The sequence below is a fragment of the Tateyamaria omphalii genome, assembly GCF_019802125.1.
Taxonomy (GTDB): Bacteria; Pseudomonadota; Alphaproteobacteria; order Rhodobacterales; family Rhodobacteraceae; genus Tateyamaria; species Tateyamaria omphalii_B.
Window position 1 is genome coordinate 1,013,876 of the sequence record NZ_JAHVHT010000001.1, and the last position, 221,964, is coordinate 1,235,839.

Below are 221,964 nucleotides of genomic sequence, written 5' to 3' on the forward strand. Positions count from 1 at the left end.
GGCAATGCGCGGATCGCGCAACAGCTCTTTGCGTGAGCGGCCCGGTCCGTCCGTGGCTGAGGGTGCGGGCGGCTTGGGGATGTCGAGCAAAAGGAACAGCGCCATGCCCATCAGGTTGAACCCCATCGCGACCCAGTAGATCGGGATGTAGCGCGCGACGGTTGCGTCCGCCGTATCCGCCGTGACGTAGCCCACCACTTGCGGGCCGATGATGGCCGAGAGCAGGCCGCCTGCCATGACGTAGGAGATTGCTTTGGGCCGGAATGCATCTGATGCGGTGTCGGCGGCGGCAAAGCGATAAAAGCCCTGCGCGGACATATAGATACCCGTCATGTAGCTGCCCACCAGGAACAGCCAGAAGCTGCCGATGCTGAGCGCCCAGACGCCAATTGCGGCCCCCAGAAGCCCGCCAAGGGCGCCCACGATGAACCCGGTGCGTCGGCCAAAGCGCTGCATGACGTTTGACAGCCAAGGTGCCGCCGTCATCGACCCGAACACGATAAGAGATATGGGCAGCGTGGCGAGGCAGACAAATGGCGTGAGTTGCTGTCCCGCAAGCCCCGCCACCACGAACATCATGGTAATCTGGCTGCCGAGAAAGGCCTGCGCCGCCACGAGGACGGCCACGTTGCGCTTGGCGCGTGTATCGTCGATTTGGGTCATGGGTGTTGACTATCCCCACGGCACGCGCCCGACAAGCGCGCGTTTGAGCACAGGTGCTTGCGCGCGGGGTGAACAGGGGTAGGGTGGCGCCATGACACGGCTTCTGATCCTTGGTGGTTCGGCGATGACCGAACCCGCGCTGCATGCGCTGGCCGGGGCAGGGTATGATGTTTCGGTCTATTGGTCGCGCGATCCGATGCAGACCGATGCGCCTTGTGTGCGCGATTTGCGCGATGGTTTGCGGGGGGCAGATGCCATTGTCGATACGACCCATCCGTTCGACGATGCCGTGCGCTCCATCGCGGCGCGTCTGGCGCCTGACCTACCGCGCGTGCGCTTGCGTCGCCCCGGATGGGCCGCGACGGCCAAGGATCAATGGCAGCACGTCGCCACGCTGGCCGATGCTGTGGCAGTGCTCCCGCCTAATGCGCGCGTCTTTGCAGCATCCGGTCGCGACAGCGCGGAGGTTCTGACCCATCATGATGGTCCCGTTTTTCTGCGCCAGTTGCATCGCCATGATGGTGCTGCACCATCGGGGTGTACATATGTCTTCGGCGCTGGACCCTTTGATGTGGACGATGAAATCGCTTTGTTCCGGGAGATGGCAATCGACGTGGTTCTGGTTCGCAATATCGGGGGATCGGGCAGCTTTCCGAAACTGGCCGCAGCGCGGGCATTGGGTTTGCCGGCGGTCCTGATCGATCCGCCTGATAGCGGTTTTGACGTACAGGTGGATGACTGCGATGCGTTGCTGGCCTGGGTGAATGCCCTATGACAGCCGGGCGCATCATTGCAGCTGATGCTGATGTGGCAGAGGGGGCGGCCTGGCTGGCTGCGCGCGATCCGGCGCTGGCAAAAGCGCTGGATGTGGCGGGGCCGCTTCCGCTGCGCCGCAGGCCTGACGGATTTGCCGCCCTTCTGAACGCGATCATCGGACAGCAGGTCAGCACGGCGTCGGCCAACGCGATCTGGGGCCGGTTGGAGGCGGGCGGCATGACAAGCCCGGCCCCTGTCCTCGCTGCGGGCGAAGAAGGTTTGCGGGCAGCGGGGCTCAGCCGTCAGAAGATCACTTACGCCATCGCGTTGGCCGAGGCGGGGATCGACTATGAGGCTTTGCGCGCTGCGCCCGATGCAGAGGTGATCGCGACGCTGACGGCCGTGAAGGGGATCGGCGTCTGGACGGCCGAGGTCTATGCCATGTTCGCCCTCGGACGCGCCGATGTCTTTGCACCGGGTGATCTGGCGTTGCAGGAAGCAGCGCGCATGATCTTTGACCTGCCTGAACGGCCCAAGGAAAAAAACCTGCGGCAAATGGCCGAGGACTGGTCGCCCTGGCGGGCGGTTGCTGCGCGGCTGTTCTTCACCTACTACCGGGTCGCAAAGGGACGAGAGGGGATCACATGACGCGGGTATTGCAGGCAGGGCGGGTCGAGCCGCGGTCGGGGGAATTGCGGTCTATCGTCGTGTTCCTGCATGGCTACGGTGCCAACGGCGCGGACCTTCTGGGTCTGGCAGAGCCGCTTGGTGAACACCTGCCGGACACGCTGTTTGTGGCACCTGATGCGCCCGAAACAATTCCGATGATGCCAAGCGGCTATCAGTGGTTCCCGATCCCCTGGATTGACGGGTCGTCCGAAGAGGAAGCAGAGCGCGGCCTGCGTGCAGCTGCGGAGGATCTGAACGCCTTTCTCGACGCGCTGATGGTGGATGAGGATGTGTTGCCCGAACAGGTCGTCCTCTTCGGCTTTTCACAAGGGACGATGATGTCACTGCATGTGGCCCCGCGACGCGAAGATCCGGTTGCGGGGATCGTCGCGTTCTCCGGTCGCCTTTTGAACCCTGAGGTGCTGGCGGACGAGGTTGTCAGCCGTCCGCCCGTCCTGCTGATCCACGGCGATCAGGATGATGTCGTACCTCCGCAATCCCTGCCGCAAGCTGCAGAGGCCTTGCAGGGTGCAGGTTGGAAAGACGTCTATGCCCACGTCATGAAGGGCACAGCCCATGGAATCGCGCCCGATGGGCTGAGCGTTGCCTTGGCTTTCATGCGCGATAAATTGGGGCTCTGACGCGAACAATACTGCCAAATCGGCTACTTTTTTCGCGGTTTCCCTTGATCTGGTGCCGCATCGGCACATTTGGTTTGCCCCATCGCCAAATCTGTGGCGCACTAATCGCATAATAACAAAGTGCGACACAGGGGGACGCGAAATGAGGATGGCGCTGGCTGGGGGTATGGCCCTCGCCGCGGCAGTGCTGAGCATGAGTTTGACGGCACCCGCCACGGCCTTGAACATAGACGAAATGCAAACAACATCGGCTGCGGTCGACACGGAACTGGACCGCTCGGTTGTCTTGCGTTCGGTCCGGATGCCGGGTGCTTTTGGCAAGCTGCTCTTGGACATGGACGCAGACGCCGGCCTGATTGACCGCAAACGCGATGTGGACAACCTGACCGACGCGGATGTGTGGGTGGTCGGGCTGAAAGGGTGGTCTGACACCGATTGGTTGGAAACCAGCCCCCTTCACAAACTCTTCGCGGCCCAACTGCATGCTGCCTCTCCGGTGCAGCGGTTCAAATCCTTTCAGTGGAATGTGCGGGGCGGCCAGATGATGGATGTCCATTTCGTCAATCTCAGCCGTGCGTCCGAACTGTCCGAAGCCTGCCTTGCCGAGCTGGTCTACCGCTTGTCACAGCGTGCCGTCACCAGCAGGCGGGTGGCCGATCTGTCGCTGGTCAGCCCGCGGGCCGAACCGCTGGTTGCGCTGGCCGAAGGTCCAGCGGATGCGGGGCATTGCAAGTAGCGATGCACCCTGTGGATAACCGTCACATGGCTGTCACGAACCTGTCCTATCCGACCTGCGACATCTCGTGGTTGTCTCGGCACTTGTCAGACGCTTTCCACAAGATATAGTCACCATATAAAGCCGGGGCGGGTTCCCCGCTCTGGTGCCGATAACGGGCAGACAGGGCGAAGACGGAGTCACGAATGGACGGCGATTTCAGGACAGAATTCACGCGCAGCCCCTCTGCGTTGAAACAGCACCCGGCGCTGGTGCTGAACGCGGACTACAGGCCGCTCAGTTACTATCCGCTGTCGTTGTGGCCGTGGCAGGAAGCGATCAAGGCCGCGTGGCTCGATCGGGTGGACATCGTGGCCGAATATGATGAGGTCGTCCGCAGCCCGAGTACCGAGATCCGAATACCGTCAGTCGTTGTTCTCAAGGACTATGTCAAACCTCAAAAGCGCGTGGCCTTCACGCGCTTTAATTTATTTCTGAGGGACGAATTCCGTTGTCAGTATTGCGGGGCTAAGGGCGATCTGACCTTTGACCATGTTGTGCCGCGCGCATCGGGTGGCGTGACAAGCTGGCAGAATGTGGTGGCAGCTTGCAGCCCCTGCAACCTGCGCAAGGGGTCCAAACCACTGCATCGGACCGGCATGGCGTTGCGCAAACCGCCACGTCAGCCCGGGGCAGAGGAATTGCGCAATATGGGCCGTAAGTTCCCACCCAACCATCTGCATGAAAGCTGGATGGACTTCCTTTATTGGGATGCCGAGTTGGAGGCATAAAAACACGGGAGCCAGTGGCTCCCGTTACTCGTTACAGACTGTTCAGTTTGAGCGTCATTGCAGCTTCTTGACGACGTTGTCGGCGAAGGCGGCGATGATCGCCTGGTAGTAGATGTCGCTACCCAGCGTCAGGTCTGCCATCACGGTGCCGTCCGGGAAGTACTGTTGCGCCTGATCCGTGGTCACAGTCAGTGTGTAACGCTCGTTGTTGGCCAGGCCGGGCACCTTGATCTTTACCTCACCGGACAGAACCGAGTCGGCCGTACCGATGCTTTGTTCAAAGCTGTTGGCCAATTCCACCTCGTCGATGTCGATTTCAATCTTGGCACCACGCTCTTCGATCTGTGGTGCAAGACGTTCGGCCAAGGCGGTTTCAAGGTCTGCATCAAGGCCAGACCAGACGGACGCGGCCTTTTCATTCTCGACTGCGGTCAGATCGGTTTGAACGTCGATTTCCCCGACCGGAGTTGCCGCCAAGGCGGCTGTGCCAGCCAGTGTCAGGGCGGCGGCGGTCGTCATCAAGAAGCGTTTCATGTCGTCTCTCCTATCTTTCCGCACGCATTTCTGCGTGCTTGGGAGATACAACACCGTAGGCCCGAACTAGTTCCCAAGCGTTGTCAGGCGGCGAGGTCGACCCATACTGGAACGTGGTCCGACGGCTTCTCTTCTCCTCGCACGCCCTTGTCGATCTGGCAGTCGGTCATCAGGTCCGCGCAGGTCGGGCTGAGCAGGAAATGGTCGATGCGAATGCCGTCGTCCTTGTTCCATGCGCCGGCTTGGTAGTCCCAGAATGAGTAGTGCCCCGGTCCGAAGGTACGGGCTCGGAACGCTTCGGTGAGGCCCAAGTTCAAGAGCCGCCGAAATGCGGTGCGGCTTTCCAGGCGGAACAGCGCGTCGTCGCGCCAATCATCGGGCCGCTTGGCGTCTTCGGCCTGCGGGATGATGTTATAGTCACCCGCCATAAGGAAGGGTGTTTCTTCGGCTAGTAGCTGGAGAGCACGGACACGCAGCCGCTCCATCCAGGCAAGTTTATAGTCGTATTTCGGACCCGGCGTCGGGTTGCCGTTTGGCAGGTACAGTCCACAGAGGCGAATGGCCTGCGTGTCGCCCATGACGGTCGCCTCGATGTAGCGCGCTTGTTCGTCGGTATCGTCGCCGGGCAGGCCGCGGGTCACATCCTCGAGCGGCAGCTTTGACAGGATTGCGACCCCGTTGAAGGACTTCTGGCCATGCGTTTCAACGTTGTATCCCCGATCCTCGAACAGTTCGGTGGGGAAGTTCTCATCCACGGACTTGATTTCCTGCAAAAGCACGACGTCGGGCTGTGCCTCGTCCAGCCAGCGTGGCAAAGCCTCGATCCGGGCCTTGATGCCGTTGATGTTGAATGTTGCGATTTTCATATCCACCCCTTGCGCCGCTCCCTCCGACATGTCGCGCATCCTATCCGCAACGGCAAGCCCCTCGAACTGACCGCTTGAAGGGCGTAAATTAACTATTTCTTAACTATTCGATTCGCGCTAAAAATGACTAACCACATGCTGTGATGTGAAAAAACGCATTGAAATCAGGGTTGTGGATAAGTTTTTTTGTTCTGAAACGTTCTGGTTTGAAGCTGGCCGCGACCAAATGGTTCTGCGGCTTTCCTTATGTGGATAAGTTCCCAAGAACTCGCCTCTTACAAGAAAAATCCTTTTGTTAATCGCCTTTAACGGGCAACGCTTTTGATGTCTCAACTCAAAGGCGAAAGGAATTCAGCCATGACAGCCCAACGCAAAATGAACCTCGCTCTCGACACCTCTGCATTGGGGGGATTGCACGCTGGTGAAGGTGTCGAAATGTTCTCGACCAGTAGCGCACCAGGCGCGATGGAAGCCATTCTTGGTGACGGTGTCGAGATGTTTTCGACCAGCAGCGCTCCTGTTGCGACCGACGTAACCGTCGGAGAAGGCGTGGAAATGTTCTCAACCAGCAGCGCACCGACCGCGACAGACGCAACGATGGGTGAGGGTGTGGAAATGTTTTCAACCAGCAGCGCACCGACTGCCAAGGACGCAACGATCGGCGAGGGCGTCGAGATGTTTTCGACCAGCAGTGCGCCAGCAGCCACCGAGATTACGGCGGGCGATGGTGTGGAGCTTTTCTCGACCAGCAGCGGCCCGACGGCTTCGGATGTGACAACCGGCGATGCGACCGGTGCGTTTTCTTCCGGCTCGGGTCCAGTGACAGGCACCGTCACGCAGCGTGATGTCACCGGCCTGTTCTCCTCGGGCTCCTGACCCGCGTCGGCGGGACATGATCACAGCACGTGAAAGGACACACCCATGTCAAATATCATTGCGCTCAATGTCCCGCCGCGCCGTCAGCGCCTGGCCGAACGGACGGACAGGCTGATTGACCTCTTTGCCACGCAACGTCGGCTTCCCGATGATGTGCATTGGTTGAAGGAAAACGCCGAATTGCTCAGCATCCTGGAATGTATCGGGATGCCGATCACCCCGGCAGCGCTGGATCCACATGTGGACTTCTACGTCGGGTTGAAGGAGCGTTTGCAGTTCTTTCCGCAATACTACCGCTTCCTGCTGTCCATTGGTCTCGATCTCGAAGACCTGGGGCTGACGGGAACGGGCGTCGATGGCCAGATGGAGGATTTGTGTCACTGGGTTGCAGGGCAGGGGTTGCCCGATGCCGAACTCAGCGATCTGCAACGCGCCGAAGCGCGTCGTCTGCTGGCCCGTCGTGGTGTCATATGTACTGCCGCAGACCGGTACCTTGACGAACGTCTGCGTGCTTTCATTGGCCGGTCACAGACCTTTGCCTTGCCCAACAAGAAGGCAGCATATGAACTGACGCACATCGTTTTCTACCTGTCAGAATACGGACGGCGCGACCCAGCCCTGGACGCTGGCGCGCTGCGGAGCCTCGAATACGTCGGTATTCTTGCCCATATGGACCAGAACATCGACCTGCTCGCTGAGGTGTGCATCGCGCTGAATCAGGCGGGTCAGCAGCCCAACGCTGTTTGGGTCGACGCGGTGCGAACCGCCATGGGCACATTCGTTGTCACCACGGACGACACTGTGGCGGCGGCTGATGATTATCATGAATATCTGGTGGCAAATTGGGCAGGTCAGGTTCTGGGGTACGATGACACAAGCGCTGCCATTCCGGTAGGCCGCGCACGTTTCGATCAGACCGAGTACAGGCCGAGTGCGTTGCGCGGTGTGTCAGGTGCGCTGTTCGCCGCCGCCCAAACCAGAAGCAACGAGTGGCATCACATGTCTGACTATGTATTCAGTTTGCTGGAAGATGACGCCGCATTGTTGTTGGAGGCGACAATCGCTTCCACTACGGAATTTGATGCATTCTTTGACGTGTTCGCGCGGGCCTGAGGCTACATCGAGAACGACGTGCCGCAGCCGCAGGAACTGGTGGCGTTCGGGTTGTTGATCACGAACCGGGCGCCGATCAACTCTTCGGAAAAGTCGATCACGGCGTCGGAAAGGAAGGGCAGGCTGATGCTGTCCACGACAACTTTTTGGCCCGCGCCTTCCAATACGAGGTCGTCTTCTTTTGGGTCGTCCAGCGCGATCTCATACTGAAACCCGGAACATCCACCCCCTTCCACGGCCACACGCAGGGCCTGTCCCTGATCGGCGGCGCCAATCTCGGCCAGGCGTTCAAAGGCGCGGTCGGTGACTTTGGGTGGCATTTGCATCTGCGTCTGCTCCGAACGGTTTTCATCGTGCTGCGTCTGCAATATATGCGCGACACGAACAGGCGACAAGGATTTGGCAGATGTCCGCGCCCTATGCATCGGATCCAGCCCGCGCACGGGGACGGCGCTGGCCGGAAGAGGAGATGTCATTCCGCTCGCCATTTCAGCGGGACCGGGACAGGATCATTCATGCCTCGGCCTTTCGGCGGCTGAAGCACAAGACCCAAGTGTTCGTGGAACATGAGGGCGACTATTACCGAACGCGGCTGACCCATTCGATCGAGGTAGCTCAAGTGGCGCGCACCATCGCGGGTGCCCTCGGCCTGAACGATTGCCTGACCGAAGCCGTGGCACTCGCCCATGATCTGGGCCATCCGCCCTTCGGTCATACGGGCGAGGACGCTTTGCAATCGCTCATGGCGCCCTATGGCGGCTTCGATCACAATGCCCAGGCGATCAAGATCGTGACGCGGCTCGAGTGTCACTATGCCGACTTCGACGGGTTGAACCTCACCTGGGAAGCCCTTGAAGGTATTGCAAAACACAATGGTCCTGTCGTCGGTGAGCTGCCTTATGCGCTGGCTGAATATGACGCGGAACATGATCTGGAACTGGGCACCCATGCCAGTGCTGAGGCACAGGTGGCGGCCCTGTCCGACGACATCGCCTACAACAATCACGACCTGCATGACGGATTGCGCGCCGGTTTGTTCAGCGAGGATAACATCTGCGACCTGCCCATGATCGGCCCGGCTTTTGCCGAGGTTGACAGGCTCTACCCGGATCTCGACCCCATGCGCCGGCGGCACGAAGGCTTGCGCCGCGTCTTTGCAGCCATGGTCACGGATGTGGTCGAAACTTCCCGCACCCTGCTCGCGGACAGCGGCGCGCAATCGGTGGAAGACATCCGCCATCTTGGTCGTCCAGTTGTGCGCTTTTCGGATGCCCTTTGGGCGGACCTGAAACAGATCCGAGCGTTCCTGTTTACCAATATGTACCGCGCTCCGTCCGTCATGGTCGAACGCGAGCGCGTCACGTGTATCGTCAACGATCTCTTTCCGCTTTTCATGTCCCGACCTGACCTGCTGCCGCAGGAATGGCGGCGCAATGTGGACGCTGGTGATGAAATCGCGCTGGCGCGCAGCGTCTCGGACTATATCTCCGGCATGACGGACCGCTTCGCACTGCAGGAACACACCCGTCTCACCGGCTAGTCCCGCTTGACGCTTGAGGTGCGCGTGATACACCGCGCGCACCCAATGAATAGGCCCCAAATGAACCTCTTTGCCGACATCCGCGCCCTTGTGCTGACCAACCTTGCCGCCATGGTCGAGGCGGGCCAGCTGCCCGAAGGTCTGGCGACCGACAACGTCACGGTCGAGCCACCCCGCGATGCGGCACACGGCGATATGGCGACCAACGCCGCGATGGTGCTGGCGAAACCCGCCAAGATGAAGCCGCGCGACATTGCCGAGATGCTGGCCGAAAGACTGGCCGACGATACGCGGATCACCAGTGCCGAAGTGGCAGGCCCCGGCTTTCTGAACCTGCGGCTGGACCCGTCGGTCTGGCAAGGCGTTGTCGCTGCCGTCCTGCAAGCGGGCGAGGACTATGGCCGCTCTGACCTTGGCGCGGGCAAGAAGGTCAACGTCGAATACGTCTCCGCCAACCCCACCGGCCCACTGCATGTGGGTCACACACGGGGCGCGGTCTTTGGCGATGCGCTGGCATCTCTGCTGGATTTTGCAGGCCACGATGTCACACGGGAATACTATATCAATGACGGCGGCGCGCAGGTCGATGTGCTCGCGCGCTCCGTCTATCTCCGCTATCTCGAAGCGCACGGGCAGGAAGTGGCGTTCGAGGACGGCACCTATCCGGGCGACTACCTGATCGGTGTGGGTGAAGCACTCAAGGCCAAGGTGGGCGACGCCTTTGTCGACAAGGGCGAGCAGTTCTGGCTGGCCGAAGTGCGCGAGTTCGCAACAGAAGCCATGATGAACCTGATCCGCGATGACCTCGCCGCACTCGGCGTCGAGATGGACGTGTTCTATTCCGAAAAGTCGCTCTATGGCACAGGCCGGATCGAAGCCGCGCTGGATGATCTGCGGTCCAAGGGGTTGATCTACGAAGGCGTGCTCGAACCGCCCAAAGGCAAGAAGCCCGAGGATTGGGAGCCGCGCGAGCAGACCCTGTTTAAATCCACCGACCATGGCGACGACGTGGACCGGCCCGTCATGAAATCGGACGGGTCCTGGACCTATTTCGCGCCCGACATCGCCTATCACTATGACAAGGTGCAGCGCGGGTTCGACGCGCTGATCGACGTATTCGGTGCCGACCACGGTGGTTATGTCAAACGAATGAAAGCGGCCGTTAGCGCACTCTCGGACGGCAAGGTGCCGCTCGACATCAAGCTGACGCAGCTGGTGAAGCTGTTCAAGAACGGGCAGGAGTTCAAGATGTCCAAGCGGGCAGGGACCTTTGTCACCCTGCGCGACGTCGTGGACGAGGTTGGCCCGGACGTGACCCGCTTCATGATGCTGACGCGCAAGAACGACGCAATGTTCGACTTTGACCTCGACGCCGCCCTTGAGCAGTCCAAGGAAAACCCGGTGTTCTACGTCCAGTACGCACACGCGCGGGTGAAATCGGTTCTGCGCAAGGCGGGAGAGGCGGGCATCGCCGCTGATGACGCGACGCTTGCAGCCGCCGATCTGACCAAACTGGATCACGAGGCCGAATGGGCGCTTGCCGCCAAGCTGGCCGAGTGGCCGCGGCTGGTGGAGACTGCCGCCCGCACGAACGAGCCACACCGGATCGCATTCTACCTCTATGATCTCGCTGGTGTCTTCCACGGGCTCTGGAACCGGGGCAACGATCTGCCCGAATTGCGCTTTTTGCAGGACGACGCGGCCACCTCGCAGGCAAAAATCGCACTGGCCCGTGCCTCTGCCGTTGTAATTGCAGCGGGCCTTGGTATTCTTGGTGTGAAACCAGCCGAAGAGCTGCGTTAACGCTCCGCAAACGGGGCACACAGGCACACTTCCCAAGGCACGCGATCACGCGGGCGCTAACAGACAGATGACTTGCGCGGGCACGTATCCGCGCGGGCAATGAGGCAGAGATGGCAGATATGCACTACACCCACGAGATGGGTCACGGGGGCTATGATGCGCATGATGAAGCATCCGCGCCGCCTTCGAACGTTTTGAAAAACCTCACGAATTTCGCGGGAGCTGCCGTGTCGCTCGCGCTGATTGCTGGCGTGTCCGTCTGGGGCTACAAGCTGGTGATGCGCGACGTGTCTGGCATCCCCGTCGTGCGCGCCGCCGAAGGCGAAATGCGTGTGCGCCCTGAGAACCCCGGTGGGCAGCTGGCCCGCAACACTGGCCTGGCCGTCAACGAAGTGGCCGCTGCGGGTGAAGCCTCGGGGCCCGTCGATCAGGTCACGCTGGCCCCACGCCCCGTCGATCTGACAGAGGAAGATCAGCCGGTTCCCGCGCAAGCCGTGGCGCCCGTGCAACAACCCGAACCGCTCGACGTAGAAGCCAGCCTCGATGCGCCACAGCTGGACGTGGCAACAGCCCTTGCCGAAGGCAATGTCGATGACCTCGTGAACCAGCTCACAGCTGGCGTAGACACAATTGAAGCCGCCCCGATCGAAGATGCAGTTGCCGAAGCCGTGCTGGCCAGCGTCAGCGCAGCCGATCTGCCGGAAACACCGACGCCTGTGCCCGCGGTGGTCAAGGGGCCGGGGCCTCAAACCTCCGTGCGGCCGCAACTGCGCCCCGCATCCACCCCGAAAACGGTCACACGTGCACCGACGGAGGTTGCTGCAACGTCCCAAACATCCGAACTGGACGCTGCAGCCATCCCGACCGGGACGCGGCTTGTGCAGCTTGGCGCGTTCGACACCCCCGACATTGCCCGCGCGCAATGGGATCAGATGCAGGGTCGCTTTGGCGATCTGCTGCACGACAAGCAGCGGATCGTTCAACAGGCGCAATCGGGCGGTCGCACCTTCTACCGCTTGCGCGCGCACGGCTTTGCCGACCTCAGCGATGCGCGCCGCTTCTGCTCGGCCCTTGTTGCTGAAGGTGCCGACTGCATCCCGGTCGTCACACGATGAGCAATTTTGGCGCGACCATCCTCGACGCGGATGGTTTGCGTCTGACGCCGGATGAAAGGGCGTTCTTTCGCGACGCTGATCCGTTCGGTTTCATCCTCTTTGCCCGCAATATCGACACGCCTGATCAGGTCTATGGCCTGTGTTCGGAAATGCGTGATGCGGTGGGACGAGACGCGATCATCACCATCGATCAGGAAGGCGGGCGTGTGCAGCGTTTGCGCGGGCCGACCTGGACCGAGTGGCTGCCCCCGCTCGATTTCGTGCAGGCTGCTGGCGATGATGCAGAACGCGCAATGTATTTGCGATACAGGCACATAGCGTACGAACTTAAAGCATTGACCATTGACAGCAACTGCGCGCCCATGGCCGACCTGATCGTCACGCAGACCCATGATTTCCTGCGCAATCGCTGCTACGGGACATCCCCTGGCGACATTGCGGCCCTCGGCCGTGCAGCAGCGCAAGGGCATCTCGACGGCGGCGTGGTGCCGGTCCTGAAGCACATGCCCGGCCATGGGCGCACCGATCTTGACAGCCACTATGATCTGCCGCGCGTTGATGTCAGCCTCGACACCCTGCGGGAAAAGGATTTTGCACCTTTCCGCGCGCTGAACGACCTGCCCATGGGGATGACAGCCCATGTTGTCTATGAGGCCGTGGACGAAGCGCCAGCGACGCTGTCCAAAGACACGATGGACCTGATCCGCAGCGACATCGGCTTTGACGGCCTGATCATGACGGACGATATCGGGATGAAAGCGCTTGAAGGGACCGTGGACCTGATTACACGCCGCGCTCTCGACGCTGGCTGCGACGTCATCCTGCACTGCAATGCCCCGCTGGCGGCGCGCATCGCCTCCGCCAATGCCGCCGGTCCGATGACCGACGCGGCCCAAGCCCGCGCAGAAGCCGCGCTCGCGACGCGCAAAACCCCCGACGACATTGACATTGCCGAGCTCACCGACGAACTTGAGGCGCTTTTGGGCGGGGCAGGTTAAAGCGTGGGGCATGGCTGAGGACACATTCGAGGAAGACCGCATTTCGGTCGCCGACCGTCTCGCGGCGGAAGCGCTGATCGTCGATGTCGACGGGTTCGAGGGGCCGCTCGATCTGCTGCTGACGCTCAGCCGCACACAAAAGGTCGACCTGCGCAAGATCTCTGTCCTGCAACTGGCGCACCAATATCTCGCCTTTGTCGAAAAGGCCAAGCAACTGCGCCTTGAGCTTGCCGCCGACTACCTTGTCATGGCCGCCTGGCTTGCCTTCCTGAAGTCCCGCTTGCTTCTGCCGCCGGACCCGACCGAAGAGGGACCCTCGGGCGAAGAACTCGCCGCGCACCTCGCGTTCCAACTGGAACGTCTGCAAGCGATGCGCGACGCAGCGGCGCGGCTGATGGCGCGCGACCAATTGGGGCGCGACTTCTTTGCACGCGGTCAGTCCGAGATGGTGACGCGGGTCCGCAAGGTCACTTATTCCGCGACATTGCTCGATTTGATGCAAGGCTATGCCCGCATCCGCACCCGTGACGAATTCCGCCCCTTTGTCATGGATCGCGACGCTGTCTTTACCATGGAACAAGCGCTCGACCGGATGCGCGGCTTGATTGGCTTTGCGGGCGACTGGACGGACATCCTGTCCTACCTGCCCGAAGGCTGGGAAATGGACCCGGCAAAGCGCCGCTCGGCCACCGCTGCCACCTTTGCCGCCAGCCTAGAGCTAGTAAAGGAGGGGCACTTGGAAATCCGGCAGTCCGAAACATTCGCGCCCATTCAGTTGCGCAAAAGAGATGAACACCGTGACCGAAGCACCTGAAGAACAAGAAGAAAGCCTGTTCGAGGCGCCACCCATGGCAGAACAGGAACGCATGGTCGAAGCGATCCTCTTTGCCACTGCTGAGCCCGTCACCACCCGTGAACTCGAAGCGCGGATGCCCCATGGCTGCGATGCGGCGGAGGCTTTGGTGTACTTGCGCAAACGCTACGAGGGGCGTGGTGTGCAAGTGATGAAGGTCGGCGATGCCTGGGCCATCCGAACTGCCGCCGACCTAGGCTTTCTGATGCAGAAGGAAACGGTCGAGACCCGTAAACTGTCACGTGCCGCCATCGAAACACTTGCCATCATCGCCTATCACCAACCCGTCACGCGGGCAGAGATCGAGGAAATTCGCGGCGTCAGCGTCAGCCGTGGCACGGTGGATCAGCTTTTGGAACTCGAATGGATCCGGTTTGGACGGCGCAAGATGACGCCCGGGCGGCCCGTGACCTTTGTTGTCACGCAATCCTTCCTCGATCATTTCGGGCTCGAGAACGCCCGCGATCTGCCGGGTCTCAAGGAATTGCGGGCTGCGGGGCTGTTGGAAAACCGGCCGCCGCCCGGCACTCTGCCTGGCCCGGAAACCGAGGCGGAAGACGAAAGCGGAGAGGGTCAATCCGAGCTTTTCGAGGATTGATCGGCGAAAGAGCCTGAAAAACGCCCCATTCATTGTTATGTTGCGCGCGAGCGAAACGGGAGGAGCAGTCCCATGAATGCAAATCAGATCATCAACATGATCATGCGTGTCATCATGCGCAAGGCGATCAACAAGGGCATAGATGCTGGCGTGAAACAGGCAACACGCGGTCGCAAACAACCGAAGGTCGCCCCGCCGCTTCCGGTTGATGATGCAGAGCACGATGGCCCGACCCAGGCAGAGATGCGCGAACAGCGACGCGCCCGCCGGGCCGCGCGTCAGGCGCGCCGCGCCGCGAGAGAAGGGCGCGAATAGCTCGGTTCGCCCTGTCGATCCAAAAGGGTCGGGAATACCACCGTTGCTTGAACATCGACGCTGCCGTAGCGTCACCTCCATTGATTAAAGTGGGGGATTTAAATCATGGCAGATCGCACACCCAGTCTGTTTGTCTCGTCCGTGTCACTCGGAGTGACCGTTATCGGGCTCTACATCGTCTTCGTGCTGTTCGTCACAATCGGCTTTGGCAGCTATATCTACCGCACTGCATGGCAGGCCGAACCGATCAGCGCGGCAACCCCGGACACTCAACCGCTTGCGGCGGATATCGACAACCTTCTGTTCATCATCAAACGCGAACAGGATCTCGAACGGGCCAAGACGCTGGTGAGTGAAGACATTCAGATTCATGCGGCAGCGATGTCGGACATCGAGACGCGGCACAGCAAATCTTTCGGTACGATCGCAGTGGCCAAGCGCGCACTTCGGGCAGAGGTCGATGCCACCCTTGGCAAGCTGTCGGAGTATCAATACGACCTCGCCGGTCCGCAGCGACTGATCTACGACACAACGCTGGAGAACCTGTACCTCACCGTGGCGGCCGAAGAGGTCAATCTGCGCGCGACAACAGCCAACTTGCAGCTCCGCGCCCTGCTGCGCACGCTCGGTGATGGGCTAGGGGACAGCGACGTCGATCTGGACACAACCGACCGCTATGCATCCTTTCATGACGACGCGATTGCGAAGCTGGATTTGCTATCCAAAGACGTGGACAGCGCCAATACAGCGTCCTTGGGAATCAAGGCCGAAAAGGAGGCGCTTCAGGCCCAGATCGACGAATTGCGACTGCGCTGGACAGCGCATGACGAACAGATCCTCGCGCTGCAAAACACACTTGGGCCAGGTGATCCGGCGCGGGCGCGGCTGTCGGCATTGTCGCTGAATTTCCCGATTTTTCCAGACATCCTGATGCGCTTCGTCAGCTTTCCCACCATCTTCCTGACCTTGATCGTGACCATCGCGGCAGGGGGGCTCGGCACCGTTGTGGCATTTTCCCGGCGCTACTATTCCGCCAAAAACGCGGATGAACTGACCCTATCGCGCCTCTTCGTGAACGTGGGCGAGGGGATTGCGGCCGCCATCGCGATCTTCCTGTTCTCGGGCGCGGGGATGCTGGCGCTGACGCAGGGCAGTGGCCCCGCTAACGACGTGGAACTCAGCCCCTATACGGTCGCCTTCATCGCGTTCCTGTCAGGCTTCATGGCCGAGGATGCCTTTGCCTCGATCCAGTCAGCGGGCAAGCGCATCTTCAAACCCGATCCGCCCGCTGAAAAAGACGGTCAGACGACCGACGATAGTGCGCAGCCGGAACAGGCCTAGCCCTTCGGCACGGCGAAGTGTTTGGACAGCTTCAGGCCCTGACCCTGGTAATTTGAAGCGATGCCCGCGCCATACAGCTGCGCGGGCCGCGCACTCATGCGTTCATAGATCAAACGGCCCACGATCTGGCCATGCTCCAGCACAAAGGGCGCTTCGTGACAGCGCACCTCAAGCACCCCGCGTGAGCCGGTGCCACCGGCGGCGTCATGTCCAAAGCCGGGGTCGAAGAACCCGGCATAGTGCACCCGGAATTCGCCCACCATGGCAAGGTAGGGTGCCATTTCGGCGGCGTAGTCCGGCGGGATGTGCACCGCCTCGCGACTGACAAGAATGTAGAATGCACCGGGGTCGAGGATGATATGCCCGTCGCGCGCGTGCACCTCTTCCCAGAACTCTGCCGGGTCGTAGTGCCCGATATTGTCCAGGTCGATCACACCGGTATGCGGTTTGGCGCGATAGCCGACCAACGTGGTCTCGGGCAGGCGCAGATCGACGGAAAAACCGAGGCCCTCGTCAATGACTGCGTCTCCGTTCACCAGCGGCGTGTCCGCGTGCAAGGTGACAAGCGCCGCATCGTCCAGCACCGCTTGTCCCGCTCGGAACCGGATCTGGTTCAATCGCATTCCGGGTCGCACGAGAACGGAAAAGGAGCGTGGGCAAATCTCGGCATAGAGCGGGCCGGAATAACCCGGTGGAATGCGGTCGAACTCCACACCGCCATCCGTGATCGTACGGGTCAACAGGTCCAGCCGCCCGGTCGAGCTTTTGGCATTGGCGACCGCCTGCACGTCTTCGGGCAGGTCCAGCGCTTCCATCAAGGGCACGACATAAACGCAGCCCTTTTCAAGCACGGCACCACCGGACAAATCCACCTCATGCATCTGGAACTCATCCAGCCGGTCGGCCACACGTTGTCCATGCCCCGCCAGGAATGACGCGCGCACGCGGTACGCCACAGTGCCCAGCCGCAGATCTAGGCTCGCCGGTTGGATCTGTTCGGGAATGACAGCCGGATCGGCGGTGATCTCACCGCGGTCCATCATCGCCTGCAATTCTGTATCTGGTAAAACGCCGATCATATCGCCCCCTCTGTGACTGTCGTGAGGCTTTGTGTCAGCGGCCCCGTAGCGCCGGGGCGGTGTGTTATGGTCGGGCTAGCAGGACTCGAACCTGCGACCTTCCGTCCCCCAGACGGACGCGCTACCAGGCTGCGCCATAGCCCGACGTGAGGGGTGTCATACCCGATTTCTGGCCGGGGGCAAGGGGGAATTGGCACTGTTCGATCGGTTCTTTTTACCGCGGCTCGCGCCGGTTGTTGGCCATCTGATCACGCAAGGCGGTGAGCTGGGCGAGAAGGGGCCTGATCATGTTACGCTGCGCATCGCTCAACTGTGTCAGCGTCGCCGCCTTGCTCAGCGCAGAAGGGGACACGGCGATCGTGGTCGGATCAGGATCATCGGGGACATCAACGACACGCGCAACTGGAAGCGGGGCAGATTCGGGGGCAGGTTCCGCTTCGGGCAGAGCATCCTCGGGGACATCTGTCTCGTTGGCGGAGCCCCCACGGTCAGACAAAAACGTCGGCAGTGTTGGAGCGGCTGCCGGGCTTTCCTCAGCCCCTGCTGGGGGTTCTGCCGCCTCGGAGACCGCAGTTTCGTCAGCTTCAACTGTCTGAACAGTTTCAATCCCAGGTTCAGGCTCAAGTTGCGCGTCTGGATCAATGTCGGGCGCGTCGGCCCCGTCGGCTTCAGCAAACGCCTCCGGGGTATCTTCCTTGGCCGGGGCGGCGTCTGGCGTCGCAAACGGCTCGGGTTCGGCTGTCTGGCTGACCGCAGTGTCGTCATGCGCGTCAGTATCGGTTGCGGCGGCAAGAGGCAGTTCGGCATCCGCCTCGACCGCGGCGCTGTCGATAAGCTCCTCACCGAAGTCCATCATCGGCTCTGCCGCATTTTCCGTCTGCACATCGACGGCCTCTGGCGGCGTGTCATGCGGTACGAAACCGGACGGATCTTCGGCACGTTCCGGGGCGCTCTGCTCCTCCGCGGGCAGGGGCTCCTCGTCAAATGTCTCAGACGATGTATTAAAGGAAGATGCCGGTGGAACATCTTCGACAAGAGGCGGGTAGGGCAGGCCGACCGATGCGTCATCTTGCACAGAGTCTTGGGCATCCGGCGATGGCGTTGGCGTGCGTAGGAAGGATGGCAACGGCGCCATTTCCTCGCCCCTCACCGGAGACAAAGCCGGTTCGTCAAGCGTGGCAGGTGCCTCGGGTGGCGCTTGCTCTTCGGACGGCGCTTTTGTTTCATCCTGTTCAGGCGACGCTGCAAAAGGCAAGACCTCGGCCTCGACGGGCGGCTGCGCGACATCCTCGGCAATGCGCGCGGTCAGGTCGGCGTCAAGCTGTGCATCGGTTTCGGCATCCAGCGGCGGCGACATGTCTGCAACATGGGCCATGCCCTCTTCGCGCAGGATCTTCTGTACGCCCTTGATGGTCAGACCATCCTCGTGCAGCAGCTTGCGGATGCCACCCAAGAGCAGCATGTCTGCAGGGCGATAATATCGCCGCCCACCAGCCCGTTTGACGGGCTTTACTTGCGTGAACTTGCTTTCCCAAAACCGCAGCACATGGGTCTGAACCCCAAGCCACTCGGCCACTTCGGAAATGGTTCGAAAGGCGTCGGCGGATTTGGTCATGGGCTCAGGACTTGTTGCCTGCGGCCACACGGTCCTTCATCAGATGCGAAGGCCGGAAGGTCAGCACGCGGCGCGGGTTGATCGGCACTTCTTCTCCCGTCTTGGGGTTGCGTCCGATCCGGGCCGACTTGTCGCGCACCGAAAAGGTGCCGAAAGACGAAATCTTGACTTGCTCGCCCCGCACCAGGGCGTCGGACATGTGATCCAGCACGCTCTCTACCAATTGCGCGCTTTCGTTCCGCGACAATCCGACCTCACGAAAAACGGCTTCGCTCAGGTCCATGCGCGTCAAAGTCTTGTCAGTCATACGAACTCCCCTTTGGCAAACCATAGGGCGCGGTGAAATTCCGAGTCAATATCAAGAGCTTGGGCAAAGGAACGGAAGTCGGGTTTCTGCGGTGGCTCGCAGAATTCTGCCCGCATACGTTCCTCGATCGCACGGAAAACCGCATCCAAACGCAGTCGTACAGCGCAATCGGCGGAAAACCGCGAGAATCGCGACAGTTCTGTAACATTGTGTCAGTTCGCCAAGACCTCGGCGCGCGAATGGGGTAAATTCAACCGGCGATTACGCAATGGGAGGAACTGCCGTGCCGCATCATGCTGCCGAATTGAACCACCAATTGACCAATCTCGCACACGCGCCTCTGACGAATCCCTGCGCAGAGTTGAGCAGCCGGCAGGCTCAGGGACAGCATGATCATTCACTCAGCGGGCAAACCTACCAGCGCATCGTCGACTGGATGCGCAGCCGTATAGATGAGCCCATCACCGAGGACATGATCTGCGCCCGGTTCCTGATGGGTAAATTCGCGTTTCGAAACGCGTTTGCCGCGCATGCCGGCATGGCGCCGATGAACTATCTGACCTGGTTGCGCGTCGACATGGCCGTGCGTCTGCTGGTCGATACGCGCTTCGATCTGGACGAGATCGCCTTCGTCACTGGGCTAAAGGAAGAGAAGGGCCTGATCGCCGCCTTCGTGCGCACGCTTGGTGTGCGGCCACATGCACTGCGCGCCTCTGCTGCATGACAAAACAGGGATGAGGCGCGTGTCGCTCGGCTTTGCGGGTGAGTGACGGCTACCAGCGCAGGACGACAGAACCCCACGCGAGGCCTCCACCGATGGCTTCGGTGACCAGCAGATCGCCGTCCTTGATCTGACCGTTCTTGCGGCCGACCGACATCGCCAGCGGGATAGACGCAGCAGACGTGTTGCCGTGGTCCTGAACCGTGACCACGACCTTGTCCATGCCGATGCCCATCTTCTTGGCCGTGCCCTGGATGATGCGGATATTGGCCTGATGCGGCACGATCCAGTCGACCTCGTCGGCGGTCACGCCTGCGCGTTCCATCGCCGTTTCCGCAGTTGCGGCCAGTTTTTCAACGGCGTGGCGAAACACCTGATTGCCCTGCATCCGCAGATAGCCGCTTGTCCCGGTGCTCACACCACCGTCGACATAGAGAAGGTCGCGATGCCGTCCGTCTGAATTCAGATCGGTGGCCAGAATGCCCCGGTCATCGGTTGTGCCCGCACCTTCCTGTCCCTCCAGCACCAGCGCACCGGCCCCGTCACCAAAGAGTACGCAGGTGCGGCGGTCGGTCCAGTCCATGATCTTGGAAAAGGTCTCGGCCCCGATGACAATCACACGTTTGGCCTGTCCTGACACGATCAGCGCATTGGCGTTGGCCAGCGCATAGACAAATCCCGCGCACACGGCCTGCACGTCAAAGGCAAAGCCATGGGTCATGCCCAGCTTGTCCTGCACCATGGTCGCGGCAGAGGGAAAGGTCAGATCGGCGGTCGAGGTTGCCAGCACGATGGCGTCGATGTCCTCCGGCCCAAGCCCCGCATCCTCCAGCGCCGACTGCGCGGCAGCGGTCGCCATGGACGACGTCGTGTCGTCTTCGGTCGCAAAATGACGGCGTTCAATGCCCGAGCGCGCGCGAATCCACTCGTCCGAGGTGTCCAGCGTCGCCTCGAATTCTGCATTCTCGACCACCCGCGACGGCAGGTAGTGACCCACACCACGCACCACAGCACGAAGCGTCATCGCTTGCTCTCCTCTGCCAGCGCAGTGGCCCGGGCAACCCGGGCGGCCAGCTTGTCGTTGAAGCCCTGTTCGGACAATTGGGCGGCCAGCTTGATGGCCGCCGATATCCCCGTAGCATCGGCTCCGCCGTGCGATTTGACAACCGTGCCGTTCAGCCCGAGGAAAACACCGCCGTTTACACGCCGTGGATCAATGCGCTTGCGCAGACGGCGCATGGAGGTGAAGGCCAGCAAATAGGCGAGGCGGGACAGGGGCGTGAACTTGAACGCTTCACGCAAAAGATCACCAATCAGGCTCGCCGTCCCTTCGCCGGTCTTGATGGCGACGTTGCCTGTGAACCCGTCGGTTACAACAACGTCAACGCTATCGCCCTGGATGTCGCCACCCTCGACAAAACCGACAAAGTCGAACTCCGCCGCATCTGCCTGGGCGCCAATGAGCTCATAGGCTTCCTTCAGCTCGGAGCGGCCCTTGTGCTCTTCGGTGCCCACATTCAGCAAGCCGATTCGCGGTCGGGGCAGGTCCATCCCGTTCCGGGCATAGGACGCGCCCATCAGGGCATAGCGCAGCAAATCGTCGGCATCGGCGCGCACATCGGCGCCCACATCCAGCATCACGTTGAAGCCCTGCGGGTTCCGGCTGGGCCAAAGAACGGCAATGGCGGGACGGTTCACGCCTGGCAGCTTGCGCAGGCGGATCATCGACAGGGCCATCAAGGCGCCAGTGTTGCCGCAGCTCACGGCCACATCCGCATCGCCCGCGCGCACGGATTCGATGGCCGACCACATCGACGTGCCCTTGCCGTTGCGGACAACGTGGCTGGGCTTGTCATCCATGGTGACGACGCCCTGCGCGTCGCGGATGATACAGCGCTTGGCCAGGTTCTTGCGCTTGGCGACAAGGCGCTCAAGTTCGTCCCGCGGGCCGTGCAGGATGAACCCCAGCTTGGGGTTCTTGCTCGCGGACGTCGAACAGCCAGACACGACAGCAGCGGGGCCCAAGTCCCCGCCCATCGTGTCAATGGATACGATTATCGGAAAGGCAAGCTTCGCACTGGCATCGGCCGTATCGGAGGAAGGGGCCGTCATTGCGCGCTGTCTTGCCTTGTCGCTGGGGACGCCGCTCAGGCCGCGTCGTCTTCCAGTTCAACCTCTTCGGTCATCGGGACGATCTCGTTGTCGTCGTAGTGACCACATGCCGCGCAAATGTGGTGCGGGCGCTTCAGCTCGCCACAGTTGGGGCATTCGTTGGGGTTGGCGGGGGTCAAGCTGTCGTGGGCGCGGCGGTTGTTGCGGCGCGATTTCGACACTTTATTCTGTTGTACAGCCATTGAAGCGGGCCTTCGGTTCGGGCAGCGCCGCGTGCGTCACGCGGATGCGAGTTGTTTCGTCTCGCCCCTCTGGGGGCATTTCAGTTCAACCAAGTACGGGTTGAAGCAGCGTTTAGGCAAAGCGCCGCGACATGTCCAACCCAAAATCTCGTGAGGGCGGCAAAATACGCATCCTTCTCCAAGACGCAAGGGCAAATCCGCGCCAAATCAGCCGTCCTTGTCACTCTCCAGCTTGGATTTCAGATCGGCCAAACCGGCAAACGGTTTTGCCGCTTCATCGGTAAGGGGGGCAACGCCTGGTTCAGTCAATACCATCTCGCCCAATGCGGCACCCTCGGCGCGCGGAAAATCCGGCACGGCAAGGCTGAGTGCCTCAACCATAACGACCTCTGGGTCGATCCAGGCGCCGAGCTGTTCAACCTCATCGTCCTCCGGCATCTCGGCTTCGGGTGCCTCGATCTCTTTATAATCGCGCATGTACAGGCGACGGACGGGCGTATCGATGCGGGTGGTGACCGGCACAAGTGTAACGGCACAGGGCTGCGTCACGGTCGCTCCCAGCTGTCCTGTGAGCAGCCAGTCAGTGGCGCCATGGGCGGTAACTTGCCCCTCGAACCTCAGTTTCCGCAAACCGGACAAATCCAGTTCCTGCGCCAACGCCCGCGTGGTTTCGGAATCGGGCTGGATGACAAAGGGGTTCGGGGCATTCTGCGCCAGACCGCTGACCTTCAGAGCCGATGTCGAGGGAGGGGTCTGAGACATGGGGCGCACTTTCGTTTCTTGAACCAAGGCCAACACTTGAGTAAGTCGAGATAAAAGCACCACGCCCCCTGAGCAAGGGGCGACGCGTAACAAGGGGGGTCATATGGGGACCTTTACACCACTTTCCGCAGCGGGCCTGGCCCTGATTGTCATGATTGGCGTTGCGGGTTGCTCCCCCACATTCCGCAACCACGGCTATGTCCCACCCGAAGAGGATCTGGCCGAACTGGCTGTGGGAATCGACACGCGCTCCACCGTCGAGGATCTGATCGGGCCGCCGACCGCAGGCGGCGTGCTGGAAGGGGGCGATTACTTTTATGTCCGCAGCCGGGTGCGCACATTTGGTCCCCGCCGTCCGGAGGTCATCGAGCGGCAGGTTCTCGCCATCACCTTCGATCAGGAAGGTGTGCTGCAGAACATCGAACGGTTCGGGCTGGAAGACGGGCGTGTTGTCGCGCTGTCGCGGCGCGTGACCGAAAGTGGCGTGACCGACACCACCTTCCTGCGCCAGCTTCTCGGCAATATCGGCCGCATCGGGCCAGAGGGCGTTCTCTGACCGGCTCCGCTTCACGCGACTGTCATGTGCTCCGTGCTAACGGGGCGCACAAGGGCATGAGCAAGGGGCGGTTCGCATGATTGGGCTCAGGAAAGGGCGTTACGCGGCCCGCCAAGCGCAAACATCGCAGGACGTCGCAGCCGCGCAGGCACTCAGGGCGAGGTGTTTTGGCCTCATGTCGGACGCAGACGCTTTTGACGACCGATGTACGCACATCCTGATCCACAGGGTCGCCGACGACGCCGTTGTTTGCTGCTTTCGGATGATGCCGCTAACGGGCGCCACGATAACGCACAGCTATTCCGCGCAGTACTACGAACTCAGCGCACTCGAAGCCTATGACGGTAAGATGGTCGAGATGGGACGTTTCTGCATCGACCCCGACGCAGCTGATCCCGACATCCTGCGCGTCGCATGGGGGGCCATGACCTCTTATGTCGACGAGGCGGGAGTCGAACTGCTCTTTGGATGTTCGTCCTTTGCAGGGACCGAGACGGCGGACTATCTTGACGCCTTTGCCATGCTCAAGGCGCGGCACCTTGCGCCATCGCGCTGGTTGCCGCAGGTCAAGGCGCCCAAGGTCTTCAAATACGCGGCCCGGCTGCGTCGCAAGCCCGATGCGAAAAAGGCGATGCTGCGGATGCCGCCCCTCTTGCGCACCTATCTGATGATGGGCGGTTGGGTCAGCGATCATGCGGTTGTCGATGACCAGATGAATACGCTGCACGTCTTCACCGGGGTCGAGATCGGATCGATCCCACCGGCGCGAAAGAAATTGTTGCGCGCCGTTGTGGGGTAGGGATTTCGGATCGGGGTGCCCCGATCCGACCGGGGGGGGGGGGGGGGGGGGGGGGGGGGGGCGACCCCCCCGGCTGGGGGGCCAGCCCCCCAGACCCCCCGGGATTTTTTGAAACAGGGAAGAAGATCTGTTGCGCGAAGGTACACTCGAGCGCGCGTTGGGGGTGCACAGGGGGGTACGCATGGTGCACGGGGGGTGACACCCTGGTTGACGGCCCTGAATTGACCCACTAGCTGCCCCGATATGGCGCGTGTTCCACTTCTTCAGCTTTCCGATATTTCGCTCACTTTTGGCGGCGATCCCGTCTTTGATAACCTGTCTCTCGTGGTGCAACCGGGGGATCGTGTGGCACTTGTTGGCCGCAATGGTTCGGGCAAATCCACGCTAATGAAAGTCATGGGCGGGCTTGTAGAACCGGACCGCGGAGAGGTCGTGCCAGGCCCCGGCGTGAGCGTCGGGTACATGGAGCAAGACCCTGACATGACAGGGTTTTCCACGCTGGGAGATTTTGCCATCCACGGTCTGGAAGCCTCCGATCTCTACAAGGTTGAACGCGCAGGCGAAGGCCTCAAGTTCGACCCGGCACGCCCGGTCGAGACGGCTTCGGGCGGCGAGCGTCGTCGCGCCGCCCTTGCGCGCCTGATGGCCGAAGCCCCCGATCTGATGCTGTTGGACGAGCCCACCAACCACCTGGATATCGAAGCCATCGCCTGGCTCGAAGCCGAGCTGAGGGCCACGCGCGCGGGCTTCGTCCTGATCTCCCACGACCGCGCCTTTTTACGTGAGCTTACCCGCGCAACCCTCTGGATTGACAGGGGAATGGTGCGGCGACAGGAGAAGGGATTCGAAGCGTTCGAGGCTTGGCGCGACACCGTATGGGAAGAAGAAGACACCGCGCGCCACAAGCTCAACCGCAAGATCAAGGCAGAGGCGCGTTGGGCTGTCGAGGGCATCAGCGCGCGGCGCAAGCGCAACATGGGCCGTGTGCGCGCACTGCAGGATCTGCGGGCCGAACGCGCAGCACAGATCAAGCGTCAGGGCGCGGCGGCCATGGCCTTGGAAAGTGGTCCAAAGTCGGGGCGTAAGGTTCTTGAAGTAAAGGGAATTTCCAAGTCTTTCGATGGAACGACGATCCTTTCGCCGTTCTCTTTGAAAGTCCAGCGCGGCGACCGCATCGCTTTTGTCGGGCCCAATGGCGTTGGCAAGACAACCCTTCTCAAGATGCTGATCGGAGAGGTCGCGCCCGATACCGGCTCTGTCAGCATGGGCACCAACCTCGAACTGGCTGTCTTTGACCAAACACGCTCGAAACTCGACCCCGATGCCAGCCTTTGGGACAGCCTGACCGGTGATCCCGAAATGCGCGTCAGTGGGAAAGCCGACCAGGTGATGGTGCGGGGTACGCCCAAGCATGTCGTTGGATATCTTAAGGAATTTCTGTTTGACGAGGCGCAGGCCCGCTCGCCTGTGCGGTCCTTGTCGGGGGGCGAAAAGGCACGGCTGCTGCTTGCCAAGATCATGGCGCGACCCTCGAACCTGCTGGTGCTCGACGAGCCGACAAATGACCTCGATGTCGAAACCCTTGATCTGCTGCAGGACCTGCTGGGCCAGTATGACGGAACTGTCCTCCTGGTCAGCCACGACCGCGATTTCCTCGACCGAGTGGCCGTGACCACGATCGCCATGGAAGGCGATGGTAAGGCGACCGTCTATGCGGGTGGTTGGAGCGACTACCAATCCCAGCGCGCCCCTCGGGCAGACGCCGTTGTTCAGGTGACAACTAAGAAAACGGTGCCCGCGTCCAAACCAAAACAGTCTCCCAAGGTCGGATTGTCTTTCACCGAGAAGCACAGGCTCGAAGCCCTTCCTGCCGAGATCGAACGGCTGGAGGCGGAAATGGCCAAGTTGCAAGAACTCTTGTCCGACCCTGATCTGTATTCCCGCGAACCGGTGAAATTCAAAAAGGCGACCGAAGCGTTGGTAGAACGCCAAGCCAAGCTGGAAGCCGCGGAGGAGGAATGGTTGCATCTCGAAGAAAAGGCGGAAGCCTGACACCCATTCGGGGTGTCGCATTTAATGCGTTTCCGGAACGATCGCCGCTCATATACTGTATCGGGCCTTTCTGAAACGAAGTGCGCGATACCTCATCAACCAAATGGGGATTTGTGCCTCTAGCGCCACTGCGATGTACGGCCGGTGGACAGATACTTCCGAGACTTTGATTGTATTTCAGCGGTTTAGCGCGCGGTGCTTAAGGCAAGGCAAAACCCGCACACGTCATTTGGGTTGTTCGATTTGGCTATACCCAAAGGCTTTACGCCAATGGCTCCGGGGTGGCGCTTATTCTGACATCAGGCCGGGGCAGTTTCTGCTGCATGGTCGGGTGATTGCGCGAACCGGTGGTCAGTTGAGTCTACCAATTCCTGGGTGCATGCGGCCTACGACGCTGGTGAAAACTTCAACGTCAGAACTGTGCTGCGCTACGGATCGATTGTTGGCGGCCCGCCACCTTGCACGGGTTTTGCCGGAATGCCGACGACTGTCGCGCCCTGCGACACGTCGCGGGTCACGACGGCCCCTGCGCCGACAATCGCTTCGGCCTCGATTGTCACACCAGGCATCACAATGGCGCCCGCGCCGATCCAGACATTCGCGCCGATGGTGACTGGGCGCGCGATCTCTATCCCTGCACGTCGCTTCGCGGGGTCGCGATGGTGATCGGCACACAGGATCTGCACGCCGGTCCCTATCATTGTCCCATGGCCGATATGCACCGGTGCGCTGTCGAGGATGACACAGCCACTGTTGATAAAAACCTCGGTGCCCAGATGGATGTTGCGCCCGTAGGAGCAGTGAAAGGGGACCTCTACCAGGCAATTGGTCCCGGGATCAGCAAACAGGCCGCATAGCGGGGCGCTCAGCGCGCGGCGTTCGGAAGGAGGCAGGTGGTTGTGAGCATGAACGGCATTCAGCGCCACCATTCGCAGCGCTTCGAGTTCGTCGTCGAGACAACTGTACCAGTCTCCCGCTTCCATCTTTTGCCGTTCAGAGACCATCATTGCATCCGCAAGGCACCGTCGAGACGGATCACTTCGCCGTTCAGGTATCCCATCTCGATGATGAATGCTGCAAGGCGCGCATATTCATCCGGATCACCCAAGCGAGGCGGATTGGGGACATCGGCGGCCAGAGCGGTCTGCACGTCCTCGGGCAATCCGGCCAGCATCGGCGTTCGGAAAATTCCCGGAGCGATGGTCATCACCCGAATGCCGGAGGAGGCCAGGTCGCGTGCCATGGGCAGCGTCATTCCCACCACACCGCCCTTTGATGCGGCATAGGCCGCCTGGCCCTTCTGTCCGTCAAATGCGGCGATGGAGGCTGTATTGATGATCACGCCGCGCCCGCCATCTGAGCTCGGCGCATTGTCGATCATCGCCGCAGCCGCGAGCCGGACCACATTGAAGCTGCCAACAAGGTTGATGTCGATGGTCTTCTGAAAGGCCGGCAGGGGGTGCGGCCCGTCCCGGCCCACCGTTTTGATCCCGAGCGCGATCCCTGCGCAATTCACGGCGGCGTTGATACCGCCCATCTTTGCACGCGCAAGATCGATGGCCGCCGCGACAGAGCGGTCGTCGGTTACATCCGTCTCGGCAAAGTATCCATCGATCTCTGTGGCGACCTGTTGTCCGCGATTCGAATCGCGATCCAGAAGGGTCACTTGTGCCCCGCGCGCCGCAAAGTGACGTGCAGTGGCTTCTCCGAGCCCCGATGCGCCGCCGGTCACTACCGCCATGGTTGTGTTGAGTGTCATCAGATCCTCCGCCTGTCGAATATGAACGTGCGTTCAGTTAAGCGGATCACCGGCATGCTGGCAAGGTGGGCTTAGCCCTTGTGGATCCACCCGCCGCCGAAGATGCGGCTGCTGTCGCGGTCGTAGAACACGCAGGCCTGACCCGGCGATACACCTGCTTCCGCCGCAGCCAATTCGACCGTTGCTTCGGTCGCGTTGATGGGACGGATGATGGCGTCGGTCGGTGGGCGGGTTGAGCGGACTTTCACGGCCACATGCCATTCGTCGCGGCTGTCGAATCGCGCATCGCCCAGCCAGTTCACTTCGCGCACCTGTATGGTTCGCGTCGCCAGCATCTCTTTGGGGCCGACAACAACCTGCCGATTTTCGGCGTCCAGTTTCACCACGTACAGAGGGTCCGCCAATCCGCCGATTCCCAGGCCGCGCCGTTGCCCGATAGTGTAGTTTATCACACCGTCGTGCTGTCCCAGCACGCGGCCCTTGTGGTCGACAATATCGCCCGGGGCAGCAGCTTCGGGCCGCAGTTTCCGGATAACGGACGCATAATCGCCATTTGGGACGAAACAGATGTCCTGACTGTCTGGCTTGTCTGCCACGCTCAGCCCGTACTTGGCAGCCAGCGCACGGGTGTCGTCCTTGGACGGCAGGTGGCCCAGCGGAAAGCGCAAATAGTCAAGTTGCTCGGAGGTGGTCGAGAACAGAAAATAACTCTGATCGCGGTTGGCGTCGGCAGCGGCATGCAATTCGGGGCCGTGTTGCCCCATCTTGCGTTGGATATAGTGACCGGTGGCCATGCAGTCTGCCTCGAGATCCTTGGCGGTTTCGAGCAAATCCTTGAACTTCACACGCTCATTGCAGCGAATGCACGGTACCGGCGTCGCGCCGCCCAGATAGCTGTCGGCGAATTCATCGATCACGGCATCGCGAAAGACGTTTTCGTAGTCCAGCACGTAGTGGGGGAAACCCATTTCCTCCGCCACGCGGCGCGCATCATGGATGTCGCGCCCGGCGCAACAGGCGCCTTTCTTGGCCAGCGCAGCGCCATGATCATAAAGCTGCAAGGTCACGCCAACCACATCATATCCCTGACTTTTCAGTTCAGCAGCCACAACCGAACTGTCCACGCCACCCGACATGGCAACGACCACGCGCGTGTCGGCAGGGGCTTTGGGAAAGCCCAATGAATTGAGCGGACCGGACTGGTCAAGCATGGCAAATCTCCGAGGGAATTGAGCGCATATATATGAAAATGCGAGACAGTCTCAAGGCCTCGCTTAACTGCACATTAAACGCAAAAGTTCACCGTGCCGCAAAAGCGAAGAGCGAGCGGTGAAATGTATCTGAAGAAAGTCAACGGCCCCCGTGCGGTGACAATGCCCGATGGCACTGTGCTGACCCAGGCGGACCTGCCCCCGAATACGACGCGACGTTGGGTGGCCTCGCGCAAGGCAGCCGTTGTGCGCGGTGTCCTTTACGGTCTGATCACACAAGAGGCAGCGCTTGAACGCTACGGGCTGAGCGAAGACGAGTTCCACGAGTGGGTGCGCGCCGTATCGATGCACGGTGAGGACGCGTTGAAGGCAACAGCATTACAAAAATATAGACAACTTTAAGTTGTTAAGATAAGTTTGCATCAAGGGTAACGTGTGGTTAACCTTTTCGGTTCACGTTTAGTTCAACACCCGAACACCCCCAGTGTGGAGACCGAAAAATGCGTGTGCTGCTTGTAGAAGACGACCCGACAACCTCCAAAAGCATTGAACTGATGCTGACCCATGCCAACCTGAACGTCTATGCGACGGACCTGGGGGAAGAGGGGATCGATCTGGCGAAGCTGTATGACTACGACCTCATACTGCTCGACCTCGACCTGCCGGACATGAACGGTCACGAGGTGCTGCGCCAGCTGCGTCTGGCCCGTGTTGAAACGCCGATCCTCATTCTGTCCGGCGCCGATGACACGGAAAACAAGATCAAGGGATTTGGTTTCGGTGCCGACGACTATCTGACCAAACCGTTCCACCGCGAAGAACTGGTGGCGCGCATTCACGCCATTATCCGTCGCTCGAAGGGGCATTCGCAGTCGGTGATCGAAACCGGCGACATTTCGGTGAACCTGGATGCCAAGACGGTCAGTGTCGACAACAAGACAGTGCATCTGACGGGCAAAGAATACCAGATGCTGGAGCTGCTTAGCCTGCGCAAGGGCACCACGCTGACGAAAGAGATGTTCCTGAACCATCTGTATGGCGGCATGGACGAGCCGGAGCTGAAGATCATTGATGTTTTCATCTGCAAGTTGCGCAAGAAGTTGAGCAATGCCACGGGTGGTCAGAACTACATTGAGACGGTCTGGGGCCGCGGTTACGTGCTGCGTGATCCGGAGCCGGTTGAAGCGGCGGAAGACCGACCCATAGCGATTGGCGCATAACGACGCAAAATCCCTCTGAAAAGACCGGCGCGACGTATTGCGTGTCGGTCTTTTTGCCTTTGTGGCCATTCCTGTGTGACCAATGACTGGACCGTGCCGGTCCCGGCTTTTATCTCTTGGCGCATGACGGACAGGGGATGCGTCGTGACGGACACAATCGAAGTTAATGTGCTGACGGAACAACAGGCGAAAGCAGAACTTGCGCGCCTGGCCGATGCACTTGCAAAGGCCAACCTCGCCTATCACACTGACGACGCACCTGAGATCAGCGATGCGGACTATGACAGCCTCAAGCGCCGCAACGCGGAGATCGAGGCGCGCTTTCCCGATCTCAAACGTGATGACAGCCCAAGCGATCAAGTCGGTGCACCGGTGGCAAGCGGCTTTTCCAAGGTGACCCACGCAGTGTCCATGCTGTCGCTTGCCAATGCCTTTGAAGACGATGATGTTGCTGAATTCGACACCAGGATCAGAAAGTATCTTGGTCTGAATGCGGGTGCGCAACTCAGCTACACGGCGGAACCCAAGATTGATGGCCTTTCCCTGTCGCTACGGTATGAAAATGGCGCGCTGGTTCAGGCTGCCACTCGCGGCGATGGTACCGTTGGCGAAAATGTAACAGCAAATGCGCGGACCATCGACGACGTCCCTCAAACCTTGACCGGAGCGCCGGAGGTGCTTGAGGTCCGCGGTGAAGTCTACATGTCCCATCCAGACTTCGATGCGCTGAATGCGCGGCAGGAAGAGACCGGGCAGAAACCCTTTGCCAATCCGCGCAACGCCGCCGCTGGATCCTTACGTCAGCTGGATGCAAACATCACACGAGCACGTCCGTTGCGATTTTTTGCTTATGCATGGGGCGCATTGTCGAACCCTTTGGCGGATACACAGATGGGTGCCATCGAAAGACTGGCTGAGCTCGGGTTTCAGACCAACCCGCTGACGACACTGTGTGCCGGGCCCAAAGAGATGGTCGCGCACTATCGACGGATCGAACAGGCGCGCGCAACGCTTGGCTATGACATTGATGGCGTTGTTTACAAGGTCAATGACCTCGCCCTCCAGGGCCGCCTTGGCTTCAGGTCGACGACGCCGCGTTGGGCTGTCGCGCACAAGTTTCCTGCCGAGCTGGCGTGGACCCGGCTTGATGCCATCGACATCCAGGTGGGGCGCACGGGTGCGCTCAGCCCCGTTGCGCGTCTCAGTCCCGTCACGGTTGGCGGAGTGGTGGTGTCGAATGCGACACTGCACAACGAGGACTACATCGCCGGACGCGACAATAAGGGCGGCATCATCAGGGACGGCAAGGACATTCGTGTCGGCGACTGGGTACAGGTGTATCGCGCCGGTGATGTTATCCCCAAAGTTGCCGATGTGGATCTTTCGAAACGGCCAGCGGACGCGCTGCCGTTTCAATTCCCGTCTCAGTGTCCTGAATGCGGTTCTGACGCGATCCGGGAAGAGGGTGATGCAGTCCGGCGCTGTACGGGTGGTTTGATCTGCCCGGCGCAAGCGGTCGAAAAGCTCAAGCACTTCGTGAGCCGCGGCGCATTTGACATAGAAGGACTGGGGGCAAAGCAGGTCGAAATGTTCTACCATGACGACCAGTTGCCGATCCGAACCCCGGCGGACATCTTCTCTCTCAAGGCGCGTGATGCTGGGAACCTGAGCAAACTCGCGAACCGCGATGGCTGGGGCGAAACCAGCGCTGGCAACCTTTTTGATGCTATTGATGAAAGGCGCGACGTGCCGCTTGGGCGTTTGATCTTTGCCCTTGGGATCCGTCATGTGGGTGAAGTTGCAGCAAATGATCTCGCGCGGCACTACCTGACTTGGGACGCCTTTGCCGAGGCGATTGACGCCGCGGCCCCGGCGGCGGAGTGTCATTTGCAGGCAGATGCAGCAGAGGCCGCAGAGCGCAAGGCTGCTGCGGAAGAGGGACGGCGCGCGCGGATCAAGCCCGTGCGCGACAATGTGTGGGCGGAGGTTGACCCTCACGCGCAGGCGGCTTGGGCGGATCTGACCGGCATAGATGGCATTGGTGCGTCGGTTGCGACTGCGCTTGTGACCACGTTTCAGCAACAAGCCGAGCGCCGCTCGATCGAGGCGCTTGTGTCCAATCTGCAAATAGAGACGACTGAAGCCCCGGCTGCGGCAGACAGCCCGGTTGCCGGCAAGACCGTCGTGTTTACCGGGACCTTGGAAAAGATGACGCGGGCCGAAGCAAAAGCGCGTGCCGAGGCCTTGGGCGCCAAGGTTTCGGGATCGGTGAGCGCCAAGACCGACTTGCTGGTCGCCGGCCCGGGGGCTGGCTCCAAGGCGAAGAAAGCCGCTGACCTTGGGATCGAGACCATTGATGAAGATGGCTGGCTGGACCTGATCGGGGCGTCATGAGTCGCCCTGAAATCCTGTTTCCCCTTTTTGCCGACCTCGAAACGCTCGAAGGTGTCGGACCCAAGACGGGGCAAAACCTTGGTCATCTCGGCATTCAAGCGCCGCGCGACCTGCTGTTCACACTGCCGCACACCGGTATCGATCGGGCATTGCGAGAGACTGTCGAGGGCGCGCCGCTTCCTACGACGCTTACGGTCCGTGTGCAGGTTGGCGCACACTATCCGGCGCGCAACCGTGGCGGCGCATATCGCATCCATGTCGAGGATGCCGAAACCAGCTTTCAACTGGTTTTTTTCCACGGTCGCAGTGATTACCTGAACAAGGCTTTGCCCACCGGCAGCGTCCGCATCGTCTCCGGCAAGGTCGAACTCTTTGACGGCATTGCCAACATGGTTCATCCGGATCACATCTTGCCCGAAGCGGATGCGTCGGACATTCCGGCGTTTGAGCCGGTTTACCCGTTAACCGCCGGCGTCACGCAGAAAACCATGTTCAAAGCATCACGAGCGGCTTTGACGCGCGTGCCGACAATGGCCGAGTGGATTGATCCGTTGCAGCTTGCGCAAGCGGGTTGGCCGGATTTTCGGACCGCGATGGACAGTGTTCACAGTCCAAAGTCGCAAGCGGATATGTCGCCGGATACGGCGGCGCGAACCCGTCTTGCGTATGATGAATTGATGGCTCACCAGTTGACCTTGGCTCTGGCGCGTGCGTCGGAACGGCGGATTGCGGGAACAGAGACGGCTGGAACCGAGCGATTGCAGGCGCGCGTGCGCGCCGCTTTGCCATATGCCCCGACGGCGGCACAGGAACGCGCCATCTTTGAAATCGGCGCAGACATGGCCGCGCCCGAACGCATGAACCGCTTGCTGCAAGGCGATGTTGGTGCTGGTAAGACGCTCGTAGCGTTCATGGCACTGCTGATCGCGGTCGAGGCAGGCGGGCAGGGCGTTATGATGGCGCCCACCGAAATACTGGCGCGACAGCATCTTGAAGGGTTGCAGCCGCTGGCCGAAGACGCGGGCGTCGTGTTGGAGATTCTGACAGGCCGTGACAAGGGGGCGGAGCGCCAGGCCAAACTCGACGCGCTGGCACGCGGCGATATTCAAATCCTGGTCGGCACCCACGCGGTTTTTCAAGCTGACGTCACCTTTGCCGATCTGCGGCTGGCAATCGTGGATGAGCAACACCGGTTCGGTGTTCGTCAACGTCTTGCCCTTGGCAAGAAAGGTGGGTCCGCCGATGTGTTGGTGATGACGGCAACACCGATCCCACGCTCTTTGGCCCTTGCACAATACGGCGACATGGATGTGTCCGTGCTGGACGAAAAACCGCCCGGTCGCAAACCGATCAAGACAGCGATGGTGAGCACCGGGCGCATGGATGAAGTTGTCGCACGCTTGCGCGCAGCCATGGATGAGGGGCGGCAGTGCTACTGGGTCTGCCCGCTGGTAGAGGAAAGCGAGGTCATGGACCTGACCGCTGCCGAGGAGCGGTTCAAACGTCTGCGCGCTGTACTCGGAGACGATCGTGTCGGACTTGTTCACGGCCAGATGCCTCCCGCGGAAAAGGACGCGGCGATGGCGAAGTTCCAGGCTGGTGAGACGGGTGTACTGGTCGCGACGACGGTGATTGAAGTGGGTGTCAACGTGCCCAACGCAACGATCATGGTGATCGAGCGGGCAGAGACCTTTGGTCTTGCGCAACTGCACCAGTTGCGGGGGCGTGTCGGACGGGGCGAGGCCGCATCAACCTGCCTGCTTCTGTATCAGGCGCCGCTTTCGGAAAGCGGGCAAAAGCGGCTCGAGGTGTTGCGTGAGACCGAAGACGGTTTTCGTATTGCCGAGACGGATCTGCAGATGCGCGGCTATGGCGACCTGATTGGGACCGCGCAATCCGGCGTGCCCCGGTTTCAGGTGGCTGACATGGAGCGGCAGGCGGGGTTGATGGCCGTTGCGCAATCCGACGCGCGAAAGCTCCTGGCAGATGATCCCACACTTTCGTCTCCGCGGGGGCAGGCAGCGCGCGTGCTGCTCTGGCTCATGAGGCAGGACGAGGCGATCCGTTTGATTTCAGTGGGTTAGGCTGTTTGTTCCGAAAAGTTCGCAAATGTTCTCAAAAAGTTCTTTACCAATGGTTAAGAATATGAGAACAAAGAGGCAACTCGAAGACGGAGACGCTGACATGACCACGTTGCGCCACATCAAGGACATAGCCACCCGCGCCGAAGCTAATTTGCTTCAGGATGCAATGGGTGTTGCGGCCCTGACCGTGATGCTGGTGGTTGGTTTGCATCTGCCGACTTTGATCTGAGTTCTGCCTGCGATCTTGCTTGATCCCATACCGCGCCCGTCCCAGGTGCTGTTTCCGCGTCAGTCGGCTCTGCCTGCCGAAGTTGACGCCCCCGTTTGCCTCGGGGTCCCCGGATCTGTCCCAAGCAAGAGACGCTTTCCTCGCGCCGCCATCCGCCCGGATGTGCGGCGCTTTTTTTTAGAAGGTGTAGGCGAGGCGCAAGCCGCCCCAGTGCCGTCCATGCACAAAGATCGGTGCCGAAAGGTCTTTCATCATCTTGAATGTGCCGCCGCCCATGTTCCGGCGGTAGACTTGAAGCAGGAAAGGTGCGGTGTTGCGCCCGGCTTTCAATCCCACCCGGTCATCAAAGATCCTGCGGTTCCGGCAATGTGCGGTATTCCAGACCTCGTCGTCCGATTGTGGGCGTGAGAACTTGGTATTGTGCGTGGGCAGATAGCCGTTGATGTCAACAGCGGCGCAAAACACAACCCGGGCATCAAGACTGAGCGCCGGTTCCTGGATCGGTGGAAGGATGCGATCCAGCACTGCATTGTACGATGTGACAACCTGCAGGGGTCGCGTGTCCGGCACGGCGACATAGGTACGATCGAACAGTGAGGTCTCGGTCAATTCTTCTTGTGCCAAGGCGTGTTCAAAGGCGGCACCAACAGAAACTGCGCGCCTGCGCACATCGTCGATAAGGGGTGCATCGTCCGTCATCCCACCCAAGGCGGCCGTTGACTGAACGATTTCCTCGGATGTGTCGACCATGCTCTCGATCCGCTCATGTGCCTCGATGATGCCCGCGGCGGTTTGGGCGATACTGCGCTCAATCTCTTGCATGTTCGGAGCAAAGGCGGTGGCGGCTTCCTTCACCTGCACGGAATGAGCAGCGATGCGTGCGGCTTCACCCTTTGTTTCGTTTACGGATTGCTCCATCCGACCCAGCGCGCGATCCGTTTCAGCACTTTGTGAGATAACACCCATGGCCTGCTCTGCCACGTCATCAGCTTCTGTTCCCAACGCCGCGATCCATTGTGTCAGCGTTTCTATGTTGGAAGAGATTTCTGCAGCGGCACCTTTGGTCTTTTGCGACAGTTCGTTGATGGCCTCCGCAACCACGGCAAAGCCGCGACCCGCGTCGCCAGCACGCGCGGCCTCGATCTTGGCATTGATGGCAAGTGTGTTGACCTGCATGGCGATGGCGGCGATCTGGCTGTTGTTGGTCGTCACCGCCGCCAGTGTCTTGCCGACAGCTTCGCTGCGGTCCGACAAATGCTGTACCCAGGCGGCCACTTGGCGGGAGCGGCTGCCCAGTTCGCGCATCAACTCGACCGAGTGCCCTACATCTTCGTAGGTGCGTGCCACGCTTTGCACCAAGTCAGTTGCGACGGCATCGACTGCGCCATTCGCCAATTCAACATCCCCGGCGCTGTCGCACAGCGCCTTGAGAGCTATGCGTTGATCCTGTGCCTGCCGCTCGATCATGTCGAGGAAACCGGCCAAGTCCACGATCTCGTACCCGAGGGTCGACGCGGAACGCGCCAAACCATTCAAATGCGGCATTTCCGGGAAATCGGGCTGAGCCGTCATGACAAAACCTTCAGCGAATGCGGAATGTCAAAGGACTAGCCGGGAATCGTTCACACTTTCCTAAGCCGCAGCCTCACGCGCAGTCGGCTTGGATCGCTTGTTCCATTGCCTCGGCCGTCGCTTCAATGCTGAGCAGGATGGAGGCGTGACGGTTCTTGTAGTCGCGCGCCGGTTCCAGCACCTCAAATCCGTCAAAAGGAGCCGCTGGCACGGGCCCGCTGGATTTGAGCATGGCGCGCAACGCCTCGCGCCCGTTCCTTACGTCCTCAAGTGTCAGCCCGATCACCGCACTGCCGGTTACTGCTGCTGCGGCTTGTCCCAATGCACAGGCTTTGACATCCTGGCCAAAGCCTGTGATCCGACCGTTTTCAACCTGCACGTCGACCGTGACGGTCGATCCACAGAGCGGCGAGCGTTTCTTGACCGTTGCATCGGGAGCATCCAGCCGCTTGTGGTGCGGAATATCGGCCGCGAGCCCAAGGATGCGGTTTGAATAGAGCTTGATCAGATCCGTATCGGCGGGCATGTCGCCTCCGCACTGGTGTTGCATTGCTTTTGGCCATACTTAATCGGCCTGACCCCAGATGCAAAAGGTTTTGCCATGTCGGCGTTTGATCCCAATAGCTTGAAATTCAACGATCAGGGGCTGATCCCTGCAATCGCGCAAGACGCTGAGAGCCATGAGGTTCTGATGATGGCATGGATGAACGTCGAAGCGGTGGTGCGAACTCTGGAAACGGGCAGGGTGACCTATTGGTCTCGGTCACGTCAGGCGTTCTGGATCAAGGGAGAAACATCGGGCCACGTGCAGGAGCTGGTATCGATGCGCGTGGATTGTGACCGCGATTGCCTTTTGGTGCTGGTCCGACAAACCGGTGCGGCCTGCCACACGGGCCGGCGCACATGTTTTTACACGGATGTCACCGATGGGTCCGAGGTCGAGTTGATGGCGCCGATGGCGTAAGAGCGTTCTGCCGCCGTGGCCCTGTCCGGGTCACCCCTGCGCGGCTCTCTCGAACTTTGGCGCCAACCCAACCATCTCGCGAATGTCCGCAGGTGTCGCACCGTCAGCCCGAAATTTCGCGATGGCCCTCGCATCATCGCGTTTTGCCAGGCGCTTGCCGGCATCGTCGCGGATGAGGCGGTGATGGTGGTAAACCGGTGTCGGCAAGCCCAGCAACTTCTGCAGGACGACCTGCAGCGGTGTGGTATCAAACAGGTCTGCGCCCCGGATCACATGCGTGACTTCCTGTGCGGCATCGTCGATCACGGCGGCGAGGACATAAGACACCGTCTCTATCTCCTTGCGTCCCAGCACCGCGTCGCCGGTTTTGTTGAGGAGCGCATCCATGCTGACCACTTGGGAACCGCAGTGCAGTGGACCGACCTCCATAAGTGTGGCTGGGGCGTCCAGATGCTCCAGTGCGCGTGCCATGTGGAGGCGCAGGGCGTCGCCCGGTTTGCGCGATGACATGGGGCGGCCGCGGCAGAGGCCGGGATAGACAAGCGGTGCCGTCACGCCTTCCTGTGGTGCAGATAACGCTGCGCGAATGTCGCTGCGCCGACATGAACATGGATAGATCAGCCCCTTGTCGGCCAGACTCATCAAAACCTTGTTGTAGCGCTCCAGATGTTCCGACTGACGCAGGACAGGTGTCTGCCATGTCAGGCCGAGCCAGTTCAGATCGTCGTAGATCTGCTCTTCCCACGCGATGCGCGCCCGGCTTGTGTCCGTATCCTCGATCCGCAACAGGAACACCCCATCGGCCTCACGTGCCAGATCATGCGCCAGCAGGGCGGAATAGGCATGGCCAAGATGCAGTGGTCCCGTAGGTGACGGCGCGAACCGGGTGATGAAGGTCATTGCTTTTCAAGCACGTAGACGTTGGAGTTGAGGTTGATGCCCGGCAGGTGCGGCCCATGCTCTTTAACCAGCAAACGCGCGGCACCACAGTCTGTCCACTCCGCGACGCCAGCCTCGTGCGCCGGGTCTTCGAGCGCGTGATCGTTGAAGGAAAACACGAGCTTGCCTGTCCGTGGCAGGGCGCGCATCAAGATGTGCAGCACGTCGATCGGGGCCGCTCCTGCGCCGATCACGCCGATGGCTGCGATCGCGGTGTAGTCCGCGTCTGGCAGCGCGCCACCCGCTTCGATCTTGTCCAGCCGACGATACACACCCTTGCGACGCGCGCCGTCCAGCATTTCCGCGGACAGATCCACGCCATCAATGATCTCGAATCCGGCGAGTTTCAGAGCGAGACCCGACAGTCCGGTGCCGCAGCCGAAATCGAGAAGAGGCGCCGACATGTCGTTGACATGTGTTTTAAGGGCTTCGGCACAGCGGGCCGGTGTGGCATAGCCGTTCTCGCCGACCTCCGCGTCGTAGCTTGCGGCCCAATCGTCGTAGAGTTCTCGGGTCGAGGCCGCGTCGCGCGCCCTGTAGGCCTTGTCCAGAAATCCGGTCATGAAGCGACAGTAGCGGGCTGTGACTGTGACCGTCCAGTGCTTATGCGGCAGCAGCTTGCGGCGCCAGCCACGCACGCCAGTCCGCTTTTGCGCGGTCGGTATAGGCCTTGTAGCGGTCCTTTCGACCGCGGCGTCCTCCGCGCAGACCGTCGACCGGGGGGAACAAGCCGAAATTCACGTTCATTGGCTGGAACGTCTTGGCATCGGCGCCGCCCGTGATGTGGGTGATCAGCGCGCCCATGGCGGTGGTGTTCGGGGGCATGTCCAGCGTGCCTCCGAGGATCTCGGCCGCAGCGGCGCGTCCTGCCAGCAGGCCCATGGCGGCGGATTCCACATAGCCTTCAACCCCGGTGATCTGTCCCGCGAAGCGGATATTGGGCCGCGATTTCAGGCGCATGTCGGCGGTCAGCAGCGTTGGTGCATTCAGGAACGTATTGCGGTGAATGCCGCCCAGCCGGGCAAAGCGCGCATCTTCAAGGCCGGGAATGGTTTTGAAAACATCAGCTTGCGCGCCGTACTTCATCTTGGTTTGAAAGCCGACGATGTTATAGAGCGTGCCGAGCTTGTTGTCCCGCCGCAGTTGGACCACCGCATAGGGTTTGACGTCAGGCTGGTGCGGGTTGGTCAGGCCTACGGGTTTCATCGGGCCATGACGCAGGGTCTCGCGGCCGCGTTCTGCCATGACCTCGATCGGCAGACAACCGTCGAAGTAGCCCGCTGTCTCGCCCTCGTGAAACTCGGTCTTGTCTGCAGCCAAAAGCGCGTCGATGAACGCCTCGTACTGATCTTTGTCCATGGGACAATTCAGATAGGCGGTGCGTTCTTCCTCGGTTTCGCCCTTGTCATAGCGGGACTGCATCCACGCCTTTTCCATATTGATCGAGTCGAAATAGACGATGGGCGCAATGGCATCGAAAAAGGCCAGCGCTTCGGCCCCGGTCTCGGTGGCTATGGCCTCGCCCAGGGCGGAGGATGTGAGCGGACCGGTGGCAAAAATCCAGTGACCGCTGTCCGGCAGGTCAGTGATCTCACCATATTCAACCGTCACATTTGGATGCGCCATTAGGGCATCAGTCACCGATTGGGCGAACGGATCACGGTCGACCGCCAGAGCACCACCCGCGGGCAGGCGGTGTTTGTCGGCGGTCTGCATGATCAGGCCGTTCGCCTGCCGCATTTCCCAATGCAGAAGACCCACAGCGTTTTGCTCGCTGTCGTCGGAACGAAACGAGTTCGAGCAGACCATTTCGCCCAGCAGGCCGGTCTCATGCGCAAAGGTGCCGACCTGCGGGCGCATTTCGTGGATCACCACCTCAACGCCCATGTTTGCGGCCTGCCACGCGGCCTCGGAGCCGGCCATGCCGCCGCCCACGATATGAAGTTTTTCTGCCATGGCGCGGATGTAGGGCAAGCGGCCTGTCTACGCAATGGCGCGAACTGATCTGGATCAAGGCGGGGATGCAAGGTGCTGCTAATTTCGCAGTATTATTGGAACAAGGAAGAAACGACGATGAACGCGAAGACTGCTCTGATGCTTGTGGCCCTTCTCTTTGCTGCGGCTTGCGGGGACCCCGACAGCTATCCGATTTCGGGCGAGGCATGTTCTCCCGATGATCCGGTCCAAGATCTGCAAGTGGATATGTGCGCGCCCACGCCATAGGCTTTGCGCGCGCCACCGATCTAGACTGTCACAATTCGGGGAGTTTTGGGGTCGCCGCTGCGGGGATGGTCGGTCAGAGAGAGGCTGACCTGGAGGGACCTTCCGCTCACGGCGACCCAAAATCGTCATCGGTTTGTTAACCGTGTCTAATTTGTGCCTCATTTGCGCCCAAATTGCCAGCGGTGATTTGGAAATAGTCGGGTGACGATTTGGAAACAACCAAAAGTCCTATCAGATTTTAGCAGTCTATTGTGACCAATCCGGAGGGCGTTTTTCGATGAACGCGTCGATGCCTTCGACCGTGTCGGGGTTCAGCATGTTGGTGACCATCACTTCGCCCGTATAAGCATAGGCTTGCGCCACCGGCATCTGCAGCTGTTCATAGAAGGCCTGCTTGCCGATCTTGACCGCGCTGCCCAGCTTGGCTGCGATGCGGTTTGCGAGGTCCTGCGCGGTGCTGTGCAGCGCGTCATGCGGTACGGCATGGTTAACGAGGCCCAGCTCAACGGCCCGATCCGCTTCGATGAATTCACCGGTTGTTAACATTTCGAACGCCTGCTTGCGCGGTATGTTGCGGCTGAGCGCCACCATGGGGGTCGAGCAGAACAGGCCGATGTTCACACCATTCACGCCGAACCGTGTGCCGTGGGCTGCGACCGCCAGGTCACAGGTGGCCACCAACTGGCATCCGGCGGCGGTTGCGATCCCATGGACCTGCGCGATCACTGGTTGGGGCAGGGACTGCACGCGCGCCATCATGGCCGCACAGCGGTCGAACAGGTCCTTGAAATAGGCGGCCCCACCATCGGCAGTCTGCCGCCCGGCCGTCATCTGTTTCAGGTCGTGACCCGCACAGAACGCCTTGCCGGCGCCGGACAGGATCACTGCGCGAACCGCGCTGTCCTCGGCCACATCGTCCAGCGCGCCGTGCAATTCTGCAATCATCTCGTCCGACAGGGCATTCAAACGATCCGGCGCGTTCAAGCGCAGATGCGCCACCGCGCCCGTGACCTCACGTTCCAGAATTGTCATCTTGCCCTCCGCGTTGTTTGCGGCTCACCCTAGGGCAGGGACAGGGGAAGGGAAAGCATGGCCATTGTGATGACCGCGTCCGATATGAACGCGTTTCTGCAAAAGGTGTTTCTTGAGGTCGCGGGGGAGTTTCACGTCGAAGAAGTGACGGAAGACGGCGTGGTGCTGCGTCTTCTTGTGTCGGATCGGCACCTGCGCCCGGGCGGTACAATCTCCGGTCCCGCGATGTTCGGGCTGGCGGATGTGACCGCGTACATGGTGACGCTCGCGCATATCGGGCCGCGTGCATTGGCCGTGACCACGAATTGTTCCATTGACTTCATGCGCAAGCCCAGGGCTGGCGTCGATCTGATCGCCCATGGGCGGCTCTTGAAACTTGGCAAGCAGCTTTCGGTCACGGATGCGCTCTTGTTTTCGGAAGGGGACGACAAGCCTGTCGCCCGCGCCAGCCTGACCTATGCCATTCCGCCGCAGGGCGTTGATATTCCGGTCTAAAAAACGGCCGGATCAGGTGCTACCTGAATCCGGCCGCAGGAAGAGGTCTGGCAGATGCCACGGGGATGTCACATCCGCCAGAACACGCGCCGCGCTTCAAAGTCAGCCTCGGCGGGTGTCACTCCAATGTCGCGCAGAAGGTGCGGGTCCAAGTGACGCAAGGACAGCCGTGTTCTGCGGCGCATGGCCCATTTCGACAGCAGCACTGCAACGCGCAGCGCGAAGACCGAGGCGGCCGGAATGCGGTTTTGCGCAGTCAGGTAAGCCAGGTGCGAAGCGGGCGATTGCATGTGGTGTGCCATGGGAATCTCCTAAATTGTATTGACACAATATGGCAAAATTGCCATGATCAAGTGATACAATGCAAATTCAGATAACGCTACGGAAACATTGTAATGGGTACAATTTGGTCGCCAGAGTTGCTGGATGGACAAGGGCCGAAATACAAGGCGGTGATGCAGGTTATCCGCCAGCGCATCTCGGACCACGATTTGACGCCGGGGGACAAGCTGCCGCCCGTTCGGGACCTCGCCTGGAGCCTTGGCATCACACCGGGCACCGTAGCGCGCGCATATACACTACTGACCGATGACGGTACCTTGCTGGCCGAGGTCGGGCGAGGAACGTTTGTCGCGCAACCCGATGAAAAGGGGCCGCTTTATGCTGATGTCCCGATCGAGGTGGATAGCACCACGCACAATTCCCAGGCACAGACCTGGAACGTCAATCTGTTCTCGCCGCATCTGCCAGATGTTGGTCAGGCAACCCTGATCCGCAAGCTCTTGGCCGAGGTGGCACAGGACCCGCCTTCGGGCATGATGCACTACCCGACCCGCGCTGGCGGTGCGCCTGCGCGCACTGCCGCTGCCGCATGGATCGCGGGCGCCCCCATCGGGTCATTCAGTCCAGATGACATCGTGCTGGCGAATGGGGGGCAGAACGCGATTCTGCTGGTGTTTCAAGCGCTTATCAAGGGGCGTCGTCCAGCGATCCTTGTCGAGGATCTGGCATATCCCGGATTTCGGCGGGCGGCAGAACTGCTCCGGGCGGATGTGATCCCTGTCGAAATGGATGCACATGGTGTGATCCCGGAGGCATTGGAGGCCGCGGCGAAGGCGCATGATGCCCAACTGTTCTGCACCTCACCCGAAGTGCACAATCCGACCTGTGGTTTCACGTCGCTTGAGCGGCGGGAAGCGTTGGCCGAAGTGGCCAAGCGGCAGGATCTGCAGATCCTGGAAGACGATTGTTACAGGTTGGGCCAGGCGCAGGCCCCGAGCTATCGCATGATTGTACCAGAGCGTACTTGGTACATTTCATCGATCTCGAAATCCATCACGCCGTCGCTTAGGCTGGGCATCGCCGTTACCCCGAAGGACAAGGCGAACATTTTACGTCGCACGGCCGAATACTCTTTTTTCGGCCTCGCCACCCCAATGACGGACCTGTTTGCGTCGCTGCTTGTGCACCGTGATCTGCCGGGCTTGATGGCCGATGCGCGCAAGGGGATCGGCACATATGTGCAGCGCGCGGTGAACGTGCTTGGGGGCTATGACATCATCTGGCGCAAGGATGTGCCGTTTCTATGGTTGCACCTGCCGGAAGGCTGGCGCGCCGGAGCCTTTGTGCAGGCGGCGGCACAACAAGGCGTCGGTATTCGTGCGGCGGAGGATTACGCCTGCCGAGATGCGCGCACCCCGCATGCCGTACGCATCGCCATCAATGCGGGGGTGAGCCTGCAATCCTTCGAGGCGGCCATCGAACGATTGCGTGACTTGCTGGACAATCCGCCAGACCAGATTGGCGTCTAGAGCAATCCGCCGGCCCCCCAGGCCAGACCGAATGCGATGGTGAGTGCCGACAGCACCGCCGCGTAGGCGGCCAGTTTCGGCCAGGAGAACGGACGTTCACCATAGGTGCGGCGCTGCATCCCGCAGACGACAACCTTCATCGCCTCGCCATTGTATTGGTAGTGCAGGATCCAAACGGGCAACAGGATGCGCCGGTATCGTACCCCCGTGGTGTCGGTGGTGTAGCGCACATCATGCACGCCCGATTTGTTCACGTGCCCTTTGATCCGGTTTCGGATCAGCAGATCCTTGTCGTCCGCATTTCCCTTCAGACCTTCGGTGACGGACTGATGATGCCGTTCTGCTCCAAATCCTGCGAGGTAGCCGGGGCGGTAGGGCCGCAGGCGGCGCGGTTCGAAATCGTGCAGAATGCCGTCGCGGATCAGTGGCGTGACATGGGTTGATGCAGGAACCAGAAGATCATCAAACCGGATGCGGAAGGCTCCGGACGTTCGCCGCGTCACACTCCGTTTGTTGCGCCTGACCGTGTACTTTGCCCAGTAATTCACCGCCTCTTCACTGTCGAACGTCCAGAAGGGGACGTAGATACCGGCAACGCGGGCCTTGGATACCACCGATTTCAAGTCCGATGGCGCCGCCCACCGACGTGCCACCCAATCAAGGGCTGCCACCTGAGCGTCACGTTCCGGCACGCGGAAAGGAATCAGTGCCTTGGTCCGATACCCCGTGTCGCTGGTCGCGAGTACCACCGGTCCATCGCAATAGGCGCACCGTTCCGAAAGAGTTTGACCGACAAACACCACGTCGCCCCCACAGGTCTGGCAGTGATGTACGCGGGTTTCTTCGATGACAGGTGGGTCAACATCGGGGCCATCCGGGTTGAAGTCGAACTCGCGGGCGGCATCGTCGTCATTTTCGGTTTCCAACCCGTACCGTGTTGCGCAACTGGTGCAGACCAAGGCTTGCTGGGCGGGATCGTAGACGCATTGACCCGCGCAGTTGGCGCATTGCAGTTCGGATTGTGCGGCGCTCAGATCGTCCATCAATCGGACTCCATGATCGCCATGGCAATTTCCAGCAGTATGCGCAGCCGGAGCCATCCCCGGTCGATGGCGGCTTCGAGATCGCCGTTCACGGCCCAGTCGCCAAAGATCGTCGCGATGAACCATGTGGTCATAAGCCAGAAGGCGACCATGGACCAACCGCGTAGCGAGCGCAGCCAACCTGCCGAGCCATGCTTGAGCTCGTGCTTGGCCTCGTAGACGATGATCAGCTTGCGCATGGCCGGGATGCCAATCGCGCTTGCGGCGATCAACAAAGCCAGAGTTGCGAGCGCGGGGGCCGCCAAACTGGTCAGCATGGCTGTCCGCCTGTGGGGTAATATGATACCTTATTTTCAAGCATATGATTTTGCTTTATAAAAACCGTTCTTACGCTGTTGACGCGATTTGACCCTGCTGTATAACCGCGCAATCTGAATTTCCACCCTTCAAGGGATTCACCGCAATGAAAACCTATACCGCAACTCCTGCGGACATCGACAAGAAATGGATCCTGATCGACGCCGAGGGCGTTGTTCTGGGCCGTCTCGCCTCGATCGTCGCCATGCGTCTGCGTGGCAAGCACAAGCCGTCGTTCACACCCCACATGGACATGGGCGACAACGTGATCATCATCAACGCCGACAAGGTGCAACTGACGGGCAACAAGCGTCAGGAACACCACTACTGGCACACCGGCCACCCAGGCGGGATCAAGTCGCGCACCAAGGAACAGATCCTTGAGGGTGCACATCCCGAGCGCGTCGTGACCCTCGCGGTCAAGCGCATGCTGCCCGGCAACCGCCTGTCGCGCCAGCAAATGACCAACCTGCGTGTCTATGCCGGTGCCGAGCACCCGCACGAGGCACAAAGCCCCGAAGTTCTGGATGTGAAATCCATGAACAAGAAAAACACCCGGAGCGCATAAGCATGGCTGACGAAATCAACACACTCGAAGACCTGCAAGCTGTGGCTGGCGACACCGCCCCGGCAGAGGTCGAGCTGACGCCCCGCGAACCCGTTCGCGACGAGTTTGGCCGCTCGTATGCGACCGGCAAACGCAAAGACGCGGTTGCCCGTGTCTGGATCAAGCCCGGTTCGGGTAAGGTCACCGTGAACGGCAAGGAAATGAATACATACTTCGCGCGCCCGGTGCTGCAGATGATCCTGCGCCAGCCGTTCCAGGTTGCGGGTGTCGAGGACCAGTTCGACGTGACTGCCACGGTCAAAGGTGGCGGCCTGTCCGGTCAGGCCGGTGCGGTCAAGCACGGCATCTCCAAGGCGCTTCAGCTGTACGATCCCGCCCTGCGCGGCGCGCTGAAGGCCGCTGGCTTCCTGACCCGCGACAGCCGTGTGGTCGAGCGTAAGAAATACGGTAAGGCCAAGGCGCGGAAGAGCTTCCAGTTCTCCAAACGTTAAGTCCTACACGATGCTTTCAAGAAGGCCGCTCTGCTCAGGGCGGCCTTTTTGTTGGTGTCTTGCGCGGTTTCTGGTTTTCCGATTGACCTTCCAAGCGCTGCGGGCAGGGTGGTGCTGCGGGCACAACGTGACAGGCGCCATGAAGACTGACCTTTCCTTCCCCAAGATGAACCGGGCCTATAACGCGACGTTCCAACCCGGCCGTCTGAGTATCGGGTTGTTTCTGCCGATCGAAGAATACGGGCCGGAAGACATCCCCACATTGCAGCGGCATATCGAGCGGGTGCAATTGGCAGAAACGCTTGGCTTTTCCGCTGTCTGGCTGCGCGACGTACCTTTCAATGTGCCCGCCTTTGGGGATGTCGGCCAGATCTTTGATCCCTTTGTCTATCTCGGGGCGTTGGCGGCATGCACGTCGCGGATTGGTTTGGGTGTGGGCAGTGTTATCCTGCCTTTGCGCCATCCGGCGCATGTGGCGAAGGCCGCCGCCTCGGCTGATGTTTTGTCCGGGGGGCGGGTTATGCTGGGCATCGCATCCGGCGATAGGCCCGAAGAGTACCCGGCTCTCAACATGGGCTATGACGACCGTGGCGCGCGGTTCCGGGACAGTGTGAACTATATTCGGACCTGTTCTGAGAGTTTTCCCAAGCTGGATGCAGCACAGGGTCGTTTGAACGGGCATATGGACATGCTGCCGAAGCCCGTCACGGGCCAGGTGCCATTGTTGATCACGGGGGGCAGCCAGCAAACACCGGAATGGGGGGCGGAACACGGGGATGGCTGGATCACCTATCCCCGAAATGCCGAAAACCAACGGGATCTGATCAGCTCATATCGCCGCCACGTGGCCGCTACGGGTCAGGGGGACAAGCCGGTGATGCAATCGCTCTATGTTGATGTGGTGGACAAGCCCACGGCCCCCACGCGCCCAATCGTTCTCGGGTATCAAGCGGGCACGCCCTTTCTTCGCGACCATCTGCGTAGTCTGCAAGAGATGGGCGTGAACCATGTTGCCCTCAACCTGCGCTACAATTTCGATGACGTCGAAGATACGTTGAAGCGGATCGCGGGCGATCTGCTGCCGCATTTCCACATCACTTAGCCGTCGGGTTTGATCAGGCCAAGGCCACGCAGATAAATCCCGATCCCGGATTCCAAAAGATCGTCGGGCGGAAAGGGCGATGCCTTTCCGGGTGAATTGCGCGCGAACAATTCCACCACGCCGTGGCTCAATGCCCAAATATGCGCGGAGAACATGGAAGCGGGTGGCCGTTTGTCTTCCGGAATATGCTCGGACAGGTCTCCCGCCGCTTTTTCCAGGACCATGTTGGCGCGGCTGACCACATCGGCGAGCTCCGGTGTGCGATTTGTGGAGATGCCACTTTCGAACATGGCGATGTAGTGCCCCGGAAAACGACGGGCAAAGGCCAGATAAGCACGCCCCGTCGCCTCAAATGCCGCAAGGGCCGAGGGCTGTCCGGACTCGTAGGCATGTTCCATCAGGTCGGCAAAGATGCCGTAGCCTTGGCGCGCGCATTCCGCGATCAGGTCCTCGCGACCCTCGTAGTGGCGATACACAGCGGCGGGTGTCACGCCCGCCTGTTTGGCCGCTTCGGACAGGGTAAAGCCGGTCGGACCCTTTTCTTCGATCAGCTTCAACGCTGCTTCGATCAGGGCCTGACGCAGATTGCCGTGGTGATAGCCGCGCTTAGGCATCCCAGATATCCGGCCCGCCGCAGACATCTTTGTTTATCTTCCCAATGGCTTGCGGGTCCTTGTTCGTGTAGTCAAGCCCATGCAGCAGCGTGCGGATGGCGTTCAGGCGTGCGCGCTTCTTGTCGTCGGACCTCACGATGGTCCACGGCGCATGGCTGGAATGGGACCGGTCCAGCGTCTCGCGGATGGCATCCGTGTAGTCATCCCACCTTTTCAATCCTTCAACGTCGATCCAGCTGAGTTTCCACTGTTTGAGCGGATCGTTTTCACGGGCGAGGATGCGGCGCAACTGCTCGGCACGGCACACGTTCAGCCAGAACTTGAAGACATGCACGCCGTCATCGACCAGCATCGATTCAAATGGTTTGGCCTGAACAAAAAACTGTTCGCGTTGGGCGGGGGTACAAAAGCCAAAGACATGCTCGACCACGCCGCGGTTGTACCAGCTTCGGTCAAAGAACGTGACTTCTCCCGCTGTGGGCAAGTGCCTGATATAGCGTTGAAAATACCACTCGGCGGCTTCCTTTTCAGTTGGCTTCGACAGGGCGATGACACGAGCGCTGCGCGGATTGAGGTTCTCGCGGAACCGCTTGATCGTGCCGCCCTTGCCAGCCGCATCGCGCCCCTCGAAGACGCAGACAACGCGCGCGCCGGTCTCGGTCACCCATTTCTGCATTTTGACCAGTTCGATCTGCAGCGCTTCAATCTCTCGTTCGTATTGCTTGCGCCCCATCCGTTCCTCGTACGGATAGGTCGGGGTCAGGATGTCATCCTTGTCCGCCGTGCTGATCTTGTCACGAATATCATCCGGCGCGCCGGTCTCGAAGAATTCCGTGATCGCGCCGTCAAAGGGAAGGCTCATGGTTTTGGCCTCAAGTTACTGCTCTTAACATCCAATATGGGTCAGAGAAGCGATTAACGCAAACCCGCACGTGCGGCGACACGGTCAATTGCGTCAACAACCGCTTCGGGATGGGTGTGTTGTGGCATATGCCCCACGCCCGGCAGAACAGTGACATTGGCCCCGTCAATCTGTCCTGGCAACTTGGCCGAATGCACGTCCAGAGGCACGATGGTGTCGGCATCCCCATGCACCACTTCGACTGGCACGGTGATGCTGCGGTATTTCTGTGACATCTCAACCACATGCGGGCGCAACCAGTTCACCTGCCGCGCATTGGCGCGCATTGAGGCCCGACGCAGGATCAGGGCGGGGCCTACGTGATCTGTGTAGCCCGCAGGCGCAGTTTGCGGGGCAAAAATACTTGATACCGCGGTGTCGATGTAGCTTTCGGGCAGGAAAGCCGACAGGACCGGCACCATCAAAGCGCCGCCCATGGTTGAACCGTTCACCTGATAAGTCCAATCTAACTCTCCCGGCCATGGATTGGCGACGCCCGCCACCGATACGATCCCCGCAAGGTCGTCGAACTCCAGCGCCCAGGCGAGCGCGACAATGCCGCCGAAGGAATGGCCAAGCACAATCGGCCGTTCGACACCCAACTGATCTGTTGCCGCCTTGAGCAGGCGGGCCTGCTCGGTTGGATTGGCATGTGTTGTGGTCCAGGCCGAACGGTGCCGCGGCAGAACCTGATCTGTCCAGCCCAGCCCGGGGCGGTCGAGGATTGTCACCCGGTAGCGATCCTTGACCCGGTCGGCGAACGCAAAGGTGAAATCGCGCGTGTTCCCGGAAGCCCCATGGATCAGGACGAGATCGGGGCCGTTGCCCATCTGCTCGACATGCACGCCAACGCCGTCCACGTCGATGATCTGCCCGGTCGGGGGAAAGGCGGCAGCCGCGTCCCGCTCGCGCTTTGCTGCCAGTACCTGCACCACCACAACGCTCAGGACCACGAGGCCCAGAACCACGTAAAACGATGTTTTCATTCCCTTACCCCCGCAAGTCGGTGCGGTCCTGCCCGATCCGTTCCATGTCGTACGGGGTGGTCAGATAAATCTCGCTCAGCCAATTGCCATAAAGAAGATGGGCGTGGCTGCGCCAGCGGTTGGTGGGGGTCCGTGTTGGATCATCATCCGGGAAGTAATCGACAGGCAGGCCAATCTCGGCCCCGTCGACCTGCACCGAGGCAAGGTCGCGGTCATATTCCTGTTTCAACGTGTCACTGTCGTATTCGAAGTGGTTGAGGATATAGAGCGCACGGTGGTCCGGGTCTTCGATCAGGCAAGGGCCGGTCACGTCCGAGCCCAAGAGGATCGGCAGGCCCGCAGCTTCGACCTCGGGCGCGCGCACTTCGGTCCAGCGGGAGACAGGTACCACGCAGTCGTCCGAAAACCCGCGCAGATAGGGCGAGGCGGGTGACATGTTTGTGTGCCGATACGTACCAAATTGCTTCGATCCCAGAAGGTGTTTGGGCACCTTATGAAAGTGGTGCAGCATCGCCATGCCACCCCAGCACACGCCAAAGGTCGAATGCACGTTGGATTGGGTCCAGTCCATGACCTCCTCCAACTCGCCCCAATAGTCGACATCTTCAAAGTCGAGATGTTCGATGGGCGCACCGGTGATGATCAGCCCGTCGAACTTCTCGGCCTTCACGTCCTGAAACGGGCGGTAGAAGCTCTCCATGTGCTCGGCGGCGGTGTTCTTGGTCTCGTGCTCCGACATGCGGATCAGGCTCAGCTCGATCTGCAGGGGCGTGGCCCCGATCAGGCGGGCAAACTGTGTTTCCGTCTGGATCTTCTTGGGCATCAGGTTCAGAAGCCCGATCTTGAGCGGGCGGATGTCTTGATGCGCGGCCAGTTCTTCGTCCATGACCATCACGCCCTCGTTCGTCAGAACGTTATAAGCGGGCAGGGTGGATGGCAATTTGATGGGCATGGTTCTGGTCCGATTGACGTGTGAAGACCGGACTTAGGCTGACACGGGCCGACGCTCAAGAGCCGTAGCGACAAGTTGGATGAAATCCGCTTCACCTTTGAGCGAGGCAACCTCGTCCGCCGTGACGGTCACGCCCCAGCGCGCCATGGCTTCGTAGCGCGGTTGGCGATGCGCGAGCGCGCGCGCGTAGGTCCAGCGCACAAAGGCGTCCGGATCGACCTTGTCTTCGGCCGTACCCGTTTCGACCAGATAGTCGGTCCAGCAGGACAGCAGGAATTCGGGTTGATAGGCCATCGGCTTTGGCGCCTTGTCGAACCGTGTGATGAGCGCCGCCGTGTGCGCCTCATCTCCCTTGATCCAGATCGGCAGGGCGACAGCGCTGAGCGTTGTCATCAGCGGATCATGATCATTCGCCGGATCGACCCATTCACAGATCGAACCGCCCGTGTCGCAGATGAAATGCGGATAGCCATAGAGCTGTTGTGCTCGCTCCGCGAAATGGCCGGTGTCGTTCAGTGCTGCGATCTCGGATTGGCGGAACTGTTCCTGGCGTTTGCGATATTCCGCAATGGGCAGACCACCCTTGGCTGGGTCACCTGGCTTGCCCAGATAGGTCGAGACGGGGCTGAGATTGTGGAACGTGATGTTCGAACCGATATAGATGCTGTCGGACATCAGGAGATCCCGCAGGAACGGGACCTTCATCGCCTCGGCCTTGGCATTGTCGGTGATGCGTTCGCCCATGTAGCGGGTGCCGATGCGGTAGTCGATCGAGTAGTGAAACCAGTTGCCGCTGTCGCGCACCGTCGTGGACATGTGTGTCTTGCCCAGGCCCGACATGCCGAAAACGAGCACGCGCTTGGTTGGTGCTGCGCGCCACGCGTCTGCATCGCGATAGAGCAAAGTGTTCATGGTCCCCGTATCCCCGTTTTGGGGCTGTCCTAGCTGCGCGGGGTAGGTCGGTCAACGCTCGCGCGTCTGAGAACAGTCAGGATGCGACCATCAAGTATGGCGAGCCCAAGGGCCAAGAAGGCGAAGCCGACAAAAGCGTTGGGCGACAAGGCCTCGTCCCGCACCAAGGCGCCGAGGATGATGGCAACGGGCGGGATGACAAGTGTGACCAGCATGAGGTTTCCCGATCCCGCCATGGCCAGCACGCGGTAGTACAGCAGGTAAGCACCAGCCGTGGCGATGAGCGCGTAATAGGCTATGGCAAGGATGGTATCGCTTTGCAGGTTCAGGGTGATCGGCCCGTCCACAAACCACGCGAGCGGCACCGTGATGATCGTCGATCCGGTCAACATTCCAGCTGCTGCGATTTGTGGCGGCAATCCACCCAGAAAACGCCGTGCCCACACGCTGGCGAGAGCGTAGCTGATTGTCCCTGCGACCACGGCCAGTTGCGCGAGGCTTCGCAAGTCGAAGGATCGGAAGTTGTCGAGCCCAATTGCAATTGCGACACCGAAAAAGCCCAACAAGACGCCCATGGCCTTGCGCATGGTGATGCGCTCGTCTGCGAAAAACAGGGCGGCTGCAATGACGCCAAATATGGCTGTCGCAGCGTTCAGGATCGACGTGAGGCCGGTTTCGATGTGCAGCTGACCCCAGGCCATAAGGACAAAGGGAATCACGTTGTTCAAAAGCCCCATGCCGATGAAGGCGACCCAGATGCGCGGATTGCGTGGGACAGGAATGCGCCAGGCCAGTACAATGATCCAGAGCACGCACATCGCCCAGAACGTGCGGTGCGCAACGCTCGTGAGCGGGTTGATTTCGTCAAGGGCGATGCGGATGGACAGGAACGAGGCGCCCCAGATGGTGCCGAGCAGGATCAACTCGACCCAAGCGCGACCGGATAATGTCTTTTGCGATGTCATGGCTGCACAGTGTCAGGCGTGAGGTGACCAAGCCACCCGGAACTTGCGCAAAGAAAAACCCCGCCCGAAAAGGGGCGGGGTTTGATGATTTGTCCCCGCGGGGACAAAGATCAGAAAGTGAAATCGATCTTGAAACCGACAGCCAAGGATGAATTGTCGGTGAAGGATGCGACGGGTCGGCCAGCCACCTCGGGGCGGGCATCGCCCAGCCACGAGTAGTTGATGCCACCCGAGATCACCATGTTGTCCTGCGTGTACCGGCCACCGATAGAAATGCCGAACAGACCGTCGGTTGGACCAAGGGGCGAAACCAGATCGTCATCACCCTCGGGCTCGTATGACAGTGTGAGGGAGCCTGAGAAGTTCTCTGTGAAGCGGCGGCCCACGCCCAGGGTGAAACGTTCACCGTCGTCGAGGTTCACGAGGTCCGATTGCAGCGCAGTGGGGACCAGATCGACCGCGTCGAAATCAGTCCAGCGGTACGATGCTGTCAGCAACGTGTCCTTTGCGATACCGGTCTGGAAGTCGATGTTCACCGACTCTGGTGTTTCGAAATCGACGGTTCCGAAAACGGTGTTGCCCAGGATTTGTTCTGTGGTTGTGGCCGTGTAGTCGATGGCTGCGTGATATGTGACAGCCAAACGCAACGCGATTTCCGGGATTTCGTAAGCGCCGCCGATCAACCAGCCGTATTCTGTTTGGGCATCCTGGCTGTAGCTGTACCCGTTGTCGACATCGAAAGCGCCCTGCGCAGCCTGCACCTGGCCGCCCAAAACGAGCGGGTTCAGCCCGGCACCGACCAGCGCGGCTTGTGCATTTGGGTCGCCCTGTAGCGCAGCACCAAGTGTCGTTGCGCTGGTGCCGTTTGCCCGTGCAACGGCGGCGACGGGGATCGCGCCCCGATACGCCTGACCATTCAGATTGACACTCGCCCGGACAGTTTGTGCCTGCACGCCGCCGAACAGGCTGAAGCGGGGGGTGAACTGATACTTTGCCACCAGTTTGTAGGCTTCGCTCGACAGGTCCGCGCCGGTTCCGCCCAGCGTGCTGGTGTTCGGGTCGGCGTTGTAGAATACGTCGGCACCAAAAGGCTGATCCGTGATGAAACCAAGGGTGAACTTATCCGTGATGTCCTTGGTAAAGCTTAGAACCGTCTGTTCGTAGCTTTCGCCGACATCATAGCTTGAACCAAGTGCGTCGGTTCCGGTCACGTCGGGCGACACGTGCGAGAATGTAAAGCTGAGTGTGTTGTCTTCGGCAAAGATCGAAGACACGTTCTGGAACGACCGGTCAAGACCAGCCGCATAGACGGACGTGGATGACAGCAACAGGGCTGCCGCCGCAAGAGCGCGGGTTTTCATGTTGTTTCCTCCCAAAGGCGCGCGGCATTGATGTCGAGTGAGTGCGCGTTGGGAACCTATAAGCCGGTTTCAAGGGGGGTGCGTCAATATTGACGCTAGGGCAGACCGTGCCATGTGACGGAGCGTCACAAGTCTGTGACATTCAGGTCACAGCGCTTTGGACCCGCGCGATTCCACCCAGATGTTCACGTAATTGCCCGCAAAAATGATGGCTGCACCGACAAAAACCCAGATGTCGATCACCTCGCCATAGACCAGCATGCCGATCACCGCGATGGTGGGCAACCGTATGAAATCTATGGGCACGACCACTGTCGCAGGTGCGATGGCAAGCGCATGGGTCAGGCAGTAGTGCGCCAAGAGGCCCGCGCAGCCGATCAGGAACACCCATGGCCCGGTTTGCCAATCGGGCAGGGCGATGTGCCCGTCATATCCCGCCATGATGACGCCCATGACCAGCTGCATCGTTGTCAGCCAAAAGAGAATTGACGTGATTCCTTCGTGCCGTGTCAGGCGCTTGGTCAGCATGATTGTCAGGGCAAAGAAAATCGCGGACGACGCGGCGGTAATGACACCCGCATTCAGGCCTGCCATGTCGGGCCGCGCCACGATCAGGATACCGATGAACCCCATGATCGCGGCCAGCGCGCGCACCGCCGTCAACCGTTCACCCAGCACCAGCGGGCTGAGCACGATCACCCAGATGGGCGAGGTGAATTCAAGGGCAAAGACCTGCGCAAGCGGAATGACCGTGACCGCGTAAAACCACAGATTTTGGCCCGTGAAATGGGCGAGGTTGCGCACCAGATGAATACCGGTCCGATCGGTGCGAATGCTGCGCCAGGCCCCCGTCGCTATGGCCAGAGTGCAGACCACAACCACGCCGACAAGGCTGCGATACATCATGATCTCGAAGGTATCGAGGCTGTCTGACACCTCGCGCCCGGCCACGGCCATGGTCGAGAAAGACGCGATTGAGCCGGTCATCCACAAGGCGGCCTTGAGAATTGGGCTCATGGCACGCCTGTAACGGTGTAGTCGCGTGCGATCCCTTGTGTCTCTCGTGCCCAGTCTGATGCGCATGCGCGCGCCTGATGTGCCTCAAAAGCGGCAGGGTCCACGAACTCTTCCGAAACGGCCCATACAAGCGGGTCATCAGTGGGCGTGACATCAAAACGGATGCACCCCGGTTCGGCGCGCGTTAACTGCACATGCTCTGGCAAAGCGGCCCGTACCCGAGCAGCTTCGTCTTCTGAGGCACAGCGTAGAAACCCCTCCAGTGTCACTCCCATTCAATCGTGCCCGGAGGTTTCGACGTGATGTCATAGGTCACCCGGTTGATGCCCGGCACCTCATTGATGATCCGTGTTGCCGTTTCGCCCAGGAATTCATGGCTGAACGGATAATAGTCGGCCGTCATACCATCGACCGACGTCACTGCGCGCAGGGCGCAGGCATAGTCGTAGGTCCGGCCGTCACCCATCACGCCCACGGTGCGCACCGGCAGGATCGCGCAGAAGGCTTGCCAGATGTCGTCATAGAGCCCGTGTTTGCGGATCTGGTCTATGTAGACGGCGTCGGCCTCCCGCAGAATGTCGAGCTTGGCGCGCGTGATTTCTCCGGGGCAGCGGATGGCAAGGCCGGGTCCGGGGAAGGGATGACGCCCGATGAAGTGGTCGGGCAGGCCAAGCTCGCGGCCCAAGGCGCGGACTTCGTCCTTGAAAAGTTCTCGCAGCGGCTCGACCAGTTTCAGACCCATCTTTTCCGGCAAGCCGCCGACATTGTGGTGCGATTTGATAGTCACGGATGGTCCGCCCGAAAAGCTGACGCTTTCGATAACGTCCGGGTAGAGTGTGCCTTGGGCCAGGAATTCGGCCCCTTCGATCTGGTCGGCGTATTTCTGGAAGACGTCGATAAAGAGGCGCCCGATGATCTTGCGCTTGGTTTCGGGGTCGGACTGGCCTTCAAGCTCGCCCAGGAACAACTCAGTTTCGTCCGCGTGGATGACCTGAAGATTCATGTGATCGCGGAACATGCCCACGACCTCTTCAGCCTCGTTCTTGCGCAGAAGGCCATGGTCGACGAAGACGCAGGTCAGTTGGTCGCCGACCGCTTCGTGGATGAGCGCTGCGGCGACGGAGCTGTCGACACCGCCAGACAGGGCGCAGATGATCTTCTTGTCACCGACCTGTTCGCGGATACGCTCCACGGCTTCCTCGCGATAGGCGCCCATAGTCCAGTCGCCAGAGAAGCCGGCAAGCCGCACGAAATTCTCGTAAAGCTGCGCGCCCTTCGGGGTGTGATGCACCTCGGGGTGAAACTGAACCGCGTAGAAGTTGCGAGACGTGTCAGCTGTGATGGCGTAAGGCGCGTTGGGAGAGGTGCCGTACACCTCGAAACCCGGGGCGAGTTTCGACACGTGGTCACCGTGGCTCATCCATACTTGCTCTCGACCGTCGTCAAACCATCCCTGAAGCAGGTCAAGTTGTCCTTCTGGTGTGACAAAGGCCCGACCAAACTCGGCGGTCCCGCCGCCGCCCGAGATCTTGCCGCCATCCACCTGACCGCCCAGTTGCTGCATCATGGCCTGCTGGCCGTAGCAGATGCCCAGAACGGGAACGTTCATGGTCCAAAGTGCCTCCGGCGCACGGGGTGAGCCGGGGCGTGTCACGCTGTCTGGGCCACCGGACAGAATCACCGCCTTGGGCGCGATGTCACGCAGGGTGTCGTCGGTGACATTTTGGTAGGGGTGGATTTCGCAGTAGACGTCGAGTTCGCGCAGGCGACGCGCGATCAGCTGCGTTACCTGGCTGCCGAAGTCGATGATAAGGAGGCGGTCGTGGCTCTGGTCGGTCATGGGGTTGCAATAGGCCCGTGTGCGAAGGGTGGCAAGCGCCTGACTGGGGCGCTGCCCCAGACCCCGTCGTATTTTTGGTCAGAAGAAGGGTGCATGTCGCTTTTTTCCCTTGGGGGGCGCTATGGGCCTGCGCGGGATGCTGCGATGCGGTAATCACAAGTGCACCCAGTCACATGGAAAAGAGGGGATAGGTCATGGCCGAGGCAGCGACACGCAGACGTGGACGTGGGGGCGGTGGTGCGGCCCGGCGGGCCGAACGCAGTGCCGTGTCCTTCGAGACTGCCCGGTTTATCGAGCGCAATATCCCCAATTTTGAGGTCTTGAGCGAAGAGGCGCTTGAGATCATCGAATACAATGCCGAGACGGTCCTGGAAGAAATCGGTGTGAATTTCCCCGACAACCCTGCTGCCCTGGACCGGTGGCGCGACGCCGGAGCCGATGTGAGCGGAGAGCGGGTGCGCATTCCCCGCGGGCTGGCACGGAAGCTCTGTGCGACGGCACCGTCGTCCTATACCCAACATGCCCGCAATCCGGCCCGTTCCGTCGAAATGGGCGGCAACAACCTGGTGTTGGCGCCGGTATATGGCCCGCCGTTTGTTCGCGATGCCGATGGTGGGCGCCGATATGCCACCATGGAGGATTTCCGCAACTTCGTGAAGTTAGGCTACATGTCCAAATGGTTGCACCATTCCGGGGGCACCGTGTGCGAACCCACGGATGTGGCGGTGAACAAACGGCATCTCGACATGCTGCACGCCCATATGACCCTCTCGGACAAACCGTTCATGGGGTCGGTCACGGAACCCAGCCGTGCGCGCGACTCCGTCGAGATGGCAGAGATCGTTTTTGGCAAGGACTTCGTCACGCGCAAGACCGTGATGACTTCGCTCATCAACATCAACTCGCCCATGACGTTCGACGATGTGATGATGGGCGCGCTCGAGGTCTACGCCCAGGCAAATCAGGCCTGCATCATATCGCCCTTTATCGTTGGTGGAGCCATGGCACCTGTGTCGGTTGCCGGCACCTTGACGCAGGTCCTGGCCGAGGTGTTGGCGGGCATTGCCTATTCCCAGCTCTGCCGGGAAGGGGCCCCTGTCATCATGGGGGCCTTTGTAACCTCGATCGACATGAATTCGGGCGCGCCGACGTTCGGTACGCCCGAGGCGGCACATATCACATATGGGGCAGGGCAACTGGCGCGGCGGCTTGGGCTGCCATTCCGCTCGGCGGGATCGTTCTGTGGCTCGAAATTGCCGGATGCGCAGGCGGCCTATGAAACGGCCAACTCACTGAACATGGGGCTGTTGGCCGGGGTAAACTTCATGCTCCACGCCTGCGGTTGGCTGGAAGGCGGCCTTGTCAGTTCTTACGAGAAGTTCGTAATGGACGCAGATCAGCTTGGCACGTTGCATCATCTGGCCGCCGGTGTGCAGGTTGACGAGAACGCGCAGGCGCTTGACGCGATACGTGAAGTCGGGCCCGGGGGGCACTATCTTGGCTGCGCCCATACGCAGGCGAATTTCAAAGAAGCGTTCTGGAAGTCCGATCTGCTGGACTACAAACCGTTCGAGACGTGGGAAGACGAGGGCGCGCGCGACACTGCGCAGCTTGCCACTCTTCGTGTCAAAAAGCTGTTGGCGGACTATCAGCAACCGCCCATGGACCCCGCCATACGCGAGGCCCTTGACGCTTACATCGCCGAAAAGAAGGCGGCGGAGCCCGACAGCTTTATGTGATCAGGTGGCGGGCTCGGTTTGCGCTGCACGCAGAATCCGAGCCTCGCCCACAATTGCGATCAGAATATCGATGTGGCGCAACAGGCTGTAGGACGAATCGTCCGTCATCCGTTGCGCGTTCAATTCACCCTCAATCTCGATCAGGCGCATCAATGCCGCGCCGTGACGTGGCAGGTTTCCGTATCCAAGAAGGCGCGGAAGGTGCGCGCTGCGGCGGTAGTCTTCAGCACCGATTCGTGCGGCACGCATCAGCAGGCGTGGGCGGCGCAGGGTGCTGAGCATGGTCAGAATATCTTGCATTTCCGGTCTCCTTTTTTGCTGCGTCGCCCTTTCCCCGAGAGCGGCGTTGCGGGAACCATTGCACAACCTGAAGATGTGTTGCGCGTCCTCAGAGGAGCGCGCACGTTCGTTTAGCAACTGTTTATCTTTTAGAAACAATGCTGCTCATCACGACGAATGTTAACGATCCAGTAATCAATGCAGCTTTAGGTTGTGTGGACTATTCTGTGGACAACCCGGTGCGAATATCACGACACACGGGGCCCCGAAGGGAAGAAGGACGGACATTACCGATGCGCAACAGCAATGCATTCTGCGCCACGGACCTGAACCTGCCTACCTGGGTTCCGGACGCGGCCGTACACTATTTGGCTCATACCGAAGCGGGGCTGCCGATTCGCGAACTGGCGCGCAAGTCGGGCTGTCATGCCTCGACCGTCTTGCGCCAGATTCGGCGGTTTGAGACCCGCCGGGATGATCCGCTGGTGGATGCCGTTTTGCGCAAGCTGGGTGCTTCTCTTGATCGTTCCCGTTCGTCGGCTGACCATCGGCCCAAGAAGGATGACGCTGACATGCTTACTGCTCGCGCACTTGATCACGACACGCCCCCCGAAACCGCCGCCATGACCCAGGACATGGTGCGCATCCTGCGCCGTCTTTGCGAAACCGGCGCTGTTCTGGCCGTCGCGGTCGACATGCAAAAAGCGGTCGTTGTGCGCGATGGTGTCACCGGCAGCAGCACCCGTACTGCGGTGGTCGACCGCAAGGTGGCCGAAGCAATGGCACTGCAAGACTGGATCGTCGCAGATCAGACCGGTCGCATCACCCGCTACAAGATTACCCCAGCCGGTCGCACGGCCCTGGCCGACATGATGGGCGAGGTGGAGCAGGAACAGCCCGGCTTTGCCGAGGCGGCCACGCCATTCGCCGATCAGCATCGGCAATGGGGCGAACGCACGGTGCGTGACACCGAAACGGGTCAGCCGCGCAAGGTGCGCTACAACCTCGCTGAATCACCACTCACTGCGCTGGCCCGACGGCGTGACAAGGGCGGGCAGCCTTTCCTGTCCGACGATCTCGTCACTGCAGGCGAGCGACTGCGCGAGGATTTCGAGCTTGCCCAGATGGGTCCACGGGTGGCCCAGAATTGGGATCGTTTCCTGACCGGCGGCGGCCGTGGCAGCTTTGCCATGGACAGTGGGGTTGGCAACGGACCCGAGGGCGCGCGCAATCGTGTTGCCGCAGCGTTGCGGGATCTTGGGCCCGGTCTGTCCGATGTCGTTCTGCGCTGCTGCTGCTACCTGGAAGGTCTTGAGAGCGCCGAAAAGCAATTGGGATGGTCCGCGCGGTCGGGCAAGATTGTTCTGCGCATCGCGCTGATGCGGCTTAAGCAGCACTATGATGATACGACAGGACCGGGCGGCGGAATGATCGGCTGATCGGCACGTCTGGTGACTGTACATGGCGCCGCGTTCCTCCCGCGGCGCCATTTTTTGTGCGCGGATGGCAAGAAGACGTCAGCATTTGCGCTCGGTCAAATACCGATGCGCTGATGGGGGCCATAAGACGAGAAGGACCAAATCGTTTTTACAAAGAGGCATTGTCCAGGATGCAGAGTTTTCGAGCGTTGGCGCAATTAGCCGCAACGGTCTGCCTCCTGATATGTCATGCACCCGTGGCACATGCCGAGTGGACCGTGCACGGCTCTGTCGTGCTTGGCACGATGACCGAGGGCAGCTGGCACGAGACCGTAAACCCAAATCGCCTGCGTTTCGCGGGGTCGCATCTTGTGGGGGGTGCGGTTGGTGTCGACCGGCCGCTTGGCAACAGCCGTTTTCGTCTTGGCGCCGAAGCGCAATTGGTGGCGCATTTTGGTCGACAGGATCACTTCGAATTGAGTGTGCCCATTGTCTTGCGCTACCAACCCAAAGAACCGACCGTGTTGTCGTCACTGGCGGCGGGGCTTGGACTGTCCTACGCGACAAAGGTCCCGCAGGTGGAGATTGACCGCAATGGCGCGTCGCAGCGGTTGTTCGTTCACTGGATGGCGGAGATCGAGTTTGATTTGCCGGATCCTGCGCTCACATCCTTCCTCCGGTTGCATCATCGTTCAGACGGCTACGGGATATTCGAAGTTGATGCCGGGTCGACCGGGTTCGTCTTTGGGGTGCGAAAGCGGTTCTGATTGAAGCGCAGCGCTCCGCGTGCCGACCTTCCGATATTGGAATGTGCATAGCGGCCATGCGCCGCGTGGTGTTTTTCATTGCGTTACCTATGTTAGAAACAAGTTTAACGCTGAACCAATTGGCAGAGACCCATGCGCGACCTGAAGATCCCCGAGCAGAGGCACCCCGAAAAGGCGCGTCGGCCTGACAATCCGCAGCCCAAGAAACCCGATTGGATCCGGGTCAAGGCGCCGGTCAGCGAAGGGTACAAGGAAACTCACAAGATCATGCGGGACAACGGCCTTGTCACCGTATGCGAAGAGGCTGGCTGCCCCAATGTCGGCGAGTGCTGGAGCCAGGGTCACGCCACTATGATGATCATGGGTGAGGTCTGCACACGTGCTTGCACGTTCTGCAACATCGCGACAGGCAAACCGCCAGAGGCGCTGGACGCCTTTGAGCCCGGACGCGTGGCGCACGCGGTCGAAAAGCTGGGCTTGAACCACGTGGTGATCACCTCAGTGGACCGAGACGACATCGAGGACGGCGGTGCGGAGCATTTTGCGCAGACCATCCGTGCCATCCGTCACCGCAGCCCGGGCACCACGATCGAAATCCTGACTCCTGATTTCATTCGCTGCGACCCATCCGTTCTTGAGGTGGTGGTCGAGGCACGACCCGATGTGTTCAACCACAACCTTGAAACCGTGCCCGGTCTCTATCCGGAAGTGCGCCCCGGCGCCCGGTACTTCCACAGCCTGCGTTTGTTGCAGCGGGTCAAGGAACTGGACCCAACGATGTTTACCAAATCAGGCATCATGGTCGGCTTGGGCGAGAACCGCCAATCCGTCATTCAGGTGATGGAGGACATGCGCGCGGCCGACATCGACTTTCTGACCATCGGTCAGTACCTGCAACCCACGCCCAAACATCACCGTGTGGACCGTTTCGTGCACCCCGATGAATTCGCCTCCTACGAAAAGGCCGCGTATGGCAAAGGGTTCCTTATGGTATCCGCGACGCCGTTGACCCGCTCCTCCTATCACGCGGGCGATGATTTCGCGCGTTTGCGCGCGGCACGGCAGGCAAAATTCGGATAGGTTCTGGGCGGACAGGAGCGCGTTGAGAGCGGCATACCGCAAGTCGCGCTCCTGTTTTTGCGATGCGCAGACCAACTTCTTTTTCAACGCATAGTTTTGCTATCTCAGCTTGCCATAAGAACGGTTCTTTGCCAGAGAAGTGCGCATCCCAAACATCCTCAGATCAATCTGAACTAAAGCCTTAGTACCGTTTTTCGTGTGGTTTTACAAAGGGATACCACCCTAGGGAGAGGCAATTCTTCTTGACAGTGTTGGCCCCCGCGGCGCATAGCGTGAGCGCGGGACAGACACCAAGGAGTGCGCCCCATGACCGACCCGGCGGAGACCATCACCTTGCTCGAAGCGCTGATCGCTGGGCTTGATCCGCGCAAGAACGAGGTAGCCATTGCGCATCTGCAGGATGCCATTGATGCGCTTGATGCAACGTCTCACGGCGGCGAAACCCGCTATGCCAAATCGGGTCGTATCGTGGATGGACAAGTGAAGAAAAAGGGCAAAGTTCGCCTGTTCAAGTGAACCGTACCTTGCCGATAAAGGGCAGGTTGCGATTGCGCTGCGCGTAGTCGATGCCGTACCCCACGACAAATTCATCCGGAATTTCAAAGCCCGTCCAGTCTGCCTTGACCTCGACCTCACGGCGGCTCGGTTTGTCCAGCAACGCGATGGTCCGCAGCTTGGACGGTTTGCGCCCTTTGAGCAGTCGAATGACGTGTCGCATGGTGAAGCCGGTGTCGACTATATCCTCGACAACCAGTACGTCACGCCCCTCGATCGCCCCACGCAAGTCCTTGAGAATGCGCACTTCCCGGCTGCTTTCCATGCCATCGCCGTAGGAAGACGCCTCGAGGAAATCGACCTCGATCGGCAGGTCCAGCTCGCGGACCAGGTCGGCAATGAATACAAACGATCCACGCAACAGGCCCACGACAACCAGCTTGTCCGTGCCGGCAAACTCGCTCTGGATCTCGTCACACAGATCCTCGATCCGGGCCGCGATGGCCTTGGCCGAAATCATCTGGTCTATGACATATGGCCGCTCTGACATCTGCGTCCCCTTGATTTCATTGGGCGTTCGGGACACATGCCAGCAACACGTGTTCCAAGGTCACCTCTATCGCAATGCCGACCCATTCCGAAACCCGCTTCCTGCCTTACACTCCGCAACAGATGTATGATCTGGTCGCTGATGTCGGACAGTACCCCCAATTTCTGCCCTGGTGCGCGGCGGCCCGCGTGCGCAAGGTTACGCCCAAAGGCGACAGCGAGGTGATGGAGGCCGATCTGGTGATCAGCTTCAAGGTGTTTCGCGAGCGTTTCGGGTCCTGCGTGGTGCTGTATCCGGAGGCGAAAAAGATCGACACCGAATATCTTGATGGCCCGTTTCGCTACATGAAGTCCAACTGGGGTTTTTCCGAGGCCGATGGCGGCTGCAACGTGTCATTTTTCGTGGACTTCGAGTTCAAGAACGCGATCCTGCAGGGCATCATCGGCGTGGTCTTCAACGAGGCCATGCAGCGCATCGTGAGGGCATTCGAGCGGCGGGCGGCGGAGCTTTACGGCTAGGGGACGGTTTTGTTGCCATCCGGCCCTTCGGGGAGGATTTTTTTGAACCAGAGAAGAGTGGACATCACCGCGTTGCTTCTGGCCTACGCGCAAGCGGAACCGCCAGAAGATGTGCGCGCCGTGATGCGGTTGTCGGCGCTGGATTGGGCCGCCTGCGGGATCGCCGGGCATCGGGACGGGGCGTTTGACTGTTGGGCTGCGACAATGACCTCAAAAGGACCTGCGACGCGCTTTGACGGGCGTGGCGGTACGTTGGCCGACGCGGCGTTGGTGAACGGGACGCTGTCACATGCACTCGACTATGACGACACACATTTTGCACATATCGGGCATCCGTCCGTCGCGGTCATCCCGGCGACCTTGGCTGTTGCCGAAGCGCAGGGCGCGAGCATTGAGCAGATGATTGATGCAGCCGCCGTTGGCGCAGAGGCATCCGTGGCTGTCGGACTGTGGCTGGGCCGCGATCACTATCAGGTGGGATTTCACCAGACTGCAACAGCAGGCGCTTTTGGTTCGACCGTGGCTGCTGGCCGGCTCCTGGGTCTCTCCGCCGATCATATGCGTGCAGCCCTTGGCCTTTGTTCGACCATGGCGTCTGGCTTGAAGTCGCAATTCGGGACCATGGGCAAACCGTTGAACGCCGGACTTGCCGTGCGCACCGGGGTCGAGGCCGCGATGTGGGCGCAAGCAGGGCTGACATCGGCGGAAGACACTTTGGCCGGACCGCTCGGCTTTGGCGTGACCCATCATGGGGAAGGCGCGGATGTGCCCTTTGGCTGGCGCATGGGATCGGTCAGCCACAAGTTCCATGCGTGCTGTCACGGTCTGCATGCGGCCTTGGAGGCCGTTCGGGGCGTGGATCTGTCTGGTGCAAGGCAGATCACTGTTCACACCCATCCGCGCTGGATGACCGTGTGCAACCAGCCGTCACCGGATACCGGTCTGAGCGCGAAGTTTTCGTACCGGCACGTTCTGGCGATGGCGGCACATGGCTGCGACACAGGCGACATCACTGCTTTCTCGGATGCCTGTGCAAGGGATCCGGCGCTTGTGGCGTGGCGGGACCGGGTAGAGGTCGAGGCCGACGACACCCTGACCGAAATGCAGGTGCGTGTTGTTGTCGATGGCGTGGCCCATATTCACGACCTAGACGCGCCTTTGCCCTTTGAAGTGCGACAGAAACGCATTCATGCAAAAGCTCGCGCGCTGGTGGGCGCACGGGCGGATGAGATTGCGCAAGCCATCGATGACGATGACTTGCCGTGTTTCGCTCAGCTGCTCACGTCGTAAGCGCGTTCGCCATGGACGGCGAGGTCAAGGCCGTTCACTTCAGTTTCTTCATCCACGCGAAGCGGTGTGATGACGCGGACAACCAAGATTAGCACAACGGTCACAACGGTGGTGAAGACACCCACAATGACCAGCGATCCGAGCTGTGCCGCCCATGATCCCGCCCCAAAGGCCGCGATCATGATCGTACCAAAGATGCCGCCGACACCGTGTACGGCAAAGACGTCCAGCGTGTCGTCGATTTTAAGCACATTGCGGATCAGCGTGACCGCTTCCTGGCAAAGCACACCCGCGACAGCGCCGATGATCAGTGCTTCAACAGGTCCTACAAAGCCGGAAGCGGGGGTGATCGAAGCGAGACCGGCAATCGTACCGGTGACCATGCCCACGAGCGACGCCTTTCCGAACTTGATCCGCTCCCACAGCGCCCAGGTCAGCGATGCGGTCGCGGCCGAAATGTGTGTGACCGTCAGCGCCATCGCTGCACCGCCGTCAGCGGCCAATTGCGATCCGCCATTGAAGCCGAACCAACCGACCCACAACAGAGCGGCACCCATCATCACCATGCCCGGGTTGTGTGGTGGCGTGGTCTGGTTCCTGCGTGCGCCGAGGAAAACCGCAAGGATCAACGCCGCGATCCCAGCGGTTTCGTGCACTACGATACCACCGGCAAAATCACGCACGCCTGTCTCGCCAAAGATGCCGCCATCGGCCAGCATACCACCGCCCCAGACCCAATGCACAACCGGCGCGTAGCACAAAAGCATCCAAAGCGCCGAGAACAGAAGGACAAACCCAAAGCCGATCCGCTCGACATAGGCGCCGACGATCAGGGCAGGGGTGATTATGGCGAAGGTCATCTGGAAGGCAAAAAACAGCACTTCCGGCAATGTGCCTGACAGGCTGTCGGCATCCACGCCACTCAGCAGCAGCTTGTCCAGGCCACCCCAATAGCCCGAGCCGCCGCCGCCAAAGGCGATGGAATAGCCTGCCACAAACCACAGCACGCTCATCAGGCAGGCGATGGCATAGCAATGCATGAAAACGCTCAACACGTTGCGGGCGCGCACAAGGCCCCCGTAGAAAAGTGCAAGGCCTGGCAACGTCATCAGCAGTACCAGTGCGGTCGCCACGATGATCCAGGCGGTATCGGCTCCGTTCATTGTCCCCTCCGGATTTTTATGTGGGTGGGGCTGTGGAGGAGGAGGGCTGCCAAAAAAAGAGGCAAGTCGCGTCAATGCTGCCTTTCCTGACGGCATTTTTATATTTGCGCAAAGAGTAGGCGGTTTTTATGGCGTTCTGCCTAAAAAAGCATCTAAAGCGAAAGCGGGTCACATCGCCGAAAGGGCGCCCCTGAGCAGAGCCAGCGCATGGTCCCGTGCGGCGATCCGCACCTTGTCGCGCCCCAATGCCCCGAACTCGACCGTTTCGGTGCGTGGAGCGTGTTCGCCCGTGATCCCAAAGCAAACGCGGCCTTCGGGTTTGAACTCGGACCCACCGGGACCCGCGATGCCCGTGATCGACACCGCCAATTGAACGGGCGCATGCATCAGTGCCCCATATGCCATTTCCGCGGCCACCTGTTCGCTGACGGCACCATGTGCGTCGAGCGTGTCGGGACGTACGCCCAGCATCTCGATCTTGGCCTGGTTCGTATAGGTTACGAACCCGCGTTCAAATGCGACGGATGCCCCCGGAACATCTGTCAGTGCGGCAGCAACCAGACCGCCGGTACAGCTTTCGGCCGTTGCAAGCATCACTTGATTTTCTTTCGCAAGATCAATGATTTCCGATGCGCATGTCATCCCATCAATACCCCATGGGCAAGCGCGGCAAGGGCAATGACGCCGATGGCAGCGAAGACACCCGCGATCACGTCATCCAGCATCACGCCAAGTGGATCGCCACGCCGGTCGGCCCATCCGACAAGCCACGGCTTCCAGATGTCGAACAACCGAAAAAGAACAAAGGCGGCAACCCAGCCAGGCCACATCGCAAGGATGTCGATGCCCCGGTTCCACGCCGCATAGCTGAGGGGAAATAGCGCAATCCATTGGCCCACCACTTCGTCCGCGACAATCTCTGACGGGTCGTGATCGGCAGTGCCGGTGGTCATTTCCTTCGTGGCCCACCAAGCGGCCGCGAAGTACACGACTGCGGCAAGGGCCAACACGGGAAATCCTCCGAGCATGTGCAGAGCCCATCCGACAGGCAGGGCCGCCAATGACCCCCATGTTCCAGGGGCGGGTCTCAAGTATCCCACGAAACAGGCCGTGCCCAAAATCCGGGCAATCATTGTCTTGCCAGCGCCGCTGTCGCGATGCAGGCGATACCTTCGCTGCGCCCGGTGAAGCCCAGCCGCTCCGATGTTGTCGCCTTGACCGATACGCGATCTTCGTCGAGCCCCATGATTTCGGCCATCACACTGCGCATCTGTGCGGCATGAGGGCCGATCTTGGGCTCTTCGCAGATCAGCGTGCAGTCCACGTTGCAAATTTCAAACCCGAGTTCGGCGGCCAACCCTACGGCATGACGAAGGAATATGTCGCTTGGCGCGCCTTTCCATTGCGGATCGCTCGGTGGAAAATGTTGACCGATGTCCCCACGCGCCAGCGCGCCATAGATCGCGTCGGTCACTGTGTGCATTCCAACATCCGCATCCGAATGGCCGATCAACCCGCGATCATGTGGCACCTCGACCCCGCACAACGTGACGTGAGTGCCAGGCCCGAAAGCATGTACGTCAAACCCATTGCCCAGCCTAATGTCCATTGCGCCCTCTCAAGATCCGGTCCGCCCGCGCGAAATCTGCGGGCAAGGTGATTTTCAGATTGTCTTCGTCTCCGGGCACAATCGCAACGTCCAGTCCATGTGCCCGCGCGACTTCTACGTCATCCACGGCGCCACCGGGATGCGCTGCATGCGCTGCGCGGATGGCGTTGAGTTGAAATCCTTGCGGTGTCTGTGCGCGGTACAGGCCGGTGCGATCCTTCATACCAGTGACCTGACCATTCGCGCCGGTCCAGAGCGCATCCGTAACCGGTACCGCCGGTGCTGCACAGGGTGTTTGGTGCAGGGCGGCGATCACGTCTGAGATGGTTTTTGCAGTGACCAACGGTCTTGCGACATCATGGATCAGCACGGCTTCGGATCTGCGCACGGCATCCAGACCGTTGCGCACGGATCCGGCCCGATCTGCACCGCCTGCGACATATGTCATGTCGTGCAGTTCCAGTGCGGTCAGCCTGTCCTCATCTTGCGGGTTGAGGACCAGGACGACCTCCGTAACCTCCGGATGTCTGGCAAAGACCTCAAGCGTGTGCGCGATAACGGGCCGCCCTTGCAGCATTTGCCATTGTTTCGGCATATCGCCACCCGCGCGGATGCCGCGACCCGCTGCGACGATCACTGCAGCAACACCATTCATCGCGGATGTTTCCTATTCATGCACGTTCTCTAGGCGCAGATAGACAGCCTGTCCATGACTCTTGAATGTGCACAAATAATAGGCGATTGCCCGCCGCGTTGTTCCCAAACACGTTTGAGACAATTGAGAAAACCCCTCTGCTGCAGTACCAATAAGCAGCGCACAAGTATTAGGCATTAAGCATGGCCGCAGGCCCCCTCGACATGATTGCACCTGTGATGTTGGCCCCGATGGCTGGAATCACCGACCTGCCGTTCCGGTCCTTGGTGGCACGGTTCGGTGCAGGCATGGTTGTGTCCGAGATGGTCGCGAGCCATGACATGCTCAACGCGCGCCCCGGTAGTCGCGAGAAAGCAGAGCTTGGTCTTGGCGCCGAAGGGACTGCCGTCCAACTTGCTGGGCGAGAGGCCGCGCCGATGGCCGAGGCTGCCAAAATGGTAGAAGGACAGGGCGCGCGCGTTATCGACATCAACATGGGTTGCCCCGCCAAGAAGGTGGTGAATGGCTATTCCGGTTCCGCGCTGATGCGCGATCCAGACCACGCGCTAACCTTGATCGAAGCGGTTGTGAATGCCGTTGATATCCCGGTGACCCTGAAAACCCGGTTGGGTTGGGATGGCGCATTGATGAACGCGCCAGACATCGCTGCACGGGCCGAAGCGGCGGGCATCCGCCAGATTGTGATCCACGGTCGCACACGATGCCAGTTCTACAAGGGACGGGCGGATTGGGCGGCGATCCGGGCTGTTGTCGAGGCCGTCGATATTCCCGTGATTGCGAATGGTGACATAGTCGACACCGCGACTGCGCGCCAAGCGCTCGACCGGTCGGGTGCGCATGGCGTCATGATCGGGCGTGGCGCGCAAGGCAAACCGTGGCTGTTGGCAGAGATTGCTCATGCGCTCTACGGCACGCCCGCACCGCAGATGCCGCGCGGCGATGCCTTTGCCGAGATGGTGATGGGCCACTACGACGACATGCTGAAATTCTACGGTGATCTTCTTGGCCTGCGCGTTGCGCGCAAGCATCTGGGTTGGTTCATGGAGACTGCGGGCACGCCCGCCGATCTGCGCCGCGCCGTTCTGACCGCCAAGACGCCCAAAGCCACGATGGAGCTTCTGCCCCGCGCATTGTGCCCCGAAACCGGGATGGCAGCAGCATGACGGGGGCAGGGGATCTCTGGGCGTCGTTGCCCGTCCCGGTCATCATCATCGGGCCGCAGGACGATATCGTGGACATCAATTCCGCAGCCGAAGGGTTCTTCAATTCTTCGGTCAAGACGATGAAGGGCCTGCCGCTTTGGGACGAATTGGCGGTCGACGCGCCGCTGGAAGACAACCTCGCCCGCGCCCGCAAGAATGGTACTCCGCTTTTCGTCAATGACGTGGACGTGGGCCACGGCCAGCGCGCACCGCTGCAATGTGCGCTGCAGATCGCACCGCTGATCGGTGCCCCGGATCATATGGTCCTGATGATCTCGCCCCGCGAATTATCGGGCCGGATGACCCAAAACCATTCGGTTAAGTCAGCAGCCAAGTCAGCCATCGGCATGGCCGAGATGCTGGCGCACGAGATCAAGAACCCGCTCGCGGGCATCACCGGCGCGGCACAGTTGCTGAGCATGAACCTCAAGCCTCAGGACCTGGAACTGACCGACCTGATCGTGGAGGAGGGGCGGCGTATCGTAAAGCTGCTCGAACAGGTCGAACAGTTTGGCAATCTGTCTCCGCCGGACCTGAAGGCCGTGAACATCCACGACGTTCTGGACCGGGCGCGCCGCTCCGCGCTGCTGGGCTTCGGCGCGCAAATGAAGATCATCGAAGACTACGATCCGTCTTTGCCGCTCGCCTATGGTGATCCGGACAAACTGCTGCAAGTGGTGCTCAACCTGCTCAAGAATGCTTCGGAAGCGTCGGGCGACAGTGGCGGCACGATCCGCCTGCACAGCTATTTCGAGCATTCCTTCCGCTTGCGCCGCGCCGATGGGTCGGGCCAGTCGCTTCCCCTGCAAATCGAAATCATTGATGACGGCCCCGGTCTGCCCGAGGCCATCGCCGCCGACATCTTCGACCCGTTTGTCTCGGGCAAGGAAAACGGCACTGGGCTGGGGCTTGCGCTGGTGTCCAAGATCATTTCCGACCACGGCGGCTGGATCTCCGTCACCTCCGTCCCGGGCAAAACCGTTTTCCGCCTTTCGCTGCCCCGCGCGCCGAAGGCGGCGCAACTTCATTCCGACCAACCAAAGGACTAGCACATGGATGGCACCGTTCTTGTTGCCGATGACGACCGCACGATCCGCACCGTTCTGACTCAGGCGCTCACCCGCGCCGGGTGCAAGGTCCATGCGACCTCCAGCCTTACAACGCTCATGCGCTGGGTCGGCGAGGGCAAGGGCGACGTGGTTATCTCGGACGTGATGATGCCCGACGGCAACGGGCTCGAGATGCTGCCGAAGATTTCCGAAGATCGCCCCGGATTGCCGGTCATCGTCATCAGTGCTCAGAACACCATCATGACGGCCATCCAGGCGGCCGAGGCCGAAGCATATGACTACTTGCCGAAACCGTTCGATCTGCCCGACCTGATGAAACGGACGGCCAAGGCGCTGGAGCAAAAGGCCCACGCGCCTGCGCGCGAAGAAGAGGTGGACCGCCCCGACGAGCTGCCGCTCGTGGGCCGCACCGCCATCATGCAGGCGCTTTACCGTGTCGTCGCGCGGGTCATGAACACCGACCTGCCGGTCCTGATCTGGGGCGAAAGTGGCACCGGAAAATCGCTGATCGCCCGCGCCATCCACGACTTCTCCGACCGGCGTACACTGCCGTTTGTCACGGTGACCGCATCTGAACTTCAGGACCTCGAAGGCCCGGCGCGCGTGCTTGCACGGGTCAAGGGCGGCACGCTTCTCATTGACGAAATCGGCGACATCCCCGAGGAAATCCAGGCCCGCATCGTCCGCATGATGGACACGCCCGGCGAATATGTTCCACGCTTTCTCGCAACCTCGCAAACCGATCTGACCGCAGCGATGGAGGCAGGTCAGGTGCGCAAGGATCTCTACTACCGGCTCTCCGGCGCCACGCTCAATGTGCCCGCCCTGCGCGAACGGGTCGACGACATCCCGCTTCTGGCCGAGCACTTCCTGCTCAAGGGCGAAAAGACGGGCCAGCCGCGCCGCGTCCTCTCCGAAGCGGCAGCCGAGATCTTCCGCACCTATTCCTGGCCCGGCAACGTGCGCCAATTGGAAAACGCGGTCCGCCGCCTCGGCCTCACCAGCCGTGCTGTCGAAATCTCGGCCTCCGAAGTCGAACAGGTGCTCGGCAGCCAGCCCGAATTGGAACCGATCCGCAGCGCAGGTGATACAGAAAAACTGGGCGCATCGGTCGCACGCCACCTCAAACGCTATTTTGATCTGCACGGAAACATGCTGCCGCCACCAGGGCTCTATCAGCGCATCTTGCGCGAAGTCGAAGCGCCGCTGATCGAAATCGCCCTCGACGCCACCGGCGGGAACCAGGCAAAATGCGCTGACCTGCTGGGCATCAACCGAAATACATTGCGCAAGAAAATCACAGATCTGGATATTGAGGTGACACGCCGCCGCAAGTTGATGTAATACTGCCACACAACCCGTGGCATCTGCGCCGCAACGGTGCAGCCGATCACGGGATATGGCGGTAAGGCACTTTTGTGCCACATCATCGAGGGCGCACGAAGTGGCATCCGGAACACGCACCAGCTGGTGGCTGACGCTGGGTCGATTGCGAAGACGCAGGCGCGTGCGCAATTTTGCGACGCTGGGGCTGGTCCTATTGGGCCCGGTGTTGGCGCTGGCAACTTTCCTTGTACTGGGCTCGGTTGATCAGGGTGCGAACGCATTGTCGCTGCGGCTCGTTCTGCTGGCCGACCTTGTCTATGTGCTTTTGGTGGGCGCGCTTGTCCTATCGCAGATCGCGCGGCTGATCGCGGCACGACGGGCCAAATCCGCAGGCTCGCGCCTGCACCTCCGTCTCACCGGCGTGTTTGCCCTTCTGGCCCTGCTTCCAACCGTGACCGTCGCGGTCTTTGCCGGTCTCACGGTCAATATCGGGCTTGAGGGCTGGTTCTCTGAGCGTGTCAGCCGCGTGGTGGGCGCGTCACTTGCTGCCGCCGAAGCCTACGAATTCGAACAGCGCGAAGATCTGATCACGGATGCCCGCGCGCTCGCGCGCTACATCGATACGGTACGTGGCGCCCAGATCGTGAGCGACCGCGAGGTGCTGACAGAAGGTCAGCTTCAGGTTCAGCGCGGCCTTCGCGAAGCCTTTATCATCGACGGCACCGGCGACATCCGTGCGCGGGGCGACCGCTCGTACCTCTTTGATTTCGAACAACCTTCGGCGGATCAGATCAAACAGTCGCGTGATGCCGGTGGGCTTATGATCCAAGACTGGGACAACAACGAATTCCGCGCGTTGGTGCCATTGGCCAGCTACGTGGATCGGTTCGTCTATGTCAGCCGCGATGTGGACGGTGAAATCCTGTCGCTGTTGGATGAAACCAAGGAAACCGTCCGCCTGTATCAGCAGCTTGAAAGCGAGCGCGGCACGGTCCTGTTCCAATTTGGGCTTTTGTACCTTGGGTTTGCTGTCATCCTGATCCTCGCGGCAATTTGGTTGGGGCTTTGGTTCGCCGAACGGCTGTCCGGTCCCGTCGGTCGACTGACTGGAGCGGCACAGCGCGTCGGCGCGGGCGATCTGGACGTGCAGGTGCGTGAGGAGGAGGGCGACGACGAAATCGCCATGCTCGGGCGGTACTTCAACCAGATGACCAAGCAGCTCAAGGGCCAGCGCCAAACACTGCTCGCCAACACGGAACAGATCGAACGCCGCAGGCGCCTCTTCGATTCGGTGCTGAGCTCGGTCACCTCCGGCGTTGTCGGCGTGGACTCCAAGGGCTGCGTGACCTTCGTCAATCCATCCGCCGCGCGACTGCTGGATTGGCAGGAGGGGCGCGAGGCCGTTCCGCTCGCGGTGGCTGTCCCGGAATTCGCGGCGCTCTTTGCGTTGCTCAGGGCCGGACCGCAAGAGGTGGCGACGGGTGAGGTCAAAGTGACTCGCAACGGCCATCTGGAAAACCTGCTGGTCCGTATGGCAACCCGCCGCAGCGTGGAAGGCACGCTCGAAGGGTATGTGGTGGCCTTCGATGACGTGACCGATCTCGTCTCGGCACAGCGCATGGCGGCGTGGGGCGATGTGGCCCGGCGCATCGCGCATGAAATCAAAAACCCGCTCACGCCCATCCAACTCAGTGCCGAGCGTATCAAGCGCAAGTTCAGTCCCAAGGTCGGAGAGGAGAGCGACAGCCTCGAACAGATGACCGATGTCATCGTGCGCCAGACCGGCGATCTGCGCCGCATTGTCGATGAGTTTTCGAAATTCGCGCGCATGCCTGAGCCGGAGCGCAAGAGCGAGGATCTGACCCAGCTTGTTCAGGACGCTGTCCTATTGCAGCAGTCCGGCCAACCCGACGTGCAGATCGTGGCGGATTTGCCGGACATGGCGATACATGCGGAGGTCGATGCCACGATGATCTCTCAGGCGCTGACAAACTTGGTGAAGAACGGCGGTGAAGCCATTGAAATATTGAAGCAAAAAGGTGTTCCTGAAGGACACTCTCCGCGCATCGAGGTCGCGATGAAGACGGACCCGACCGGTGCCGTGATCACGATTTCAGACAACGGTGTCGGCCTGCCGGAGGATCGCGCGCGCTTGTTCGAGCCGTACGTCACCACCCGCGACGAGGGCACCGGTCTAGGCCTGCCCATCGTCAAGAAGATCATCGAAGAACACGGGGGCACCTTGACCCTCGAAGACGCGGCCCCGTTTGCGGGCCAGACCCATAGCGGCGCCATGGCGGTCATCACATTGCCCGTCCTGGCACATGCACCAGCAGTTGAGGAAGAGGAAGCGGTATGAGCGACATTTTGATCGTAGATGATGAGCGTGACATCCGGGAACTGATCTCGGACATTCTCAAAGACGAAGGCTATGCCACGCGGCTTGCCGGAAATTCGGATGATGCGATGGCGGCGATCAACACGGCCGAACCGGCGCTCATGATCCTCGACATCTGGCTCAAGGATAGCCGGATGGACGGGATCGACATTCTGAAGGCGGTCAAGCGGGACAATCCGGGCGTGCCGGTGGTGATCATCTCGGGCCACGGCAACATCGAGATTGCGGTCGCTGCGATAAAGCAGGGCGCCTATGACTTCATCGAAAAGCCCTTCAACATCGATCAGTTGCTCGTCGTCATCCGGCGCGCGATGGAAACATCGCGCTTGCGCCGCGAAAACCAGAGCCTGCGCCGCCCCGAAGTGGCCGAGGCCAAGATGATCGGCGCCTCCGCCAGCTTCCGCGCTTTGATCTCGCAGCTCGACAAGGTCACCAAGTCCAACGGTCGCGTGATGCTCACCGGTCCGGCGGGTTGCGGCAAGGAGGTGGCGGCCCGGTATATTCACGCAAATTCCAACCGCTCCGACGCGCCCTTTGTCACCGTGAATTGCGCCGGTGTCGCGCCCGAGAACATGGAAGAGGTGCTGTTCGGGAAGGAAAGCGCGGATCGTGGGGTTGAGCCGGGGCTTTTGGAACAGGCGCATGGCGGCGTGATCTATTTCGATGAGGTTGCGGACATGCCGATCGGTACGCAATCGAAGATCCTGCGCGTTCTGGTGGATCAGCAGTTCCAGCGGGTTGGCGGGACAGACAAGGTGCGCGTTGATCTGCGTGTCATCTCCTCGACCAACCGCAATCTGGAAGAGGCCATTGCCGCCGAGACCTTCCGTGAGGAATTGTATCACCGCCTGAATGTCGTGCCGATTGCAGTGCCGAGCCTTGAGGATCGGCGGGAGGATATTCCGGTTCTGGCCTCGCATTTCATCATGGAATGCAACGCGGCCCAGGGGCTGCCGAAGCGGGAGTTGACCGAGGATGCCGCAGCCCTGATGCAGACGATGGTCTGGCCGGGAAATGTGCGGCAGCTCAAGAATATGGTGGAGCGGGTGCTGATCCTGGGCGACGGGACGGGGCCGATCGATGCCAAGGAATTGCCCGGCTCGGAGGAGCCCGCGGGTGAGGAAGGGCGCGTGGTTCTTTCGGGGGCTCTGGCGACCCTGCCCCTGCGGGAGGCGCGGGAGGCATTTGAACGGGAATACCTGCTGACCCAGATCAATCGCTTCGGGGGCAATATCAGCCGGACGGCCAATTTTGTGGGGATGGAGCGGTCGGCGCTGCACCGCAAATTGAAGTCGCTGGGGGTGGTGACCTCTTCGAAATCGGGGGCGCGGGTGGCGCATCTGGATGAGGAGGAGGCGCAGGCGTCCTGACGTGTCCCAGCGTGGGACACTTTCCAAAACGCTGCAATACCAAAGGCTTAGACTGCGCCCAAATCCTTAATTTAGTTAACCTTTGCGCACCTCAAGCTGTGCCAGCACGTCGAGGCCCTGCATGTTCAGAAAGTGCAGCATGTCGATGAAGACCCAGTTCTCGGCCAGCTTGTCGCCGTCGCGGCGGTAGATGTCGACCACGCGCATGTCGGCCTTGCGACCCGAGGGCGGCAGGCCGAGATAGGGGCCGGTGCATTCCATCGTCAGGTTGGGCCAACCGAAAAAGCCGCCATAGGTGCCCTCGGCCATGCGGCAGATATGGCCGTTGAACGTCCGTGCGCCCAATTGGGTGCGGAAGGGGCGCTGGTGCTGTTCGATGTAACGCTCGATGGTGTAGGTGGCACCAATCCCCGTGGGACCCCACCACAGCATGTCGTCGTGCCAGTGCTGGCGCAGCTCGTCCCGCGGGTCCGGTGGGGTATCGGTGGCGTTCACGGACGAGATCATGCCGATCATTGCGTTGATCAGGTCAAGCGTCGCCGCACTCTGTGCCGGATCCTGTGCGTCCGACAGCACGCCATCCTGCGTCATGGGACCGGGCTGCACCAACTGTGCGCCGGTCATGCCGGGAAGAGGGTACTGACCGGCCTGCGCCATGAGGTGCAACAGGTCGCAAAAGAAAGCCTGTTCGATGATGCGCCCCTCGGACACGCGGCTGAATTCGGCAAAGCGCAGCATGACGATCTTGCCCGTGGGCTGGATGCCCAGAAACGGCGCATCAAAAAGCGCGAGGATATGGCCCATGGCGCAGACCCATGTGCCCGGCGCGCCATCGAGGCTGTTGTCGCCGGCAAAGAGCACGTCGACCCGTCGTTGGGGGCGGTGCAGCGCGGCTGTCAGCGGTGTCCAGAACCGATCCGCCACGGCGGCGATGCCGCGTTGATCGTGCCAGGGGTGCATCCCGCGCCAATGCACATCCGGTTCCATATGCAGGGCGAGGGCCTGCCGCATGTCGCCGCCGCGTGCGGCGTCCGCGATGGCGGCGTGATGGGCCAGCACGATGCTTTTGGCGTCCTGCAGGCGGGTCGCTTCTTCCGACAGGGGGGCTGCGTCGGGCGTGTGTGATTTGATCGTGTGGGGCATTTGGGTCTCTTGCAGGGGCGGGGCAAAGCCGGGCGGTGGTGTTATCCTTGGGTGACGACGCGGAACCGGCCATCGCCGGTCCGTATGGCGCAGCTGCGCGCGTTGAGCCGGGGCAGGGTGGCCGAGGGGCCGGGCGGGGCCGCTTGCGAGACACCTTGCGGGCAGGCGGGGATCTCGACGGGGCGGTAGCCCAGATCGCCCATGCACTGCCCTTTGACCCGCGCGCGCAGGTTGGCGTTGACATCGACGGTATAGACCTCGCCCGGTACCCAGTAGCCGCCGCGTGTGAAGCATTCGCCATAGGCGTTGCAGACCCGGCGCGGCACGTAGCGCGGCGCACCCTGGCGCACCTGGTTGGCCACGGGCGCATCGCGCAGCGCACGGACGTCGCAATTGGTGTTGTCCCGTTCGAACTGCGCAAAACTGACCCCCTCGGCATAATAGGTCGAGAGGGGCAGGCAGCCGGACAAGGCCACCGGCAGGGCAAGGAGCAAGAGCGCACGCATCGCCGAGACAGTGCCGCAGCGCGGTGGATTTGGCAATTGGGGTGTTGAGTTAATGGCGGGTTAGAGCCCAACATGCCCATTCTTCAGCGTTCAGCGAATAACCGAAATCCAATTGAGTATTTCCAGCGACCGGGATAGCGTTTGTATGTGGCCTTGCTCGGGCCTCCCCCCTCCACTGGGGCAGCATCTGACATGCGGAGCCACACTATTTCGGACCTATCCTGTTCGAGCACGCGCATAAGGAGGGATTGCAGAGACCGCTCGCAATGGAGGTTCAAGATGAGACTATCATCACCAATCTACACACTTAAGCGCCAAGCAAAACGACTGGCACGCGGCAATGGCATCAAGCTCCACGAGGCACTCAACCAGATTGCCACCAATGAGGGCTTCAAGGACTGGAGCCATTTGGCGTCCAGCTACTCCACAACTACACCAGCCAAGGAAATCATGAGCCGAGTCAATTCAGGCGATATGGTGCTGATCGGTGCGCGTCCCGGTCACGGCAAAACCCTTCTTGGGTTAGAGTTGGCCGCATTGGCTAAGGAAAACAGTCGCAAAGGGTATGTTTTCTCTCTGGACTACAATGACAAGGATGTGTGGGATCGGTTTGAAAAACTTGGTTTAGACCCAAAGGAACATGACAGCTCAATCGTCGTTGATACCTCCGACGCTATCTGCTCAGCTTACATCATTGAACGGCTCGCGATTGCCCCAGATCACGCACTCGTCGTTGTCGACTACCTCCAGCTTTTGGATCAAAAGCGCAGCAATCCCCCGCTTGAAGAACAACTCCTGGCGCTGAAGAAATTTGCCATCGAATGCGGATCGGTTGTGGTTCTGATTTCCCAGATTGACCGCGCTTTTGAGCTGTCGTCCAGTAGCATGCCGGCTCTTGCGGACATCCGATTGCCAAATCCCGTCGACCTCTCGCTTTTTGACAAGAGGTGCTTCTTACATGACGGCCAGATACAGATAGAGCTGGCGGCATAACGCCAAGCGGACTTTGCGGACGTTCGTCGAAGTTCCGCAAAGTCCCGAAAGCCAACACCAAGCCGATCCAACACAAGCCCGTGGGCTGGTGTAACGCCGGCAGTTCGGCAGCGCTTTATGGCAGCCAAACACATCTCACAGAAATTCGGTTCGCTACAGTATCCAAAACACCAGCCCACGGGCTTGTGTTGGACCGGCGCCTTCGGCTTGATTCCGGTCCGGTCAGTACTTGGAGCCAACGTCCGCTTCGTCCCGCAAAGCTACCGGTTGTCAGCAAATGCCATTCATACCCCCAAGGCGCCGACGCCCGCGCGTGCCGTCCCTCACCACCCATGACGTAGGGCCAAGCGTTGACCGCTTGGCCCCTGTCTGTCATGCAAAGGGGCCGAGTGTGCCGCGATGCGGCGCGTCATCACGGGGACATGGATGAAGGTCATCATCTGCGGTGCAGGCCAGGTGGGCTGGCAGATTGCCCGCCACCTTTCGGGCGAGCGCAATGACGTGACGGTGGTCGACAATGACCCCGATCTGGTGCGGCGCGCCACGGACACGCTGGATGTGCAGGGGGTGGCCGGTTTTGCGAGCTACCCGGATGTGCTGGACCGTGCGGGTGCGCGCGATGCCGACATGGTCATCGCCGCCACCTATTCGGACGAGGTGAACATGGTCACCTGTCAGGTCGCCCATTCCGTTTTTGGCGTGAATCGCAAGATCGCGCGGCTGCGCAGCCAGTCCTATCTGACCGCCATTTATTCCGACCTCTATCGTCGCGATCACATGCCGATCGACGTGGTGATCTCGCCCGAGAAGGAGGTTGCGGCGGCCGCCTTGCAGCGGCTGAGCGCGCCCGCGTCCTTTGACACGGAGTTGTTCATTGATGGTCAGGCCCAGCTGCTGGGCATTGCACTGGATGCTGATTGCCCGGTGCTGAACACGCCGCTGCGCCAGTTGACCGACCTGTTTTCGACCCTGCGCGTTGTTGTTGTCGGTGTGCGCCGCGAGGGGACGCTCTTTGCTCCGGAAGCATCGGACCAGTTGTTTGAAGGGGACGAGGCGTATGTCTTTGCCCATGTCGATGACGTACCCCGCACCATGGAAGTGTTTGGCAAGACCATGCGCAAGCAGGAGCGGGTCGTTTTGGTCGGCGGGGGCAATGTGGGCCTGACCGTGGCCCGCACGCTGGAACAACGTGCCAGCCGCGTGCGCGCCAAGGTGATCGAGCGCAACCGCCGTTGTGCGGAGCTGGCCGCCGAGGGGCTGGAGCGCACCATCGTCCTGAACGGCGATGGTCTGGACGTGAACCTGCTGGCGGAGGCGGGTGTGAGCCGTGCGGATGCGATGCTGGCCGTGACCGACGACGACAAGACCAACATGCTGGCCGCCGTGCGCGCCAAGTCCGAAGGTTGTCCCTATGCCATTGCGCTGATCAACGATCCCACGCTGGTACCGATGATGGGGCCGTTGGGCATCGACGCCTATATCAACCCGCGTGCCACCACCGTCAGCTCGATCCTGCGCCATATTCGTCATGGCAGGGTGCGCTCCGTCTACTCCATCGGCGACGCCGATGCAGAGGTGATCGAGGCCGAGGTGCTGTCGACCTCGCCGCTCGCCGGCAAGAAGATCAACGAGATCGACTTTCCCGAGGGCGTCCTTGTGGGGGCGATCCGCAAGGGGGGGGAGGTCATTCGCCCCGTGGGCAGCACCCGTATCGATGAGGGCGATGTCGTTGCCATCTTTGCCCTGGCCACCGATGTGCCCGAGGTGGAGCGCCTGATGCAGGTGTCCATCGACTTCTTCTGATGCCGGACCGGGTGCAACCCCGCCAGCCGTTCTGGGCGTCTGTCCTGCAACTGCCGCTGTTTCTGCTCCTGGTGGGTGTGTTTTCGGCCGCGATGCTTGTGCCGGCGGTTTATGGTGGCGTGGTGCGCGATCTCGATGCGGCGCGCGCCTTTCTTTATGCGGGATTGCTGGGGGTGGTGATCTTTGGCCTGATCGGGCTGGCCCATGCGGGTCGTGATCCGAACCATGGCACGCTTGGGCCGCTGCTGTCACTGTTCAGCGCTTTTACCGTTCTGCCGGCGATACTTGCCGTGCCGTTCTATGAGGGTTTGGGCACCACGACCTTTCTGAACGCCTATGTGGAGATGGTGAGTGCCATCACCACCACCGGCGCCACGATGTTTGATGATCCGGGTCGTTTGAACGGCACTCTGCATCTGTGGCGCTCCATGGTGGGTTGGCTTGGCGGCCTGCTGATGTGGATTGCTGCATCGGCCATCCTGGCCCCGCTGAACCTTGGTGGGTTCGAGGTGACGGCACGGGCCGAGCCCGGTCGGAGTGCCAGCCGCGACATCGGCATGTCGGCCGAAGAGGTGCGGAAGCGGGTGCTGAAAGTGTCGTCCGTGCTGGTCCCCATCTATATGGGGCTGACGATGCTGCTATGGGTCTTGCTGACCGTCGGCGGCGAGGTGGGCCTGGTCGCCCTGTGCCACGCCATGGCCATCGTTGCGACGTCGGGGATCTCTCCGGTTGGCGGATTGGACGGGGCAGGATCCGGGATGGCGGGCGAGGCCGTGATGTTCCTGTTCATGCTTTTTGCCCTGTCTCGCCTGACCTTTTCTACCGACACCACAACGGCTGAATCCGGTGGGCTGTGGCAGGATCCGGAATTCCGCATCGGTGCCGTGGTGGTGCTGGCCGTGCCGATCTTCCTGTTCTTGCGGCACTTCCTGGGCGCTTATGACGTCGCAGCCGAACGCGATCTGGCCAGCGCCGGACGGGCCTTGTGGGGCAGTGCCTTTACCGTGCTGTCCTTTCTGACAACCACGGGGTTCGCATCCGCGCACTGGGTCGACGCGCAGTCGTGGTCCGGGCTTGAGACACCCGGGCTTTTGCTGATGGGGCTGGCCTTGGTCGGTGGCGGCGTTGCCACGACGGCCGGAGGAGTAAAGCTGCTGCGTGTCTTTGCGCTCTATCGGAACGGTGTGCGCGAGATGGAGCGTCTGGTGCATCCCTCGTCCGTCAGCAGCGCGGGGCCGCGTGCGCGGCGTTTGCAGAAGGATGGCGCGTTCATCGCGTGGATTTTCTTCATGCTGTTTGCCCTCAGCCTTGCGGTGCTCACGATCCTGCTCGCTCTGACGGGCCTCGCCTTTGACACCGCGCTCGTGCTGGCCGTTTCGGGGCTGTCCACCACGGGACCGCTTCTCGAGGTGGCCAAGGATGCCCCGATCACGCTGACCGAGTTGAACGCGGGCGCCAAGGCCATTTTTACGGCTGCCATGGTTCTGGGGCGGCTTGAGACGCTGGCCATCATTGCCCTTTTCACCCCCGATTTGTGGCGCGGGTAGGCGGGGCTTCGCGGTAGGTCCGTAACGGACTGTTTTTTGGGGTGGAATCTTTCTAAACCCCGCGACATACTCCGCCCGGAGGGACGGTCTGATCCGCAGGCCTAAGCAAGAAAAAAAGGGTTAACCGACATGGCTTCGGACCGACAGAATTTACAAGATGCATTCCTGAACCACGTGCGCAAGACCAAGGTGCCCGTGACGATTTTCCTGATCAATGGCGTGAAACTGCAGGGGGTTATCACGTGGTTTGACAATTTCTGCGTGTTGCTGCGCCGCGATGGTCAAAGCCAATTGGTCTACAAGCACGCGATCTCGACCATCATGCCAAGCCAGCCCATCAGCCTGTATGAGGGCGAAGACGCCTCTTGATGGGTGAGATGCCGGAGTTCACCCGCGCCTGGGTTCTCCATCCTGATATCAAATCCGACCCGGACCGGCGCGAAGCGAGCTTTGCGCTGGCCGAAGCCGTGTCGCTGGCCCATGCCTTGCCCGAGTTGGAGGTTGTCGGCAGTGAGATCGTCCCGCTGCCGCGTCCGCAGGCCGGTTTGCTGTTCGGTTCGGGCAAGATCGAGGAACTGGCCGAGCGGTTGCATGATGCGGAGGTCGAGCTGGTTCTGATCGACGGACCCGTCACGCCCGTGCAGCAGCGCAACCTGGAAAAAGCCTGGAAGGTCAAATTGCTGGACCGGACAGGGCTGATCCTTGAAATCTTTTCCGACCGTGCGGCCACACGCGAGGGTGTGTTGCAGGTCGAGATGGCCGCACTCAGCTACCAACGGACGCGGCTGGTGCGTGCCTGGACCCACCTGGAACGTCAGCGTGGTGGTCTGGGGTTTGTCGGTGGTCCCGGTGAAACCCAGATCGAGGCCGACCGCCGTGCGATCGACACGCAGCTTGTGCGCCTGCGTCGGCAGTTGGACAAGGTGGTCAAGACCCGGACCCTGCACCGCGCAGCGCGGGCCAAGGTGCCGTATCCCATCGTGGCGCTTGTGGGCTACACGAACGCAGGCAAGTCGACGCTGTTCAACCGGCTAACCGGTGCGGATGTGATGGCCAAGGACATGCTCTTTGCCACGCTGGACCCGACCATGCGCCGGGTGGAGTTGGAGAACGGGCCCGAGATCATCCTGTCGGACACGGTTGGGTTCATCTCGGCCCTGCCGACGGAGCTGGTGGCAGCCTTTCGGGCGACTTTGGAAGAGGTCTTGGCCGCCGATGTCATCCTGCATGTGCGCGACATCTCGCACCCCGAGACGGAGGCGCAGGCCGAAGATGTGCGCACCATCCTGGCCGATCTGGGCGTGGGTGAGGACCGCGAGATGGTCGAGGTCTGGAACAAGATTGACCTGCTGCCCGACGACGAGGCCGATGCGGCCCGTGCGCGGGCGGAGCGGGACGAGGGTGTCTTTGCCATGTCGGCCATCACCGGCGAGGGTATCGATGCGCTGCTTGCCGATGTGGCCGCCACGTTGCAGGGCAGTGTGAGCGAAGAGACGGTTCTGTTGCCCTATGCCGAGGGGCGCAAGCGCGCGTGGCTGTTCGCGCAGGACGTGGTGCAGGCCGAGCGGCAGGGCGAGGACGGGTTCGAGTTCGACGTGCGCTGGACGGCGATCCAGAAGGCGCGGTTTGACGGTCTATGAACGGCGCCGGAAATTTACAAAATTTCCGGTCCGTTTTCTTTGTAAGAAAACGGTGTCAGGTTCGCCCCCAGTCTTCTTGCTTCAAATTGCACAGTCTGGCACGTCCTAGATGCGCTCATGGTGCGCGTTTGCGTCACGTGCATTGCGGCATCTCAATTCAAGGACGGAACGCCACTTGAAAGACGATGTAACCTTTGCGCGCTTATCCAGCGTCGCACCTACCGAGATTGTGGCCCACATGTCTGACCCGCGGGTGGCGAAGCATATGCCGCTCCTGACCATGACGTGGGATGCAAAGACTGTTGCGGAATTTGTCGCAGCAAAGGAAGAATGCTGGTCGCGTGATGGCCTTGGGCACTGGGCTTTCTTTTCGGAAGGCCGATATGTCGGATGGGGTGGATTTCAGAAGGAAGGCGCTGAATGGGATTTCGGCCTTGTCCTGAGACCCGACGACTTTGGTCTTGGGACGCGCATCTCAAGACAAGCAATTGAGTTTGCCATCGCCGACGACCGCATCCCCTACGTTACATTCCTTTTGCCGCCTTCTCGCACGAAGCTTGGGGCGCTCAAAAGGATGGGCGCAATATATGTAGGCAACGTCAACTATGATGGTGCCACTTTTCTTAAGTATCGCCTCGAGACTGAATGACCGTCTGTCCCGTAGAGCTGTTGCCGACAGGTGCGCAAAAGACTTGGCTATGCGCGTCGCCAGTCTCCTGGCGCGAGGGGGCCCAGGGTCCATTCTCCAATCCGGACCCGGACCAGGCGCAGCGTAGGAAACCCCACATGCGCTGTCATGCGCCGGACCTGTCGGTTGCGCCCTTCCGTGAGCGTCAGTTCCAGCCAGCTGTCGGGGATGGATTTGCGGACCCGGATGGGCGGGTCGCGCTCCCAGATGTCGGGCGGTGCGATGGCCTGTGCCTTGGCCGGTTTGGTGGGCCCGTCCTTTAGGGTGACTCCAGTGCGGAGGTGGTTCAGCGCGTCTTCGGTGATCGTTCCTTCGACCTGGGCCCAGTAGGTTTTGGGCGCCTTGTATTTGGGGTGCGCGATCTTGGCCTGCAAGCGGCCGTCGCTGGTCAGCACCATCAGCCCTTCGCTGTCGCGGTCGAGGCGGCCTGCGGCATAGACGCCCGGTACGTCGATGAAATTGGACAGGGTCGGGCGCGGGGAGCCCTCGGTGCCCTTGTCCGTGAACTGCGAGAGCACGCCGTAGGGTTTGTTGAAGAGGATCGTCGTCACTGGAGCGGTTCGAGCCGGGTGATGCCGACTGCTGCGGCGCGTGCGAGCCCTTCGTCGAGCGACATGGGGATGTATTCGCCGCGCCGCCAGAGCTGTGCCAGGTCGTCGTAGTGCCGCGACAGGAAGTGCCCCGATTGTCCGGTTGAGATCACGAAGACCGAGCTGTTGGGGTCGGCAAAGTCATAGACGCCCCGGTAGCCCGCGCCGTGGACATTGTGGAACGGGTCGGGCCCGGTGCCTTGGGTCAGCCCGCGCAGGAGCGTGTTGTCGCCGCCGGACGTGCTTTGCCGGATGTTGACGAAGTAGCGCAGGATCGGCACGTCGCCCAGCACCTGGTGGTCGTGGGTGGCCTGGTGTGCATCGCCCCAGCGCAGGGATTCCAGTTGGCTGCCCCATGTTTCGTTGATGTCGAGCAGCGCGTCGTCAAGCGCGAGGCGGGCCATGTCGGCGCAGGTTTCCACCGGGGCCGATTGGCGGACGTCGCACCATATTCCGGCCCCGTCGACATTGCGGAAGACACGCTCGATGAAGAGCGGTTCGGGGTGGGTGAGCGTATCGGCCATGGGGCCAAGTTCGTCCCGGATGAGCCGGTCCTGCAGCTTGCGCAGCCAAGCCGCGTAGATCAGCGGCTCGGGCCAGTGTTCGTTCATCTCGCCGTTCCATTCGGCGAGCAGCGCGAGCGCGCGTTGGCGCTGGCGTTCGGGTGTGCCTGCGGGGGCGGCTTCGCCTGTGAACCACAGCTCGGCCCCGATGAGGGGCAGGAGCGAGCGGGCCGTGAAGCTGACCGTGTCGAGTTGCGCCTCGATGAAGCTGTCGCGGGTATGCACCTCGCGCGCCTGCATCAGCCTGCGCCAGCGTTGGACCCGTTGCGTATCGCCCCAGACAAAGCTGATGTGGTTGGGGAAGGGGCGGTCCACCGTCTTGTTGTTGGTGTTGCCGAGGATGCCGCCAACGGGCGACACGAAGCCGGGATTGGAGGTGTAGGGCATACGGCCCTGCCAGCGGTTTTCCGGGCGCCAGCCCAGCGAAGGCAAGCGCCCCTGGCTTTGGTGTGCGGCATTGCGATTGGGCACGGCGCCGATGGTTTTCATCGCAATTGCGCTGCGATCGACCAGCGTGATGTTCTGGGCAGGTGCGATGTAGCGTTCGCCTGCCGTGATCGCCTCGGCCACGTTCTGGGCCTTCATGATGCCCATGGCCGCGCTGACCGAGGTGTCATTGGGGCTGAGCACCGTCCAGCTGAGGGCGGCCACGTGGCCGGGCGGTGTCACGGTGCCGAGATTGAGGACGCTGCCGGGCAGCACCGGGCCGTTGTCCGTCCAGCGCAGGGTGAGCGTGACCGGGTCCTGATCCGCGATTTCGAGGATGGAGTCGCGGGTCTCAAAGTCCTTCCAGCCCGTTGGCGTGCGGTACTGTCCGATATTGTCGGGGTTCAGTTCTTCGATGAACACGTCCTGATCATCGACATAGGCCGTCGTCAGCCCCCAGCCGAGCAGGTCGGAGCGGCCTGTCAGCACCACCGGCATGCCGGGGATCGTGCCACCGATGACGCCGCCGGTTTGAAGTTCGAGCCGCGCGAGATACCAGATGGCGGGGGCGGAAAAGCCGAGATGCGGGTCATTGGCCAGAAGCGTGCCGCCCGAGGCCGAGCGGGCGGCGGCGGCGGCCCACGCGTTCGATGCGCCTGCAAAGCCGCGGGGGCGGAAGGGCGAAAGCGGGTGCGGGTCGGGTTCAGCCGCGGCATATGTCGCCTGAGTTCCCGGCACGAGGGTCGCGTATTCCGGCAGGCTTGCGATGCCGTCGCCCGGCACGTCCGGCAGGATGTCGGCGAGCCGTGCGGGATCATCGAGTGCGAGCGACATGCGGGCGCGCAGCACCTCTTCACTCAGATGGCCGGAGAGCTGCAGGCCCATGAGCTTGGCCACCGCAATGCTGTCGGCGGGGCGCCAGGGCGCGAGGGGCGTGTTGAAGAGGAACATTTCCGGCGCGCCGCGCCCCAGCGCCTCGGCGTTGATCTGGTCGAGGCGGGCGTTCACGCCGGAAGCGTAGGCTTCGAGCGCAGCTTGGGTTTCGGGGTCCTGTGCTGCAACGGACTGGACCGAGAGGCGGTAGATGTCGAGGCGGCGGACAAAGCTGTCGACGTCCACCGTCGTGGTGCCGAACAGCTCGCTCAGGCGGCCTTGGGCCGTGCGCCGCAGCATCATCATCTGCCAGAGCCGGTCCTGCGCGTGCGCAAAGCCGAGGCCGTGGAACACATCGGTGTCCGTTTCGCCAAAGATGTGGGGCACGTTGGCATTGTCGCGCACGATCTCGACCGGGGCGGAGATGGCGGGCACGCGCACGCGGGCGTCGTAATTGGGCAGTGAGCGGGAGGCGAGGTAATACACCATGCCGACCGCCAGCACCGCCAGCACGATCAGTGCTGCCGTCAACCGTACCAGCCATTGAAAGACCACTGCCATGCCGTGTCGCCCTTATCGTCGCGCGTTGACCCTTGGGCCACGACTGTTAGGTAGGCGGAGACGGAAGCGCAAGCCAAGGGCAGCGCAAAACACGAGGAGCGATCACGGATGGCGAAGCTGGCATTTCTGGGGATGGGTGTGATGGGCGCACCGATGGCGGGGCATCTGTTGAAAGCGGGCCATGACGTGACCGTCTACAACCGCACGGCCACCAAGGCTCAGGACTGGGTGAGCGACCATGGTGGTGCGATGGCCCGCACGCCGCGTGCCGCCGCCGAAGGTGCGGATTTCGTGATGGCCTGCGTTGGCAATGATGATGATCTGCGCTCGGTCTGTCTGGGCGAAGACGGTGCCTTTGCCGGGATGGGGAGCGGCACCGTTTTCGTGGATCACACCACTGTGTCGGCCAAGGTGACGGCGGAGCTCTATGCGGCGGCGGATGCGGCACAGATCAGCTTTGTCGATGCGCCGATTTCAGGCGGGCAGGCGGGGGCCGAGAACGGCCAGTTGTCCATCATGTGCGGCGGTGATCAGGGCGCCTATGCCCGCGCCGAGCCGATCATACAGGCCTATGCCAAGCTGTGCCGCCGCATTGGCGAGAGCGGCGCGGGCCAGATGACCAAGATGTGCAACCAGATTGCCATTGCGGGTGTGGTGCAGGGACTGGCCGAGGCGCTGCATTTTGCCGAGAAGGCGGGTCTGGACGGGCGTGCGGTGGTCGAGGTGATCAGCCAGGGTGCTGCCGGGTCCTGGCAGATGTCGAACCGGTACGAGACGATGCTGGATGATCATTTTGATCACGGCTTTGCCACGGACTGGATGCGCAAGGACCTGGGGATTTGCCTGGATACCGCGGACGAGAATGGCGCCAGCCTGCCGGTCACGGCGCTGGTCGATCAGTTCTACAAGGATGTGCAGAAGATGGGCGGCGGGCGTTGGGATACGTCGAGCCTGTTCAAGCGGTTGCGGAACATCGGATAGGATTGCGTCGGTGGGCGGCTCTGTTTGCTGCGCAAAGGCGCCCGCCCACCGACCCGATTGGGGCTGCGCCCAGGTGCTCCACGGTGTGGCTGGCAGCTTTTTCTTTGAAAAAGCTACCCTTGCCACTTAGTGCGTCTGTCTGCGCAGCCGCACTAGGGAATGATGCGGGTGTATTTTGTGCCTTCGAGCGTGGCGCCGATGCGCAGGCCCGCGCGGGCGAAGACTGCCGCCAGCACCGGGGAGAGGGCCGTTGTGGTATCCGCCGCGACACTGTCACCTTCGTTCGACACAACGTATTCGACATCCGCGCCTGCGGCCCAGCCGGCGCCGCGGCGAAACTCGCTCAACGCCTCTTCGGTCATGAAGAAGAGCACGTGGGCCGATTGTTGTGCGCCGATCTGCAGCCCGCCTGAGCCCTTGACCACCGAATAGTAGTCCACCGTCGCGTTGTTGACGCGCAGGGCGCCGCGCCCGTAGGAGCCGCCGAAGACAAACCCGGCCTCTGTCACCAGCGGCATGACCAGCATGCCGTTGGCTTTCTGCGCAAGCTGCACAGTGTTGGGGTAGCTGCGATACATTTCGTCCAGCGTGGCGTCGACGCGCGCGTCGATCATCGATCCGCCGCTGCTGCCCACTCCGTTTCCGCATGCTGCCAGCAGTCCGGTGCCAGCCAATGCCCCTGCGGCGAAGGCCCGCCGCGAGATTCCGTTCGATTTCATTTTGAACCGCCTGTGTTGCTCTTTGTCGTGCCCGGTTTCTCCGGACTTCGTGCGCAGATATACGCCGATTGCTGTGTTCTGTCACTACACAGCGTGCATTGCGCGGCTTTCTGCCGGCGTTTTTGGGGGCTCTGCCCCCGGCCTTTGGCCTCCCCCGGGATTTTTGGGAAACAGGGAAGGTGGACCGTCAGGTGCTGCGCTGTGCCAGCAGCCGTGCTGCGGCCGGAGCGAAATAGGTGAGGATGCCGTCGCAGCCTGCGCGTTTGAAGGCCATCAGGCTTTCCATCATCACCCGGTCATGGTCGATCCAGCCATTGGCGCTGGCCGCTTCGATCATCGCGTATTCGCCGGACACCTGGTAGGCGAAGGTGGGCGCGCCGAACGTGTCTTTCACCCGGCGGCAGATGTCGAGATAGGGCAGGCCCGGCTTGACCATGACCATATCGGCGCCTTCGGCCAGGTCCCGTTCGATGAGCCGCAGCGCCTCGTCCGAGTTGGCCGGGTCCATCTGGTAGGTTTTCTTGTCGCCTGTCAGCGCGCCGGATGCGCCCACCGCATCGCGGAACGGGCCATAGAAGGCCGAGGCGTATTTGGCGGCGTAGCTGAGGATCATCACGTTCTGGTGGCCCGCACCCTCGAGCGCTTGCCGGATCGCACCGATGCGCCCGTCCATCATGTCTGAGGGCCCGATGATGTCGGCGCCTGCCTCGGCCTGGCTCAGTGCCATTTTGACCAGTGCCTCGACCGAGCGGTCATTCACGATCTCGCCGTTTTCGACAAAGCCGTCATGGCCGTTGATGTTGTAGGTGTCGAGGGCGACATCGGTCATGATCGCCAGCTCCGGCACGGCCTGTTTGATGGCGCGGATGGCGCGGTTGGCGTTGTTTTCGGGGTCCCAGGCGCCTGCGCAATCCTCGGTCCGGTCCTCGAGCCCGGTATAGGGGAAGATGCAGATGGCCGGGATACCCAGATCGGCGGCTTCGCGCGCGGCCTCGACCACCTTGTCGACCGAGCGGCGGACGACGCCGGGCATGGAGGGGATCGGCTCTTCGATCCCTTCGCCGCTGCGCACGAAGATGGGCCAGATGAAGTCATCGACCGTCAGCGTGTTCTGCCGGACCATGCCGCGGATTGCGGGGCTTTGGCGGGTGCGGCGCAGGCGTGTGGCGGGGAAGGGAGCTTGGGTCGGGCGCATGGCAGGTGTCCAGTTTGAGTGACAGTGCATGGGTGGCACGGTTTTTTGCCGTTGCCAACCCTAGGCACCGCTGCGTGCGCGCGCTAAGAGGGGCGCCAACCGAGGCAAACATGGCCCTGCAGGGGGCGACGGGACAGGCGTGGACTGGTACGACACCATTTTCGAGCTCATCGACATGCGCTCATTCTCGAACCTGTGGTTCTGGATTGCGCTCGCCGTGGTCTGGTCGACGGCCAGCCATTGGGTGCTGGGTGTGCCCTATGACATGGTGGCGCGGGCGCGGCGGCATGGGGGGCAGGCGGCGGAGGACCTTGAGGATCTGATCCGCATCAACACGAACCGGTTGCTGTTCATCGGCTCCGTTTCGGGTCTGTGGCTGTTGGGTATCGCCTGTTTTCTGATGACGGGCCTTGTTCTGCTGGGCTTTGTCTATGGCGTCGAGTTTGCACAGGCCGTGTTCCTGTTGGGCTTTCCCATGAGCATCGTGGGTGCGCTGAACCTGTCGACCGCCCGGTTGATCCAGGATGAAGGGGCCACGGGCGAGGCGCTGTGGCGGCGGTTGACCCGGCACAGGACCATCGTGCAGGCCATCGGCATGGTGTCGATCTTTGTCACGGCGCTGTGGGGGATGTACCAAAACCTGGCTGTCGGACCCTTCCCCGGTTGACAGCGGCCTGCAAAACGCCAAGTTACGCCCTCTTGGTTTCCGAACATCTGCTGATCCATGTCCAACGCCCAACACATCACCGTTTCCGGCGCGCCCGAGGGGTTTGATGCCCGACTGATCCTTGACGAAGTGGCCAAGGGTGGTCCGGTCTGCCATGTGGCCCGCGACGACAAGCGGCTCGCGGCGATGCAGGCCGCTTTGCGGTTTTTTGCGCCCGACATGCCGGTGCTGGTGTTTCCGGGGTGGGATTGTCTGCCCTATGACCGCGTATCGCCCAATGCCGACATTTCGGCCCAGCGGATGGCGACGTTGGCCGCACTTGTGCATGGGATGCCCGAGCAGTTTGTGCTGCTGACCACGCTGAATGCAGCGACGCAGCGGGTGCCAGCGCGGGATCTGCTGCGGGAGGCGGCATTTTCGGCCACGGTGGGCAATCGCGTCGATGAAGCGGCGCTGCGCAATTTCCTTGTCCGCATGGGGTTTGTGCAGAGCCCGACGGTGATGGAACCGGGCGACTATGCCATTCGCGGCGGCATCATCGACATCTACCCGCCGGGTGATCTGGGACCGGTGCGGTTGGACCTGTTCGGGGATGTGCTGGACGGCGCGCGGCGGTTTGATCCGGCGACACAGCGGACGACAGAGAAGCTGGATGTCGTTGAACTGGCGCCCGTGTCCGAGGTCATTCTGGACGAGGCGGCGATCACGCGGTTTCGGCAGAACTACCGTTTGGGGTTTGGCGCAGCAGGCACGGATGACCCGCTGTATGAGGCGGTCAGTGCCGGGCGCAAGCATCAGGGGGCCGAGCATTGGTTGCCACTGTTCCATGATGGGTTGGACACGTTGTTCGACTACCTGCCCGGTGCCACGATCACGCTGGATGATCAGGTCACACCTGCGCGGCTGGCGCGGTGGGAGAGCATTGAGGACCAGTTTGAGACGCGGCGCCTCGCCATGGAAAACCGGTCCAAGATGGACACGGTGTACAAGCCGTCGAAGCCCGAGGGGCTGTACTTGGACGACGCCGCGTGGGAGGCCGCTGTGGCCGGGTTCCGCGTGCTGTCCTTTGCCCAGTTGCCGCAGGCGACAGGCCCCGGCGTCACCGATGCGGGTGGGCGGATCGGGCGCAATTTCTCACCCGAGCGTCAACAGGAATCCATAAGCCTTTTCGGGGCGTTGGCGTCGCATGTTAAGGCGAAGATGGCGAGTGGGCCGGTTGTCATCGCCAGCTATTCGGAAGGCGCGCGTGAGCGTCTGACCGGGCTGATCGAGGATGAGGGGTTGGCCGAGGTCATTCCGATCCCGAACGCGACCCGCATCGGCAAGTGTGGCCTGCATCTGGCGGTTTGGGCGCTGGAACACGGGTTTGAAGCGCCCGGCCTGACGGTGATTTCCGAACAGGATGTGCTGGGTGATAGGCTGATCCGGCAGCCGAAGAAGAAGCGCCGGGCTGAGAACTTCCTGACCGAGACGCAGTCGCTGTCTCCGGGTGATCTGGTGGTGCATGTCGATCACGGGATTGGTCGATATCAGGGGATGGAGGTTGTCACCGCTGCCGGTGCGGCCCATGAGTGCCTGCTGCTGGAATATGCGGAACGGTCGAAGCTGTACCTGCCCGTCGAGAACATCGAGCTGCTGTCCAAGTATGGGCATGAAGAGGGCCTGCTGGACCGGCTGGGTGGTGGCGCGTGGCAGGCGAAGAAGGCGAAGCTGAAAGAGCGCATTCGCGAGATGGCGGATCGGTTGATCCGGATTGCGGCGGAGCGTGCCTTGCGCAAGGCGCCCATTCTGGAGCCGCCGCCGGGGATGTGGGACGCCTTTGCCGCGCGGTTCCCGTATCAGGAGACGGACGACCAGTTGAACGCCATTGCTGCTGTGATGGACGACTTGACCGCAGGACAGCCCATGGACCGGCTGATTTGTGGTGATGTCGGCTTTGGCAAGACGGAGGTGGCGATGCGCGCGGCCTTTGTTGCGGCGATGTCGGGCGTGCAGGTGGCGGTGATTGCACCGACGACGCTGCTTGCGCGGCAGCACTACAAGAGCTTTGCCGAGCGCTTTCGCGGCTTTCCCATCGAGGTGCGGCAGCTGAGCCGTTTTGTCAGTGCCAAGGAAGCATCGGCCACGCGCGATGCGATGTCGAAGGGGACGGCTGATATTGTCGTGGGCACCCATGCGCTGCTGGCGAAGGGTGTGAGGTTCCAGAACCTTGGCCTGCTTGTCATTGATGAGGAACAGAAATTCGGGGTTGGTCACAAGGAGCGGCTGAAGCAGATGCGCTCGGACGTGCATGTGCTGACGCTGACGGCAACGCCCATTCCGCGTACGTTGCAATTGTCGCTCACCGGCGTGCGCGATCTGTCGATCATCGGCACGCCGCCGGTGGACCGACTGGCGATCCGGACATACGTGTCCGAATTTGACGCGGTGACCATTCGTGAGGCGCTGTTGCGTGAGCATTATCGTGGTGGGCAGTCGTTTTATGTCGTGCCGCGCATCAGCGATCTGCCTGAGATTGAGGAGTTTCTGAAAGAGCAGTTGCCGGAGCTTACTTACGTCGTGGCCCATGGGCAGATGGCGGCGGGTGAGTTGGATGACCGGATGAACGCCTTTTACGACGGCAAGTTCGATGTGTTGCTGGCGACGACGATTGTGGAAAGCGGCCTGGATATTCCGACGGCGAACACGATGATCGTGCATCGGGCGGACATGTTCGGTCTGGCGCAGCTTTACCAGATCCGGGGCCGGGTGGGGCGGTCGAAGACGCGGGCCTATGCCTATCTAACCACGAAGCCGCGCGCCAAGCTGACAGCGACGGCCGAGAAGCGTCTGCGTGTTCTGGGCTCGCTCGACACGCTGGGGGCAGGGTTCACGCTGGCGTCCCAGGATCTGGACATTCGCGGGGCGGGCAACCTGCTGGGCGAGGAGCAGTCGGGCCAGATGCGCGATGTCGGCTTTGAGCTGTACCAATCCATGCTTGAAGAGGCGATTGGCAAGATCAAGGCGGGCGAGATGGAGGCGCTGACCGACGATGACGGGCAGTGGGCGCCGCAGATCAATCTGGGCGTGCCGGTGCTGATCCCCGAAGACTACGTGCCCGATCTGGACGTGCGGTTGGGGCTGTATCGTCGCCTGTCGGAGCTGAGTACGAAGGTGGAGCTTGAGGGCTTTGCCGCCGAGTTGATCGACCGCTTTGGTAAGCTGCCGAAGGAAGTGAACACGCTGATGCTGGTCGTGCGCATCAAGGCGATGTGCAAGCGGGCCGGGATTGCGAAGCTGGATGGTGGACCCAAGGGGGCGACGTTGCAGTTCCATAATGACAAGTTCGCCTCGCCCCAGGGGCTCGTTGAGTTCATTCAGGACCAGCGCGGCATGGCCAAGGTCAAGGACAACAAGATCGTCGTGCGCCGGGATTGGGCCAAGGACAGCGACAAGATCAAGGGCGCTTTTGCCATCGCGCGGGATCTGGCGGAGAAGGTTGTGGCCGAGAAGAAGAAGGCGAAGGCGGGCTAGGCCACGGCCTCTTCCGCGCGGCGCATCTGCTGCATGAGGATGGAGGCCACGATACAGGCGATCAGGACGGTGGCGACCAGCGCCATCGGCGTGCCGTCGAACATCAGCCCGATGGGCGAGGCGAGGGCGGCACCCAGCACGGTGGAGATGGCACCGATGACCGAGGCGGCCATGCCCGCGATATGCCCCATCGGCTCCATCGCGATGGCGTTGAGGTTGGCCACGGTCAGCCCGCCCTGGAACATCACGCCCCACTGCCAGAAAATGTAGAACCAGAACAGACCCGGCATATCGGCGATCATCCACATCACGAAGATGGTGGAGATCACGAGCTGCGCGCTCAGCGCCCAGGTCACCATCCTGCGCATCCCGAACCGCCCGACGATGGCGGCGTTCAGAAGGCTGGAGACGCCGGAGGCCAGCGCGATGGCTCCGAACCAGATCGGAAAGGTTTCCGCCCTGTCAAACGAGACCTCAAAGATCGGTTGCACCATCGTCAGGATGGAAAACAGGATCATCAGCATCAGGGTCTGCACATAGATCGACAGTCGTACGGTGCGGTTTGCAAACATCTGTCCCACCGCGTCGACCATCAAGGGCCAGCGCAGCGGGCGACGGTTCTCGCGTGGCAAGGTTTCGGAGATCCGGGTTGCGAACCACAGCAGAATGATCAGCGCAAAGATCAGGAACGCGGGGAAGATCGCGCGCCATCCAGCGGCGTCCATGATGATCTTGCCCATCAGGGGAGCGATGGCGGGCACGAGCAAAAACACCATCATGGTCAGCGACAGGATGCTGGCCATGGCGCGCCCGGCATAGAGATCGCGGATGATGGCCGCCGATACCACGCGCGGCCCTGCGGCACCCAGACCCTGCAGGACTCGCGCGGCAAGCATCAATTCCAGCGTGGGTGCAACCCAACTCAGCACGGCCCCCAGTGCGTAGACCGCGAGGCCCAGATACACTACGGGTTTGCGGCCAATCGCGTCGGACAGCGGGCCGGTAAAGAACGTCCCGGCCCCCATACCGATGACGAAGAAGGTCATCACCAGTGCCGCCTGTGCCACACCGCCCTCTGGCGCGATGTCATTGGCGATGGCGGGCAAGGCGGGCAGCATCGCGTCGATCGAGAACGCAATGGTCGCAAACATCATCGCCATCAGCGCGATGAATTCGGCTTTGCCCAGTCTTTGTCCCTCTGGTTCAGTCACGATGAGAGTGGTTTGTCCGGCTGAATGTGACGCTGTTGCGCGGCACCTTGCCGATACCAACGCGACTTGGCAACGACTTACGGTTGAAATTCGACCGAATGGTTAAATTGTGATCGTTTGACGCGGTCAGGCGGCACCTTGCCGCAGCTCTTCGATCACTTTTGCCCAAAGCTCGGGCGGCTGCGCGCCCGGTACGGCGTGCTGGTTCGCGACGATGAATGTGGGAACGGAGCCGATTCCCATCTCGCGGCTGTGTGCGTCGCGCGCGGCGATGTCTTCCTTGTCTGCGTCAGAGGCCAGCAAGCGCAAAACCACGCTGGCGTCCATGCCGATCCCGTCTGCAATGTCTGCCAGCACTTCGGGATCGCCGATGTCGCGCGTGTCGACGAAATAGGCCTTGAACAGGGCCGACACCGCCGCTGTCTGCTTGCCCTCGATCCCTGCCCAATGGATCAGCCGGTGGGCGTCCATCGTGTTGGGGGTGCGTTTCATGCCTTCGAAGTCGATTTTCAGACCTGCCTTTTCCGCATGTTCCACGACCGGTGCATAGGCCCGGACCGCGCCTTCCTTTCCGCCGAACTTCGTTTCGAGGTATGCGCGGCGGTCCATGCCGTCCGCCGGCATATCCGGGTTCAGTTGGAACGGGTGCCATTCAATCACGAAAGGGTGGTCCGGGTTCGCCTCGAGCGCGCGATCCAGATGCGCCTTGCCGATGTAGCACCATGGGCAGATCGGGTCGGACATGATGTCGAGTTTGATAGGGTCGGGCATCAGGTGGCTTTCGTTGTTTGGGGCCAGAACAGGGGCAGGCGCCGCCGGACCAGCTTGCCGTTGGCGCCCGTAGGCAGCTTCGGCACATGAATATACGCGCGGGGGTGTTTGTATCGCGCCAGCTTCGGCTCGACATAGGCACGCAGGGCGGTCTCGTCCAGTGGGGCGGAGGATGTGTAGAACGCGGCGATGATGAACACGCCGGTTTTGACCTCGATCTGGGTCACGCCAACGCCGGTCAGCCCGGGCGCGTCTGCAAGGGCTGCTTCAACCTCGATCGGGGACACGCGGTAGCCGCCCGCATTCATCATGTCGTCGTCGCGGCCGAGATAGGTGATTTGTCCGTCTTCATCCATGACGCCCATGTCACCCGTCATAAACCAGTCGCCTGCATATTTTGCAGCCGTTTCCTCGGGCGCGTTCAGGTATTCGCGCATCAGACCGGGATCCGAGCGGTGAACGGCGATTGTTCCCGGTGCGCCCCGTTCCGTGGGCGCTCCGTCCGCCAGGATGGCAATGTATCGACCGGTCTGCGGCTGGCCCAGGGCACCCTGTTTTGCAGGATGGGCGGGGCTGGATGAGATGAAGGTGGAGCATTCCGACATGCCATAGGCTTCGAAGATGTCGGTGCCTGTCGCCTTGCGCCATGCGGCCAGCGTGGTTTCGGGCAGCTTCTCCCCGGCGCTCAGCCCGTGGCGCAAGGAGGGCACATCGGGCATGTCGGCACGTGCCAGCATCTGGCGATAGACACCGGGTGCTGCGGCAAAGATCGTGGCGCCATGGCGGCTGAGCAAGCTGCCAAGTGCATCGGGCCCTGTACCGGGCGCCGGGATGAGCGCTGTTGCGCCGACAGACCACGGGTCCATCAGCCCGGTGCCCAGGGTGTAGGTCCAGTTGAACGCACCTGCGTGCATGAGGACATCATCAGACCGCAGGCCGTACCAGCCGTCATGCATCATCTGGCGTGCCCAGATCGCGCGATGCGCGTGGGCCACGGCGCGGGGCTGTCCTGATGTTCCGGATGTGTAGATGATGTATCCCAGACGCTCGGGGTCGCCCATGTGCCAGTCCGCGGGCGGATGCGCGCGCAGTGCGTTCAGGGTGGCAAGCCCGATTTCGGGCGCGCCGGGGGCTGACGACACGTTCGGATCCCGCAGGGTCAGGCGCGGTCTCAGATCCGCGATGATCCGCGCCACTTCGGGTTCTGTCAGGGCAGCCGATGTGGGCACGGGCACAAGTCCGACCGCCAGCGCACCCAGATAGGCGATGGGAAAGTCGAGTGTGTTTCCAAGGCGCAAGAGCACGATGTCGCCGGGCACGCAGCCTGCCGCGCGCAAGCCCCCGCCTGTGCCCAGAACCGCGTGCTTGAGCGCCCGGTAGGTCAGGGTGGTGGCGTTTGCAGTGTCCACGACAGATACGGCCACCTTGTCCGGCAGCCTGTCGGCATGGGCAAGAACATGGGCCGCCATGTTGAACGGCCTGGGGCAGGGTGGCAGCGGGGTGCTGCGGACAACGCTCAGCACGGGGCTCGGCACGGGCGACGTTGCATGGTCGCACCACGCGTCCTATAGAGATCGTCATGCAAGGCAAAGACCCCAAAACGCTGATCCAGATCGCCCGGTCTACGGGCCGGGACGAGACCGCGGAACCTCTTGATCTGGGCGCCCGCGTGCGCGAGTTGCGCAAGGCGCGCGACTGGACGCTGGAACAGGCGGCCAATCAGGCCGGTCTGGCCCGTTCGACCCTGTCGAAGATCGAAAACGGGCAGATGTCGCCGACTTACGAGGCGCTCAAGAAGCTGGCCGTTGGCCTTGAGATCAGTGTGCCGCAGCTGTTCACGCCGCCGGAAAAGGGGCAGATCAACGGGCGTATGGTGGTCACCCAGTCGGGGCAGGGCAACGCGCAGGCCACGGTGACATATGAACACGAGCTGTTGGCCGAGACGCTGACCAAGAAGCAGATGCTGCCCTATCGCGCGCGCGTGCGTGCGCGGTCCATGGATGAGTTCGACGGGTGGGTGCGGCACGACGGCGAAGAGTTCCTCTATGTGCTGACGGGGGTCATTCGCCTGTATACTGAGTTTTACGAACCGGTCGACATGCGGCGCGGTGACAGCGCCTATTACGATGCCACGATGGGGCACAACGTTGTGTCTGTCAGTGATGAGGATGCGCTGATCCTGTGGGTGACGTCGCTCGCTTAAATGCGTGCGTGCTCAAGCTGTTCGAAGCGCTTTTTCGTGTTGTGACAGGAAGGCGTCGAAGGCGTCCTGCGCCTCTTTCAGCGACATGTCGTGGGTTGCGGCAAGATAGCTTTCGAACCGGTCCTGATCAGCCTTGAGAAACGGCATGGCACTGGGTTCGAGTTTCGGGAATTCCTGGCGAAGCGCGCGATAGTTGTCCGCCCAGTTGCGGGTCAGGTCATTCCAGTTCATGCGTACCCCCGAGGTTTCAGCTTGTCCCATGTGCTGAACGCGTGTCCGCCTCCGCCTCCCACCAGCGGGTCAGACATCCACCACGCGGGGGACAATATTGCATTTTCTTAACAGATCAACTGTTGACCGCAAACAGTCGACGGAGTGTCGCATGTGCGACACCTACAGCCATAAGTTGAATCGCTATGAAGGCCGGAATGTGGCCCGGGTAAATGCCTGCAAACGTGTCAGAAAATCCACGCGCGATGGTGACCGCAGGGTTTGCAAAACTGGTCGAGGCGGTGAACCAGTACGCACCGGTGATATAGAGCGCGACCAGGGTCGGTACGGCGTCCGGTCGGCTGCGCAGCCCACCGAAAATGACGAAAAGCAGACCAAAGGTTGCAACGCCTTCGGACCACCACTGGGCCAGTCCGGTCCGGTGCATTGTGGTCGATGTTTGCAGAAGGGAGAGGTCGAACATGGCGTGCGTTGCCCAGACCCCGAGGATGCCCCCGCTGACCTGCATAATAACGTAGAGCAGCGCGAGACGCGCGGCGATCTCCCCCCGCAGCCAAAAGGCGAGTGTGACCGCAGGGTTGAAATGCGCGCCCGAGATCGGCCCCAGAACGGTGATGATAACATAGAGCATGCAGCCCGTGGCGATGGCATTGGCAAGCAGCGCAATGGCCACGTTTCCACCCGCAAGGGCATCACCCATGATGCCGGAGCCGACGACGGCCACGAGGAGCAGGGCCGTGCCCAGCCCCTCGGCCCAGAGTTTCTGCATCATTTCAATCGTCCGAATGCGGTCAGTTCGCGTCCCACCACCAGAATTGTGGCATCCAGTCCGGCCCGTCGCCGTAAAGCGGGATCACATCCGGGTGCTTCATCTCGGACACATGGGCGATGCGGCCCGTGGTGAACTGCCAGAACGGAACCACGTAGCGGCCCGCGGTCAGCAGACGATCAAGTGCGCGGGTTGCGGCAAGGCTGTCCTCGCGCGTGGTGGCCGTCAGCATCGCCGTGATCATTGCGTCGATTGCGGGGTCCTGCACGCCCATCAGGTTGCCGGACCCTTCCTCCTCTGCTGCTGTGGAGCCCCAATAGAACCATTGCTCATTGCCCGGGCTGAGCGACAACGCGCGTCGAATATACGCCATGTCGAAATCGTAGACGTCTTCTCGGGCTGTGAATTGCGCGCCATCCACAAGGTCCACGCGCGCGTCGATCCCCAGTTGTTCAAGCGCCTGGATGTAGAGGTTCGCAATGGCGCGATCTTCGGTCCGTTGCTGATCGAGCAGGATGGTAAAGGCCATCGCCTGCCCATCTGCATTGCGCAGCTTGCCGTCCTGCGTGGTCCACCCGGCTTCTTCCAGCAGACCGATGGCACGCCGCAGACCCCGGCGGTTGCGCAGCGATCCGTCGCTTTCAGGCAGGGCATAGCCTTCCATCACGCCCGGCAGCAGCTTGCCATTGAACGGCGCCAGCAATTCGGCCACCCGGCCCTTGGCAGGACCCGGTTCCATCGCCAGCGGCGAGTTCGAGAAATAGGAGGTGATGCGCGGCTGCGCCCCGCCGGTCAGCGTGTCGTTGATGTACTCGAAATTGAATGCGGTTATCAGCGCCTCGCGCACGCGCCAGTCGTCAAAGGGCGCACGGCGGGTGTTCATGACGAAGCCGGTGATGCCGGACGGTTTCTGGTGCTCGATCTCCGTCTTGATCACGTCGCCGGCTTGCACGCGCGGAAAGTCGTATTCGCTGTTCCATGTCTCGGCGTTGAACTCGCGCCAGGCCGAGATTTCGCCGGCCTTGAACGCCTCCAGCACCACGTCGCCGTCGCCGTAGAAGTCGATGGTGATCTCATCGAAATTGAACGTGCCGCGGCGGAAGTTCAGGTCATTGCCCCAGTAGTCGGGGTTGCGCGTCAGGGTGACGTAGCGCGATCCTTCAAAGCTGCTGACGACATATGGGCCGGAGCCGATGGGCACATCGTTGATCGTGGCCGCGGCGAAATCCTTGCCTTCCCATTGTGCTTTCTGAAGGACGGGCCGTATGGCGGCAAGTAGAGCAAGCTCTCGGTTCTCGGTATTGAACGTGAACTTGACGCTGCGCGGGCCGGTCTGCTCCATCTTTTCGATCTGTGACCACAGGCTGCGGTAGCGACCGTGCCCTTGAGTGCCCAGGGTCTCATAGGACCACATCACGTCTTCGACGGTTACCGGGCTGCCATCGGAAAAGGTCGCCTCTCCGCGCAAGGTAAACTCGACCCATGTGCGGTCTGGATCGGTCTCAATTGATTCGGCAAGCAGGCCGTAAAGTGCGAAGGGTTCGTTGCGGCTGCGGCCCATCAGGCTTTCGTGGGTCAGAAACCGCAGCTGCCAAGGGACGTTCCCTTTTGCGATGTAGGGGTTCAGCGAATCAAAACTGCCCGTGCTGGCCAAAGTGATGGCACCACCTTTGGGTGCATCGGGATTCGCGTGCGGAAGAGACACAAAATCCGGTGGCAGGGCAGGGTCGCCATACATAGCTATGCCATGTTGTGGCTCTGCTTGTGCCATCGCGGCAAGGCCAACAACACCTGCAAGAATCACGGCCGCGCGGCGTTTTTCGTTGAGTCCGGTTTGGAAAAAATGCCTGCTCATTTTGTAAACAATCCTCGATCGCCCTTGTTTTGTTAACAATAGCGGCCCCGGGACATTTACGCATTATCAAACTTTTAGCTTGGACTCTTCGGGCGGGTTTGCGTATAACAAGGGCACTGCTCGATAGGTTTCTTGCCTGTATGAAACCTGCCTCAATAACTTAACGCCAGCCTCGTGCTGGCGTTTTTTTTGGTGGTGATGCAACCGATCGTTGGGCAGGACCATTCCTTTCGCAGGTGCAGCATGACAGGATGCGCACAACTCTGGCGAAAGGATCCCAGCAATGGCTTTTGAAATCTCTCTCAGCGGCAAGACAGCGGTCATCACCGGTTCCAATTCGGGCATCGGATTGGGCATGGCCTGGGAACTGGCGCGTGCAGGGGCGGATGTGGTGCTGAACTCGTTCACTGACAATGACGAAGATCACGCCATCGCCAAGGAGATCGCGGATGAGACGGGCACAAACGCCCGCTATATCCAGGCCGACATGTCCAAGGGCGATCAATGTCGCGCGCTTGTGGAAAAGGCAGGCGCCTGCGACATCCTGATCAACAATGCGGGCATCCAGCATGTGGCCGGCATCCCCGAGTTTCCGGTCGAGAAATGGGACGCCATCATCGCGATCAACCTCAGCTCGGCCTTTCACACCACCGCTGCGGCTTTGCCCATAATGCGGGATGCGGGCTGGGGCCGCGTGATCAACGTGTCCTCGGCCCATGGACTGACAGCGTCGCCCTATAAATCAGCCTATATCGCTGCTAAGCATGGTATCGTCGGTCTGACCAAGACCACAGCGCTGGAGACCGCCGAAGAGCCGATCACCGCCAACGCGATCTGCCCGGGCTACGTGCTGACCCCGCTGGTCGAAAGCCAGATCCCCGACACGATGAAGGAATATGACATGGGCCGCGAAGAGGTGATCAAGAACGTGATGCTCAAGCGCCAGCCGTCAAAGGAATTTGCCACGACAGAGCAGATGGGCGGCACGGCCGTTTTTCTCTGCTCGTCCGCTGCCGACCAGATCACCGGCACGACGATCAGTGTCGATGGGGGTTGGACGGCGCTCTGATCCGTCCTTCATCTTGCCAGAAAAACTCCCGCCGGAGGCTCCCGCAGTCTTCATCCAAACCGGAGGTCACCCAATGACGCGCAAGAAGATCAACGTCGCCCTGCAAGGCGGAGGGGCGCACGGCGCTTTCACCTGGGGCGCGCTCGACGTGCTGCTGGCCGATGACCGGATCGAGATCGCGGGCGTGTCCGGCACATCTGCGGGCGCGCTAAACGGCGCTGCGATCAAGGCGGGCCTTGCCTTTGGCGGCGAGGATGCGGCGCGCGAGAACCTCGATTGGCTCTGGGCACAGGTGGCCGGGGTGCAGGATATGCGCATCGCAACCTGGATGGCGCCGTTTGGCCCCGCGCAGATCTCGCAGGCGCTGGAATACTCGCTGCCCTACGCCATCGGGGACGCAGTCGGTCGCATGGTGTCGCCCTACACCTACGGCCCGTTTTACCGCAATCCGCTCACCGACATCGTGTCGAAGTTCAACATGGACAAGGTGTGCTGCGATGACGGTCCGCAGCTTTTCATCAACGCCACGCGCGTGCGCAACGGCAAGCTGCGTGTCTTTGGTCAGGCGGAGGTGACGCCGGATGTGATCATGGCGTCCGCCTGCCTGCCCACGCTGTTTCAGGCGGTGGTGATCCACGATACCGAAACAGGGCAGGAGGAGGAGTTCTGGGACGGCGGCTATACCGGCAATCCGGCGCTCTTTCCCTTGTTCGACGCCTCGCTGCCCAACGACATCGTGGTTATCAATATCAATCCGCTGGAACGCGATCACCTGCCGCGCACACCGCAGCAGATCCAGAACCGGATCAACGAGATCAGCTTCAACTCGTCACTGCTGCGCGAGATGCGAGCGATTGCATTTGTGAAGCGGCTGATTGACGAGGGCACGATCAAAGAGGGCCAGATGCGGCGGATCAACATGCACATGATCGCGGACGATGCGCTGATGAATGATCTGAGCGTGGCAACCAAGGTTGTGCCAAACGGCTTTGTTATGGGCCGGTTACGCGACGCAGGCGCGAGGGCGGCCCAACATTTCCTGGACACGCATTTCGACCAGATCGGCAGATGTGACACCATCGACATGCGCGAGATGTTCGGCTAGCGGGCAAAAATCCGACACGGATTTTTGACAAGATTTTTTGTAAAAATCTTGTCCCCGTCAGGATGGTGGAACGGTCGGGTCCTTGCCGTTCGGATAAACGAGGCCCGCAGAAATCACCAGCTTCGCTGCGTCCTCGACACTCATGTCCAACTCGATCACGTCTTCGGCCGGAAAAAACAGCAGGAACCCCGATGTCGGATTCGGGGTCGTGGGCACAAACACGCTGAGCAGCGCGCCCGTGTTCCCGGCACGATCGCTCACCTCGCCCTTGGCGGTGGTCGAGATGAAGCCGATGGCCCAGATGCCCTTGCGTGGATACTCGATCAGGCACGCCTTTTCGAAGGACCTCTCGGACTGGGCAAAGATCGTCTCCGAAATCTGTTTGATGCCGGAATAGATGGACCGCACCACCGGTGTCCGTTCCACCAGGCTTTCGGCGTAGCGGATCAGGGACCTGCCAATGAAACCCTTGGCGATCCAGCCCACGAGGATCGTGAACAGCAGAAAGACGATGACACCCACGCCGCGCACATTCACCCTGATCCAGTCCGGGTTCGGCACACGTGCGCCGTTCTGGTCGATGAAACGCGGGTTGTTCAGAAAGTAGTTTACAAGGGCATCGGGTTGCCATGCGGACGGCACGAGTGGCCAGACAAACCCATCGACCCAACCAATCACCGTCCAGATCAGCCAGACAGTCAGGCCAACGGGGGCAATGACGACAATGCCGGTCAGAAAGGACGCGCGCAGCCGCGAGAAAATACCGGGGCGCCGGGGTTCTTCTGGATCAAAAGGGGTGTTCATCTTGGTCCCGGCACATCTTTACAGGTTACGTAAGGCAACGCTTTCGGCACTACAATGGTTTGTGCCTTTTGTTCAGGCATGCGTGGCGCGCTTGCCCAATTCGGCGGCGATCTGCGCGGCGAGGCGTGCATTGTTGCGAACAAGCGCGATATTCGCCGTCAGTGACCGACCGTCGGTCAACTCGAAGATGCGTTGAAGCAGGTAAGGGGTCACGCCCTTGCCACTGATTCCGTGCGTTTCCGCGTCTTGCGTGGCCTGCGCGATGATCGGCGCGAGGGTCGCGCGGTCGATCTCGTCCGTGTCCGGGATCGGGTTGACCACAAGCTGCCCGCCGGGCAGGCCAAGGGCCGCGCGCTGCACGTGCGCGGCGGCGATGTCAGCGGCATGGTCCATCCGCAGCGGTGCCATCATGCCAGCACTGCGCGACCAGAAGGCAGGCATGTCATCCTGGCCGTAGGCGATGACCGGCACGCCTTGCGTTTCCAGCACTTCGAGCGTCTTGGGAATGTCGAGGATCGCCTTGGCCCCGGCGGCCACGACCGTCACCGGCGTTTGGGCCAGTTCCAGCAGGTCGGCAGAGATGTCAAAGCTGTGCTCGGCCCCTTTGTGTACACCGCCAATGCCGCCGGTGGCAAAAACCGAAATGCCCGCAATCCGCGCGGCGATCATCGTGGCGGCGACGGTTGTGGCACCGGTGCCGCCGGTGGCCATGCACACGGCCATGTCTGCGCGGCTGAGCTTCGCCACGTTTTTTGATTGCGCCAGAGCCTCAAGCTGCGCGTCGGTCAGGCCGACATGCAAGATCCCTTCGATCACGGCCATGGTTGCCGGAACGGCACCGCCCTGGCGAATATCATCCTCGACCTGCCGCGCGACCTCGAGGTTTTGCGGGTATGGCATGCCGTGGGTGATGATCGTGCTTTCCAGCGCGACCACGGGCGTGCCGTTTTCCAAGGCCGCAGCCACGTCGGGCGAAGGGGTGAAGAGCGTCATGTGGGCGTCTTTCCTGAAACATAGATGGCCGCAGCCTCAAGCGCTGCGTGCAAAGCGTCCGAGCGGTTGGCCCCGCGCAGTTCGGCGGCCATATGGGCCGCCATGAAAGTGTCGCCAGCGCCTGTGATCCGCGTGACCAGCACCTGTGGCGGTGTTTCGCTGACCAGACCTTCGGCAGAGCCTTCGGTGGCGGTCTTGCCGCCGTCGGTGACCAGAACGCGGGATGCGCCGCGCTGCAAGAGCCCGTCTGCCGCTTCGACCGAATTGTCGAAGCCGCGCTGACAGAGCAGTCCGGCTTCTTCTAGGTTTACATAGAGCGTTCCGCGGCTGTGGGCGAGAAACGGACCCAGTCGTTCGGCCTTGCCCGGTGAGGCGGGTGCCACGCGCAGATCGGCTTTGGACAGGACTGGGCTGGTTGCAATCTCGTTCAGCAGATCCAGTGTGAGGTTGCCATCAAGGGCTGCAAGCCCTGCATAGGGGTCCTGCGGGGTTGCGAGCGTGCCGTCGGTCAGGGGGCGCAGGATCTTGGCCCCCGCGCTTTCCAGCGAATGCGCATCCGCGATGGCGGCGATCAGGCCGTTCGCACCTTCAACCGCCATGTACTGGTCGGTCGGCAGATCCTCCGACCGGTAGACGGTGTCAGTGACCATGCCCCGCGCCTTGCACGCGGCGATCAGCTCTTCGCCCTCTGCGTCGCGCCCGATGGCGGTCAACAAGGCCGGTGTCAGGCCGAAGCGGGCGAGCGTCATGGCGATGTTCATGGCAACGCCACCGGGCAGGCGGGTGATCCGGCCCGGCACGTCCGATCCCTGACGCATCGCCAGCGGCGCGCGTCCGATCACGTCCCACAGCACCGACCCGATGCACAGAATGTCAGGTGTTCGTGTCATGCGCGTCTTGTGACGCTGCGTGACGCAAGAGGCAAGGGCACCCGTTACTCAGGAACGGCAAAGGTCAGTGCCGCCCAATACGTGTCCCAAACGGCGTCGGTGTTTCCGTCCGTTGTGGGCGCGATGGCCACTGCATCGAACAGGTAGTCGTGGCCGGGCGAGACAGGGATGGCAGCGATGCCGCTTTCATCAGTGCGGTGCAGCGTGATCGTGACGCTGTCATCCGGGGCGCGGTCAAACACTTCGACCTGCACATCTGCGCGCACGTCGCCGTCCAGGGTGACCTGCACCTGCATGATGCCATCGAAATCGGGCGCATAGGGGTTTTTCAACGCGATGAATTCGGTTTTCAGACCCAGCGCGCGGTCCATACCAATCGCGTCGCCCACCGCGATCAGGGACTTTGCATGGCGCGTATAGCGCTCCTTGAATGGCGGTTCGGGAAAGCCGTTGGCGGCGTGGCGCGCGGCGATGTCCGGGAAACCCTTGTGATCGGCAAACTTCTGGAACTTGGCCCATTCCCTGTAGGTCAGCAGCGACGGCCTGGTCTCGTGCACCACGATCACAAGCCCTTCGACAGGCCCCGGCACATCAAGCGCCGGATTGTCGCCCATGCGCGCCTCGACCGGGCGGATGGTATCGCCCACCACCACGTCAAACCGTGCGATGCGCCGTTCGAAATAGGCAAGGTTCACGCCCTCAAACTCTTCCCCATTCTTGAGCCGCGCCACAATTTGCGCCGACGCGGGCACTTGATAGCGGTCCGGTTCGATCCAGAACTCATGGGCGGTTGCGCTTGTGGCATAGATGGCGCACCAAAGCGGAACGATCAAACGGGTGAAAAACATGCAAGCTGCCTTCTCTAGCGTCATTCAAAAGCTGCCGCTTTGGACTGTGATGTCAACTCTTTGGTGTAGCCTGTGCGCCAGTATGGCCGCCGCGCATGAGGTTGTCCCGACGATTGCCGACCTGACAGTGGCAGACGGCACCGTCCGTATTGAAATGCGCGTGAATGTCGAAGCGCAGATGTCCGGCATCGACCTGGATTTGGTCGAGGATACCGACAACGCTGAGAATGCCGCTGATTATGACGCACTGCGCGCCCTGAGCGGTGCCGAAGTTGAGGCAATGGTGCCTTCCCTGGTCGAGACCCTGAATGCGGTGCCCTTGCTGAGCACCGATGGCAACGCCGTGTCCCTTGCGCTTGACACTGCGGTCGTACCGCAAGTGCCGAATGAGGAGCTGGCGCGCATCACCGATGTTGTCCTGACCGGAGCTGTCCCCGCGGGGACAGATGTTGTTGAGGTGGCCTGGCCTGCAGGCGCTGGGGATCTGGTCCTGCGGCAACAGGGGGTGGATGCGCCCTATACCGGCCTTGTGTCCGGCGGGGGCAGCAGTGGTCCGATTGCCGTTGCGGGTGGCGGTGCTGTGTCTGGATGGCAGACCTTTGGTTCTTACGTTCCGGTGGGATTTGACCACATTCTACCCAAGGGGCTCGATCACATCCTGTTCGTGCTGGGCCTGTTTTTCCTATCCACGCGGCTGGGGCCGCTTCTGTGGCAGGTCACGGCCTTTACCCTCGCCCATACCGTGACGCTGGCGCTTGGCGCGCTGGGGATCGTGAACCTGCCGGGCAGTATCGTGGAGCCGCTGATTGCGGCCTCCATCGTCTATGTCGCGGTCGAAAACATCTTTGCCCGCGGGCTGAACCCGTGGCGTCCTGCCATCGTGTTTGGCTTCGGTTTGCTGCATGGGCTTGGCTTTGCCTCCGTCCTCGGGGAATTCGGATTGCCGGAGGGGCAGTTCATCCCCGCGCTGATCGGCTTCAATGTCGGGGTCGAGATCGGTCAGTTGACCGTTATCGCCCTGGCCGCGATTGCGCTGTGGCTGGGCGTACGTGCGGCGCGAATGTCCGACCTTGAAGGACAGGAAGAGACAATCACCGACTACAACGTGATGTTCCGCGCCTGGTCGATGACGGGTTCGCTGCTTATCGCGGTGATTGCGATCTACTGGGTGATCGAGCGGACGCTTCTTTAACTGATCGGGTCCATCAGGCGGGCGAGGGCGGCGGCGGGGTCGTCGTCGGCCCAGATTTCTTCACCGACGCCAAAGAAATCGGTGATGGGGGCAAGGCGCTTGACCGTATCGAGCGTCAGGCCCCCTTCGGCCACCACGGGCACTTCGATCATCTCGGACCACCAGGCAAAGAGGTCGTCCTCGGCTGTCGCCTCGTCCCCCACACCGGCGAGAGGGCCAAATGCGACATAGTCGGCACCGGCTTCGCCCGCCGTCATCCCGTCATGGCGCGAGGTGCCGCAGAAACTGCCGACGATGGCATCGGGTCCCAGCGCCTTGCGCGCGTCGCGCACCGATTTGGCGGCATCGCTCAGGTGTACGCCATCGAGACCCAGCCGCTCGGCCAGGCTCACATGGTTGTTCAACACGATGGCGACGTCGTGGGCGTGCGCGACCTCGCGGCAGGCATCGGCGGCGCGGGAAATGCGGTCTTCGTCTTGCGTGGCGAGTGCGAGGCGGATGCAGGCCACGTCATGTGCTTCGAGCACGGAATTCAGCTGTCCCGGAAAGACGGACAGTTCGAAGACAGGCGGGGTCAGGAGATAGATCTGCGGCTGCTCGGCGGCACTCATTGGCGTTGTCCTTCTGCTCTGGGTGCCGCTCTAGCCGGAAAAGGCAGGGCTTGAAAAGATTTATGCCTCCGGCGGGCATATTTTACGAACAATGAAGGGATTGTCGGGCGTTGTGGGGCGCGGTAGACGGCGCGCCATGACACCGACATTTGTGCTGACACGGCCCCAGATGGGCGAGAATATCGGGGCGGCTGCCCGCGCGATGCTGAACTTTGGCGTCGACCGAATGCGCATCGTGGACCCGCGTGACGGCTGGCCGAACCCGGCTGCCGTTGCCATGGCGAGCGGTGCGGGTCGGGTGCTGGATGCGGCAACCGTGCATCCGGACGTGGCGGGCAGTGTGAGTGACTGCACCTATGTCTACGCAACGACGGCCCGGATGCGCGACATGACCAAGGACGTGCTGAGCCCCGAGGCGGCCATGCAGGATGCAGCGCGCCGTATTGCAGAGGGGCAGCATGTCGCCGTGATGTTCGGGCCGGAACGGGCTGGGCTGGAGAATGAGGATTTGGCGCAGGCCAATGCGCTGATCACTGTGCCGGTGAACCCTGAGTTTCCGTCCCTGAACCTTGCGCAATGCGTGCTGCTCGTGGGCTATGAATGGCGGCGTGCCAGTGCCGATATTGAGCATCGCGTGACGGAGATGGCGGGCACGGAATGGGCTGACGGCAATGAGATTGATCATCTTGCCCGTCATTTCGAGGAGCGGCTCGAGGAGGCCGGGTTCTTTTTCCCCGAGCACAAGGCCCCCAGCATGAAGATGAACCTGCGCAATCTGTGGAGCCGGATGCCGCTGACCCGCGCCGATGTGCAGACCCTGCACGGGATGCTGCGTCAGATGGTCCGGTGGGCGAACCGCCAGTGACGCTGGACGACCCCGCACGGCGGACTTAGGTTGCGCGGTGAGCAAGGACCGGAGCCAAGATGGCAAAGAACCGTAGTATTTTCGAAGAGGTTGGGACCACTGAAAAGCAGGTGGTTGAAACAGGGGTGATCGACAAGGGCAGGGGTGGCGCGCGCGGTGCAATCCGCGTGTGGCTGATGATGCTTTTTACCCTGGTGGTCGTGATGATTGCCGTGGGCGGTCTGACCCGTCTGACCGACAGTGGGCTATCCATCACCGAGTGGCGTCCCTTCACCGGGGCCATCCCGCCGCTGAACCAGGCGGATTGGGAGGCTGAATTCGCCCTCTACCAGCAGATCGACGAGTTTCGTCTGCAGAACGCCTGGATGACCATGGCGGATTTCAAAGTCATCTACTGGTGGGAGTGGGGTCATCGGCAGCTTGGCCGTGTGATCGGGCTTGTCTGGGCCATCGGCTTCTTCTGGTTCCTGATCCGCCGCCAGATCCCGACCGGTTGGACGCCGCGTCTGCTAGGGCTCGGTGTTCTGGGCGGTTTGCAGGGCGCCATCGGTTGGTGGATGGTCGCCAGTGGCGTGACGCAGGGCGAGGGGATGCTGGATGTGGCGAGCTATCGGCTTGCCACCCATCTGGGCCTTGCCTTCGTCATTCTGGGTTTCATTGCCTGGTACACCTATCTGCTGGGCCGACCCGAACGGGACTTGATGCAGGCGCGGCGGGACAAGGAAGCCAAGCTGTTTTCCATGTCCACGGGTCTGATGCACTTCGCTTTCCTGCAAATTCTGATCGGCGCGCTGGTGGCGGGCATTGATGCCGGGCGCAGCTATACCGACTGGCCGCTCATGGGCGGACAGGTGTTCCCGGCGACTGCCTTTGTCTTCGAGCCATGGTGGCGCAATTTCTTTGAGAGCCCCGGTCTGGTGCAGTTCATCCATCGCGTCACCGGCTACCTGCTTTTTGCCTTTGCCATTGTCGTCTGGCTGCGGGGGCGCAAGTCGGCGCATGAACGGACGCGCTTTGCGTTCAACGCGGTCTTTGCGGCGATGAGCCTGCAGATCGTGCTCGGCATTGTCACCGTTCTTTATGGCGCGCCGTGGCAAGTCGCGATCCTGCATCAGTTCCTGGCCGTTGTCCTGTGGGCGCTCATATTGCGCGCACGCTTCCTCGCTGCCTATCCCATTGCCACGTCCATCCGGGGGACATCTTGATGAGTGCCTTTGACGATCTTCTTGCCCATGACCACACGACGCAGGCCCTGGGCCAGGTCGCCGGTCGCCTTGGCTGGGATCAGGAGACGATGATGCCCCGCGGTGCTGCCGCTCAGCGCGGTGAAGAGATGGCCGCCATGGAAAGCGTGCTGCACGCGCGGCGCACCGATCCAAAGGTCGGCGACTGGCTGGCGGCGATCGATGCGGGCGGACTGGACGCAATTGATGCGGCGAAGCTGCGCGAGATCAAGCGCAGCTATGACCGTGCCTCAAAGGTGCCTGCGGAGTTGGCGGCCAGGATCGCGCGTGTGACGTCGATGGCCCAAGGCAAATGGGCCGAGGCGCGGGAGGCGGATGATTACGCGGCCTTTGCCCCCGTGCTGGCAGAGGTCATTGCACTCAAGCGCGAGGAAGGGGCCGCGCTGGCCAATGGCGGCGGCATCTATGATGCGATGCTTGAAGACTACGAACCCGGCACGACGGGTGCGGATCTTGAGGCGATGTTTGGCGCGTTGCGTCCCGCTTTGACCGAACTGCGGGCTGCAATCCTCGACAAACCAGCACCTGCGGAGGTTCAAGGGCCGTTCGACGAAAGGGCGCAACTGCAACTCAGCACGGTTCTTGCCAAAACCTTTGGCTATGATCTGGGACATGGGCGCATCGACAAGGCGGTGCATCCGTTCTCCTCCGGCTCTGGCAATGACGTACGGATCACCACGCGCACGAACCCTGACGATCCGTTCAACTGTTTCTACTCGACCATCCACGAGGTTGGGCACGCCTGTTACGAGCAGAACATCGACGATGCCTACCTGCTCAGCCCGCTGGGCCGGGGCGTGTCGATGGGTGTGCACGAAAGCCAAAGCCGTATCTACGAGAACCAGCTGGGGCGTAGCCGCGCCTTTACCGGCTGGCTCTATGGCCAGATGCGGGATGCATTTGGTGATTTCGGGATTGCGGACGAAGATGCGTTCTATGCTGCGGTGAACCGCGTCTCGAACGGCTATATCCGGACCGAGGCGGACGAGGTGCAGTACAACCTGCACGTTCTTCTGCGCTTTGACCTGGAGCGCGCGCTCATGTCCGGTGATCTGGATGTTGGAGATCTGGAGGCCGCGTGGAACGACCGGTTCGAAGCCGACTTCGGCTATGCCGTCGACAAGCCGTCAAACGGCGTTTTGCAGGATGTGCATTGGTCGGTTGGCCTGTTTGGATACTTCCCGACCTATTCGCTGGGCAATGTCTATGCCGGCTGTTTGCATGAGGCGTTGCGGGCGGCTGTTCCCGACCTCGATGCACAACTGGCGCAAGGCGATACGGCGGCGGCGACAGGTTGGTTGCGGGACAATCTGCAGGTTCACGGCAGTCTGTACGAACCGCGTGAGATGATCGAGCGGGCCAGTGGGCGAGCGCCGGGGCCGGAGCCACTGCTGGCGTATCTAAAGGACAAGTTCGGCGGTATCTACGGGCTTTAAGAAAGGTGCGCCCAGCGGGCACACCCTACGCGATCCCGTAGCGTGTGCAATAATTGCGCACCGCTATTCCTCAGCTTCCCCTTCGCCCTGATCCGCGATCCAAGCGACACTGACCACTTCCTCGCCCTTGCCGGTGTTGAACACCCGCACGCCGCCCGCGCTGCGGGAGCGGAAGCTGATGCCATCGACGGGAACGCGGATCGACTGGCCTTTGGAGGTCGCCAGCATGATCTGGTCGTCCATGTCGACCGGGAAGGAGGCGACGATGTCACCGCCGCGCATGGCCTTGTCCATGGCCGCAACACCCAGGCCGCCACGCCCGCGTACCGGGTAGTCGTGGCTGCTGCTGAGCTTGCCCGAACCGGTGGCCGTGATCGTCAGGATCAGGTTCTCGGCCGCTGACATTTCGGCATAGCGCTCAGGCGACAGGTTGCCGGGCGCGACGTCATCCTCATCGCCTTCGGGCTCTTCGGTGACACCGGCCATTAGGCGGCGCTGTTTGAGGTAGGCTGCGCGTTCTTCGGCATCGGCGTCGAAGTGACGGATGATGGACATGGATACGACGCGGTCGGACCCGCTTAGCTTGACCCCGCGCACGCCGACGGACGAACGGCTGTTGAAGACGCGCACATCGGTGGCTGGGAAGCGGATGGCGCGGCCGGAGTTGGTGACCAGCATCACGTCATCATCATTCGACGCGATACGTGCATTGATGAGGGTCGTGTCGGCGTGTTCATCCTCGAACTTCATGGCAATCTTGCCGTTGGATTTCACATTGGTGAAGTCGCTCAGCTTGTTGCGACGCACTGTGCCGGCGGAGGTGGCAAAGACGACCTGGAGGTCATCCCAATCTTTCTCATCCCTGTCCACAGGCATAATGGCGGCGATGCTAACCCCCGGGGGGATCGGCAGAATATTGACGATCGCCTTGCCCTTGGACGTGCGACCGCCTTGCGGCAAGCGCCAGGTCTTGAGCTTGTAGACCATACCGTCGGTGGTGAAGAACAGAAGCTGCGTATGTGTGTTGGCGACGAAGAGGGTGGTGATCACGTCCTCTTCCTTGGTCTGCATACCGCTCACACCCTTACCGCCGCGCTTTTGGCTGCGGAAATCAGCCAGCGGTGTGCGTTTGATGTAACCACCCGACGTCACGGTCACGACCATGTCCTCGCGCTCGATCAGGTCCTCGTCTTCCATGTCGCCGGACCAGTCGACGATTTCCGTGCGGCGCGGCACGGCGAACTGGTCTTTCACCTCAGTCAATTCGTCCGAGATGATGCCCATGATCCGTTCGCGTGACCCAAGGATTTCCAAGTATTCCTTGATCTTTGCGGCGAGTTCTTCAAGTTCGTCTGTGACTTCCTTGACCCCGATCTGGGTGAGGCGTTGAAGGCGCAGGTCGAGGATGGCACGGGCCTGAATTTCAGTCAGGTTATACGTGCCATCGTCATGCATTTTGGACAGCGGATCGTCAATCAGACGCAAGTAGCCTTCGATCTCGGCGGCGGGCCAGCGCCGTTCCATCAGCTTGGCACGCGCCTCGGCAGCGTCTGCAGAGGAGCGGATGGTGGCGACCACTTCGTCCACATTTGACACAGCAACGGCAAGGCCACACAGAATATGGCTGCGATCGCGCGCTTTGCGCAGGTCGAATGCTGTGCGCCGGATCACGACTTCCTCGCGGAAGTCGAGGAAGGATGTCAGGAAGCGGCGGAGCGTGAGTTGCTCGGGCCGACCGCCGTTCAACGCCAGCATGTTGCAGCCAAAGGACGTTTGCATCGGTGTGAAGCGGAACAGCTGGTTCAGCACCACTTCCGCGGTGGCGTCGCGCTTCAGCTCGATGACCACGCGGACGCCGTTGCGGTCGGATTCGTCCTGAACGTGGCTGATCCCTTCGATACGCTTTTCGCGCGCGGCCTCGGCGATGCGTTCGATCATCGTGGCCTTGTTCACTTGATAAGGAATCTCATCAATAACAATGGCGTAGCGGTCTTTCCTCAACTCCTCGACGCGCGTCTTGGACCGGACGATAACGCTGCCGCGCCCCTCTAGATAAGCTTTGCGCGCGCCGGAGCGGCCCAGCATGATGCCGCCCGTGGGGAAGTCGGGGCCGGGGACGTAGTCTATGAGCGCTTCGGACGACAAATCCGGGTCTTCGATCAGCGCAAGGCAAGCGTCGACGACTTCGCCCAGGTTGTGGGGCGGGATGTTGGTGGCCATGCCGACTGCGATGCCGCCGGCACCGTTGACGAGCATGTTGGGGAAGCGGGCGGGCAGGACGGTGGGCTCGCGGTCCTTGCCGTCGTAGTTGTCCTGGAAATCGACGGTGTCCTTGTCGATGTCGGCGAGGACAAAGGCCGCCGGTTTGTCCATGCGGACTTCGGTGTAGCGCATGGCGGCGGGGTTGTCGCCGTCCATGGAGCCGAAGTTCCCCTGACCGTCAAGTAACGGTAAAGACATGGAAAAATCCTGTGCCATGCGGACGAGCGCGTCGTAGATCGCGCTGTCTCCATGGGGGTGGTACTTACCCATGACATCGCCCACCGGACGGGCGGACTTGCGGTAGGATTTGTCGTGCGTGTTCCCGGTTTCGTGCATCGCGTAGAGGATGCGGCGGTGGACGGGTTTCAGGCCGTCGCGCAGGTCCGGGATGGCGCGGGAGACGATGACTGACATGGCGTAATCCAGGTAGGACGTGCGCATCTCGTCTTCGATGGAGACCGAGGGGCCGTCGTACTCGGGCCGTTCGGGCCGCATTTCATCATCATTTTCAGGGGGTTGTGGCGTGTCGTTCACGTGGCTCTGCCCGTTCTGTCGCGTGCTCTATATCTTGGGTCTGTTTCTATCAGAAACCGCATATAGGGTGCAATGGCTGAGGGTGTGCGGTTGTTAGCACTCTGGCCTGATCGGTGATAGGTTGTTGTTTTCATTGAAAATTAATCGGTGATAGGCTCTGCTGCGAGGAGAGCAGAGCAAAAAGGGGCGCGATATGGCCGAGAGCGAGACCGAATTGATGCTGAAAGGATACGGGCTGACCACGGCGGAGATGTTCTATCACATGCCGGACTATGTGCATGTTTTAAATACATTTATCTGGCAGGACTACGACATTGCGCCGGACCATCCGCGATTGTTCAAGTTCATCGACTTCTGGCGGGCCGAGATCGAGGGCGCGCTGCATTCCGTGCGCTTTACCCATCGCAAGATGATCGCGCCCGGCGAGTGGCGAAATGTGACCGGTGAGTTTACCGTGCATTGAAGTATTAATGCGCCGTACGGTGGGGTGAAGCGCGGCGCGTTGCGGCGAAACTGCATGTTTTCGACGGCAAACTGCGTATTTTGCCAATGCGATTTTGGGCTTTTTCTGACGGCAATTCGGGAAAGTGCATATTTTCGGGGTGAAACTGCGTATTTCGCTTCGAGAGCGTGATTTACAAATTGGTAAGACGTGCTGCGCTGTTAACCTTTGTCTATTTTGGTCCGTCGGGTGCACTCTTTGCCCCGGCAAATTCGCCCACCCGCCGGACCCGGGTTGCGGCGCAGGTTGGCATTGCTGAGGGGGGCGTGACGCCTTTGCGGTGATCGACGCACTCAGCATGTGATCGGTTTGCCGGGCCGTGGTGTCCGATCTGTTCCGATCTGTCATGCGGGAGCGGCGCTTGCCGATGTGGACTGCTTCCATTTGAGCGGCGACCCATTTCCGCGCACCGCCGGGTTGAGACAGCAGGTCCGGATCATTCTGGAGAACCGAACTGTGGTCCCCTGACGGCTTTATGATAGAAAGATGCGGCTCAGTGCTGCACGTGCAGCATCTGGCGTTGAGTATCTGTTTGAATCTGCTAGTGGTAGCGCAAACATTTCGCAGGCACGGAAAAAGGGAGCCCTTGCCATGGTATCGCGCGTCATTCCGGTGGACCCTTTCGATCTGGTGATTTTCGGAGGCACAGGTGATCTGGCCCGGCGCAAGATCCTGCCCGGTCTGTTCCGCCGTTTCTGTGCCGGTCAGATGCCCAATGGGTCCCGCGTGATCGGGGCCGCGCGGGGAGAGATGGACAGCGCGGCCTATCGTGAGTTCGTGGCTGAGGCGATTGCCGAGTTCGGAGGCGAGCGCGCCTGTGAGGATGGCACGCTGGACGGGTTTCTGGAGCGCATGGAGTTTGTCACCATAGATGCGCGCGGGGAAAATGGCTGGTCCGATCTGGTTGAACTGATGCGCGATGATGTGGTTCGTGCATTCTATTTTTCGGTCGGGCCGAGCCTGTTTGGCGACCTGGCGGAGCGGCTGACCAAGCATGGGCTCACGGATGCAGACAGCCGCATCGTGGTCGAGAAGCCCTTTGGTCGTGATCTGGATACGGCGAAGGCGCTGAACCGGGACCTCGCCAAGCATTTCGACGAGCGCCAGATTTATCGGATCGACCACTATCTGGGCAAGGAGACGGTGCAGAACCTGATGGCTGTCCGCTTTGGCAACATGCTGTTCGAGCCGTTGTGGAACAGCCAATATGTGGATCACATCCAGATCACTGTGGCCGAGACCGTCGGCGTTGGTGGTCGGGGCGAATATTATGACAAATCGGGTGCCATGCGCGACATGGTGCAGAACCACCTGATGCAGCTTTTGTGCCTGATCGCGATGGAACCGCCGTCGAAATTTGACCCGGATGCCGTGCGCGATGAGAAGCTGAAGGTGATCCGTGCGCTGGATCCGATGGTGCCGCATCATATCGTGCGGGGGCAGTATGAGCCGGGTGAGGATGAGCCGGGCTATCGCGAGGCTGTCGGGGATCCACGGTCGCGGACCGAGAGCTACATTGCCATGAAGGTTGGGATTTCCAACTGGCGGTGGGCAGGGACGCCGTTTTACCTGCGCACCGGCAAGCGGCTGAAGGCGCGGTCGAGCGAGATTGTCGTGGTGTTCAAGGAATTGAACCACTCGATCTTTGGTGAGGCGGGGGAGCATCGCAACGAGCTGTCCATTCGCTTGCAGCCGAATGAGGGGATTACGCTGGGCGTGACCATCAAGGAGCCGGGCCCTGGGGGGATGCGGTTGATGAATGTGCCGCTCGACATGTCCTTTGCCGAGGCATTGGGGGCCGATGGCGCGGATCAGACCGATGCCTATGAGCGCTTGATCATGGATGTGATCAGGGGCAACCAGACCTTGTTCATGCGGGGCGATGAAGTCGAGGCCGCCTGGGCCTGGACCGATCCCATCATCCAGGGCTGGGAGGCGCGCGGAGATGTGCCCAAGACCTATGATGCCGGTAGCGAGGGGCCGGTGGATGCCGTACAGCTTCTCGCACGCGACACCCGCGTGTGGAGGAAAGTGGCCCCATGAACATCGTCGAGTATCCTGACCGCGATCTGCTGGCCATTGGGTTGGCGGATGCGTTGGCGAGCGAATTGAAGAATTGTCTGCTGGTGCACCCTTCGGCGTCTTTTGTGGTGCCTGGGGGGACAACCCCTGGTCCGATCTTTGACAATCTGTGCGCGGCCGATGTGGATTGGTCGAGCGTGCATGTGATGCTGAGTGACGAGCGTTGGGTGCCCGAGGATCACGAGCGGTCGAATGCGAAGCTGCTGAAGAGCCGGTTGTTCCAGAGCCGGGCGGCGGCGGCGCAGTTTGTACCGTTCTATGTCGACGGGCAGACACCCGAGCAGGCGGCGCCGGATTTGTCGGCGCAATTGGCCGAAGAGATGCCTATCTCGGTTCTCTTGCTGGGCATGGGGGCGGATATGCATACCGCCTCACTGTTTCCAGGGGCCGTGGGGCTGGCGGATATGTTGGCTGATGATGCGCCGCTGGTGGTGCCGGTGTCGGTTGAGGGGCAGGAGCCGCGGATTTCTTTTTCGGGCCCTGCGCTGGCCGGGGCCATGGCGAAACATTTGGTGATTTACGGGGCCGAGAAACGGGACGCTTTGGAGCGGGCCGAGGGTTTGGACCCTACGGAGGCGCCGATCAAGGCGGTGATGAGCGGCCTCACGGTGCATTGGGCGGAGTAATTTCATGTGGACTGAATTGAAGACGAAGGCCGCCGCGGTAGCGGATCGGGCCATTCTGGACCTGTTTGATGATGCGCGGGCGGATGAGTTTGCCGTGCAGACGCAGCATATGCGGTTTGATTATTCGAAGACGAATTTGGATGCCGACACCCGCGCGCTTTTGCTGGCGCTGGCGGGCAGCGCCGATGTGGCGGCGCGGCGTGATGCGATGTTTGCGGGCGAGAAGATCAATGAGACCGAGGGGCGGGCGGTGCTGCACACCGCCTTGCGCAACATCGATGGTGGGCCGGTGCATGTGGATGGCGCGGACGTCATGCCGGGCGTGCTGGAGACGCTGGCGCGGATGGAGGCCTATGCCGCGGAGGTGCGCGGGAGTGCCATCACCGATGTGGTGAATATCGGGATTGGCGGATCGGACCTTGGACCCGCGATGGCGGTGCAGGCGCTGTCGCCGTATCACGATGGGCCGCGTGTGCATTTCGTGTCGAACGTGGACGGGGCGCATATTGCGGACACATTGCGGGGGCTGGATGCCAAGACGACGCTGTTGATCGTGGCATCGAAGACTTTTACCACCATCGAGACCATGACCAACGCGCGCACGGCGCGGGCGTGGATGCTGGATCAGGGCGGTGATCCGTCGGCGCAGTTTGCAGCACTTTCCACGAACCTTGAGAAGACGTCGGACTTTGGCATTCCGGCCGAGCGCGTCTTTGGCTTCGAGGACTGGGTTGGTGGGCGCTATTCGATGTGGGGGCCGATCGGGCTGTCACTGATGATGGCAATTGGGCCTGACGGGTTCCGGGCGTTTCTGCGGGGTGGGCAGGAGATGGACCGCCATTTCTGTGCCGCCGAGGGGGCCGAGAACATGCCGCTGATGCTGGCGCTTGTCGGCATCTGGCACCGGCAGGTGCTGGGTCATGCGACACGGGCCGTGCTGCCCTATGACCAGCGGTTGGGGCAGTTGCCCGACTACTTCCAGCAGCTTGAGATGGAATCGAACGGCAAGTCCGTGACCATGGATGGCGGTGTGGTGTCGGCTGAGAGCGGGCCCGTGGTCTGGGGTGCGCCGGGCACGAACGGGCAGCATGCGTTTTATCAGTTGATCCATCAGGGGACATCTGTGATCCCCTGCGAGTTCATGGTGGCCTGCGAGGGCCATGAGCCGGAGTTGCGGCACCATCACGATCTGCTGGTGGCGAATTGTCTGGCGCAGTCCGAAGCGCTGTTGCGTGGCCGGACGCTGGATGAGGCGCGTGCCAAGATTGCGGGTAAGTTCGAAGGGGCGGAACTGGAGCGGCAGGCGGCGCATCGGGTGTTTGAAGGCAACCGGCCGTCGATCACGCTGATCTATCCCAAGCTTGATCCGTTCACCCTGGGTCAGATCGTGGCGCTCTATGAGCATCGCGTGTTTGTCGAAGGCGTGATCCTGGGCATCAATTCCTATGACCAGTGGGGTGTTGAGCTGGGCAAGGAACTGGCGACGGCCTTGCAGCCGGTTGTCGAGGGAACGGCCTCCGCCGAAGGCAAGGACGGATCGACCCGCAGCCTGATTGCGTATTTGCACGCGCACCGTTCATAGCTGCTGTTGAAAGGTGCGCCTGACGGCGCACGCGATTCATTTTCTCTGACGAGGGGGCTGTCTGCCCCCTCGCGCTCCCCCGAAAGTATTTTGAGCCAGAAGAAGGCGATACTGCGTGTGCGCGGATTATTGCCGATGCGGGTGCGTTTGGTCGGGAATATCTGACCTGACTTATGGTTGAAAACGCAACATTGTTGCGCAGGGCGTCCAATATTTTTTGCCCTGTTTCTTTTAACATGCACCGGAGGCCAATATTATGGCTGGCACACAACACGGGCTGACACGGCTCGATCAACTTTTCAAAACGTGTATTCATGGCAAGGGACCGGCGCGGCCCTTTGCGCAGACGCTGGGGCGGGTTCTGCCTGCGAACCCGGTTCACATCAGAAACATCACCCATGCCGACGTGATTGCGACCCTGCATGAACTGGCGGACTCCATGGGGGCTGTCGAGAACGAGGACGGGCCTGCGGATGCCGGCATGACCTTTCTCGGGCAGTTCGTGGACCATGATGTCACGCTCGATGCGACTTCGGCCCTGGGGACGCGGATTGATCCGTCGACCATTCCCAATGTGCGGACGCCGAGCCTTGATCTCGATTGCGTCTATGGTGCGGGTCCGGAGGCGTCGCCGCATCTGTATGGGGCCGGTGAAGCCGAGCAGTTTCTTGTGCACGGGCGCAAGGACAACCCGCGGGATCTGGCGCGGACCTGTGCCGGCAAGGCGCTGATCGGTGATCCGCGCAATGACGAGAATATCCTCGTGGCGCAGGTGCAGTCGGTGTTCATCGAGTTGCACAACATCCTGATGAGCAAGCGGGTCGAGGGTGGTGATGATGCCAAGGACATCAGCGTCTGTGCCCATGAGGGCCTGCCCAAGCATGTCTGGCATGATCATGTGAGCCCGAAGCTGGAGAATTTCGAAGAGGTCCGCCGCTTTATCCGGCTGCATTACCAGTGGATCGTGTGGTGCGAGTTGCTGCCTGCCTTTGTCCAGCAGGAATGCCTGGACTGGGCGCTGGCGAATGATCCGTTTGGCTGGGACGCGCCGGTCATGCCGGTGGAGTTTACCGGGGCTGGATACCGCTTTGGTCACGCGACCACGCAGTTCGAATATGCGCTGACGGATGGCGCGGCCCCAAGAGGGCTGTTTGCGCTGCCGGGCTTTGGTCCGCGGCCTGTGGATGGCAACATTGATTACGCCATGTTCTTCGGCATGAATGGTGGCGTGACTTCGCAAAAGGCGCGGCCTGTGGCGCCGAAGCTGGGCACGCCGTTGCTCAATCTGCCCTTCGTCCATGCGCCGATTGAGCTGGCGGATATCGAGGAGACGCTGAGCCTTGCTCAATCGCGCAACCTTGCGCTGCGTAACATGGTGCGCGACCGCTATACCTATCAGCTGGCGAGCGGGCAGCAGCTGGCGGCGCATCTGGGCACCCATGTGCTTGACGCGCCTGCGATCCTGAAGGCCAAGGGCATCACCAAGACGCCGCTGTGGTTCTACTGCCTGCAGGAGGCCGAGGAGAAGGGTCACGGCAAGCTGACCGGGGCGGGGGGCCGTCTGGTGGCGTCCGTCTTTGCCAACCTGCTGAAGCGTGATCCCACGACCTTCCTGCATGTGCCGCATTTCAAGCCGTGGCACGGGTTCAAGGGGCAGCCGAGTGTGATGGCCGGGCTGATCGCCTATGTGGAGGCGCATCGCGGCCACATCGCCCATGCCGAGGATTTGCAGTGCGGCTGAGCCGATTGCTGTGAACGAGAGAGGGCCGGCCGTTTGGTCGGCCCTTTTCTTTGCGTCAGCCATCGCACGCTGTGCTTGCATGGCGCGCCGCCCCTTGGCAGGGTTGTGACAAGGGAGGAGCGCGCGCGGTCGGGGAGGGCCGTGCGGACAAGGCGTTGCTCTGACAGGAAAAACGGGAGGCGCCGATGCTTGGCCAAATGATGAACTATCCCCTGACCATTTCGTCCCTTGTGGACCATGCGGCGCGATATCATGGCGAGACGGTCATCACCTCCGTCAACACCGGTGGCGGGGTCGAGGAGACCACGTGGGGGCAGGTCGGTGCCAACAGTCGGGCATTGGGTGATGCGCTGTTGAAGCTGGGGCTGGAGCCGCAGGCGCGCTGTGCCACCATTGCGTGGAACAACCGGCGCCATCTGGAGATCTACTTTGGCGTGTCGGGCGCCGGGCTGGTGTGCCACACGATTAATCCGCGTCTGTTTCCCGAGCAGCTGATCTACATCATCAACCATGCCGAGGATCGGGTGCTGTTCATCGACCGGACCTTTGTGCCGTTGGTCAAGGCCATCCGCGACAAGATCCCCGGTGTGAAGCACATCGTGTTGATGGAGGGCCGGGACGAGGCGGCGGCGGCCGAGATCGACGGTTTGGAGTTTTATGATGAGTTGGTGGCCGGTGGGTCGCCCGACTTTGAGTGGCCCGAGATTGACGAAAACACCGCCTCATCACTGTGCTACACGTCCGGCACGACGGGGAACCCGAAGGGGGTCCTCTACTCGCATCGGTCGACTGTCTTGCATGCGTTTGCGTCGAACACGCCGGATTGCATCGGGTTTTCGGCGCGTGATGTGGTCCTGCCCGTGGTGCCGATGTTCCATGTGAATGCGTGGGGCACGCCTTATGCCTGCGCGCAGGTGGGTGCGCGGATGGTGTTGCCGGGGCCGGGTCTGGATGGGCCGTCGCTGGTGAAGCTGATTGATGGGTGCAAGGTGTCGATTGCGCTTGGCGTGCCGACGATCTGGTTGGGGCTGCTGGGCGAGGCGGAGGCGTCGGGGTCGCAGCTTGCGAGCCTGAATCGGACGGTTGTGGGCGGGTCGGCCTGTCCGCCGTCGATGATCGCGGCCTTCCGCGAGAAATATGATGTGGAGTTGATCCATGCCTGGGGCATGACGGAGATGTCGCCCTTGGGCTCAAGCAATCAGCCGTTGGCCAAGCACGCCGATTTGCCGCTGGAGGCGCAGCACAAGCTGCGAGAGAACCAGGGCCGTCCGCCCTGGGGTGTCGAGTTGGAGATCATGGATGATGACGGCAATCCGCTGCCCCATGATGGAGAAGCGCAAGGCGCGCTGATGGTGCGGGGGCATTGGATCCTCGACAGTTATTTCCTGAAATCACAGGACGAGACGTTGACCAATGGCTGGTTTGATACGGGCGATGTGGCGACGCTGGACCCCGATGGGTACCTGTCGATCAAGGATCGGTCCAAGGACATCATCAAGTCGGGCGGCGAGTGGATTTCATCGGTCGATCTGGAGAACATCGCCATTGCGCATCCGGCGCTGGCCGACGCCGCCGTGATCGGGGCGCGGCACGAGAAATGGGATGAACGGCCCGTGTTGGTGGCCGTGGCCGCTGAGGGGCAGAGCCCGTCGGAGGCGGAGGTGCTGGAGGTGTTCGATGGCAAGATTGCCAGGTGGCAGGTGCCGGACAAGGTCGTGTTTACCGATGTGCTGCCGCGCAATGCTACGGGCAAGGTGCTGAAGCGGAACCTGCGCGATCAGTTCGGCGACGTGTTGGTGGGCTGAGGACGCGCTTGCGTCTGCACCTCGTCGGGCCGACGCTCCGCCCGCGGCAGGTACAAGCGCACGGTTGTGCCCCGACCGGGCTGGCTGTTGATTTCCACCTCACCGCCCGATTGCACGGCAAAACCGCAGACCATGGGCAGCCCCAATCCGCTGCCCTTGCCGACGCCCTTGGTGGTAAAGAACGGATCCCGGATGCTGGGCAATATGTTCGCGGGTATGCCCTGACCGGTGTCCGTGACTTCGAACGCGATATAGTGCACGCCATCGGCCAGTTTGAGCGCGGCGGGTGGGCGTGCGGGATCGATCAGCCGGATGCTCAGCTTGCCGCCGTCCGGCATGGCGTCGCGGGCGTTGATCACCAGGTTCAAAAGAGCCGATTGCAGAAGGGTTTCGTCGGTCAAGATGCACGGGTGCGAACCTGTCGCGCGGATGCTGAGCACGATGTTGGCGGGCAGGACGCGGCGGGCCATCTCCTCGAGCGTGCGCAGGATGTCTTCGGGTGCGACGTGGCGGGGCCACAGTTCGGCCTTGCGCCCGTATGATGTCAATTGCCGGGTCAGCTGTGCGCCGCGCTGTGCCGCGGTCAGTGCGGCGGTCAGGAATTCATCGCGATCTTCGTCATCTGGATAGCTTTCTAGAAGTTCAAGATTGCCCTGTATCACACTGAGAAGGTTGTTGAAATCATGTGCGACACCGCTTGTTAGCGTGCCGAGCGCTTCGACTTTCTGTGCTTGCAGGAACTGTTCGCGCGTCTCCTTCAATTCGCGGTTCGCGCGATGGGCTTCGAAGAGACAGACACCAAAATACACCGCGAGGCACGCGCTGAGCACAATGGCGGACCAGAAGGCTGCGCCGCCATACGGTGCTTCGAAAAAGCTCGCGGCCAGCCAGACCACCGCTACAAGGATCGGGGTCAGGTACGCGGCCCCGAGCACCCAGTTCCGTGCCCGCAGCAAAAAGATGTTCAGGACGGCTCCCACCAGCAGGATGCCGGTGCCGAATTTCCAGACATCGCCCTCGAGCGACCAGATATGGACGGGAAGGAAGGCGTAGATGCTGGCCTGGGCGAAACTGACTGTCCAAAGCAGAGCGAATGCCTTGTGTTCGCGCCCTTCGACCCGCATGTGCAATGCAGATTTTTCAAGAAAAACAAACGTATAGTAGCAGACCAGCCAGATAGGCAAAATGGTCAGGTCGAGGAAGTACCATCCACATGAGCCTGCAACCATAACGAGAACAGATCGGATCAGGAATTCTGTACTTAGAACACGTTCGGAGTGTTTCGCTTCCTCAAAAACCGTTCTGATGCGGGCGGCGTAATCCAATCTCGACCGTTTCAAATTCCATATTGAGCCAAGACACGGCCCGCAATTACGTCACGTGCACCATCCGCTGGTGCCAGACGCAAGCGTACTGGAGCGGGACCTGTCTGTCACGAATTTGTGTCAGGTTTCGGTTTTGTCGGGCACATGCCTTTGTCTGGCGGGACCGCGGTAGTTCTGCGTCAACCGCGGTTCGACCTCGGACCCGTCCTTGAGGTGGATCAGGATGCCTTTGCCGGTGGAGGCGCCGCGCATGGCCTTGATCTGGTCCTCGGACCGGGTGGTGCGCTGTGACATGCGCAGGCCCCAGTCGTGCAAGTGTGCGAGCAGTTTGGCTTCGATGTCTTTGTGCGCATCCGTTTTGGCGAGGTCGTGCAGCTCGTTGGGGTCGCTTTCTAGGTCGAAGAGCATGTTTCGCAGGCCGGGGGCTGCGCAGTGCATCAACTTGTAGCGTCCGTCGAAGACCATAAAGAGGCGGCAGTCTCTGGGTTCTAGCCCCAGTTTTACGGCAACGGGGGTTGCCGAGAAGTCGTATTCTGAGATTGCGTATTTGCGCCAATCAGGCGTTTGGCCTTGGAGCCAAGGCAGGAGGCTGCGCCCTTCTATGATGTGATCGGGCACCGTGCCGCCTGCCGCCTCAACGAAGGTGGCGGCGAGGTCTATGGACTCGACCAGCGCATCGCAGGTGGTGCCGCGTGTGGTGCTGGCGTTGCTGCGCGGGTCATAGACGATCATGGGCACTTTCACCGAAGGGTCATGGAACAGGTTTTTCTCGCCCAGCCAGTGGTCGCCCAGATAGTCGCCATGGTCGGATGTCAGCACGATCATGGTGTCTTGCATGCGCCCCGTGGCTTCGAGGTGGTCGAGCAGGCGGCCGAGTTGGTCGTCGCATTGCTTGATCAGGCCCATGTAGGCGGGGATCACTTTCTGGCGCACGTCTTCGTCCTGGAAGGCGCGGCCGACGGGGCCGTTCATGAAGGCATCGTAGACCGGGTGCGCGTCCTTGGTTTCCTCATCAGCGCGGGTGGCTGCGGGTACGTGTTCGGGCCCGTACATGGAGTGGTAGGGCGCCGGGACGATGTAGGGCCAGTGTGGTTTGATGTAGCTGAGGTGCGCGCACCATGGTTCTGTCGCCTGGTCGATGAAGCGGATGGCTTCGGAGGTGAGCCAGGGCGTTTCGCTGTCTTCCTCGCGGATGTTGGCGGGCAGGTCGGTGTTGTCGAAGAACCAGCCGGAGGCGATTTGGCCGTCCTTGACGCCTGCATTCGCGTAGTCGGCCCACGGGTTGGTGCCGTCGTAGCCTTGCGACTTGAGGTATTCGTTGTAAGGGCTTCGTCTTTCATCATAAAAGCCGTCCGGTCCTTCGGCCCAAAGCCCGTCGTCGCGCACCCAGGGATCGAACCCGCATTCCGAGGTGCGCACGCCGATCAGGCTGTCGGGGTCGAGGCCCAGTCGTTCCATCCCTTCGGCGTCCACGGTCATGTGCGTCTTGCCGATCAAGTGGCAGGACATGCCGATCTTGCGCAGGTGGTCGCCCAGCGTCTGCTCGCCGACGCGCAGGGGGAAGCCGTTCCAATGCGCGCCGTGGGAGGAAGCGTAGCGGCCTGTGTAGTAGCACATCCGTGAGCCGCCGCAGATGGGCGATTGCACATAGGCGTTGGTGAACCGCACGCCCATGGCCGCCATGCGGTCGAAGTTCGGGGTGTGCAGGTGTGGATGTCCTGCGCAGCTGAGGTAGTCGAACCGCAGCTGGTCATACATCACAAAGAGAATGTTCAAGGTCGGTCAGTCCCCGAGGGTTTGCAGCCGCTCCCGTACGGCCATGACCGAAGAGTAGGTGGAGACGGAATAAGGCACAAGGAAGGTGAGTGCGCATTTGGCCCATGCCACGCCGTCCATGGTTCCGGAGGAGATCCGGTCGCCGTGGTTGATCATGGCGATGATGACGCCCACGACAAAGGCGATCTTGGCTGCGCGTTTGACGACTGTGCGGTCGGTGGCGATCTGCAAGGCTGTGGGATGTGACATACGGCGTCTCCTCGGTCCAGAGGTGGACCGATTGGTTCCGAAGTGCAATGGGCGCGTCGGCGGGTGCACGGAACTGTGAAGGAGGGGTGGAGCGGGTAACGGGAATCGAACCCGTAACTAAAGCTTGGGAAGCTGCCGTGATACCTTTTCACCATACCCGCGCTCGAAAGTTGGGATAGGCGTGGGGGCCGCTGGCGTCAAGCGGGTTTGCGGGCGGTGTAGATGTGGATGCAGGCGGGGATGCGCAAGCCGAGGTCGGTGTCAAACTGGGCGATGGCGTCGGCGACGGCCTCCGACACTTGCGCTGTCGTCGGTTCGTCTGCCTGGTGATAGTCGAGCGCTCGCTGGGCGGGTCCGATCTTGAGCAGAAGGGCGGCAGTGTCCGTGGCGTTTCCGGGGGGCGTCAGGTCGAGATGCACTGTTTCGACGCTCGGGTCGGTCAGTCCGGCCCTCGTCATCATGTCCAGCACACGCGCGCTGTCTTCGAACGCGAAGGGGCCGGGTAGGGTGCGGTCAACCTTGGGCATCTCGCCCAGTACACCCACGGCTGCCTTGGCGGGAACCATGAAATAGGGGTTTTGCGGGGCGGGCCCCCAGGCGGCAAAGGTCATGGTGCCGCCGGGCGCGAGTGCGGTGTCGAGGTTGGCGAAGGCGGCGACCGTGTCGTTGAAGAACATGACACCGAAGCGGGAGATCATGGCGTCGAAGTGGGTGTCGAACCTATGTGTTTGCGCGTCCGCTTTGAGGAAGGATGTATTTGCCGCTGACGTCCTCCGTGCCGCCAGATCCAGCATGGTCTGTGAGATATCGAGGCCCGTGACGTGCCCGGACGGGCCGACATGGCGCGCCGCCTCTGCCACGCTGACACCGGTGCCGCAGCCGATATCCAGCACGCTGTCGCCCGGCATGAGCGGCGCGCGGTCCAGCAGAAGGTCGAGCACGGGTGCCAACAGCGCGTCCATGCTTTCCTGTTCCGACACCCAGTTCGGGCCAGCGTCCGAGGTCCAGAATTCTTCCTGCTCGGCGTTGCTCATGCGCGTCTCCGCCGGCGGCGTCCACCTTCGGCGTCGCCGCCCGTGTTGAAGCTGACATCGGGCAGGTCGACGATGCCGTTCAGGATGGGGAACGGGTCGGCGGAGTTGGGGATGGCGGAGGCGTTTACGAAATGCTCTTGGAAGCGAGGTTCGATCGCCGTTTCGATCTTGTGGATGCGGCGCACGGTCTCTTCGATCTCGCCCCGCGCGTCGCGGTTCAGGAGCGCGATGCGTGCGCCGGTGCCGGCGGCGTTTCCGGCGGAAGTGACCTTGTCCAAGGGCGCATCGGGGATCATGCCTAGAACCATGGCGTGTTTTGAGGAAATATGCGCGCCGAAGGCTCCCGCCAGCACGACCCGGTCCACGGTATCGACGCCGAACTTGTCCATCAGCAGCCGCGCGCCGGAGTAGAGCGCCGCCTTGGCCATCTGGATGGCGCGGATGTCGGGGTTGGTGATGGTGATCTTTGGCCCGCCGGAGGCAGAGCCGTCGTGTAACACATAGGCTTGGGTGCGTCCGTCCGGTACGCAGCGCGGGGTACCGGTCTGTTCGGCGCTGCCAATCAGGCCGGAGGCGTCGAGCAGCCCGGCAAGCCGCATCTCAGCAATCGCTTCGATGATGCCCGAGCCACAGATGCCGGTGATGCCGGTGCCCGCTGCGGCTTGTTCAAAGCCGTCCTCGTCCGACCACATGTCGACGCCGATGATGCGGAACCGTGGCTCCTTGGTCGTGGGATCGATCTCGACCCGTTCGATGGCGCCGGGGGCCGCGCGCTGGCCTGCGCTGATCTGCGCCCCTTCAAAGGCGGGGCCGGTGGGCGACGAACAGGCGAGCACCTTGTCGCGGTTGCCCAGCAGGATTTCGGCGTTCGTGCCCACGTCCACGACCAGCATCAGGTCATCGGATTTGTCAGGTGCTTCACTCAGCGCCACGGCGGCGGCGTCGGCACCCACGTGGCCCGCGATGCAAGGGAGAAGGTAGATACGCGCGGAGGGGTGGATGTTCAGGTCCAGATCATCTGCGCGCAGGCGCAGGGCGTTCGATGTGGCGAGCGCGAAGGGGGCCTGTCCCAGCTCGAACGGGTCGATGCCCAGCAGCAGGTGGTGCATGACCGGGTTGCAGACGAAGACAGCGTCCACGATCAGCCCCTTGTCGATCTCGGCCTCGGTTGCGATCTGGGTGAACAGGGCGTTCATCCCCTCGCGCACGGCTGCTGTCATTTCTGCGGCACCACCGCTGTTCATCATGCCGTAGCTGACGCGGCTCATCAGGTCTTCGCCAAAGCGGATCTGTGGGTTCATGATGCCCGATGACGCGACCACATCACCGCTCGTCAGGTCACAGAGGTGGGCCGCGATGGTGGTGGACCCCAGGTCGACGGCGAGGCCGTAGACAGCGCCCTCGTAATATCCAGGCCAGATATGCATGATGCGTGGCGCGTTTTCGTCGTCACCAAGGTGAATGGCGACGGTGACCTTCCAGCCGCCCTTGCGCAGCACCGGTTGAAGGTCCTGCAGGATGTGCAGATCGGCGTGGATGTTGGTGATGCCCCAGTCGGCCTCAATGGCAGCGACCAGCCTCTCCAAATCGCCGGACGGGTCGTGCATGTCGGGTTCGGCCACTTCTACATAGTAGAGCTTGGTCGAGGGGTTCATGACGATGTCCCGCGCCTCGGCCCGTTTGCGCACGACCTGCTTGTGGACCTGGCTTTCGGGAGGCACGTCGATCACAACGTCTCCCTGCACGGTGGCCTGACATCCAAGGCGACGGCCGTCGATGAGCCCGCGCTTGGACTTGTAGCGTTCTTCGACGCTGTTCCATTCGGAGAGTGCGTCCTGGGCGACCGTCACCCCGTGCTTGGGAAACTCACCATAGCTTGGCGTGATCTGGCATTTCGAGCAGATGCCGCGCCCGCCGCAGACAGAATCCAGATCCACGCCAAGCTGCCGTGCGGCGGTCAGGATGGGCGTGCCGACGGCAAAATGGCCGCGCTTGCCGGAGGGGGTGAAAACGACGAGTGGATCGGTGCTCATGGACGCCTCGGATGACTTGCTTGCGCATACCATAGTGGCCGGGCGGGCAGGGGAAAGGTGTCAAACGACATGAGCCGATCCCATGGCGGCAGATTGCCCCTTTCTTCTGGCTGAAAATACTTCGGGGGTGAGGCGCATCGCGCCGAGGGGGCTGGCCCCCTACACCCTATCCATTGGCGCGGGCGTGGAAGATGAAGCCCAACAGGTTCATCAGCAGCTGAGCTGCCAGAATGGCGGTCGATCCGGTGGGATCGTAGTCGGGCGCCACCTCGACCAGATCAATGCCCACGATGTCATGTCGCTTGGCCGCCGCTTGCAGCATTTCCAGCACGTCGTAGTAGAGAAACCCTCCATGGCTGGGCGTGCCGGTGCCCGGCGCGATGGAGGGGCAGAAGGCGTCGATGTCTATGGTGACGTAAAGCCGCGCGCCTGCCGGGATGCGGTCGATCACGCCTTGGGGACCAAGGGCGCGGGCCTGCCGCACCGACAGGATGTCGGAGCCCATGGCGCGGGCGTCATCGTAGCCTTCCTTGGCCGTGGAGCTGACATTGCGGATGCCGACCTGGGTAAGCCCGGTGACATAGGGCTGCTCTGCTGCCCTTCGCATGGGGTTGCCGTGGCCGTGCCGGACACCGTGGCGTTCATCGACGAAATCCAGATGCGCGTCGATCTGCAGGATGTGGATGTCACCCTGGCCGTCGAAGGCGCGAATGCAGGGGATGTTCACCGAGTGGTCGCCGCCGATGGTGACGGGCAGGGCGCCTGCGGCGAGGGCCGCGCGCACGCCTGTTTCGATGTTGGCGTGGGAGCCATCGGTGTCGGTGTGGATGATGTCGGCGTCGCCCATATCCACGATGCGGACGGTTTCGGGCAGGTAGGTCGCGTCGTCCTCGTGATCGTAGGCGCCTGCGTGGCCGAAGCTGAAGAGCGTCGACGCCTCGCGCACCGCCCGCGGCCCGAAGCGCGCGCCGGAGCGCCATTGGGTGCCTGCATCAAAGGGGGCGCCGAGGATTGCGACATCGGCGGCGATGCTGCTCCAATCCTCGACATAGGGCCTCTTGCCAAAGGTGGAGATGCCCACGAAGGGCAGGTTCAGGCGGCCGGTGTCGTAGCTGTTTTTCATCGCTGCACTCTGCGCAGAGCCGGTGGCCCGCGCAAGCCGCCGATTTGCCCCTTTCCATTTTTGCCGCCCCGTGAAATAGGGAAGCGTCAAACGAACCCTTCCAAGGAGACCCCCATGGAGATTCGCGAGGCGCTCACCTTCGATGATGTTCTTTTGGTTCCGGCCGCGTCCAACGTGCTGCCCACGACTGCGGATACCCGCACGCGGGTGACCCGCAGCATTGCGTTGAACATCCCGCTGCTCAGCTCTGCCATGGACACGGTGACCGAGGGCCGCATGGCCATCGCCATGGCGCAGGCCGGTGGCATGGGCGTCGTGCATCGCAATCTCGATATCGAGGCGCAGGCGCAGGAGATCCGGCGGGTGAAACGCTTTGAAAGCGGGATCGTCTATAATCCGATCACGCTGAGTGCCGATCAGACCCTCGCTGATGCCCGAGAACTGTCTGACCTCTATGGCTTTTCCGGGTTTCCTGTTGTTGACGAGAACCGGCGTGTCGTGGGCATTGTGACCAACCGCGACATGCGGTTTGCCGAGAATGACAAGACGCCTGTGTCGGTCATGATGACGACCAAGGATCTCGCAATCCTTCACGAGCCCGCAGACCGGGACGAGGCGATCAGCCTGATGAAAGCGCGGCGGATCGAGAAGCTCTTGGTGACGGACGCCGACGGCAAGTTGACCGGTTTGCTGACGTTGAAGGACACGGAGAAGGCCGTATTGAACCCGACGGCCTGCAAGGACGATCTGGGCCGGCTGCGTGTCGCCGCCGCCTCGACCGTGGGCGATGCGGGCTTCGAGCGGTCGGAGGCGCTGGTGGACGCAGGCGTCGACATGATCGTGATCGACACCGCCCACGGGCACTCCGAGGGAGTGGCAGAGGCTGTGCGCCGGGCCAAGAACCTGTCCAATGAAGTGCAGATTGTTGCTGGCAATGTCGCGACAGGCGAGGCGACGCGCGCATTGATCGACGCAGGCGCGGACGCGGTGAAAGTTGGCATCGGTCCCGGTTCCATCTGCACTACGCGCATGGTCGCTGGTGTCGGCGTGCCTCAACTCACTGCTATCATGGATTGCGCCGCTGCCGCGGGTGACATTCCGGTGATTGCCGATGGCGGTATCAAGTTCTCTGGCGATTTTGCCAAGGCCATCGCCGCAGGCGCGTCCTGCGCCATGGTCGGCTCCATGATCGCGGGCACGGACGAAAGCCCCGGTGAGGTGATCCTGTACCAGGGCCGCAGCTTTAAATCCTATCGCGGCATGGGCTCGCTGGGTGCGATGGCGCGCGGCTCGGCCGACCGGTATTTCCAGAAGGACGCGGCCAGCGACAAGCTGGTGCCCGAAGGGATCGAGGGGCAGGTGCCTTACAAGGGATCGGCAGGCGCCGTCATTCACCAACTGGTGGGCGGTCTGCGCGCCGCAATGGGCTATACCGGCTGCGCCACCGTCGACGAGATGCGCAAGAATTGCAATTTCGTGAAGATCACGGGCGCGGGTCTGAAGGAAAGCCACGTGCATGATGTGCAGATCACGCGCGAGTCCCCGAACTATCGCGTTATGTGAGATATCAAGGTGTTCTGGCGGCTTGTTGATGTGGATGTGATCGCATGACGCCGGGGGCACGTGTAGCGGCAGCCATAGACATACTCGACGCAATTGCTGCCGGGCAAGCCGCCGAACAGGCGCTGAGCAGGTGGGCGCGGGCCAGCCGGTTTGCCGGGTCAAAGGACCGGGCCGCCATCCGGGATCATGTGTTTGATGTGTTGCGTCACTGGCGCAGCGATGCGTCGCGCGGCGGGGCTGATACGGGGCGCGGCAGGATGATCGGACGGTTGCGTGCGCAGGGAATTGACCCCGATGCGCTGTTTGATGGCCAGGGTCATGCACCCGCGCCGCTCTCCGACGCTGAACGCGGTCGCGGCGCGCCGCCAAGCGATCAAGGCGCTGCCTGGGATCTGCCCGACTGGCTGGTCGCGGTATTCGAAGACAGCCTTGGTGCGCAAGCCGAGGAAGCCGCGATTGCCCTGACGCGCCGTGCCCCTGTGACCGTGCGGGTGAACATTTCGCTGACAGACATTGCGGGCGCACGCGCCAGCCTGGCCAAGGATGGCATCGACACCGTGCAAAACCCGCGCGCCGATACCGCACTGACCATAACCGACGGCGCGCGCCGCTTGCGCAACAGCGCGGCCTATCGACAAGGTCACGTTGAGATACAGGACGCATCGAGCCAGGCCGCCGTCGCGGCTCTGAACGGTTCGGGACGGGCGCTTGACCTGTGCGCAGGCGGCGGCGGCAAGGCCCTGGCGCTGGCGGCGCGGGGCTGGTTCGTGACGGCCAGCGACATTGATCCCAAGCGGATGAAAGACCTGCCGGACCGCGCGGCACGGGGGCAGCACCGGATCGACATCTGCCCTTCGGATCAACTGGACGGATCGGCGCCTTTCGATCTGGTCTTTGTCGACGCCCCGTGTTCCGGGGCCGGCACGTGGCGGCGCACGCCCGAAGCCAAATGGGCGCTGACGCCGGATCGATTGGCAGCATTGTGCGCCATGCAGCGCGATGTGTTGACCAGGGCCGCGCCGCTTGTCGCGCCCGGTGGGCTGCTGGTTTATGCGACATGCTCTATCCTTGAATGCGAGAATAGCAAGCAATTGGAATGGTTTGCTGGCCGAAATTCACTCTTCGACGTCACTGCCGAGACGCATTGGGCCGTCGATGATTGGGGTGACGGGTTTTACAGCGCGCACTTGACGCGCATGGGTTGAGCGGGCTTTACTCAACCTCAGGTTTATTGTGGCCAGATGTTTCGCTTTCTTGTAATGACATCCATTGCCGGAGACGGGCGCCAGTTAAGCGGTGATTAACCGTTTTCCTCGCAGAAATGGCGCAACGAATCGCAAAGGTGAGGTGTCTGGTGTCCGACAGCGTGCAAACGCCCTTTCGCTTGAGCCGCCCGGAACGGGGCGGATCGCACCGTGCCGTAAGCCTTCTGGGGGCGTCCGCCCTTCTGGGGGTAATGGGTGCACTGGCGCCGGAGCGTTTGATTCAGTTGGGTCTGCTGGCTGCTGCGCTGACGTTTTTCGGTCTCGGCCTGACCTTCATGCTGTCGGATCGGCGGTCGCGGGCCAGGCAGGACACCGCCCTGGCCAACATCGGTGCGTTCATTGAAAAGGATGCCTCGCCCAGCTTTGTCTGTACGGCGGATGGAGAGGTGCTGCGCGCCAATGCCGCCGCGCGGCAGGCCTATGCCACGCGGCGCGGCGAGACATTGGCCGGCACGTTGCGGAACACTTTTGCAAATCCCGGCGGCATCCTGTTTCGATTGAAAAACCAGGCGGCGACGGACGGTGCTGCCCGCGAGGACATCGTGACGCGCCGTGGCCACATGCGCCTGGCCGTGCACCACATGGATGATGATACACTGCTGTGGCGGCTCGAGGCTGCGCCTGATACCGGGCAGGGGCGTGGTGTGGACGGGCCGGGTTTGCCGATGCTGATGGTCGGGCGCACTGGTGCGATCCTGTATATGAACGAAAGTGCGCGCAAGCTGATCGGGTCGCGGGTCAAGACATTGGAATCGGTGTTCGATCGTGTGCCCGTGGCATCCGGCGCTGTGAGCGCGTTGACCACGAATGATGGCCCGGTAGATGTGCTGGTGACGCAGATCGAAGCCGGGGCCGGGCGGAACGCCTACTATCTGCTGCCGCCGCCCGAAGACGGGGTCGGGACAACGGGAAGCTGGGCTTCGTTCGAGGATCTACCCGTCCCTCTGGTGCGCTTTTCGCCTGAGGGAGAGGTGCGCAGTTTCAACCGCAGTGCGGCTGATCTGATCGGTCCGGCCCTGGTGGCGGGCGAGCATATTTCGGACCTCATGGCCGGATTGGGCCGCCCGATCACGGATTGGCTGGAGGAGACCGTGTCGGATCGCGCCGTGCAGCAATCGGAATTTCTGCGTCTGACACGGGCGGACAAGGAGATGTTCGTGCAGGTCGCCCTGAACCGGATGCAGGAAGATGGCGAGGTGTCGATCATCGCGGTGCTTGCCGATGCAACCGAGTTGAAAACGCTCGAGGCGCAGTTTGTGCAAAGCCAGAAGATGCAGGCGATCGGGCAGCTTGCCGGCGGCGTGGCGCATGATTTCAACAACCTGCTGACGGCGATTTCGGGGCATTGCGACCTGCTGCTGTTGCGGCATGATCAGGGCGATCCGGACTATAGCGACCTGGTTCAGATCAACCAGAACGCCAACCGGGCCGCGGCCTTGGTCGGGCAACTGCTGGCTTTTTCACGCAAACAGACCTTGCGTCCTGAGGAACTGGACCTGCGCGACACGATGTCCGATCTCACGCATCTGTTGAACCGGCTGGTGGGCGAGAAGGTGACGCTTACGCTGTCGCACGATCCGGTTCTGAAGCCGATCCGCGCGGACAAAAGGCAGTTGGAACAAGTGTTGATGAACCTGGTCGTAAACGCCCGCGATGCGATGCCCGAGGGCGGCGAAATTCAGATCCAGACCGAAAGCATGACCCTGACCGAACCTTTGGAGCGGGACCGCGTCAACGTGCCCGCGGGCGAGTACATCTGCCTGCGCGTTGTCGATCAGGGGGTCGGGATATCGCCGGACAAGCTGCAAAAGGTGTTCGAGCCCTTCTACACGACCAAGAAGACGGGCGAGGGCACCGGTTTGGGCTTGTCCACCGCCTACGGCATCGTGAAGCAGACCGGCGGGTTCATTTTTGTCGACAGCACCTTGGGGCAGGGCACGTGTTTTTCCATCATCTTCCCGGTCCTCGAGGCCCCGGCGGTCAAAGCGCCCGCACCCAAGGCGCCCGCGAAGGTGGTGGAGCCCAAACATGGCGACGGGGTGATCCTGCTGGTGGAGGATGAAGCGCCGGTACGTGCCTTTGCCAGCAGAGCATTGCGGCTGCGCGGATACACGGTGCTGGAGGCGGATTCTGCCGAGGCAGCGCTGAAGACGCTGGAGGACGCGACGCTGAACGTGGATCTGTTCGTGACGGATGTGGTCATGCCGGGCAAGGACGGTCCATCCTGGGTGCGTGAAGCGCTGCAGGACAGGCCGGATGTGCGGGTCGTTTTCGTCTCGGGCTATGCCGAAGACCGGTTGAGCGATCAGCAGCGCGAGATTCCGAATTCCGTGTTCTTGCCAAAACCGTTCTCACTGAACGATCTTGCCGAAACCGTGCACCAGCAATTGCACTGACCGTCAGTCGGTCGGGATACTGTCATAGAGTGCGAATTCTTCGGCGAATTTGCGGCGGAACCGCCGTTCGACATCTTCCGACAGTTCCACCGGCCGCGCCGGCGAGACGTTCTCGCGCCCCAGCTCGAATGTCACACCAAGCCGCTCATTCAAAAAGGATTGCAGGCGGTCTTGGTCTTCGTACCGGAACAGGTGGGTCACGCCGGTGCCGTTGGGTTGGCGTTCGAGAAACTTGAACTGGCTGCCTACATTGGCAAATCCGGGGCGTTGACCTTTCATGTAGGCCAGCACGAAATCGTCGAAGCTGATGTTGTGGGTGGCATTTGGCTTTCCTTCCATGAAGGGTCGCTGGCGATATCGCCACCAACTGCCGAGCCAGCTGATGGGCTCGCGCATGACCGCCATCACCTCGAGCTCGACATCGCAGACCTTTTCGAACATGGGGCGGATGAACCGGTTGTAGCGGTAGACCGGTGCGTGTTTCAGATCCGGCGGCTCTGAAATGACGAGATCCGCATGGGGCCGCAGCGCTGTCTCATAAGCCGATGTCCCTGTTTTGGGCACCGACAGGAAGGCCAGTCTGGCCTTGTAGAACACCATCATATCCCGCCCCGATCATTTTTTTGTCGTCCTGTTGGCGCGTAAACTACTCTTTAACCGCTCGTCGCAAAAGGTGGACGTGTAGAAATTTATTGAAATGTTCCCGGTTTGATCTCATAAGGAACGCAAGGGGAACATCGACGCAGCCGCGGCAGTGATTGCCGCCCCCCGGCGGGTATGACACAAAGGACCAAAGCAATGGCAACGGCAGACCTTTTGACCATGACAGACAAGAAATCGGCAGACAAACAAAAGGCGCTCGACAGCGCGCTGGCCCAGATCGAACGGCAGTTCGGCAAAGGGTCGATCATGAAGCTGGGCGATGAAAACGCCATCCAGGACATCAAGGCGAGCTCGACCGGGTCGCTGGGTCTGGACATTGCGCTTGGCATTGGTGGGCTGCCGATGGGCCGGATTGTCGAGATCTATGGTCCTGAATCTTCGGGTAAAACCACGTTGACGCTGCATTGCGTGGCCGAGCAGCAAAAGGCTGGCGGTGTATGTGCCTTCGTCGATGCAGAGCACGCGCTGGACCCGCAGTATGCCCGCAAGCTGGGTGTGAACCTCGATGAGTTGCTGATTTCGCAGCCCGATACTGGCGAACAGGCGCTTGAGATCACCGACACTCTGGTGCGGTCCGGTGCCGTCAACATGGTCATCGTGGATTCGGTTGCGGCGCTGACGCCCAAGTCCGAGCTTGAGGGTGACATGGGTGATTCCAGCGTCGGCGTGCAGGCCCGCCTGATGAGTCAGGCAATGCGGAAGCTGACCGGGTCGATCAGCCGCTCGAACTGCATGGTGATCTTCATCAACCAGATCCGGATGAAGATCGGCGTCATGTTCGGCTCGCCCGAGACGACGACAGGTGGCAACGCGCTGAAATTCTACTCCTCCGTCCGGCTCGACATTCGCCGCATAGGCGCGCTGAAGGATCGTGACGAGGTCGTCGGCAACGCCACCCGTGTGAAGGTCGTCAAGAACAAGGTGGCGCCGCCCTTCAAGCAGGTCGAGTTTGACATCATGTACGGCGAAGGCATCTCGAAAATGGGCGAGTTGCTGGATCTAGGTGTGAAGGCGGGCGTTGTCGAAAAGTCCGGTTCCTGGTTCAGCTATGGTGATGAGCGCATCGGGCAGGGGCGCGAGAACGCCAAGACCTTCCTGAAGGAAAACAGCCGCATCGCGCTGGATATCGAGGACAAGATCCGTGCCGCACACGGGTTGGATTTCGACATGCCGCCGCATGAACAGACCGAGGATGATGATATCCTCGAGGCCTGACCGGTCGGGCACAGGGGACCAGGCCCGGAACGTCCCCGGCGTGCCAGACGTGGCGCGGACAATACTGGGAACGGGGTGTCGCGACGGCGGCGCCCCGTTTCGTTTGTGGACACCGCCGCGGCGCAGCGCTATGTCAGTGCGACCAATCAGACGCCCGGACCCACGCCCATGCCATCGCTCAACGACATCCGCTCGACCTTTCTGAATTACTTTGAAAAACAAGGGCATGCGGTTGTGCCGTCCAGCCCGCTGGTGCCGCGCAACGACCCGACGCTGATGTTCGTGAACTCAGGGATGGTGCAATTCAAGAACCTGTTCACCGGGTTGGAAAAGCGCGACTACACCCGGGCGACGACGGCGCAGAAATGCGTGCGCGCGGGCGGCAAGCACAATGACCTCGACAATGTGGGCTATACGGCGCGCCACCACACGTTTTTCGAGATGCTGGGCAACTTCAGCTTTGGCGATTACTTCAAGCACGAGGCGATCCCGTTTGCATGGAACCTGATCACGGGCGAGTTCGGCATTCCGAAGGATCGGTTGTATGTCACCGTCTACCACACCGATGACGAAGCGTTTGATATCTGGAAAAAGGTGGGTGTGCCCGAGGACCGGATCATCCGCATCGCGACGTCCGACAACTTCTGGCAAATGGGCCCAACCGGTCCCTGCGGTCCGTGTACCGAGATTTTCTATGATCATGGCGATCATATTTGGGGTGGTCCTCCCGGTTCCCCGGAAGAGGATGGCGACCGGTTCATCGAGATCTGGAACATCGTGTTCATGCAGAACGAGCAGTTCGAGGATGGCTCGATGGTCGATCTGGATATGCAGTCCATCGACACTGGGATGGGTTTGGAACGGATTGGCGCGCTGCTGCAGGGCAGCCACGACAACTATGACACGGATCTGTTCAAGTCGCTGATCGAGGCATCTGCCGATGCGACAAGTGTAGACGCTTATGGTGATCATAATGTTCATCACCGGGTGATTGCGGACCACCTGCGCTCGACCTCGTTCCTGATTGCCGATGGGGTGATGCCGTCAAATGATGGGCGTGGCTATGTGCTGCGACGCATCATGCGGCGCGCCATGCGCCATGCGCATCTTCTGGGCGCGAAGGACCCGGTCATGTATCGGCTTGTGCCAGCGCTGGTGCAGCAGATGGGCGCGGCCTATCCGGAGCTGGGGCAGGCGCAGGCGCTGATCACGGAAACACTGCAGGCGGAAGAGACGCGGTTCAAGCAGACGCTGGATCGTGGTCTGAAGCTGCTCGATGACGAGGTGGCCGGGCTGGGTGAAGGTGCTGACCTGCCGGGTAAGGCGGCATTCAAACTGTATGACACCTACGGCTTTCCGCTGGATCTGACGCAGGATGCGTTGCGCGAGAAGGGGCTGGGTGTCGACACGGATGGCTTTGACGCGGCCATGGCCGAGCAGAAGGCCAAGGCGCGTGCTGCCTGGTCGGGCTCGGGTGAGGCGGCGGATGCGACTGTGTGGTTCGACGTGGCCGAGGCCAGTGGTGCGACCGAGTTCTTGGGCTATGACAGCGAAACGGCCGAAGGGCAGATCGTGGCGCTTGTGGTCGACGGTGCGCAGGCTGACACGGCTGGTGACGGTACCAAAGTGCAGATCGCAATGAACCAGACGCCGTTCTATGCCGAAAGCGGTGGGCAGGTTGGCGATACGGGTATCATCCGCACCGAGAGCGGTGAGGCGCGTGTGACCGATACACGCAAGACGGCGGATGTGTTCGTACATGTGGCTGAGGTCACAAAGGGAAGCCTTTCCAATGGGGAAGCGGCTGTTCTTGAAGTAGATCATGCGCGCCGGACAAACATCCGTGCGAACCATTCGGCCACCCACCTGTTGCATGAGGCGCTGCGCGAAGCCTTGGGTGATCACGTCGCCCAACGGGGCTCGCTCAATGCGCCGGACCGGCTGCGCTTTGACTTCAGCCATGGCAAGGCGTTGAGCCTTGACGAGTTGAACACCGTCGAGGCCGAGGTGAACGCCTATATCCGCCAGAACGCCCCGGTCGAGACGCGGATCATGACGCCGGACGATGCGCGCGCGCTTGGGGCGCAGGCGCTGTTTGGTGAGAAGTATGGCGATGAGGTGCGCGTCGTGTCGATGGGCACGCAGGCTGGCTCGGGCAAGGGTACGGGCGGTGACACCTATTCGCTGGAACTGTGCGGCGGCACGCATGTGCGCCAGACCGGTGACATCGGCGCATTTGTCACGCTCGGCGACAGCGCGTCGAGCGCCGGTGTGCGCAGGATCGAAGCGCTGACCGGGCAGGCGGCGATGGACTATCTGCGCGGCCAGGACCATCTGTTGGCCGAGACGGCGACCGAGCTGAAGACGCAGGCGCAGGATGTGCCCGCGCGGGTCAAAGCACTTATGGATGAGCGCAAGGCGTTGGCCGCTGAAGTGGCGCAGTTGCGCCGGGATCTCGCCATGGCGGGTGGTGGTCAGGCCGCGCCGGAGGCTGAAGAGGTGAACGGTACGCCGTTCCTCGCCCAGGTTCTGAACGGCGTGACGGGCAAGGATCTGCCCGCGCTCATTGACGAGCATAAGAGGCGCATGGGCTCCGGGGCGATCCTGTTGATTGCAGATGCGGACGGCAAGGTTGCCGTCGCTGCTGGCGTCACGCAGGACAAAACAGAGAGTGTGAACGCCGTCGATCTCGTCAAAGCTGCTGTTGTCGAACTCGGCGGCAAGGGCGGCGGTGGTCGGCCCGATATGGCGCAGGGCGGCGCCAAGGATGCAAGCAACGCGGACGCGGCCATCGCGGCGGCCAAAGCGGTTATGGGAGGGTAAGATGCCAGCACTCTGGATTGCGCATGTCACGGTGACGGACGAAGAGGCGTACAAGAAATACGCCGCAGGTGCGACGGTCGCCATTGCAGAGCATGGCGGTACGTTCATCGCCCGCGGCGGGCGTTACGTGCAGCTTGAGGGCAAAGACCGTCCGCGCAACGTCGTGGCCCGGTTTCCGGACGTGGAAACGGCGGAACGCTGCTATCATTCGGACGCATACCAGGCGGCGCTCGAACACGCTCGTGGCGCATCAGAGCGCGAGCTTCTGATTGTCGAGACCACGGAATAGGTCTTCTTCTGACTGGAAATACCACGGGGTCCGGGGCAGAGCCCCGGTTTTGCCTTAGGACGCTCGCGCCATCCGTTTGCGTTCGTGCGGGTCCAGATACCGCTTGCGCAACCGCACCGCGTTCGGCGTGACCTCGACCAGCTCGTCGTCGTCAATATAGGCAATCGCTTCTTCCAGTGACATGGTGACCGGCGTGGTCAGCCGCACCGCTTCATCCGAGCCGGAGGCGCGCACGTTGGTCAGCTTCTTGCCTTTTAGCGGGTTCACTTCCAGATCGTTGTCGCGGCTATGCTCGCCGATGATCATGCCGGTGTAGACGTCCGCCTGCGCGCCGATGAACATGCGCCCGCGCTCTTCAAGGTTCCACAGGGCGTAGGCCACGGATTGGCCGTTCTCCATGGAGATCAGCACGCCCGCGCGGCGGCCCGGGATGGGGCCCTTGTGCGCGGCCCAGCCGTGGAAGACCCGGTTCAGCACGCCGGTGCCGCGTGTGTCGGTCAGGAACTCGCCGTGATAGCCGATCAACCCGCGCGAGGGGACGTGAGCCACGATACGGGTCTTGCCTGCGCCTGCGGGCTTCATCTCGACGAGTTCGCCCTTGCGTGCGCCGGTCAGCTTTTCGATGACCGCACCCGAGTATTCGTCATCCACGTCGATGGTCGCCTCTTCGATGGGCTCCATCCGCTGGCCATCCTGCTCCTGGAACAACACCTGCGGGCGCGAGATGCTCAGCTCGAACCCTTCGCGGCGCATATTTTCGATCAGGACACCCATCTGCAATTCGCCACGACCGGCCACTTCGAATGCTTCGCCGCCGGGGGTGTCGCTGATGCGGATGGCGACGTTCGATTCCGCTTCTTTCATCAGCCGGTCGCGGATGACGCGGCTTTGCACCTTTTTGCCGTCACGGCCCGCGAGCGGCGAGTCGTTGATGCCGAAGGTGACTGTGATGGTCGGCGGGTCGATGGGTTGGGCGGGCAGGGCCTCCGACACCGATGTTGCGACGATGCTGTCGGCCACGGTGGCCTTGGACATGCCTGCCAGCGAAACGATGTCACCCGCTTCGGCCCTGTCGATGGGCTGCTGTTGCAGGCCGCGGAAGGCGAGGATCTTGGTGCAGCGGAAGTTTTCGATCAGCGTGCCGTCACGCGACAGGGCTTTGACCGTCTCGCCCGGCTTCAATGTGCCGGATTCGACGCGGCCCGTCAGGATGCGTCCGATGAAAGGATCGGCGCCGAGTGTTGTGGCCAACATGCGGAAAGGTTCGCCCTTGGCTTCCAATTGCTTGGGGGCGGGGACGTGGTCCACGATCAGATCGAAGAGTGCCGACAGGTCCTCGCGCGGGCCGTCCAGCTCCATGTCGGCCCAACCGGAACGGCCGGAGGCGTACATGGCCGGGAAATCCAATTGGTCGTCATCGGCGCCGAGATTGGCAAAAAGGTCGAAGCATTCATCAAGCGCGCGATCGGGCTCTGCGTCCGGCTTGTCGACCTTGTTCAACACCACGATGGGGCGCAGGCCGAGGGCGAGCGCCTTGGACGTGACGAACTTGGTCTGCGGCATCGGCCCTTCGGCTGCATCGACGAGCAGAACGACGCCATCGACCATCGACAGGATCCGCTCCACCTCGCCGCCGAAATCGGCGTGGCCGGGGGTGTCCACGATGTTGATGCGTGTGCCTTTCCACTCCACCGACGTCGCCTTTGCCAGAATGGTGATTCCGCGCTCGCGTTCCAGATCGTTGCTGTCCATCGCCCGTTCCGTCGTGGCCTGGTTGTCGCGGAAGGTGCCCGACTGTTTCAGCAGCTCGTCCACCAGCGTGGTCTTGCCGTGGTCGACGTGGGCGATGATGGCGATGTTGCGCAGATCCATAGAACGGGCCTCATGAGTTGTTGCCCGGCCCATATAGCGCCGCAGTGCAGAATGAAAGGTCTAGTGTGTCGCTGTCTTCGAGAAGAGCTGTATGACCACGATACCCCCGATGATCATGGCAAGGCCCAGCACCGCCGGCAGGTCGAGCCGTTGACCAAAGACCGCAAAGCCAATGAGCGCGATCAGCACGATCCCAAGCCCGGACCAAAGCGCGTACGCGATGCCGACGGGGATGTATTTCAGAGCAATGCCCAGAAAGTAGAAGGCAAACCCATAGGCGACGATCACCAGCACGGTCGGTCCAGCCCGCGTAAACTGGTTGCTGGCCTGCAGGGCGGTCGTGCCAATGGTTTCCGCGGCGACGGCCACGATCAGGTAGATGTAGTGCAACGGCATGAGGTCACCGTGGGAAGAGGATGCCCGTCCATGTCGGCGGGCATCCCCAAACGTGTCAAGCGGCAGGTATCCTACATCACCAACAATGCTCGCTTCCCTGTGGTCTGATCCAGACCCGAGAACATCAAGCTGAGGGTACACCCGCGGTGATGTCACAAGGGCAGGGCGGTGCTGTCCTTGATCTCTTCCATCACGAAACTTGCCGACACGTCGGCGATTGGCACCTGTTCTATCAACTGCTGATAAAGCGCATCGTAGCCATCCATATCCGGCACGCGGGCGCGGATCAGATAGTCGAGGTCGCCAGTCATTCTGTATACGCTGAGTATACCCGGAATGACGCGTGTCGCGCGGTTGAACTTGTCTTGCCATCCCGGGTCGTGACTGTGCGTCCTGACCTGCATGAAGACCATGAGGCCAAGACCCACAGCCTTCGCATCGACCAGGGCTACACGGGAGGTAATAGCCCCCGATTCCTCAAGCGCTTTTACCCGACGCCAGCAGGCGTTCCGGCTGAGGCCGACATCGGCCCCCAGCGTTTCAAGCGACTGCCCGGCATCGCGCTGCAGCGCATTCATAATTTTTACGTCGATCGCATCAAACGTCATCTTACTTCTCCGAACCATGGGAGTATTTTACATAAAAACTGCTCTACTCAGAAAGATTTGGGAACATGTACCACGCATCGCGCCGTACGTTCATGTCAGATAAGCACGAGGTCCCATGATTACACGTATCTTTCTGACTCATCCGCGCAGCGTCGATGAAACCTATGCCGAACATGCCGTTTTCGCAGGTAGATTCGCCTTTGAGTTGCTGCTGGCCGCAGGCGCTGCGGCAGTGCATGCAGTGCTTCCCTGCCTCTTTGAAAAGACGGCAAGCCGTATGATCGCCGACATGTATGCCAGGACCCATAACAGGGGAAAAAACTAGGTTGCGATGTAGCGGTCGCGTCGGTGGTTGAAGGTGATGATCATATTCAAAATGACTGCGCCCAGCAGTGACCATGCCACAACAGTCAAGGGGAAAAGGAGCGCCGCGATGGTGAAGATCACGGCGTCGGACAAGAGCTGAACATATCCCGCCTTGAACCCCGTTGTGTCCTGCACAAGCAGGGCAACCACGCCGAGCCCACCGAGTGAGCCGTTGTGCCGGAACATGGCAAGCAAGCCGGTACCCACCGTTGCACCAAAGATCGCCGCGCCAATTGCCGGGTGCAGGCTGTCGATCGTGAAGCCAAGCGGCAGAAGGTCCGTCAACAGCGACAGCGCCGTCACCGAGATCAGGGATTTTACGGTGAATTCCAGTCCGAGCCGTTTGTAGGCCAGCGCATAGAACGGCAGGTTGATGACGAAGAAAACCGCTCCGAACGACCAGCCTGACAGGTAGCTGATGATAACAGCTATGCCCGCCGTCTGACCGGTGATCAGGCCGGCATGGGTCAGGAACTGCATCCCGACGCTGCACAGGAATACGCCCAGACCCAGACCCTGCGCGTCGTCCAGCGGTGTGTGCGCCACTTTGGTTTCGTCGATTGTCACCATGGTCGCGGGTTATGGCGGCGAGACTTGCAGCGCCAGCCATTTGCCTACGAAACGGGCCCGTCCAAGACGGGCCCGAGTGTCATGCTTGGATTTTGGGCGTTTCAGCCCGCCAAAGCGGCGTTCAGGTTCTCATCAATTTTTTCGAGGAAGCCCATGGTCGTAAGCCAGCCCTGATCAGGCCCGACCAGCAAGGCCAGGTCCTTGGTCATGTGGCCGCTTTCGACGGTTTCGACGATCACACGTTCCAGCGTTTCGGCGAAGTTCTTCAGCGCGGCATTGTTGTCGAGCTTCGCACGGTGCTTGAGACCGCCGGTCCAAGCATAGATCGACGCGATAGAGTTGGTCGAGGTCTGCTCGCCCGCCTGATGCTGTCGGTAGTGGCGGGTGACGGTGCCGTGGGCGGCTTCGGCCTCCACGATCTTGCCATCGGGCGTCATCAACTGGCTGGTCATCATGCCCAGGCTTCCGAACCCTTGGGCGACCACATCCGACTGCACGTCACCGTCGTAGTTCTTGCAGGCCCAGACAAAGCCGCCATTCCACTTGATGGCACAAGCCACCATGTCGTCGATCAGGCGGTGTTCGTACCAGATTTTCTTGGCCTCGAACTGCTCTTTGAACTCGGCGTCATAAACCTCTTGGAAGATCTCAAGGAACCGCCCGTCATATTGCTTGAGGATGGTGTTCTTGGTCGAGAGATACACCGGCCAGCCCAGGTTCAGGCCGTAGTTGAACGACGCGCGCGCGAAGTCGTAGATGGATTTGTCGATGTTATACATCGACATGAATACGCCTCCGCTGTCGGCCTTGTAGACCTCGTGCTCTATCTCGGTCCCGTCATGGCCGACGAATTTCATGGTCAGCGTGCCCGCGCCAGGGAACTTCATGTCGGTGGCCTTGTACTGGTCGCCAAAGGCGTGACGGCCCACGACAATGGGCCGTGTCCAGCCGGGCACAAGGCGGGGTACGTTGCGGCAGATGATGGGCTGGCGGAAGATCACACCGCCCAGAATGTTGCGGATCGTACCATTGGGGCTGCGCCACATCTTCTTGAGGCCAAATTCTTCCACCCGTGCTTCGTCTGGCGTGATGGTCGCGCATTTGACGGCGACGCCGACCTCCTTGGTCTTTTCGGCCGCATCGATGGTGATCTGGTCTTCGGTCCGGTCGCGTTCCTCTATACCCAGATCGTAGTAGAGCAGGTCGATGTCCAGGTAGGGTTCGATCAGCTTCTTCTTGATGAAATCCCACATGATACGGGTCATCTCGTCCCCGTCCATTTCGACGATGGGGTTCTCTACCTTGATTTTGCTCATGGGGAGGGTCCTTTGCGGCACTGCAACACTTTGCTTCGCGATTAGCTCGTTCAATCAGAATTTGAAAGACTGTATACGGCGGTATACCGAATTTCGCGCAGTTTAAGTGCGTCCGTTGAAAAAAGCGTCAATGCGGGCGCGGGCATAGTCCCACAAAGCGGGCGCGCCGCGCATTATGGAGGGCGCGACACGCGCTTCGATCTTTTCCGGCGTCACGTTAAAAGCGGCCCAACTGACGCCGCCCGATGCCAAGTTTTGCATGGGTGGCTGAAATCGGTCGAGCGCCTTGGCGAATTGGGCAGAGGGGGTAAGAGCTGCTTCGAACTCTTCCCAGACCCCGCGCAACTCATCGCGTAGATCAGCGGGGAGCAGTCCAAAGATGCGGTCGGCGGCCGCATCTTCCTGTGCCTTGATCGCATCCAGATCCGCGTCGCCAAAGACAGGATGATCACCTGCGTCGATCTCAACCAGATCGTGCAGGATCAACATCTTGACGACGCGGCCTATGTCAACGTCCGGCCCTGCCTGATCGGCAAGAACCACCGCATAAAGACACAAGTGCCAGGAATGTTCGGCGCTGTTCTCATGGCGGCTCGCATCCACCAATGTCGCCGCGCGATTGACCGATTTCAGGCGGTCTGCTTCGACCAGGAAGGCAACCTGCTGGTCGAGCCGCGTCACTCGGGCGCCTGCGCTGCCCGGTGCGTTTTCAGCTTTTGGGCGAGGAAGCGGCGGCCCTGGTCGTTGGCCATGCGTGTCCTGATCGCCGTCAAGAATGCCTCTTCCAAAGTTTGCGACGACGCGCCCAGCACGTCGCCGACTTCCATGAATAGCCGGTCGTTGCCGATCTCGTTCTGGACGGCGAGGCATTCCTCGGCCAGCTTGTTGGCCATTTCGACAACAACGGGATCGGCCATCTTAGCGCGTCGTCTCAGTCAGACGGCGTTTGACGTAGTCGGTGGTGTGCCCGATCAGCGTGTCGAGATGCGGCTCTTCAAAGAAGTGACCGGCGCCCTCGACTTGGGTGTGTGTGATCGTGATGCCCTTTTGATCGTGCAGCTTTGAAACCAGCGCCTCGGTATCCGCGGGCGGGGCCACGCGGTCATTCGTACCGTTGATGATCAGGCCCGAAGACGGGCAGGGCGCGAGGAATGAAAAGTCGTACATGTTGGCGGGGGGCGAGACCGAGATGAACCCGGTGATCTCGGGCCGCCGCATCAGTAGCTGCATCCCGATCCAGGCGCCAAAGCTGAAGCCCGCGACCCAGCAATGCTTGGAATTGTTGTTCATCGACTGCAGGTAGTCGAGGGCGGAGGCTGCATCGGAGAGCTCGCCAATGCCCTGATCATACTCGCCCTGGCTGCGCCCCACGCCCCGGAAGTTGAAGCGCAGAACGGTGAAGCCCATGTTGTAGAAGGCATAGTGCAGCGCATGCACCACCTTGTGATTCATCGTCCCACCGAATTGCGGGTGCGGATGCAGCACAATGGCGATCGGGGCGTCACGTTCTTTTTGCGGGTGATAGCGGCCTTCGAGACGGCCTTCGGGTCCGGGAAAAATGACCTCGGGCATATGCGATACTGTCCTTGTCGCGTCTTTTCGGCTTCCGATTTCTTGACGGAATTGATCGGTTACCTTAGAACGGTTCTAACTTAAGGCGCAGGCATACATCCTGCAGTGCGTTCGGATGTATGGGTTTGGGCGGGTAACGTCAATTGGGGGCTTTGCGATGAAACTGTCGACAAAGGGACGCTATGCGATGGTGGCGCTGGCAGACATCGCCATGCAGCCCGCAGATCAGCTTGTGAGCCTGAGCGATATCTCCGGCCGGCAGGACATCTCATTGCCGTATCTTGAGCAGCTTTTTGTCAAGTTGCGCCGGGCAGAACTTGTGGTTTCGGTGCGTGGCCCAGGCGGCGGCTACAGGCTTGCGCGGTCGGCGTCCGACATTCGCGTGGCGGATGTTCTGGCGGCTGTGGATGAGAAAGTGGACGCCATGCATAAGGGCGCCGGTGCGTCCGGTGCCGCGTCGGGGTCCAAGGCGCAATCCCTGACCAATCGTTTGTGGGAAGGGTTGAGCGCGCATGTTTACGTGTTCCTGCATCAGACGCGGCTGTCTGATGTGATCGGAAACGATTTGGCGCCCTGTCCGGCGGTACCCAGCCTGTTCGCGGTGGTCGATGATGCCTGATGTCGTTGGGGGCCAGCCCCCGTCGCTGGCGCGACTCCCCCGGGATTTTTGGGAAACAGGGAAGTGATGGACCGGGTCTATCTGGATCATAACGCAACGACACATCTTCGCCCCGAGGCGCGGGAAGCGATGCTGCGTGCCATGGATTTGGTCGGCAATCCGTCATCGGTCCATGCCGAGGGGCGGGCGGCGAAGGCGATTGTCGAGAAGGCACGTGCGCAGGTGGCAGCGCTGGCGGGCATTGATCGCAATGAAGTTGTGTTCACCTCTGGCGCAACAGAGGCCGCGGACCTTGCCTGTGCAGGGCATGAGGTCGTCTGCGCAGATGTCGAACATGACGCCGTGCGCATACATCAAGCGCACATGTTGCCTGTGGATCAGGGCGGTGAAGTGTTGCCCTGCGAAACGTTGGCCGGTGATTTGCTTGCCGTGCAGGGTGCGAATTCGGAAACCGGTGTTCTGCAAAACAACTTTCGGTGGGCGCAAGTGGCCTGGCGTTCCGGTGCGCATGTCCTAGTGGATGCGGTTCAATTGGCGGGCAAGGTACATACGTCTGTTGGCGAACTTGGAGCCGACTACCTGATGATGTCCGCGCACAAGCTGGGCGGACCCAAGGGTGTCGGTGCGTTGTGTCTGAAGCTGGGTGTGGACGTCCCTGCGCAGATCAAGGGCGGTGGGCAGGAGATGGGCCGACGGTCGGGCACTGAAAACGTCGTCGGAATCGCCGGATTCGGTGCGGCGGCTGAGGCGGCGCAGCGTGATATCGCGGACGGAAAATGGGACCGCGTGGAGAAACTTAGAAATATTCTAGAAAACGCTCTTGCTGCTGCCTCAAAGACAACTATTTTTGTCGGGAAAGAGGCGCCACGGCTTCCAAACACCTCCTGCTTCATCACCCCGGGATGGAAGGGTGAGACGCAGGTGATGCAGATGGATCTGGCTGGATTTGCCATCTCGGCAGGCTCGGCCTGCTCTTCGGGCAAGGTCAAGGCGAGCCGGGTGCTGGGGGCCATGGGGTATTCGGAGCTCGAGGCATCATCCGCGGTGCGGGTGTCGCTGGGGCTAGAGACGACAGAGACGGATGTTTTGCGCTTTGCCGATGTTTGGGCGCAGAAACTGAAGAAACACGAGGCGCGGGCGGCGTGAACCGTCCTGATGCGAGAGGAAAGTCTGACATGGACAATGTTGCAGAAGATGTGGTCGTCAAGGAAGGCGTCGATCAGGAAACAGTCGATGCCGTACGGGATGTCAGCACGTATAAATACGGCTGGGAAACCGACATCGAGATGGAATATGCTCCGAAAGGGCTGACCCCGGACATCGTGCGCCTGATCTCGGAAAAGAATGAAGAGCCGGAGTGGATGACCGAGTGGCGTCTGCAGGCCTATGAGCGTTGGCTGCAAAAGGAAGAGCCCGATTGGGCGATGGTCGACTATCCCGAGATCGACTTTCAGGACCAGTACTACTACGCGCGCCCCAAAAGCATGGAAGTGAAGCCGAAGTCGCTGGACGAGGTCGATCCGAAGCTGCTTGCCACCTATGAAAAGCTGGGCATTCCGCTGAAAGAGCAGATGATCCTTGCCGGTGTCGAGGGGGCCGAGGATGCGCCCGCCGAGGGCCGCAAGGTGGCCGTGGATGCGGTTTTCGACTCCGTGTCAGTCGGTACGACCTTTCAGGCTGAGTTGAAGAAGGCTGGCGTGATCTTTTGCTCGATCTCCGAGGCGATCAAAGAGCACCCGGAGTTGGTGAAGAAGTACTTGGGCTCGGTCGTGCCGGTGTCCGACAACTTCTATGCCACTTTGAACAGCGCCGTGTTCTCGGACGGCTCGTTTGTCTACGTCCCGCCGGGCGTCCGCTGCCCGATGGAGCTGTCGACATATTTCCGCATCAACGCCGAAAACACCGGTCAGTTCGAACGCACCCTGATCATCGCGGACAAGGGCAGCTATGTGTCTTATCTCGAAGGGTGCACGGCCCCGCAGCGCGACACGTCGCAACTCCACGCAGCGGTCGTCGAGATCGTCGTGCTCGAAGATGCCGAAGTGAAGTATTCCACCGTTCAGAACTGGTATCCCGGCGATGAGAACGGCAAGGGCGGCATCTACAACTTCGTGACCAAGCGTGCCGATTGCCGGGGCGACCGGGCCAAAGTGATGTGGACACAGGTCGAAACCGGCTCTGCCGTGACATGGAAGTACCCATCCTGCATCCTGCGCGGCGATGACAGCCAGGGCGAGTTCTACTCCATCGCCATCGCAAACAACATGCAGCAGGCGGATACCGGCACCAAGATGGTGCACCTGGGTAAGAACACCAAGTCACGGATTGTGTCCAAGGGGATCAGCGCGGGCAAGGCGCAGAACACCTATCGTGGGCTTGTGTCCATGCACCCCAAGGCCAAGGACAGCCGGAACTACACGCAATGTGACAGCTTGCTGATCGGTGACAAATGCGGCGCCCACACGGTTCCGTATATCGAGGTTAAGAACAACTCGTCCCGCGTGGAACACGAGGCGACGACGTCCAAGGTGGATGACGACCAGCTGTTCTACTGCCGCAGCCGCGGCATGGACGAGGAAGAGGCGGTGGCCCTTGTCGTCAACGGCTTCTGCAAGGACGTGTTGCAGGCGCTGCCCATGGAGTTTGCCATGGAAGCGCAGCAGCTTGTGGCGATCTCGCTTGAAGGCTCGGTGGGGTAGTTCATGGCGGCGGAACAGAAAAATCGATCCGCATTCGCGACGATGTCTTTGTCCGTTCTTGGCGGCGCTGTTGTTGGCGGGGTCATTGGCGTCACGCTGCTTCCGCATTATGCGGCAGCATTGGCCATTGGCGGCGCCATGACCACCGGCGCCATTGCCGTAGCTTGGATGTTGTTTCGAGATGAGTGACGGTGGTGACAACACTGAGTGGCATGCACGCATTGGCCCCCCCGATCAGTGGGCGCAGAAAAAGGCGAATGCGTTCTACGGTGCTGCAGTCTTTGGAACTCTCGGTGCCCTTCTGTTTGCCTTTATCGGCCATCTACTTTTGCCTGATTGGTTCGTCGAGTTTGGCTTTTTGGGTTTTCTGGCTGGCGCCGCGGGATATGTGAAATTGGCCGCTCGCTTTGCGAAGCGGTTCAGCAAGGACGAGTATGCCAAAGGTAACAGCCGGACTGATGAAGAAGTCCGGCAAGCCCTTGCAGATATTCAGGCGAGACGAAAATGAACGATCTGACTGAAGCCAAAAAGATCAAGCGCCACACAGTCTCTGATGCCGATGGCACGCAGCAGGGCGGGCTCGCTTTTGTCATCGCGGTTATCGGCGGAATGATCGCGGCGGCATCCTTTGCCCCCGGCGCGCTCACGTCGTTTTGGGTCTGGTGTGTACTTCTGATGATGTCGATAACCGTTGGCCTAGGGGTCCAGCACCTCTTTGCCCATGAAACGGCTGAGGACACAGAATGACCTTTGCCATCGATACCACGAACGGAACCTGACGCCATGGCTCCCGACACACCACGCAAATCCAGCGATGTGCGCATTCGCTTTGGTCATCCCTGGCGGATGATGCAGGAAACACGGGCCCTCACAATGCTGATCCTCGGGCACGTGATCGTTTTCCTGCTTTCGATCGGGCATGACGAGATCGTGGAAGAGATGGTGGCAGATGGCTGGATCTTCGCCCGCTACGCAGAACAGATCGAACTGCTTTTCGGCTTTGTGCTGTTTGTTTGCTGGGGTGCGCTGACCTACCGCCTGATGAGGATGCTGCAAAGCGCACGGACGGATGCGTGCATATGTCCCCGCTGCAACCATCAATGCGGGACTGCCGAATGATCATGACGACGACCTCGACCGTGGAGGGGTACAAGATCACGGACTATCGCGGGATCGTCGTGGGTGAGGCGATCATGGGTGCCAATGTGGTACGTGATTTCTTCGCGGGCATCACGGACATCATCGGGGGCCGCTCGGGCGCGTATGAATCCAAGCTGCAAGACGCCCGCGACACCGCCATGGCGGAACTGGAACATCGTGCTGCGGCCCAAGGGGCCAACGCTGTCATCGGAGTCGACCTCGATTATGAAGTGGTCGGAGATTCAATGCTTATGGTCAGTGTTTCGGGCACGGCCGTCGTTATCGCGTAGGGTGCGCATCCACTGCGCACCGCACCTCGAATAGGGAAAAGAAAAATGCTGAACATCAAAGACTTGCACGTACAACTTGAAGAAGAGGAAAAGCAGATCCTCAAAGGTGTCGACCTGACCGTCGAAGCGGGCAAGGTCCACGCGATCATGGGCCCGAACGGGTCGGGCAAGTCTACGCTGTCCTACGTCCTGTCCGGTCGCGACGGCTATGAGGTCACCGGCGGCGAAGCGACGCTGGATGGTGAGGATCTGCTGGACATGGAACCCGAAGAGCGCGCCGCTGCTGGCCTGTTTCTGGCCTTTCAGTATCCTGTCGAGATCCCCGGCGTCGGCAACATGACCTTCCTGCGCACGGCTGTGAACGCGCAGCGCAAGGCGCGCGGCGAGGAAGAACTGAGCGCCGCAGACTTCCTGAAAACCATCCGTGAACGTGCCAAGGCGTTGAAGATCGATGCCGATATGCTGAAGCGTCCTGTGAACGTGGGTTTTTCGGGCGGTGAGAAAAAGCGCAATGAAATCCTGCAGATGGCGATGCTTGAGCCCAAGATGTGCATCCTGGACGAGACCGATTCCGGCCTCGACGTTGATGCGATGAAGCTGGTGGCCGAAGGCGTGAACGCGCTGCGCAACGAGGGCCGCGGTTTCCTTGTCATCACGCACTACCAGCGTTTGCTCGATCACATCAAACCGGATGTTGTGCACATCATGGCAGACGGCAAGATCGTGAAAACCGGTGGACCCGAGCTGGCGCTCGAGGTTGAGAACAACGGCTACGCCGACATTCTGGCCGAGGTGGCATAATGGGCGAAGCTGCGACCAAATCGAACCCAACCGAAGACCGGTTGGCGACCCTGTCCATGCCGTCGAATGGCTGGGCGGACGATGCGCGCAAGGCTGCTGTCTCGCGGGTCCGCGAGATGGGTCTGCCGGGCCGTCGTGACGAATACTGGAAGTTCACGCGGCCCGACACGCTTGTGCAGGCCGACGCACCGCAGGCGGCGCTGTTTCACAGTGACGAGGCGCCGCTCTTTGACGAAATGGACCGTCTCAAGATCGTTTTTGTCGACGGTGTGTTTGACGCTGAGCAATCCGACGACCTTACCCTTGCGGGTGTGCGCATCGACCGGTTGGCCGACAGTGCGGATATCCACTGGGCGTCGGACCTTTATGGTACGCTGGAAGGGAACGGCCATTATGTGCCGCGTCCGTTGGCTGCGCTGAACACGGCCTATGCGACGGACGGCGTTCTCATCCACGTCACGGGCAAGGCGGAAAAGCCGATCAATTTCATTTACTTGCACGAGAATGAAACGTCGGATGCGATCTTGCATCACGTCGTGAAGCTGGATGCAGGTGCGGAACTGACACTGCTTGAAACCGGTCCTGCTGCTGCGCGTTTCAACAAGTGCATGGAAGTTGATGTCGCTAACACTGCGACCTTCCATCACGTGCGTGCGCAGGGTCGCGACCATGAACGCCGTGCCGCAACACACATCTTTGCGCGGCTCGGTACGGAATCCGTGTTCAAGACCTTTACGCTGACCGTCAACGGGCGTCTGACCCGGAACGAATGCGTTGTCGAACTCACCGGTGACGATGCGGTGGCGCATGTTGCGGGTGCTTGTGTGGGCGACGGCGACTTTCACCATGACGACACAGTGTTCGTGACCCATGACGCCCTGCGCTGCGAAAGCCGCCAGGTGTTCAAGAAGGTCCTGCGGAATGGCGCAGTCGGTGTGTTTCAGGGCAAGATCCTGGTGAAGGAAGGTGCCCAGAAAACGGACGGTTACCAGATCAGCCAGTCGCTTTTGCTGGATGATGACAGCCAGTTCCTCGCCAAGCCCGAGCTTGAGATTTATGCCGATGATGTCGCGTGTTCCCACGGCTCGACCTCGGGTGCCATCGACGAAGAGGCGTTGTTCTATCTGCGGTCGCGCGGTGTGCCCGCTGACATTGCAACGGACCTGCTGACACTGGCGTTCCTTGCAGAGGCGGTCGAAGAGATCGAGGACGAGGTGCTGCGCGACGCATTGGTGGAGCGCCTGCAGGGCTGGTTGGAGCGGCACCGGGGCTGAACCATGGCGGTCACGCGGAACATTGGGGCCACGTATCGGGGGCCAGGTCGTGTTGTGCGGCACCTCCTGTCGCTGGGCGAGCGGGAGGACCGTGCGCTTGCGTATCTTATGGCGTCCTGTGTTCTGATCTTCATCGCCCAACTGCCACGGCTCGCGCGTGAGGCGCATTTGAACGGTGAAGACCTGAACATGCTCATGGGCGCATCGCTCATGGCGCTGATCTTCATCGCTCCTTTGCTGTTCTACGCCATTGCACTCCTCGCGCGGGTCGTCGGCCGGGTATTAGGTGGCAGTGGCACCGCCTACGGCGCACGGTTGGCCTTGTTCTGGGCTCTGTTGGCGTCATCCCCGCTGATCCTGTTGCATGGTCTGGTGTCGGGGTTTGTCGGGCCGGGGGTAGAGAAACAGGCCGTTGGCTTGATCTGGTTCCTCGTCTTCATGTGGTTCTGGATCGGCGGCTCCATCGCGCAGGAGCGCGCGGAATGAGCGCCGTTTCGGACCTTGCCATCGATACGCTGCGCGACCCCAAACAGGTCGCCCGGCAGATCATCAGCTGGCAGCTGGACCGCGCGACGCTCTACATGGCGCTCCTTGCTGTGGCCGCGGTGAATACGTTGCTGGCGTCTGCGCCGGTTGTGCTGTTGGAGGGCGAGATTGATCCCGCGGCGCGGTCCGCTGTGCCGATCCTTGGCCTGCTCGAAAGGCCCTTGGCCCTGTTTGCCATGATTGCGGGCGGTTTGCTGGTCATGGTGCACGGGCTTGTCTGGGCCGGGCGCGCCCTGGGCGGGCAGGGTGATTTTGCCGACATGCTGGCGCTGCTCACGTGGCTTCAGGCCCTGCGCGCTGCGGCGCAGGCTCTGGTGCTGGTGTTGAGCCTGATTGTTCCCGCCATTGCCGGGCTGGTGGCGTTGATCGTGGCCATTGTCGCCTTTTGGCTGCTTTTGCATTTCATCAGCGCTGCCCTACGCTTTGACTCCCTGTTTCGTGCCTTTGGTCTGCTTCTTGTGGTGCTGGCGGGTCTGTTTATTGGAATGATGATGCTTGTGACGCTGACGGGCGTGACGGCAGGAGGATTGTGAGATGTATGATGTGAATGCCATCCGCGGGGACTTTCCGATCCTTTCGCGCGAAGTGAACGGCAAGCCGCTTGTCTATCTCGACAATGGCGCGTCTGCGCAGAAGCCACAGGTTGTCATTGACGCCATTTCCAAGGCTTATGCCGAAGAATATGCAAATGTTCACAGAGGCTTGCACTACCTTTCCAATCTTGCGACCGAGAATTACGAGGCTGTGCGCGGCAAGCTTGCCCGCTTCCTGAACGCGGGTTCCGAAGACGAGATCGTGATGAACTCGGGCACGACCGAAGGCATCAACATGGTCGCCTATGGCTGGGCGATGCCGAGGATGGAGGCCGGGGACGAGATCGTCCTTTCGGTCATGGAGCACCACGCAAACATCGTGCCCTGGCACTACCTGCGTGAGCGGCAGGGCGTGGTCCTGAAATGGGTGGATGTGGATGCAACGGGCGCGCTTGATCCGCAGAAGGTGATTGATGCGATCGGCCCCCGGACGAAGCTGGTGGCTGTGACGCATATGTCCAACGTTCTTGGCACCAAGGTCGACGTCAAGACTATCTGCGAGGGAGCCCATGCCAAGGGCGTGCCGGTTCTTGTTGATGGCTCGCAGGCGGCGGTTCACATGCCGGTGGATGTGCAGAATCTGGGCGCGGATTTCTATGCGATCACCGGCCACAAGCTTTACGGGCCATCCGGGTCCGGCGCCATCTACTGCAGGGCCGAACGCATGGCCGAGATGCGCCCGTTCATCGGTGGCGGCGACATGATCAAGGAAGTGTCGAAAGACGGCGTGATCTACAACGATCCGCCGCACAAGTTCGAAGCGGGCACGCCGGGCATCGTGCAGATGATCGGGCTTGGCGTTGCGCTGGACTACATGATGGGCCACGGGATGGAGGCCATCGCCGCGCATGAGGACAGCCTGCGCGACTACACGGTTGAGCGTCTGGGCGGATTGAACTGGCTGCAAGTGCAGGGCACGACGCCGGACAAGGGTGCGATTTTCTCGTTTACTTTGGACGGGGCAGGGCACGCGCATGACATCTCGACCATCCTCGACAAGAAGGGTGTGGCGGTCCGCGCCGGTCAGCACTGTGTTGGGCCGCTGATGGAGCACATGGGGTTGAACGCGACCTGCCGTGCCTCGTTCGGGATGTACAACACCAGGGAAGAGGTGGATGTGCTGGTGGATGCGTTGGAGCTGGCGCACGATTTGTTTGCGTGATGTGTTTCGGCTGAAACAAGGTTTTCGCGGCCCATGCGGCATCTTCGGCAGCTGTTGAGAACGGTGTGAACCGGTGCGGTAGCTGCTGGCACAGTCCGTCACGCAATCCTCACAAAAACAGAGGCCAAGTTCATCTGTCATCGGCCGATGGTATCGCAGTATGTGGTCGTGTTTTCATCTGCGCCCGACCGTCATATAGATGGCGCACGCTTTCTTCCCAACCTTTGCGCCGCTCAGTCTGGATTTCATCAATGCTCAAGACGGCGATCACAGACAGGCTGCTCCGGGTTGCCCTGATCGGTTTGATTCTCATGGGGGTCGGTGCGGCTTCGGTAGGGCCGCTCCAGTCCATCATCGGCATTGAAAAGATTGGTTTTTCCGACGCGGGTTATGCGTTGATCGTGACGGGTGGGGCGCTTTTCAGCGTTGTTGCGTCGGTGTTGGTTGGGATCTACACTGATCAGTCAGGGCGTTTTCGCGAAGCGCTTTTGGCCGCTTTGGCGGTGGGCGCCGCCGGGGGGCTGTTGATGTTCCTTGTTCCATCCAAGGTCGCCTTCCTTCTGGTGCATGTCGTGCTGTTCCCGGTGGGGGCTACGGCCTTCACGCAATACTTCGCACTTTCGGTGGTGGCCGCCCGCGAGAACCCCGAGCTTGACCAACCCTATGCGGCGACTCTGTCCCGCGCGACCTTCTCCGGTGCTTTTGCCCTGACGCCGGTGATCTGGGGCTACGCGCTTGTCAAAGGCGCCGATGTGCTGGCGGCCTATGTCGTCATCGCCTGTGCCAACCTGCTGGCGTTGGCCGCAGTTCTGACACTGTGGCGCCGGGACCACACGGTCTCGCAGACCGTTAAATCGGGAAAAGGTCTGTTGGCATCGTTGTCCGAACTGACAGCACCTGGCCTGCTGGTCCGCCTGGTCCTGATATGCGTGATCACGGCCACGAATGGGCTTTATAACATCCTGTTGGGACTGCTGATCCTCAACAATCTGGGCGGTGCCGAGTCTGACGTCGCGCTTTTTGCGGGCCTGATCGCGTTTATCGAGATCCCGGTGATGATGCTGACTGTTCGGTTTCTAAGGGTGATGTCCGCTTCGGCCCTGATCCTGGTCGGCGTTTCGATTTATGGCGGCTTCCTTGCCGTGCTGGGGCTGATGCCGTCCATTGGGTTCGCCTGGTGGCTGGTCCTGCCCGCCGGGATCGGTGCGGGTATCATCCTGTCGATCCCGATTGGTTATGTGCAGAACCTTGTCGCGGATCGGGCAGGGGCGGGCAGCTCACTGCTGTCTGTCAACCACTTCGGCGGCGCGATCATTGCATCCGCGATCTTTGCCGCCGGGTCCAGTATCACGGATTATCAGGGCGTGGCGATGATTGGTGCAGTGATTGCCATTGCTGCGTCTGGTGTGCTGTTCACATTGGACTACCGCCGCGCGCGGGAAATGCGGTCGGCCAAAACGGCGGATCAGAGTTGAGGGCAGAGCGTAAGCGACTGCAATCAGATGACACCCAGCCACAGCGTCGTGACGCATCCAGAATGAAGGAAAACGATGAATGGCGGACCGTAGAGGATTCGAACCTCTGGCCTCTGCCTTCGGAGGGCAGCGCTCTATCCAGCTGAGCTAACGGTCCACTGGGGCGCGGTATAGCGGTGCCATCCGCGCCCTGCAATTGCAAATCGTCAGGCGCAGGTGTGCTGCGCCGTGGACGTCAAAGCGCGATGCGGAACTGCGCAAATCCATCCGGACCGTCGCCCGCAGGTTCGATGGTGACCCCTTTGACGTCGTCGATGTAATCCTTGGCCTTTGGCCCGGTCTCAAAGAGAACGCTTGTGCCTTCAAGCGGCGCAAAGGACCAGTTGGCATCGGCACGCGGGCTGATCGTGCCCTGTTCCACGATGTAGCGCACGATCACGTCGCGGTTGGTGTCGGGGGCCTCGAACACGATGGTGTCGCCTTGCGCACCGGGGAAGTTGCCGCCGCCGCCTGCACGGTAGTTGTTGGTCGCGATAATGAATTGCGCATCAGGGTCAATGTCTTCGCCGTTGAACTTCAAGTCCGTGATGCGATTTGCATCTGGATTGATCAGGTTGCCCTTGGGGTCGAATTTCGATGGCTGGCTGAGATCGATCTGGTAGGTGACCCCGTCCATGACATCAAAATTGTAGCTGGGGAACTCCGGGTTCAGAAGCGGTACATCAGTGCTGCCGGGCTCTACCTGATTGAAAATCCCGGCGGAGCGTTCAAGCCAATCCTTCACTTCCGCTCCGGTGATCAGCACGGCGCGCGCGGTGTTCGGGTAGAGATAGAGGTCCGAGACATTCTTGATCGCGACATCACCCTTGGGCACGTCGGTGAAGTATTCCGGCCCACCGCGGCCTCCGGCCTTGAAGGGCGCGGCGGCGGACAGGATCGGCAGACCCTCGTATTCCGTGCCCTGCATCATCTGGGCGATATACCAGCTTTGCGCAATCGACACGATCTGGACTGATGGGTCGTCGGCCACCAGTGCGAAGTAGCTGTGCAGGGGCGCATCCGTTTTGCCAACCGCGCGGCGTACATAGGCGAGCGTTGCGTCATGGTCGGCTTGCACGCTGTCGAGCACCGGTTGGTGGTCCTCGACAAGGGCGGTGATCGAGCGGTCTTCGTTCCGCTTGGAGATCGGGCGCGCTTCGGAGCCGTGGCCGGTGATGCGCCAGCTTGAGCCATCGCGTTCCAGCATCAGGTCGATGACACCCAGATGCGAGCCCCAGAAGCCGCCCATGGCGGCCGGTTTGCCGTGGATCGTACCGTTTGCCACGTCAACGGCAGGAAGGTCGGCATAGGTTTCTGACGGGAACACCTGGTGATGGTGGCCGGTCAGGATGGCGTCGATGCCGTCCACTGCAGCCAGTGGGACGGAAGCGTTCTCCATACCATCGCTGTGATCTGCCGCGCCAATACCCGAGTGGCTGAGTGCGATGATGATGTCGGCGCCTTGTTCCTTCATCAGCGGGACAAGGGTTTTGGCTGTCTCGACAATGTCGCGTGCCTGCACGTTGCCTTCAAGGTGGCGGCGGTCCCAGTTCATGATCTGGGGCGGGACAAAGCCGATGAGGCCGACCTTGATCGGATGCGTTTCTCCAGCGCCATCCGTAACCGTGTGGTCAAGGATTACGAAGGGCGGCACCAGTGTCGTGTCGGCGGCGGCATCTGCCCCTTGTGCCTTGGAAACGTTGGCGCAGACGACCGGGAAATCAGCGCCAGCCAGCGATTTCATCAGGAAGTCGATGCCGTAGTTGAATTCGTGGTTGCCCAGCGTGCCTGCGTCGTATCCCATCGTGTTCATCGCGGTTATGATGGGGTGGCTGTCGCCTTCTTTCATGCCCCGTTCATAGGCGATGTAGTCGCCCATTGGGTTGCCCTGCAGAAAGTCACCATTGTCGATCAGCAAGGAGTTCGTGGCCTCCGCCCGGATGCCTTCGATGATGGACGCGGTTCGGGAAAGGCCGACCGTGTCGCGCGGCTTGTCGGCGTAGTAGTCGTAGGGAAACACGTGGACGTGCAGGTCGGTGGTCTCCATGATCCGCAGATGCGCCTGATTGGTGCTGGCGCGCAAGGAAAACGGATGCATGGCGGCAAAAGTGGCGGTCGTCGCCAGAAAGGTGCGGCGTGAAATCAGGTGTGTCATGTGAATCCCCCGGGAATGTAATCTATCCATAACGCTAGGCGGGTAGGGGCGGCTTGTCACAGTTTCATGTCAGTCCGGGCGGAAGATTGCGCAAAAAAGTGATCCGGCGCGGGAACCTGATGCCGGTTTGCGCAGTTTGCCAGCTGCAGTTCACGGGAACTGTCCCATCGGGTGGCGCGCATTTCCTCCCCTTTGAGTGCGCCACACGACACAAAAAAGGGCGCCGAAGCGCCCTGAATTTACATCTGTATCGAGCCCGAGAGGTTACCGACCCCAGGACCGCACGACGCCGCAATCCATGTGTACGAAGTTCGAACCGGAGTACTTGCCGACGCCGCCACCGCGGCAGGCTTGCGCTGCGCGCGCCATTTGGCTGACGGAACGGGAGGAGAGGCGCAAATCGGCGGCCTGGCCCTTCATGTGCAGAGAGTTTTTGGCAACGCCGCGGCTACGGGAACGAAGCATGGCGTTTGTTTTCGGGCTGCGGTAGCCCGACAGCAGCATGTACGGTTCATCGGTTTGCATCAGGTTGTGGGCGGCCGCCATGATGTCGACATTGCGCAGGTCCATGGATTTCACGTCATCGGTGCGCCAGTCGCGCATGAAGTGGTTCACTTCACGAACAGCGTCCTTGATGTAGTTCCCTTCGATCCAGTAGATCATGTCGATCCGCTCGCCCGTGCGACCGGAGTACATACGAAGCCGTCTGATATCGCCAGCCCCGCGAAGAAACCCTGCTGCGTTTGAGAAAGTTGGTGCCGCCGTCACTGCCGTTGCCGCGAATGCGCCAAGTATGGCTCGGCGGGTCATGCCCGTAGAGGTGTTGTTCATATCACTGCGCCGTCCCGTACGCCTGCCTATCCGTGATGTTACACGGGTTCTGCCATCTCATCCCCAGATGCAACACTTCTATGGCATAGCTCGATTCGTTTACCAAGCGCTGAATCCGGTCCAAGAACCCTCGCAAGTGAATTGGGCAGATTTTTGCGCAAATTTTGGCTCATGTGGCGCAAAGGTCTCGGGGCGATGCATGGGCGCATCAGCGACCGGCTTCTTGCGGGACTGGCGTCAATGTGAATAGACAGGCTCCGCGCGCGCTTGGGATACTCCAAACCAGCGCAAAATTTATAACAACAGGTGCGATATGACGGTGAATATTTTTAGATCGTGGGTGGTGGCCTTGAGCCTCCTTCTTGTAGCGTTGATTTGGTCAGCGCCGCAGGGTGCGTCGGCGCAGGTCACGGCGTTCAAACAGGCGGTCGCCGAAGCTGCTGCACGCGACGCCGACATTGCTGCGTTTTACAAAGCCAACGGTTACGAAAGCCTCTGGACCGGTCGATCGGGCCGCGAGCGTCAGCGCCGTGTCGCACTTTTCAAGGCGTTGGATCAGGCAGGCAACCATGGGCTACCTGCCGCGCGGTATGACGCGGCTGGGCTGCAAGCCAAGATGAAGGCCGCCAAGACCCAGCGCGACCGTGGGCTGGTCGAAGTCGAGATGAGCCGCACCTTCCTGCAGTATTCGCGTGACCTGCAAACGGGTGTGCTGGTGCCATCCCGAATTGACCGCGCTATCGTCCGCCAGGTGCCTTATCGCGACCGCACCTCGTATCTGGTGAATTTCTCGAAGTCGTCGCCCTCGGGGTTCTTCAAGGCGCTTGCACCAAAAACGATGGAATACACCGCTTTGATGAAAGAGAAGCTGCGGATGGAACGGCTCCTGGCGCAGGGCGGATGGGGCCAGCAGGTGCCTGTCAGTACGCTTAAGCCCGGCCAAACTGGCGATGCCGTCGCCATCATGCGCAACCGCTTGATCGCGATGGGTTTTCTGAAACGCACCAATACGCAGACCTATGACGCGGCAATCCAGTCGGCGGTGCAGCAGTTCCAGCTTGCCCATGGTCTGACCGCTGATGGTGTAGCCGGACAAGCGACAATTGCCGAGTTGAACACGTCGGTGCAGGCGCGTCTGCAATCCATCATCGTCGCCATGGAGCGTGAGCGTTGGGTCAATCAGGAACGTGGCAAGCGTCACATCCTGGTCAATATCCCGGACTTCACCGCGAATGTCGTCGACAATGGCAAGGTCACGTTCTCAACGCGGTCCGTAGTGGGTGCGAACAAGGATGATCGTCCGACGCCCGAGTTTTCGGATGTGATGGAGTTCATGGTCATCAACCCGAGCTGGTATGTGCCAAGGTCCATTGTCACCAAGGAATACTTGCCGGCGCTCAAGCGTAACCGGAATGCAGTTCGCCATATTGAGATCACGGACAGCCGGGGTCGCAAGGTGAACCGCTCGGCGGTGAACTTCAGCCAGTACACGGCCAAGACGTTCCCCTTTGCCATGCGTCAACCGCCGTCAAAGGGCAATGCGCTGGGTCTGGTGAAGTTCATGTTCCCGAACGTGCACAACATATATTTGCACGACACACCGGCCAAGAACCTGTTTGGTCGCGAGGTGCGCGCCTACAGCCACGGCTGCGTGCGTCTGGCAGACCCGTTCGACTTTGCCTATGCGTTGCTCGCCAAGCAGGAGGCGAACCCGCAGCAATATTTCCAGTCGGTTTTGGCCACCGGGCGCGAGACCCGCGTGGACCTGAAGGCGCCTGTACCGGTGCACATCATCTACCGCACGGCGTTTACCACGCCCAAAGGACACACGCAGTACCGCCGCGACATCTATGGCCGCGATGCAAAGGTGTGGCGGGCGCTGTCTGAGGCAGGGGTGGCACTGCGCGCAGTTCAGGGTTAAATCGCACCCCTGAGCTATGTGCCAAGGGGGCCCCGCCATGCGTTACACCGTTGCCGAGATTGCATCTGCACTTGAGGCGGAGGCTGTCGGCGACACAAGCGCCATTGTGACGGGCTTGGCAGAACCTGCACAGGCCGGTGCCGATGATCTGGCACTGGCCAGCAACCCTAAATATGCTGGCACATTGTCTCAGGGGGCGGCACAGGCTGCGCTGCTCTGGGAAGACGCAGATTGGCAGGCATTTGGGCTGCGTGCCGCGATCCTTCCGAAACGCCCGCGCTTTGCCATGTCGCGGCTGACGACGATGGCTGATCCCGGGCACGCATTTGGCAGCGGTGTTCATCCAGGTGCAATCGTCGATCCAACCGCCACGCTTGGTGCTGATGTGACCATTGGTGCCGGCGCGGTGATCGGACCCGAGGCGCAGATCGGCGACGGATCTGTTATCGGGCCGATGTCCTTTGTCGGGTGGCGTGCCATGCTGGGCCCAAACGCTTTTTTGCGTGAACAGGTCAGCATTGGTGCGCGGGTTCAGATAGGGGCGAACTTTATCGCCAACCCTGGCGTGCGGATCGGGGGGGACGGCTTTTCATTTGTCACGCCGGAAAAGAGCGGTGTTGAAAACGTGCGCGAAACCCTGGGGGAGCAGGGCGATGCGGGTGGGCAGCCTTGGGCGCGGATTGCGAGCCTTGGCGCCGTGGTTATCGGCGATGATGTGGAGGTCGGCACCAACACGGCCATCGACAGCGGCACCATCCGGCCCACACAGATCGGCAACCGGACGAAAATCGACAACCTTGTACATATTGGCCACAACTGTGTCATTGGCGAAGACAACCTGATCTGCGGTCAGGTCGGGCTGGCCGGATCGGTGACCGTCGGCAATTTCGTCGTCATGGCTGGGCAGGTGGGTGTTTCCGACAATCTGACGATTGGCAACAACGTTGTGTTGGCCGCCGCGTGCAAGGTCATGAGTTCTGTCAAGGACGGCAAGGTCATGCTGGGCTATCCTGCGAATGAGATGAAAACAAATCTCGACATGTACAAGAACACCAAGCGCCTGCCGCGCATACTGCGCGACGTTGCGGAGTTGAAGAAAGCTGTTTTCAAGTCGGATGGCAGTGACTAAATCAACCCCAAGTCAGGCACGGGCAAGGGGGCAGGCGTCGTGAGCATCAAGGACAAGGTTATCGAAATCGTCGCGGAACAGGCGGTGCTGGAGCCTGCGGATGTGGGGCTGACCAACACGCTTGAGGATCTGGGTATCGACAGCCTGGGCCTTGTCGAAAGCATCTTTGCCATCGAGGAAGAGTTCGACATCCAAGTGCCCTTCAATGCGAACGCGCCCAAGGAAAGTGATTTTGACATTTCCAACGTGCAGTCGATCATTTCCGGCATCGAGCGGTTGATCGCAGAACAGAAAAGCTGATGCACCGCGTTGTCATTACCGGGGCGGGCACCGTCAATGCCCTGGGTCACGACGTGCCCGAAACCCTTGAAGCGATGCGCGAGGGGCGCTGCGGCATCGGCGAGCTGGACTTTCAGGACGTGGATCGCCTCGCCATCAAAATCGGCGGCCAGGTGCGTGGGTTCGAGGCAGAGGGGCGCTACAACCGTCAGCAGATGAGCCTTTATGACCGGTTCACGCAGTTCACGCTGGCGGCCGCGAAGGAGGCGATTGAGCAGTCAGGCCTGAGCTTTGCAGGTGAAGAGGCGGCGAAATCGGGTGTGATCCTTGGCACGGCTGCAGGTGGTGTCAGCACGTGGGATCAGAACTACCGCCTCGTCTATGAAGAGGGGAAGAACCGGGTCCACCCCTTTGTCGTGCCCAAACTGATGAACAATGCCGCCGCCAGCCATGTGTCGATGGAGTGGAACCTTAAGGGGCCGTCTTTTACCGTCGCGACCGCTTGCGCGTCGTCCAACCATGCCATGGCACAAGCCTTTCAGATGGTGCGCAGCGGCATGGCGCCCGTGATGATAACGGGCGGGTCGGAGTCGATGCTGTGTTTTGGCGGAGTCAAGGCGTGGGAAGGTTTGCGGGTGATGTCGAAGGATGCCTGCCGCCCGTTTTCCGCCAACCGCAACGGTATGGTGCAGGGCGAGGGTGCGGGGGTCTTTGTGTTTGAGGAGTACGAGCACGCGCGCGCCCGGGGCGCCGACATTCTGTGCGAGGTGGCGGGTTTTGCTATGTCTTCGGATGCTGCCGACATCGTGATGCCATCCAAGAACGGCGCGGCGCGGGCTATGGCAGGTGCGTTGACCGATGCGCGGGTGAACGCAGACGAGGTTGGCTACATCAACGCCCACGGCACAGGCACCGCGGCCAATGACAAGACGGAATGTGCCGCGGTGGCTGACGTCTTCGGGCCCCACGCGGACAAGCTGATGATTTCGTCCACGAAGTCGATGCACGGCCACTTGATCGGTGGAACGGGTGCAGTTGAGCTGCTGGCCTGCATCATGGCGCTGCGGGATGGGATCGTTGCACCGACCATCGGGTACGAAGAACCGGACCCCGAATGTGCTTTGGACGTGGTGCCCAACGACGCTCGCGAGGCACAGGTGAGTGTCGCACTTTCGAACGCCTTTGCATTCGGTGGCATGAACGCCGTGCTGGCACTGCGCAGAGTTTGACAAAAAAAGCCGCCCGAAGGCGGCTTTTTGATGGATTGGCTGATCCTTAGAACTGTGCGACGGATGTCTTGTCAAAGGCGGCGGTGAAGCCGCTCAGCGACATGTTCAGCTCAACCTTCTGATCAGGCGCGAGGGCCGGAACGATGGTCAGTTTCGCGTTGGCGCCGCGCCGGAATTGCGCAACTTCGTCCGCGACAAGACCAACCCGCGAGTAACACCCGATCGGGTTGCAGAACGCATAGGGGTAGCGACGCGCCTGACCGCCATCGACTTCCATCGTCAATTGCTGGGGTAGGGACGTTTCAAGAGGCACGATAATGGTAGCACCTGCCACAGCGCGCCCGCCTTCGGGCAGGCGGAAGATCGAGATCTCGGCGACGGGCGTGCCCTCTTCATCCTGCATCAGCTGATACATCTGGCAGGGTTCTTCCTGACCTTCTTCGGCCTTGATGCAGCGCAGCTCCCAGTCACCGATGGTCTCTGCCGTGTAGGTTTGACCGACTTGCGGGGCGGACGCATCCTCACCCAGGCTCAATTGATCCTCGATGGCGTTTCCAACATTGGGACCGTCTGTGGCTTGTTCAGTCTCGGTCGTGTCTTCGGGTGTCGTTTCCGCATCTTGTGCCATGACGCTAATTGGCATCAGCAGGGCGACGGAAAGGGCAATCAGGGACGTGCGCATATCGGTTCCGCTCTTGTTTCATTTCGCAAACTGCTAGCATGGACTGCAACCAGTGTCAGTGCCAAAGCGCAAAGTTTTCGTGACAAGCGGCAAACAGCAAAAAAGGGGACCCCAAAGCCCCCTTTTCCACGTGTCTTTTTTCTCTCCCCGTCGGACTGGCCGACTTATGCGCGAGACGTTACGAAAGCAGTTGGCGGCGGTCAACAGGGAATATGTGAAAAAGAAAACATTGTGAAATCAGGAACTAAACCAGACCGTTCAATTGGACAAAAAAAGGCCGCGCACGAAGCGCGGCCCAGTCTGACAGGGAGGAAGTGTTCCGCGCCAGGAGGACTCTCGGCGGGAACAAAAACACTATGGCACCCAATGGTTAACTTTGTATGGTCGCGCCGAAGGCCCCAATGGACAAAAGGTTAACGGCATGAACGATCATATTTTCATCGGTGGTGGCGGGGTCGACTATGCCGAAAAACAGGGTCTGACGCTAAAGTACGCCAACCGACACGGTTTGATTGCAGGTGCGACCGGAACAGGCAAGACGGTGACGCTTCAGATTCTGGCCGAAGGCTTCTCGAACGCGGGCGTGCCCGTGTTTCTGTCGGATGTAAAAGGGGATCTTTCCGGCCTCGCGAAATCGGGCACAGCCGAGCACAAGTTGCATGGTCCATTCACCGAACGGGCGGAAAAGATTGGTTTTTCCGACTACACCTATCACGCCTGCCCGGTGACCTTCTGGGACATGTTTGGTGAACAGGGACATCCGGTGCGCACAACAGTGTCCGAGATGGGACCGCTGTTGCTGGCTCAACTCCTTGAGCTGACCGATGCACAGGAGGGTATCCTGAACATCGCCTTCCGCCTCGCCGACGAGGAAGGTATGCCGCTTCTGGACCTCAAGGACCTGCAGGCACTGTTGGTCTGGGTCGGTGAGAACGCCAAGGACCTGTCGCTGCGCTATGGCAACGTGTCGACCCAGTCCATCGGCGCGATCCAGCGCCGCTTGCTCGTGTTGGAGAACCAGGGTGCAAGCCAATTGTTCGGAGAGCCTGCGCTGGAATTGTCCGACCTGATGCGCACGGATGCGGCAGGTAAGGGCATGGTCAACATCCTCGCTTCGGACAAGTTGATGGGCGCGCCGAAGCTTTATGCCACATTCCTTTTGTGGCTGTTGAGCGAACTGTTTGAAGAGTTGCCCGAAGTCGGCGATCCGGACAAGCCGAAGCTGGTCTTTTTCTTTGATGAGGCGCACCTGCTCTTCGAGGACGCGCCCAAGGCGCTGGTGGACAAGGTCGAACAGGTCGCCCGTCTGATCCGCTCCAAGGGCGTGGGCGTCTACTTTATCACGCAGAACCCGGCGGATGTGCCCGAGGACATATTGGGACAGTTGGGCAACCGTTTTCAGCACGCCTTGCGCGCCTTTACCGCGAAGGACCGCAAGGAACTGCGCATGGCTGCAGAGACGTATCGGGAGAACCCGCGCTTCGAAACCGAAGAGGCTATTCGCGAGGTGGGCGTGGGTGAAGCCGTAACGTCGATGCTGCAGAAAAAGGGCGTGCCGGGGATCGTCGAACGGACTTTGATCCGGCCTCCTTCCTCGCAATTGGGACCAATCACCAGCTCAGAGCGTAAGGCGCATCTGGTCGCCAGCGACATGGCCGGCAAGTATGACGAAGCGATGGATCGCAAGTCGGCCTTCGAAATCCTGAAGGCGCGTGCCGACAAGGCAGCGACCGAGGCAGCGGAAGCCGAAGAAAAGGCCGAGGAGATGGAGCCGGTGCTGCGCGAGTTCAACGCCGGTCGCCGCTATTCCGGGGCGCGTGTGACACGCTCATCGTCACGTACCACTCGACGCGGAGCCAGCTTTGGCGAAGCCATGACCAAGATGGTCGTGAAAGAGCTGACCGGGACGACAGGTCGTCGCATGGTGCGCGGTATCCTTGGCGGGCTCTTCAAAGGACGCTGATCTGCGCCCATATCTGTCCGGACGGCGCGGCATTCGCGCGACGACACAAGGTTTATCGACCATGCAGGATGAGGGGCGACTGCGGCATGTCGTGTTTTTCCGTGCGAAAGAGCGCGACGATGTGGAGCGTGTGTTCGAGGGGCTTTCGATCCTTGAGGAGAACCCGCATGCTGACGTGATTTCAGTCCGCAAGAACACCCATAGCGATGCGCTGTCGGACGAGGTTGATGTGGTCGTCTACGCCGAGTTCCGAGATGGCGACGCCTTGGCTGCCTACAAGGCGCATCCGTTGTATCAACAGTCCATCGACATCGTGCGGCCTTTGCGGGACATGCGCGTGGCCGCTGATATCTCCTTCTAGCGCCGAGAACGCCGTGGACCGTAAAGGCACACCCTACGAACTGGCGTAAGGGGTGTGGTCACCCTGCACCCGCTGTTCGCGCCGCAGCCACCATTCCAGCACCAGAATGTAGGGCAGATAGAAGGCAAAGAGGTTGATCTGGTCGAAGAGGCCCGAGAAATCCGGTTCGGCTGCAATGCCGCATAAGGAGTCGCTGAGGCTGCAGGTGGTGCCATACCAAAGCCCGTAATGCAGCCGGTAAAGCCAAGACCCCAGTCCCAGCACAATCAGGCGCAAACCCCAGCGCCGGTGTCGTGCGTAGTCCCGTGCCATCGCAAAACGCGGTGTCTGGATGGCGGCAATGATCATCAGAGTGCCGTAGAGGCCAAAGGCGATGGACATAGGCAGCCCGCCAACGGTGCCGCTGAGTGCGATGTAAATCAAGCCGCCTACGCCCGTGATGAATGCCAGACCCGCCAGCACGCGCCCCGAAACCCGGTGCACACGCGGCCACCTCTGCCTGATGGGCGCGGCCAGCTGCACCACTGACAGAAGTGTGACGACCGCGCCCGTCACCATATGGGCAAAGAGTGCCGCAAGACTGAACTGTGGCCCGGTCAGTCGTTCAATGGCAGATGTGTCACCACTCAGCCCCAACATACCGCGCTGTGCGGAGTGCCAGACGAACCCGAGGACCAACACGAACAGCAGCACGAGGCCCGCAATGCTCCATCGCGTGCGGGCGGTGCTGCTTGCCATCCTATTTCTCCGGTATCAACCCTCGGGGGCTGAAGCGTAGCACCAGAAGCAGCACAATCCCCATGGTCAAAAGTCGCATGTGGGCGGCGCTGTCGAGCAGGTGCTCGCGCAACCAGAAGCCGTCGGCCATGCCGGAAGTGACAACCTGCATGACCCAGAGGCCAATCGGCTCGACCATCACCCAGAGCCACCAGATCAGGAACCCGCCGAGGACCGCCCCGAGGTTGTTGCCGGACCCGCCCACGATCACCATGACCCAGACAAGAAAGGTGAAGCGCAGGGGCTGGTAGGTGCCGGGCGTGAGCTGCCCGTCGAGCGTGGTCATCATCGCGCCCGCGATGCCGCAGATGGCCGAGCCGAGGACGAAGATTTGCAGGTGCCTTGCGGTCACATCTTTACCCATGGCTTCGGCTGCCACTTCGTTGTCGCGAATGGCGCGCATCATACGACCCCAGGGCGAGTGCAGCGCGCGTTGGGCGAGAATGAAGAGGATTAGCAGGACGACGGTGAAAAGGCCCGCATAGATCGCCTTGACCCAAAGCGTAGACGCCGTGACCGGGTCGATGCCGAGGCTTGTTGCCCGTTCGACAAAGGTTTCGCTGTTCTGAAGGTTGATCTCGTAGGGCGCAGGACGGGGGAGGCCGACCACGTTCTTTACACCACGCGCCAACCAGTCCTCGTTCTTGAGGATGGCGATGATGATCTCGGCGATGCCGAGCGTGGCGATGGCGAGATAGTCGGAGCGCAAGCCAAGAGCGGTCTTGCCGATGATCCAGGCGGCGCCGGCGGCTAAGAGGCCACCGACGGGCCAGGCGAGCAGCACAGGCAGACCCAAGCCACCAAGATAGCCGGCATTGGCGGGATTTACGGCTTCGACGGCCTGCACGCCGCCGTCAAAAACAGCGCGATAAATGAAGAAGCCAGCGACGAGGATCACGATCATGCCGAGCGTCCGCATCCGGCCCTTGGGCAGGGCGTTATAGGCTAGAATGGCGCCCACGATGGTCGCAGCCCCAAGGATCAAGGCGAGGATCACCCGCAAACCTCCTGCTGCCCAAGCCTCACCCACTGGGGGCATAGATATCAGCACGGTAGCAAGGCCGCCCAGAGCAACAAAGCCCATGATGCCTACATTGAACAAACCTGCGAAGCCCCATTGCAGGTTCACTCCCAGCGCCATGATGGCGGAGATCAGGCCGAAGTTCAGGATCGTGATGGCAAGGTTCCACGACGTTATGATCCCGGTGCCGATGAGCAGCGCGGCGATAAAGCCAAAATAGACGAAGTTGCGTGTGGTGTCGGTCATACCGCTTTCCCCGCGAACAGGCCCGTGGGCTTGAACAGAAGCACGATCAGCAGGATCACGAAGCTGACGGCGAACTTGTAGTCAGTGGACAGAAGCTGGGCGAGGCCATCAGGCGCCAACGCATCGGGCAAGGCATAGCCTGCGACCTTCTTCCAGGCGTAGGTGATCATCACCTCGGAGAAGGCGATGGTGAAGCCGCCCGCGATCGCCCCCAGCGGGTTGCCGAGCCCACCCACGATGGCAGAGGCGAAGATGGGCAGAAGCAGCTGAAAGTAGACGAACGGTTTGAACGACTTGTCGAGACCGTAAAGGACACCCGCGACTGTTGCGAGTGCTGCCACGATCAGCCAAGTGACCATGACGACCCGCTCCGGATTGATGCCGGAGAGGAGTGCGAGATCTTCGTTGTCCGAATAGGCCCGCATGGACTTGCCCGTGCGCGTGCGATTCAGGAAGTAGAACAGCAGTGCGACGACGATGATGGCGGTGACGACGGTGATCCCTTGGGTCGTCTTGATCGCCAACCCTTCGTCGAGGCCGGTGAGGGCTTTGAACTGGCGCACGGAGATGATGAAGCGTTCGCCGTCGGAAAAGCGCTGATCGTCCGGGCCGATGATGAAGCGGACAAGGCCGTTCATGATGAACATGACGCCAAGAGAGACCATGACGAAGATAATCGGTTTCGCCTTTTGCCCGCGATAAAATCGGTAGACGCCGCGGTCTGTGGCGAGGACCAGCAGGGCGCACACGCCGATGCCGAAGGGCAGGGCGAGAAGCGCGGTGGGCAGGGGACCGGCGGAAACGCCCAGGCCCTGGAAGGCCCATGTGATGAGGATGGTCGCCATTGTGCCAAAGGCCATCGTGTCGCCATGGGCGAAGTTGGAGAACCTGAGGATGCCGTAGATGAGCGTGACTCCTAGTGCGCCAAGGGCGAGTTGGGAGCCGTAGGCGATGGCTGGGATAAGGACAAAGTTCGAGAGGGTGATGAAGGCGTTGAGGAGGTCCATTACTCGACCACCTCGCAGGTCCCTGTCAAAACCCATTCGTGTTCGTTTACCGAACCTCGTGCCATCTGACGCAAATCAAACCGTGTCTGTATGCTTTCGTTGTCGAACCTCAAATTCACCAGCCATCTGTCATGTGTTGCACCAGCTTGGTACCAATCGAGATCAGAGAAATAGGGTCGCGCTTCCTTTAGCGTCAATTTCAAGCTGTCTCCGTCCAAGTGAATTTTGCGTCTGTGCGTGGTCGCCTTGAAGATGTCGCTGCTCTTGCCACATATTTCGGTCGGTTTTTCTTCCAGGTATGCATCTATGCCGCTGCATCCGTCCGCTTTCTGACAAACGCAGAGTTCTACGCTCATACACGTATATGTGTCGGCGATTGCAGGCCATGGTCCCATCAAAACGGCGGCCAGCGTTGCTAATGTGATCTTCACCGCTACCCCCCCAAAAAACTCTTGCGCACTTCTGGATCGGCCAGCAGCTCCCTGCCCGTCCCCGTGTACGCGTTCCGGCCCTGCACCAGAACGTAGCCTTTGTCTGCAATCTCAAGCGCTTGACGGGCGTTTTGTTCGACCATCAGGATCGGGATGCCGGTGCGGGCGACCTCGATGATGCGGTCAAAAAGCTCGTCCATGACGATGGGGCTGACCCCGGCGGTGGGCTCGTCCAGCATCAGCACCTTGGGTTGGGTCATCAGCGCGCGGCCCACGGCGACCTGCTGGCGCTGGCCGCCCGACAACTCGCCGGCCGGCTGGCGGCGCTTTTTCTTGAGGATCGGGAACAGGTCATAGACCTGCGCCATCGTGTCCGAGAAATCGTCGCGCCGGATGAATGCACCCATTTCGAGGTTTTCCTCCACCGTCATCGAGGTGAAGATGTTGGACGTTTGCGGCACAAAGCCCATGCCTTTTGCCACCCGGTCTTGCGGCGAAAGGGCAGTGATGTCCTCTCCATCCAGCCGCACGGAGCCTTGGCGCACGTCGAGCATCCCGAAGACAGCCTTCATCGCGGTGGATTTGCCTGCGCCATTCGGTCCGACGATAACGGCAATCTCGCCCGGTTCCACGGCCACCGTGCAGTCGTGCAGAATGTCCGGCCCGGCGCCGTATCCACCTGTCATGGTGTCGCCGATCAAGAAGGGGTCAGACAAGATCCGCTCCTTCATCTTGCCAGGTAAACTCCGGGGGTGTGGGGGCTGGCCCCCACGCACATTTGCCAATCATGCGCCCACCTTGTCCTTATTCTTGAGACCTGTGCCCAGGTACGCCTCGATCACCTGCTCGTTGGCCTTGATCTCGTCCAGCGTGCCTTCGGCCAGTACCTTGCCCTCGGCCATGCAGATGACCGGGTCGCAGATCTTGCCGATGAAATCCATGTCGTGTTCGATCACGACAAAGGTGTAGTTGCGTTCCTTGTTGAGCCGCAGGATCGCGTCTCCGATGGTGTTGAGAAGCGTACGGTTCACGCCTGCGCCGACCTCGTCCAGAAAAACGATCTTGGCGTCGACCATCATTGTCCGCCCCAGTTCGAGGAGCTTTTTCTGCCCACCCGAGACCTGTCCCGCCTTGTGATCGGCCAGATGTTCAATGGTCAGAAACTCCAGCACTTCGTCCGCCTTGGCGGCCAACGCGCGTTCGTCGTCGGCAATACGCTTGCGCCCGAACCATGTGTTCCAAAGAGTCTCGCCCGATTGGTCGCCCGGCACCATCATCAGGTTCTCGCGGCACGACATCGATGAAAACTCGTGCGCGATCTGGAAGGTGCGCAAGAGACCCTTGTGAAAGAGCGTATGCGGTGGCAGGCCGGTGATGTCCTCGCCATCCATCGTCACGCGACCGGATGTGGGTTGAAGAACGCCTGCGATCACATTGAAAAGAGTTGTTTTTCCTGCGCCGTTCGGACCGATCAAGCCAGTGATGGACCCGGGCGTGATGGACAGCGACGCGCCATCGACGGCGTGGAACCCGCCAAAGTGTTTGTGAATGTCGTCAACGACGATCATGTGCTTCCCCGTGCTGCCTTGAGACAGTCTTGGCAAATTGAAACAGCCCGAGGATTGCGCCCCGGGCTGTCTGGTCAAGTCAAATGACGCTTAGCGGTACTTCGCCGTGGTGATTTCGCCACCTTCGATGACGATCTGGCGGTAGTTGCCTGCAGATTCACCGGCACCGATCAGTTCGACGGCGGTTGCGCCGACATAGTCGATGTCGCCACCGTCCTTGAGGATCTGCAGTGCTTTCGCCAGCTCACCGGGGAAGATCTGTTCACCCGGTGCGTTGGCCACGTCCATCACGTGCTCTTTGAAGTCGTTGCTGTCCTTGGAGCCGGCCGCTTCCATCGCCAGCATGATCAGGGCAGCCGCATCGTAGCTTTCGGGTGTGAAGGGCGAGGTGGCGTCGAAAGCGTCGCCCACCATTTCGGCAAACATCGAAGCGCCTTCACTGTCGGTGCCCGGGTGCTGGCCGGTCGATCCTTCGATCTCGTCACCGAAGTTTTCCTGCAGCTTGGCGCCGATCATGCCGTCGGGGAAGTGGAAGGTGTCGAATGCGCCCGAGTCGATGGCCGCACGCACAATACCTGAGCCGCCCTGATCCACGTAACCGGCCACAACAAGACGTTCACCGCCCGCGGCTGCAAGTGCGCCAACTTCGGCGGAGTAGTCAGCCTTGCCGTCTTCGTGCGCGGCGTTGATGGTCACGCTGCCGCCCGCGGCCTCGAATGCCGCCTGGAAGCTGTCGGCCAGGCCCTTGCCATAGTCGTTGTTGGTGTAGGTGACCGCGACTTCCTTGATGCCTTCTTCCATCAGCACTTCGGTCATCACAACGCCCTGACGTGCGTCAGAGGGTGCTGTGCGGAAGAACAGGCCGTTGTCTTCATTGTCGTTGTGCGACAGGCCGGGAGACGTGGCGGAAGGCGAGATCATGACGACACCGTTGGCGACAGCCACGTTGTTCAGGATCGCGCCGGTCACGCCCGAGCAATCCGCGCCCATGATCGCGTCCACCTGATCCGAAGTCACCAGACGCTCGGCCGCGGCTGTTGCAGCGCCTGCGTCCACGCAGGTCGAATCCGCACGCACGGAGGATACGGATGCGCCGTCCAGAAGCAGGCCGCTGTCGGTCACTTCCTTCATCGCCAGTTCCGCGCCATCCGCCATCGACGGTGTCAGCGATTCAATTGGTCCGGTAAAGCCAAGGATGATGCCGATCTTGACGTCTTCTGCAAAGGCTGTTCCCGCCATCAATGCCGTTGCAGCCGTAGCCGTAAGCAGTTTTTTCATGTGTTTACTCCCTGTGGATCTGCTGTCCTGCGGCGAAGCCTAAGCGCGGCTTTCAAAAAAGAAAAGGTGAATAGTCGGCCTTCACGCACGGGAATGTGGGTGGCATGGGACGTTGACGTGCCTACGTATCTTGCAAGCCATCTAGGAGGATGCCCCATGCACCGTTTCGTCACCTTAGCCCTTGTTCTATTTCCCGGTGCAGCGCTCGCACTTGATACCGAGCGGGGCGCTGTGACCGTAACCCCGGTTGTCACGGGTCTTGATGAGCCGTGGGGTGTTGCCGCGCTTCCCGATGGTTCGTTTCTGGTAACCGAACGCGATGGCCAACTCATGTTGGCGCGTGGCGGGGAAAATCGGGAGGTGTCGGGCGCGCCTCGGGTCGTTGCGCAAGGGCAGGGCGGACTGCTGGACATCACACTTGCCCGCGACTTTGATACGACGCGCACGCTGTTTCTGACCTATTCCAAACTGCAGGGTCGCGGATCCGGCACCGCCTTGGCCGCAGCAGAACTCAGTGCTGACGGCACCCGGCTTGAAAACCTGCGCGACCTTTTCGAGAGCGCACCGGTTGGGCGCACGGGCCGCCACTATGGCAGCCGCGTGGTCGAAGCGCCGGACGGAACACTCTTTGTGACCACGGGCGATCGTGGTGATCGTCCCTCGGCGCAGGATCGCAGCAATCACAACGGGGCGATCATCCGGGTGACTCGCGATGGCAATGTGCCCGCGGACAACCCGTTTGTCGGTCAGGACGGTATCCAGCCGCACATCTGGTCCTATGGGCACCGCAACCCACAAGGGGCGGGGCTGGATGCCGACGGCGAGCTTTGGACGGCTGAACATGGCGCACGCGGCGGCGACGAGGTGAACAAGGTCAAGAAGGGGGCGAATTTCGGTTGGCCTGTAATCTCGTACGGTGTCCACTACTCAGGTGCCAGCATCGGCGAAGGCACGGCGCAAGAGGGAATGGAGCAACCTGCGTTCTACTGGGACCCGTCCATGGCGCCATCGGGTCTGATGATCTACCAAGGCGACATGTTCCCCGAGTGGCAGGGTGATATGTTCGTTGGCTCGCTCAAGTTCAGCTATATTTCACGCCTCGACATGAACGGTGAAACGGTGCGTGAGGTCGAGCAGATCGAGGGCGACGAAACCTTGCGCGTGCGCGACATCGTGGAGGCGCCCGACGGTAGCATCCTGTTCATTTCGGTGGGCAACGGAACTGTCTATCGGATGACGCGCTAGCTGATCGCCGCTAGGGTGCCCCCCGGAAAGAGGAGGACACCATGACGATCACGCGTCTTGATCATGTAAACCTGAGGACCACCCGGCTTGCTGAGATGATCCAATGGTACGAGGAGATCCTTGGCCTTTCAGCGGGTGTGCGACCGGAATTCAATATGGATGGCGCGTGGCTCTATGCTGGCGACGTCGCCGCCGTCCATCTGGTCGCGGTCGAGGATGATGGCGCGGCGGGTTCCGAAACCGCACTGAAGTTGGAGCATTTTGCCTTTCGTGCAGATGGTGATGCCGACGTGTTTCAGGACCGCTTGCAGAAGCGTGGTGTGTCTTATCGGCGGTCAGGGATCGAAGCGATGGACCTTGTCGCGTTCAACATCTGGGACCCGGATGGCAACCATATCCATGTGGACTTCATAGACGACTAAAGGTCGTCTTGGTCATTGCGCGCCATGCGCGTCAGTTCATTGGTCAACTGTTTGGAGTAGCGGCGCTGTCGTCGCCTTGCCTTGGCGGCGGTCGCGCGCCAGCCTTCGCGCTTGTCGGTGACGACATCGTCCAGATCATCGGCCACTTCAATACGCTGCGCATCCCTGGGTGACGTGCGTTTCGGCATGGCCTAGGCCCCATTCCGCAGTTTTCCGCGCCACGCAAGTGACTGCCGGTTCAGGGCGTGAAGGTCGACGCGGCCGGCAATGATATCATCGCAAACCGCCACCGCGCGCTGCGCCTGTTGCGGGGTGAGGTGTTTGTAAGCGGGGCGCGCCAGATGGTCATACCAGACACCACCGCATATCGTGTCCAGTACAACACGCTGAAAGCAATGGTCGTTGCGGATCGGCCATGCGCACCCGGGTTCAGCAGCCATGAGCGGCATAACCTGGCGCGTGAGCACGAGATAGCGCGTCGTTGCATCCGTCATGTTGCAAGGCCAGCGGGCAGTATGGCGACGCCCATGTAAATGATGGCCTTGCTTGGCAGAGGGCCAAAAATGAAATCGAGTTGGCGGTTGAGACCGCGAGGTCCAAGCCCGCTTTGAGCACCAACTTCAAACCCTGTTCGGAGCAGCATGTCACGCAGCTCTGCAGGCTTGATGAACATCTCGGGATCGTGCGTGCCCTTGGGCAAGAGACCGATCACATCCTCCGCGATGGTGATGGTCACGAATTTCGCGAGCGGATTGCGGTTGATGGTGTCAAACAGGAACATGCCGCCCGGTCGCAGCACCCGCGCGACCTCTGCCAGAACGGTTTCAAGATCTTCGACATGTTCGAGTACATCCACGCAAACCACCGCATCGAAGCTGTAATCGGGGTAGGGCAACTTTTCTCCCACCCCCACGTCATATCGGATGTCCCTGGCCATTGCCTTGGCGTGAATGCGTGCCGCTTCTATCGCCTGCGCCGCCGGGTCAATGCCGGTGATCCGTCCACCCCGTTCTGCCAGCGCCTCGGCCATGAAGCCCCCGGCGCAGCCCAGATCGAGTACATCCTTTCCCGCCCAGTCGATATGTGTATCAAACCATCTGAGCCGACCGGGCACCATGTTCCTGAGCGTACGCACCCATTTGACGTTACCCGTCCACCAGTCGGCGGCGACATTGTCATAGATCTGAAGGTTGTTGCGGTCTGGTTGGGCCATCGGATCGGATGCATCGAACAGGAAGGGCATAGGGCACCTGTGCCCTGTATGCGGCGAAGCGGTCGCCGTAGCGTGCCGAGAAACGGCGCTCCTTCAAAAGCGGGGCGAACAGGCAGTACGCGGTGAGGGTTGCAGCGACAACCAGTTGGTCAGGTGTCCATGTTGGGACGGTCCAGGTTGTCATCGCAAAGGACACATAGATGGGCTGCCGCACAATGCGGAACAGACCGCCCGTGGGCATGTCGGGAAAGGCCGGTTTCTTGTCCTGGACAAGCGACATCCAGCCCAGCGCGCCCGATTGTACTTCTGCCCCTGCGTCGTAGCTTGCCTTGACCAGCAGCGCCCAGCTCGCGGCGTAGGCGACGCAAAGGGCGACGAACCCGGCCCCCTCGGCGTGCCACCAGACCACGCCGCTCGGTGTCCACAACGCGAATAGTAAAATGAGCTGTCCGGACGCGATAGTGGCGTAGGTTGTCGTAGCCAGCGTGCCGCCGTGTGGCGACGGCGCAAGCTGCGCAAGACGACGAGCGCCGCGTCGTGTCAGCAGAAGTGAGTGAAGGAGGGGAAACTGCAGAAGCAGAATTGCGTTCGCGACATATGACCATGGGGCGGGCAAGGTTCCAAGACTGACGCTCATGCCAAAGAACATCGCCACAATCATGGACAACACGGCGATCGCAAACAGAATGTGGCACATGAGGCCGTAAACAAGCGCCAAAGCGATCCGCCCGCGCCCGGGTGGAGGCCGAAACGTGCCAACAACCAAGGTCAGGAACCGCTGGAAAGGGGAAGTATGGTTTAATCGCATGGTTGCCGACCTAGCCAGCCATGCGTTCATTTCCATGCCGCCGTCAAAAAGTCGCAAGGGCGCCGATGCTGTTTCAACAATTCAGTCGATCAGTTGTCGTGATTGCGGATGTTGGGAAACAAGGCACTGATAAGTGTCATCAGGAATGCGGTGCTGATGCCGAATGTCAGCAATCCTGTTACCGCTGCAAATGTCGCAAAAATCCGCAGGCCTTCGTCCAGAACAATGTCGCCGTAGCCCAGCGTGGTATATGTCACCATCGAAAAGTAAAATGCGTCCGCAAAACCGCCGAATGCACCGCTGATCAGAAAGACAAATGCCCAGGACCAAACCTGGATGGTGTGCGCCATCAGGATGACGATCACTCCGAAGATCAGGAGCAGCAGCGCGCTGAATATTGCATTTGTTCGCCCGAGGAGTGTCGCAACGCTTGAAATCAAGGGTATGGCGCCAGTGACAATCCCGACGTGAACAATGGCGCAAAGGATAAGCAGGGCACTTCCGAACCCGATCTCGGCCGCTGTGGTCATCGCTATGATCTCCTGCACATTGTCGCCTTGGCATGGCACCTGTTTCTGCGGGCAAAGGCAATGGGCCGGACAAGAGGTTGGTCACAGAACGCCGATGTTGATCTCCAACGGGGCGGTTGCCACGCTGCCACAGCGCTGCGCATCTTGGTAACAGAGCGGCTGTCCTGCTTGGTTGTTCAGCAACTTGTTTGAAGGGATATGGCGGAGAGACAGGGATTCGAACCCTGGGTGGGCTTGCACCCACAACGGTTTTCGAGACCGCCCCGTTCGACCACTCCGGCACCTCTCCGCGGGGGTCTGGTGCGCCCAATTAGAGCGAAGCGTGCCTGCGCGCAAGGCAGTTTTTGCGCAAAGCGCGCCACACAGGAAATTTGATGGACGTGTAGGCAAAATCACATAACCTTACACCAGAGAACAACACACGAGCAGAACAAGCGAAAGGAACACCATGCGCGCCCTAAGAGCGGGACTTGCAGCCCTTGTAGTGACCATGGCCATGCCGGTGATGGCATTGGCCGCCGACCGGGCAAAGTTGCAGGACTTCCTTCAGGTGACAGGCTTTGATGTCGCCCTGGAAAGTATCCGGTTGTCTGCCGAATCTGCGCCACAGATGCTGGGGATGCAGGCAGAGGATTTCGGAACTGAATGGACACGCCTGACCACGGATGTGTTCAAAACTGAAACGATGCATGACCTTGCACTCAACATTCTGGAAAGAACGCTCGAAGACGATATGCTGAGCCATGCGGCTGACTTTTATGCGACAGATCTGGGTCAGCGCCTGGTTGAGGCCGAAAATGCCAGCCACATGAAGGAGGACGACACGCTCAAGCATGAAAGCGGTGAAGCGATCGTAGCGGGGCTCGAGCGGCTTGAAAGCCCCCGTTTGGAGTACCTCAAGCGGATGAATGAGGCATCGGACACGGCCGGTGTCAGCGTGCGGGCAATCCAGGAAATCCAGGTACGCTTTCTCATGGCTGCGGCAGGTGCAGGTGTGATCGAGTTGCAGTTGGACGAGCCCGACCTGCGCGAATTGCTGTCCAGTGACGAAGATGTCCTGAAGGAAGAGGTGGCTGCCAGCGCCCTGACAGGGGCCGCCTACACATACCAGTCTTTCTCGGATCAGGAGGTTCTGGAATACACCGAAGCGCTGGAGCATCCAAAGATGCGCCACGTCTATGATCTAATGAACGCGGTGCAATACGAGATCATGGCCAACCGGTTCGAGGCGCTCGCACGCGCCATGCAATCCCTGCAACCAAGCCAGGAACTGTAAATGCGCCTTGCTGCTGTGACCTTGTCCTTCGGTCTGATGGCCCAGGCGGCACTTGCAGATGTCGACCGGCTGCTCGACGCTATGGGGGTGCCGCAACTGATCGAGGCTTTCGTCGCCGAGGGGCGCGATGCAGGACAGTCCATAGACAACGCCTTTCTCAACGGGCAGGGCGGTGCCGTCTGGGCCGACACGGTGACCCGTCTTTACGATCCGCAGCGCATGGAAAGTGAACTGCGCTCTGTGATGGCGGAAGAGCTTGATGCAGGCATTGCCGAACAGGCGCTGCTGTTTTTTGAAAGCGAATTGGGCACACGGATCATCGCGCTTGAAGTCGAAGCGCGGCATGCCTTCCTGAATGATACGGTCGAGGAAGCGGCCAAGTCAGCACCAACCGCATCGGGCGAGATGGTGTCGGACTACCTCCTGACCCGTAACCTGATCGAACGAAATGCCGACGTGGCTGTGGCGGCGCAGGCGGCGTTTCTGGATGGAATGGCCGATGCCTCTGGCCTGTCCGACGATCCGCCCGATATGGAACGGCTGCGTGCACGGGTTCTGGTTGATACGGAAAGCTGGCTGCGCGGTTACAATGCGTTGGTGCAATCCGCGCTCAGCGAAGATGACATCGCCATCTACATTTCGTTCTGGAAAACGGAAGTAGGTGCAAAGGTTGATGACGCGCTTTTTCTCGCCTTTGGTCAGAGCTACACAACGCTGTCTTACGCACTTGGTCAGGCCGCGGGCCGCCTGTTGCCGCAAAACGAGTTGTGAGGTCGTTAAGCGCTCGCACACGCGCCAGTTAAGCATTGACATCCCCTCGGCCATCGCTCAGAAAGCGGACACACGCCGCTGGAGTCTCTCCGGCGGTGCTTTATTTCGCAATGACGCCCCATGCAGGGCGCGCTGTTCGAGGCGGCAAATGCCAAAACACCGGGCAACCGGGGCCACAGAACGCGGCAGACAAAGGAAGAACGCAATGTTCGCGGTTATGAAAACCGGCGGCAAGCAGTACAAGGTTCAATCGGGCGACACGCTCCGCGTTGAAAAGCTGGCCGCAAATGCAGGTGACAAGGTTCAATTCAACGAAGTGCTGATGGTTGGTGGCGACAGCCCCGTCGTTGGTTCGCCCGTTGTTGCGGGCGCTGGCGTGCAGGCCGAAGTCATCGAACAGATCAAAGGCCCCAAGACGATCAACTTCGTCAAGCGTCGTCGGAAGCACTCGTCGAAGCGCACCAAGGGTCACCGTCAGCAACTGACACTGGTCAAGATCACCGAAATCCTCGCCTCTGGCGCAGACAAGTCCGGTGTGATGGCAGCCGAAAACGGCGCAGGTTTTGGCATCGCCGCAGCACCTGTTGCTGCCAAGCCCGCCAAAAAGAAAGCCGAAGCGCCCAAAGCTGAAGCGAAGGCAGAGCCGAAGAAAGAAGCCAAGAAAGCCGCGCCCAAGAAGGCCGCAGCCGAAGGCGACGATCTGAAGCAACTGTCCGGTGTAGGCCCCGCGCTTGAGAAGAAACTGCACGAGGCTGGCGTCACCACCTTCGCGCAGATTGCAGCATGGACCGAAGAGGACGTTGCTGCTATGGACGAGAAACTGTCGTTCAAAGGCCGGATCGAGCGTGAAGGCTGGATCGCTCAGGCCGAAGAACTGGCCAAAGGCTAAGGAGAGAGACGCATGGCACATAAAAAAGCAGGGGGTTCATCCCGTAACGGTCGCGACTCCGCGGGCCGCCGTCTTGGCGTGAAACTCTATGGTGGCCAGGCGGCCATCCCAGGCAACATCATTGTTCGTCAGCGCGGCACCAAGTTCTGGCCGGGCCAGGGTGTTGGCATGGGCAAGGACCACACGATCTTTGCGACCGAAGAAGGTTCGGTCACATTCCACAAGGGTCTGAAAGGTCGTACATTTATCTCGGTGCTTCCGGTCGCGGAGGCTGCTGAATAAGCCGAACCACAAACGGGTTTTTCGAAATTCAGGGGGATCGGCGGAAACGTCGGTCCCTTTCTTCGTTTCCGCCCCCCGCAAACAGCGAGGACGGTCCAATGACAGACCACATCACAACCGAACGCCTGACCCTGCGCCGCCCCGAGATGGCGGATGCGGCAGCGATTGCCTCGCTTGTGGGTGATGTGGATGTGTCGCGCTGGTTGACCCGCGTGCCTCACCCTTACGGTCTGTCCGACGCTTACGGGTTCATTTCGGCTGTCCAGAATGGCAACGGAAACACCTTTGTCATATGTGTTGGCACACAGCTTGTGGGGTGCGTCGGTATCGAACGTGAGCTGGGCTATTGGTTAGGCAAGAACCATTGGGGCCGCGGTTACGCATCGGAAGCCTGCCGCGCGATGGTTGCGCGCCATTTCGCGCGAAGCGCTGAGGACTTGATCAGCGGACATTTCACGGACAACGGCGCATCGCGTCATGTGCTGGACAAGCTGGGTTTTGTGCAGACGTCCCAAGAGCAGGCGCGGTGCCCCGCGACCGGCGATTGCCACGTTTTGCAGAGGATGGTTCTGACACAATCGGCTTGGGGGGCAGGGGAATGACCACAATGACCAAGCCAATCCTGCGTGGTCCACGTGTCACGCTGCGCGATACGGTGCCGGGTGATGTTGATGCACGCTATGCCCTGGGCAATACGCCCGACATCGTCAAGATGTTCGGCGGCGATCCTGGTCAGGTGCGTGACATCACCCGTGACGCGGCAGAGTCGTGGGTGAAGACCGTAGCCGACGACAGCCATGCCTGGATCATCGAGGCCGGAGGGGCGTTGCTTGGTTCGCTCCGGCTTCACCTTATCAACTTTGCCGATAAGCGCGCATTGATAGGCATCGGCATTCTCGATCAAAACGCCCTCGGGCATGGCTACGGCACAGAAGCCATGCAGGTGCTGGCGACCCATGCCTTTGACACCATGGGCCTGCACCGGCTTGGCTGCCGGGTGCTGACATTCAACGAACGTGCGATTGCGGCCTACAAGAAGGTGGGCTTCGTGGTCGAGGGGCAGGAGCGGGAATCGGCCTTTATCGACGCAGAATGGCACGATGATCTGATCATGGGTCTGCTCGACCGTGATCTGGTGCGGTTGACATGAGTGTTGCCGCCGCCTCCTTTGCCGTCTTCGCGGCCAGCCAGGTTGGCACGCCTGGACCGGCGAACATGGCGCTGTTGGCGACGGGTGCGCGCTATGGGTTCACCGCGGCGTTGCCGTTCGTTGCGGGCGTGGCACTTGGCAAGCAGTTCATCATCTGGCCCGTCGGCTTCGGTCTGATGGAACTGGCAGAGCAGGCGCCATGGGTGTTCGAGATGCTCAAATGGGTCTCTGCTGCCTACATCATCTGGCTTGCTTGGAAAGTATCGCAGCTGCGGCTTGGCCCATCCGATCATGCGCCCAAAGCGCCGGGTTTTGTCGCGGGCTTGATCGTGCACCCGTTGAACCCCAAGGCGTGGGCAATGATCGTTGCGGGCTTCACGGGCTTCGTGACCCCCGGCACCGATCCTGTTATCGCAACAGCAACCATTGGCGGGATACTGCTGGCCACACAGGTGGTTTTGCACCCGCTTTGGACACTTGCGGGTGATCGTATTGCGCGCACCCTCGCAGGGACGGCGGCGGAACCTTATCTGATGTATTGCCTTGCGGCGCTTACCGTCGCATCGGTCCTGTTTGTGTTGTTCGGAGGAGGGATATGACGATGGAAATGGAGAAAATCGTGACCCAGGATGTGATCGAGACCGAGCGCTTCGTGCTGCGGCCTTTGCGCAAATCCGACATGGGCCTGATCGAAATGTATGCCAGCGACAAGCGCGTGGCTTGTATGACGGCGTCTATTCCACATCCCATGCCGCCGGGCTCAACCGAAGCGTTCGTCACGCGCGCGATGGCCGATGAACGCGACGAAGACGTGTGGGCGATGGATGGTCACAAGGCTGGCGGTACTGAGGTGATGGGCCTTATCTCTCTGACTCGCATGGACCGGAACCAGTCCGAAGTGGGCTATTGGGTCGCCCCGCCATTCTGGAATACGGGCCTTGCCTCGGACGCTGTGCAGGCGCTGGTCGAGGCAAACCCGATGGGCAATGACACCATGTTCGCCAGCGTGTTTCAGGACAACCCGGCCTCGGCCCGTGTACTGACACATTGCGGGTTCGAGTATTTGGGAGACGCCGAAAGCTTCTCGGTCGCGCGGGATGCGACGGTGCCTACTTGGACCTACAGCCGCAAACTCTGATTGCGGGGGACGCACCCCCGCGCTAGGACCACCCCATGAAGTTTCTTGATCTGGCCAAGGTCTACATCCGCTCGGGTGCAGGCGGGAACGGGTGTATTTCGTTCCGGCGCGAAAAATATATCGAATACGGTGGTCCTGATGGTGGCGACGGCGGCACGGGCGGCTCGGTCATTGCCGAAGCGGTCGACGGGCTGAACACGCTGATCGACTTTCGCTATCAGCAGCATTTCTTTGCCAAGAATGGCCAGCCCGGCATGGGGCGGCAGCGCACAGGCAAGGACGGTGACGACATCGTTCTGCGTGTCCCCGCGGGGACAGAAATTCTGGACGAAGACCAGGAGACGGTGATTGCTGACCTCGTGAACGTGGGAGACACGGTCGAGTTGGCACGGGGCGGCAATGGCGGCTGGGGCAACCTGCACTTCAAATCGGCCACCAACCAGGCACCGCGCCGCGCCAATCCCGGGCAGGACGGGGTGGAGCGGACCCTGTGGCTACGCCTGAAGCTGATTGCCGATGTGGGCCTGCTGGGACTGCCCAATGCGGGCAAGTCGACGTTCCTCGCCACCACGTCCAATGCGCGCCCCAAGATCGCGGACTATCCCTTTACCACGCTGCACCCGAATCTCGGCGTCGTGGGCGTGGACAATACGGAATTCGTCGTTGCCGACATTCCGGGCTTGATCGAAGGCGCAAGCGAAGGGCGCGGCCTGGGCGATCTGTTTCTTGGCCACGTGGAACGCTGCGCAGTGCTGCTGCACCTGATCGACGGGACATCGGAAACCGTTGCCGAGGACTACGCCACCATCATCGGTGAGCTTGAAGCCTATGGCGGTGATCTGGCCGACAAGCCGCGCGTGACCGTGCTGAACAAGATCGACGCGTTGGACGATGATCAAAGGGAAGAGGCCCGCAAAGCGCTGGAACAGGCATCGGGCGGCCCGGTCATGCTGATGTCGAGCGTTGCGCGCGAAGGGGTGACGGACGTACTGCGTGCCTTGCGCAGCCAGATCGACGACGACCGTTTGCGCCACAAACCCCAGGAAGAGGCGGAACCATGGCGTCCCTGACCACGGCCAAGCGGCTTGTGGTCAAGATCGGGTCGGCCTTGCTGGTCGACAGAACCACAGGCGCGCTGCGCACCGATTGGCTGGCGGCTCTGGCGCGCGATGTCGCCTGGCTCAAGGGGCAGGGAGTGCAGGTTGTGCTTGTGTCCTCCGGCTCCATCGCGTTGGGACGTGGTGTGCTGTGTCTGCCATCAACGGATCTGGCATTGGAACAATCGCAAGCGGCTGCCGCCGTCGGGCAGATTCGTCTCGCCCGTGCCTATGAAGAGGCCTTGGCCCCCCACGACATCACGACAGCACAGGTATTGATGACGCTGGAGGACAGTCGCGACCGGCGCCGGTACCTGAACTCACGCGCGACACTCGAGCAGCTGGTGGGTTTGGGAGTGGTGCCGATCGTCAATGAGAATGACACCATCGCCACCGACGAAATTCGCTTTGGTGACAACGATAGGCTGGCGGCACAAATTGCAGCCACCATTGGCGCGGACACGCTGGTTCTGCTGTCAGATGTGGACGGCTTCTATTCTGCAAACCCGGCGGTTGATCCCACGGCACAACGCTACACAACAATCGACCGCATCACGCCGGAGATTGAGGCTCAGGCGGGCGACGCAGGCTCTGGTCTGTCCAAGGGCGGGATGAAGACAAAGCTGATGGCCGCGAAAACGGCCACGGCAGCCGGATGCCGGATGGCGATCTGTCATGGCGCAGCGCTTCGGCCCCTGACGGCGCTGGAAAACGGCGCAAATGCCACTTGGTTTACGGCGACCCTTGACCCGCAAGCCGCCCGCAAGCGGTGGATTGCGGCGATGAAGCCGCTGGGTTCTGTGACGCTTGACGCCGGAGCGGCACAGGCTTTGCTCAATGGAAACAGCCTTTTACCTGCCGGTGTTCATGTTGTGAGCGGTGCGTTTGGACGGGGTGATCCCGTCTTGATCTCCGGCCCGGATGGACGCCAGCTTGGGCTGGGCCTGAGCCGTTATACTGCTGATGAGGCGCAGAAGATCAAAGGACACCGAAGCGCCGAGATCGAAGCGCTGTTGGGCTACCCGGGCCGCGCTGCGCTGATCCACAGGGATGATATGGCGCTGTGATCTTCTTCTGACTATAAATACGACCGCCGGAGGCATGGAAATCCTCTGGTGTACCGCCCGCAAAGGACGCGACACAATGAAAGACTTTGCTGACATTCCCACGCTAATGGCCGACATCGGCACGCGGGCGAAGGCCGCTGCCGCGACGCTTGCCTTTGCCAGTGCGGAACGCAAGCACGCTGCCCTGATCGCTGCTGCCGACCACGTCTGGAACAGCCGGGATGCTATTATCGTGGCCAATGACAAGGATATGGCCTTTGGTCGAGACAAGGGCCTGAGCGATGCCATGATGGACCGCTTGCGTCTCGACGAAGAGCGCATTCAGGGCATCGTAGATGGGTTGCGTGCGGTGGCGGAGCAAGCGGACCCTGTAGGGGAGGTCATGGCCGAATGGACGCAGCCCACCGGCCTCAACATCCAACGTGTCCGTACGCCGCTTGGTGTCGTCGGCGTGATTTATGAAAGCCGCCCCAATGTGACGGCGGATGCAGGCGCCCTGTGTTTGAAAGCCGGCAATGCTGTCATCCTGCGGGGTGGCAGCGAGAGTTTTCATTCGTCGGCAGCGATCTATGCTGCATTGCAGGCAGGCCTGAGCGATGCCAACCTACCCGAAGATGCCATTCAGCTGGTCCCGACCCGCGATCGCGCGGCGGTCAGCGAAATGCTGACGATGACCGACACAATCGACGTGATTGTGCCTCGCGGCGGCAAGGGGCTTGTCGGCCTGGTCCAGCGTGAGGCGCGCGTGCCGGTCTTTGCCCATCTTGAAGGCATCGTGCATATCTATGTCGACAAGGATGCCGACCCTGAGAAGGTTCTCAAGGTCGTTTTGAACGCCAAGACGCGGCGCACTGGCATCTGCGGGGCGGCCGAGTGCCTGCTGATCCACAAGGACATTGCGACGACCATCGGTCAAGGTGTGGTGAAGGCGCTGATGGACGCGGGCGTCCGGGTGCACGCGGACGTCGGACTGCAGACCATAGAGGGTGTACTGGCCGCATCAGAAGCAGACTGGGGCAAAGAATATCTGGACATGGACATTGCCGCGCGCATCGTACCTGATATCGACGCAGCCATCGGCCACATCCGGACCTATGGATCAAACCACACCGATTGCATTCTGACCGAGGATGCCAGCGCCGCAGCTCAATTCTTTGAACAATTGGACAGTGCCATCCTTATGCATAATGCGTCGACCCAGTTCGCCGATGGCGGTGAGTTCGGGATGGGGGCAGAGATCGGGATCGCGACCGGCAAGATGCACGCGCGCGGGCCGGTTGGCGCTGCGCAATTGACCAGTTTCAAATACCTCGTGCGCGGCGACGGGACCGTGCGGGCCTGATCGTCAGAACTGGATGGACAGACGTTCCGGCGTCACTTCAGTTTCGAGCGTTCTGTTGGCATCCCGGGCGACCTCATGCAGCAGGGCAAATTGAACGTGGGCGGGCGCCAACTCTTCCACGTCCTGCCCGGCGAGCAGTCCCCAAAGTCCGGCATCCACGCTTTGTTTTTCCGAATGACCGGTGATGTCCCAGGCGCCGTTGGAACAGGCAATCTCAATCCGGCCACCATAGGGCAGGCTGGTTTCCAAGCACTGTACTGCCAGAAACGCCATGCGCACGGCCCAGCGCGGCTGCGGGTCAAGCGGACCATAGACGACCTTGAGCCGTTCGCCTCGCATACTGTCGGATAGGATCGAAACAACTTCGGCCCGCCCGAGGGATTGATCGCTTGCGGCACCATAGGCGATGCGAAAAAACCGGATGCGCGCACTGGCGTTGCCAACGCTTTCGGAGATCAGGTCAAGCTCGGGCCCCTCACGCGCGTCAGACATGCCCAACAGTTCGAGCCCATTGTTGATCGCCCCGATCGGCGATATGAGATCATGGCAAATCCGGCTGCCAATCAGTGCCGCCAGGTTGATGTTACTTTGGCCCATCAGCGGCCCCCCAATTCAGAATTTGGTAAGGCCTCATCATGGAAGATCTGAACGCCATTCTGGCCCCCGGTATGTTCGTGCGTCATCCCCAGCATGAGGACTGGGGGATCGGACAGGTTCAAAGCAACATCGCGGGCAAGGTCACCGTGAATTTTCCCAATGAGGGCAAGGTGGTGATCGATGGGACGCGGGTTGCACTGATCCCTGTGTTTGATGCCTGAACATCCTTTCCGAATTGTTAACGTGTTGCAACCTGAGGTCGCATCTGGACCGGAATGCCTACCCAATTTCAAACGATCTCGCTAAACGGCCTGCGATGACCCTGACCCACGCGCCTGAATTTCGCGTCGCACTCGCCGACACTGACGCAGATCTGCGGGCTGCGCAGCGTTTGCGTTATGACGTGTTCGTCGGCGAATTGGGTGGCGGCGGGCCTCTGGTTGATCACGCGGAGCGCTTGGAACAGGACCGCTTCGACCCTTTCTTTGATCATCTTGTGCTGCACGACGATGCCGTAGGGCAGGTGGTTGCCGTCTACCGGATGCTGCGCGCAGAGCGGGCCGAGGCTGCAGGCCAATTCTATTCTGAGGATGAATACGATCTCTCACCCCTGCGCGCGACAGGGCGGCGGCTTCTGGAGTTGGGGCGATCCTGTGTACACGCGGACTATCGCGGCGGACCGGCGATGTATCACCTTTGGAACGGGCTGGCCGCCTATATCGAGAACCACGGGATCGAGATCATGTTTGGCGTCGCCTCGTTTCACGGAACGGATGTGCAGCGTTTGGCACAGCCTCTGTCTCTCTTGCACCACCGTCATCTTGCTCCGGAACATCTGCGTGTCCGTGCCCGCCCGCCGTATGCGGCTTCGATGAACCTTTTGCCGGAGACCGAGATCGACAGGCGCGCGGCGATGGTTCAGGTGCCGTCGCTGATCAAGGCTTATCTGCGGCTTGGTGGGGTTGTGGGTGAGGGTGCATATGTGGACCACAGCTTTAACACCACGGATGTTTGCCTGATCATGGACACCGCCGTGATGTCTGAGCGACAGAGGCGGATCTATGGGGCGCAGACATGAACATGACATGGGACGGAGCACCGCCGCCTGAGCATGTCGCGCGTGGCCCGCTTGCAATCCTACGCGTTTTCTGGCGCGGTCTTGGCATCCTTCTGATCATCCTTGGCGGGCTTGCGCTATTGCTGCCGTTGCGGCTGATCGAACGTCCGCTGTTCGGCCTGCACCGTCCTTGGACACCGTGGATCACGCAGTGCGTCTGCCGCATTTCGCTATTCTGGCTGGGGCTCGCGTACCGGCGTAGTGGCAAGCCAATGGAGGGGCAGGGGGCGATTGTGGCCAACCATTCTTCGTGGCTTGATATCTTTGTGCTGAACGCTGCGGACCGCATCTATTTCGTGTCGAAATCCGAGGTGGCGGGATGGCCCGGGATCGGTGCATTGGCACGCGCCACAGGCACGCTCTTCATCGCCCGGGACCGGCGCGAGGCCAAGGCGCAGACGGACCTGTTCGAGGAGCGGTTGCGGGCCGGTCAGCGGCTGCTCTTTTTCCCTGAAGGCACCAGCACCGACGGACTGCGCGTGTTGCCTTTCAAGACAACACTCTTTGCATCCTTCTTTGCCGATGAGCTGCGCCCGCACGTATCGGTCCAGCCGGTCACGGTGGTTTATCACGCGCCCCGGGGTCGCGACGCGCGGACCTATGGCTGGTGGGGAGATATGGAGTTTGGCACCCACCTGCTAGCCACGCTTGCGTTGCCGCGTCATGGCCATGTCGAGGTGATCTACCATCCGGCGATTTCGGTGTCGGATGTCGCGAACCGCAAGGCGCTGGCCGCTGCGGCAGAGGGGGTTGTACGCAGCAGTCATGGCCTTGCCTCAGATGAACAGAGCGTTAACGAAAGCGCCGAGATTTAACCCATTGTTGCGCAATGGGTCCTCCTATCGTTCGCTGCGGAGTGTGCGCAATGCGTACACCCCCTGTGCACCCCCCGTACACCGGTTGTGCACCGGGCTATGTGTTTGATGGATCTTGCGCACAATATATAGAGTTGGCCGATCCAAAGGCCGCGCTGGCGCGCGACGACGTTTTTTAGGGGCTCTGCCCCGTCCTGCGGACTCCCCGAAGTATTTTCAGCCAGAAGAAGGGGCATTGCGATTGGAGGGCATTTGGGGCTTGTCAATTGGGGGCTGCTGCCGTAAGGCCCGCGCATCAATCCGCAATTCGGGGCGGGCAGATGGGGGAGACATCCCCAAATGTCCACCGGTTGGTGCAGTCGCGCTGATACCCCGGACGAGGCGAAAACCGGAAAAAGGATAAAGCACATGGCTCTTCCCGAGTTCACCATGCGCCAGCTGCTGGAAGCAGGCGTTCACTTTGGTCACCAGACACAGCGTTGGAACCCGCGTATGTCGCCGTTCATCTACGGCTCGCGCAACGGCATCCACATCATGGACCTGACGCAGACCGTTCCTATGCTGGACCAGGCGCTGCAAGCGATCCGCGACACCGTTGCCAAGGGCGGCCGCGTTCTGTTCGTGGGCACAAAGCGCCAGGCGTCGCAGCCGGTGGCGGAAGCCGCTGAGAAATGCGCGCAGTATTATATGAACCACCGTTGGCTGGGTGGCACGCTGACCAACTGGCAAACCGTGTCGCAGTCGATCAACCGTCTGAAGTCTATCGACGAGCAGGCCGAGACCGGGTTCGAAGGTCTGACCAAGAAAGAGCGTCTGGGCATGGAGCGTGACCAGAGCAAGCTGCAAGCCTCGCTGGGCGGTATCCGCGAGATGGGCGGTCGTCCTGACCTGCTGTTCGTCATCGACGTCAAGAAAGAAGCGCTGGCCGTGGCCGAAGCCAACAAGCTGGGCATTCCGGTTGTGGCTGTTGTCGACACCAACTGCTCGCCCGATGGTGTGGACTACATCATCCCCGGCAACGACGATGCGGCCCGTGCCATCGCGCTGTACTGCGATCTGGCCTCGCGGGCGGCGCTGGACGGCATGAGCGCCCAACTGGGTGCGGCTGGCGTTGACCTGGGTGCGATGGAAGAAGCGCCCGTCGAGGAAGCTGTGGCTGAAGAGGCCCCTGCCGCTGAAGAAGCTGCAGCCGAAGCACCTGCCGAGAGCTGAAGCGTCACGGAACTGACATATGCGGCGGGCTAAGCCCTGCCGCATCACACACCTATTTGAGGAGAGCCAAAAGATGGCAATCACAGCAGCATTGGTGAAAGAACTGCGCGACAGCACCGGCGCAGGCATGATGGACGCGAAAAAAGCGCTGACCGAGACCGGTGGCGATATGGAAGCCGCCGTGGACTGGCTGCGCACCAAGGGTCTGGCGAAAGCGGCCAAGAAATCGGGCCGTACGGCTGCCGAAGGTCTTGTCGCCGTTGTCGTTGACGGTGGCACGGGTGTCGCGGTCGAGGTGAACTCGGAAACCGATTTCGTCGGCAAGAATGCCGAGTTTCAGGAGATGGTGTCGGGCATCGCCAAAGCGGCCCTGAACGTCGACGATGTGGAGGCGCTGGTTGCAGCCGATATGGGCGGCAAATCGGTCGCTGATGTGGTCACTGACAAGATCGCGACCATTGGCGAGAACATGTCTGTCCGTCGTATGGCCAAGATTTCCGGAGGCACTGTTGTGTCCTATGTCCACAATGCCGCGACTGCTGGGATGGGCAAGATCGGCGTACTGGTGGCCATGGATGGTGGTGACGAGGCGTTTGGCAAGCAGGTGGCGATGCACATCGCGGCCGTGAACCCTGCCGCTCTGTCCGAAGCTGACATGGACCCCGCCGTGGTCGAGAAAGAAAAGCAGGTCCAGATGGACATCGCTCGCGAGAGCGGCAAGCCCGAGCAGGTCATCGAAAAGATGATCGTGGGTCGGATGAAGAAGTTCGTGGCCGAAGCGACGCTGCTGAACCAATCCTTTGTTGTGAACCCTGACCTGACGGTCGAGGCCGCAGCGACCGAAGCAGGCGCGACCATCACCGGGTTTGCCCGTCTGGAAGTGGGCGAAGGTATCGAGGTCGAGAAAGAAGACTTTGCTGCCGAGGTTGCGAAAGCTGCTCAGGGCTAAGACCTCTCTTGCATTCAATTGGAAACGGCGCGTCCATGGGGGCGCGCCGTTTTGCTTTGGAGGTGGTGGTCATGCTGGATGTTGGGGATGGTCACCGGTTGTGGTTCGAGCAGAAGGGGCAGGGCGTGGATGCGCTGGTTCTGCACGGTGGGCCCGGATCGGTATGCCGACCGCAGCACTACGATTTGTTTGATCTGAACCGATACCGCGTGACCTTGTTGGATCAGCGCGGCTGTGGTCGGTCGACACCGTCTGCATCCGAAACACTGGCTGCGCTTGCATCCAATACGACGACACATCTGATCAGTGACATCGAAGCCCTGCGCATCCACCTTGGTGTCGACGCGTGGGTGCTGTTTGGTGGGTCCTGGGGCACGACCCTTGCCCTGGCCTATGCCCAGGCGCACCCAACGCGCGTGCGGGCGATGGTGCTGGCCGGGGTCGCCACCACGGCAGCGCGCGATCTGCAATGGTTGTATGGTGACATCGGGGCAATGTTTCCCGAAGCCTATGACGCATTTTGCGAGCATGTGCCGGGGGTCGGTGACAGCCCGCTCAAGACGCCCATGAGGATCAGGGCTTACGCTGATCTGCTGCGCGATCCGGATCATGCACAAGCCGCGGCTGATGCCTGGTGCCAGTGGGAGACAGCCATTTTCGGCGGCGACATTGGCGATCCGGCATCCCGATATGCAGACCCCGCCTTCAGGTTGGGCTTTGCCCGCATTGTGACGCACTATTTTGCACATGGCGCCTGGCTGAGTGACGATGAACTGCGCGAGAATGTCGCGATCCTGGCGCATATTCAGTGCAAGATGATCCACAGCAGGTTCGATCCGTCCTGCCCCTTACGTGGTCCCTGGGCTCTTTCAAGGGAGTGGCCAGCATCAGAACTCCGGGTTCTGGGGGGTGCGACACACTCAGCGTTGGATACGGAGATGACGGTGGCAATACGCGCGGCGACGGACGCTCTGGGCGTTTAGGGGGAAGTTGGGCGGGACCGCGTTTGGGGTCGCAATCCCGCCCGTTTGTCGGCGTCCTTGGCCACGGGGATGAGACACGTGGACGCTACAAATCCGACTCACCTGTCGATGAATAAACAGGTGAGCCGGCTCCGGATAACCGGTCGAAACGAAGAGCCCCCGAAATAATGAGAGATTCGCCTCGCTGTTCCCTGGCTAAAGCCACCACTCACGGAACACGCATACAATGACAAATTTAAGCGGGATTGGCAAAGTGGGGGATTCCTTACCTAACGGTCAAAAATTAGTATTGACGTAAGGTTTGTTGCAATTTTGTTTCAAAAGGGAGTGCCGGACCGGGACGGGTCAGATGCAAGAACTCCATATTTTCATAGAGAAAAGTGGCTTTCCAGCGGCTCCCATTCCGTATTGATTTCAAGCGTTTCGCGATCAAACATGAGAAGATTTCCGCCACCGCCGGGGCCTTGATCGTAGGTGCGCGTGATGGGATATCCCTTTGCTGCACAAAAAAGCAGCGTTCCAACGGCACCGTGTCCAACAATCAACACATCACCCTCCGGTGCTTCGCGCAATGCGTGTTTAACGCTGCCGAGAATCCTTGATTGTGCATCGACTGCACGTTCCCACCCGCGAATGGATTCTTTTGGATTTCCGAAGAATGCGTCAGCAACCTCTTCGAATTCGCTCGGCGGCAGAAAACCGGTCGAGGATCGGTCGTTTTCATAACCATCGGCGGCAATTCGCATATCCAAGCCGAGTGCGCGCGCAATAGGTGCGGCAGCGTCGCGCGCCTTGCGTTCGGGGCTGGAATAGACCGCTACGGTGTCGGATAGCCTGTCAGTCGCAACAGCCGCGAGCGCACTGATGCGGCTTTGCCCCACGGCATTCAGTGGCCACTGGGTTATTTCGACATCCGGGTCTATCTGAACCTGCGGGTGGCTCAGATAACGCAAGACTGCATTTGGCATCGGCTTATCAGCTAGGCTTCGAGAATGAACATCTGGTTCGCAAAGGCCGCCTTGAGTACGGCCTGTGCTGTGGTTTCAACGGCCAGCGCCTCGCGTGCAAGCCGCAAATGCTTTTCGACCGTGGCTGACGTCAAACCCATCAGCACTGCAATATCCTGCATCGTCTTGCCATCACCAACCCATTCCAACGCTTCGCGTTGCCGTTTGGTCAGCGACCGGTTGGGCGCGCTGTAGGGCAGGGTGAGAATCTTCAGGTGGGCCACGTTATTCATCAGGTGGATGTCGCGGCCGTGCTCAGCCCAGATCGCATCGACATCTTCCTGGGTCATTCCCTCGCGCGCTGTCAGTGCGATCGCTCCCTTGGACCGCGCCGATACGGACTTGAAGCTGATTGTGTAGCCTGCGGTAACGCCCATGGAGTAGTTGAACTCCAATACACGCTGTTCCGATGGCGTGAGCGTTTGGGTCGATTGCATCTGTGCCAGGATGCCCCAGCTGCATGCACCTTCGTTGTTCAGGGCCCAATTGACCATCGGCGCGTGGACATAGTGCTGTTCGCCCAGAAAGGTGTCGGTGTATTCCTTGGCATGGTTTGTCAGGATAATGAAATCTTCGGGGTCGCCCAGCGACGTGCCCGAGCGGTAGCGCGTAAACCCGTAGATCAGTCGGTCGAAACCATATTCTTCCATCTTCCGGGTGTGGGCTTCCCACAGCTCTTCGATGGTCTGGCAATTCGACAACCTGTGCAGATAGCTTTTCACGTGCGTCCCCCAAGATGCCCGATCAATGCGTCAAGAGCCAAAGTATACCCAGCAACGCCGAAGCCGCAAATCATACCAACGGCCACGGGGGCGATATAGCTGCGGTGTCGAAACGTTTCACGCGCATGGATGTTGCTGAGATGCAGCTCGACCACGGGCAATTCAGCTCCGAGAATCGCGTCGTGGAGCGCGATGGACGTATGTGTATAGGCTCCGGCATTGAGCACGACACCGTCATGGGTGCCCTTGGCTGCGTGGATCGCATCGACAAGCGCACCTTCGTGGTTTGACTGTGCACAGGTCACGTCGAAACCGTTCGCGGTGCCGTGGTCACGGCATATCTGTTCCACCTCCGGCAGCGTGGTGGCGCCGTAGATCTCAGGTTGGCGTGTACCCAAAAGGTTCAGATTGGGCCCATTTAGAACCAGGACGGAAGTCATGGGGAATACCTTGATGTTCCAGTGGTGTTAGCGAGGTTTCACCACATATGTCCAGTAGTACGTTATGGCTCTGGCAGAAACAGGGCCAATCCAAGCCATTCTGCAACAAGTGCCGGGGTGTCGACATCTGCAATTTCAATGGTCAGTTCGAGCGTGCGCAGGATTTCCGTGTCCGTGCGCTTGGTTGTATTGATCAGCGTGAAGCGGCCCCGAACCCGATGTCCGGGGCGCACCGGGGTCAGAAAGCGCAACCGGTTGAAGCCGTAGTTAATTCCCATGTGTTGCCCCGGCAGAAGCGGGAAGCAATCATACGCGAAGCGTGATGCAAGGCTGAGCGTCAGAAACCCGTGCGCAATCGTGCCGCCCAGATCCGTTTCCGCTGCGCGTGCGGTGTCGACATGGATCCATTGATCGTCATGTGTCACCTGGGCAAACTGGTCGATCATGGTTTGGTCGATGCCAATCCACTTGGACACGCCCACCTCGGTGCCGATCTGCGCCGTCATGTCGGCAAGGGCGCGATCAATGCTCATGGATCGGCCCCGACCCGAACCATGCGCTTGCCCGTATTGTCGCCGCTGAGCAGGCCAATCAACGCTTGCGGGGCGTTTTCCAGTCCTTCAACGATGTCTTCGGTCACCTTGATCTTGCCTTGCGCGACCCAGGCTTGCAGGGCGCGGGTTGCCTTGGCGTCGTCACGGGCGAAGTCCATGACAATGAACCCCTCCATACGCAGCCGTTTGACCACGACCACACCCGGCAAGTTCCGCGGACCGGTCGGGTGTGTTGTGTCGTATTGGCTGATCGCGCCGCAGCATACGACACGACCCCGCTCGTTCATGAGCGCCAGCGTGGTTTCGAGGATCTCTCCGCCGACATTGTCGAAATAGACGTCGATCCCATCCGGACACGCGCTGCGCAGCGCTTTGAAGACGCCACCTGCGCGGTAGTCGACGCAGGCATCAAAACCAAGCTGGTCCGTCACGAATGCGCATTTCTCAGGCCCGCCCGCGATGCCCACGACCCGGCAACCGAGCGCCTTGCCGATCTGGCCCACGTAGCCGCCCACAGATCCCGCTGCGGCGCTGACCACGATGGTTTCACCAGCCAGCGGTTGCCCAATTTGCATAAGGCCATGAAAGGCTGTTTTGCCCGCGATGCCGTAGACGCTGAGCAGGTGGCTGATCGGTTGCACCTTGGGCAGTTTCTGCAGCTTATGGGCCGGGCGTATCACGTGGTCGGCCCAAACGCTTTCTGCCGCGACGATGTCACCAGGGACAAGGCGGGGCGACTTGCTCTCCATCACTTCGCAGATGGCGTATGTGGGCATGGCATCGCCCGCGTTGACTGCATCACGATAGGTGGCGCCCTGCATCCAGGAGCGGTTTGCCGCATCGATGCTCATCAGGATCGTACGCAGCAGCACCTCACCGTCTTGCGGCGTCGGCATGGGCACATCCTGCAACTCGAAATGTGAGGGTTCGAGCGCGCCTTGTGGCAGACTGGCGACAACAATCTGGCGGTTGGTCATTGAACGGCTCCTGTATATGAAGGGGTATGACGAAAGAGTATCGGCAACCTGTTTATGCGCCGCCTGTCGGGGCGGCAGATCTGTACTTGATCAGGCATGGCGAAAGTGCCCCCGCGCGACCGGGCGTGTCCTTTCCAATGAAGGATGGGCATGGGGATCCACCGCTTCACCCACAAGGCGAACGGCAGGCGGTTGCGGTCGGAGAGCGCCTGAAAAACGAAGCATTTGCTGCGCTTTACGTGACAAAGCTGACGCGAACGCATCAAACCGCAGCGCCGCTGGCAGCGCATTTGGGGCTGACACCGATTGAGAACCCGGATCTGCACGAGGTGCACCTGGGGGATTGGGACGGCGGTCTGTACCGGATCAAGGCCGCGGAAGGCGACCCGATCTATGCACATGTGCGGGAGATACAGGATTGGGCGCCCATTCCGGGTGCTGAGACGCGCGATGCGTTCTTTACCCGCGTTCGCAAAGGGTTGATGGACATCGCTCGCGCACACAGGGACCAGCGCATTGCAGTCTTCGTGCACGGAGGGGTGATTGGCGCGGCGCTTGCCGTTGCCTCTGGCGCTGAACCGTTTTCCTTTCTGGGTGCTGCCAACGGATCGATCAGCCGACTGGTCATCCACGATGAGCGAATGAGTGTGCGGGGGTTCAACGACACGCAGCATCTTTCCCACCTCTAGGAGTTCGTCAGCACCACTTTCCCCAATACCTTGCGGTCTGCGATCAGGGCCAGCGCCTTGGCCGCCTCCTGCATCGGGAAGCTGGCCGAGATGCGCGGTTTGACTTGCCCTTTTTCATACATATCAAAGAGCTCCGAGACGTTCTGCATGTGCGCAACCGGGTCACGATAGATGGATGCGCCCCAGAAGACTCCGACGATTTGGCATGATTTCAGCAAGGTCAGGTTGAGGGGGATCGACGGGATGCCAGCCGGAAACCCGACAACGAGGAAACGGCCGCCCCATCCCATGGAGCGGATTACCGGTTCGGCATAGTCTCCGCCCACCGCGTCATAGGCGACGTTTACCCCGTCAGGCCCTGCCACCTTCTTGATGTCTGCCGACAGCGCTTTCTGGGCATCCCGATCCATCTGGCGCGGGTAGATGATCGCGGCATCTGCGCCAAGCTCGCTGCAAAAATCGGCCTTCTCCTGCGAGCTGACCGCAGCGATCACACGCGCGCCTGCAGCCTTGCCCAACTCGATGGCAGCCGCCCCGACGCCACCCGCGGCGCCCAGAACCAGCAGAGTTTCACCCGATTTCAATTCTGCACGGTTTTTCAAAGCGTAGTGCGACGTACCGTATGTGAAAATGAAACATGCCGCATCCTCGAAGGGCATGTTGTCCGGTATCTTCACACACGCCATGGCCTGGGCACATAAATGCGTTGTGAAACCACCAAAACCGGTCATGGCCAGCACGCGGTCACCTACTGCGAGGTTGGTCACGCCTTCGCCCAAGGCTTCAACCACCCCCGCGACCTCGCCACCGGGAGCAAAGGGGCGGGGCGGCTTTACCTGGTAGAGATCACGTATGATCAGGGTGTCCGGAAAGTTCACGCCCGCCGCTTTGACGGCGATTCGCACCTCACCCTTCTTCGGTTCGGGCACTGGCCCCTCTGTCCATTCCAAGGTTTCGGGCCCGCCGGGGGCGGTGCTGAGCATGGCGTGCATATCGGGTCCTCCCACCCATGACGTAACGGCAGGGGTGCAAACCGTCTGCCTTTGCCACATCCTGCAGTTGAGGAGATGCTGCTGTAAAGCGGCAAGCCCGGGCGACGTAACGGTAGCCTGCGCAAGGGAGGATAAGCGATGGACCCCAAGACCCTGTTTTCGTTGGAGGGCAAGGTGGCCCTTGTCACCGGTGGTGCGACCGGCATCGGGCGGATGGCCGCCACCGGGCTGATGATGGCTGGAGCGCGCGTGCTGATCGCGAGCCGCAAGGGCGATGCCTGCGAAGCGGTGGCGGCCGAGTTGAATGCGTTGGACGCGCCCGGATCGGTCGAGGGTTTTGCAGGTGATCTCGGCAGCGAGGAGGGGATTGCTGAGCTCGTTGCAGAGGTCACGGGTCGCACGGACCACTTGCATATCCTGATGAACAACTCCGGCGTGACGTGGGGCGCGCCGATGGGGCAATTCCCTCATGCTGCGTGGGAAAAGGTGATGAATGTGAACGTCGCCGCGATGTTCCACCTGACGCAGTCGCTGCTGCCTGTCCTGATCAAAAGCGGGACCGCCGATGACCCTGCGCGCGTGGTCAACGTGGGCTCTGTCATGGGAGAGGTGCCGCTGGGAGACGGCGCTTATTCTTATGCCGCGTCCAAGGCTGCGGTGCTCCACATGACCAAGATCATGGCCAAGGAGCTGGCGCCACACAATGTCACCGTGAATGCGCTGGCACCGGGGCCTTTCGTGTCGAATATGACGGCGTTTGCGACGGCTGATGAAGACATGCGCGAAAAGGTCGGCGCCGACGTGCCGTTGGGCCGCGTTGGGCGTGACGAGGATATCGCGGGCTGCATGCAGTTCTTGTGCGGGCGTGGCGGCGCCTATTTGACGGGGGCGGTTCTGCCGGTGTCGGGTGGCGTTCAGGTGATGACCGGGCCAAACCTCTTCCGTGCGGCCCTGGGCGGATGATCCGCTTCGACGATCATGTTGCGATCGTCACCGGGGCGGGCGCCGGGCTGGGCCGGTCGCACGCGCTTGGACTGGCATCACGGGGTGCGAAGGTCGTGATCAACGACATGCACGCGGCGGATGAGGTTGTGGCTGAGATCGAGGGTGCCGGAGGCGAAGCGCTCGCTTTGCCGGCGGATGTCTCCGACGCACGTGCCGTCGCCGACATGGTCGCGCAGGTCATGGACCGCTGGGGCCGGATCGACATTCTGATCAACAATGCAGGCATCCTGCGGGACAAGACCTTTGCCAAGATGGACATGGCCGATTTCGCCAAGGTCATCGACGTGCATCTGATGGGCACGGCGCTGTGCTGCCATTCTGTCTGGCCGATCATGCGGGCGCAGGGCTATGGTCGGATCGTTCTGACGTCGTCCGGGTCGGGGCTCTACGGGAATTTCGGTCAGTCGAACTACGGTGCGGCCAAGGCGGCGATGGTGGGGCTGATGAATACGCTTCACCTTGAAGGCGCGCGAGACGACATCCGCGTCAACACGCTCGCCCCGACTGCCGCCACGGCCATGACGGAAGGATTGTTGCCAGACGCGGCCTTTGCGCTTTTGCAGCCGGAAACGATCACTCCCGGCGTGTTGTATCTTGTGAGCAAGGACGCACCGAGCCGCACGATTCTGTCGGCGGGCGGAGGCACCTTCGCCGTGACGCAGATCACCGAAACCAAAGGGGCGCTGATTGAGGGTGACATCACGCCGGAAGCTGTAGCGGCTGCATGGTCGACGATCACCGACCCGACTGGTGCCGAACCGCTAGAAAACGCATTTGCCCAGACCCGCAAATACGCGCTGCGCGCGGCGAAAGCGCAGGGGGTGACGCTTGACTGGTAGTCGCCGATCCTTCTTCATTTCGCCAAACAAACCGCGGGGTCCGGGGCAGCGCCCCGGTCCTGACTTCTCAACACACAAGGACATCTGATCATGCGCGACGCTGTTATCGTCTCCACCGCCCGCACGCCCATCGGCAAAGCCTATCGTGGTGCATTCAACGCGACGCCGCCCCAGACGCTGGCCGCACACGCCATCGAACATGCGGTCAAGCGGGCGGGACTTGAAGGGGCAGAGGTGCAGGACGTGATCATGGGTGCCGCGCTCCAGCAAGGCCACCAGGCGGGCAATGTTGCGCGACAGGCGGCGATCCGTGCCGGCCTGCCGGTGACCGTAGCGGGCATGAGCGTGGATCGGCAATGTGCGTCGGGCATGATGGCGATTGCCACCGCCTCGAAACAGGTGGTGCATGACGGCATGGACGTGGTTGTGGGCGGGGGTGTCGAGTCCGTCTCGATGGTGCAGACGCAGGAGATGCGGACCCATGCCGATCCGTGGCTGAAGCAAAACAAGCCCGAGATTTACATGACCATGCTGGAGACTGCCGAGACCGTTGCGGCCCGTTACGGTGTGAGCCGCGAGGCGCAGGATCGCTATGCGGTCCAGAGCCAGGCGCGCACCGCTGCCGCGCAGGAGGCGGGGAAGTTTGATGATGAGATCGTCCCGCTCTCCACGGTGATGAAGTTTCAGGACAAGGAAACCAAGGCCATCTCGGAGCACGAGGTGACGCTGGAAAAGGACGAGGGCAACCGGCCCGGTACAACCTATGAAAACGTCGCCGGGCTGAAGCCGGTTTTTGCGAACGGCATCCATGTGGAGCAGGGTGAATACATCACCGCGGGCAACGCCTCCCAGCTGTCGGATGGCGCATCTGCTGCTGTCGTGATGGAGGCGTCGATGGCTGAGAAGAAGGGGCTCACGCCACTGGGTCGTTGTGTCGGTGTCATGGCCGCTGGGTGCGAGCCGGATGAGATGGGGATCGGACCCGTTTTTGCCGTGCCGAAGCTGCTTGAGGCGCATGGGCTGGGCATGGACGACATTGGACTGTGGGAGTTGAACGAGGCGTTTGCGGTTCAGGTGCTCTATTGCCGCGATACGCTTGGCATTCCGGACGAGTTGTTAAACGTCAACGGTGGGGCGATTTCCATCGGGCACCCGTACGGCATGTCTGGCGCGCGTATGGTCGGTCATGCGTTGATCGAGGGGAAGCGGCGCGGTGCCAAACATGTGGTTTGTACCATGTGTGTGGGCGGCGGCATGGGTGCTGCTGGCCTGTTCGAGGTGCTGTGACCGTGGCGCGAGATATGATGGCTGACCGACAGTTGCCTGCCGCGTTGCAGGGCCTGCGCATTCCAATGATTGCGGCACCGTTGTTCATTATTTCAGTTCCGGAACTCGTTATTGCACAGTGCAAGGCGGGCGTTGTCGGGTCGTTTCCAGCTTTGAATGCGCGCGAGGCCGAAGGCGAGCCGCCGCTGCTGGAGGCTTGGCTGACGCAGATTTCCGAGGAATTGGGTCGGCACAATCAGGCAAATCCGGACCGGCCTGCCGCACCTTTTGCCGTCAACCAGATCGTGCACCGATCGAACGCGCGGCTGGATCGGGATCTGGAGATTTGCGTGCGTCACAAGGTGCCGATCTGGATCACGTCGCTTGGCGCAAGGGTGGAGGTGAACGAAGCCGCCCATTCCTGTGGCGGTGTTGTTTTGCACGATATCATCAACAACACCTTTGCCCGCAAAGCCATCGACAAGGGTGCCGATGGTCTGGTTGCAGTGGCGGCCGGGGCCGGGGGCCATGCAGGACAGCAAAGTCCCTTTGCCCTGGTCCGCGAAATTCGAGAGTGGTTCGATGGCCCTCTCGCTCTGTCGGGAGCCATCGCCAGTGGTGAAGCCTTGCTGGCCGCGCGTGCCATGGGGGCCGATTTCGGTTATGTTGGGTCCCCATTCATCGCCACGGAGGAGGCGAATGCGGTGCAAGGCTACAAGGACATGATCGTCGAAAGCGGGGCCGAAGACATCGTGTATTCTTCACTTTTCACCGGGGTCTGGGGCAACTACTTACGCGGATCCGTCGAAGCCGCAGGTATGGACCCCGACAACTTGCCGACGGCGGATGCCTCGTCCATGAATTTCTCATCAGGGTCGTCGAAACCCAAGGCGTGGAAAACGATCTGGGGCGCGGGGCAGGGCATCGGGGCAGTCAAATCCGTTGGCCCCGCTGGGGCCATCGTGGACCGCATGGCCGATGAATATGCCGCTGCCGGTGCACGGCTGGCACAAGAATTCCCGGGATAATCATGGACACTCAGACACTCGATACCGCTGCCGTTTCGCAATTTCTCAAAGGCAAATTGCCCGGGTTTGATAGTCCCGTTACAGCAACGAAGTTCACAGGCGGCCAGTCAAATCCGACATTCCTGCTGGAAACCGTGGCAGGCAATTACGTGTTGCGTCGGAAACCGCCCGGGCAGTTGCTGAAGTCCGCACATGCGGTCGACCGCGAGTTTCGTGTGCAGCGCGCTTTGTATGGCTCGGACGTGCCAGTCGCGAAGATGCATGTGCTGTGCGAAGATGCGTCGGTCATCGGGTCTGATTTCTACGTGATGGATCACGTGCCGGGCAGAAACTTCAACGAACCGACGATGGAGGGGCTGACGAACACGGACAGATCGGCTGTGATTGCCGACATGAACCGCGTTCTGGCGGCGTTGCACGAGGTCGATGTCGACGCGGTAGGGCTTGGTGACTATGGCCCGCCCGGGCACTATCTTGAACGGCAGGTCGGCCGCTGGACCAAACAGTATCGCGCCTCTGAAACGCAGGACATTCCGGCCATGAACCGTCTGATCGAACGGTTGGCGGCAGATATGCCGGAGGACGACGGTCAGCGTACGCTTGTGCACGGAGACTACCGGATCGACAACATGATCTTCGAAGCGGACGGTACTCGGTGTCTTGCCGTGCTGGATTGGGAGCTCAGCACCATCGGTCATCCCTATGCTGATCTGGCATCCGTCATCATGCAGTGGCAGTTGCCTGCCGGATCGGAAGGGCGCGGATTGATGGGGGTGGATCGGGCGGCTCTTGGCCTTCCCAGCGATGCGGAATTTGTGGCGGAATATTGCCAACGCCGCGGTTTGGAGCGCGTCGACCGGTTCGGTTTCTTCGTGGCATTCTGCTTCTTCCGCATGGGGGCGATCATTCAGGGTGTGCTGAAACGGGCCCTTGACGGAAATGCGTCGAACCCCAAACGGGCGATGCAGCTTGGCGCCTTTGTTCCGGTCTTCGCAGAGAACGGATTGAAAGCCCTTGAAGCCGATAAATAACAATTGATTGCAGACTATAGCTTATGTGACACATGAAGAGTGGTGTCGTCACATAAAGCTTGCGAACAGATTCAACCTAGACGCTTGACTTATCCTGTACCTGTGCAACGCTGGACCTATCCCGCCTCGCAAACTGGCCCGAAAAAGAGGTCGCTTGGCGGACCGCGTTCTAGGGAGGAACATCATGCGCACCACGACCATGCTGGGGCTGACGACAGCCCTGACCCTTGCTGCCAGTGCCTTTGCTGCCGGCGCCGACACCGTCAAGATCGCCTTTATCGACCCGCTGAGTGGACCGTTTGCCGGGACCGGGACGAACGGCTTGCACCAGTACGAGTTTGCAGCTGAAGAGCTGGTGAACAAGAAGGGTGGCGTACTCGACGGCGACATGTTCGAAATCGTCGCCTTTGACAACAAGATCAGTCCAAAGGAATCGCTGATCCAGCTGCAGGTCGCGATTGACCAGGGCATTCGGTACATCGCGCAGGGCAACTCGTCCGGCGTTGCCAATGCGCTGACCGAAGCCATCAACAAGCACAACCGCCGCAACCCCGACGACCGGGTGCTGTTTCTGAACTACTCCGCCGTCGATCCGGCGCTGACGAACGACAAGTGCAATTTCTGGCACTTCCGCTTTGACGCCAATGCCGACATCAAGATGGACGCGCTGACCGACAGCATTGTCAGCAATGACGAGATCGAAAAGGTCTACATCATCGGTCAGGACTACAGCTTCGGCAAAGCCGTGGCTGCCGCTGCGGTACGCTATCTGGGTGAGAAAGCGCCCGAGATCGAGATCGTCGGAAACGAGTTGCACCCCATTGGCAAGGTGAAGGATTTCACCCCGTATAGCCGCAAGATCGTGGCGTCCGAGGCAGATGCTGTCATCACCGGCAACTGGGGTGCCGACATGGTCGGTCTTGGCAAATCAGTGCTCGAGAACGGGTTTACCGGCCCGATTTACACCTACTACGCCGCTGCCGACGGGATCACAGCGGCCTTTGGTGATGCCGGCGTAGGTAGTTTGCGGCTCGTAGCCGAGGGGCAGTTGAATCCGCCGCCGAACGACCGCGCGTCTGAGTACATTAAGGCGTTCAAGGCGAAGTATCCTGACGGCAACCTCAGCCAGGCGCGTATTACCAACGTGATTGAGATGCTCGCTAAGGCCATCAACGAAGCAGGTACAGCCGATGATGTCGTGCCGGTTGCCTATGCACTTGCCGGGATGGAGCATGAAAGCCTGTGGGGCGGGAACTTGATGATGCGCGAGAGCGATCACCAGTTGATCCAGAACGTACACATCATGGAACACACCAATGATGTTGTATTCGACCACGACAATTCCGGCTTCGGCGTGAAGGTGGTCAAAACGGTCGAGATGGCCGCGGCAGACAGCCCGACCACCTGCGAGATGCGTCGCCCGTAACCAGTACGCACGGGGCGTATCCGCGCGCCCCGTGTTTCTTCCTTGGTACATCGGTGGGGAGTTTGAGGGGTGAACCCCTCATTCCCGGAACATGAATCGTGTCGCCGCAAGGCGTCCTTTGGATCACGTGTGATATGGACCTCATCCTCGTCAATCTCATCGACGGACTTGTCACTGGCCTGTTGCTGTTCATGCTGTCGGCCGGGCTGACCCTCATCTTCTCGATGATGGGCGTGCTCAACTTCGCTCATGCCAGCTTTTACATGCTCGGTGCATACTTTGCCTTCCAGATCAGCCTCTATCTCGGCTTCTGGATGGGCCTGCTGATCGCGCCGCTCGTCGTGGGCGTGCTTGGGGCAGGGGTCGAACGCTACGGGCTGAGGCGGGTACACCAGTATGGCCATGTGCCCGAGTTGATCTTTACATTCGGACTGGCCCTACTGATCGAGGAGTTGGTGCAGTTCATCTGGGGCAAGAACCAGATGCCCTACGCCACGCCTGAGATCCTGCAATTCACCGCCTTCTCCATCGCGGGCAACTCGATCCCGGCCTACAAAATTTTCATGATCTTCATCTCGGTCGCGATCTTTATCGGGCTGCTTTACGTACTGACACGAACGAGAGTCGGAATGATTATCCAGGCGGCACTCACCTATCCCAAAACGGTCGAGGCTTTGGGCCACAATGTGCCGCTCATTTTCATGGGTGTCTTTGGCGTAGGCACCGCATTGGCGGGCGTTGCCGGTGTGATCGCAGGCCCGGTCTTGGGCACTTTCCCCGGCATGGCCTTCGTTCTAGGCTCTATCGTGTTCGTTACCATTGTCATCGGGGGCCTCGGCAGCCTGTGGGGTGCACTGGTCGCTTCGCTTCTCATCGGCTGGATCACCACATTTTCCAAAGCGTACAATCTGAGGATGGAGGACCTCCTGACCTGGCTCGGGTTCACCAAGCCACAGCCGATCTGGGACAGCGCCTGGCGCGACCTGTGGTCCATCACCAGCCCTCAGATTGCTGACATCCTGCCGTACATTCTGATGGTGCTGATCCTGATCTTCCGACCCTACGGCCTCTTCGGAAAGCGTGACGCATGACCGATCAGCTGACCACCGACCCGACCAAACCCGCCCAGCGGATGCGTGCAGGATCTTTGACCATCCCGCTGATCCCGTGGGTGCTGGCCGCGGCGTTGGTGATGATCCTGCCGTTCATCTTCACCGCCAATTCCGCCATCACGATCATGAACCAGATGGCGATCACCATCATCTTTGCCCTGGCTTACAACATGCTGTTGGGGCAGGGCGGGATGCTGAGTTTCGGTCACGCCGTCTATGCGGGTGTGGGCGGGTTTGCCTGTGTTCACATCATGAACATGGACGACTTCTTTTCCCAGATCCCGTTGCCGCTGCTACCAGTTTTCGGCGGGTTGATGGGCATGGGGCTGGCGACAATCGTGGGCGCTTTTTCAACCCGCAAGGCAGGCACCGTCTTTGCCATGATCTCGCTCGGCGTGGGCGAGTTGATCGCCGCGTGCTCGGTCATCATCGTTGCCTTCTTCGGGGGTGAGGAGGGTATTTCCGGGGATCGCACCTACGGTATGCCGTTCTTCGGGGTCGAGTTCCTGCAGCAGATCGAGGTGTATTACCTGATTGCGGCGTGGCTGATGATCTCGGCGGCTCTCATGTATCTCTACTCCCGCACACCATTGGGGCGCATGGCAAACGCTGTGCGCGACAACCCGGAACGCGCCGAATTTCTGGGTTATTCGGCACGTTGGGTGCGCTTCTTCTCTTTCGTTGCGTCCGGGTTTTTCGCGGGCGTGGCTGGCGCACTCTTTGCGATCAACTATGAAATCCTGACCGAAGAGAATCTGAACACCACGCAATCCGGCCTAATCCTGCTTGCGACATTCTTGGGCGGCGTAGGTTTCTTCTTTGGGCCGATCCTTGGCGCCATCGTATTCACTTTGGTGCAGACCGTGCTGAGCCTGCAAACCGAACTCTGGGCATTCTATCTCGGCATCGTCTTTGTCGTGACGGTGATGTTCTTTCCCGGTGGTCTTGCGGGCCTCTTGATGATGCACGTGCCCGCGATGCGTCTCGGCAAGCTGGGTCGGCTGGGCGTACCGTACGTAAAGACGCTCGGGGCGGGTGCAATCGGGTGCCTCGGGGCTGCAGCATTGATCGAGATGACCTTCCATTTGCGCCATGCAAGTGCCGGTGATCACAGCATGACCCTGTACTGGATCACGTTTGAAAGCCACACGATCCTGCCTTGGATCGTGGCCATCGCTGTCACTCTTGTCGGCTTCGGCATTGCGCGCAGGACAGCACCAGCCTTGGCCGAGGCGTGGAACGACGCCAACACACCGGACGGAGCCCCGAGATGACTGCCGCATTGGAAATGGACGGGCTGAAGAAGTCCTTTGGCAAGACCGAGATCATTCGGGGCGTCGATCTGAAGATCGGCAAGGGCGAGCGGCACGCGATCATCGGACCCAATGGCGCGGGCAAATCCACGCTGTTCAACCTGATCACCGGGCGTTTCCCGCAGACGGAGGGTGCGATCCGGTTGCATGGGCAAGACCTTGCGGGCAAGGCCCCGTTCCAGATCAACCGCATGGGGCTCAGCCGGTCATTTCAGATCACCAACATCTTTCCCAAGATGTCGGTGTTCGAAAACGTGCGCTGTTCACTGCTGTGGTCGATGGGCTACCGCTACAACTTCTGGTCGATGGTCGGGCGGTCCCGCGCATTGACAGAGGGAACGGACGAGATCCTTGACCAGATCAACCTGACCGCCCGTCGCGATCTGCCTGCTGGCGTGCTGAGCTATGCCGAACAACGCGCGCTTGAGATTGGGATCACCATCGCGGGTGGCGCGAATGTTATCATGCTGGATGAACCCACGGCTGGCATGAGCCATTCGGAGACTGACTACATTGTCGACCTGATCCGTACCGTGACGGAGGGGAAGACGTTGATCATGGTGGAACATGACATGGGCGTTGTCTTTGGCCTCGCCGATCAGATCAGCGTCTTGGTCTATGGCGAGATCATCGCCACCGGCACGCCGGAAGCCGTGCGCGCCAACCCGAAGGTGCAGGAAGCCTACCTTGGCGAAGCATTGGAGGCGCACTGATGCTCGATGTCACTGACCTGCATGCCTATTACGGCAAGTCGCACATCCTTCAGGGGGTGAACATCCAGATCGCCGAGGGTGAGATCGTCGCCCTCCTGGGTCGCAACGGGGTGGGGCGCTCGACCACTTGCAAGGCCGTGATGGGAGAGGTTGAACCACACGGGTCCATCAAGTTCCGGGGGCAGGAGATTGCCGGCAGAAAAGCCTATGAGGTGGCCAATCTTGGCATTGGATATGTGCCCGAGAACCGCGACATCTTTCCGGGTCTGACCACACGACAGAACCTGATCCTCGGCCTCAAACCCGGCCAAAAGGACGGGCAGGGGCGCTGGTCGATGCAGGACATGTTCGACATGTTCGAAAACCTTTCGCGCCGCGCGGATGTAGAGGCGTCGGTGCTGTCGGGCGGGGAGCAGCAGATGCTGACCATGTGCCGGACTCTTATGGGGGATCCGGACCTTGTGATGATTGACGAGCCGACCGAGGGTTTGAGCCCGCAGATGGTTCAGCGTGTGGCGCAACTGCTGCAGGAGATTGCCAAGCGGGGCATCGCCACTTTGCTGGTTGAGCAAAAGCTGTCCATCGCTCTCGACATTGCCCACCGTGTCTACGTGATGGGCCACGGTCAGGTGGTCTTCGAAGGAACGCCAGCCGAGCTCAAGGCGCGCGAAGACGTGCGCAAGGAGTGGCTGGAGGTGTAGCTGGACGCCTACGCGGCGCCCGTGTGGTGTCTGACGTAGAAACCATTGGTCGCGTGGAAAGCGTGTCGCTTTCCATCCGGTCTTTGCGTCAAAGACCGGCGGCGGTCTGGTAGGCCGGGCGCGCTTCGAGCCGTTCGATGTAGGCGGCCAGATGTGGCATCTCTGACATGTTTATGCCGATACCTTTGGCAGAGATCGCCGCTGACCCGGTCATGATGTCGGCTGCCGAAAATTCGCCTGCAAGATGGTCGCGCCCCTGCAGTGCCACATCAACCGACACCAGCATTTGTCCCATCAGCTTGGCCGCCCGCTTGGCATGCACCTCCGACCGCCGCTCCGGCGGCAAAAACAACGTCTCGACCATGTAGCTGTTCACCTGCGGCATGATCATACCCTCGGAATAGTGCAGCCATTGCAGATAGGCAGGGTAGTCCGGGCTGTCGGGCAGGGGTCGAAACCGTCCATCGCCGTGCCGGGTCAGGAGGTATTCGAGGATCGCACCGCTTTCCATGATCTGCACATCGCCGTCGACCAGCACAGGCACACGCCCCATCGGATGCACCTGCTCTCGAAAACCCGCGCTGCGCATGGTTGGATCGCCAAGCGCGTAGGACACAAGGTCGTAGTCCAACCCCATTTCTTCCAGCAACCAAGCAACGCGGACCGCGCGGCTGCGCGGAGCAAAGTAGAGTTTCAGCATGGTGTCCTCCCTTGCGTCGGATGCTACCCACGGTGGATTTGGCTTGGCAAGGCCGCACAGCCCCGTATCGTGGAGCGATGTCACTCACCCTTGATCCCGCCCGCCTGTCCCGCATTCAACGCTGGGCCGACGGCTACACGCAGTCCGAGAGGTTTGCCGGGCTCTCGGTATGTGTCCAGCAGCATGGCAGGGAGGTTTTGTTTGCGCAGTCCGGCGTGCGGGACCTTGATCGCGGCGCACCTTTCGACCGGGATACGCTGGTACGCATCTATTCGATGACCAAGCCCATCACGTCCATGATCCTGATGATGTTGGTCGAAAAGGGGCGCCTGCATCTTGATGCGCCCCTGTCCCGTTTTCTGCCCGCCTTCGGAGAGGTGCGCGCCCTGCGCTCCGATGCCACGGACATCACGCAAACAGAGCCTTGTGCGACGCCAACGCTGCATCAATTGCTCACGCACCGGTCCGGGTTCAGCTACCCGTTCAACCCTGGAATTGTCCCAAAGGCGATGGAAGATCTGGACCTGCTCTTCAAACCCACTGCAGGCACCTTGGCTGAGCAATCCGACCTGCTGGCGACATTGCCTCTGGCCTTTGCGCCCGGTGCGCGCTGGGAGTATTCCGTCGGGATCGATGTCATTGGGCGGGTGATAGAAGTCGTAACAGGCGAAACCCTGGATCAGGTGTTTCGCACCCGTGTCTTGGGACCGCTTGGTATGGTCGATACCGGATTTACCGTTCCCGACAGCGCACTCGACCGATTTGCTAGCCTCTATACGCCCCTGGCCGGCGATGCGATGAACCTGAATGCGTCTGCGGAGGGCGACACGACTTTGCGCATCTTCGACAATTCGACCGGATCACCTTTCCGGCGCACCACCTGTTTCAGCGGCGGAGGGGGACTGGTGGGTAGCATCGACGATTACATGACCTTTGCCGAATGCCTGCGCTTGGGCGGGCAGGCGCTGATTTCTCCTTCCACTGCCGAGTTCATGATGTCGAACCACCTGCCCGGGGATATCGCAAGCCTTGGCCCGGCCAGCTTTGCCGAACAGCCGATGGAGGGGATGGGTTTTGGCATCGGCGGCGGCGTTGTGATCCATCCCGCGCGCAGCCGCGTGCCGTCTTCGGTCGGGGATTTCAGTTGGGGCGGTATGGCATCCACATTTTTCTGGGTGGACCGCGTAAATGATTTCAGCGTGGTGATGTTCACGCAGCTTAGCCCTTCGTCCAGCTACCCGGCGCGGGCAGAACTAAAGGCGCTGGTGCATGGCGCGTTGATGTGACAGGACAGCGCCCATGACAGATGCACATCAAACCTTGCTGGACCTGCTGGCCGTCGAACGGCTGGAAGTTGATCTGTTCCGCGGCACGGGGCAGGGGGGCGAGACCCCGACACGCATTTTTGGCGGGCAGGTGATCGGACAGGCGCTGGCTGCAGCCTATCGCACGGTCGAAGACCGTCTGTGCCACTCGCTTCACGCCTATTTCATTCGTCCGGGCGATCCGTCGATCCCGGTGATCTACCAGGTGGACCGCGCCCGGGACGGCGGCAGTTTCACCACCAGGCGGGTCGTCGCGATCCAACACGGGCGCCAGATCCTGAACATGTCAGCGTCGTTCCATGCTGACGAGGACGGCTGGTCGCATCAGCACCCGATGCCCGAGGTCGAAGGGCCGGAGCATCTGCGTGACCGCAAGGAGCTGCGTGAAACAGTCGTTGACCGCATTCCCGAAAAGTATCACGAAGAATTCCTGCGCCCGCGCCCCATCGACATCCGCGAGGTGGCGCCGCGCGATTTCTTCACGCCGGAGCCGATGGACGACCGCAGCCACCTGTGGTTCCGCATGGCGGCTGCACGCGGCATCAGTCCGCAATTGCAGCATTGTCTGCTGGCCTATGCGTCCGACCTGAACCTTCTGGGCACGGCCTTGCGTCCGCATGGGCAAACCTGGTTCACAGGCCGCGTGATGGCCGCCAGCCTTGACCACGCCATGTGGTTTCACGCACCCGCATCCTTTTGTGACTGGCATCTTTACACGATGGACAGCCCATGGTCCGGCAAGGGCAGGGGCTTTAACCGCGGGATGATCTACGACAAGGACGGCAGGCTTGTTGCCTCGGTCGCGCAGGAAGGCCTCATTCGCCCGATCACACCCAAGGATCAGCCGGAATAGGCACGGTTCAGTTTTTGCATGCCCGCAATCCAGCGGTCATAGTCAGCGGTCTTGAGCTGCATATACTTGCGTACATTGGCGTGCGGCAGGACCAGAAACTCTTCGTTTCGAATGGCCTCGATACAGGCGTTGGCCGCGTCTGCGGGTTCAAGCATTCCGTCGATCGCAGCGACGTGGTCCTCGTGCCCTTCTGTCATGGCTGTGCGGACGGCTTGCGGGCACAGAACGGACACCTTGATGCCTGCATCGCCATGCGTGATTGCCAACCATTCCGCCAGACCGACCGCCGCGTGCTTGGTCACGCCATAGGGCGCCGAGCCAATCTGGTTCAGCAAACCTGCGGCCGACGCGGTGTTGAGCAGGTAGCCGCCACCGCGTTTGAGCATCAGGGGCACGACGTGCCGGGCGGCCCAGACATGCGCCATGACGTTGATGTCCCAAAGCCGCTGCCATTCGGCATCCGGTGCTTCCGCACCACCTTCAACCAATACGCCCGCGTTTGAACAGAAGATGTCGATTGGGCCGACCGACTGCTCGACGTCCGCAATCAGATCGGCAATCTCGGCTTCTCGGGAAACATCAATTGTCTTGGCTATCCCATTGATTGAGCGTGCCGTTTCCTTTGAGCCATTCGCGTCAATGTCCGCACAGACAACGGCACGCGCACCCTGATCCGCAAAGGCTTCGCACAGCGCGCGACCGATACCTGCGGCCGCACCTGTGACGACGGCAATCCTGTCCTTGATGTCCATTGGTTTTCCCTGACCGACGACGTTTGCTGGACTCAAGCCTAGGATGCACGGGAAGACGTGCCAAGCGACGAGGGCATCCTGTTTCAAACCTGACGGAACGTCATAGGGGTAGGGAGCGACAACGATTATTCCCCTGTCACTTCAACTTGCAACGATGTGGGGCGCATTGTTCCTCACGATCGGCGTTGCCAATAAAGGCCGCAAATTAGTCGCTTGACTAATTTAGTCAGCCGACTAAATTTTTTGATCATGCCTGCATCCGATGCCAGAACTGCACTTATCGAAACCGCTCTTGCTGATCTGGCGCGGGTTTCACCATCCTTCGGTGCGCGCGCTGTCGCCCGAAAGGCTGGGGTCAATCACGGCTTGATCCCATACTACTTCAAAGATGCCGAAGGATTGCTGCTGGCGAGTATCGAGGAAGCAACCGCGAAATACCTTGAAGCGTTCGCGGAATTGATGAACGGCAGATCCGACCCGGTCGAACGACAAGGACCCGCACTGGTCGACACGATGATCGACTGGGCGCTCACGGTCATCCGCACCGACCCGGCCCACTTCGCCCGCAAACGGAACATCTGCAGCCTCGCCGCTGACAACCAGAACGTGGCGCGATACGCGCAAAAGCTTGTTGCGTCCGAAGTCGCCATGACGAGCAACTTTATTGCGTCCGTTCGCGGCCGTAAGGTCTGCACGCAAAGCGACGAAACCACTGCACATCTTCTGATTGCCTTGTTCGATGGGATCGCGGCGCAAGCAGCGATCGGCGTTGCTGTGGATACCGCTGCGGTCACGGCGACTGTTTGGCAGATGCTTGTGTTGCCAGAGGGGGGATGATCCGGATGACGACTGTTGGCTCGCTGATGGGTATGGGGCAAAACGATCTTGCTGCTTTCGACAAGGCAATCCTGATCACCGGTGGGTATGGTGGCATTGGCGCGGAGGCGGCCCGCCTTCTTCATGCAACGCATCCTGATGCACTGATCATCGTGGCAGGGCGCAATGCCAATAAGGCACAGGCATTTGCAGCCTCCTGTCCGCCAAATGTGGCGGGGGCGAAGCTTGATCTCGCTTCATTACCTGACGTGGGCCGGTTCGCGCTGGAGTACAATGTTCTGGTGTCAACGGGCGTCGTTCCGCCACTGTCAGCGTTGATTTGCAATGCAGGAACACAAGCCGGGCCGGGTGAGATGCGTGTTTCCGAGGATGGGTTCGAAGAAACCTTTGCCGTTAATCATCTTGCCCACATGCATCTGACCCTTGCGCTACTCCCGTCTTTCGCAAATCGGGCTCGCCTCATCGTGGTGAGCAGTGGCACACATGATCCAAACACGATGGAGGGGCGTTTCAACAAGCCGATACTGCGAAATGCCTCTGTCCTCGCCAACCCGCTTGATCCCCAGACCAGGAACACCAACGCGATCGTACGGTATTCGACGTCAAAACTCTGCAATCTTCTCTTCGCTTACGAGTTCGCGAGACGGGCTCACGACCTTGCGCCGAACAAGGTGATTGATGTTTTGACCTATGATCCGGGCGGCGTTCCGGGCAGTGATCTCATGCGAAATATCAACCCGTTGACCAAACGGATACTGACCGCTCCGTGGCTGATGCGCTTACTGCGGGTCACAACGCGCACTCCGAAGGACGCCGGGCGCTACTTGGCCGCACTTCTCACACAAGACGTGGATCATGAACCTGCATATTGGCAGGGCCCCAATCGTTCTCGATCATCAAAAACATCCCTCGATCCAGAGCATGCACGGGCGCTATGGGACGGCAGTGAAACGTTGATCCAGAAAGCGCTTCGCTTGAAGGATCAGGACGGCAGCAAGAATTTTCTTGACCCATAAGTCTTCACTTATATTTATGAAGCCATAAGTGATTACTTATGAAGATGCCTGATGTTCAAACCGCTCATTGCAACCGTCACCGCGGGCATGACCCTGTTTGTTTGGGGCGGGGTGACACAATTGTTCCCATGGGGCCCATCGTCTGCCCACGTCATTTCGACCGAAAAATCGCCCGAGCTTGGTGGTTTTCATCTGCGAACACCAATTGTCAAAGAGCCCGGTTCAATCGGGACGGCGGCATTTGATGAAGCCTTTTCCGGCCGGCTGGGCCTTTTGTTCACCGACAACACAGTGTCGTGGATTTCGTCTATGCCGATCGACTACTACGACGGCGCGGCATATCTGACGCGGCAAGCCGCCACACAGGCAGTCGTGGCGGCTTTGATTGTTGTGCTTTTGATGCTCCTGTCTCCACTTGGACGCGGGCGAAGCCTTGCGATCATCGCACTCGGCGCAACCGCCGGTTCAGTTGCCACTTACGGCGTATTGTCCAACTGGTGGGGATTGGCACCGATCTACGCCATTGGCGAAAGCGCGAACCTGATCGTGGGCTGGATGCTCGCCGCCATCGCAGCCTCGTTCGTATTGCGGCGTGGCCCTCGCAATGCTTCGACGGATGCGACGCATGGATAAGGAAAGCCAAGTTTTCCGCGCTCTGGCGGATCAAAACCGGCGCATCCTGCTCGACCTGCTGCTCGAAAGCGACCAGTCGGTCGGGGATCTCAGCGACAAGCTCACAATTTCACAGCCAGCCGTATCTCAACACCTTCAAATCCTGCGCGAGGCGGGGCTGGTGTCGCACCGCAAGGAAGGGCGACAGAACATCTACAGCGTCGATGCTGAACCCCTGCTGAGTGTCGCAAGCTGGTTGTCGAAATACGACGCGTTCTGGGACGGGAAGCTGGATGCGTTCGCCGGGCTTATAAACAGAAAGAGGAACTGACCATGGGTACGATCCGAAAAAGCATTGACCTGGCATTTCCCCGCCTCATGGTCTGGGAAACGCTGATCAACCCCCAGGATCTTGCGACCTGGTTGATGCCGAACGACTTCAAGCCGGAGGTCGGCCACAGGTTCACCTTTCAAACCGATCCAGCCCCGGGCTTTGACGGCACAGTGCATTCCGAGGTGCTTGAGCTGGACCCGCCATCAAGGCTGGTGATCGCCTGGAAGGCGGGTGGGCTTGATACGACCGTAACGTTCACATTGACCGAGACACCGACGGGCACGCGGATGGATCTGAAACATGACGGCTTTGTCCTTAGACAACTTCCCACCCGCACCATCCTCTCGGTCGGTTGGGGACGCATCCTACGCAAGAAACTGCCCGCACACCTGACTTCGAAAGGAGCCGCACAATAGCAATGCGGGCTCAACTGCGGCATTCGACAAATGCAACCAAACCTCTTGCTTCTGGCCAAACAGGAATGATGCCGGAATGGGGGGACATACCGATGGTGCGAGTGAGCTCATATTGACCGACCGCTCCATTCTGCTCGAATGACTACCGTGAGTTAGACATCGATGGACATCGCTTGGTACTTTGCGCGTGGCCGGATCATCGTGCCCGACTTTGCTTGTTCAATTGCATGTGCAGCCCAGCCCGCGGTTCGACCAACTGAAAAAATCGTGGTTGCTGCTTCATCTGGCCATTCGAAGTGGCGCATCGCAGCTGCCAACGCGATGTCAATGTTCGCTGGCAGCGAGAGGCGCTTGGATGCCTCCGCCACAGCCTGACGCACTGGCGAGTGCCGCGAAATGAGATTGAGCAGATAGGCGGCTCTCGGGTCGCCCCCGGAATAGAGCGGGTGACCAAAGCCAAACGAATAGGGAGGATGATCGGCATTTTCCGCGAGGAACTGCTCAAATCGACCTTCTAGCGTCGTATGCAAGGCTTGGTTGGCCAGCGACGCGACGCCTCCGTGGCGGGGGCCACTCAAGGTTGCAACACCTGCGAGCAATGCCGCCGCAAGGCTGCCACCGGTCGACGCGCAAACGCGCACGGCAAATGTCGACGGATTCAGTTCATGATCGCTGAGCAATACCAATGCCTGCCGGACAACGTTGACGGCTTCGGGCGTAAGGCCCCATTTGGCTCCGATACGCACATGAACCGGTCCTGATGAATGTCCCGCCAAACAGGCATCGGTTATCAGTGACAGAGCGCGTCCAACCTCCCGCGACATATCCGACATGTCTCGACCGGCGAGCGATGGCGCGCCATCAGCCTCTTCCGCAAGGGTTTTCATCGCCCGCGCAAAGAGCGATGTCCCTGAAATCTTGGCCCGCGTTTCCGGAAGAGTGACGTGATCGAAACCGCACAGAAGGGCAGCGGTTTCTTCGAGTGTCATATTTCTAGCACAGTCTTCAATCGCATGTTCCCGCAACCAGATCGTCCCGTCTCGGACCTCAGAGATGGACGTAACCAGAACCGGGTCACCCCACCGGATGGCAGCCTGAGCAACATCGGCTCGCGCTCTTGGGCGCCGGTTCTGACGGAGCAAACGATCCAAGTCGGGCAGAAAGTACAGACTTTGCCGCGCATCGCGCGGATCGGTCTTCAGACGAATGCGGTGCCGGGAAACATAGGCATAGAGCGTCTGAGCCTTTACTCCCAGCAACGCGCACGCTGCCTGTGTGTCGATCCAATTGCCGTTCTTCATGTTGATTATATTGATCAAGATTTACTTTCGATCAAGGAATCGCACTCTGGCCGCACTCTTTGCAGGAGCATCCATGGCCGACACATTCCTTTCCCAGATCGAAGCTGTTCTTGATCCGTCCGATAGGTCGACGCCCAATGTGATTGTCACAGGTGACGCTGAACTGCCGTCTTGTTTCGCTGTGACGGACCTTGCCGTATCGACTATGCGTGCAGCAGCAACACAACTTGCGGCTCTGACTGGCGCGCGTGACGTCACCGTTGACCGACGCCTCGCATCCCTTTGGTTCGATATGACCTTGCGGCCTCAAGGATGGGTGTTGCCGGATGCATGGGACGCCATTGCCGGGGTCTATCAAACAGCCGACGGGTGGATACGACTTCACACAAATGCGCCACACCATCGAGAGGCCGCATTGCGTGTTCTGGACTGTGCGGCCGACAAACAAGCTGTGGGAGCGGCCGTGAGCAGATGGCACAGGTCGCAATTGGAAGACGCCGTCGTTTCGGAGGAGGGGGCTGCGGCGGCGATGTACAGCATGGCGGAATGGGCGGCACATCCTCAGGGGCAAGCGGTCGCAAAAGACCCCCTGATTGCCTGGGAGGAAGTTGCCGAAGGCATGTCAAAAGTGGCGCTACAAGACCTGAAGGTTCTGGATCTCACGCGTGTACTGGCCGGGCCGGTGGCTACTCGATTTTTGGCCGGGTACGGCGCGCGTGTTCTGCGGATCGACCCGCCATGGTGGAATGAACCCGGGGTGGAGCCGGAGGTCACCCTTGGTAAAAAACGGACGGGTCTTGACCTGACACAGCCTGACGATCGGCAGGTCTTTGAAGGTCTCCTTGCGCAGGCAGACGTTCTTGTTCACGGATACCGGCCAGGTGCCTTGACCGGGTTGGGCTACGACCCAAGGCGTCTGCGCGCAATCTCTCCGCACATCATCGACGTTAGCCTTTGTGCGTATGGATTGCGCGGACCCTGGGCCGGTCGGCGCGGATTTGACAGCCTTGTACAAATGAGTTGCGGGATTGCCCATGAAGGCATGATCCGGAAGAAATCGGCACATCCCGTGTCGCTGCCGGTGCAAGCCCTTGACCATGCGACAGGCTATCTGCTGGCAGCAGCCGTCTTGCGCGCACTCCGAGTTCGCAATCAAACCGGGCGTATTCTGTCCGCGCGTTTGTCTTTGGCACGCACCGCGGAACTGCTCATATCAGAAGGCGCGCGCGGATTTATCGGGAGGGATTTGACCGAAACTGCAAATGACTTGTCAGAAACGAAAGAAATGACGAGTTGGGGTTCTGCGCGGCGGCTGCGTTTTCCGATCCTCATAGATGGTGCGGAACCAAAATGGCAGCTTCCGGCAGGAAAATTGAGAATGGACGCGCCAGCTTGGTGAATAATGAGAGGCGAAGCCCGCTGGCGGACATTGGCGCGACTGCTGCGAATTCTCATTCGGTCTTGCACAGGAGGTCGATCCAGACCGGAGGCCGTGCAAGTTGCGACCGTCGCTCAACGCCGGCCCTCGACCAACTCTGCAGCCAGTCGGGCAAGGTTCTTGGGAGAGCGGTCATCCAACGTGTCGGTCGATATACGGCCCTCTGCAGCAAGAGAGGCAAGGCCATGCACGATCCCCCATGCGCCGAGTGTTCGCTCTTTCCGCTCGACCTCCGTCGCCGCTGGAAACACGGCCTCAATGGTATCGCGAAGCATGTCGTAGGCCGCGCGGGACACCTGACGAAGCTTCTCGTCGTCTTCAAGACGCGTGCCTGTGGCGAACATGAGCCGGTACAAGCCCAGATTGCTTTTGGCAAAGGCCATATAAGCTTCCGCCAACGCAGTAAGGTCAGTTCGGTCACGCCTTGCTGCTTCCAATTCCGATGCAAGGAGTTCGAAGCCGCGCACCGCGAGAGCCGTCATAAGGTCAGATTTCGTACGAAAATGCGCGTGCGGAGCCGTGGAACTGACACCAAGCTTCATAGCCAGCGCTCTAATGCTTGGTATCTTGTCGGGTGTGCGGCGTAGATCGTCTTCGGCGGCATCCAGGAGAGCGCTGCGCAGGTCTCCGTGATGATAAGTGTTTTCACTCATGGCATTTCCAATCTAAGCATTGCAAAGTTAGCGCTGCATAGTTACATGTGTGGCAGAGGCAACACGAAGGGTCAAACCTATGAACGCCACTAAGCTACGCACCTATTTACGCTGGTTCCACATCGTGGGTGGACTGATCATCGGCACTTACCTTTATTCCCCTTGGTCCGCGAACGTCGCGTTTACGTCGCTGACCTTGTACGTGGTGACGCCCGCTCTCGTTCTCAGTGGGCTTGCGATGTGGAAGCAGGGGGCCTTGACGCGGTTTTTCCGCCGCGATGTTTAGGCGTTTCTGTATGAGGATTGAACAACACCCGCGCGACCAGACGTTCATGCTCGGCATCGCTAAGACCTTGTTTGTTCGCGGTGTGCCAGTTCGGGTATCGGATGTCGGTTCTGGGCTGTGTGCCCGGATAGTGTGACGCGCTCTTGGTTGAGATGCTGCGCTGCCTTCCAGAGTCGCCATGAGTCCTTTGGTGCCGACTGCTGAATTTCGCAGGAATGGCCGCTAGCCAATCTCAGAGTTAAGGCGTTTGGCGAGGAGGCCAATCAGGATCATGGCAACAACCAGAAACACCGCGCCGACCATCCAAGCCGTAGGTGTGGAATAGACCTCGGCGATGGCTCCCGCCAAGATCAGACCCAAAGCTCCTCCGAGTTGCTGTATCAGCGACCTCAGAGACAGCATTGTGGATCGCTGGCGGTCGTCTACGGATCCATGCAGGATGCTGCTGGCTGGCGTTTCAGAAACGCCAAGGATGACAGAATACAGGATGAAAGCCGTCACAAAGCCGACGATGCCGCTTTGTAGAGCCAAGGCGATCTGAACGCCGGCCATGCAGGCAAATGCTGCCGCAAGCGTAACCGCATGCCGCCTCTTGAAAATGCGGCTGATGCGTGGAGAAAGCCACGCACCGAATGCAATTGAGAAAAAGTAGGTCGCGGTCAGGACACCGATGATTGTATTTGCATAGCCTTCTTCCAACATTGGCTTTGC

General features: G+C 60.8%; 230 protein-coding genes, 4 tRNA genes and 1 pseudogene (2 of these 235 only partly in view). 131 read left to right on the forward strand and 104 right to left on the reverse strand.

All coding sequences use genetic code 11. The features are described 5' to 3' along the window. Window positions 1–663, reverse strand: partial view of an MFS transporter gene (locus tag KUV51_RS05005; protein ID WP_222520486.1) — the 5' portion only. Its footprint begins 561 nt before the window's first position; the window shows 663 of its 1,224 coding nt (coding positions 1–663); its start codon is at window positions 661–663; its stop codon lies off the left edge, out of view. Between the two features lie 91 nt (window positions 664–754). Between KUV51_RS05005 and KUV51_RS05010 the strand changes: the two genes are divergently transcribed. The 5 genes from KUV51_RS05010 (at window position 755) to KUV51_RS05030 (ending at window position 4,235) form a co-directional block, all read left to right on the forward strand. Next, window positions 755–1,438: a precorrin-6A/cobalt-precorrin-6A reductase gene (locus tag KUV51_RS05010; protein WP_222520487.1), complete on the forward strand. Its 684-nt coding sequence runs from the start codon at window positions 755–757 to the stop codon at window positions 1,436–1,438. Further along, on the forward strand, window positions 1,435–2,067 hold the full coding sequence (locus tag KUV51_RS05015) for a DNA-3-methyladenine glycosylase family protein (protein WP_222520488.1): 633 nt from the start codon (window positions 1,435–1,437) through the stop codon (window positions 2,065–2,067). The genes KUV51_RS05010 and KUV51_RS05015 overlap by 4 nt, the downstream gene beginning before the upstream one ends. Further along, window positions 2,064–2,729 carry an alpha/beta hydrolase gene (locus KUV51_RS05020; RefSeq protein WP_147105753.1) on the forward strand — a complete coding sequence of 222 codons (666 nt, stop codon included), beginning with the start codon at window positions 2,064–2,066 and terminating at the stop codon, window positions 2,727–2,729. Before KUV51_RS05015 ends, KUV51_RS05020 begins: the two co-directional genes overlap by 4 nt. Window positions 2,730–2,871: 142 nt before the next feature. Continuing rightward, window positions 2,872–3,465 carry a hypothetical protein gene (locus tag KUV51_RS05025; protein ID WP_222520489.1) on the forward strand — a complete coding sequence of 198 codons (594 nt, stop codon included), beginning with the start codon at window positions 2,872–2,874 and terminating at the stop codon, window positions 3,463–3,465. Between the two features lie 185 nt (window positions 3,466–3,650). Continuing rightward, entirely contained in the window at window positions 3,651–4,235 is a 585-nt protein-coding gene (locus KUV51_RS05030) for an HNH endonuclease (protein WP_189370505.1), read from the forward strand. 54 nt (window positions 4,236–4,289) lie between these two features. On the opposite strand, the gene KUV51_RS05035 is transcribed toward KUV51_RS05030, so the two are convergent. After that, on the reverse strand, window positions 4,290–4,769 hold the full coding sequence (locus KUV51_RS05035; RefSeq protein ID WP_222520490.1) for a hypothetical protein: 480 nt from the start codon (window positions 4,767–4,769) through the stop codon (window positions 4,290–4,292). Between the two features lie 83 nt (window positions 4,770–4,852). Then, window positions 4,853–5,635: an exodeoxyribonuclease III gene (gene xth, locus KUV51_RS05040; protein WP_222520491.1), complete on the reverse strand. Its 783-nt coding sequence runs from the start codon at window positions 5,633–5,635 to the stop codon at window positions 4,853–4,855. 357 nt (window positions 5,636–5,992) lie between these two features. Between xth and KUV51_RS05045 the strand changes: the two genes are divergently transcribed. Together KUV51_RS05045 and KUV51_RS05050 are read left to right on the forward strand one after the other, a co-directional pair. Beyond that, window positions 5,993–6,511, forward strand: coding sequence for a DUF6749 family protein (locus KUV51_RS05045; RefSeq protein ID WP_222520492.1), 519 nt, complete (start codon window positions 5,993–5,995; stop codon window positions 6,509–6,511). A gap of 45 nt (window positions 6,512–6,556) precedes the next feature. Beyond that, a complete protein-coding gene (locus KUV51_RS05050) occupies window positions 6,557–7,624 on the forward strand; it encodes a DUF6902 family protein (RefSeq protein ID WP_222520493.1) in 1,068 nt (355 codons plus the stop codon). A 2-nt stretch (window positions 7,625–7,626) separates the two neighbouring features. Here KUV51_RS05050 and KUV51_RS05055 read toward each other — a convergent pair whose 3' ends face one another. Then, on the reverse strand, window positions 7,627–7,950 hold the full coding sequence (locus tag KUV51_RS05055) for a HesB/IscA family protein (protein ID WP_222520494.1): 324 nt from the start codon (window positions 7,948–7,950) through the stop codon (window positions 7,627–7,629). Window positions 7,951–8,030: 80 nt separating this feature from the next. Here KUV51_RS05055 and KUV51_RS05060 point away from each other — a divergent pair, with 80 nt between their 5' ends. From KUV51_RS05060 to KUV51_RS05095, 8 genes are all read left to right on the forward strand, one after another. After that, window positions 8,031–9,164 carry a deoxyguanosinetriphosphate triphosphohydrolase gene (locus KUV51_RS05060; protein WP_222520495.1) on the forward strand — a complete coding sequence of 378 codons (1,134 nt, stop codon included), beginning with the start codon at window positions 8,031–8,033 and terminating at the stop codon, window positions 9,162–9,164. A gap of 60 nt (window positions 9,165–9,224) precedes the next feature. Next, window positions 9,225–10,967, forward strand: a complete 1,743-nt coding sequence (gene argS, locus KUV51_RS05065; protein ID WP_222520496.1) for an arginine--tRNA ligase — start codon at window positions 9,225–9,227, stop codon at window positions 10,965–10,967. A gap of 110 nt (window positions 10,968–11,077) precedes the next feature. Next, complete coding sequence (locus KUV51_RS05070) at window positions 11,078–12,082, forward strand: SPOR domain-containing protein (protein ID WP_261385647.1); 1,005 nt, start codon at window positions 11,078–11,080, stop codon at window positions 12,080–12,082. Next, on the forward strand, window positions 12,079–13,080 hold the full coding sequence (nagZ, locus tag KUV51_RS05075; RefSeq protein ID WP_222520497.1) for a beta-N-acetylhexosaminidase: 1,002 nt from the start codon (window positions 12,079–12,081) through the stop codon (window positions 13,078–13,080). The genes KUV51_RS05070 and nagZ overlap by 4 nt, the downstream gene beginning before the upstream one ends. Before the next feature lie 10 nt (window positions 13,081–13,090). Then, window positions 13,091–13,894 (forward strand): segregation and condensation protein A, encoded by an 804-nt coding sequence (locus tag KUV51_RS05080; RefSeq protein WP_222520498.1) that lies wholly within the window; start codon window positions 13,091–13,093, stop codon window positions 13,892–13,894. Beyond that, window positions 13,869–14,531 (forward strand): SMC-Scp complex subunit ScpB, encoded by a 663-nt coding sequence (scpB, locus tag KUV51_RS05085; protein ID WP_261385648.1) that lies wholly within the window; start codon window positions 13,869–13,871, stop codon window positions 14,529–14,531. The genes KUV51_RS05080 and scpB overlap by 26 nt, the downstream gene beginning before the upstream one ends. Before the next feature lie 72 nt (window positions 14,532–14,603). Continuing rightward, entirely contained in the window at window positions 14,604–14,846 is a 243-nt protein-coding gene (locus KUV51_RS05090) for a hypothetical protein (protein ID WP_222520500.1), read from the forward strand. Between the two features lie 105 nt (window positions 14,847–14,951). Then, a complete protein-coding gene (locus KUV51_RS05095; protein WP_222520501.1) occupies window positions 14,952–16,187 on the forward strand; it encodes a keratin in 1,236 nt (411 codons plus the stop codon). Here the strand turns inward: KUV51_RS05095 and KUV51_RS05100 are convergent. The 4 genes from KUV51_RS05100 to ihfA form a co-directional block, all read right to left on the reverse strand. Further along, on the reverse strand, window positions 16,184–17,266 hold the full coding sequence (locus KUV51_RS05100) for a 2'-deoxycytidine 5'-triphosphate deaminase (protein ID WP_222520502.1): 1,083 nt from the start codon (window positions 17,264–17,266) through the stop codon (window positions 16,184–16,186). The genes KUV51_RS05095 and KUV51_RS05100 overlap by 4 nt on opposite strands. Window positions 17,267–17,333: 67 nt before the next feature. Next, window positions 17,334–17,410, reverse strand: a tRNA-Pro gene (locus KUV51_RS05105). Window positions 17,411–17,480: 70 nt separating this feature from the next. Continuing rightward, on the reverse strand, window positions 17,481–18,881 hold the full coding sequence (locus KUV51_RS22100; protein ID WP_261385649.1) for a MerR family transcriptional regulator: 1,401 nt from the start codon (window positions 18,879–18,881) through the stop codon (window positions 17,481–17,483). A gap of 4 nt (window positions 18,882–18,885) precedes the next feature. After that, window positions 18,886–19,188, reverse strand: coding sequence for an integration host factor subunit alpha (gene ihfA, locus KUV51_RS05115; protein ID WP_039686554.1), 303 nt, complete (start codon window positions 19,186–19,188; stop codon window positions 18,886–18,888). Window positions 19,189–19,456: 268 nt separating this feature from the next. On the opposite strand from ihfA, the gene KUV51_RS05120 reads away from it, so the two are divergent. Continuing rightward, window positions 19,457–19,912 carry a helix-turn-helix domain-containing protein gene (locus tag KUV51_RS05120; protein WP_222520503.1) on the forward strand — a complete coding sequence of 152 codons (456 nt, stop codon included), beginning with the start codon at window positions 19,457–19,459 and terminating at the stop codon, window positions 19,910–19,912. Between the two features lie 49 nt (window positions 19,913–19,961). Here KUV51_RS05120 and KUV51_RS05125 read toward each other — a convergent pair whose 3' ends face one another. From KUV51_RS05125 to KUV51_RS05140, 4 genes are all read right to left on the reverse strand, one after another. Beyond that, the gene (locus tag KUV51_RS05125) at window positions 19,962–20,933 is read right to left on the reverse strand and encodes a beta-ketoacyl-ACP synthase III (protein WP_222520504.1); all 972 of its coding nucleotides are present in this window, start codon (window positions 20,931–20,933) and stop codon (window positions 19,962–19,964) included. Continuing rightward, on the reverse strand, window positions 20,930–22,021 hold the full coding sequence (gene plsX, locus KUV51_RS05130; protein ID WP_222520505.1) for a phosphate acyltransferase PlsX: 1,092 nt from the start codon (window positions 22,019–22,021) through the stop codon (window positions 20,930–20,932). Before plsX ends, KUV51_RS05125 begins: the two co-directional genes overlap by 4 nt. A gap of 35 nt (window positions 22,022–22,056) precedes the next feature. Continuing rightward, window positions 22,057–22,263: a 50S ribosomal protein L32 gene (rpmF, locus tag KUV51_RS05135; RefSeq protein WP_222520506.1), complete on the reverse strand. Its 207-nt coding sequence runs from the start codon at window positions 22,261–22,263 to the stop codon at window positions 22,057–22,059. A 207-nt stretch (window positions 22,264–22,470) separates the two neighbouring features. Further along, window positions 22,471–23,025: a YceD family protein gene (locus KUV51_RS05140; RefSeq protein WP_222520507.1), complete on the reverse strand. Its 555-nt coding sequence runs from the start codon at window positions 23,023–23,025 to the stop codon at window positions 22,471–22,473. Between the two features lie 103 nt (window positions 23,026–23,128). Between KUV51_RS05140 and KUV51_RS05145 the strand changes: the two genes are divergently transcribed. The 3 genes from KUV51_RS05145 (at window position 23,129) to KUV51_RS05155 (ending at window position 26,432) form a co-directional block, all read left to right on the forward strand. Further along, a complete protein-coding gene (locus KUV51_RS05145; protein WP_222520508.1) occupies window positions 23,129–23,581 on the forward strand; it encodes an outer membrane protein assembly factor BamE in 453 nt (150 codons plus the stop codon). Between the two features lie 76 nt (window positions 23,582–23,657). Beyond that, entirely contained in the window at window positions 23,658–24,380 is a 723-nt protein-coding gene (locus KUV51_RS05150) for a GNAT family N-acetyltransferase (RefSeq protein ID WP_222520509.1), read from the forward strand. 243 nt (window positions 24,381–24,623) lie between these two features. Next, the gene (locus KUV51_RS05155) at window positions 24,624–26,432 is read left to right on the forward strand and encodes an ABC-F family ATP-binding cassette domain-containing protein (protein ID WP_222520510.1); all 1,809 of its coding nucleotides are present in this window, start codon (window positions 24,624–24,626) and stop codon (window positions 26,430–26,432) included. Window positions 26,433–26,860: 428 nt separating this feature from the next. Here KUV51_RS05155 and KUV51_RS05160 read toward each other — a convergent pair whose 3' ends face one another. From KUV51_RS05160 to mnmA, 3 genes are all read right to left on the reverse strand, one after another. After that, entirely contained in the window at window positions 26,861–27,439 is a 579-nt protein-coding gene (locus KUV51_RS05160; RefSeq protein ID WP_222520511.1) for a sugar O-acetyltransferase, read from the reverse strand. Then, a complete protein-coding gene (locus KUV51_RS05165) occupies window positions 27,436–28,191 on the reverse strand; it encodes a 3-hydroxyacyl-CoA dehydrogenase (RefSeq protein WP_222520512.1) in 756 nt (251 codons plus the stop codon). The genes KUV51_RS05160 and KUV51_RS05165 overlap by 4 nt, the downstream gene beginning before the upstream one ends. A 71-nt stretch (window positions 28,192–28,262) precedes the next feature. Continuing rightward, complete coding sequence (mnmA, locus tag KUV51_RS05170; RefSeq protein WP_222520513.1) at window positions 28,263–29,402, reverse strand: tRNA 2-thiouridine(34) synthase MnmA; 1,140 nt, start codon at window positions 29,400–29,402, stop codon at window positions 28,263–28,265. Between the two features lie 123 nt (window positions 29,403–29,525). Here mnmA and KUV51_RS05175 point away from each other — a divergent pair, with 123 nt between their 5' ends. From KUV51_RS05175 to KUV51_RS22105, 5 genes are all read left to right on the forward strand, one after another. Further along, a complete protein-coding gene (locus tag KUV51_RS05175; protein ID WP_222520514.1) occupies window positions 29,526–29,804 on the forward strand; it encodes a DUF1153 domain-containing protein in 279 nt (92 codons plus the stop codon). Between the two features lie 98 nt (window positions 29,805–29,902). Continuing rightward, window positions 29,903–30,622, forward strand: a complete 720-nt coding sequence (gene ctrA, locus KUV51_RS05180) for a response regulator transcription factor CtrA (RefSeq protein ID WP_222520515.1) — start codon at window positions 29,903–29,905, stop codon at window positions 30,620–30,622. Window positions 30,623–30,766: 144 nt separating this feature from the next. Beyond that, entirely contained in the window at window positions 30,767–33,016 is a 2,250-nt protein-coding gene (gene ligA, locus KUV51_RS05185) for an NAD-dependent DNA ligase LigA (RefSeq protein WP_410001057.1), read from the forward strand. Beyond that, window positions 33,013–35,100: an ATP-dependent DNA helicase RecG gene (gene recG / locus KUV51_RS05190; protein ID WP_222520517.1), complete on the forward strand. Its 2,088-nt coding sequence runs from the start codon at window positions 33,013–33,015 to the stop codon at window positions 35,098–35,100. Before ligA ends, recG begins: the two co-directional genes overlap by 4 nt. A gap of 100 nt (window positions 35,101–35,200) precedes the next feature. Continuing rightward, the gene (locus KUV51_RS22105; RefSeq protein WP_261385650.1) at window positions 35,201–35,329 is read left to right on the forward strand and encodes a hypothetical protein; all 129 of its coding nucleotides are present in this window, start codon (window positions 35,201–35,203) and stop codon (window positions 35,327–35,329) included. Window positions 35,330–35,506: 177 nt separating this feature from the next. Here KUV51_RS22105 and KUV51_RS05195 read toward each other — a convergent pair whose 3' ends face one another. Together KUV51_RS05195 and KUV51_RS05200 are read right to left on the reverse strand one after the other, a co-directional pair. Then, window positions 35,507–36,901 carry a methyl-accepting chemotaxis protein gene (locus KUV51_RS05195; protein ID WP_222520518.1) on the reverse strand — a complete coding sequence of 465 codons (1,395 nt, stop codon included), beginning with the start codon at window positions 36,899–36,901 and terminating at the stop codon, window positions 35,507–35,509. Between the two features lie 73 nt (window positions 36,902–36,974). Beyond that, the gene (locus KUV51_RS05200) at window positions 36,975–37,427 is read right to left on the reverse strand and encodes an iron-sulfur cluster assembly scaffold protein (protein WP_222520519.1); all 453 of its coding nucleotides are present in this window, start codon (window positions 37,425–37,427) and stop codon (window positions 36,975–36,977) included. Window positions 37,428–37,502: 75 nt separating this feature from the next. Between KUV51_RS05200 and hisI the strand changes: the two genes are divergently transcribed. Next, window positions 37,503–37,865: a phosphoribosyl-AMP cyclohydrolase gene (hisI, locus tag KUV51_RS05205; RefSeq protein ID WP_222520520.1), complete on the forward strand. Its 363-nt coding sequence runs from the start codon at window positions 37,503–37,505 to the stop codon at window positions 37,863–37,865. Window positions 37,866–37,895: 30 nt separating this feature from the next. Here hisI and gluQRS read toward each other — a convergent pair whose 3' ends face one another. From gluQRS to trmFO, 3 genes are read right to left on the reverse strand one after another with little or no spacing between them, the layout of a single operon-like run. After that, window positions 37,896–38,765 carry a tRNA glutamyl-Q(34) synthetase GluQRS gene (gene gluQRS, locus KUV51_RS05210; RefSeq protein ID WP_222520521.1) on the reverse strand — a complete coding sequence of 290 codons (870 nt, stop codon included), beginning with the start codon at window positions 38,763–38,765 and terminating at the stop codon, window positions 37,896–37,898. Next, window positions 38,762–39,367 (reverse strand): class I SAM-dependent DNA methyltransferase, encoded by a 606-nt coding sequence (locus KUV51_RS05215; protein ID WP_222520522.1) that lies wholly within the window; start codon window positions 39,365–39,367, stop codon window positions 38,762–38,764. Before KUV51_RS05215 ends, gluQRS begins: the two co-directional genes overlap by 4 nt. Window positions 39,368–39,407: 40 nt before the next feature. Continuing rightward, window positions 39,408–40,760, reverse strand: coding sequence for a methylenetetrahydrofolate--tRNA-(uracil(54)-C(5))-methyltransferase (FADH(2)-oxidizing) TrmFO (gene trmFO / locus KUV51_RS05220; protein WP_222520523.1), 1,353 nt, complete (start codon window positions 40,758–40,760; stop codon window positions 39,408–39,410). Between the two features lie 117 nt (window positions 40,761–40,877). Between trmFO and KUV51_RS05225 the strand changes: the two genes are divergently transcribed. Further along, window positions 40,878–41,027: a hypothetical protein gene (locus KUV51_RS05225; protein ID WP_222520524.1), complete on the forward strand. Its 150-nt coding sequence runs from the start codon at window positions 40,878–40,880 to the stop codon at window positions 41,025–41,027. A 246-nt stretch (window positions 41,028–41,273) separates the two neighbouring features. Here KUV51_RS05225 and KUV51_RS05230 read toward each other — a convergent pair. Next, a pseudogene (locus KUV51_RS05230) lies at window positions 41,274–42,068 on the reverse strand (enoyl-CoA hydratase); the annotation flags it as partial. A 48-nt stretch (window positions 42,069–42,116) separates the two neighbouring features. Here KUV51_RS05230 and KUV51_RS05235 point away from each other — a divergent pair. Beyond that, entirely contained in the window at window positions 42,117–42,554 is a 438-nt protein-coding gene (locus KUV51_RS05235) for a PaaI family thioesterase (protein ID WP_222520526.1), read from the forward strand. Between the two features lie 68 nt (window positions 42,555–42,622). Here the strand turns inward: KUV51_RS05235 and KUV51_RS05240 are convergent, their stop codons facing one another. Continuing rightward, entirely contained in the window at window positions 42,623–42,856 is a 234-nt protein-coding gene (locus KUV51_RS05240; RefSeq protein ID WP_261385651.1) for a DUF1127 domain-containing protein, read from the reverse strand. Between the two features lie 93 nt (window positions 42,857–42,949). On the opposite strand from KUV51_RS05240, the gene KUV51_RS05245 reads away from it, so the two are divergent. Then, on the forward strand, window positions 42,950–44,365 hold the full coding sequence (locus KUV51_RS05245) for a PLP-dependent aminotransferase family protein (RefSeq protein ID WP_222520527.1): 1,416 nt from the start codon (window positions 42,950–42,952) through the stop codon (window positions 44,363–44,365). Here the strand turns inward: KUV51_RS05245 and KUV51_RS05250 are convergent. Then, entirely contained in the window at window positions 44,362–45,408 is a 1,047-nt protein-coding gene (locus KUV51_RS05250) for a hypothetical protein (RefSeq protein WP_222520528.1), read from the reverse strand. The genes KUV51_RS05245 and KUV51_RS05250 overlap by 4 nt on opposite strands. Continuing rightward, window positions 45,408–45,725, reverse strand: coding sequence for a hypothetical protein (locus KUV51_RS05255; protein WP_222520529.1), 318 nt, complete (start codon window positions 45,723–45,725; stop codon window positions 45,408–45,410). Before KUV51_RS05255 ends, KUV51_RS05250 begins: the two co-directional genes overlap by 1 nt. 146 nt (window positions 45,726–45,871) lie before the next feature. Here KUV51_RS05255 and rplM point away from each other — a divergent pair, with 146 nt between their 5' ends. The 3 genes from rplM (at window position 45,872) to KUV51_RS05270 (ending at window position 47,926) form a co-directional block, all read left to right on the forward strand. Next, window positions 45,872–46,333 carry a 50S ribosomal protein L13 gene (gene rplM, locus KUV51_RS05260; protein WP_222520530.1) on the forward strand — a complete coding sequence of 154 codons (462 nt, stop codon included), beginning with the start codon at window positions 45,872–45,874 and terminating at the stop codon, window positions 46,331–46,333. 2 nt (window positions 46,334–46,335) lie between these two features. After that, window positions 46,336–46,824, forward strand: coding sequence for a 30S ribosomal protein S9 (gene rpsI / locus KUV51_RS05265; protein WP_222520531.1), 489 nt, complete (start codon window positions 46,336–46,338; stop codon window positions 46,822–46,824). Between the two features lie 139 nt (window positions 46,825–46,963). Further along, window positions 46,964–47,926 carry an LLM class oxidoreductase gene (locus KUV51_RS05270; RefSeq protein ID WP_222520532.1) on the forward strand — a complete coding sequence of 321 codons (963 nt, stop codon included), beginning with the start codon at window positions 46,964–46,966 and terminating at the stop codon, window positions 47,924–47,926. On the opposite strand, the gene KUV51_RS05275 is transcribed toward KUV51_RS05270, so the two are convergent. The 10 genes from KUV51_RS05275 to guaA form a co-directional block, all read right to left on the reverse strand. Beyond that, window positions 47,923–48,540, reverse strand: a complete 618-nt coding sequence (locus KUV51_RS05275; protein ID WP_222520533.1) for a TetR/AcrR family transcriptional regulator — start codon at window positions 48,538–48,540, stop codon at window positions 47,923–47,925. The two genes, KUV51_RS05270 and KUV51_RS05275, sit on opposite strands and share 4 nt — an antisense overlap. After that, window positions 48,533–49,402 carry a polyphosphate kinase 2 gene (ppk2, locus tag KUV51_RS05280; RefSeq protein WP_222520534.1) on the reverse strand — a complete coding sequence of 290 codons (870 nt, stop codon included), beginning with the start codon at window positions 49,400–49,402 and terminating at the stop codon, window positions 48,533–48,535. Before ppk2 ends, KUV51_RS05275 begins: the two co-directional genes overlap by 8 nt. A 53-nt stretch (window positions 49,403–49,455) precedes the next feature. After that, on the reverse strand, window positions 49,456–50,427 hold the full coding sequence (locus KUV51_RS05285; protein ID WP_222520535.1) for an alpha/beta fold hydrolase: 972 nt from the start codon (window positions 50,425–50,427) through the stop codon (window positions 49,456–49,458). A gap of 4 nt (window positions 50,428–50,431) precedes the next feature. Beyond that, window positions 50,432–51,379 (reverse strand): homoserine O-succinyltransferase, encoded by a 948-nt coding sequence (gene metA / locus KUV51_RS05290; protein ID WP_222520536.1) that lies wholly within the window; start codon window positions 51,377–51,379, stop codon window positions 50,432–50,434. A gap of 33 nt (window positions 51,380–51,412) precedes the next feature. Next, a complete protein-coding gene (locus tag KUV51_RS05295) occupies window positions 51,413–52,282 on the reverse strand; it encodes an ATPase (RefSeq protein WP_222521248.1) in 870 nt (289 codons plus the stop codon). A 38-nt stretch (window positions 52,283–52,320) separates the two neighbouring features. Then, window positions 52,321–53,256 (reverse strand): DMT family transporter, encoded by a 936-nt coding sequence (locus KUV51_RS05300; RefSeq protein ID WP_222520537.1) that lies wholly within the window; start codon window positions 53,254–53,256, stop codon window positions 52,321–52,323. Between the two features lie 110 nt (window positions 53,257–53,366). Next, window positions 53,367–54,617: an outer membrane protein transport protein gene (locus KUV51_RS05305; RefSeq protein WP_222520538.1), complete on the reverse strand. Its 1,251-nt coding sequence runs from the start codon at window positions 54,615–54,617 to the stop codon at window positions 53,367–53,369. A 147-nt stretch (window positions 54,618–54,764) separates the two neighbouring features. Further along, window positions 54,765–55,634: a DMT family transporter gene (locus tag KUV51_RS05310; protein ID WP_222520539.1), complete on the reverse strand. Its 870-nt coding sequence runs from the start codon at window positions 55,632–55,634 to the stop codon at window positions 54,765–54,767. Then, a complete protein-coding gene (locus tag KUV51_RS05315) occupies window positions 55,631–55,909 on the reverse strand; it encodes a putative quinol monooxygenase (protein WP_222520540.1) in 279 nt (92 codons plus the stop codon). Before KUV51_RS05315 ends, KUV51_RS05310 begins: the two co-directional genes overlap by 4 nt. Beyond that, complete coding sequence (gene guaA / locus KUV51_RS05320; protein WP_222520541.1) at window positions 55,900–57,474, reverse strand: glutamine-hydrolyzing GMP synthase; 1,575 nt, start codon at window positions 57,472–57,474, stop codon at window positions 55,900–55,902. Before guaA ends, KUV51_RS05315 begins: the two co-directional genes overlap by 10 nt. Before the next feature lie 194 nt (window positions 57,475–57,668). Between guaA and KUV51_RS05325 the strand changes: the two genes are divergently transcribed. Continuing rightward, complete coding sequence (locus KUV51_RS05325; protein WP_222520542.1) at window positions 57,669–59,213, forward strand: trimethylamine methyltransferase family protein; 1,545 nt, start codon at window positions 57,669–57,671, stop codon at window positions 59,211–59,213. Here the strand turns inward: KUV51_RS05325 and KUV51_RS05330 are convergent, their stop codons facing one another. Next, a complete protein-coding gene (locus tag KUV51_RS05330; protein ID WP_222520543.1) occupies window positions 59,214–59,513 on the reverse strand; it encodes a DUF6477 family protein in 300 nt (99 codons plus the stop codon). A 272-nt stretch (window positions 59,514–59,785) separates the two neighbouring features. Between KUV51_RS05330 and KUV51_RS05335 the strand changes: the two genes are divergently transcribed. From KUV51_RS05335 to KUV51_RS05350, 4 genes are all read left to right on the forward strand, one after another. Then, entirely contained in the window at window positions 59,786–60,931 is a 1,146-nt protein-coding gene (locus KUV51_RS05335) for a DUF6456 domain-containing protein (protein WP_222520544.1), read from the forward strand. Window positions 60,932–61,167: 236 nt separating this feature from the next. Then, on the forward strand, window positions 61,168–61,677 hold the full coding sequence (locus KUV51_RS05340) for a hypothetical protein (RefSeq protein ID WP_222520545.1): 510 nt from the start codon (window positions 61,168–61,170) through the stop codon (window positions 61,675–61,677). Window positions 61,678–61,809: 132 nt separating this feature from the next. After that, window positions 61,810–62,757: a lipoyl synthase gene (gene lipA, locus KUV51_RS05345; protein WP_222520546.1), complete on the forward strand. Its 948-nt coding sequence runs from the start codon at window positions 61,810–61,812 to the stop codon at window positions 62,755–62,757. A 306-nt stretch (window positions 62,758–63,063) separates the two neighbouring features. Then, the gene (locus KUV51_RS05350) at window positions 63,064–63,273 is read left to right on the forward strand and encodes a hypothetical protein (RefSeq protein WP_222520547.1); all 210 of its coding nucleotides are present in this window, start codon (window positions 63,064–63,066) and stop codon (window positions 63,271–63,273) included. Here KUV51_RS05350 and hpt read toward each other — a convergent pair. Then, on the reverse strand, window positions 63,266–63,802 hold the full coding sequence (hpt, locus tag KUV51_RS05355; RefSeq protein WP_222520548.1) for a hypoxanthine phosphoribosyltransferase: 537 nt from the start codon (window positions 63,800–63,802) through the stop codon (window positions 63,266–63,268). The genes KUV51_RS05350 and hpt overlap by 8 nt on opposite strands. Window positions 63,803–63,876: 74 nt before the next feature. On the opposite strand from hpt, the gene KUV51_RS05360 reads away from it, so the two are divergent. Next, window positions 63,877–64,320 (forward strand): type II toxin-antitoxin system RatA family toxin, encoded by a 444-nt coding sequence (locus KUV51_RS05360; protein ID WP_222520549.1) that lies wholly within the window; start codon window positions 63,877–63,879, stop codon window positions 64,318–64,320. Window positions 64,321–64,362: 42 nt separating this feature from the next. Continuing rightward, window positions 64,363–65,610, forward strand: coding sequence for an MmgE/PrpD family protein (locus KUV51_RS05365; protein ID WP_261385652.1), 1,248 nt, complete (start codon window positions 64,363–64,365; stop codon window positions 65,608–65,610). On the opposite strand, the gene KUV51_RS05370 is transcribed toward KUV51_RS05365, so the two are convergent. The 5 genes from KUV51_RS05370 to ispD all read right to left on the reverse strand — a co-directional run bounded on the left by KUV51_RS05370 (window position 65,592) and on the right by ispD (window position 69,037). Beyond that, window positions 65,592–66,773 carry an ammonium transporter gene (locus KUV51_RS05370; RefSeq protein WP_222520550.1) on the reverse strand — a complete coding sequence of 394 codons (1,182 nt, stop codon included), beginning with the start codon at window positions 66,771–66,773 and terminating at the stop codon, window positions 65,592–65,594. The genes KUV51_RS05365 and KUV51_RS05370 overlap by 19 nt on opposite strands. 168 nt (window positions 66,774–66,941) lie before the next feature. Then, window positions 66,942–67,415 (reverse strand): CinA family protein, encoded by a 474-nt coding sequence (locus KUV51_RS05375; protein WP_222520551.1) that lies wholly within the window; start codon window positions 67,413–67,415, stop codon window positions 66,942–66,944. Beyond that, window positions 67,412–67,906 carry a phosphatidylglycerophosphatase A gene (locus tag KUV51_RS05380; protein WP_222520552.1) on the reverse strand — a complete coding sequence of 165 codons (495 nt, stop codon included), beginning with the start codon at window positions 67,904–67,906 and terminating at the stop codon, window positions 67,412–67,414. The genes KUV51_RS05375 and KUV51_RS05380 overlap by 4 nt, the downstream gene beginning before the upstream one ends. After that, window positions 67,903–68,382 carry a 2-C-methyl-D-erythritol 2,4-cyclodiphosphate synthase gene (gene ispF, locus KUV51_RS05385; RefSeq protein WP_222520553.1) on the reverse strand — a complete coding sequence of 160 codons (480 nt, stop codon included), beginning with the start codon at window positions 68,380–68,382 and terminating at the stop codon, window positions 67,903–67,905. The genes KUV51_RS05380 and ispF overlap by 4 nt, the downstream gene beginning before the upstream one ends. After that, window positions 68,372–69,037: a 2-C-methyl-D-erythritol 4-phosphate cytidylyltransferase gene (ispD, locus tag KUV51_RS05390; protein ID WP_222520554.1), complete on the reverse strand. Its 666-nt coding sequence runs from the start codon at window positions 69,035–69,037 to the stop codon at window positions 68,372–68,374. Before ispD ends, ispF begins: the two co-directional genes overlap by 11 nt. A gap of 182 nt (window positions 69,038–69,219) precedes the next feature. Between ispD and dusB the strand changes: the two genes are divergently transcribed. From dusB to KUV51_RS05415, 5 genes are all read left to right on the forward strand, one after another. Further along, on the forward strand, window positions 69,220–70,200 hold the full coding sequence (dusB, locus tag KUV51_RS05395; RefSeq protein WP_222520555.1) for a tRNA dihydrouridine synthase DusB: 981 nt from the start codon (window positions 69,220–69,222) through the stop codon (window positions 70,198–70,200). Beyond that, window positions 70,197–71,288 carry a two-component system sensor histidine kinase NtrB gene (locus tag KUV51_RS05400; protein ID WP_222520556.1) on the forward strand — a complete coding sequence of 364 codons (1,092 nt, stop codon included), beginning with the start codon at window positions 70,197–70,199 and terminating at the stop codon, window positions 71,286–71,288. The genes dusB and KUV51_RS05400 overlap by 4 nt, the downstream gene beginning before the upstream one ends. 3 nt (window positions 71,289–71,291) lie before the next feature. After that, on the forward strand, window positions 71,292–72,653 hold the full coding sequence (locus tag KUV51_RS05405; protein WP_222520557.1) for a response regulator: 1,362 nt from the start codon (window positions 71,292–71,294) through the stop codon (window positions 72,651–72,653). Between the two features lie 130 nt (window positions 72,654–72,783). Beyond that, entirely contained in the window at window positions 72,784–74,994 is a 2,211-nt protein-coding gene (locus KUV51_RS05410; protein WP_261385727.1) for a sensor histidine kinase, read from the forward strand. Next, complete coding sequence (locus KUV51_RS05415; protein ID WP_222520559.1) at window positions 74,991–76,403, forward strand: sigma-54-dependent transcriptional regulator; 1,413 nt, start codon at window positions 74,991–74,993, stop codon at window positions 76,401–76,403. The genes KUV51_RS05410 and KUV51_RS05415 overlap by 4 nt, the downstream gene beginning before the upstream one ends. Before the next feature lie 75 nt (window positions 76,404–76,478). Here KUV51_RS05415 and KUV51_RS05420 read toward each other — a convergent pair whose 3' ends face one another. Then, window positions 76,479–77,546 (reverse strand): ester cyclase, encoded by a 1,068-nt coding sequence (locus tag KUV51_RS05420; RefSeq protein ID WP_222520560.1) that lies wholly within the window; start codon window positions 77,544–77,546, stop codon window positions 76,479–76,481. Window positions 77,547–77,587: 41 nt separating this feature from the next. After that, window positions 77,588–78,052 (reverse strand): hypothetical protein, encoded by a 465-nt coding sequence (locus tag KUV51_RS05425; protein WP_222520561.1) that lies wholly within the window; start codon window positions 78,050–78,052, stop codon window positions 77,588–77,590. 279 nt (window positions 78,053–78,331) lie between these two features. Here KUV51_RS05425 and KUV51_RS05430 point away from each other — a divergent pair, with 279 nt between their 5' ends. The 6 genes from KUV51_RS05430 to KUV51_RS05455 all read left to right on the forward strand — a co-directional run bounded on the left by KUV51_RS05430 (window position 78,332) and on the right by KUV51_RS05455 (window position 84,684). Beyond that, window positions 78,332–79,045, forward strand: a complete 714-nt coding sequence (locus KUV51_RS05430) for a DNA helicase (RefSeq protein WP_222520562.1) — start codon at window positions 78,332–78,334, stop codon at window positions 79,043–79,045. Window positions 79,046–79,471: 426 nt separating this feature from the next. Continuing rightward, the gene (trkA, locus tag KUV51_RS05435) at window positions 79,472–80,848 is read left to right on the forward strand and encodes a Trk system potassium transporter TrkA (protein ID WP_222520563.1); all 1,377 of its coding nucleotides are present in this window, start codon (window positions 79,472–79,474) and stop codon (window positions 80,846–80,848) included. Further along, window positions 80,848–82,395: a TrkH family potassium uptake protein gene (locus tag KUV51_RS05440; protein WP_222520564.1), complete on the forward strand. Its 1,548-nt coding sequence runs from the start codon at window positions 80,848–80,850 to the stop codon at window positions 82,393–82,395. The genes trkA and KUV51_RS05440 overlap by 1 nt, the downstream gene beginning before the upstream one ends. 129 nt (window positions 82,396–82,524) lie before the next feature. After that, the gene (gene hfq, locus KUV51_RS05445; RefSeq protein ID WP_007119530.1) at window positions 82,525–82,764 is read left to right on the forward strand and encodes an RNA chaperone Hfq; all 240 of its coding nucleotides are present in this window, start codon (window positions 82,525–82,527) and stop codon (window positions 82,762–82,764) included. Next, complete coding sequence (hflX, locus tag KUV51_RS05450) at window positions 82,764–84,035, forward strand: GTPase HflX (RefSeq protein ID WP_222520565.1); 1,272 nt, start codon at window positions 82,764–82,766, stop codon at window positions 84,033–84,035. Before hfq ends, hflX begins: the two co-directional genes overlap by 1 nt. 238 nt (window positions 84,036–84,273) lie before the next feature. Then, window positions 84,274–84,684, forward strand: coding sequence for a GNAT family N-acetyltransferase (locus KUV51_RS05455; RefSeq protein WP_222521250.1), 411 nt, complete (start codon window positions 84,274–84,276; stop codon window positions 84,682–84,684). Window positions 84,685–84,731: 47 nt separating this feature from the next. On the opposite strand, the gene KUV51_RS05460 is transcribed toward KUV51_RS05455, so the two are convergent. Together KUV51_RS05460 and KUV51_RS05465 are read right to left on the reverse strand one after the other, a co-directional pair. Further along, a complete protein-coding gene (locus tag KUV51_RS05460) occupies window positions 84,732–85,274 on the reverse strand; it encodes an rRNA large subunit pseudouridine synthase E (protein WP_222520566.1) in 543 nt (180 codons plus the stop codon). Next, the gene (locus KUV51_RS05465; RefSeq protein ID WP_222520567.1) at window positions 85,271–87,736 is read right to left on the reverse strand and encodes a penicillin acylase family protein; all 2,466 of its coding nucleotides are present in this window, start codon (window positions 87,734–87,736) and stop codon (window positions 85,271–85,273) included. Before KUV51_RS05465 ends, KUV51_RS05460 begins: the two co-directional genes overlap by 4 nt. Window positions 87,737–87,844: 108 nt before the next feature. On the opposite strand from KUV51_RS05465, the gene KUV51_RS05470 reads away from it, so the two are divergent. Further along, window positions 87,845–88,717: an NAD(P)-dependent oxidoreductase gene (locus KUV51_RS05470; RefSeq protein WP_222520568.1), complete on the forward strand. Its 873-nt coding sequence runs from the start codon at window positions 87,845–87,847 to the stop codon at window positions 88,715–88,717. Window positions 88,718–88,869: 152 nt separating this feature from the next. On the opposite strand, the gene KUV51_RS05475 is transcribed toward KUV51_RS05470, so the two are convergent. Both KUV51_RS05475 and hemB read right to left on the reverse strand, forming a co-directional pair. After that, window positions 88,870–89,436, reverse strand: coding sequence for a YSC84-related protein (locus KUV51_RS05475; RefSeq protein ID WP_222520569.1), 567 nt, complete (start codon window positions 89,434–89,436; stop codon window positions 88,870–88,872). A gap of 187 nt (window positions 89,437–89,623) precedes the next feature. Beyond that, the gene (gene hemB / locus KUV51_RS05480; RefSeq protein ID WP_222520570.1) at window positions 89,624–90,631 is read right to left on the reverse strand and encodes a porphobilinogen synthase; all 1,008 of its coding nucleotides are present in this window, start codon (window positions 90,629–90,631) and stop codon (window positions 89,624–89,626) included. Between the two features lie 139 nt (window positions 90,632–90,770). Here hemB and KUV51_RS05485 point away from each other — a divergent pair, with 139 nt between their 5' ends. Then, entirely contained in the window at window positions 90,771–91,298 is a 528-nt protein-coding gene (locus KUV51_RS05485; protein ID WP_222520571.1) for a component of SufBCD complex, read from the forward strand. A 57-nt stretch (window positions 91,299–91,355) separates the two neighbouring features. After that, entirely contained in the window at window positions 91,356–94,811 is a 3,456-nt protein-coding gene (mfd, locus tag KUV51_RS05490) for a transcription-repair coupling factor (RefSeq protein WP_222520572.1), read from the forward strand. Here the strand turns inward: mfd and KUV51_RS05495 are convergent. The 3 genes from KUV51_RS05495 to KUV51_RS05505 form a co-directional block, all read right to left on the reverse strand. After that, complete coding sequence (locus KUV51_RS05495; RefSeq protein ID WP_315898794.1) at window positions 94,808–96,022, reverse strand: multidrug effflux MFS transporter; 1,215 nt, start codon at window positions 96,020–96,022, stop codon at window positions 94,808–94,810. The two genes, mfd and KUV51_RS05495, sit on opposite strands and share 4 nt — an antisense overlap. Before the next feature lie 126 nt (window positions 96,023–96,148). Beyond that, window positions 96,149–96,793: a DsbA family oxidoreductase gene (locus tag KUV51_RS05500; RefSeq protein ID WP_222520573.1), complete on the reverse strand. Its 645-nt coding sequence runs from the start codon at window positions 96,791–96,793 to the stop codon at window positions 96,149–96,151. Next, window positions 96,793–98,316 (reverse strand): class I adenylate-forming enzyme family protein, encoded by a 1,524-nt coding sequence (locus tag KUV51_RS05505; protein ID WP_410001067.1) that lies wholly within the window; start codon window positions 98,314–98,316, stop codon window positions 96,793–96,795. The genes KUV51_RS05500 and KUV51_RS05505 overlap by 1 nt, the downstream gene beginning before the upstream one ends. Window positions 98,317–98,372: 56 nt before the next feature. On the opposite strand from KUV51_RS05505, the gene KUV51_RS05510 reads away from it, so the two are divergent. After that, window positions 98,373–98,996, forward strand: coding sequence for a helix-turn-helix domain-containing protein (locus tag KUV51_RS05510; RefSeq protein WP_222520575.1), 624 nt, complete (start codon window positions 98,373–98,375; stop codon window positions 98,994–98,996). Window positions 98,997–99,008: 12 nt separating this feature from the next. Here KUV51_RS05510 and KUV51_RS05515 read toward each other — a convergent pair whose 3' ends face one another. From KUV51_RS05515 to KUV51_RS05525, 3 genes are all read right to left on the reverse strand, one after another. Beyond that, window positions 99,009–99,227 (reverse strand): hypothetical protein, encoded by a 219-nt coding sequence (locus tag KUV51_RS05515; RefSeq protein ID WP_222520576.1) that lies wholly within the window; start codon window positions 99,225–99,227, stop codon window positions 99,009–99,011. Between the two features lie 115 nt (window positions 99,228–99,342). Then, window positions 99,343–100,014, reverse strand: coding sequence for an MIP/aquaporin family protein (locus tag KUV51_RS05520; RefSeq protein WP_315898807.1), 672 nt, complete (start codon window positions 100,012–100,014; stop codon window positions 99,343–99,345). A gap of 4 nt (window positions 100,015–100,018) precedes the next feature. Further along, window positions 100,019–101,851, reverse strand: coding sequence for an extracellular solute-binding protein (locus KUV51_RS05525; protein ID WP_410001058.1), 1,833 nt, complete (start codon window positions 101,849–101,851; stop codon window positions 100,019–100,021). Window positions 101,852–102,134: 283 nt separating this feature from the next. On the opposite strand from KUV51_RS05525, the gene KUV51_RS05530 reads away from it, so the two are divergent. After that, on the forward strand, window positions 102,135–102,920 hold the full coding sequence (locus KUV51_RS05530; protein ID WP_261385655.1) for a 3-hydroxybutyrate dehydrogenase: 786 nt from the start codon (window positions 102,135–102,137) through the stop codon (window positions 102,918–102,920). A 73-nt stretch (window positions 102,921–102,993) separates the two neighbouring features. Beyond that, window positions 102,994–104,025: a patatin-like phospholipase family protein gene (locus KUV51_RS05535; protein WP_222520578.1), complete on the forward strand. Its 1,032-nt coding sequence runs from the start codon at window positions 102,994–102,996 to the stop codon at window positions 104,023–104,025. A 57-nt stretch (window positions 104,026–104,082) separates the two neighbouring features. Here KUV51_RS05535 and KUV51_RS05540 read toward each other — a convergent pair whose 3' ends face one another. The 4 genes from KUV51_RS05540 to KUV51_RS05555 form a co-directional block, all read right to left on the reverse strand. Continuing rightward, a complete protein-coding gene (locus tag KUV51_RS05540; protein ID WP_222520579.1) occupies window positions 104,083–104,829 on the reverse strand; it encodes a DUF502 domain-containing protein in 747 nt (248 codons plus the stop codon). A gap of 72 nt (window positions 104,830–104,901) precedes the next feature. Continuing rightward, window positions 104,902–105,822 carry a pseudouridine-5'-phosphate glycosidase gene (locus KUV51_RS05545; RefSeq protein ID WP_222520580.1) on the reverse strand — a complete coding sequence of 307 codons (921 nt, stop codon included), beginning with the start codon at window positions 105,820–105,822 and terminating at the stop codon, window positions 104,902–104,904. Continuing rightward, on the reverse strand, window positions 105,819–106,712 hold the full coding sequence (locus tag KUV51_RS05550; RefSeq protein WP_222520581.1) for a PfkB family carbohydrate kinase: 894 nt from the start codon (window positions 106,710–106,712) through the stop codon (window positions 105,819–105,821). Before KUV51_RS05550 ends, KUV51_RS05545 begins: the two co-directional genes overlap by 4 nt. Before the next feature lie 44 nt (window positions 106,713–106,756). Further along, a complete protein-coding gene (locus KUV51_RS05555; protein ID WP_222520582.1) occupies window positions 106,757–107,560 on the reverse strand; it encodes a DUF4198 domain-containing protein in 804 nt (267 codons plus the stop codon). Between KUV51_RS05555 and KUV51_RS05560 the strand changes: the two genes are divergently transcribed. Beyond that, window positions 107,559–108,752 (forward strand): HupE/UreJ family protein, encoded by a 1,194-nt coding sequence (locus tag KUV51_RS05560; RefSeq protein ID WP_222520583.1) that lies wholly within the window; start codon window positions 107,559–107,561, stop codon window positions 108,750–108,752. The two genes, KUV51_RS05555 and KUV51_RS05560, sit on opposite strands and share 2 nt — an antisense overlap. On the opposite strand, the gene KUV51_RS05565 is transcribed toward KUV51_RS05560, so the two are convergent. Beyond that, the gene (locus KUV51_RS05565; protein WP_222520584.1) at window positions 108,749–109,363 is read right to left on the reverse strand and encodes a thiamine phosphate synthase; all 615 of its coding nucleotides are present in this window, start codon (window positions 109,361–109,363) and stop codon (window positions 108,749–108,751) included. The genes KUV51_RS05560 and KUV51_RS05565 overlap by 4 nt on opposite strands. A 136-nt stretch (window positions 109,364–109,499) precedes the next feature. On the opposite strand from KUV51_RS05565, the gene KUV51_RS05570 reads away from it, so the two are divergent. Genes KUV51_RS05570 through KUV51_RS05580 form a run of 3 tightly spaced genes read left to right on the forward strand, consistent with a single transcriptional unit; the run spans window position 109,500 to window position 112,908 of the window. Then, a complete protein-coding gene (locus tag KUV51_RS05570; RefSeq protein ID WP_222520585.1) occupies window positions 109,500–110,228 on the forward strand; it encodes an RNA methyltransferase in 729 nt (242 codons plus the stop codon). A 59-nt stretch (window positions 110,229–110,287) separates the two neighbouring features. Continuing rightward, window positions 110,288–111,433, forward strand: coding sequence for a heme A synthase (gene ctaA, locus KUV51_RS05575; protein WP_222520586.1), 1,146 nt, complete (start codon window positions 110,288–110,290; stop codon window positions 111,431–111,433). Next, a complete protein-coding gene (locus tag KUV51_RS05580) occupies window positions 111,433–112,908 on the forward strand; it encodes a carboxypeptidase M32 (RefSeq protein WP_222520587.1) in 1,476 nt (491 codons plus the stop codon). The genes ctaA and KUV51_RS05580 overlap by 1 nt, the downstream gene beginning before the upstream one ends. Window positions 112,909–112,971: 63 nt before the next feature. On the opposite strand, the gene gyrA is transcribed toward KUV51_RS05580, so the two are convergent. Next, window positions 112,972–115,665 carry a DNA gyrase subunit A gene (gene gyrA / locus KUV51_RS05585; protein WP_222521254.1) on the reverse strand — a complete coding sequence of 898 codons (2,694 nt, stop codon included), beginning with the start codon at window positions 115,663–115,665 and terminating at the stop codon, window positions 112,972–112,974. Between the two features lie 232 nt (window positions 115,666–115,897). On the opposite strand from gyrA, the gene KUV51_RS05590 reads away from it, so the two are divergent. The 6 genes from KUV51_RS05590 (at window position 115,898) to KUV51_RS05615 (ending at window position 124,042) form a co-directional block, all read left to right on the forward strand. Beyond that, window positions 115,898–116,167, forward strand: a complete 270-nt coding sequence (locus KUV51_RS05590) for an usg protein (RefSeq protein ID WP_222520588.1) — start codon at window positions 115,898–115,900, stop codon at window positions 116,165–116,167. Window positions 116,168–116,797: 630 nt separating this feature from the next. Continuing rightward, complete coding sequence (gene zwf / locus KUV51_RS05595; RefSeq protein WP_222520589.1) at window positions 116,798–118,249, forward strand: glucose-6-phosphate dehydrogenase; 1,452 nt, start codon at window positions 116,798–116,800, stop codon at window positions 118,247–118,249. Continuing rightward, the gene (gene pgl / locus KUV51_RS05600; RefSeq protein WP_222520590.1) at window positions 118,246–118,914 is read left to right on the forward strand and encodes a 6-phosphogluconolactonase; all 669 of its coding nucleotides are present in this window, start codon (window positions 118,246–118,248) and stop codon (window positions 118,912–118,914) included. Before zwf ends, pgl begins: the two co-directional genes overlap by 4 nt. A gap of 4 nt (window positions 118,915–118,918) precedes the next feature. Further along, entirely contained in the window at window positions 118,919–120,496 is a 1,578-nt protein-coding gene (pgi, locus tag KUV51_RS05605) for a glucose-6-phosphate isomerase (RefSeq protein WP_222520591.1), read from the forward strand. 256 nt (window positions 120,497–120,752) lie between these two features. Next, window positions 120,753–122,237, forward strand: a complete 1,485-nt coding sequence (locus KUV51_RS05610) for a peroxidase family protein (protein ID WP_222520592.1) — start codon at window positions 120,753–120,755, stop codon at window positions 122,235–122,237. A gap of 185 nt (window positions 122,238–122,422) precedes the next feature. Next, window positions 122,423–124,042: a long-chain-fatty-acid--CoA ligase gene (locus KUV51_RS05615; protein WP_222520593.1), complete on the forward strand. Its 1,620-nt coding sequence runs from the start codon at window positions 122,423–122,425 to the stop codon at window positions 124,040–124,042. Here the strand turns inward: KUV51_RS05615 and KUV51_RS05620 are convergent. The 7 genes from KUV51_RS05620 to speB form a co-directional block, all read right to left on the reverse strand. Further along, window positions 124,015–125,367 carry a sensor histidine kinase gene (locus KUV51_RS05620; protein WP_222520594.1) on the reverse strand — a complete coding sequence of 451 codons (1,353 nt, stop codon included), beginning with the start codon at window positions 125,365–125,367 and terminating at the stop codon, window positions 124,015–124,017. The genes KUV51_RS05615 and KUV51_RS05620 overlap by 28 nt on opposite strands. A 120-nt stretch (window positions 125,368–125,487) precedes the next feature. Beyond that, window positions 125,488–127,143, reverse strand: a complete 1,656-nt coding sequence (locus tag KUV51_RS05625; RefSeq protein ID WP_222520595.1) for a sulfatase-like hydrolase/transferase — start codon at window positions 127,141–127,143, stop codon at window positions 125,488–125,490. Window positions 127,144–127,149: 6 nt separating this feature from the next. Beyond that, entirely contained in the window at window positions 127,150–127,392 is a 243-nt protein-coding gene (gene nrtS, locus KUV51_RS05630) for a nitrate/nitrite transporter NrtS (protein WP_222520596.1), read from the reverse strand. Between the two features lie 87 nt (window positions 127,393–127,479). Then, window positions 127,480–127,553 (reverse strand) — tRNA-Gly (locus KUV51_RS05635). 36 nt (window positions 127,554–127,589) lie between these two features. Further along, window positions 127,590–128,426: a class I SAM-dependent methyltransferase gene (locus tag KUV51_RS05640; protein ID WP_222520597.1), complete on the reverse strand. Its 837-nt coding sequence runs from the start codon at window positions 128,424–128,426 to the stop codon at window positions 127,590–127,592. Beyond that, entirely contained in the window at window positions 128,423–130,459 is a 2,037-nt protein-coding gene (locus KUV51_RS05645) for an ASKHA domain-containing protein (protein ID WP_222520598.1), read from the reverse strand. Before KUV51_RS05645 ends, KUV51_RS05640 begins: the two co-directional genes overlap by 4 nt. Before the next feature lie 166 nt (window positions 130,460–130,625). Beyond that, the gene (speB, locus tag KUV51_RS05650; RefSeq protein WP_222520599.1) at window positions 130,626–131,582 is read right to left on the reverse strand and encodes an agmatinase; all 957 of its coding nucleotides are present in this window, start codon (window positions 131,580–131,582) and stop codon (window positions 130,626–130,628) included. Between the two features lie 114 nt (window positions 131,583–131,696). Between speB and guaB the strand changes: the two genes are divergently transcribed. The 3 genes from guaB (at window position 131,697) to KUV51_RS05665 (ending at window position 136,806) form a co-directional block, all read left to right on the forward strand. Then, a complete protein-coding gene (gene guaB / locus KUV51_RS05655; RefSeq protein ID WP_222520600.1) occupies window positions 131,697–133,145 on the forward strand; it encodes an IMP dehydrogenase in 1,449 nt (482 codons plus the stop codon). Between the two features lie 44 nt (window positions 133,146–133,189). Then, window positions 133,190–134,350, forward strand: coding sequence for an RsmB/NOP family class I SAM-dependent RNA methyltransferase (locus tag KUV51_RS05660; protein ID WP_222520601.1), 1,161 nt, complete (start codon window positions 133,190–133,192; stop codon window positions 134,348–134,350). 251 nt (window positions 134,351–134,601) lie between these two features. After that, window positions 134,602–136,806: an ATP-binding protein gene (locus KUV51_RS05665; protein WP_222521255.1), complete on the forward strand. Its 2,205-nt coding sequence runs from the start codon at window positions 134,602–134,604 to the stop codon at window positions 136,804–136,806. Window positions 136,807–136,809: 3 nt separating this feature from the next. On the opposite strand, the gene KUV51_RS05670 is transcribed toward KUV51_RS05665, so the two are convergent. Then, window positions 136,810–137,409 (reverse strand): gamma-glutamyl kinase, encoded by a 600-nt coding sequence (locus tag KUV51_RS05670; protein ID WP_222520602.1) that lies wholly within the window; start codon window positions 137,407–137,409, stop codon window positions 136,810–136,812. A gap of 195 nt (window positions 137,410–137,604) precedes the next feature. Between KUV51_RS05670 and recA the strand changes: the two genes are divergently transcribed. From recA to KUV51_RS05685, 3 genes are all read left to right on the forward strand, one after another. After that, a complete protein-coding gene (gene recA / locus KUV51_RS05675; RefSeq protein ID WP_222520603.1) occupies window positions 137,605–138,684 on the forward strand; it encodes a recombinase RecA in 1,080 nt (359 codons plus the stop codon). 168 nt (window positions 138,685–138,852) lie between these two features. Then, on the forward strand, window positions 138,853–141,507 hold the full coding sequence (gene alaS, locus KUV51_RS05680) for an alanine--tRNA ligase (RefSeq protein WP_222520604.1): 2,655 nt from the start codon (window positions 138,853–138,855) through the stop codon (window positions 141,505–141,507). 1 nt (window position 141,508) lies between these two features. Then, window positions 141,509–141,796 carry a DUF1330 domain-containing protein gene (locus KUV51_RS05685; RefSeq protein ID WP_222520605.1) on the forward strand — a complete coding sequence of 96 codons (288 nt, stop codon included), beginning with the start codon at window positions 141,509–141,511 and terminating at the stop codon, window positions 141,794–141,796. A 54-nt stretch (window positions 141,797–141,850) separates the two neighbouring features. On the opposite strand, the gene typA is transcribed toward KUV51_RS05685, so the two are convergent. From typA to KUV51_RS05700, 3 genes are all read right to left on the reverse strand, one after another. Then, window positions 141,851–143,668 (reverse strand): translational GTPase TypA, encoded by a 1,818-nt coding sequence (gene typA, locus KUV51_RS05690; RefSeq protein WP_222520606.1) that lies wholly within the window; start codon window positions 143,666–143,668, stop codon window positions 141,851–141,853. A gap of 60 nt (window positions 143,669–143,728) precedes the next feature. Next, the gene (locus KUV51_RS05695; RefSeq protein WP_222520607.1) at window positions 143,729–144,064 is read right to left on the reverse strand and encodes a DMT family transporter; all 336 of its coding nucleotides are present in this window, start codon (window positions 144,062–144,064) and stop codon (window positions 143,729–143,731) included. 152 nt (window positions 144,065–144,216) lie between these two features. Beyond that, window positions 144,217–144,672 (reverse strand): Lrp/AsnC family transcriptional regulator, encoded by a 456-nt coding sequence (locus KUV51_RS05700; RefSeq protein ID WP_222520608.1) that lies wholly within the window; start codon window positions 144,670–144,672, stop codon window positions 144,217–144,219. A 115-nt stretch (window positions 144,673–144,787) separates the two neighbouring features. Here KUV51_RS05700 and KUV51_RS05705 point away from each other — a divergent pair, with 115 nt between their 5' ends. After that, complete coding sequence (locus KUV51_RS05705) at window positions 144,788–144,997, forward strand: DUF6356 family protein (protein ID WP_222520609.1); 210 nt, start codon at window positions 144,788–144,790, stop codon at window positions 144,995–144,997. Here KUV51_RS05705 and KUV51_RS05710 read toward each other — a convergent pair. From KUV51_RS05710 to KUV51_RS05730, 5 genes are all read right to left on the reverse strand, one after another. Beyond that, window positions 144,994–145,608 (reverse strand): YitT family protein, encoded by a 615-nt coding sequence (locus KUV51_RS05710; RefSeq protein WP_222520610.1) that lies wholly within the window; start codon window positions 145,606–145,608, stop codon window positions 144,994–144,996. The two genes, KUV51_RS05705 and KUV51_RS05710, sit on opposite strands and share 4 nt — an antisense overlap. A 101-nt stretch (window positions 145,609–145,709) precedes the next feature. After that, window positions 145,710–146,924 (reverse strand): NADP-dependent isocitrate dehydrogenase, encoded by a 1,215-nt coding sequence (locus KUV51_RS05715; protein ID WP_222520611.1) that lies wholly within the window; start codon window positions 146,922–146,924, stop codon window positions 145,710–145,712. Between the two features lie 102 nt (window positions 146,925–147,026). After that, complete coding sequence (locus KUV51_RS05720) at window positions 147,027–147,605, reverse strand: HD domain-containing protein (protein WP_222520612.1); 579 nt, start codon at window positions 147,603–147,605, stop codon at window positions 147,027–147,029. Continuing rightward, the gene (locus tag KUV51_RS05725; protein ID WP_222520613.1) at window positions 147,602–147,841 is read right to left on the reverse strand and encodes a hypothetical protein; all 240 of its coding nucleotides are present in this window, start codon (window positions 147,839–147,841) and stop codon (window positions 147,602–147,604) included. The genes KUV51_RS05720 and KUV51_RS05725 overlap by 4 nt, the downstream gene beginning before the upstream one ends. Window position 147,842: 1 nt before the next feature. Beyond that, the gene (locus KUV51_RS05730) at window positions 147,843–148,496 is read right to left on the reverse strand and encodes an alpha/beta hydrolase (protein WP_222520614.1); all 654 of its coding nucleotides are present in this window, start codon (window positions 148,494–148,496) and stop codon (window positions 147,843–147,845) included. 157 nt (window positions 148,497–148,653) lie between these two features. On the opposite strand from KUV51_RS05730, the gene KUV51_RS05735 reads away from it, so the two are divergent. The 14 genes from KUV51_RS05735 (at window position 148,654) to KUV51_RS05800 (ending at window position 159,095) form a co-directional block, all read left to right on the forward strand. Continuing rightward, window positions 148,654–149,115, forward strand: coding sequence for an Rrf2 family transcriptional regulator (locus KUV51_RS05735; RefSeq protein WP_222520615.1), 462 nt, complete (start codon window positions 148,654–148,656; stop codon window positions 149,113–149,115). Between the two features lie 66 nt (window positions 149,116–149,181). Further along, window positions 149,182–150,261, forward strand: coding sequence for a cysteine desulfurase family protein (locus tag KUV51_RS05740; RefSeq protein WP_222520616.1), 1,080 nt, complete (start codon window positions 149,182–149,184; stop codon window positions 150,259–150,261). 29 nt (window positions 150,262–150,290) lie between these two features. Continuing rightward, window positions 150,291–151,814: a Fe-S cluster assembly protein SufB gene (gene sufB, locus KUV51_RS05745; RefSeq protein WP_222520617.1), complete on the forward strand. Its 1,524-nt coding sequence runs from the start codon at window positions 150,291–150,293 to the stop codon at window positions 151,812–151,814. A 42-nt stretch (window positions 151,815–151,856) separates the two neighbouring features. Next, entirely contained in the window at window positions 151,857–152,003 is a 147-nt protein-coding gene (locus KUV51_RS05750; protein ID WP_222520618.1) for a hypothetical protein, read from the forward strand. Continuing rightward, window positions 151,996–152,322 carry a hypothetical protein gene (locus KUV51_RS05755; protein WP_222520619.1) on the forward strand — a complete coding sequence of 109 codons (327 nt, stop codon included), beginning with the start codon at window positions 151,996–151,998 and terminating at the stop codon, window positions 152,320–152,322. Before KUV51_RS05750 ends, KUV51_RS05755 begins: the two co-directional genes overlap by 8 nt. Next, window positions 152,319–152,561, forward strand: a complete 243-nt coding sequence (locus KUV51_RS05760) for a hypothetical protein (RefSeq protein WP_222520620.1) — start codon at window positions 152,319–152,321, stop codon at window positions 152,559–152,561. Before KUV51_RS05755 ends, KUV51_RS05760 begins: the two co-directional genes overlap by 4 nt. A gap of 36 nt (window positions 152,562–152,597) precedes the next feature. After that, on the forward strand, window positions 152,598–152,933 hold the full coding sequence (locus KUV51_RS05765) for a hypothetical protein (RefSeq protein WP_222520621.1): 336 nt from the start codon (window positions 152,598–152,600) through the stop codon (window positions 152,931–152,933). After that, window positions 152,930–153,244: a heavy metal-binding domain-containing protein gene (locus KUV51_RS05770; RefSeq protein WP_222520622.1), complete on the forward strand. Its 315-nt coding sequence runs from the start codon at window positions 152,930–152,932 to the stop codon at window positions 153,242–153,244. Before KUV51_RS05765 ends, KUV51_RS05770 begins: the two co-directional genes overlap by 4 nt. Before the next feature lie 45 nt (window positions 153,245–153,289). After that, window positions 153,290–154,045, forward strand: coding sequence for a Fe-S cluster assembly ATPase SufC (sufC, locus tag KUV51_RS05775; protein WP_222520623.1), 756 nt, complete (start codon window positions 153,290–153,292; stop codon window positions 154,043–154,045). Beyond that, window positions 154,045–155,319 carry a SufB/SufD family protein gene (locus KUV51_RS05780; protein WP_222520624.1) on the forward strand — a complete coding sequence of 425 codons (1,275 nt, stop codon included), beginning with the start codon at window positions 154,045–154,047 and terminating at the stop codon, window positions 155,317–155,319. The genes sufC and KUV51_RS05780 overlap by 1 nt, the downstream gene beginning before the upstream one ends. Window positions 155,320–155,322: 3 nt before the next feature. Beyond that, window positions 155,323–155,805 (forward strand): YIP1 family protein, encoded by a 483-nt coding sequence (locus tag KUV51_RS05785; RefSeq protein WP_222520625.1) that lies wholly within the window; start codon window positions 155,323–155,325, stop codon window positions 155,803–155,805. Then, on the forward strand, window positions 155,802–156,398 hold the full coding sequence (locus KUV51_RS05790; RefSeq protein WP_222520626.1) for a YIP1 family protein: 597 nt from the start codon (window positions 155,802–155,804) through the stop codon (window positions 156,396–156,398). Before KUV51_RS05785 ends, KUV51_RS05790 begins: the two co-directional genes overlap by 4 nt. 1 nt (window position 156,399) lies before the next feature. Next, entirely contained in the window at window positions 156,400–157,620 is a 1,221-nt protein-coding gene (locus tag KUV51_RS05795) for a cysteine desulfurase (RefSeq protein ID WP_222520627.1), read from the forward strand. Window positions 157,621–157,871: 251 nt separating this feature from the next. Beyond that, a complete protein-coding gene (locus KUV51_RS05800) occupies window positions 157,872–159,095 on the forward strand; it encodes an MFS transporter (protein ID WP_222520628.1) in 1,224 nt (407 codons plus the stop codon). 80 nt (window positions 159,096–159,175) lie between these two features. On the opposite strand, the gene KUV51_RS05805 is transcribed toward KUV51_RS05800, so the two are convergent. The 3 genes from KUV51_RS05805 to KUV51_RS05815 form a co-directional block, all read right to left on the reverse strand. Further along, window positions 159,176–159,252 (reverse strand) — tRNA-Arg (locus KUV51_RS05805). A 78-nt stretch (window positions 159,253–159,330) separates the two neighbouring features. Further along, window positions 159,331–161,289 (reverse strand): bifunctional 2',3'-cyclic-nucleotide 2'-phosphodiesterase/3'-nucleotidase, encoded by a 1,959-nt coding sequence (locus KUV51_RS05810; RefSeq protein ID WP_222520629.1) that lies wholly within the window; start codon window positions 161,287–161,289, stop codon window positions 159,331–159,333. Between the two features lie 264 nt (window positions 161,290–161,553). After that, window positions 161,554–162,120 carry a YcbK family protein gene (locus KUV51_RS05815; RefSeq protein WP_410001059.1) on the reverse strand — a complete coding sequence of 189 codons (567 nt, stop codon included), beginning with the start codon at window positions 162,118–162,120 and terminating at the stop codon, window positions 161,554–161,556. Between the two features lie 313 nt (window positions 162,121–162,433). Here KUV51_RS05815 and KUV51_RS05820 point away from each other — a divergent pair, with 313 nt between their 5' ends. From KUV51_RS05820 to KUV51_RS05835, 4 genes are read left to right on the forward strand one after another with little or no spacing between them, the layout of a single operon-like run. Continuing rightward, window positions 162,434–164,041, forward strand: coding sequence for a murein L,D-transpeptidase (locus KUV51_RS05820; RefSeq protein ID WP_222520630.1), 1,608 nt, complete (start codon window positions 162,434–162,436; stop codon window positions 164,039–164,041). Between the two features lie 37 nt (window positions 164,042–164,078). Next, the gene (gene lpxD / locus KUV51_RS05825) at window positions 164,079–165,170 is read left to right on the forward strand and encodes a UDP-3-O-(3-hydroxymyristoyl)glucosamine N-acyltransferase (protein ID WP_222520631.1); all 1,092 of its coding nucleotides are present in this window, start codon (window positions 164,079–164,081) and stop codon (window positions 165,168–165,170) included. Between the two features lie 39 nt (window positions 165,171–165,209). Continuing rightward, window positions 165,210–165,470, forward strand: a complete 261-nt coding sequence (locus tag KUV51_RS05830) for an acyl carrier protein (protein WP_222520632.1) — start codon at window positions 165,210–165,212, stop codon at window positions 165,468–165,470. After that, window positions 165,470–166,678, forward strand: a complete 1,209-nt coding sequence (locus KUV51_RS05835) for a beta-ketoacyl-[acyl-carrier-protein] synthase family protein (RefSeq protein WP_222520633.1) — start codon at window positions 165,470–165,472, stop codon at window positions 166,676–166,678. Before KUV51_RS05830 ends, KUV51_RS05835 begins: the two co-directional genes overlap by 1 nt. A 46-nt stretch (window positions 166,679–166,724) precedes the next feature. Here KUV51_RS05835 and KUV51_RS05840 read toward each other — a convergent pair whose 3' ends face one another. Continuing rightward, window positions 166,725–167,306 (reverse strand): invasion associated locus B family protein, encoded by a 582-nt coding sequence (locus KUV51_RS05840; RefSeq protein WP_261385658.1) that lies wholly within the window; start codon window positions 167,304–167,306, stop codon window positions 166,725–166,727. A gap of 475 nt (window positions 167,307–167,781) precedes the next feature. Here KUV51_RS05840 and KUV51_RS05845 point away from each other — a divergent pair, with 475 nt between their 5' ends. Both KUV51_RS05845 and KUV51_RS05850 read left to right on the forward strand, forming a co-directional pair. Further along, window positions 167,782–169,323 carry a helicase HerA-like domain-containing protein gene (locus KUV51_RS05845; RefSeq protein WP_222520634.1) on the forward strand — a complete coding sequence of 514 codons (1,542 nt, stop codon included), beginning with the start codon at window positions 167,782–167,784 and terminating at the stop codon, window positions 169,321–169,323. 61 nt (window positions 169,324–169,384) lie between these two features. Then, on the forward strand, window positions 169,385–169,684 hold the full coding sequence (locus KUV51_RS05850) for a Dabb family protein (RefSeq protein ID WP_222520635.1): 300 nt from the start codon (window positions 169,385–169,387) through the stop codon (window positions 169,682–169,684). Window positions 169,685–169,717: 33 nt separating this feature from the next. On the opposite strand, the gene KUV51_RS05855 is transcribed toward KUV51_RS05850, so the two are convergent. The 7 genes from KUV51_RS05855 to KUV51_RS05885 form a co-directional block, all read right to left on the reverse strand. Further along, the gene (locus KUV51_RS05855; RefSeq protein WP_222520636.1) at window positions 169,718–170,422 is read right to left on the reverse strand and encodes a DUF2306 domain-containing protein; all 705 of its coding nucleotides are present in this window, start codon (window positions 170,420–170,422) and stop codon (window positions 169,718–169,720) included. Window position 170,423: 1 nt separating this feature from the next. Then, window positions 170,424–171,728: a branched-chain amino acid ABC transporter permease gene (locus KUV51_RS05860; protein WP_222520637.1), complete on the reverse strand. Its 1,305-nt coding sequence runs from the start codon at window positions 171,726–171,728 to the stop codon at window positions 170,424–170,426. After that, on the reverse strand, window positions 171,725–172,735 hold the full coding sequence (locus KUV51_RS05865; protein ID WP_222520638.1) for a branched-chain amino acid ABC transporter permease: 1,011 nt from the start codon (window positions 172,733–172,735) through the stop codon (window positions 171,725–171,727). Before KUV51_RS05865 ends, KUV51_RS05860 begins: the two co-directional genes overlap by 4 nt. Continuing rightward, window positions 172,735–173,166, reverse strand: coding sequence for a hypothetical protein (locus KUV51_RS05870; RefSeq protein ID WP_222520639.1), 432 nt, complete (start codon window positions 173,164–173,166; stop codon window positions 172,735–172,737). Before KUV51_RS05870 ends, KUV51_RS05865 begins: the two co-directional genes overlap by 1 nt. A 2-nt stretch (window positions 173,167–173,168) precedes the next feature. Then, complete coding sequence (locus KUV51_RS05875; protein WP_222520640.1) at window positions 173,169–173,882, reverse strand: ABC transporter ATP-binding protein; 714 nt, start codon at window positions 173,880–173,882, stop codon at window positions 173,169–173,171. 69 nt (window positions 173,883–173,951) lie between these two features. Next, window positions 173,952–174,734 (reverse strand): ABC transporter ATP-binding protein, encoded by a 783-nt coding sequence (locus KUV51_RS05880; RefSeq protein WP_222520641.1) that lies wholly within the window; start codon window positions 174,732–174,734, stop codon window positions 173,952–173,954. A gap of 90 nt (window positions 174,735–174,824) precedes the next feature. Continuing rightward, complete coding sequence (locus KUV51_RS05885; protein WP_222520642.1) at window positions 174,825–176,012, reverse strand: ABC transporter substrate-binding protein; 1,188 nt, start codon at window positions 176,010–176,012, stop codon at window positions 174,825–174,827. Window positions 176,013–176,168: 156 nt separating this feature from the next. Here KUV51_RS05885 and KUV51_RS05890 point away from each other — a divergent pair, with 156 nt between their 5' ends. Next, window positions 176,169–177,257: a PQQ-dependent sugar dehydrogenase gene (locus KUV51_RS05890; RefSeq protein WP_222520643.1), complete on the forward strand. Its 1,089-nt coding sequence runs from the start codon at window positions 176,169–176,171 to the stop codon at window positions 177,255–177,257. Window positions 177,258–177,298: 41 nt separating this feature from the next. Beyond that, on the forward strand, window positions 177,299–177,679 hold the full coding sequence (locus KUV51_RS05895; protein ID WP_222520644.1) for a VOC family protein: 381 nt from the start codon (window positions 177,299–177,301) through the stop codon (window positions 177,677–177,679). Here the strand turns inward: KUV51_RS05895 and KUV51_RS05900 are convergent. The 6 genes from KUV51_RS05900 to KUV51_RS05925 all read right to left on the reverse strand — a co-directional run bounded on the left by KUV51_RS05900 (window position 177,676) and on the right by KUV51_RS05925 (window position 180,519). Continuing rightward, window positions 177,676–177,867 carry a hypothetical protein gene (locus KUV51_RS05900; RefSeq protein ID WP_222520645.1) on the reverse strand — a complete coding sequence of 64 codons (192 nt, stop codon included), beginning with the start codon at window positions 177,865–177,867 and terminating at the stop codon, window positions 177,676–177,678. The two genes, KUV51_RS05895 and KUV51_RS05900, sit on opposite strands and share 4 nt — an antisense overlap. 3 nt (window positions 177,868–177,870) lie before the next feature. Further along, window positions 177,871–178,173 (reverse strand): hypothetical protein, encoded by a 303-nt coding sequence (locus tag KUV51_RS05905; RefSeq protein ID WP_222520646.1) that lies wholly within the window; start codon window positions 178,171–178,173, stop codon window positions 177,871–177,873. Beyond that, window positions 178,170–178,892, reverse strand: a complete 723-nt coding sequence (ubiG, locus tag KUV51_RS05910) for a bifunctional 2-polyprenyl-6-hydroxyphenol methylase/3-demethylubiquinol 3-O-methyltransferase UbiG (RefSeq protein WP_222520647.1) — start codon at window positions 178,890–178,892, stop codon at window positions 178,170–178,172. Before ubiG ends, KUV51_RS05905 begins: the two co-directional genes overlap by 4 nt. Then, window positions 178,855–179,700 carry a methyltransferase family protein gene (locus KUV51_RS05915; protein WP_222520648.1) on the reverse strand — a complete coding sequence of 282 codons (846 nt, stop codon included), beginning with the start codon at window positions 179,698–179,700 and terminating at the stop codon, window positions 178,855–178,857. Before KUV51_RS05915 ends, ubiG begins: the two co-directional genes overlap by 38 nt. A gap of 89 nt (window positions 179,701–179,789) precedes the next feature. Continuing rightward, entirely contained in the window at window positions 179,790–180,230 is a 441-nt protein-coding gene (locus tag KUV51_RS05920) for a potassium channel family protein (protein WP_222520649.1), read from the reverse strand. Between the two features lie 199 nt (window positions 180,231–180,429). Next, window positions 180,430–180,519: transfer RNA gene (locus tag KUV51_RS05925), tRNA-Ser, on the reverse strand. Between the two features lie 159 nt (window positions 180,520–180,678). Between KUV51_RS05925 and KUV51_RS05930 the strand changes: the two genes are divergently transcribed. From KUV51_RS05930 to KUV51_RS05980, 11 genes are all read left to right on the forward strand, one after another. Continuing rightward, the gene (locus KUV51_RS05930; RefSeq protein ID WP_222520650.1) at window positions 180,679–181,506 is read left to right on the forward strand and encodes a DUF2059 domain-containing protein; all 828 of its coding nucleotides are present in this window, start codon (window positions 180,679–180,681) and stop codon (window positions 181,504–181,506) included. Continuing rightward, window positions 181,507–182,277, forward strand: coding sequence for a DUF2059 domain-containing protein (locus KUV51_RS05935; protein WP_222520651.1), 771 nt, complete (start codon window positions 181,507–181,509; stop codon window positions 182,275–182,277). It abuts the gene before it with no gap. 205 nt (window positions 182,278–182,482) lie between these two features. Next, window positions 182,483–183,166, forward strand: a complete 684-nt coding sequence (locus tag KUV51_RS05940; protein WP_222520652.1) for a 50S ribosomal protein L21 — start codon at window positions 182,483–182,485, stop codon at window positions 183,164–183,166. Window positions 183,167–183,178: 12 nt separating this feature from the next. After that, window positions 183,179–183,448 carry a 50S ribosomal protein L27 gene (gene rpmA, locus KUV51_RS05945; protein ID WP_039686907.1) on the forward strand — a complete coding sequence of 90 codons (270 nt, stop codon included), beginning with the start codon at window positions 183,179–183,181 and terminating at the stop codon, window positions 183,446–183,448. A 98-nt stretch (window positions 183,449–183,546) separates the two neighbouring features. Next, complete coding sequence (locus KUV51_RS05950) at window positions 183,547–184,050, forward strand: GNAT family N-acetyltransferase (RefSeq protein ID WP_222520653.1); 504 nt, start codon at window positions 183,547–183,549, stop codon at window positions 184,048–184,050. Between the two features lie 5 nt (window positions 184,051–184,055). After that, the gene (locus KUV51_RS05955) at window positions 184,056–184,598 is read left to right on the forward strand and encodes a GNAT family N-acetyltransferase (RefSeq protein ID WP_222520654.1); all 543 of its coding nucleotides are present in this window, start codon (window positions 184,056–184,058) and stop codon (window positions 184,596–184,598) included. Then, on the forward strand, window positions 184,595–185,197 hold the full coding sequence (locus KUV51_RS05960; protein WP_222520655.1) for a LysE family translocator: 603 nt from the start codon (window positions 184,595–184,597) through the stop codon (window positions 185,195–185,197). The genes KUV51_RS05955 and KUV51_RS05960 overlap by 4 nt, the downstream gene beginning before the upstream one ends. A 2-nt stretch (window positions 185,198–185,199) precedes the next feature. Beyond that, window positions 185,200–185,736: a GNAT family N-acetyltransferase gene (locus KUV51_RS05965; protein WP_222521258.1), complete on the forward strand. Its 537-nt coding sequence runs from the start codon at window positions 185,200–185,202 to the stop codon at window positions 185,734–185,736. Between the two features lie 35 nt (window positions 185,737–185,771). Then, window positions 185,772–186,806 (forward strand): GTPase ObgE, encoded by a 1,035-nt coding sequence (gene obgE, locus KUV51_RS05970; protein WP_222520656.1) that lies wholly within the window; start codon window positions 185,772–185,774, stop codon window positions 186,804–186,806. Further along, window positions 186,794–187,900 (forward strand): glutamate 5-kinase, encoded by a 1,107-nt coding sequence (gene proB / locus KUV51_RS05975; protein WP_222520657.1) that lies wholly within the window; start codon window positions 186,794–186,796, stop codon window positions 187,898–187,900. The genes obgE and proB overlap by 13 nt, the downstream gene beginning before the upstream one ends. Window positions 187,901–187,976: 76 nt before the next feature. After that, complete coding sequence (locus KUV51_RS05980; RefSeq protein WP_222520658.1) at window positions 187,977–189,242, forward strand: glutamate-5-semialdehyde dehydrogenase; 1,266 nt, start codon at window positions 187,977–187,979, stop codon at window positions 189,240–189,242. 3 nt (window positions 189,243–189,245) lie between these two features. Here the strand turns inward: KUV51_RS05980 and KUV51_RS05985 are convergent, their stop codons facing one another. Continuing rightward, window positions 189,246–189,839: a histidine phosphotransferase family protein gene (locus KUV51_RS05985; RefSeq protein WP_222520659.1), complete on the reverse strand. Its 594-nt coding sequence runs from the start codon at window positions 189,837–189,839 to the stop codon at window positions 189,246–189,248. 38 nt (window positions 189,840–189,877) lie between these two features. Here KUV51_RS05985 and KUV51_RS05990 point away from each other — a divergent pair, with 38 nt between their 5' ends. The 6 genes from KUV51_RS05990 to KUV51_RS06015 all read left to right on the forward strand — a co-directional run bounded on the left by KUV51_RS05990 (window position 189,878) and on the right by KUV51_RS06015 (window position 194,915). Continuing rightward, the gene (locus KUV51_RS05990) at window positions 189,878–190,060 is read left to right on the forward strand and encodes a DUF3553 domain-containing protein (protein ID WP_222520660.1); all 183 of its coding nucleotides are present in this window, start codon (window positions 189,878–189,880) and stop codon (window positions 190,058–190,060) included. Between the two features lie 95 nt (window positions 190,061–190,155). Beyond that, the gene (locus tag KUV51_RS05995; RefSeq protein WP_222520661.1) at window positions 190,156–190,917 is read left to right on the forward strand and encodes a GNAT family N-acetyltransferase; all 762 of its coding nucleotides are present in this window, start codon (window positions 190,156–190,158) and stop codon (window positions 190,915–190,917) included. Beyond that, complete coding sequence (locus tag KUV51_RS06000) at window positions 190,914–191,771, forward strand: lysophospholipid acyltransferase family protein (protein WP_222520662.1); 858 nt, start codon at window positions 190,914–190,916, stop codon at window positions 191,769–191,771. The genes KUV51_RS05995 and KUV51_RS06000 overlap by 4 nt, the downstream gene beginning before the upstream one ends. 408 nt (window positions 191,772–192,179) lie before the next feature. Continuing rightward, on the forward strand, window positions 192,180–192,983 hold the full coding sequence (gene rpsB, locus KUV51_RS06005; protein WP_222520663.1) for a 30S ribosomal protein S2: 804 nt from the start codon (window positions 192,180–192,182) through the stop codon (window positions 192,981–192,983). A gap of 73 nt (window positions 192,984–193,056) precedes the next feature. Further along, window positions 193,057–193,932, forward strand: a complete 876-nt coding sequence (gene tsf, locus KUV51_RS06010) for a translation elongation factor Ts (RefSeq protein ID WP_222520664.1) — start codon at window positions 193,057–193,059, stop codon at window positions 193,930–193,932. Window positions 193,933–193,967: 35 nt separating this feature from the next. Then, on the forward strand, window positions 193,968–194,915 hold the full coding sequence (locus KUV51_RS06015; RefSeq protein ID WP_222520665.1) for an alpha/beta fold hydrolase: 948 nt from the start codon (window positions 193,968–193,970) through the stop codon (window positions 194,913–194,915). A 368-nt stretch (window positions 194,916–195,283) separates the two neighbouring features. On the opposite strand, the gene KUV51_RS06020 is transcribed toward KUV51_RS06015, so the two are convergent. From KUV51_RS06020 to KUV51_RS06040, 5 genes are all read right to left on the reverse strand, one after another. After that, window positions 195,284–195,868 carry a histidine phosphatase family protein gene (locus tag KUV51_RS06020; protein WP_261385661.1) on the reverse strand — a complete coding sequence of 195 codons (585 nt, stop codon included), beginning with the start codon at window positions 195,866–195,868 and terminating at the stop codon, window positions 195,284–195,286. Between the two features lie 26 nt (window positions 195,869–195,894). Further along, on the reverse strand, window positions 195,895–196,644 hold the full coding sequence (locus tag KUV51_RS06025; RefSeq protein ID WP_222520667.1) for a LuxR family transcriptional regulator: 750 nt from the start codon (window positions 196,642–196,644) through the stop codon (window positions 195,895–195,897). Continuing rightward, on the reverse strand, window positions 196,641–197,084 hold the full coding sequence (gene aroQ, locus KUV51_RS06030; protein ID WP_222520668.1) for a type II 3-dehydroquinate dehydratase: 444 nt from the start codon (window positions 197,082–197,084) through the stop codon (window positions 196,641–196,643). The genes KUV51_RS06025 and aroQ overlap by 4 nt, the downstream gene beginning before the upstream one ends. 62 nt (window positions 197,085–197,146) lie before the next feature. Further along, window positions 197,147–197,617: a MaoC family dehydratase gene (locus KUV51_RS06035; protein WP_222520669.1), complete on the reverse strand. Its 471-nt coding sequence runs from the start codon at window positions 197,615–197,617 to the stop codon at window positions 197,147–197,149. Then, on the reverse strand, window positions 197,614–198,615 hold the full coding sequence (locus KUV51_RS06040; RefSeq protein WP_222520670.1) for an NADP-dependent oxidoreductase: 1,002 nt from the start codon (window positions 198,613–198,615) through the stop codon (window positions 197,614–197,616). Before KUV51_RS06040 ends, KUV51_RS06035 begins: the two co-directional genes overlap by 4 nt. A 26-nt stretch (window positions 198,616–198,641) precedes the next feature. Here KUV51_RS06040 and KUV51_RS06045 point away from each other — a divergent pair, with 26 nt between their 5' ends. Then, window positions 198,642–199,304 (forward strand): histidine phosphatase family protein, encoded by a 663-nt coding sequence (locus KUV51_RS06045; RefSeq protein ID WP_222520671.1) that lies wholly within the window; start codon window positions 198,642–198,644, stop codon window positions 199,302–199,304. Here KUV51_RS06045 and KUV51_RS06050 read toward each other — a convergent pair. Further along, window positions 199,301–200,296, reverse strand: coding sequence for an NADPH:quinone oxidoreductase family protein (locus KUV51_RS06050; protein ID WP_222520672.1), 996 nt, complete (start codon window positions 200,294–200,296; stop codon window positions 199,301–199,303). The two genes, KUV51_RS06045 and KUV51_RS06050, sit on opposite strands and share 4 nt — an antisense overlap. Window positions 200,297–200,434: 138 nt before the next feature. Here KUV51_RS06050 and KUV51_RS06055 point away from each other — a divergent pair, with 138 nt between their 5' ends. The 10 genes from KUV51_RS06055 to KUV51_RS06100 all read left to right on the forward strand — a co-directional run bounded on the left by KUV51_RS06055 (window position 200,435) and on the right by KUV51_RS06100 (window position 210,730). After that, entirely contained in the window at window positions 200,435–201,259 is an 825-nt protein-coding gene (locus KUV51_RS06055) for an SDR family NAD(P)-dependent oxidoreductase (protein WP_222520673.1), read from the forward strand. Continuing rightward, complete coding sequence (locus tag KUV51_RS06060; protein WP_222520674.1) at window positions 201,256–202,140, forward strand: SDR family NAD(P)-dependent oxidoreductase; 885 nt, start codon at window positions 201,256–201,258, stop codon at window positions 202,138–202,140. Before KUV51_RS06055 ends, KUV51_RS06060 begins: the two co-directional genes overlap by 4 nt. A 90-nt stretch (window positions 202,141–202,230) precedes the next feature. Next, window positions 202,231–203,427 (forward strand): acetyl-CoA C-acyltransferase, encoded by a 1,197-nt coding sequence (locus KUV51_RS06065; RefSeq protein WP_222520675.1) that lies wholly within the window; start codon window positions 202,231–202,233, stop codon window positions 203,425–203,427. Between the two features lie 14 nt (window positions 203,428–203,441). Further along, window positions 203,442–204,434: an NAD(P)H-dependent flavin oxidoreductase gene (locus KUV51_RS06070; protein WP_222521259.1), complete on the forward strand. Its 993-nt coding sequence runs from the start codon at window positions 203,442–203,444 to the stop codon at window positions 204,432–204,434. After that, a complete protein-coding gene (locus KUV51_RS06075) occupies window positions 204,431–205,465 on the forward strand; it encodes a phosphotransferase family protein (protein ID WP_222521260.1) in 1,035 nt (344 codons plus the stop codon). The genes KUV51_RS06070 and KUV51_RS06075 overlap by 4 nt, the downstream gene beginning before the upstream one ends. Before the next feature lie 184 nt (window positions 205,466–205,649). Then, on the forward strand, window positions 205,650–206,891 hold the full coding sequence (locus tag KUV51_RS06080; RefSeq protein ID WP_222520676.1) for a branched-chain amino acid ABC transporter substrate-binding protein: 1,242 nt from the start codon (window positions 205,650–205,652) through the stop codon (window positions 206,889–206,891). A 134-nt stretch (window positions 206,892–207,025) separates the two neighbouring features. Then, entirely contained in the window at window positions 207,026–207,982 is a 957-nt protein-coding gene (locus KUV51_RS06085; protein ID WP_222520677.1) for a branched-chain amino acid ABC transporter permease, read from the forward strand. Beyond that, entirely contained in the window at window positions 207,979–209,277 is a 1,299-nt protein-coding gene (locus KUV51_RS06090; protein ID WP_222520678.1) for a branched-chain amino acid ABC transporter permease, read from the forward strand. The genes KUV51_RS06085 and KUV51_RS06090 overlap by 4 nt, the downstream gene beginning before the upstream one ends. Continuing rightward, window positions 209,274–210,029, forward strand: coding sequence for an ABC transporter ATP-binding protein (locus KUV51_RS06095; protein WP_222520679.1), 756 nt, complete (start codon window positions 209,274–209,276; stop codon window positions 210,027–210,029). The genes KUV51_RS06090 and KUV51_RS06095 overlap by 4 nt, the downstream gene beginning before the upstream one ends. Then, the gene (locus KUV51_RS06100) at window positions 210,026–210,730 is read left to right on the forward strand and encodes an ABC transporter ATP-binding protein (RefSeq protein ID WP_222521261.1); all 705 of its coding nucleotides are present in this window, start codon (window positions 210,026–210,028) and stop codon (window positions 210,728–210,730) included. Before KUV51_RS06095 ends, KUV51_RS06100 begins: the two co-directional genes overlap by 4 nt. 88 nt (window positions 210,731–210,818) lie before the next feature. Here KUV51_RS06100 and KUV51_RS06105 read toward each other — a convergent pair whose 3' ends face one another. Then, window positions 210,819–211,430, reverse strand: coding sequence for a glutathione S-transferase family protein (locus KUV51_RS06105; RefSeq protein WP_261385664.1), 612 nt, complete (start codon window positions 211,428–211,430; stop codon window positions 210,819–210,821). A 77-nt stretch (window positions 211,431–211,507) separates the two neighbouring features. Here KUV51_RS06105 and KUV51_RS06110 point away from each other — a divergent pair, with 77 nt between their 5' ends. Together KUV51_RS06110 and KUV51_RS06115 are read left to right on the forward strand one after the other, a co-directional pair. Beyond that, window positions 211,508–212,716, forward strand: a complete 1,209-nt coding sequence (locus KUV51_RS06110; protein WP_222520680.1) for a serine hydrolase domain-containing protein — start codon at window positions 211,508–211,510, stop codon at window positions 212,714–212,716. Window positions 212,717–212,729: 13 nt separating this feature from the next. Further along, window positions 212,730–213,608, forward strand: coding sequence for an acyl-CoA thioesterase (locus KUV51_RS06115; protein ID WP_222520681.1), 879 nt, complete (start codon window positions 212,730–212,732; stop codon window positions 213,606–213,608). On the opposite strand, the gene KUV51_RS06120 is transcribed toward KUV51_RS06115, so the two are convergent. Then, window positions 213,596–214,360 carry an SDR family oxidoreductase gene (locus KUV51_RS06120; RefSeq protein WP_222520682.1) on the reverse strand — a complete coding sequence of 255 codons (765 nt, stop codon included), beginning with the start codon at window positions 214,358–214,360 and terminating at the stop codon, window positions 213,596–213,598. The genes KUV51_RS06115 and KUV51_RS06120 overlap by 13 nt on opposite strands. Window positions 214,361–214,609: 249 nt before the next feature. On the opposite strand from KUV51_RS06120, the gene KUV51_RS06125 reads away from it, so the two are divergent. Genes KUV51_RS06125 through KUV51_RS06145 form a run of 5 tightly spaced genes read left to right on the forward strand, consistent with a single transcriptional unit; the run spans window position 214,610 to window position 217,575 of the window. Next, window positions 214,610–215,197: a TetR/AcrR family transcriptional regulator gene (locus tag KUV51_RS06125; RefSeq protein ID WP_222520683.1), complete on the forward strand. Its 588-nt coding sequence runs from the start codon at window positions 214,610–214,612 to the stop codon at window positions 215,195–215,197. After that, complete coding sequence (locus KUV51_RS06130; protein ID WP_222520684.1) at window positions 215,194–216,213, forward strand: SDR family NAD(P)-dependent oxidoreductase; 1,020 nt, start codon at window positions 215,194–215,196, stop codon at window positions 216,211–216,213. The genes KUV51_RS06125 and KUV51_RS06130 overlap by 4 nt, the downstream gene beginning before the upstream one ends. Before the next feature lie 51 nt (window positions 216,214–216,264). Then, complete coding sequence (locus KUV51_RS06135; protein WP_222520685.1) at window positions 216,265–216,846, forward strand: hypothetical protein; 582 nt, start codon at window positions 216,265–216,267, stop codon at window positions 216,844–216,846. Beyond that, a complete protein-coding gene (locus tag KUV51_RS06140; protein WP_222520686.1) occupies window positions 216,839–217,156 on the forward strand; it encodes an ArsR/SmtB family transcription factor in 318 nt (105 codons plus the stop codon). The genes KUV51_RS06135 and KUV51_RS06140 overlap by 8 nt, the downstream gene beginning before the upstream one ends. Window positions 217,157–217,158: 2 nt before the next feature. Next, on the forward strand, window positions 217,159–217,575 hold the full coding sequence (locus tag KUV51_RS06145; RefSeq protein ID WP_222520687.1) for an SRPBCC family protein: 417 nt from the start codon (window positions 217,159–217,161) through the stop codon (window positions 217,573–217,575). A gap of 152 nt (window positions 217,576–217,727) precedes the next feature. Here KUV51_RS06145 and KUV51_RS06150 read toward each other — a convergent pair whose 3' ends face one another. Further along, on the reverse strand, window positions 217,728–218,321 hold the full coding sequence (locus KUV51_RS06150) for a citrate/2-methylcitrate synthase (RefSeq protein WP_222520688.1): 594 nt from the start codon (window positions 218,319–218,321) through the stop codon (window positions 217,728–217,730). 198 nt (window positions 218,322–218,519) lie between these two features. Between KUV51_RS06150 and KUV51_RS06155 the strand changes: the two genes are divergently transcribed. Both KUV51_RS06155 and KUV51_RS06160 read left to right on the forward strand, forming a co-directional pair. Continuing rightward, a complete protein-coding gene (locus tag KUV51_RS06155; RefSeq protein WP_222520689.1) occupies window positions 218,520–218,990 on the forward strand; it encodes a hypothetical protein in 471 nt (156 codons plus the stop codon). Window positions 218,991–219,363: 373 nt separating this feature from the next. Beyond that, window positions 219,364–220,275: a CoA transferase gene (locus tag KUV51_RS06160; RefSeq protein WP_261385666.1), complete on the forward strand. Its 912-nt coding sequence runs from the start codon at window positions 219,364–219,366 to the stop codon at window positions 220,273–220,275. A gap of 113 nt (window positions 220,276–220,388) precedes the next feature. Here the strand turns inward: KUV51_RS06160 and KUV51_RS06165 are convergent, their stop codons facing one another. Then, entirely contained in the window at window positions 220,389–220,967 is a 579-nt protein-coding gene (locus KUV51_RS06165; RefSeq protein ID WP_222520691.1) for a TetR/AcrR family transcriptional regulator, read from the reverse strand. A 508-nt stretch (window positions 220,968–221,475) separates the two neighbouring features. Beyond that, window positions 221,476–221,964: the 3' portion of an MFS transporter gene (locus KUV51_RS06170; RefSeq protein WP_222520692.1), read on the reverse strand. 801 nt of this gene lie beyond the right edge of the window; 489 of the gene's 1,290 nt are visible here — the last part of the coding sequence; its start codon lies off the right edge, out of view; it ends in the stop codon at window positions 221,476–221,478.

What these genes read in the sequence shown, in the direction of transcription:
- KUV51_RS05405 (WP_222520557.1), top strand. Translation starts at nt 71,292, where the DNA reads ATGGATGGCACCGTTCTTGTTGCCGATGACGACCGCACGATCCGCACC.
- KUV51_RS05710 (WP_222520610.1), bottom strand. Translation starts at nt 145,608, where the DNA reads ATGGTGACAATCGACGAAACCAAAGTGGCGCACACACCGCTGGACGAC.
- KUV51_RS05050 (WP_222520493.1), top strand. Translation starts at nt 6,557, where the DNA reads ATGTCAAATATCATTGCGCTCAATGTCCCGCCGCGCCGTCAGCGCCTG.
- KUV51_RS05510 (WP_222520575.1), top strand. Translation starts at nt 98,373, where the DNA reads ATGCAAGGCAAAGACCCCAAAACGCTGATCCAGATCGCCCGGTCTACG.
- KUV51_RS06165 (WP_222520691.1), bottom strand. Translation starts at nt 220,967, where the DNA reads ATGAGTGAAAACACTTATCATCACGGAGACCTGCGCAGCGCTCTCCTG.
- hflX (WP_222520565.1), top strand. Translation starts at nt 82,764, where the DNA reads ATGGGTGAGATGCCGGAGTTCACCCGCGCCTGGGTTCTCCATCCTGAT.
- KUV51_RS05730 (WP_222520614.1), bottom strand. Translation starts at nt 148,496, where the DNA reads ATGCCCGAGGTCATTTTTCCCGGACCCGAAGGCCGTCTCGAAGGCCGC.
- KUV51_RS05095 (WP_222520501.1), top strand. Translation starts at nt 14,952, where the DNA reads ATGGCAGATCGCACACCCAGTCTGTTTGTCTCGTCCGTGTCACTCGGA.
- recA (WP_222520603.1), top strand. Translation starts at nt 137,605, where the DNA reads ATGGCAACGGCAGACCTTTTGACCATGACAGACAAGAAATCGGCAGAC.
- KUV51_RS05045 (WP_222520492.1), top strand. Translation starts at nt 5,993, where the DNA reads ATGACAGCCCAACGCAAAATGAACCTCGCTCTCGACACCTCTGCATTG.
- KUV51_RS06085 (WP_222520677.1), top strand. Translation starts at nt 207,026, where the DNA reads ATGGACCTCATCCTCGTCAATCTCATCGACGGACTTGTCACTGGCCTG.
- sufB (WP_222520617.1), top strand. Translation starts at nt 150,291, where the DNA reads ATGGACAATGTTGCAGAAGATGTGGTCGTCAAGGAAGGCGTCGATCAG.
- KUV51_RS05245 (WP_222520527.1), top strand. Translation starts at nt 42,950, where the DNA reads ATGGGTACAATTTGGTCGCCAGAGTTGCTGGATGGACAAGGGCCGAAA.
- KUV51_RS06045 (WP_222520671.1), top strand. Translation starts at nt 198,642, where the DNA reads ATGACGAAAGAGTATCGGCAACCTGTTTATGCGCCGCCTGTCGGGGCG.
- KUV51_RS05705 (WP_222520609.1), top strand. Translation starts at nt 144,788, where the DNA reads ATGATTACACGTATCTTTCTGACTCATCCGCGCAGCGTCGATGAAACC.
- KUV51_RS05755 (WP_222520619.1), top strand. Translation starts at nt 151,996, where the DNA reads ATGAGTGACGGTGGTGACAACACTGAGTGGCATGCACGCATTGGCCCC.
- KUV51_RS05470 (WP_222520568.1), top strand. Translation starts at nt 87,845, where the DNA reads ATGGCGAAGCTGGCATTTCTGGGGATGGGTGTGATGGGCGCACCGATG.
- alaS (WP_222520604.1), top strand. Translation starts at nt 138,853, where the DNA reads ATGCCATCGCTCAACGACATCCGCTCGACCTTTCTGAATTACTTTGAA.
- KUV51_RS05615 (WP_222520593.1), top strand. Translation starts at nt 122,423, where the DNA reads ATGCTTGGCCAAATGATGAACTATCCCCTGACCATTTCGTCCCTTGTG.
- KUV51_RS05850 (WP_222520635.1), top strand. Translation starts at nt 169,385, where the DNA reads ATGCAGGATGAGGGGCGACTGCGGCATGTCGTGTTTTTCCGTGCGAAA.
- KUV51_RS05960 (WP_222520655.1), top strand. Translation starts at nt 184,595, where the DNA reads ATGAGTGTTGCCGCCGCCTCCTTTGCCGTCTTCGCGGCCAGCCAGGTT.
- KUV51_RS05360 (WP_222520549.1), top strand. Translation starts at nt 63,877, where the DNA reads ATGCCGACCCATTCCGAAACCCGCTTCCTGCCTTACACTCCGCAACAG.
- KUV51_RS05885 (WP_222520642.1), bottom strand. Translation starts at nt 176,012, where the DNA reads ATGAAAAAACTGCTTACGGCTACGGCTGCAACGGCATTGATGGCGGGA.
- ctrA (WP_222520515.1), top strand. Translation starts at nt 29,903, where the DNA reads ATGCGTGTGCTGCTTGTAGAAGACGACCCGACAACCTCCAAAAGCATT.
- KUV51_RS06090 (WP_222520678.1), top strand. Translation starts at nt 207,979, where the DNA reads ATGACCGATCAGCTGACCACCGACCCGACCAAACCCGCCCAGCGGATG.
- KUV51_RS05070 (WP_261385647.1), top strand. Translation starts at nt 11,078, where the DNA reads ATGGCAGATATGCACTACACCCACGAGATGGGTCACGGGGGCTATGAT.
- plsX (WP_222520505.1), bottom strand. Translation starts at nt 22,021, where the DNA reads ATGACGGCCCCTTCCTCCGATACGGCCGATGCCAGTGCGAAGCTTGCC.
- KUV51_RS05055 (WP_222520494.1), bottom strand. Translation starts at nt 7,950, where the DNA reads ATGCAAATGCCACCCAAAGTCACCGACCGCGCCTTTGAACGCCTGGCC.
- KUV51_RS05930 (WP_222520650.1), top strand. Translation starts at nt 180,679, where the DNA reads ATGCGCGCCCTAAGAGCGGGACTTGCAGCCCTTGTAGTGACCATGGCC.
- lipA (WP_222520546.1), top strand. Translation starts at nt 61,810, where the DNA reads ATGCGCGACCTGAAGATCCCCGAGCAGAGGCACCCCGAAAAGGCGCGT.
- KUV51_RS05285 (WP_222520535.1), bottom strand. Translation starts at nt 50,427, where the DNA reads ATGAAAACATCGTTTTACGTGGTTCTGGGCCTCGTGGTCCTGAGCGTT.
- KUV51_RS05950 (WP_222520653.1), top strand. Translation starts at nt 183,547, where the DNA reads ATGACAGACCACATCACAACCGAACGCCTGACCCTGCGCCGCCCCGAG.
- guaA (WP_222520541.1), bottom strand. Translation starts at nt 57,474, where the DNA reads ATGACCGACCAGAGCCACGACCGCCTCCTTATCATCGACTTCGGCAGC.
- KUV51_RS05715 (WP_222520611.1), bottom strand. Translation starts at nt 146,924, where the DNA reads ATGAGCAAAATCAAGGTAGAGAACCCCATCGTCGAAATGGACGGGGAC.
- KUV51_RS05835 (WP_222520633.1), top strand. Translation starts at nt 165,470, where the DNA reads ATGCACCGCGTTGTCATTACCGGGGCGGGCACCGTCAATGCCCTGGGT.
- KUV51_RS05685 (WP_222520605.1), top strand. Translation starts at nt 141,509, where the DNA reads ATGCCAGCACTCTGGATTGCGCATGTCACGGTGACGGACGAAGAGGCG.
- KUV51_RS06120 (WP_222520682.1), bottom strand. Translation starts at nt 214,360, where the DNA reads ATGGACATCAAGGACAGGATTGCCGTCGTCACAGGTGCGGCCGCAGGT.
- KUV51_RS05225 (WP_222520524.1), top strand. Translation starts at nt 40,878, where the DNA reads ATGAACGCGAAGACTGCTCTGATGCTTGTGGCCCTTCTCTTTGCTGCG.
- ihfA (WP_039686554.1), bottom strand. Translation starts at nt 19,188, where the DNA reads ATGACTGACAAGACTTTGACGCGCATGGACCTGAGCGAAGCCGTTTTT.
- zwf (WP_222520589.1), top strand. Translation starts at nt 116,798, where the DNA reads ATGGTATCGCGCGTCATTCCGGTGGACCCTTTCGATCTGGTGATTTTC.
- recG (WP_222520517.1), top strand. Translation starts at nt 33,013, where the DNA reads ATGAGTCGCCCTGAAATCCTGTTTCCCCTTTTTGCCGACCTCGAAACG.
- KUV51_RS05140 (WP_222520507.1), bottom strand. Translation starts at nt 23,025, where the DNA reads ATGTCTCAGACCCCTCCCTCGACATCGGCTCTGAAGGTCAGCGGTCTG.
- KUV51_RS05500 (WP_222520573.1), bottom strand. Translation starts at nt 96,793, where the DNA reads ATGCCCGACCCTATCAAACTCGACATCATGTCCGACCCGATCTGCCCA.
- KUV51_RS05375 (WP_222520551.1), bottom strand. Translation starts at nt 67,415, where the DNA reads ATGACATGCGCATCGGAAATCATTGATCTTGCGAAAGAAAATCAAGTG.
- KUV51_RS05145 (WP_222520508.1), top strand. Translation starts at nt 23,129, where the DNA reads ATGGGGACCTTTACACCACTTTCCGCAGCGGGCCTGGCCCTGATTGTC.
- KUV51_RS05370 (WP_222520550.1), bottom strand. Translation starts at nt 66,773, where the DNA reads ATGAACGGAGCCGATACCGCCTGGATCATCGTGGCGACCGCACTGGTA.
- nagZ (WP_222520497.1), top strand. Translation starts at nt 12,079, where the DNA reads ATGAGCAATTTTGGCGCGACCATCCTCGACGCGGATGGTTTGCGTCTG.
- KUV51_RS05315 (WP_222520540.1), bottom strand. Translation starts at nt 55,909, where the DNA reads ATGGGAGTGACACTGGAGGGGTTTCTACGCTGTGCCTCAGAAGACGAA.
- KUV51_RS05535 (WP_222520578.1), top strand. Translation starts at nt 102,994, where the DNA reads ATGACGCGCAAGAAGATCAACGTCGCCCTGCAAGGCGGAGGGGCGCAC.
- KUV51_RS05955 (WP_222520654.1), top strand. Translation starts at nt 184,056, where the DNA reads ATGACCAAGCCAATCCTGCGTGGTCCACGTGTCACGCTGCGCGATACG.
- KUV51_RS06145 (WP_222520687.1), top strand. Translation starts at nt 217,159, where the DNA reads ATGGGTACGATCCGAAAAAGCATTGACCTGGCATTTCCCCGCCTCATG.
- metA (WP_222520536.1), bottom strand. Translation starts at nt 51,379, where the DNA reads ATGCCCATCAAATTGCCATCCACCCTGCCCGCTTATAACGTTCTGACG.
- hemB (WP_222520570.1), bottom strand. Translation starts at nt 90,631, where the DNA reads ATGCGCCCGACCCAAGCTCCCTTCCCCGCCACACGCCTGCGCCGCACC.
- rplM (WP_222520530.1), top strand. Translation starts at nt 45,872, where the DNA reads ATGAAAACCTATACCGCAACTCCTGCGGACATCGACAAGAAATGGATC.
- KUV51_RS05015 (WP_222520488.1), top strand. Translation starts at nt 1,435, where the DNA reads ATGACAGCCGGGCGCATCATTGCAGCTGATGCTGATGTGGCAGAGGGG.
- rpsB (WP_222520663.1), top strand. Translation starts at nt 192,180, where the DNA reads ATGGCTCTTCCCGAGTTCACCATGCGCCAGCTGCTGGAAGCAGGCGTT.
- trmFO (WP_222520523.1), bottom strand. Translation starts at nt 40,760, where the DNA reads ATGGCAGAAAAACTTCATATCGTGGGCGGCGGCATGGCCGGCTCCGAG.
- rpmF (WP_222520506.1), bottom strand. Translation starts at nt 22,263, where the DNA reads ATGGCTGTACAACAGAATAAAGTGTCGAAATCGCGCCGCAACAACCGC.
- KUV51_RS05645 (WP_222520598.1), bottom strand. Translation starts at nt 130,459, where the DNA reads ATGAGCACCGATCCACTCGTCGTTTTCACCCCCTCCGGCAAGCGCGGC.
- KUV51_RS05770 (WP_222520622.1), top strand. Translation starts at nt 152,930, where the DNA reads ATGATCATGACGACGACCTCGACCGTGGAGGGGTACAAGATCACGGAC.
- pgl (WP_222520590.1), top strand. Translation starts at nt 118,246, where the DNA reads ATGAACATCGTCGAGTATCCTGACCGCGATCTGCTGGCCATTGGGTTG.
- KUV51_RS06095 (WP_222520679.1), top strand. Translation starts at nt 209,274, where the DNA reads ATGACTGCCGCATTGGAAATGGACGGGCTGAAGAAGTCCTTTGGCAAG.
- KUV51_RS05765 (WP_222520621.1), top strand. Translation starts at nt 152,598, where the DNA reads ATGGCTCCCGACACACCACGCAAATCCAGCGATGTGCGCATTCGCTTT.
- KUV51_RS05900 (WP_222520645.1), bottom strand. Translation starts at nt 177,867, where the DNA reads ATGCCGAAACGCACGTCACCCAGGGATGCGCAGCGTATTGAAGTGGCC.
- KUV51_RS05780 (WP_222520624.1), top strand. Translation starts at nt 154,045, where the DNA reads ATGGGCGAAGCTGCGACCAAATCGAACCCAACCGAAGACCGGTTGGCG.
- KUV51_RS05090 (WP_222520500.1), top strand. Translation starts at nt 14,604, where the DNA reads ATGAATGCAAATCAGATCATCAACATGATCATGCGTGTCATCATGCGC.
- KUV51_RS05580 (WP_222520587.1), top strand. Translation starts at nt 111,433, where the DNA reads ATGAGTGCCTTTGACGATCTTCTTGCCCATGACCACACGACGCAGGCC.
- KUV51_RS05515 (WP_222520576.1), bottom strand. Translation starts at nt 99,227, where the DNA reads ATGAACTGGAATGACCTGACCCGCAACTGGGCGGACAACTATCGCGCG.
- KUV51_RS05150 (WP_222520509.1), top strand. Translation starts at nt 23,658, where the DNA reads ATGATTGGGCTCAGGAAAGGGCGTTACGCGGCCCGCCAAGCGCAAACA.
- xth (WP_222520491.1), bottom strand. Translation starts at nt 5,635, where the DNA reads ATGAAAATCGCAACATTCAACATCAACGGCATCAAGGCCCGGATCGAG.
- KUV51_RS05430 (WP_222520562.1), top strand. Translation starts at nt 78,332, where the DNA reads ATGAGACTATCATCACCAATCTACACACTTAAGCGCCAAGCAAAACGA.
- guaB (WP_222520600.1), top strand. Translation starts at nt 131,697, where the DNA reads ATGGAGATTCGCGAGGCGCTCACCTTCGATGATGTTCTTTTGGTTCCG.
- KUV51_RS06000 (WP_222520662.1), top strand. Translation starts at nt 190,914, where the DNA reads ATGAACATGACATGGGACGGAGCACCGCCGCCTGAGCATGTCGCGCGT.
- KUV51_RS05330 (WP_222520543.1), bottom strand. Translation starts at nt 59,513, where the DNA reads ATGCAAGATATTCTGACCATGCTCAGCACCCTGCGCCGCCCACGCCTG.
- KUV51_RS06125 (WP_222520683.1), top strand. Translation starts at nt 214,610, where the DNA reads ATGCCTGCATCCGATGCCAGAACTGCACTTATCGAAACCGCTCTTGCT.
- hfq (WP_007119530.1), top strand. Translation starts at nt 82,525, where the DNA reads ATGGCTTCGGACCGACAGAATTTACAAGATGCATTCCTGAACCACGTG.
- KUV51_RS05165 (WP_222520512.1), bottom strand. Translation starts at nt 28,191, where the DNA reads ATGACACTCAACACAACCATGGCGGTAGTGACCGGCGGCGCATCGGGG.
- KUV51_RS06110 (WP_222520680.1), top strand. Translation starts at nt 211,508, where the DNA reads ATGTCACTCACCCTTGATCCCGCCCGCCTGTCCCGCATTCAACGCTGG.
- KUV51_RS05125 (WP_222520504.1), bottom strand. Translation starts at nt 20,933, where the DNA reads ATGACGCTTCGTGCTGTGGTGCGTGGTGTGGGTCACTACCTGCCGTCG.
- KUV51_RS05570 (WP_222520585.1), top strand. Translation starts at nt 109,500, where the DNA reads ATGACACCGACATTTGTGCTGACACGGCCCCAGATGGGCGAGAATATC.
- KUV51_RS05415 (WP_222520559.1), top strand. Translation starts at nt 74,991, where the DNA reads ATGAGCGACATTTTGATCGTAGATGATGAGCGTGACATCCGGGAACTG.
- KUV51_RS05550 (WP_222520581.1), bottom strand. Translation starts at nt 106,712, where the DNA reads ATGACACGAACACCTGACATTCTGTGCATCGGGTCGGTGCTGTGGGAC.
- KUV51_RS05270 (WP_222520532.1), top strand. Translation starts at nt 46,964, where the DNA reads ATGAAGACTGACCTTTCCTTCCCCAAGATGAACCGGGCCTATAACGCG.
- KUV51_RS05810 (WP_222520629.1), bottom strand. Translation starts at nt 161,289, where the DNA reads ATGACACACCTGATTTCACGCCGCACCTTTCTGGCGACGACCGCCACT.
- mnmA (WP_222520513.1), bottom strand. Translation starts at nt 29,402, where the DNA reads ATGCTTGACCAGTCCGGTCCGCTCAATTCATTGGGCTTTCCCAAAGCC.
- KUV51_RS05735 (WP_222520615.1), top strand. Translation starts at nt 148,654, where the DNA reads ATGAAACTGTCGACAAAGGGACGCTATGCGATGGTGGCGCTGGCAGAC.
- KUV51_RS05030 (WP_189370505.1), top strand. Translation starts at nt 3,651, where the DNA reads ATGGACGGCGATTTCAGGACAGAATTCACGCGCAGCCCCTCTGCGTTG.
- KUV51_RS05555 (WP_222520582.1), bottom strand. Translation starts at nt 107,560, where the DNA reads ATGTTTTTCACCCGTTTGATCGTTCCGCTTTGGTGCGCCATCTATGCC.
- KUV51_RS05420 (WP_222520560.1), bottom strand. Translation starts at nt 77,546, where the DNA reads ATGCCCCACACGATCAAATCACACACGCCCGACGCAGCCCCCCTGTCG.
- KUV51_RS06140 (WP_222520686.1), top strand. Translation starts at nt 216,839, where the DNA reads ATGGATAAGGAAAGCCAAGTTTTCCGCGCTCTGGCGGATCAAAACCGG.
- KUV51_RS06050 (WP_222520672.1), bottom strand. Translation starts at nt 200,296, where the DNA reads ATGCACGCCATGCTCAGCACCGCCCCCGGCGGGCCCGAAACCTTGGAA.
- KUV51_RS05540 (WP_222520579.1), bottom strand. Translation starts at nt 104,829, where the DNA reads ATGAACACCCCTTTTGATCCAGAAGAACCCCGGCGCCCCGGTATTTTC.
- KUV51_RS06130 (WP_222520684.1), top strand. Translation starts at nt 215,194, where the DNA reads ATGATCCGGATGACGACTGTTGGCTCGCTGATGGGTATGGGGCAAAAC.
- KUV51_RS22100 (WP_261385649.1), bottom strand. Translation starts at nt 18,881, where the DNA reads ATGACCAAATCCGCCGACGCCTTTCGAACCATTTCCGAAGTGGCCGAG.
- KUV51_RS05025 (WP_222520489.1), top strand. Translation starts at nt 2,872, where the DNA reads ATGAGGATGGCGCTGGCTGGGGGTATGGCCCTCGCCGCGGCAGTGCTG.
- KUV51_RS05820 (WP_222520630.1), top strand. Translation starts at nt 162,434, where the DNA reads ATGACGGTGAATATTTTTAGATCGTGGGTGGTGGCCTTGAGCCTCCTT.
- KUV51_RS05985 (WP_222520659.1), bottom strand. Translation starts at nt 189,839, where the DNA reads ATGGGCCAAAGTAACATCAACCTGGCGGCACTGATTGGCAGCCGGATT.
- ispD (WP_222520554.1), bottom strand. Translation starts at nt 69,037, where the DNA reads ATGAATGGTGTTGCTGCAGTGATCGTCGCAGCGGGTCGCGGCATCCGC.
- KUV51_RS05120 (WP_222520503.1), top strand. Translation starts at nt 19,457, where the DNA reads ATGGGAGGAACTGCCGTGCCGCATCATGCTGCCGAATTGAACCACCAA.
- dusB (WP_222520555.1), top strand. Translation starts at nt 69,220, where the DNA reads ATGGCCGCAGGCCCCCTCGACATGATTGCACCTGTGATGTTGGCCCCG.
- KUV51_RS05855 (WP_222520636.1), bottom strand. Translation starts at nt 170,422, where the DNA reads ATGGCAAGCAGCACCGCCCGCACGCGATGGAGCATTGCGGGCCTCGTG.
- KUV51_RS05020 (WP_147105753.1), top strand. Translation starts at nt 2,064, where the DNA reads ATGACGCGGGTATTGCAGGCAGGGCGGGTCGAGCCGCGGTCGGGGGAA.
- KUV51_RS05565 (WP_222520584.1), bottom strand. Translation starts at nt 109,363, where the DNA reads ATGAGTGCCGCCGAGCAGCCGCAGATCTATCTCCTGACCCCGCCTGTC.
- KUV51_RS05440 (WP_222520564.1), top strand. Translation starts at nt 80,848, where the DNA reads ATGCCGGACCGGGTGCAACCCCGCCAGCCGTTCTGGGCGTCTGTCCTG.
- hisI (WP_222520520.1), top strand. Translation starts at nt 37,503, where the DNA reads ATGTCGGCGTTTGATCCCAATAGCTTGAAATTCAACGATCAGGGGCTG.
- KUV51_RS06115 (WP_222520681.1), top strand. Translation starts at nt 212,730, where the DNA reads ATGACAGATGCACATCAAACCTTGCTGGACCTGCTGGCCGTCGAACGG.
- KUV51_RS05895 (WP_222520644.1), top strand. Translation starts at nt 177,299, where the DNA reads ATGACGATCACGCGTCTTGATCATGTAAACCTGAGGACCACCCGGCTT.
- speB (WP_222520599.1), bottom strand. Translation starts at nt 131,582, where the DNA reads ATGAAAAACAGCTACGACACCGGCCGCCTGAACCTGCCCTTCGTGGGC.
- KUV51_RS05235 (WP_222520526.1), top strand. Translation starts at nt 42,117, where the DNA reads ATGGCCATTGTGATGACCGCGTCCGATATGAACGCGTTTCTGCAAAAG.
- KUV51_RS05980 (WP_222520658.1), top strand. Translation starts at nt 187,977, where the DNA reads ATGAAAGACTTTGCTGACATTCCCACGCTAATGGCCGACATCGGCACG.
- KUV51_RS05990 (WP_222520660.1), top strand. Translation starts at nt 189,878, where the DNA reads ATGGAAGATCTGAACGCCATTCTGGCCCCCGGTATGTTCGTGCGTCAT.
- KUV51_RS05670 (WP_222520602.1), bottom strand. Translation starts at nt 137,409, where the DNA reads ATGATGGTGTTCTACAAGGCCAGACTGGCCTTCCTGTCGGTGCCCAAA.
- KUV51_RS05880 (WP_222520641.1), bottom strand. Translation starts at nt 174,734, where the DNA reads ATGATCGTCGTTGACGACATTCACAAACACTTTGGCGGGTTCCACGCC.
- KUV51_RS05525 (WP_410001058.1), bottom strand. Translation starts at nt 101,851, where the DNA reads ATGAGCAGGCATTTTTTCCAAACCGGACTCAACGAAAAACGCCGCGCG.
- gluQRS (WP_222520521.1), bottom strand. Translation starts at nt 38,765, where the DNA reads ATGACCTTCATCACCCGGTTCGCGCCGTCACCTACGGGACCACTGCAT.
- KUV51_RS05475 (WP_222520569.1), bottom strand. Translation starts at nt 89,436, where the DNA reads ATGAAATCGAACGGAATCTCGCGGCGGGCCTTCGCCGCAGGGGCATTG.
- KUV51_RS05905 (WP_222520646.1), bottom strand. Translation starts at nt 178,173, where the DNA reads ATGACGGATGCAACGACGCGCTATCTCGTGCTCACGCGCCAGGTTATG.
- pgi (WP_222520591.1), top strand. Translation starts at nt 118,919, where the DNA reads ATGTGGACTGAATTGAAGACGAAGGCCGCCGCGGTAGCGGATCGGGCC.
- KUV51_RS05915 (WP_222520648.1), bottom strand. Translation starts at nt 179,700, where the DNA reads ATGCGATTAAACCATACTTCCCCTTTCCAGCGGTTCCTGACCTTGGTT.
- KUV51_RS06015 (WP_222520665.1), top strand. Translation starts at nt 193,968, where the DNA reads ATGGGGGCGCGCCGTTTTGCTTTGGAGGTGGTGGTCATGCTGGATGTT.
- KUV51_RS05560 (WP_222520583.1), top strand. Translation starts at nt 107,559, where the DNA reads ATGCAAGCTGCCTTCTCTAGCGTCATTCAAAAGCTGCCGCTTTGGACT.
- hpt (WP_222520548.1), bottom strand. Translation starts at nt 63,802, where the DNA reads ATGTCAGAGCGGCCATATGTCATAGACCAGATGATTTCGGCCAAGGCC.
- KUV51_RS05035 (WP_222520490.1), bottom strand. Translation starts at nt 4,769, where the DNA reads ATGAAACGCTTCTTGATGACGACCGCCGCCGCCCTGACACTGGCTGGC.
- KUV51_RS05545 (WP_222520580.1), bottom strand. Translation starts at nt 105,822, where the DNA reads ATGACGCTCTTCACCCCTTCGCCCGACGTGGCTGCGGCCTTGGAAAAC.
- KUV51_RS05640 (WP_222520597.1), bottom strand. Translation starts at nt 128,426, where the DNA reads ATGAGCAACGCCGAGCAGGAAGAATTCTGGACCTCGGACGCTGGCCCG.
- obgE (WP_222520656.1), top strand. Translation starts at nt 185,772, where the DNA reads ATGAAGTTTCTTGATCTGGCCAAGGTCTACATCCGCTCGGGTGCAGGC.
- KUV51_RS05310 (WP_222520539.1), bottom strand. Translation starts at nt 55,634, where the DNA reads ATGAGCCCAATTCTCAAGGCCGCCTTGTGGATGACCGGCTCAATCGCG.
- KUV51_RS05465 (WP_222520567.1), bottom strand. Translation starts at nt 87,736, where the DNA reads ATGGCAGTGGTCTTTCAATGGCTGGTACGGTTGACGGCAGCACTGATC.
- trkA (WP_222520563.1), top strand. Translation starts at nt 79,472, where the DNA reads ATGAAGGTCATCATCTGCGGTGCAGGCCAGGTGGGCTGGCAGATTGCC.
- KUV51_RS06080 (WP_222520676.1), top strand. Translation starts at nt 205,650, where the DNA reads ATGCGCACCACGACCATGCTGGGGCTGACGACAGCCCTGACCCTTGCT.
- proB (WP_222520657.1), top strand. Translation starts at nt 186,794, where the DNA reads ATGGCGTCCCTGACCACGGCCAAGCGGCTTGTGGTCAAGATCGGGTCG.
- gyrA (WP_222521254.1), bottom strand. Translation starts at nt 115,665, where the DNA reads ATGCGGCCCGAACGGCCCGAGTACGACGGCCCCTCGGTCTCCATCGAA.
- argS (WP_222520496.1), top strand. Translation starts at nt 9,225, where the DNA reads ATGAACCTCTTTGCCGACATCCGCGCCCTTGTGCTGACCAACCTTGCC.
- KUV51_RS05965 (WP_222521258.1), top strand. Translation starts at nt 185,200, where the DNA reads ATGGAAATGGAGAAAATCGTGACCCAGGATGTGATCGAGACCGAGCGC.
- KUV51_RS06040 (WP_222520670.1), bottom strand. Translation starts at nt 198,615, where the DNA reads ATGACCAACCGCCAGATTGTTGTCGCCAGTCTGCCACAAGGCGCGCTC.
- KUV51_RS05860 (WP_222520637.1), bottom strand. Translation starts at nt 171,728, where the DNA reads ATGACCGACACCACACGCAACTTCGTCTATTTTGGCTTTATCGCCGCG.
- rpmA (WP_039686907.1), top strand. Translation starts at nt 183,179, where the DNA reads ATGGCACATAAAAAAGCAGGGGGTTCATCCCGTAACGGTCGCGACTCC.
- KUV51_RS05700 (WP_222520608.1), bottom strand. Translation starts at nt 144,672, where the DNA reads ATGACGTTTGATGCGATCGACGTAAAAATTATGAATGCGCTGCAGCGC.
- KUV51_RS05215 (WP_222520522.1), bottom strand. Translation starts at nt 39,367, where the DNA reads ATGACCGGATTTCTGGACAAGGCCTACAGGGCGCGCGACGCGGCCTCG.
- scpB (WP_261385648.1), top strand. Translation starts at nt 13,869, where the DNA reads ATGAACACCGTGACCGAAGCACCTGAAGAACAAGAAGAAAGCCTGTTC.
- KUV51_RS05815 (WP_410001059.1), bottom strand. Translation starts at nt 162,120, where the DNA reads ATGAACAACACCTCTACGGGCATGACCCGCCGAGCCATACTTGGCGCA.
- KUV51_RS05935 (WP_222520651.1), top strand. Translation starts at nt 181,507, where the DNA reads ATGCGCCTTGCTGCTGTGACCTTGTCCTTCGGTCTGATGGCCCAGGCG.
- KUV51_RS22105 (WP_261385650.1), top strand. Translation starts at nt 35,201, where the DNA reads ATGACCACGTTGCGCCACATCAAGGACATAGCCACCCGCGCCGAAGCT.
- KUV51_RS05455 (WP_222521250.1), top strand. Translation starts at nt 84,274, where the DNA reads ATGTCTGACCCGCGGGTGGCGAAGCATATGCCGCTCCTGACCATGACG.
- typA (WP_222520606.1), bottom strand. Translation starts at nt 143,668, where the DNA reads ATGGATCTGCGCAACATCGCCATCATCGCCCACGTCGACCACGGCAAG.
- ubiG (WP_222520647.1), bottom strand. Translation starts at nt 178,892, where the DNA reads ATGGCCCAACCAGACCGCAACAACCTTCAGATCTATGACAATGTCGCC.
- nrtS (WP_222520596.1), bottom strand. Translation starts at nt 127,392, where the DNA reads ATGTCACATCCCACAGCCTTGCAGATCGCCACCGACCGCACAGTCGTC.
- ppk2 (WP_222520534.1), bottom strand. Translation starts at nt 49,402, where the DNA reads ATGAGCCTTCCCTTTGACGGCGCGATCACGGAATTCTTCGAGACCGGC.
- KUV51_RS06135 (WP_222520685.1), top strand. Translation starts at nt 216,265, where the DNA reads ATGTTCAAACCGCTCATTGCAACCGTCACCGCGGGCATGACCCTGTTT.
- KUV51_RS05790 (WP_222520626.1), top strand. Translation starts at nt 155,802, where the DNA reads ATGAGCGCCGTTTCGGACCTTGCCATCGATACGCTGCGCGACCCCAAA.
- KUV51_RS05995 (WP_222520661.1), top strand. Translation starts at nt 190,156, where the DNA reads ATGACCCTGACCCACGCGCCTGAATTTCGCGTCGCACTCGCCGACACT.
- sufC (WP_222520623.1), top strand. Translation starts at nt 153,290, where the DNA reads ATGCTGAACATCAAAGACTTGCACGTACAACTTGAAGAAGAGGAAAAG.
- KUV51_RS05695 (WP_222520607.1), bottom strand. Translation starts at nt 144,064, where the DNA reads ATGCCGTTGCACTACATCTACCTGATCGTGGCCGTCGCCGCGGAAACC.
- KUV51_RS06035 (WP_222520669.1), bottom strand. Translation starts at nt 197,617, where the DNA reads ATGAGCATTGATCGCGCCCTTGCCGACATGACGGCGCAGATCGGCACC.
- KUV51_RS05305 (WP_222520538.1), bottom strand. Translation starts at nt 54,617, where the DNA reads ATGAAAACCCGCGCTCTTGCGGCGGCAGCCCTGTTGCTGTCATCCACG.
- ctaA (WP_222520586.1), top strand. Translation starts at nt 110,288, where the DNA reads ATGGCAAAGAACCGTAGTATTTTCGAAGAGGTTGGGACCACTGAAAAG.
- KUV51_RS05195 (WP_222520518.1), bottom strand. Translation starts at nt 36,901, where the DNA reads ATGACGGCTCAGCCCGATTTCCCGGAAATGCCGCATTTGAATGGTTTG.
- KUV51_RS06105 (WP_261385664.1), bottom strand. Translation starts at nt 211,430, where the DNA reads ATGCTGAAACTCTACTTTGCTCCGCGCAGCCGCGCGGTCCGCGTTGCT.
- KUV51_RS05255 (WP_222520529.1), bottom strand. Translation starts at nt 45,725, where the DNA reads ATGCTGACCAGTTTGGCGGCCCCCGCGCTCGCAACTCTGGCTTTGTTG.
- KUV51_RS05335 (WP_222520544.1), top strand. Translation starts at nt 59,786, where the DNA reads ATGCGCAACAGCAATGCATTCTGCGCCACGGACCTGAACCTGCCTACC.
- mfd (WP_222520572.1), top strand. Translation starts at nt 91,356, where the DNA reads ATGTCCAACGCCCAACACATCACCGTTTCCGGCGCGCCCGAGGGGTTT.
- KUV51_RS05010 (WP_222520487.1), top strand. Translation starts at nt 755, where the DNA reads ATGACACGGCTTCTGATCCTTGGTGGTTCGGCGATGACCGAACCCGCG.
- KUV51_RS05665 (WP_222521255.1), top strand. Translation starts at nt 134,602, where the DNA reads ATGGGTGCACTGGCGCCGGAGCGTTTGATTCAGTTGGGTCTGCTGGCT.
- KUV51_RS05175 (WP_222520514.1), top strand. Translation starts at nt 29,526, where the DNA reads ATGTATCTGAAGAAAGTCAACGGCCCCCGTGCGGTGACAATGCCCGAT.
- KUV51_RS05400 (WP_222520556.1), top strand. Translation starts at nt 70,197, where the DNA reads ATGACGGGGGCAGGGGATCTCTGGGCGTCGTTGCCCGTCCCGGTCATC.
- KUV51_RS05750 (WP_222520618.1), top strand. Translation starts at nt 151,857, where the DNA reads ATGTCTTTGTCCGTTCTTGGCGGCGCTGTTGTTGGCGGGGTCATTGGC.
- KUV51_RS05250 (WP_222520528.1), bottom strand. Translation starts at nt 45,408, where the DNA reads ATGGACGATCTGAGCGCCGCACAATCCGAACTGCAATGCGCCAACTGC.
- KUV51_RS05610 (WP_222520592.1), top strand. Translation starts at nt 120,753, where the DNA reads ATGGCTGGCACACAACACGGGCTGACACGGCTCGATCAACTTTTCAAA.
- KUV51_RS05760 (WP_222520620.1), top strand. Translation starts at nt 152,319, where the DNA reads ATGAACGATCTGACTGAAGCCAAAAAGATCAAGCGCCACACAGTCTCT.
- KUV51_RS05380 (WP_222520552.1), bottom strand. Translation starts at nt 67,906, where the DNA reads ATGATTGCCCGGATTTTGGGCACGGCCTGTTTCGTGGGATACTTGAGA.
- KUV51_RS06060 (WP_222520674.1), top strand. Translation starts at nt 201,256, where the DNA reads ATGATCCGCTTCGACGATCATGTTGCGATCGTCACCGGGGCGGGCGCC.
- KUV51_RS05200 (WP_222520519.1), bottom strand. Translation starts at nt 37,427, where the DNA reads ATGCCCGCCGATACGGATCTGATCAAGCTCTATTCAAACCGCATCCTT.
- KUV51_RS06055 (WP_222520673.1), top strand. Translation starts at nt 200,435, where the DNA reads ATGGACCCCAAGACCCTGTTTTCGTTGGAGGGCAAGGTGGCCCTTGTC.
- KUV51_RS05865 (WP_222520638.1), bottom strand. Translation starts at nt 172,735, where the DNA reads ATGGACCTCCTCAACGCCTTCATCACCCTCTCGAACTTTGTCCTTATC.
- KUV51_RS05800 (WP_222520628.1), top strand. Translation starts at nt 157,872, where the DNA reads ATGCTCAAGACGGCGATCACAGACAGGCTGCTCCGGGTTGCCCTGATC.
- KUV51_RS05325 (WP_222520542.1), top strand. Translation starts at nt 57,669, where the DNA reads ATGGCCGAGGCAGCGACACGCAGACGTGGACGTGGGGGCGGTGGTGCG.
- KUV51_RS06070 (WP_222521259.1), top strand. Translation starts at nt 203,442, where the DNA reads ATGATGGCTGACCGACAGTTGCCTGCCGCGTTGCAGGGCCTGCGCATT.
- KUV51_RS05080 (WP_222520498.1), top strand. Translation starts at nt 13,091, where the DNA reads ATGGCTGAGGACACATTCGAGGAAGACCGCATTTCGGTCGCCGACCGT.
- KUV51_RS05840 (WP_261385658.1), bottom strand. Translation starts at nt 167,306, where the DNA reads ATGGCACAAGATGCGGAAACGACACCCGAAGACACGACCGAGACTGAA.
- KUV51_RS05530 (WP_261385655.1), top strand. Translation starts at nt 102,135, where the DNA reads ATGGCTTTTGAAATCTCTCTCAGCGGCAAGACAGCGGTCATCACCGGT.
- KUV51_RS05590 (WP_222520588.1), top strand. Translation starts at nt 115,898, where the DNA reads ATGGCCGAGAGCGAGACCGAATTGATGCTGAAAGGATACGGGCTGACC.
- aroQ (WP_222520668.1), bottom strand. Translation starts at nt 197,084, where the DNA reads ATGACTTCCGTCCTGGTTCTAAATGGGCCCAATCTGAACCTTTTGGGT.
- KUV51_RS05890 (WP_222520643.1), top strand. Translation starts at nt 176,169, where the DNA reads ATGCACCGTTTCGTCACCTTAGCCCTTGTTCTATTTCCCGGTGCAGCG.
- KUV51_RS05940 (WP_222520652.1), top strand. Translation starts at nt 182,483, where the DNA reads ATGTTCGCGGTTATGAAAACCGGCGGCAAGCAGTACAAGGTTCAATCG.
- KUV51_RS05795 (WP_222520627.1), top strand. Translation starts at nt 156,400, where the DNA reads ATGTATGATGTGAATGCCATCCGCGGGGACTTTCCGATCCTTTCGCGC.
- lpxD (WP_222520631.1), top strand. Translation starts at nt 164,079, where the DNA reads ATGCGTTACACCGTTGCCGAGATTGCATCTGCACTTGAGGCGGAGGCT.
- ispF (WP_222520553.1), bottom strand. Translation starts at nt 68,382, where the DNA reads ATGGACATTAGGCTGGGCAATGGGTTTGACGTACATGCTTTCGGGCCT.
- rpsI (WP_222520531.1), top strand. Translation starts at nt 46,336, where the DNA reads ATGGCTGACGAAATCAACACACTCGAAGACCTGCAAGCTGTGGCTGGC.
- KUV51_RS05725 (WP_222520613.1), bottom strand. Translation starts at nt 147,841, where the DNA reads ATGGCCGATCCCGTTGTTGTCGAAATGGCCAACAAGCTGGCCGAGGAA.
- KUV51_RS05785 (WP_222520625.1), top strand. Translation starts at nt 155,323, where the DNA reads ATGGCGGTCACGCGGAACATTGGGGCCACGTATCGGGGGCCAGGTCGT.
- tsf (WP_222520664.1), top strand. Translation starts at nt 193,057, where the DNA reads ATGGCAATCACAGCAGCATTGGTGAAAGAACTGCGCGACAGCACCGGC.
- KUV51_RS05740 (WP_222520616.1), top strand. Translation starts at nt 149,182, where the DNA reads ATGGACCGGGTCTATCTGGATCATAACGCAACGACACATCTTCGCCCC.
- KUV51_RS05350 (WP_222520547.1), top strand. Translation starts at nt 63,064, where the DNA reads ATGACCGACCCGGCGGAGACCATCACCTTGCTCGAAGCGCTGATCGCT.
- KUV51_RS05845 (WP_222520634.1), top strand. Translation starts at nt 167,782, where the DNA reads ATGAACGATCATATTTTCATCGGTGGTGGCGGGGTCGACTATGCCGAA.
- KUV51_RS05160 (WP_222520511.1), bottom strand. Translation starts at nt 27,439, where the DNA reads ATGATGGTCTCTGAACGGCAAAAGATGGAAGCGGGAGACTGGTACAGT.
- KUV51_RS05240 (WP_261385651.1), bottom strand. Translation starts at nt 42,856, where the DNA reads ATGGCACACCACATGCAATCGCCCGCTTCGCACCTGGCTTACCTGACT.
- KUV51_RS05660 (WP_222520601.1), top strand. Translation starts at nt 133,190, where the DNA reads ATGACGCCGGGGGCACGTGTAGCGGCAGCCATAGACATACTCGACGCA.
- KUV51_RS05425 (WP_222520561.1), bottom strand. Translation starts at nt 78,052, where the DNA reads ATGCGTGCGCTCTTGCTCCTTGCCCTGCCGGTGGCCTTGTCCGGCTGC.
- KUV51_RS05275 (WP_222520533.1), bottom strand. Translation starts at nt 48,540, where the DNA reads ATGCCTAAGCGCGGCTATCACCACGGCAATCTGCGTCAGGCCCTGATC.
- KUV51_RS05060 (WP_222520495.1), top strand. Translation starts at nt 8,031, where the DNA reads ATGTCCGCGCCCTATGCATCGGATCCAGCCCGCGCACGGGGACGGCGC.
- KUV51_RS05100 (WP_222520502.1), bottom strand. Translation starts at nt 17,266, where the DNA reads ATGATCGGCGTTTTACCAGATACAGAATTGCAGGCGATGATGGACCGC.
- KUV51_RS05300 (WP_222520537.1), bottom strand. Translation starts at nt 53,256, where the DNA reads ATGACATCGCAAAAGACATTATCCGGTCGCGCTTGGGTCGAGTTGATC.
- KUV51_RS05920 (WP_222520649.1), bottom strand. Translation starts at nt 180,230, where the DNA reads ATGACCACAGCGGCCGAGATCGGGTTCGGAAGTGCCCTGCTTATCCTT.
- KUV51_RS05155 (WP_222520510.1), top strand. Translation starts at nt 24,624, where the DNA reads ATGGCGCGTGTTCCACTTCTTCAGCTTTCCGATATTTCGCTCACTTTT.
- KUV51_RS06065 (WP_222520675.1), top strand. Translation starts at nt 202,231, where the DNA reads ATGCGCGACGCTGTTATCGTCTCCACCGCCCGCACGCCCATCGGCAAA.